Annotated in this window: 212 protein-coding genes, 2 tRNA genes and 5 pseudogenes (1 of these 219 only partly in view); 101 read left to right on the top strand and 118 right to left on the bottom strand. The window is 72.3% G+C overall.

Translation table 11 applies throughout. From position 1 onward, the window contains the following. Positions 1–90: 90 nt before the first annotated feature. The 5 genes from pyrE to ACIF6F_RS09370 form a co-directional block, all read right to left on the bottom strand. Positions 91–630 carry an orotate phosphoribosyltransferase gene (pyrE, locus tag ACIF6F_RS09350; protein ID WP_399943528.1) on the bottom strand — a complete coding sequence of 180 codons (540 nt, stop codon included), beginning with the start codon at positions 628–630 and terminating at the stop codon, positions 91–93. 63 nt (positions 631–693) lie between these two features. Continuing rightward, entirely contained in the window at positions 694–1,479 is a 786-nt protein-coding gene (locus ACIF6F_RS09355) for an aldose 1-epimerase (protein ID WP_399943530.1), read from the bottom strand. A gap of 550 nt (positions 1,480–2,029) precedes the next feature. Next, positions 2,030–2,890, bottom strand: a complete 861-nt coding sequence (locus ACIF6F_RS09360) for an SRPBCC domain-containing protein (RefSeq protein ID WP_399943533.1) — start codon at positions 2,888–2,890, stop codon at positions 2,030–2,032. A 102-nt stretch (positions 2,891–2,992) separates the two neighbouring features. Beyond that, positions 2,993–4,714: a polyamine aminopropyltransferase gene (locus ACIF6F_RS09365; RefSeq protein ID WP_399943535.1), complete on the bottom strand. Its 1,722-nt coding sequence runs from the start codon at positions 4,712–4,714 to the stop codon at positions 2,993–2,995. 476 nt (positions 4,715–5,190) lie between these two features. Beyond that, on the bottom strand, positions 5,191–5,712 hold the full coding sequence (locus ACIF6F_RS09370; protein WP_399943537.1) for a DUF2617 family protein: 522 nt from the start codon (positions 5,710–5,712) through the stop codon (positions 5,191–5,193). A 682-nt stretch (positions 5,713–6,394) separates the two neighbouring features. On the opposite strand from ACIF6F_RS09370, the gene ACIF6F_RS09375 reads away from it, so the two are divergent. Continuing rightward, entirely contained in the window at positions 6,395–7,612 is a 1,218-nt protein-coding gene (locus ACIF6F_RS09375; protein ID WP_399943539.1) for a pyridoxal phosphate-dependent aminotransferase, read from the top strand. Positions 7,613–7,758: 146 nt separating this feature from the next. On the opposite strand, the gene ACIF6F_RS09380 is transcribed toward ACIF6F_RS09375, so the two are convergent. Both ACIF6F_RS09380 and clpB read right to left on the bottom strand, forming a co-directional pair. Further along, positions 7,759–8,295 (bottom strand): YbjN domain-containing protein, encoded by a 537-nt coding sequence (locus tag ACIF6F_RS09380; RefSeq protein WP_399943541.1) that lies wholly within the window; start codon positions 8,293–8,295, stop codon positions 7,759–7,761. A 171-nt stretch (positions 8,296–8,466) separates the two neighbouring features. After that, positions 8,467–11,052 (bottom strand): ATP-dependent chaperone ClpB, encoded by a 2,586-nt coding sequence (gene clpB / locus ACIF6F_RS09385; RefSeq protein WP_399943542.1) that lies wholly within the window; start codon positions 11,050–11,052, stop codon positions 8,467–8,469. 174 nt (positions 11,053–11,226) lie between these two features. On the opposite strand from clpB, the gene ACIF6F_RS09390 reads away from it, so the two are divergent. After that, positions 11,227–11,631, top strand: a complete 405-nt coding sequence (locus ACIF6F_RS09390; RefSeq protein ID WP_399943545.1) for a pyridoxamine 5'-phosphate oxidase family protein — start codon at positions 11,227–11,229, stop codon at positions 11,629–11,631. Positions 11,632–11,892: 261 nt separating this feature from the next. Here ACIF6F_RS09390 and ACIF6F_RS09395 read toward each other — a convergent pair whose 3' ends face one another. After that, positions 11,893–12,207, bottom strand: a complete 315-nt coding sequence (locus ACIF6F_RS09395; RefSeq protein ID WP_399943548.1) for a (2Fe-2S)-binding protein — start codon at positions 12,205–12,207, stop codon at positions 11,893–11,895. 302 nt (positions 12,208–12,509) lie between these two features. Here ACIF6F_RS09395 and ACIF6F_RS09400 point away from each other — a divergent pair, with 302 nt between their 5' ends. Continuing rightward, entirely contained in the window at positions 12,510–13,523 is a 1,014-nt protein-coding gene (locus tag ACIF6F_RS09400) for a helix-turn-helix transcriptional regulator (RefSeq protein WP_399943551.1), read from the top strand. Positions 13,524–13,570: 47 nt separating this feature from the next. Here ACIF6F_RS09400 and ACIF6F_RS09405 read toward each other — a convergent pair whose 3' ends face one another. The 4 genes from ACIF6F_RS09405 to dnaK are packed head-to-tail and all read right to left on the bottom strand — an operon-like array spanning position 13,571 to position 17,712. After that, positions 13,571–14,023: a heat shock protein transcriptional repressor HspR gene (locus ACIF6F_RS09405; RefSeq protein ID WP_399943553.1), complete on the bottom strand. Its 453-nt coding sequence runs from the start codon at positions 14,021–14,023 to the stop codon at positions 13,571–13,573. 4 nt (positions 14,024–14,027) lie between these two features. After that, positions 14,028–15,203: a molecular chaperone DnaJ gene (gene dnaJ, locus ACIF6F_RS09410; protein ID WP_399943556.1), complete on the bottom strand. Its 1,176-nt coding sequence runs from the start codon at positions 15,201–15,203 to the stop codon at positions 14,028–14,030. 38 nt (positions 15,204–15,241) lie between these two features. Further along, a complete protein-coding gene (gene grpE / locus ACIF6F_RS09415) occupies positions 15,242–15,862 on the bottom strand; it encodes a nucleotide exchange factor GrpE (protein WP_399943558.1) in 621 nt (206 codons plus the stop codon). Beyond that, on the bottom strand, positions 15,862–17,712 hold the full coding sequence (gene dnaK, locus ACIF6F_RS09420; protein WP_399943560.1) for a molecular chaperone DnaK: 1,851 nt from the start codon (positions 17,710–17,712) through the stop codon (positions 15,862–15,864). Before dnaK ends, grpE begins: the two co-directional genes overlap by 1 nt. Positions 17,713–18,424: 712 nt before the next feature. On the opposite strand from dnaK, the gene ACIF6F_RS09425 reads away from it, so the two are divergent. Together ACIF6F_RS09425 and ACIF6F_RS09430 are read left to right on the top strand one after the other, a co-directional pair. Further along, on the top strand, positions 18,425–18,988 hold the full coding sequence (locus ACIF6F_RS09425) for a sugar transferase (protein WP_399943563.1): 564 nt from the start codon (positions 18,425–18,427) through the stop codon (positions 18,986–18,988). A gap of 108 nt (positions 18,989–19,096) precedes the next feature. Then, on the top strand, positions 19,097–21,364 hold the full coding sequence (locus ACIF6F_RS09430; RefSeq protein ID WP_399943565.1) for a (Fe-S)-binding protein: 2,268 nt from the start codon (positions 19,097–19,099) through the stop codon (positions 21,362–21,364). A 117-nt stretch (positions 21,365–21,481) separates the two neighbouring features. On the opposite strand, the gene ACIF6F_RS09435 is transcribed toward ACIF6F_RS09430, so the two are convergent. Next, positions 21,482–22,546: a hypothetical protein gene (locus ACIF6F_RS09435; protein WP_399943568.1), complete on the bottom strand. Its 1,065-nt coding sequence runs from the start codon at positions 22,544–22,546 to the stop codon at positions 21,482–21,484. A 302-nt stretch (positions 22,547–22,848) separates the two neighbouring features. On the opposite strand from ACIF6F_RS09435, the gene ACIF6F_RS09440 reads away from it, so the two are divergent. Continuing rightward, the gene (locus ACIF6F_RS09440) at positions 22,849–23,781 is read left to right on the top strand and encodes a Yip1 family protein (RefSeq protein ID WP_399943571.1); all 933 of its coding nucleotides are present in this window, start codon (positions 22,849–22,851) and stop codon (positions 23,779–23,781) included. A gap of 77 nt (positions 23,782–23,858) precedes the next feature. On the opposite strand, the gene ACIF6F_RS09445 is transcribed toward ACIF6F_RS09440, so the two are convergent. Together ACIF6F_RS09445 and dcd are read right to left on the bottom strand one after the other, a co-directional pair. Then, a complete protein-coding gene (locus tag ACIF6F_RS09445; RefSeq protein ID WP_399943572.1) occupies positions 23,859–24,356 on the bottom strand; it encodes a phosphoribosyltransferase in 498 nt (165 codons plus the stop codon). A gap of 8 nt (positions 24,357–24,364) precedes the next feature. Continuing rightward, positions 24,365–24,946, bottom strand: coding sequence for a dCTP deaminase (dcd, locus tag ACIF6F_RS09450; protein ID WP_399943575.1), 582 nt, complete (start codon positions 24,944–24,946; stop codon positions 24,365–24,367). A gap of 452 nt (positions 24,947–25,398) precedes the next feature. Here dcd and ACIF6F_RS09455 point away from each other — a divergent pair. After that, positions 25,399–25,472: transfer RNA gene (locus tag ACIF6F_RS09455), tRNA-Gly, on the top strand. A 234-nt stretch (positions 25,473–25,706) separates the two neighbouring features. On the opposite strand, the gene ACIF6F_RS09460 is transcribed toward ACIF6F_RS09455, so the two are convergent. The 3 genes from ACIF6F_RS09460 to ACIF6F_RS09470 all read right to left on the bottom strand — a co-directional run bounded on the left by ACIF6F_RS09460 (position 25,707) and on the right by ACIF6F_RS09470 (position 27,852). Continuing rightward, entirely contained in the window at positions 25,707–26,918 is a 1,212-nt protein-coding gene (locus tag ACIF6F_RS09460; protein WP_399943576.1) for a tyrosine-type recombinase/integrase, read from the bottom strand. Continuing rightward, positions 26,919–27,194, bottom strand: a complete 276-nt coding sequence (locus tag ACIF6F_RS09465; protein ID WP_399943578.1) for a helix-turn-helix domain-containing protein — start codon at positions 27,192–27,194, stop codon at positions 26,919–26,921. 154 nt (positions 27,195–27,348) lie between these two features. Then, positions 27,349–27,852 (bottom strand): helix-turn-helix transcriptional regulator, encoded by a 504-nt coding sequence (locus tag ACIF6F_RS09470; RefSeq protein WP_329382950.1) that lies wholly within the window; start codon positions 27,850–27,852, stop codon positions 27,349–27,351. 306 nt (positions 27,853–28,158) lie between these two features. On the opposite strand from ACIF6F_RS09470, the gene ACIF6F_RS09475 reads away from it, so the two are divergent. From ACIF6F_RS09475 to ACIF6F_RS09495, 5 genes are all read left to right on the top strand, one after another. Further along, positions 28,159–29,445, top strand: a complete 1,287-nt coding sequence (locus tag ACIF6F_RS09475; RefSeq protein WP_399943581.1) for a DUF3631 domain-containing protein — start codon at positions 28,159–28,161, stop codon at positions 29,443–29,445. 509 nt (positions 29,446–29,954) lie between these two features. Next, positions 29,955–30,923: a DUF2637 domain-containing protein gene (locus tag ACIF6F_RS09480; protein WP_399943583.1), complete on the top strand. Its 969-nt coding sequence runs from the start codon at positions 29,955–29,957 to the stop codon at positions 30,921–30,923. A gap of 118 nt (positions 30,924–31,041) precedes the next feature. Next, positions 31,042–31,671: a plasmid mobilization relaxosome protein MobC gene (locus ACIF6F_RS09485; protein WP_399943585.1), complete on the top strand. Its 630-nt coding sequence runs from the start codon at positions 31,042–31,044 to the stop codon at positions 31,669–31,671. Further along, complete coding sequence (locus ACIF6F_RS09490) at positions 31,672–33,354, top strand: relaxase/mobilization nuclease domain-containing protein (protein WP_399943588.1); 1,683 nt, start codon at positions 31,672–31,674, stop codon at positions 33,352–33,354. Between the two features lie 190 nt (positions 33,355–33,544). Then, complete coding sequence (locus ACIF6F_RS09495; RefSeq protein WP_399943589.1) at positions 33,545–34,378, top strand: ParB/RepB/Spo0J family partition protein; 834 nt, start codon at positions 33,545–33,547, stop codon at positions 34,376–34,378. Between the two features lie 92 nt (positions 34,379–34,470). Here the strand turns inward: ACIF6F_RS09495 and ACIF6F_RS09500 are convergent, their stop codons facing one another. From ACIF6F_RS09500 to ACIF6F_RS09530, 7 genes are all read right to left on the bottom strand, one after another. Then, positions 34,471–35,106 (bottom strand): GNAT family N-acetyltransferase, encoded by a 636-nt coding sequence (locus ACIF6F_RS09500; protein WP_399943592.1) that lies wholly within the window; start codon positions 35,104–35,106, stop codon positions 34,471–34,473. Between the two features lie 17 nt (positions 35,107–35,123). After that, positions 35,124–35,477, bottom strand: a complete 354-nt coding sequence (locus ACIF6F_RS09505) for a VOC family protein (protein ID WP_329382931.1) — start codon at positions 35,475–35,477, stop codon at positions 35,124–35,126. A gap of 47 nt (positions 35,478–35,524) precedes the next feature. Further along, the gene (locus ACIF6F_RS09510; protein WP_399943594.1) at positions 35,525–36,394 is read right to left on the bottom strand and encodes a hypothetical protein; all 870 of its coding nucleotides are present in this window, start codon (positions 36,392–36,394) and stop codon (positions 35,525–35,527) included. After that, positions 36,391–37,890, bottom strand: a complete 1,500-nt coding sequence (locus ACIF6F_RS09515) for an MBL fold metallo-hydrolase (protein ID WP_399943597.1) — start codon at positions 37,888–37,890, stop codon at positions 36,391–36,393. The genes ACIF6F_RS09510 and ACIF6F_RS09515 overlap by 4 nt, the downstream gene beginning before the upstream one ends. 95 nt (positions 37,891–37,985) lie before the next feature. Then, positions 37,986–38,120: a hypothetical protein gene (locus tag ACIF6F_RS09520; protein WP_399943600.1), complete on the bottom strand. Its 135-nt coding sequence runs from the start codon at positions 38,118–38,120 to the stop codon at positions 37,986–37,988. A 156-nt stretch (positions 38,121–38,276) separates the two neighbouring features. Then, the gene (locus ACIF6F_RS09525) at positions 38,277–38,642 is read right to left on the bottom strand and encodes a DUF6415 family natural product biosynthesis protein (RefSeq protein ID WP_399943602.1); all 366 of its coding nucleotides are present in this window, start codon (positions 38,640–38,642) and stop codon (positions 38,277–38,279) included. Next, on the bottom strand, positions 38,639–38,845 hold the full coding sequence (locus ACIF6F_RS09530) for a hypothetical protein (protein ID WP_399943605.1): 207 nt from the start codon (positions 38,843–38,845) through the stop codon (positions 38,639–38,641). The genes ACIF6F_RS09525 and ACIF6F_RS09530 overlap by 4 nt, the downstream gene beginning before the upstream one ends. 156 nt (positions 38,846–39,001) lie before the next feature. Here ACIF6F_RS09530 and ACIF6F_RS09535 point away from each other — a divergent pair, with 156 nt between their 5' ends. Both ACIF6F_RS09535 and ACIF6F_RS09540 read left to right on the top strand, forming a co-directional pair. Beyond that, a complete protein-coding gene (locus ACIF6F_RS09535) occupies positions 39,002–40,315 on the top strand; it encodes a multiprotein-bridging factor 1 family protein (RefSeq protein WP_399943607.1) in 1,314 nt (437 codons plus the stop codon). Continuing rightward, positions 40,312–41,121 (top strand): class I SAM-dependent methyltransferase, encoded by an 810-nt coding sequence (locus ACIF6F_RS09540; protein ID WP_399943609.1) that lies wholly within the window; start codon positions 40,312–40,314, stop codon positions 41,119–41,121. Before ACIF6F_RS09535 ends, ACIF6F_RS09540 begins: the two co-directional genes overlap by 4 nt. A gap of 496 nt (positions 41,122–41,617) precedes the next feature. Here the strand turns inward: ACIF6F_RS09540 and ACIF6F_RS09545 are convergent, their stop codons facing one another. The 11 genes and pseudogenes from ACIF6F_RS09545 to ACIF6F_RS09595 form a co-directional block, all read right to left on the bottom strand. Continuing rightward, a complete protein-coding gene (locus tag ACIF6F_RS09545) occupies positions 41,618–42,124 on the bottom strand; it encodes a DoxX family protein (RefSeq protein ID WP_399943612.1) in 507 nt (168 codons plus the stop codon). A gap of 108 nt (positions 42,125–42,232) precedes the next feature. Then, positions 42,233–43,504: pseudogene (locus tag ACIF6F_RS09550) on the bottom strand (APC family permease). Positions 43,505–43,669: 165 nt separating this feature from the next. Further along, positions 43,670–44,311, bottom strand: a complete 642-nt coding sequence (locus tag ACIF6F_RS09555; protein WP_399943614.1) for a DUF305 domain-containing protein — start codon at positions 44,309–44,311, stop codon at positions 43,670–43,672. A 90-nt stretch (positions 44,312–44,401) separates the two neighbouring features. Then, complete coding sequence (locus ACIF6F_RS09560) at positions 44,402–44,899, bottom strand: DUF6153 family protein (protein ID WP_399943617.1); 498 nt, start codon at positions 44,897–44,899, stop codon at positions 44,402–44,404. Next, complete coding sequence (locus tag ACIF6F_RS09565) at positions 44,883–47,312, bottom strand: heavy metal translocating P-type ATPase (protein WP_399943619.1); 2,430 nt, start codon at positions 47,310–47,312, stop codon at positions 44,883–44,885. Before ACIF6F_RS09565 ends, ACIF6F_RS09560 begins: the two co-directional genes overlap by 17 nt. 190 nt (positions 47,313–47,502) lie before the next feature. Next, on the bottom strand, positions 47,503–47,733 hold the full coding sequence (locus tag ACIF6F_RS09570) for a DUF2933 domain-containing protein (RefSeq protein ID WP_399943622.1): 231 nt from the start codon (positions 47,731–47,733) through the stop codon (positions 47,503–47,505). Positions 47,734–47,989: 256 nt separating this feature from the next. Next, positions 47,990–48,433 carry a hypothetical protein gene (locus tag ACIF6F_RS09575; protein WP_399943625.1) on the bottom strand — a complete coding sequence of 148 codons (444 nt, stop codon included), beginning with the start codon at positions 48,431–48,433 and terminating at the stop codon, positions 47,990–47,992. Positions 48,434–49,197: 764 nt separating this feature from the next. Next, positions 49,198–49,572, bottom strand: a complete 375-nt coding sequence (locus tag ACIF6F_RS09580) for a hypothetical protein (RefSeq protein WP_399943627.1) — start codon at positions 49,570–49,572, stop codon at positions 49,198–49,200. A gap of 125 nt (positions 49,573–49,697) precedes the next feature. Beyond that, positions 49,698–49,868, bottom strand: coding sequence for a hypothetical protein (locus ACIF6F_RS09585; RefSeq protein WP_399943630.1), 171 nt, complete (start codon positions 49,866–49,868; stop codon positions 49,698–49,700). Positions 49,869–49,895: 27 nt separating this feature from the next. Continuing rightward, entirely contained in the window at positions 49,896–50,252 is a 357-nt protein-coding gene (locus ACIF6F_RS09590; RefSeq protein ID WP_362005767.1) for a PRC-barrel domain-containing protein, read from the bottom strand. Next, positions 50,249–50,740: a DUF5994 family protein gene (locus ACIF6F_RS09595; RefSeq protein WP_399943633.1), complete on the bottom strand. Its 492-nt coding sequence runs from the start codon at positions 50,738–50,740 to the stop codon at positions 50,249–50,251. Before ACIF6F_RS09595 ends, ACIF6F_RS09590 begins: the two co-directional genes overlap by 4 nt. 308 nt (positions 50,741–51,048) lie before the next feature. Here ACIF6F_RS09595 and ACIF6F_RS09600 point away from each other — a divergent pair, with 308 nt between their 5' ends. The 11 genes and pseudogenes from ACIF6F_RS09600 to ACIF6F_RS09650 all read left to right on the top strand — a co-directional run bounded on the left by ACIF6F_RS09600 (position 51,049) and on the right by ACIF6F_RS09650 (position 56,649). After that, complete coding sequence (locus ACIF6F_RS09600) at positions 51,049–51,639, top strand: DUF5994 family protein (RefSeq protein ID WP_399943635.1); 591 nt, start codon at positions 51,049–51,051, stop codon at positions 51,637–51,639. Positions 51,640–51,643: 4 nt separating this feature from the next. Then, entirely contained in the window at positions 51,644–51,853 is a 210-nt protein-coding gene (locus ACIF6F_RS09605) for a hypothetical protein (RefSeq protein ID WP_399943637.1), read from the top strand. 111 nt (positions 51,854–51,964) lie between these two features. Next, positions 51,965–52,231: a hypothetical protein gene (locus ACIF6F_RS09610; RefSeq protein ID WP_399943640.1), complete on the top strand. Its 267-nt coding sequence runs from the start codon at positions 51,965–51,967 to the stop codon at positions 52,229–52,231. 43 nt (positions 52,232–52,274) lie between these two features. Next, a complete protein-coding gene (locus tag ACIF6F_RS09615; RefSeq protein ID WP_399943642.1) occupies positions 52,275–52,550 on the top strand; it encodes a hypothetical protein in 276 nt (91 codons plus the stop codon). A 215-nt stretch (positions 52,551–52,765) separates the two neighbouring features. Continuing rightward, positions 52,766–53,380: pseudogene (locus ACIF6F_RS09620) on the top strand (serine/threonine-protein phosphatase); the annotation flags it as partial. 751 nt (positions 53,381–54,131) lie between these two features. Further along, entirely contained in the window at positions 54,132–54,401 is a 270-nt protein-coding gene (locus ACIF6F_RS09625) for a hypothetical protein (RefSeq protein ID WP_399943645.1), read from the top strand. Next, positions 54,398–54,739, top strand: coding sequence for a hypothetical protein (locus ACIF6F_RS09630; RefSeq protein WP_037920733.1), 342 nt, complete (start codon positions 54,398–54,400; stop codon positions 54,737–54,739). Before ACIF6F_RS09625 ends, ACIF6F_RS09630 begins: the two co-directional genes overlap by 4 nt. Further along, positions 54,736–55,056 (top strand): hypothetical protein, encoded by a 321-nt coding sequence (locus ACIF6F_RS09635; RefSeq protein WP_236647607.1) that lies wholly within the window; start codon positions 54,736–54,738, stop codon positions 55,054–55,056. The genes ACIF6F_RS09630 and ACIF6F_RS09635 overlap by 4 nt, the downstream gene beginning before the upstream one ends. 490 nt (positions 55,057–55,546) lie before the next feature. Continuing rightward, positions 55,547–55,747 (top strand): hypothetical protein, encoded by a 201-nt coding sequence (locus tag ACIF6F_RS09640; RefSeq protein ID WP_399943648.1) that lies wholly within the window; start codon positions 55,547–55,549, stop codon positions 55,745–55,747. Between the two features lie 129 nt (positions 55,748–55,876). Beyond that, positions 55,877–56,371 carry an alpha/beta fold hydrolase gene (locus ACIF6F_RS09645; protein WP_399943650.1) on the top strand — a complete coding sequence of 165 codons (495 nt, stop codon included), beginning with the start codon at positions 55,877–55,879 and terminating at the stop codon, positions 56,369–56,371. Then, a complete protein-coding gene (locus ACIF6F_RS09650; protein ID WP_399943653.1) occupies positions 56,368–56,649 on the top strand; it encodes an alpha/beta fold hydrolase in 282 nt (93 codons plus the stop codon). Before ACIF6F_RS09645 ends, ACIF6F_RS09650 begins: the two co-directional genes overlap by 4 nt. A 52-nt stretch (positions 56,650–56,701) precedes the next feature. Here the strand turns inward: ACIF6F_RS09650 and ACIF6F_RS09655 are convergent, their stop codons facing one another. Together ACIF6F_RS09655 and ACIF6F_RS09660 are read right to left on the bottom strand one after the other, a co-directional pair. Further along, the gene (locus ACIF6F_RS09655; RefSeq protein WP_399943656.1) at positions 56,702–56,824 is read right to left on the bottom strand and encodes a hypothetical protein; all 123 of its coding nucleotides are present in this window, start codon (positions 56,822–56,824) and stop codon (positions 56,702–56,704) included. After that, on the bottom strand, positions 56,821–57,312 hold the full coding sequence (locus ACIF6F_RS09660; protein WP_399943659.1) for a DUF5994 family protein: 492 nt from the start codon (positions 57,310–57,312) through the stop codon (positions 56,821–56,823). Before ACIF6F_RS09660 ends, ACIF6F_RS09655 begins: the two co-directional genes overlap by 4 nt. A 306-nt stretch (positions 57,313–57,618) precedes the next feature. Here ACIF6F_RS09660 and ACIF6F_RS09665 point away from each other — a divergent pair, with 306 nt between their 5' ends. From ACIF6F_RS09665 to ACIF6F_RS09695, 7 genes are all read left to right on the top strand, one after another. After that, positions 57,619–58,236 carry a DUF5994 family protein gene (locus tag ACIF6F_RS09665; RefSeq protein ID WP_399943661.1) on the top strand — a complete coding sequence of 206 codons (618 nt, stop codon included), beginning with the start codon at positions 57,619–57,621 and terminating at the stop codon, positions 58,234–58,236. Continuing rightward, on the top strand, positions 58,224–58,433 hold the full coding sequence (locus ACIF6F_RS09670) for a hypothetical protein (protein ID WP_399943664.1): 210 nt from the start codon (positions 58,224–58,226) through the stop codon (positions 58,431–58,433). The genes ACIF6F_RS09665 and ACIF6F_RS09670 overlap by 13 nt, the downstream gene beginning before the upstream one ends. A 113-nt stretch (positions 58,434–58,546) precedes the next feature. Continuing rightward, the gene (locus ACIF6F_RS09675) at positions 58,547–58,813 is read left to right on the top strand and encodes a hypothetical protein (protein ID WP_399943666.1); all 267 of its coding nucleotides are present in this window, start codon (positions 58,547–58,549) and stop codon (positions 58,811–58,813) included. A 42-nt stretch (positions 58,814–58,855) separates the two neighbouring features. Next, positions 58,856–59,131 carry a hypothetical protein gene (locus tag ACIF6F_RS09680; RefSeq protein ID WP_399943669.1) on the top strand — a complete coding sequence of 92 codons (276 nt, stop codon included), beginning with the start codon at positions 58,856–58,858 and terminating at the stop codon, positions 59,129–59,131. 195 nt (positions 59,132–59,326) lie between these two features. Further along, positions 59,327–60,526, top strand: coding sequence for a PP2C family protein-serine/threonine phosphatase (locus tag ACIF6F_RS09685; protein WP_399943671.1), 1,200 nt, complete (start codon positions 59,327–59,329; stop codon positions 60,524–60,526). Positions 60,527–60,826: 300 nt separating this feature from the next. Further along, positions 60,827–61,855: a sigma-70 family RNA polymerase sigma factor gene (locus ACIF6F_RS09690; protein ID WP_399943674.1), complete on the top strand. Its 1,029-nt coding sequence runs from the start codon at positions 60,827–60,829 to the stop codon at positions 61,853–61,855. Further along, complete coding sequence (locus tag ACIF6F_RS09695) at positions 61,852–62,652, top strand: alpha/beta fold hydrolase (protein WP_399943676.1); 801 nt, start codon at positions 61,852–61,854, stop codon at positions 62,650–62,652. Before ACIF6F_RS09690 ends, ACIF6F_RS09695 begins: the two co-directional genes overlap by 4 nt. Before the next feature lie 36 nt (positions 62,653–62,688). Here the strand turns inward: ACIF6F_RS09695 and ACIF6F_RS09700 are convergent. Together ACIF6F_RS09700 and ACIF6F_RS09705 are read right to left on the bottom strand one after the other, a co-directional pair. Beyond that, positions 62,689–62,760: pseudogene (locus tag ACIF6F_RS09700) on the bottom strand (DUF4287 domain-containing protein); the annotation flags it as partial. 3 nt (positions 62,761–62,763) lie between these two features. Continuing rightward, complete coding sequence (locus ACIF6F_RS09705) at positions 62,764–63,432, bottom strand: DUF998 domain-containing protein (RefSeq protein WP_399943679.1); 669 nt, start codon at positions 63,430–63,432, stop codon at positions 62,764–62,766. A 709-nt stretch (positions 63,433–64,141) separates the two neighbouring features. Between ACIF6F_RS09705 and ACIF6F_RS09710 the strand changes: the two genes are divergently transcribed. From ACIF6F_RS09710 to ACIF6F_RS09725, 4 genes are all read left to right on the top strand, one after another. Then, the gene (locus tag ACIF6F_RS09710) at positions 64,142–64,345 is read left to right on the top strand and encodes a cold-shock protein (RefSeq protein ID WP_399943680.1); all 204 of its coding nucleotides are present in this window, start codon (positions 64,142–64,144) and stop codon (positions 64,343–64,345) included. A gap of 249 nt (positions 64,346–64,594) precedes the next feature. Further along, positions 64,595–66,106 (top strand): DEAD/DEAH box helicase, encoded by a 1,512-nt coding sequence (locus ACIF6F_RS09715; RefSeq protein WP_399943683.1) that lies wholly within the window; start codon positions 64,595–64,597, stop codon positions 66,104–66,106. Between the two features lie 46 nt (positions 66,107–66,152). Further along, positions 66,153–66,497, top strand: coding sequence for a CBS domain-containing protein (locus ACIF6F_RS09720; RefSeq protein WP_399943685.1), 345 nt, complete (start codon positions 66,153–66,155; stop codon positions 66,495–66,497). A gap of 6 nt (positions 66,498–66,503) precedes the next feature. Further along, positions 66,504–66,815, top strand: coding sequence for an SCO5918 family protein (locus ACIF6F_RS09725; protein ID WP_399943688.1), 312 nt, complete (start codon positions 66,504–66,506; stop codon positions 66,813–66,815). A gap of 117 nt (positions 66,816–66,932) precedes the next feature. Here the strand turns inward: ACIF6F_RS09725 and ACIF6F_RS09730 are convergent, their stop codons facing one another. After that, the gene (locus ACIF6F_RS09730; protein ID WP_399943690.1) at positions 66,933–67,292 is read right to left on the bottom strand and encodes a hypothetical protein; all 360 of its coding nucleotides are present in this window, start codon (positions 67,290–67,292) and stop codon (positions 66,933–66,935) included. A 692-nt stretch (positions 67,293–67,984) separates the two neighbouring features. On the opposite strand from ACIF6F_RS09730, the gene ACIF6F_RS09735 reads away from it, so the two are divergent. Then, the gene (locus ACIF6F_RS09735) at positions 67,985–68,338 is read left to right on the top strand and encodes a MerR family transcriptional regulator (RefSeq protein ID WP_399943693.1); all 354 of its coding nucleotides are present in this window, start codon (positions 67,985–67,987) and stop codon (positions 68,336–68,338) included. A 192-nt stretch (positions 68,339–68,530) separates the two neighbouring features. Beyond that, a pseudogene (locus ACIF6F_RS09740) lies at positions 68,531–69,731 on the top strand (PP2C family protein-serine/threonine phosphatase). A 97-nt stretch (positions 69,732–69,828) separates the two neighbouring features. Here the strand turns inward: ACIF6F_RS09740 and ACIF6F_RS09745 are convergent. Beyond that, on the bottom strand, positions 69,829–70,887 hold the full coding sequence (locus ACIF6F_RS09745; RefSeq protein WP_399943695.1) for an alpha/beta hydrolase family protein: 1,059 nt from the start codon (positions 70,885–70,887) through the stop codon (positions 69,829–69,831). 69 nt (positions 70,888–70,956) lie between these two features. On the opposite strand from ACIF6F_RS09745, the gene ACIF6F_RS09750 reads away from it, so the two are divergent. Then, a complete protein-coding gene (locus ACIF6F_RS09750; RefSeq protein WP_399943697.1) occupies positions 70,957–71,577 on the top strand; it encodes a GNAT family N-acetyltransferase in 621 nt (206 codons plus the stop codon). After that, the gene (locus ACIF6F_RS09755) at positions 71,574–72,437 is read left to right on the top strand and encodes a PaaX family transcriptional regulator C-terminal domain-containing protein (RefSeq protein ID WP_399943698.1); all 864 of its coding nucleotides are present in this window, start codon (positions 71,574–71,576) and stop codon (positions 72,435–72,437) included. Before ACIF6F_RS09750 ends, ACIF6F_RS09755 begins: the two co-directional genes overlap by 4 nt. Here the strand turns inward: ACIF6F_RS09755 and ACIF6F_RS09760 are convergent. Beyond that, positions 72,401–73,789: a multidrug effflux MFS transporter gene (locus tag ACIF6F_RS09760; RefSeq protein ID WP_399943700.1), complete on the bottom strand. Its 1,389-nt coding sequence runs from the start codon at positions 73,787–73,789 to the stop codon at positions 72,401–72,403. The genes ACIF6F_RS09755 and ACIF6F_RS09760 overlap by 37 nt on opposite strands. Positions 73,790–73,883: 94 nt before the next feature. Between ACIF6F_RS09760 and ACIF6F_RS09765 the strand changes: the two genes are divergently transcribed. Continuing rightward, a complete protein-coding gene (locus tag ACIF6F_RS09765; protein ID WP_399943702.1) occupies positions 73,884–74,357 on the top strand; it encodes a MarR family winged helix-turn-helix transcriptional regulator in 474 nt (157 codons plus the stop codon). 24 nt (positions 74,358–74,381) lie between these two features. Here the strand turns inward: ACIF6F_RS09765 and ACIF6F_RS09770 are convergent, their stop codons facing one another. Beyond that, positions 74,382–75,788 carry an FAD-dependent oxidoreductase gene (locus ACIF6F_RS09770; protein ID WP_399943704.1) on the bottom strand — a complete coding sequence of 469 codons (1,407 nt, stop codon included), beginning with the start codon at positions 75,786–75,788 and terminating at the stop codon, positions 74,382–74,384. A 141-nt stretch (positions 75,789–75,929) separates the two neighbouring features. Here ACIF6F_RS09770 and ACIF6F_RS09775 point away from each other — a divergent pair, with 141 nt between their 5' ends. Then, complete coding sequence (locus tag ACIF6F_RS09775) at positions 75,930–78,158, top strand: SpoIIE family protein phosphatase (protein ID WP_399943706.1); 2,229 nt, start codon at positions 75,930–75,932, stop codon at positions 78,156–78,158. 29 nt (positions 78,159–78,187) lie between these two features. Here the strand turns inward: ACIF6F_RS09775 and pucL are convergent, their stop codons facing one another. Both pucL and ACIF6F_RS09785 read right to left on the bottom strand, forming a co-directional pair. Continuing rightward, positions 78,188–79,132: a factor-independent urate hydroxylase gene (gene pucL, locus ACIF6F_RS09780; protein ID WP_399943708.1), complete on the bottom strand. Its 945-nt coding sequence runs from the start codon at positions 79,130–79,132 to the stop codon at positions 78,188–78,190. Between the two features lie 276 nt (positions 79,133–79,408). Continuing rightward, entirely contained in the window at positions 79,409–80,803 is a 1,395-nt protein-coding gene (locus tag ACIF6F_RS09785; RefSeq protein ID WP_399943711.1) for an aspartate aminotransferase family protein, read from the bottom strand. A 187-nt stretch (positions 80,804–80,990) separates the two neighbouring features. Between ACIF6F_RS09785 and ACIF6F_RS09790 the strand changes: the two genes are divergently transcribed. Genes ACIF6F_RS09790 through ACIF6F_RS09800 form a run of 3 tightly spaced genes read left to right on the top strand, consistent with a single transcriptional unit; the run spans position 80,991 to position 82,407 of the window. Further along, positions 80,991–81,305 carry a PRC-barrel domain containing protein gene (locus ACIF6F_RS09790; RefSeq protein WP_399943714.1) on the top strand — a complete coding sequence of 105 codons (315 nt, stop codon included), beginning with the start codon at positions 80,991–80,993 and terminating at the stop codon, positions 81,303–81,305. A gap of 42 nt (positions 81,306–81,347) precedes the next feature. Beyond that, the gene (locus ACIF6F_RS09795; protein WP_399943717.1) at positions 81,348–81,752 is read left to right on the top strand and encodes an STAS domain-containing protein; all 405 of its coding nucleotides are present in this window, start codon (positions 81,348–81,350) and stop codon (positions 81,750–81,752) included. Continuing rightward, positions 81,745–82,407 (top strand): ATP-binding protein, encoded by a 663-nt coding sequence (locus ACIF6F_RS09800; protein ID WP_399943719.1) that lies wholly within the window; start codon positions 81,745–81,747, stop codon positions 82,405–82,407. The genes ACIF6F_RS09795 and ACIF6F_RS09800 overlap by 8 nt, the downstream gene beginning before the upstream one ends. On the opposite strand, the gene ACIF6F_RS09805 is transcribed toward ACIF6F_RS09800, so the two are convergent. Further along, complete coding sequence (locus ACIF6F_RS09805) at positions 82,334–83,254, bottom strand: SigB/SigF/SigG family RNA polymerase sigma factor (protein WP_399943721.1); 921 nt, start codon at positions 83,252–83,254, stop codon at positions 82,334–82,336. The two genes, ACIF6F_RS09800 and ACIF6F_RS09805, sit on opposite strands and share 74 nt — an antisense overlap. A gap of 116 nt (positions 83,255–83,370) precedes the next feature. On the opposite strand from ACIF6F_RS09805, the gene ACIF6F_RS09810 reads away from it, so the two are divergent. Beyond that, complete coding sequence (locus tag ACIF6F_RS09810) at positions 83,371–86,271, top strand: HAMP domain-containing protein (RefSeq protein ID WP_399943724.1); 2,901 nt, start codon at positions 83,371–83,373, stop codon at positions 86,269–86,271. 35 nt (positions 86,272–86,306) lie between these two features. Here ACIF6F_RS09810 and ACIF6F_RS09815 read toward each other — a convergent pair whose 3' ends face one another. Then, positions 86,307–86,732 carry a histidine phosphatase family protein gene (locus ACIF6F_RS09815; protein WP_399943726.1) on the bottom strand — a complete coding sequence of 142 codons (426 nt, stop codon included), beginning with the start codon at positions 86,730–86,732 and terminating at the stop codon, positions 86,307–86,309. 182 nt (positions 86,733–86,914) lie between these two features. Here ACIF6F_RS09815 and ACIF6F_RS09820 point away from each other — a divergent pair, with 182 nt between their 5' ends. The 3 genes from ACIF6F_RS09820 (at position 86,915) to ACIF6F_RS09830 (ending at position 88,304) form a co-directional block, all read left to right on the top strand. Beyond that, positions 86,915–87,133: a CbtB-domain containing protein gene (locus ACIF6F_RS09820; protein WP_399943729.1), complete on the top strand. Its 219-nt coding sequence runs from the start codon at positions 86,915–86,917 to the stop codon at positions 87,131–87,133. Positions 87,134–87,154: 21 nt separating this feature from the next. Then, positions 87,155–87,940 (top strand): CbtA family protein, encoded by a 786-nt coding sequence (locus tag ACIF6F_RS09825; RefSeq protein ID WP_399943731.1) that lies wholly within the window; start codon positions 87,155–87,157, stop codon positions 87,938–87,940. A gap of 187 nt (positions 87,941–88,127) precedes the next feature. Beyond that, positions 88,128–88,304 (top strand): hypothetical protein, encoded by a 177-nt coding sequence (locus ACIF6F_RS09830; RefSeq protein WP_399943734.1) that lies wholly within the window; start codon positions 88,128–88,130, stop codon positions 88,302–88,304. Here the strand turns inward: ACIF6F_RS09830 and ACIF6F_RS09835 are convergent. Continuing rightward, on the bottom strand, positions 88,301–88,903 hold the full coding sequence (locus ACIF6F_RS09835) for a helix-turn-helix domain-containing protein (protein WP_399943737.1): 603 nt from the start codon (positions 88,901–88,903) through the stop codon (positions 88,301–88,303). The genes ACIF6F_RS09830 and ACIF6F_RS09835 overlap by 4 nt on opposite strands. Before the next feature lie 136 nt (positions 88,904–89,039). Here ACIF6F_RS09835 and ACIF6F_RS09840 point away from each other — a divergent pair, with 136 nt between their 5' ends. The 3 genes from ACIF6F_RS09840 (at position 89,040) to ACIF6F_RS09850 (ending at position 91,470) form a co-directional block, all read left to right on the top strand. Further along, positions 89,040–90,533, top strand: a complete 1,494-nt coding sequence (locus tag ACIF6F_RS09840; RefSeq protein WP_399943739.1) for an MFS transporter — start codon at positions 89,040–89,042, stop codon at positions 90,531–90,533. A 272-nt stretch (positions 90,534–90,805) separates the two neighbouring features. Then, positions 90,806–91,243, top strand: a complete 438-nt coding sequence (locus ACIF6F_RS09845) for a hypothetical protein (RefSeq protein WP_399943742.1) — start codon at positions 90,806–90,808, stop codon at positions 91,241–91,243. Positions 91,244–91,302: 59 nt separating this feature from the next. Continuing rightward, the gene (locus ACIF6F_RS09850; protein WP_399943744.1) at positions 91,303–91,470 is read left to right on the top strand and encodes a hypothetical protein; all 168 of its coding nucleotides are present in this window, start codon (positions 91,303–91,305) and stop codon (positions 91,468–91,470) included. A 179-nt stretch (positions 91,471–91,649) separates the two neighbouring features. On the opposite strand, the gene ACIF6F_RS09855 is transcribed toward ACIF6F_RS09850, so the two are convergent. Beyond that, on the bottom strand, positions 91,650–92,048 hold the full coding sequence (locus ACIF6F_RS09855) for a hypothetical protein (protein ID WP_399943746.1): 399 nt from the start codon (positions 92,046–92,048) through the stop codon (positions 91,650–91,652). Positions 92,049–92,188: 140 nt separating this feature from the next. Here ACIF6F_RS09855 and ACIF6F_RS09860 point away from each other — a divergent pair, with 140 nt between their 5' ends. From ACIF6F_RS09860 to ACIF6F_RS09875, 4 genes are all read left to right on the top strand, one after another. After that, positions 92,189–93,085: a hypothetical protein gene (locus ACIF6F_RS09860; protein WP_399943749.1), complete on the top strand. Its 897-nt coding sequence runs from the start codon at positions 92,189–92,191 to the stop codon at positions 93,083–93,085. A 53-nt stretch (positions 93,086–93,138) separates the two neighbouring features. Continuing rightward, positions 93,139–95,139, top strand: coding sequence for an FUSC family protein (locus ACIF6F_RS09865; protein ID WP_399943752.1), 2,001 nt, complete (start codon positions 93,139–93,141; stop codon positions 95,137–95,139). Positions 95,140–95,205: 66 nt separating this feature from the next. Beyond that, complete coding sequence (locus tag ACIF6F_RS09870; RefSeq protein WP_399943754.1) at positions 95,206–95,922, top strand: hypothetical protein; 717 nt, start codon at positions 95,206–95,208, stop codon at positions 95,920–95,922. A 12-nt stretch (positions 95,923–95,934) separates the two neighbouring features. After that, positions 95,935–97,176 carry a sensor histidine kinase gene (locus ACIF6F_RS09875; RefSeq protein ID WP_399943756.1) on the top strand — a complete coding sequence of 414 codons (1,242 nt, stop codon included), beginning with the start codon at positions 95,935–95,937 and terminating at the stop codon, positions 97,174–97,176. Positions 97,177–97,226: 50 nt separating this feature from the next. On the opposite strand, the gene ACIF6F_RS09880 is transcribed toward ACIF6F_RS09875, so the two are convergent. Beyond that, positions 97,227–99,329, bottom strand: a complete 2,103-nt coding sequence (locus ACIF6F_RS09880) for a PhoX family protein (RefSeq protein ID WP_399943759.1) — start codon at positions 99,327–99,329, stop codon at positions 97,227–97,229. A gap of 308 nt (positions 99,330–99,637) precedes the next feature. On the opposite strand from ACIF6F_RS09880, the gene ACIF6F_RS09885 reads away from it, so the two are divergent. After that, a complete protein-coding gene (locus ACIF6F_RS09885; protein ID WP_399943762.1) occupies positions 99,638–100,930 on the top strand; it encodes a VWA domain-containing protein in 1,293 nt (430 codons plus the stop codon). A gap of 90 nt (positions 100,931–101,020) precedes the next feature. On the opposite strand, the gene ACIF6F_RS09890 is transcribed toward ACIF6F_RS09885, so the two are convergent. The 5 genes from ACIF6F_RS09890 to ACIF6F_RS09910 all read right to left on the bottom strand — a co-directional run bounded on the left by ACIF6F_RS09890 (position 101,021) and on the right by ACIF6F_RS09910 (position 106,135). Next, positions 101,021–102,676, bottom strand: coding sequence for an endonuclease/exonuclease/phosphatase family protein (locus tag ACIF6F_RS09890; protein WP_399943764.1), 1,656 nt, complete (start codon positions 102,674–102,676; stop codon positions 101,021–101,023). Further along, a complete protein-coding gene (locus ACIF6F_RS09895) occupies positions 102,673–103,824 on the bottom strand; it encodes a transglycosylase family protein (RefSeq protein ID WP_399943766.1) in 1,152 nt (383 codons plus the stop codon). Before ACIF6F_RS09895 ends, ACIF6F_RS09890 begins: the two co-directional genes overlap by 4 nt. A 176-nt stretch (positions 103,825–104,000) precedes the next feature. Beyond that, a complete protein-coding gene (locus tag ACIF6F_RS09900) occupies positions 104,001–105,344 on the bottom strand; it encodes an FG-GAP repeat domain-containing protein (RefSeq protein WP_399943769.1) in 1,344 nt (447 codons plus the stop codon). A 303-nt stretch (positions 105,345–105,647) separates the two neighbouring features. After that, positions 105,648–105,923 (bottom strand): hypothetical protein, encoded by a 276-nt coding sequence (locus ACIF6F_RS09905; protein ID WP_399943772.1) that lies wholly within the window; start codon positions 105,921–105,923, stop codon positions 105,648–105,650. Positions 105,924–105,928: 5 nt separating this feature from the next. Beyond that, on the bottom strand, positions 105,929–106,135 hold the full coding sequence (locus ACIF6F_RS09910; protein WP_399943775.1) for a hypothetical protein: 207 nt from the start codon (positions 106,133–106,135) through the stop codon (positions 105,929–105,931). A 282-nt stretch (positions 106,136–106,417) separates the two neighbouring features. Here ACIF6F_RS09910 and ACIF6F_RS09915 point away from each other — a divergent pair, with 282 nt between their 5' ends. Together ACIF6F_RS09915 and ACIF6F_RS09920 are read left to right on the top strand one after the other, a co-directional pair. After that, positions 106,418–107,404, top strand: coding sequence for a LuxR C-terminal-related transcriptional regulator (locus ACIF6F_RS09915; protein WP_399943778.1), 987 nt, complete (start codon positions 106,418–106,420; stop codon positions 107,402–107,404). A 105-nt stretch (positions 107,405–107,509) separates the two neighbouring features. Continuing rightward, positions 107,510–110,044, top strand: coding sequence for an FG-GAP-like repeat-containing protein (locus ACIF6F_RS09920; RefSeq protein ID WP_399943780.1), 2,535 nt, complete (start codon positions 107,510–107,512; stop codon positions 110,042–110,044). Positions 110,045–110,171: 127 nt separating this feature from the next. On the opposite strand, the gene aspS is transcribed toward ACIF6F_RS09920, so the two are convergent. Then, positions 110,172–111,989 carry an aspartate--tRNA ligase gene (gene aspS, locus ACIF6F_RS09925; RefSeq protein ID WP_399943783.1) on the bottom strand — a complete coding sequence of 606 codons (1,818 nt, stop codon included), beginning with the start codon at positions 111,987–111,989 and terminating at the stop codon, positions 110,172–110,174. 193 nt (positions 111,990–112,182) lie between these two features. On the opposite strand from aspS, the gene ACIF6F_RS09930 reads away from it, so the two are divergent. Together ACIF6F_RS09930 and ACIF6F_RS09935 are read left to right on the top strand one after the other, a co-directional pair. Beyond that, positions 112,183–114,384: a SpoIIE family protein phosphatase gene (locus tag ACIF6F_RS09930; protein WP_399943786.1), complete on the top strand. Its 2,202-nt coding sequence runs from the start codon at positions 112,183–112,185 to the stop codon at positions 114,382–114,384. Positions 114,385–114,436: 52 nt separating this feature from the next. Continuing rightward, positions 114,437–115,504 (top strand): AI-2E family transporter, encoded by a 1,068-nt coding sequence (locus ACIF6F_RS09935; protein ID WP_399943788.1) that lies wholly within the window; start codon positions 114,437–114,439, stop codon positions 115,502–115,504. A 91-nt stretch (positions 115,505–115,595) separates the two neighbouring features. Here the strand turns inward: ACIF6F_RS09935 and ACIF6F_RS09940 are convergent, their stop codons facing one another. The 4 genes from ACIF6F_RS09940 to ACIF6F_RS09955 all read right to left on the bottom strand — a co-directional run bounded on the left by ACIF6F_RS09940 (position 115,596) and on the right by ACIF6F_RS09955 (position 118,799). Beyond that, complete coding sequence (locus ACIF6F_RS09940; protein WP_399943790.1) at positions 115,596–116,594, bottom strand: pirin family protein; 999 nt, start codon at positions 116,592–116,594, stop codon at positions 115,596–115,598. Positions 116,595–116,768: 174 nt separating this feature from the next. Beyond that, the gene (locus ACIF6F_RS09945) at positions 116,769–116,915 is read right to left on the bottom strand and encodes a hypothetical protein (protein WP_399943792.1); all 147 of its coding nucleotides are present in this window, start codon (positions 116,913–116,915) and stop codon (positions 116,769–116,771) included. A 265-nt stretch (positions 116,916–117,180) separates the two neighbouring features. Beyond that, positions 117,181–118,140, bottom strand: a complete 960-nt coding sequence (locus tag ACIF6F_RS09950; protein ID WP_399943795.1) for a DUF5937 family protein — start codon at positions 118,138–118,140, stop codon at positions 117,181–117,183. 167 nt (positions 118,141–118,307) lie between these two features. Then, positions 118,308–118,799 (bottom strand): SseB family protein, encoded by a 492-nt coding sequence (locus ACIF6F_RS09955; protein WP_399943798.1) that lies wholly within the window; start codon positions 118,797–118,799, stop codon positions 118,308–118,310. Between the two features lie 120 nt (positions 118,800–118,919). Between ACIF6F_RS09955 and ACIF6F_RS09960 the strand changes: the two genes are divergently transcribed. The 3 genes from ACIF6F_RS09960 (at position 118,920) to ACIF6F_RS09970 (ending at position 122,977) form a co-directional block, all read left to right on the top strand. Further along, the gene (locus ACIF6F_RS09960) at positions 118,920–120,746 is read left to right on the top strand and encodes an acyl-CoA dehydrogenase (protein WP_399944576.1); all 1,827 of its coding nucleotides are present in this window, start codon (positions 118,920–118,922) and stop codon (positions 120,744–120,746) included. Positions 120,747–120,837: 91 nt separating this feature from the next. After that, positions 120,838–121,572: a hypothetical protein gene (locus tag ACIF6F_RS09965; RefSeq protein ID WP_399943800.1), complete on the top strand. Its 735-nt coding sequence runs from the start codon at positions 120,838–120,840 to the stop codon at positions 121,570–121,572. A 112-nt stretch (positions 121,573–121,684) separates the two neighbouring features. After that, the gene (locus tag ACIF6F_RS09970; protein WP_399943803.1) at positions 121,685–122,977 is read left to right on the top strand and encodes a M18 family aminopeptidase; all 1,293 of its coding nucleotides are present in this window, start codon (positions 121,685–121,687) and stop codon (positions 122,975–122,977) included. 95 nt (positions 122,978–123,072) lie between these two features. Here the strand turns inward: ACIF6F_RS09970 and ACIF6F_RS09975 are convergent, their stop codons facing one another. After that, positions 123,073–124,920: an NHL domain-containing thioredoxin family protein gene (locus ACIF6F_RS09975; RefSeq protein ID WP_399943805.1), complete on the bottom strand. Its 1,848-nt coding sequence runs from the start codon at positions 124,918–124,920 to the stop codon at positions 123,073–123,075. A gap of 117 nt (positions 124,921–125,037) precedes the next feature. Between ACIF6F_RS09975 and ACIF6F_RS09980 the strand changes: the two genes are divergently transcribed. Continuing rightward, on the top strand, positions 125,038–125,568 hold the full coding sequence (locus tag ACIF6F_RS09980; protein WP_399943808.1) for a Uma2 family endonuclease: 531 nt from the start codon (positions 125,038–125,040) through the stop codon (positions 125,566–125,568). Here ACIF6F_RS09980 and ACIF6F_RS09985 read toward each other — a convergent pair. Next, on the bottom strand, positions 125,565–126,365 hold the full coding sequence (locus ACIF6F_RS09985; protein ID WP_399943811.1) for a hypothetical protein: 801 nt from the start codon (positions 126,363–126,365) through the stop codon (positions 125,565–125,567). The two genes, ACIF6F_RS09980 and ACIF6F_RS09985, sit on opposite strands and share 4 nt — an antisense overlap. Before the next feature lie 32 nt (positions 126,366–126,397). Here ACIF6F_RS09985 and ACIF6F_RS09990 point away from each other — a divergent pair, with 32 nt between their 5' ends. Next, positions 126,398–126,892, top strand: a complete 495-nt coding sequence (locus ACIF6F_RS09990) for an LURP-one-related/scramblase family protein (protein WP_399943814.1) — start codon at positions 126,398–126,400, stop codon at positions 126,890–126,892. Between the two features lie 10 nt (positions 126,893–126,902). On the opposite strand, the gene ACIF6F_RS09995 is transcribed toward ACIF6F_RS09990, so the two are convergent. From ACIF6F_RS09995 to ACIF6F_RS10005, 3 genes are all read right to left on the bottom strand, one after another. Continuing rightward, on the bottom strand, positions 126,903–128,276 hold the full coding sequence (locus ACIF6F_RS09995) for a cytochrome P450 (RefSeq protein WP_399943815.1): 1,374 nt from the start codon (positions 128,274–128,276) through the stop codon (positions 126,903–126,905). Between the two features lie 118 nt (positions 128,277–128,394). Beyond that, a complete protein-coding gene (locus ACIF6F_RS10000; RefSeq protein WP_399943817.1) occupies positions 128,395–129,624 on the bottom strand; it encodes a low temperature requirement protein A in 1,230 nt (409 codons plus the stop codon). A 75-nt stretch (positions 129,625–129,699) separates the two neighbouring features. After that, entirely contained in the window at positions 129,700–130,479 is a 780-nt protein-coding gene (locus ACIF6F_RS10005; protein WP_399943819.1) for a carbon-nitrogen family hydrolase, read from the bottom strand. Between the two features lie 196 nt (positions 130,480–130,675). Here ACIF6F_RS10005 and ACIF6F_RS10010 point away from each other — a divergent pair, with 196 nt between their 5' ends. Next, positions 130,676–131,509, top strand: a complete 834-nt coding sequence (locus ACIF6F_RS10010) for a maleylpyruvate isomerase family mycothiol-dependent enzyme (RefSeq protein WP_399943822.1) — start codon at positions 130,676–130,678, stop codon at positions 131,507–131,509. Here the strand turns inward: ACIF6F_RS10010 and ACIF6F_RS10015 are convergent. Then, complete coding sequence (locus ACIF6F_RS10015) at positions 131,461–132,894, bottom strand: nitrate/nitrite transporter (RefSeq protein ID WP_399943824.1); 1,434 nt, start codon at positions 132,892–132,894, stop codon at positions 131,461–131,463. The genes ACIF6F_RS10010 and ACIF6F_RS10015 overlap by 49 nt on opposite strands. After that, on the bottom strand, positions 132,891–133,592 hold the full coding sequence (locus ACIF6F_RS10020) for a GntR family transcriptional regulator (RefSeq protein WP_399943825.1): 702 nt from the start codon (positions 133,590–133,592) through the stop codon (positions 132,891–132,893). Before ACIF6F_RS10020 ends, ACIF6F_RS10015 begins: the two co-directional genes overlap by 4 nt. A gap of 158 nt (positions 133,593–133,750) precedes the next feature. Here ACIF6F_RS10020 and ACIF6F_RS10025 point away from each other — a divergent pair, with 158 nt between their 5' ends. The 4 genes from ACIF6F_RS10025 (at position 133,751) to ACIF6F_RS10040 (ending at position 137,796) form a co-directional block, all read left to right on the top strand. Then, positions 133,751–134,938: a DUF418 domain-containing protein gene (locus ACIF6F_RS10025; RefSeq protein ID WP_399943827.1), complete on the top strand. Its 1,188-nt coding sequence runs from the start codon at positions 133,751–133,753 to the stop codon at positions 134,936–134,938. 171 nt (positions 134,939–135,109) lie between these two features. Then, a complete protein-coding gene (locus tag ACIF6F_RS10030; protein ID WP_399943830.1) occupies positions 135,110–136,063 on the top strand; it encodes a D-alanyl-D-alanine carboxypeptidase family protein in 954 nt (317 codons plus the stop codon). Between the two features lie 73 nt (positions 136,064–136,136). Beyond that, positions 136,137–136,931: a hypothetical protein gene (locus tag ACIF6F_RS10035; protein WP_399943832.1), complete on the top strand. Its 795-nt coding sequence runs from the start codon at positions 136,137–136,139 to the stop codon at positions 136,929–136,931. Between the two features lie 61 nt (positions 136,932–136,992). Further along, positions 136,993–137,796 (top strand): hypothetical protein, encoded by an 804-nt coding sequence (locus ACIF6F_RS10040; protein ID WP_399943835.1) that lies wholly within the window; start codon positions 136,993–136,995, stop codon positions 137,794–137,796. Here ACIF6F_RS10040 and ACIF6F_RS10045 read toward each other — a convergent pair. Together ACIF6F_RS10045 and ACIF6F_RS10050 are read right to left on the bottom strand one after the other, a co-directional pair. Beyond that, a complete protein-coding gene (locus tag ACIF6F_RS10045; RefSeq protein WP_399943837.1) occupies positions 137,777–137,956 on the bottom strand; it encodes a DUF397 domain-containing protein in 180 nt (59 codons plus the stop codon). The genes ACIF6F_RS10040 and ACIF6F_RS10045 overlap by 20 nt on opposite strands. 2 nt (positions 137,957–137,958) lie before the next feature. Further along, positions 137,959–138,840, bottom strand: coding sequence for a helix-turn-helix domain-containing protein (locus tag ACIF6F_RS10050; RefSeq protein WP_399943839.1), 882 nt, complete (start codon positions 138,838–138,840; stop codon positions 137,959–137,961). Positions 138,841–139,063: 223 nt separating this feature from the next. Between ACIF6F_RS10050 and ACIF6F_RS10055 the strand changes: the two genes are divergently transcribed. After that, positions 139,064–139,456 carry an ATP-binding protein gene (locus ACIF6F_RS10055; RefSeq protein WP_399943841.1) on the top strand — a complete coding sequence of 131 codons (393 nt, stop codon included), beginning with the start codon at positions 139,064–139,066 and terminating at the stop codon, positions 139,454–139,456. On the opposite strand, the gene ACIF6F_RS10060 is transcribed toward ACIF6F_RS10055, so the two are convergent. After that, positions 139,443–141,560: a choice-of-anchor A family protein gene (locus ACIF6F_RS10060; protein ID WP_399943844.1), complete on the bottom strand. Its 2,118-nt coding sequence runs from the start codon at positions 141,558–141,560 to the stop codon at positions 139,443–139,445. The two genes, ACIF6F_RS10055 and ACIF6F_RS10060, sit on opposite strands and share 14 nt — an antisense overlap. A 170-nt stretch (positions 141,561–141,730) precedes the next feature. Here ACIF6F_RS10060 and ACIF6F_RS10065 point away from each other — a divergent pair, with 170 nt between their 5' ends. Beyond that, a complete protein-coding gene (locus tag ACIF6F_RS10065; RefSeq protein WP_399943846.1) occupies positions 141,731–142,957 on the top strand; it encodes a DUF1266 domain-containing protein in 1,227 nt (408 codons plus the stop codon). A 72-nt stretch (positions 142,958–143,029) separates the two neighbouring features. Here the strand turns inward: ACIF6F_RS10065 and ACIF6F_RS10070 are convergent, their stop codons facing one another. From ACIF6F_RS10070 to pdhA (ACIF6F_RS10080), 3 genes are read right to left on the bottom strand one after another with little or no spacing between them, the layout of a single operon-like run. Beyond that, a complete protein-coding gene (locus ACIF6F_RS10070; RefSeq protein ID WP_399944579.1) occupies positions 143,030–144,472 on the bottom strand; it encodes a dihydrolipoamide acetyltransferase family protein in 1,443 nt (480 codons plus the stop codon). Between the two features lie 20 nt (positions 144,473–144,492). Beyond that, entirely contained in the window at positions 144,493–145,473 is a 981-nt protein-coding gene (locus tag ACIF6F_RS10075; RefSeq protein WP_399943849.1) for an alpha-ketoacid dehydrogenase subunit beta, read from the bottom strand. A 2-nt stretch (positions 145,474–145,475) separates the two neighbouring features. After that, positions 145,476–146,642 (bottom strand): pyruvate dehydrogenase (acetyl-transferring) E1 component subunit alpha, encoded by a 1,167-nt coding sequence (gene pdhA, locus ACIF6F_RS10080; protein WP_399943852.1) that lies wholly within the window; start codon positions 146,640–146,642, stop codon positions 145,476–145,478. Positions 146,643–146,963: 321 nt separating this feature from the next. On the opposite strand from pdhA (ACIF6F_RS10080), the gene ACIF6F_RS10085 reads away from it, so the two are divergent. Together ACIF6F_RS10085 and ACIF6F_RS10090 are read left to right on the top strand one after the other, a co-directional pair. Then, positions 146,964–147,623 (top strand): response regulator, encoded by a 660-nt coding sequence (locus ACIF6F_RS10085; RefSeq protein ID WP_399943855.1) that lies wholly within the window; start codon positions 146,964–146,966, stop codon positions 147,621–147,623. Between the two features lie 166 nt (positions 147,624–147,789). Further along, complete coding sequence (locus ACIF6F_RS10090) at positions 147,790–148,206, top strand: pyridoxamine 5'-phosphate oxidase family protein (RefSeq protein WP_399943857.1); 417 nt, start codon at positions 147,790–147,792, stop codon at positions 148,204–148,206. A 106-nt stretch (positions 148,207–148,312) separates the two neighbouring features. On the opposite strand, the gene ACIF6F_RS10095 is transcribed toward ACIF6F_RS10090, so the two are convergent. Continuing rightward, entirely contained in the window at positions 148,313–149,908 is a 1,596-nt protein-coding gene (locus ACIF6F_RS10095) for a protein kinase (protein ID WP_399943860.1), read from the bottom strand. Between the two features lie 216 nt (positions 149,909–150,124). Between ACIF6F_RS10095 and ACIF6F_RS10100 the strand changes: the two genes are divergently transcribed. Next, entirely contained in the window at positions 150,125–151,819 is a 1,695-nt protein-coding gene (locus ACIF6F_RS10100) for a protein kinase (RefSeq protein WP_399943863.1), read from the top strand. 65 nt (positions 151,820–151,884) lie between these two features. Here the strand turns inward: ACIF6F_RS10100 and ACIF6F_RS10105 are convergent, their stop codons facing one another. Continuing rightward, complete coding sequence (locus tag ACIF6F_RS10105) at positions 151,885–152,304, bottom strand: hypothetical protein (protein ID WP_399943866.1); 420 nt, start codon at positions 152,302–152,304, stop codon at positions 151,885–151,887. A gap of 164 nt (positions 152,305–152,468) precedes the next feature. Here ACIF6F_RS10105 and ACIF6F_RS10110 point away from each other — a divergent pair, with 164 nt between their 5' ends. From ACIF6F_RS10110 to ACIF6F_RS10145, 8 genes are all read left to right on the top strand, one after another. Beyond that, positions 152,469–153,119, top strand: a complete 651-nt coding sequence (locus ACIF6F_RS10110; RefSeq protein WP_399943869.1) for a PadR family transcriptional regulator — start codon at positions 152,469–152,471, stop codon at positions 153,117–153,119. 25 nt (positions 153,120–153,144) lie between these two features. Next, on the top strand, positions 153,145–153,882 hold the full coding sequence (locus tag ACIF6F_RS10115; protein WP_399943870.1) for an ABC transporter ATP-binding protein: 738 nt from the start codon (positions 153,145–153,147) through the stop codon (positions 153,880–153,882). Next, positions 153,879–156,716: an FtsX-like permease family protein gene (locus tag ACIF6F_RS10120; protein ID WP_399943873.1), complete on the top strand. Its 2,838-nt coding sequence runs from the start codon at positions 153,879–153,881 to the stop codon at positions 156,714–156,716. The genes ACIF6F_RS10115 and ACIF6F_RS10120 overlap by 4 nt, the downstream gene beginning before the upstream one ends. A 163-nt stretch (positions 156,717–156,879) precedes the next feature. Next, positions 156,880–157,416 (top strand): bacterial proteasome activator family protein, encoded by a 537-nt coding sequence (locus ACIF6F_RS10125; RefSeq protein ID WP_399943876.1) that lies wholly within the window; start codon positions 156,880–156,882, stop codon positions 157,414–157,416. A 193-nt stretch (positions 157,417–157,609) separates the two neighbouring features. Beyond that, the gene (locus ACIF6F_RS10130) at positions 157,610–158,464 is read left to right on the top strand and encodes an NTP transferase domain-containing protein (RefSeq protein WP_399943878.1); all 855 of its coding nucleotides are present in this window, start codon (positions 157,610–157,612) and stop codon (positions 158,462–158,464) included. Then, positions 158,461–159,783, top strand: a complete 1,323-nt coding sequence (locus tag ACIF6F_RS10135) for a molybdopterin molybdotransferase MoeA (RefSeq protein ID WP_399943880.1) — start codon at positions 158,461–158,463, stop codon at positions 159,781–159,783. Before ACIF6F_RS10130 ends, ACIF6F_RS10135 begins: the two co-directional genes overlap by 4 nt. Further along, a complete protein-coding gene (locus ACIF6F_RS10140; RefSeq protein ID WP_399943882.1) occupies positions 159,780–160,865 on the top strand; it encodes a potassium channel family protein in 1,086 nt (361 codons plus the stop codon). Before ACIF6F_RS10135 ends, ACIF6F_RS10140 begins: the two co-directional genes overlap by 4 nt. 10 nt (positions 160,866–160,875) lie before the next feature. Next, the gene (locus ACIF6F_RS10145; RefSeq protein WP_399943884.1) at positions 160,876–161,853 is read left to right on the top strand and encodes an NAD(P)H-quinone oxidoreductase; all 978 of its coding nucleotides are present in this window, start codon (positions 160,876–160,878) and stop codon (positions 161,851–161,853) included. A gap of 98 nt (positions 161,854–161,951) precedes the next feature. On the opposite strand, the gene ACIF6F_RS10150 is transcribed toward ACIF6F_RS10145, so the two are convergent. The 3 genes from ACIF6F_RS10150 to pdhA (ACIF6F_RS10160) are packed head-to-tail and all read right to left on the bottom strand — an operon-like array spanning position 161,952 to position 165,474. After that, the gene (locus ACIF6F_RS10150) at positions 161,952–163,334 is read right to left on the bottom strand and encodes a dihydrolipoamide acetyltransferase family protein (RefSeq protein WP_399943887.1); all 1,383 of its coding nucleotides are present in this window, start codon (positions 163,332–163,334) and stop codon (positions 161,952–161,954) included. After that, positions 163,334–164,347 carry an alpha-ketoacid dehydrogenase subunit beta gene (locus tag ACIF6F_RS10155; protein WP_399943890.1) on the bottom strand — a complete coding sequence of 338 codons (1,014 nt, stop codon included), beginning with the start codon at positions 164,345–164,347 and terminating at the stop codon, positions 163,334–163,336. Before ACIF6F_RS10155 ends, ACIF6F_RS10150 begins: the two co-directional genes overlap by 1 nt. Further along, complete coding sequence (gene pdhA / locus ACIF6F_RS10160; RefSeq protein WP_399943893.1) at positions 164,347–165,474, bottom strand: pyruvate dehydrogenase (acetyl-transferring) E1 component subunit alpha; 1,128 nt, start codon at positions 165,472–165,474, stop codon at positions 164,347–164,349. Before pdhA (ACIF6F_RS10160) ends, ACIF6F_RS10155 begins: the two co-directional genes overlap by 1 nt. 204 nt (positions 165,475–165,678) lie before the next feature. On the opposite strand from pdhA (ACIF6F_RS10160), the gene ACIF6F_RS10165 reads away from it, so the two are divergent. Continuing rightward, positions 165,679–166,227, top strand: a complete 549-nt coding sequence (locus ACIF6F_RS10165) for an Lrp/AsnC family transcriptional regulator (protein ID WP_399943896.1) — start codon at positions 165,679–165,681, stop codon at positions 166,225–166,227. Between the two features lie 42 nt (positions 166,228–166,269). Here the strand turns inward: ACIF6F_RS10165 and ACIF6F_RS10170 are convergent, their stop codons facing one another. The 5 genes from ACIF6F_RS10170 to ACIF6F_RS10190 form a co-directional block, all read right to left on the bottom strand. Further along, positions 166,270–166,932, bottom strand: a complete 663-nt coding sequence (locus ACIF6F_RS10170; protein ID WP_399943898.1) for a GPP34 family phosphoprotein — start codon at positions 166,930–166,932, stop codon at positions 166,270–166,272. Between the two features lie 141 nt (positions 166,933–167,073). Next, the gene (locus ACIF6F_RS10175; protein WP_399943900.1) at positions 167,074–167,910 is read right to left on the bottom strand and encodes a LuxR C-terminal-related transcriptional regulator; all 837 of its coding nucleotides are present in this window, start codon (positions 167,908–167,910) and stop codon (positions 167,074–167,076) included. Then, the gene (locus tag ACIF6F_RS10180) at positions 167,907–169,094 is read right to left on the bottom strand and encodes an ATP-binding protein (RefSeq protein ID WP_399943902.1); all 1,188 of its coding nucleotides are present in this window, start codon (positions 169,092–169,094) and stop codon (positions 167,907–167,909) included. The genes ACIF6F_RS10175 and ACIF6F_RS10180 overlap by 4 nt, the downstream gene beginning before the upstream one ends. Before the next feature lie 239 nt (positions 169,095–169,333). Beyond that, positions 169,334–169,933, bottom strand: a complete 600-nt coding sequence (locus ACIF6F_RS10185) for a TetR/AcrR family transcriptional regulator (protein ID WP_399943905.1) — start codon at positions 169,931–169,933, stop codon at positions 169,334–169,336. Next, positions 169,930–171,510, bottom strand: a complete 1,581-nt coding sequence (locus ACIF6F_RS10190) for a 3-hydroxyacyl-CoA dehydrogenase (protein WP_399943908.1) — start codon at positions 171,508–171,510, stop codon at positions 169,930–169,932. Before ACIF6F_RS10190 ends, ACIF6F_RS10185 begins: the two co-directional genes overlap by 4 nt. A 157-nt stretch (positions 171,511–171,667) precedes the next feature. Between ACIF6F_RS10190 and paaN the strand changes: the two genes are divergently transcribed. After that, positions 171,668–173,350, top strand: a complete 1,683-nt coding sequence (gene paaN / locus ACIF6F_RS10195; RefSeq protein WP_399943911.1) for a phenylacetic acid degradation protein PaaN — start codon at positions 171,668–171,670, stop codon at positions 173,348–173,350. 14 nt (positions 173,351–173,364) lie between these two features. On the opposite strand, the gene ACIF6F_RS10200 is transcribed toward paaN, so the two are convergent. The 3 genes from ACIF6F_RS10200 to ACIF6F_RS10210 form a co-directional block, all read right to left on the bottom strand. Then, complete coding sequence (locus ACIF6F_RS10200) at positions 173,365–174,117, bottom strand: TrmH family RNA methyltransferase (RefSeq protein ID WP_399943913.1); 753 nt, start codon at positions 174,115–174,117, stop codon at positions 173,365–173,367. Positions 174,118–175,008: 891 nt separating this feature from the next. Then, positions 175,009–176,307, bottom strand: coding sequence for an HTTM domain-containing protein (locus ACIF6F_RS10205; protein WP_399943916.1), 1,299 nt, complete (start codon positions 176,305–176,307; stop codon positions 175,009–175,011). Continuing rightward, the gene (locus ACIF6F_RS10210; protein ID WP_399943919.1) at positions 176,304–177,242 is read right to left on the bottom strand and encodes a DUF5819 family protein; all 939 of its coding nucleotides are present in this window, start codon (positions 177,240–177,242) and stop codon (positions 176,304–176,306) included. Before ACIF6F_RS10210 ends, ACIF6F_RS10205 begins: the two co-directional genes overlap by 4 nt. A gap of 164 nt (positions 177,243–177,406) precedes the next feature. Here ACIF6F_RS10210 and paaA point away from each other — a divergent pair, with 164 nt between their 5' ends. The 6 genes from paaA to ACIF6F_RS10240 all read left to right on the top strand — a co-directional run bounded on the left by paaA (position 177,407) and on the right by ACIF6F_RS10240 (position 182,242). Continuing rightward, positions 177,407–178,414: a 1,2-phenylacetyl-CoA epoxidase subunit PaaA gene (gene paaA, locus ACIF6F_RS10215; RefSeq protein WP_399943922.1), complete on the top strand. Its 1,008-nt coding sequence runs from the start codon at positions 177,407–177,409 to the stop codon at positions 178,412–178,414. Then, a complete protein-coding gene (gene paaB, locus ACIF6F_RS10220) occupies positions 178,411–178,695 on the top strand; it encodes a 1,2-phenylacetyl-CoA epoxidase subunit PaaB (protein ID WP_365045891.1) in 285 nt (94 codons plus the stop codon). The genes paaA and paaB overlap by 4 nt, the downstream gene beginning before the upstream one ends. After that, complete coding sequence (gene paaC / locus ACIF6F_RS10225) at positions 178,692–179,429, top strand: 1,2-phenylacetyl-CoA epoxidase subunit PaaC (protein ID WP_399943925.1); 738 nt, start codon at positions 178,692–178,694, stop codon at positions 179,427–179,429. The genes paaB and paaC overlap by 4 nt, the downstream gene beginning before the upstream one ends. Beyond that, positions 179,426–179,920, top strand: coding sequence for a 1,2-phenylacetyl-CoA epoxidase subunit PaaD (gene paaD / locus ACIF6F_RS10230; RefSeq protein WP_399943928.1), 495 nt, complete (start codon positions 179,426–179,428; stop codon positions 179,918–179,920). Before paaC ends, paaD begins: the two co-directional genes overlap by 4 nt. Then, positions 179,921–181,006 carry a 2Fe-2S iron-sulfur cluster-binding protein gene (locus ACIF6F_RS10235; protein WP_399943931.1) on the top strand — a complete coding sequence of 362 codons (1,086 nt, stop codon included), beginning with the start codon at positions 179,921–179,923 and terminating at the stop codon, positions 181,004–181,006. Positions 181,007–181,111: 105 nt separating this feature from the next. Further along, entirely contained in the window at positions 181,112–182,242 is a 1,131-nt protein-coding gene (locus ACIF6F_RS10240; RefSeq protein WP_399943934.1) for an acyl-CoA dehydrogenase family protein, read from the top strand. Positions 182,243–182,295: 53 nt separating this feature from the next. On the opposite strand, the gene ACIF6F_RS10245 is transcribed toward ACIF6F_RS10240, so the two are convergent. The 6 genes from ACIF6F_RS10245 to ACIF6F_RS10270 all read right to left on the bottom strand — a co-directional run bounded on the left by ACIF6F_RS10245 (position 182,296) and on the right by ACIF6F_RS10270 (position 187,875). After that, a complete protein-coding gene (locus ACIF6F_RS10245; RefSeq protein WP_399943937.1) occupies positions 182,296–182,637 on the bottom strand; it encodes a rhodanese-like domain-containing protein in 342 nt (113 codons plus the stop codon). 33 nt (positions 182,638–182,670) lie between these two features. Next, positions 182,671–183,468 (bottom strand): hypothetical protein, encoded by a 798-nt coding sequence (locus ACIF6F_RS10250; protein ID WP_399943940.1) that lies wholly within the window; start codon positions 183,466–183,468, stop codon positions 182,671–182,673. Between the two features lie 132 nt (positions 183,469–183,600). Further along, positions 183,601–184,992 (bottom strand): DUF2252 domain-containing protein, encoded by a 1,392-nt coding sequence (locus ACIF6F_RS10255; protein ID WP_399943943.1) that lies wholly within the window; start codon positions 184,990–184,992, stop codon positions 183,601–183,603. A 214-nt stretch (positions 184,993–185,206) separates the two neighbouring features. Next, a complete protein-coding gene (locus ACIF6F_RS10260; protein WP_399943945.1) occupies positions 185,207–185,869 on the bottom strand; it encodes a response regulator in 663 nt (220 codons plus the stop codon). Positions 185,870–185,878: 9 nt separating this feature from the next. After that, positions 185,879–187,573, bottom strand: a complete 1,695-nt coding sequence (locus ACIF6F_RS10265; RefSeq protein ID WP_399943948.1) for a sensor histidine kinase — start codon at positions 187,571–187,573, stop codon at positions 185,879–185,881. 219 nt (positions 187,574–187,792) lie between these two features. Then, positions 187,793–187,875: transfer RNA gene (locus ACIF6F_RS10270), tRNA-Leu, on the bottom strand. Positions 187,876–188,168: 293 nt separating this feature from the next. On the opposite strand from ACIF6F_RS10270, the gene ACIF6F_RS10275 reads away from it, so the two are divergent. The 6 genes from ACIF6F_RS10275 (at position 188,169) to pknB (ending at position 196,273) form a co-directional block, all read left to right on the top strand. After that, the gene (locus ACIF6F_RS10275; RefSeq protein ID WP_399943951.1) at positions 188,169–189,002 is read left to right on the top strand and encodes an FhaA domain-containing protein; all 834 of its coding nucleotides are present in this window, start codon (positions 188,169–188,171) and stop codon (positions 189,000–189,002) included. 10 nt (positions 189,003–189,012) lie between these two features. Next, on the top strand, positions 189,013–189,513 hold the full coding sequence (locus tag ACIF6F_RS10280; protein WP_399943954.1) for an FHA domain-containing protein: 501 nt from the start codon (positions 189,013–189,015) through the stop codon (positions 189,511–189,513). 135 nt (positions 189,514–189,648) lie between these two features. Next, a complete protein-coding gene (locus tag ACIF6F_RS10285) occupies positions 189,649–191,115 on the top strand; it encodes a PP2C family protein-serine/threonine phosphatase (protein WP_399943957.1) in 1,467 nt (488 codons plus the stop codon). Positions 191,116–191,146: 31 nt separating this feature from the next. After that, on the top strand, positions 191,147–192,583 hold the full coding sequence (locus ACIF6F_RS10290) for an FtsW/RodA/SpoVE family cell cycle protein (protein WP_399943960.1): 1,437 nt from the start codon (positions 191,147–191,149) through the stop codon (positions 192,581–192,583). After that, a complete protein-coding gene (locus ACIF6F_RS10295; RefSeq protein ID WP_399943962.1) occupies positions 192,580–194,043 on the top strand; it encodes a penicillin-binding transpeptidase domain-containing protein in 1,464 nt (487 codons plus the stop codon). The genes ACIF6F_RS10290 and ACIF6F_RS10295 overlap by 4 nt, the downstream gene beginning before the upstream one ends. Before the next feature lie 208 nt (positions 194,044–194,251). Continuing rightward, positions 194,252–196,273 (top strand): Stk1 family PASTA domain-containing Ser/Thr kinase, encoded by a 2,022-nt coding sequence (gene pknB, locus ACIF6F_RS10300; RefSeq protein WP_399943965.1) that lies wholly within the window; start codon positions 194,252–194,254, stop codon positions 196,271–196,273. Between the two features lie 129 nt (positions 196,274–196,402). On the opposite strand, the gene ACIF6F_RS10305 is transcribed toward pknB, so the two are convergent. The 6 genes and pseudogenes from ACIF6F_RS10305 to ACIF6F_RS10330 form a co-directional block, all read right to left on the bottom strand. Beyond that, positions 196,403–197,092, bottom strand: a complete 690-nt coding sequence (locus ACIF6F_RS10305) for a class E sortase (RefSeq protein ID WP_399943968.1) — start codon at positions 197,090–197,092, stop codon at positions 196,403–196,405. Between the two features lie 10 nt (positions 197,093–197,102). Continuing rightward, positions 197,103–197,762: pseudogene (locus ACIF6F_RS10310) on the bottom strand (class E sortase); the annotation flags it as partial. 107 nt (positions 197,763–197,869) lie between these two features. After that, complete coding sequence (locus ACIF6F_RS10315) at positions 197,870–198,508, bottom strand: aminodeoxychorismate/anthranilate synthase component II (protein ID WP_399943970.1); 639 nt, start codon at positions 198,506–198,508, stop codon at positions 197,870–197,872. Continuing rightward, a complete protein-coding gene (locus tag ACIF6F_RS10320; protein ID WP_399943973.1) occupies positions 198,505–198,678 on the bottom strand; it encodes a hypothetical protein in 174 nt (57 codons plus the stop codon). Before ACIF6F_RS10320 ends, ACIF6F_RS10315 begins: the two co-directional genes overlap by 4 nt. Before the next feature lie 32 nt (positions 198,679–198,710). After that, positions 198,711–199,415 (bottom strand): class E sortase, encoded by a 705-nt coding sequence (locus ACIF6F_RS10325; RefSeq protein ID WP_399944581.1) that lies wholly within the window; start codon positions 199,413–199,415, stop codon positions 198,711–198,713. Then, positions 199,384–200,136 (bottom strand): DUF881 domain-containing protein, encoded by a 753-nt coding sequence (locus tag ACIF6F_RS10330; protein ID WP_399943975.1) that lies wholly within the window; start codon positions 200,134–200,136, stop codon positions 199,384–199,386. Before ACIF6F_RS10330 ends, ACIF6F_RS10325 begins: the two co-directional genes overlap by 32 nt. Before the next feature lie 90 nt (positions 200,137–200,226). On the opposite strand from ACIF6F_RS10330, the gene crgA reads away from it, so the two are divergent. After that, positions 200,227–200,481, top strand: coding sequence for a cell division protein CrgA (gene crgA, locus ACIF6F_RS10335; RefSeq protein WP_399943977.1), 255 nt, complete (start codon positions 200,227–200,229; stop codon positions 200,479–200,481). 188 nt (positions 200,482–200,669) lie between these two features. On the opposite strand, the gene ACIF6F_RS10340 is transcribed toward crgA, so the two are convergent. Then, a complete protein-coding gene (locus tag ACIF6F_RS10340) occupies positions 200,670–201,542 on the bottom strand; it encodes a rhomboid family intramembrane serine protease (protein ID WP_399943979.1) in 873 nt (290 codons plus the stop codon). Positions 201,543–201,574: 32 nt separating this feature from the next. Further along, positions 201,575–202,102, bottom strand: coding sequence for a peptidylprolyl isomerase (locus tag ACIF6F_RS10345; RefSeq protein ID WP_399943982.1), 528 nt, complete (start codon positions 202,100–202,102; stop codon positions 201,575–201,577). Positions 202,103–202,284: 182 nt separating this feature from the next. Here ACIF6F_RS10345 and ACIF6F_RS10350 point away from each other — a divergent pair, with 182 nt between their 5' ends. Then, positions 202,285–202,986: a DUF5324 family protein gene (locus ACIF6F_RS10350; protein WP_399944584.1), complete on the top strand. Its 702-nt coding sequence runs from the start codon at positions 202,285–202,287 to the stop codon at positions 202,984–202,986. A gap of 88 nt (positions 202,987–203,074) precedes the next feature. Here ACIF6F_RS10350 and ACIF6F_RS10355 read toward each other — a convergent pair whose 3' ends face one another. From ACIF6F_RS10355 to ACIF6F_RS10390, 8 genes are all read right to left on the bottom strand, one after another. After that, positions 203,075–203,602, bottom strand: a complete 528-nt coding sequence (locus tag ACIF6F_RS10355) for a LysM peptidoglycan-binding domain-containing protein (RefSeq protein ID WP_399944587.1) — start codon at positions 203,600–203,602, stop codon at positions 203,075–203,077. Between the two features lie 137 nt (positions 203,603–203,739). Beyond that, complete coding sequence (locus tag ACIF6F_RS10360; RefSeq protein ID WP_399943984.1) at positions 203,740–204,636, bottom strand: EamA family transporter; 897 nt, start codon at positions 204,634–204,636, stop codon at positions 203,740–203,742. Positions 204,637–204,843: 207 nt separating this feature from the next. Then, entirely contained in the window at positions 204,844–205,377 is a 534-nt protein-coding gene (locus ACIF6F_RS10365) for a flavin reductase family protein (protein WP_399943987.1), read from the bottom strand. Then, positions 205,374–206,855 carry a dihydroorotase family protein gene (locus ACIF6F_RS10370; RefSeq protein ID WP_399943989.1) on the bottom strand — a complete coding sequence of 494 codons (1,482 nt, stop codon included), beginning with the start codon at positions 206,853–206,855 and terminating at the stop codon, positions 205,374–205,376. The genes ACIF6F_RS10365 and ACIF6F_RS10370 overlap by 4 nt, the downstream gene beginning before the upstream one ends. Next, positions 206,843–207,994: an acyl-CoA dehydrogenase family protein gene (locus tag ACIF6F_RS10375; protein WP_399943991.1), complete on the bottom strand. Its 1,152-nt coding sequence runs from the start codon at positions 207,992–207,994 to the stop codon at positions 206,843–206,845. The genes ACIF6F_RS10370 and ACIF6F_RS10375 overlap by 13 nt, the downstream gene beginning before the upstream one ends. Continuing rightward, a complete protein-coding gene (locus tag ACIF6F_RS10380; RefSeq protein WP_399943994.1) occupies positions 207,973–209,049 on the bottom strand; it encodes a PrpF domain-containing protein in 1,077 nt (358 codons plus the stop codon). Before ACIF6F_RS10380 ends, ACIF6F_RS10375 begins: the two co-directional genes overlap by 22 nt. Next, complete coding sequence (gene asnB / locus ACIF6F_RS10385; protein WP_399943997.1) at positions 209,046–210,866, bottom strand: asparagine synthase (glutamine-hydrolyzing); 1,821 nt, start codon at positions 210,864–210,866, stop codon at positions 209,046–209,048. The genes ACIF6F_RS10380 and asnB overlap by 4 nt, the downstream gene beginning before the upstream one ends. Before the next feature lie 5 nt (positions 210,867–210,871). After that, positions 210,872–211,681, bottom strand: a complete 810-nt coding sequence (locus tag ACIF6F_RS10390) for a cupin domain-containing protein (RefSeq protein WP_399943999.1) — start codon at positions 211,679–211,681, stop codon at positions 210,872–210,874. A 160-nt stretch (positions 211,682–211,841) separates the two neighbouring features. Here ACIF6F_RS10390 and ACIF6F_RS10395 point away from each other — a divergent pair, with 160 nt between their 5' ends. After that, positions 211,842–214,925, top strand: a complete 3,084-nt coding sequence (locus tag ACIF6F_RS10395) for an AfsR/SARP family transcriptional regulator (RefSeq protein WP_399944002.1) — start codon at positions 211,842–211,844, stop codon at positions 214,923–214,925. Between the two features lie 89 nt (positions 214,926–215,014). On the opposite strand, the gene ACIF6F_RS10400 is transcribed toward ACIF6F_RS10395, so the two are convergent. The 9 genes from ACIF6F_RS10400 to ACIF6F_RS10440 all read right to left on the bottom strand — a co-directional run. Then, positions 215,015–215,176: a hypothetical protein gene (locus ACIF6F_RS10400; RefSeq protein ID WP_399944005.1), complete on the bottom strand. Its 162-nt coding sequence runs from the start codon at positions 215,174–215,176 to the stop codon at positions 215,015–215,017. A gap of 188 nt (positions 215,177–215,364) precedes the next feature. Further along, a complete protein-coding gene (locus ACIF6F_RS10405) occupies positions 215,365–216,618 on the bottom strand; it encodes a hypothetical protein (protein WP_399944007.1) in 1,254 nt (417 codons plus the stop codon). Further along, a complete protein-coding gene (locus tag ACIF6F_RS10410; RefSeq protein WP_399944010.1) occupies positions 216,615–217,913 on the bottom strand; it encodes an ATP-grasp domain-containing protein in 1,299 nt (432 codons plus the stop codon). Before ACIF6F_RS10410 ends, ACIF6F_RS10405 begins: the two co-directional genes overlap by 4 nt. Then, positions 217,913–219,148 carry an ATP-grasp domain-containing protein gene (locus tag ACIF6F_RS10415; protein WP_399944013.1) on the bottom strand — a complete coding sequence of 412 codons (1,236 nt, stop codon included), beginning with the start codon at positions 219,146–219,148 and terminating at the stop codon, positions 217,913–217,915. Before ACIF6F_RS10415 ends, ACIF6F_RS10410 begins: the two co-directional genes overlap by 1 nt. Then, positions 219,148–220,437: an MFS transporter gene (locus ACIF6F_RS10420; protein WP_399944016.1), complete on the bottom strand. Its 1,290-nt coding sequence runs from the start codon at positions 220,435–220,437 to the stop codon at positions 219,148–219,150. The genes ACIF6F_RS10415 and ACIF6F_RS10420 overlap by 1 nt, the downstream gene beginning before the upstream one ends. Further along, complete coding sequence (locus ACIF6F_RS10425; RefSeq protein WP_399944019.1) at positions 220,434–220,649, bottom strand: 4-oxalocrotonate tautomerase family protein; 216 nt, start codon at positions 220,647–220,649, stop codon at positions 220,434–220,436. The genes ACIF6F_RS10420 and ACIF6F_RS10425 overlap by 4 nt, the downstream gene beginning before the upstream one ends. Positions 220,650–220,704: 55 nt before the next feature. Beyond that, positions 220,705–221,715 (bottom strand): PLP-dependent cysteine synthase family protein, encoded by a 1,011-nt coding sequence (locus ACIF6F_RS10430; protein ID WP_399944022.1) that lies wholly within the window; start codon positions 221,713–221,715, stop codon positions 220,705–220,707. Between the two features lie 100 nt (positions 221,716–221,815). Beyond that, positions 221,816–222,427 (bottom strand): serine O-acetyltransferase EpsC, encoded by a 612-nt coding sequence (gene epsC / locus ACIF6F_RS10435; protein WP_399944024.1) that lies wholly within the window; start codon positions 222,425–222,427, stop codon positions 221,816–221,818. Beyond that, positions 222,427–222,660 carry the final stretch of an NADPH-dependent FMN reductase gene (locus tag ACIF6F_RS10440; RefSeq protein ID WP_399944027.1) on the bottom strand. The gene runs 336 nt beyond the window's last position, so 234 of the gene's 570 nt are visible here — the last part of the coding sequence; the start codon falls outside the window, past its right edge — the gene reads right to left on this strand; the stop codon is at positions 222,427–222,429. The genes epsC and ACIF6F_RS10440 overlap by 1 nt, the downstream gene beginning before the upstream one ends.

Raw genomic sequence — 222,660 nt, forward strand, 5'->3', positions numbered from 1 at the left:
ACCGGCCCCAAGCCCGTCACGTCAGGCGAACCCCAGGATCTGAAACAGAACACGACTCACGAGGCGAGCCCCGACCTCAAAACCAGGTCACTAGGCCAGGCCCAGCTCGTCGAGCTGGTACCCGGTCAGGTACGGCAGCCCGGCCTCGGCGATGGCGCCGGCCGCACCGCGGTCCACGATCGTCGCGACGGCGACGACCTCGCCGCCGGCCTCGCGGACGGCCTCGACCGCGGTCAGCGGCGAGCCGCCGGTGGTGGAGGTGTCCTCGACGACCAGGCAGCGACGGCCCTTGACGTCGGTGCCCTCGATGCGGCGCTGCATGCCGTGCGCCTTCTGGGCCTTGCGGACCACGAAGGCGTCCAGGCGCTGACCGCGGGCGGCGGAAGCGTGCAGCATCGAGGTCGCGACCGGGTCGGCGCCGAGGGTGAGCCCACCGACGCAGTCGAAGTCGAGGTCGGCGGTGAGGTCGAGCATGACCTGCCCGACCATGGGCGCCGCCTGGCCGTCGAGGGTCACCCGGCGCAGGTCGATGTACCAGTCGGCCTCGCGGCCGGAAGAGAGGATGACCTTGCCGTGCACGACGGCCTTGTCCTTGATCTGCTGGAGCAGCTCACCACGTACGTCACTCATGCCTTTGAGCTTAGGCCCTGTCTTCCCACCCCGGTCCCGTACCGATCCCGCCCGGAACCGCCGCTAGAGACGCCGCCAGGACCACACGGTCTCGATCTCCAACGGATCGACGGGCGTCACGAGCCGGGGCAGCGTGTTGAGCCCGTTCGGCGGGCCCGACTGCGGCTCCACGCACACGGCCTCGGCCTGCTCGTCGTACACGACCACCCATTCGGCCCGGCTCCGCACCGTCAGCTCCAGCTGCCCGGGCCAGGTCAGCGTGACGCGGACGCCCTCGGGCATCCCGAAGCAGTCGTCCCAGGGGCCCGGCAGCGGATCGATCCGCCGACCGGTGGGCAGGTGGTCGTCCCCGCGCTCCTCCTGCCAGGCGGCGTCGAACTCCACCCGCGCGTCCTCGCCGCCGATGTTCCGCAGGAACCAGGGGTGCCAGCCGGCCTGCGCCGGGAAGGAGTCCTGGTACGTCTCCACGCCGAGGGCGAGGGTCAGCGAGTCCTCGGCCAGCTCGACGCGCTGCGTCACCCGCCCGCTGTACGGCCAGGGGTCGGCCAGGTCGTACGTGAACGCCGCCGACGCCTTCTCCGCCGAGGCCACCCGCCAGGCGGCGTCCCGGGCGAGACCGTGGATGGCGTGCGGGGGTGCGTTCAGCGGCATCTGGTGCTCGGCGGCCCCGTCCCGGAACCGCCCGTCCCTGATCCGCCCGCACCAGGGCACCATCGGAAACGCCCCGTACCGCTCGCCCTGCCGCAGCAACTCGGTCCCGTCGACCCGCAGACTCGCGATCCGGCACCCGTTCCCCTGATTGACAACCAGATCCACGCCGCCGGCGCTCAGTTCGGTCACTTCGCTCATGCCCCGACCCTACGACCGATCCCCCGCCCCGGACCCGGCACACGGGGTTTCCGAGCACCCGGAGCCCACCCACGCGGGCCCAAAACCCAGCACTCAACCGCTCCGCACCACAGCCGCGCACATCCCACCAGCGCCGGGACACAGCCCGAACCGAGGCCCCCGACCGCGCACCCCGCAGAGGCACTGCCCCCGGGGCCCCGGGGCGCAGCCCCACGCGGGTCCGGGGCGCAGGCCCACGCAGGCCCGGGGCGCCACCCCGCGCGGGTCCGGCGCAGCCCCACGCGGGCCCGGGCCGCAGACCCACGCGGGTCCGGGCCGCAGCCCCACGCGGGTCCGGGGCGCAGCCCCGGTGAACGGGAGAAGGGCGGGACCGGGGCAAGTCTCAGCAGGCCGGCGGGACGACCCGGCGGAACGGCCCCAGGCGGCTGCCGGCGCGACCCGCACAGGGGTCGGGGACCGGGCGCAGCCCCACGCAAGCCCGGGGCGCAGCCCCGGTGAACGGAAGAAGGGCGGGACCGGGGCACAGCGGCAGCAGTCCCGGACCGGGAGGTCAGAGGCGCCGGCGCCGAAGCGACCGCGCCACCACGACCGCCCCCGCCAGCGCGAGCGCAGCGGCCGGCGCGACCCACCGCAGCGCCCCGCCCGCGCCCCCCGCCTCCGGCGCCGGAACCGGCGCGTACCGCCCGCGCGGCGGCGCATGGTCGACCTCCTCCGCGCTGCGCCCGATCATCGTGCGCCGCGCATGGGCCGCCTCGGCCGGCACCCGCGTGCCGAAGTCGTCTTCCAGGAAGGGATCCAGCGCCGGGTCGAGCGCCGACGGCGGCACCTCCGTCTCGAACACCGAGGCCGGCCCGGCAGCCCCCGCACCCGGCTCCCGCTCCCGCTCCGGCCCCGGCTCTGACGTCGCCCCGCCACCCGGCGCCACGGCCGCCTCGTCCCCGAGCGCCGAACCCACCCGGTCCAGCAGCCTGCGCACCGCCGCGTCGGCGGCCTCCGGCGCGAACTCGGCGGCCCTCCCGGCCACCTCCGCATCCCCCGCGAACTCCAGCCAGGTGCCCTCGCCCTCCGCCCGCAGCGCCACCCGCAGGGTGACGGACACCGAGCCGGAGCCGCGTACCTCCCCGCCCTCGGCCACGGCCACGAACCCGGCGTCACCGGCCTCGACCACGGAGACCACACCCCGGTACGTCACGGTGCTGTTCCCGACCCGGACCTTGAGCCGTCCGCCGAACGACCCGCCGCCGGCACCTGCACCGGCACCGCCACCTGCACCGTCCCCGGCGTCAGGGGCGGCCACCGCATCCCCCGCGTCCCGCTGGAGCCCGGGCACGCAGCCCGCCACCCGCGCGGGATCCCGCAGCACGGCTCGGAGGTCGTCCACGGCCACCGGTACGAACACCTGATGCTCCATGACAGCCGAGCCTACCCACGGGGACGCCCCGCGCACCCTCCCGCGCACGGGCGACCCACCGGTCGCGGCCCCGACCGCCCCGCACCCACCCCGGCCGAGCCGCTACGTGTACCGGGGATGCGGCAGCGTGGAAGCCGGCAGCCCCGGCATCCTGGCCCGCTCCGCGTCCCGCGAGGCCGCGTCCAGCGCGGCGTCGGAGAGCGAGCGCAGCGCACCCGCGTCCCGCCGCACCCCCAGCGCGGGCGGACGCCCGGGCCCGGCCAGTACGAAGCCCCAGTCCACCGGCGCCCCGCCGCGCCCGGTCGACCGGTCGGGTCCCGCCTCGAACCCCGACAGCCGGCCCCCGGCCGTGTACGGCCGGGTGGCGAGCCCCGCGGCCCGCAGCGTCGCCTCGACCGTCCAGTACGTGTGCGGCCGCGCCGACAGCGACCCGGCGTGCACGACCGCACGGCCCCCGGGCCTCAGCGCCCGCGCGACCAGCCCGTAGAACTCCTGCGAGTACAGCTTCGTGCTCGGCGTGATCCCGGGATCCGGCAGATCGGACACGACCACGTCGAAAGCGGCCCGGACCTTTCCGGCACCGGAACCGGCACCCGCACCCGCACCGGAACCGGCCACCGCACCCGCACCCGCACCCGCACCCCCCTGCTCCCAGGCACCCTCTCGGTCCCCCTCCTCCCCCTCCCGCAGCCACTGGAAGGCGTCCGCCGTCACCACCCGCACCCGCGGGTCGTCGAAGACGTGCCCGTTCAGCTGCGAGAGCATCGGGTCCGTCCGCGCCAGCCGCACCACCCCCGCGTCCAGCTCGACGACCGTCACGCGCCGCACGTCCGGGTACCGCAGCACCTCGCGCGCGGCCAGCCCGTCCCCGCCGCCCAGCACCAGCACCCGCTCGTGCGGTCCGTTCATCGCGGGGTGCACGAGCGCCTCGTGGTAGCGGTGCTCGTCGTACCCGCTGACCCGCAGCCGCCCGTCGAGGTACAGGTCGAGCGACCGCGGTGACCCGCGCGAGGGGCCGGTGACCACCAGTTCCTGTACGTCGGTCTGTACGGCGACCCGCACCTCGGCCCCGTACACCGCCCGCCGCGCCACCCGCTCGAAGTCGTCGGCCAGCACGGTGGCAGAGGCGAGGACGGCGAGGACGCAGAGGTTCGCCGCGAGCAACAGCCAGCGCGCCCGCCTGCTGAGGTCCCCCCGGAACAGCCACAGCACGAGCGCTCCACCGACGGCGGCGTTGACGGTCCCGGTCAGCATCGCGCCGGTGAGCTGCCCGAGCACGGGCAGCAGCAGGAAGGGGAAGGCCAGGCCGCCGACCAGGGCACCGACGTAGTCGGCGGCGAAGAGGTCGGCGACGGCACCGCCCGCGTCCTGCCGTCTGACCCGTTGGATCAGGGTCATGAGCAGCGGGATCTCCGCGCCGATGAGCACCCCGATCCCGAGGGAGAAGGCCACCAGCGCGGGCCTGGACTCGCCGAGCCAGGCGAAGCACGCGTACAGCGCTGTCGCGGACAGGCCGCCGACGAGCGCGAGCACCGCCTCCACCGCCCCGAAGCCGACGGCGGGCCGGGCCCGCAGCCGCTTCGCGAGGAGGGAGCCGACGCCCATCGCGAAGACCATCACGGACAGCACGACGGAGGCCTGGGTGACGGAGTCGCCGATGAGGTACGAGGCGAGCGCGAGCAGTTCGAGCTCGTACACAAGTCCGCAGGCCGCACAGATGAACACGGTCGCCAGCACCAGCAGCCGTCCGGTCCTGGGCCGCACGGGCAGCGCCGCCGCCGGACCGGCCTCCACCTCACCGGCCCCTTCCGGAGCTGCCTTCACCCGAACGGCCCCTTCCGGACCGATCTTCACCTCACCGGCCTCCACCTCACCGGCCCCCACCCGAGCAGCCACACCCGCCGACTCCTCCGGAACCTCAGCCCCGTCCGCGCCCACGGCCACCGGCTCAGCTCCCGCCACGGGCACGGGACCCGCCACCGGCAGCGGATCCGCCACCGGCACGGCATCCGCCGCGGGCGCCGGGAGCCCGCCGCGGGCGGCAGGAGCGCACGGGGCCTCCCCACCACAGGCAGGGGAACGGTCGATCATGAACCGAACCGTACGTCACTCCATGCCCACACCCCGTCACCCACATGGGTGCAACTGGCGCACTGTGTCAGCCAGTTGGCGGATCGTTTGTGCGGCGGCGCACCCCACCCCGCGCCGAACCCGGCCCCCCGCACCACCACCGGCACGCCGCCGCACGCCACCACCACCGGCACGACCGTCACCACGCCATCACCCACCCGCACCGCACCTCAGATCAGCGTGGCCGTCATCCGCACCCCCACGCGTGTCCGCGTGGCCACGAGCTGGCCCTCCTGCGGGTACGCGTGCCACGTGCGCCACCGCACCTGGCCCTCGTACCGCTGCGCCAGCATGGCCGTGAAGGCGTGCGGGCTGCCGGGAAAGGTGCCGGCCAGCCCGTTCGGGTGATCCGCGACCAGCGCGAGCAACTCCTGCGCGCGCCCCGCGAACGAGCCCTGCGACAGCGTCTCGACACGCGCGGCGAACTCGTACTCCCAGGCGCCGATGCGCTTGGCGACCCCGAGCGGCAGCGGCGTACTGCTGCCGGGCATGCAGGCGACCGTCTCGGAACAGACGACCTCGCCTTCTTCGAGCAGCACCTGATGAGAGGCCCCCAGCAGGCGCAACTCCACTTTGGCGCCCGCGAGTTCGAGGTTCATTACGGCGAGGGCGGGCAGTGGTTCACGGCCCAGGGCCCAGGCGAGGTCGGCGGCACGCGTGTCGGTGTACGTGGTCTTGAGGGTCGTGAGCATGAATCGGCTCCGCAAACGCGCGAGGGAGGTCGGCCGGACGCGCCCCGGCCGGCCGTGCGGCGGATGGGGGTGTCACCGGCTCGTCCACAGGAAAGCCCTGGGAGATCCGAGGAGGCCCGAGGAAGTCCGAGGACTGGTCTACTCAACCGAGGGAATCATGAAAGGCACGGCGGACACAGCGTTTTTACCCAACTTGACGTGGTTTACATCCCCTCGGGGGCTACCCAGTTCACCTGTTCAACGCGACAGAGCCCGGCGGAAGTTGCACCGCCGGGCCCCTGGACCCTGCCGGGTCGCGCGCGGCCCCTCAGGACCCGCCGCCCCCGCACCCTCCTCCCCCGCCCCCGCAGGACGAGGACGAGCCGCCACAGGAAGAGGAGGAACCGCAGGACGACCCCGTGCCGCACGACGTCCCGGCGCCGTGGGAGCCGGAGTCGGCCCACCAGCTCCCCGAACGGCGTCGGCGCGGCCGGCCCTGCGCCCCGCTGCGGGCCATCACCCAGACGAGCCCCGCCACCAGCAGTACCAACAGCACACCAAAGGCCAGGAACATGATCCTCGCCCCCTTCTGCACTCGCTCGGTCCCCCGAGTGCGGGATCCCCGCGTCCCGCGTACCCGGGGTGTCCCCCCGCGCGCCTCGGCCCAAAGCGCACTTGAGCAAGTCCAGAGGTTCCGCGCAGGATGGCGCCCATGACCGCACCTCACGGCACCCCGCCCGGGCCCGGATCCGCCGCCGGCCGCCGCCCGTTCCTCAACCGGCGCCTGGCCTCCTTCGGCACCACGATCTTCGCGGAGATGTCCGCGCTCGCCGTCAGCACCGGCTCCGTCAACCTCGGCCAGGGCTTCCCCGACACCGATGGCCCGGAGGAGATCGCCGAGGCCGCGGTGCGCGCCGTCCGCGAGGGCCGCGGCAACCAGTACCCGCCCGGCCCCGGCATCCCCGAACTCCGCCGGGCCGTCGCCGACCACCAGCGCCGCTTCTACGGGCTCGCATACGACCCGGACACGGAGGTGCTGGTCACCGCCGGCGCGACCGAGGCCATCGCAGCCTCCCTGCTGGCCCTGCTGGAGCCCGGCGACGAGGTCGTCGCGCTGGAGCCGTACTACGACTCGTACGCGGCCTGCATCGCCATGGCCGGCGCCACCCGCGTCCCGGTCACCCTCCGCCCCCACGAGGGCGCCTTCCGGCTGGACCTCGACGAGCTGCGCGCCGCCGTCACCCCGCGCACCCGCCTGCTCCTCCTCAACACCCCCCACAACCCCACGGGCACCGTCCTCACCGAGGCCGAGCTGCGCGCGGTCGCGGAGCTGGCCTTGGAGCGGGACCTGCTGGTCGTCACGGACGAGGTGTACGAGCACCTGGTCTTCGAGGGCGCGCACGTCCCGATCGCGTCGCTCCCCGGCATGCGCGACCGCACGGTCACCATCTCCTCCTCCGGCAAGACGTTCTCGTTCACCGGCTGGAAGGTCGGCTGGATCACCGCCTCCCCCGCGCTGACGGCGGCCGTCCGCACCGCGAAGCAGTTCCTGACCTTCGTCTCGTCCGGACCGTTCCAGTACGCCATCGCCGAGGCCCTGGCCCTGCCGGACGCGTACTACGAGGGCTTCCGCGCCGACATGGCCCGCAAGCGCGACATCCTGGCCGGCGGCCTGGAGGCGGCCGGCTTCGAGGTCTTCCGGCCCGCGGGCACGTACTTCATCACCACCGACATCACCCCGCTCGGCGAGCGGGACGCCCTGGCCTTCTGCCGCGAGCTGCCGGCCCGCTGCGGCGTCGTCGCCATCCCGAACTCGGTCTTCTACGACCACGAGACCGCGGGCCGCTCCCTCGTCCGCTTCGCCTTCTGCAAGAAGGACGAGGTCCTGGAAGAAGCCGCCACCCGCCTGCGCAAGCTGTAGCCCGCCCGCGCGGACCCCCGCCGGCGGAATGACGAAAGCCCGGCCGGGGGCCGCGGTCGTCGTGACCGGGGCCCTCGCCGGGCTGTCGTACGCCCACGGGACCTGCCTGGCGCTCAGCGCCGGGGTCCTGCTCCGGGCGCGGCCGCTCAGGCCTCGTCGTCGCCCTCGGGCTCGTCGCCCGCGGAGTCGATCTCCTTCTCCAGGCCGAGCTGCTCCACGAGCCACTTGTCGAACTCGATGGAGGCGCGGACCCAGCTGACGGTCGAGGAGACGAAGTGCTCCAGGCTGACGCCGGTGCCGATCAGCATCTGCGCCTCGCCGATGAGGCGGACGGAGCCGTCGTCGTGGGTGTGGGTGTAGACCTTCGGCCACAGGGTGCGGCGGTTCCAGTCGTCGATCGACTCGAGGAGCTGCGGACGCTCCTCGATCGCGTGCGGACGGTCGTAGAACGTCCGGACCGAGAACACCTGCTGCTCGTCCTCGCCGCGGAACATGAAGTACGTGCGGAACTCCTCCCACGGCGCCGCGAGGTCACCCTCGTCGTCGACGACGTACTTGAGTTCCATCTGCTCCAGCAGCTGCTTGACCAGGTCCTGGTCGGGCACGACGGGACCCGCCGGTCCAGTGGCCTGCGGGTCGGGCTGGCCCCCGAAGTTCGGAATCGAGGCCGGATCGATGCTCACCGTGATTTCCCTTCGTGCGGATACCGCCATCCTCCCCCATCACGCCCACCCCATGGCAAGCCCAGCCGCCGCGATCCGCTGCGGGCGGAACCCGTCCGCCCCCGAGAGGTGCGCGAAGGGGCGGCGGGACCCCGGAGGGTCCCGCCGCCCATGGCCGCTGAGCAGGGACGATCAGGTGGCGCGGCCCACGATCAGGCCGTCGCCCGCCACGTCCACGCGGACCGTGTCGCCGTCCTTGATCTCGCCGGCCAGGATCTCCTTGGCCAGGCGGTCGCCGACGGCCGTCTGGATGAGGCGGCGCAGGGGGCGGGCGCCGTAGGCCGGGTCGTTACCCTCGTCGGCCAGCCAGGCCAGGGCCTCCGGCGTGACGTCGAGGGTCAGGCGCCGCTCCGCCAGCCGCTTCGCGAGACGGGCGATCTGGAGCTCGGCGATGTGGGCCAGCTCGTCCTTCGAGAGGGCGGAGAAGACCACGATGTCGTCGAGCCGGTTCAGGAACTCCGGCTTGAAGGAGGACCGCACCACGTCCAGGACCTGCTGCCGCTTCACCTCGTCCGAGGTGCCGGGGTCCATCAGGTACTGGCTGCCCAGGTTGGACGTCAGGATCAGGATGGCGTTGCGGAAGTCCACCGTCCGCCCCTGCCCGTCGGTGAGCCGCCCGTCGTCCAGCACCTGGAGCAGCACGTCGAAGACCTCGGGGTGGGCCTTCTCGACCTCGTCCAGCAGGACCACGCTGTACGGGCGCCTGCGGACGGCCTCGGTGAGCTGGCCGCCCTCCTCGTAGCCGACGTAGCCGGGCGGCGCGCCGACCAGCCGGGCGACGCTGTGCTTCTCGCCGTACTCCGACATGTCGATGCGGACCATGGCCCGCTCGTCGTCGAAGAGGAAGTCGGCGAGGGCCTTGGCCAGCTCGGTCTTGCCGACGCCGGTGGGGCCGAGGAAGAGGAAGGAGCCGGTGGGCCGGTCCGGGTCGGCGATGCCGGCGCGGGTGCGGCGTACGGCGTCCGAGACGGCGCGTACGGCCTCGCCCTGGCCGATGAGCCGGCGGCCCAGCTCGTCCTCCATGCGGAGCAGCTTCTGGGTCTCGCCCTCCAGCAGCCGGCCGGCCGGGATGCCGGTCCAGGAGCCGACCACGTCCGCGATGTCGTCCGGGCCGACCTCCTCCTTGACCATCGTGTCCCTGGCGGCCTCCTGCTCGGCCTCGGTGGCCTCGGCCAGCTCCCGCTCCAGGGCGGGGATCTCGCCGTACAGCAGCTTGGAGGCGGCGTCGAAGTCGCCGTCGCGCTGGGCGCGCTCCGCCTGTCCGCGCAGGTCGTCGAGGCGCTCCTTGAGCTCGCCGACGCGGTTGAGGGACTGCTTCTCCTTCTCCCAGCGGGCGGTCAGGCCGCGCAGCTCCTCCTCCTTGTCGGCGAGGTCCTTGCGCAGCCGGTCGAGCCGCTCGCGGGAGGCGGGGTCGGACTCGTTCTTCAGCGCCAGCTCCTCCATGCGGAGGCGGTCCACGGCCCGCTGGAGCTCGTCGATCTCCAGCGGGGAGGAGTCGATCTCCATGCGGAGGCGGGACGCGGCCTCGTCGACCAGGTCGATGGCCTTGTCGGGGAGGAAGCGGGAGGTGATGTAGCGGTCGGACAGGGTGGCGGCGGCGACGAGGGCGCTGTCGTTGATGACGACCTTGTGGTGGGCCTCGTACCGGCCCTTGAGGCCGCGCAGGATGGCGATGGTGTCCTCGACGCTGGGCTCGGCGACCAGCACCTGCTGGAAGCGCCGCTCCAGGGCGGGGTCCTTCTCGATCCGCTCGCGGTACTCGTCGAGGGTGGTGGCGCCGACCATGCGGAGCTCGCCGCGGGCCAGCATGGGCTTGAGCATGTTGCCGGCGTCCATGGCGGAGTCGCCGCCCGCGCCCGCGCCGACGACGGTGTGCAGCTCGTCGATGAAGGTGATGATCTGTCCGTCGCTGTCCTTGATCTCGGCCAGGACGGTCTTCAGGCGCTCCTCGAACTCGCCGCGGTACTTGGCGCCCGCGACCATGGCGCCGAGGTCGAGGGAGACCAGGCGCTTGTTCTTCAGCGACTCGGGCACGTCGCCCTTCACGATGCGCTGGGCGAGGCCCTCGACGACGGCGGTCTTGCCGACGCCGGGCTCGCCGATGAGCACCGGGTTGTTCTTGGTGCGCCGGGACAGGACCTGCACCACGCGCCGGATCTCGTGGTCCCGGCCGATGACCGGGTCGAGCTTGCCCTCGCGGGCGGCGGCGGTGAAGTCGGTGCCGAACTTCTCCAGGGCCTTGTACTGGCCCTCGGGGTCGGGGGTGGTCACCCGACGTCCTCCTCGTACGGATTCGAAGGCCGCCAGCAGCTTCTTCGCCGTCGCGCCCTCCCGGGTGAGCACCTCGCCTGCCGCGCCGCCCTTGGCGGCCACGGCGATCAGCAGGTGCTCGGTGGACAGGTAGTCGTCGCCGAGGTCCTTGGCCTGCTTGTCGGCCTCGGCGAGTACGGCGAGCAGGTCGCGGCTGGCCTGCGGGGGCGCGACGGTGGAGCCGGTGACGCTGGGCAGGCCGGCCAGCACCTTCTCGGCGCCGGTGCGCACGGCGGCCTGGTCGGCCTCCACGGCGGCGAGCAGGTCGGTGATGTTCTCGTTGTCGGTCCCCGAGAGCAGGGCCAGGAGCAGGTGCGCGGGGGTGAGGTCGGGGTGGCCGTCCTTCACCGCCCTGCTGGTGGCGGCGTTGAGGGCTTCCCGGCTCTTGTTGGTCAGCTCGGCGTCCACGTGCGGCTTCTCCTCTCCGGGACGATCGGCAGGTACGACCCGGGGTCCCGGCCTTCCGGGGACCCGCGGATCGGTCTGACTTCATCAACGGATACAAAGTTGAGTCTGTTCCGCTCAACCAATGAAGTTGAGTCTAGCCGACTCAAGCCAGGGCTCAAGCCCTACGCTGCGGTCATGTCCCTGGATCCACTGAACCCGACGCCCGAGTACCTCGCCTTCTGGCGGGAGCGCCACATCTGCACCCTGACGACGTCGCGGCCGGACGGCACGCCGCACGTGGTCCCGGTGGGCGTGACGTACGACCCGGAGGCCGGCCTGGCGCGGGTGATCAGCAACAAGAACAGCAAGAAGGTCCGCAACGTGCTGGCGGCGCAGCCGGGCGGCGCCCGGGTCGCGGTCTGCCAGCTGGAAGGACGCCGCTGGGCGACCCTGGAGGGGCGCGCGGTGATCCGTACGGACGAGGAGGCGGTGGCGGACGCGGTGACCCGCTACGCGGAGCGGTACGGGCGCATGCCGTCGCCCAACCCGGACCGGGTGGTCATGGAGATCGCCCTGGACCGCGCGATGGGCCGGGCCTGAGGGACCGCACGACGGCCCCGTGGGGGCGTGCGACGGCCCTGAGGGGCCGCACGCCGGGCCTGGACGGCCGGCCGCCGGGCCCGCACAGCGGCCCGGCGGGTTTCGGTACCGGAAGGACCGGTACGCGCCACATGCCCCGTTCTTTGGCCGGTCCGCGGTATGGACGCGGACAGCACAACGGCGCCATCGTGTTCAGGTCCACGATGGCGCCGTTGTGTGGGGGAAGCGCCTAAAGCGATCTGCAACGACGGGGGAATCGCTTCAGGCACTGCGGGGGGTGGCGGAGGTGAAATCGGGCTCGAAGAGCTGGTGGTCACGCTGATCGAGATTGACGAAGACCATGCCGTAGCGGACTTCGCACCGCACGGGCTGGGGCGCGCCCCGCGGCCGGCGCAGGCAGCGGTACGCCCGCACGTCCTCGTCCTCCTCGCGCACCACGACGATGGGCTGGCCGAACAACGTGACCATCAGTGAGTCGCCGGCGTGGGGGATCGCCGTGACGAGATCGATGAACTGCCAGCCGGAGCGGTACGCGGAGGCCATTTCCCGGCGGAAGGAACGGTCGTCAGGAGTCATCACGCCACCGCCTCGGGGAGCGAGTTCCACCCGGTGTCCGCCTTGGTACCCGTCGGCGCGGTGGTCCAGCCGGTGTCGTCGGCAGCGCCGGCCACCACGGCACCCGTCCCCCCGGACCCGACACCGCCGCCCAGAGCCCCGTAGGCCACAACCGTGGAGAAAACAACGGCAAGCGCCGAGCGAAGCATTCTCTTATACATGGTCGGCTTCGTCCTCACTTGATGGAATCCTCTCCCCCGCGTGTCAGACGATGGCTCATTCAGGCACGTCCGTGCCACAAGGACGATGCATCATGTTCTTGCATGTTCAGGACCCTGGGGGGTGGAGATTTGCCCAGCATCACCACAAAGCCGACACATCCCCACTCGGTCACGGCCCTGTGCGACGACGGCGTGCGGTTGTACGCCACCGCGCTCAGCACCGGACGCATCGCCCGCGCAGAAGTTGAAAGCGCTCCTTGCCTGCTGGAATTCGCGCTGCTCCATCCGGATCCGGATGACGCGAACTCCCTGCGGCCGGTTCCCCCGTCCGTCGCACTCGCGCAGCGCCTCCACCCGATCGAACGCGAGATCCAGGACCGGCGTCGGCTGTCCGTAGAACTCACCGACACTTTCGAGCCGTTCCTCGCCATCAGCGCGCAGACGCCCTCCAACACCCACGCCATCACCGTCCTGGAGGGATTCGACCGCATCAACGCGGCGCTCAACATCGCCACCGCGGAGTGCCACACGGAGGTCCTGACGGTACAGCCCGGCGGCCCCCGTCCGTCGCTCGCGCTGACCCAGGCGCTGGAGCGGGACGCGCCGCTGATCAACCGCGGGGTCAGCATCCGCACGCTCTACCAGCACACCGTCCGCCACAGCCAGGGAACCCTCGCCTACGTGGACCGCATCTCCTCGGGGAAGGTGGAGATCCGCACGCTGGAGGAGCTCATCGAGCGGCTGATCATCTTCGACCGGACGGTGGCCTTCATCCCCGCGAGCGACGACCGCCGGGTCGCCCTGGAGCTGCGCCACCCGGGCCTCGTCGAGTACCTCATCAAGGTCTTCGAACAGCTGTGGCGGCGCGCCGTGCCGCTGCGCGAGGAGGTCACCTACACCCCGATGCCGGACGGCATCACGGGCGTCCAGCGCTCCATCGCCCAACTCCTCGTCGAGGGGCACGTGGACGAGGCGATCGCCCGCCGGCTGGGGATGAACGTGCGCACATGCCGGGCGCACATTGCCAAGCTGGCCAGCCATCTCGGCAGCGGGAGCCGGGCGCAACTCGGTTACCTCATCGCCCAGTCGGGCATCCTCGACGCGCCGGAGAGCTGAACGGCCCCCGCCCGCAGGGGCAGGGGCCGATCTTGGCCTGAAATCGCCTACTCGGAGGGGCGCTTGGGGCGCCAGACCACCAGCGCGCTCGTGTGCTGCACGTCCTGGTACGGGACCAGGTCGCGCCGGTACGACGCGTGCACCTGCGCCTCGCGCTGCTGCATGGCCGCGGCGGCGCCGTCCAGCGCCGAGGAGAGCTCGGCGACGCGCTGCTGGAGCGCGGCCACCTGGTTCTCCAGTTCGATGATGCGCTTGATGCCCGCGAGGTTGATGCCCTCGTCCTGCGACAGCTGCTGCACCGTGCGGAGCAGCTCGATGTCACGGGCCGAGTAGCGGCGGCCCCGGCCGGCCGTGCGGTCCGGGGAGACCAGGCCCAGGCGGTCGTACTGCCGCAGGGTCTGCGGGTGCAGGCCGGAGAGCTGGGCGGCCACCGAGATCACGTACACCGGCGATTCGTCGGTGAGTTCGTACGGGTTGCGTCGTCGGCCGTCGCCGTTCATGGCGTCACGCTCCCTTCGCGGCCTGGAACAGTTCTTCCCTGGGGTCCTCGTCCGCCGTGGCGTCGCGGTACGACTCCAGTGCCTCGCGCGCCTTGTCCGACAGCCGCGTCGGTACGGCGACCTCGACGGTGACCAGCAGGTCCCCGCGGGTGCCGTCCTTTCGGACCGCGCCCTTGCCGCGCGCCCGCATCGTACGGCCGTTCGGCGTGCCCGCCGGGAGCTTCAGCGTGACCGGCGGCCCGCCGAGGGTCGGCACCTTCACCTCGCCGCCGAGCGCGGCCTCCACGTAGGAGACCGGCACGGTGACGGTGAGGTTGTCGCCCTTGCGGCCGAAGACCGGGTGGGAGTCCACGTGGACCACCACGTACAGGTCGCCGGCGGGACCGCCGCGCTCGCCCGGCGCGCCCTTGCCGCGCAGCCGGATCCGCTGGCCGTCCAAGACGCCCGCCGGGATGCGGACCTGCATGGTGCGCGAGGAACGCGCCCGGCCGCTGCCCTTGCAGACCTCACAGGGGGTCTCGGCGATCAGGCCGCGCCCCTTGCAGTCGACGCAGGGGTCGGTGAGGGAGAAGCCGCCACCGCCGCCGCGCGAGACCTGTCCGGTGCCGACGCAGGTCGGGCACACCCGGGGCGTGCCGTTCTTGTCGCCGGTGCCGGAACAGGCCTTGCAGGGCGCCTGGGACGACATCCGGAGCGGGACGGTCGCGCCGTCCACCGCCTCCGTGAAGCTGAGGGTGACCTCGGACTCGATGTCCTGGCCGCGCCGGGGCTGCGTACGCGTGCCCGCGCCCGCACCCCGGCCGCCGAACAGGCCGCCGAAGACGTCCCCGAGTCCGCCGCCGAAACCGCCGGCCCCGCCTCCGGCCTGGGCACCCCCGAAGAGGTCGCCCAGGTCGAAGTTGAAGGAGCCGCCGGCCCCGGGACCGGGACGGAAGCCGCCGTTGCCGAAGAGCGCGCGGGCCTCGTCGTACTCCTTGCGCTTCTTGGGGTCGGCGAGGACGTCGTTCGCCTCGGAGATCTCCTTGAAGCGCTCCTCGGCCTCCGCGTTGCCCTTGTTGGCATCCGGGTGGAACTCGCGCGCGAGCTTCCGGTACGCCTTCTTGATCTCGGCCTCGGTGGCGTCCTTGGGGACGCCGAGAACCTTGTAGTAGTCCTTCTCCACGAAGTCCTTCGTGCTCATCGACGTCCCTCCTCCCGCGTGCGGGTGCTGCCTACTTCTTACTCACTGTCCTGCTCGGAGTCTTCCGACTCCTCCGCCTTGGCCTGCGCCCCGGGCTGGGGCTCGGCCACCGCGACGCGCGCGGGGCGGATCGTACGCTCGCCGATCCGGTACCCGGGCTGCAGGATCGCCACGCAGGTCGTCTCGGTGACGTCCGGCGCGTACGAGTGCATCAGGGCCTCGTGGATCGTCGGGTCGAAGGGCTCGCCCTCCTTGCCGAACTGCTGGAGGCCCATCTTGGCGACGACCGTCTCCAGGGATTCGGCCACCGACTTGAAACCGCCCACCAGTTCGCCGTGTTCCCGGGCGCGCCCGATGTCGTCGAGCGTGGGGAGGAGCTCGTTCAGGAGGCTCGCGACGGCGATCTCCTTGACCGTGATCCGGTCCCGCTCCACGCGGCGGCGGTAGTTCTGGTACTCGGCCTGGAGCCGCTGGAGGTCCGCGGTGCGCTCGCCGAGCGCCGTACGGGTCTGGTCCAGCTGGGCCACCAGGGCCACGTCCGTTGCGTCCCCGGCCGGGGCCGCCGCCTCCTTGGCGGAGTCGGCGGCCTTCGGCTCGTCGGGCGTGCCGTCGGCGGGGACTTCGGGCTTCTCATCGAAGCCCGGGGTCTCCTCCGACATCAGACCTGGCCGCCCTTCGGCTTGTCCTCGTCGATGATCTCGGCGTCGACGACGTCGTCGTCGGCGGCCTGGGCACCGGCGTCACCGGCAGCGGCACCGGCGGCACCCTGCGCGGCCTGGGCGTCGGCGTAGATCGCCTGGCCGAGCTTCTGGCTGACCGCGGCGACCTTCTCGGTCGCGGTGCGGATCTCGGCCGTGTCCTCGCCCTTGAGCTTCTCCTTCAGCTCGGCGAGGGCGCCCTCGACCTCGGTCTTGACGTCGCCCGGGACCTTGTCCTCGTTGTCCTTGAGGAACTTCTCGGTCTGGTAGACGAGCTGCTCGCCCTGGTTGCGGGTCTCGGCGGCCTCGCGGCGGCGGTGGTCCTCCTCCGCGTACTGCTCGGCCTCCTGGCGCATGCGGTCGACCTCGTCCTTGGCGAGCGAGGAGCCGCCGGTGACGGTCATCTTCTGCTCCTTGCCCGTGCCCAGGTCCTTCGCGGTCACGTGCATGATGCCGTTCGCGTCGATGTCGAAGGAGACCTCGATCTGCGGGACGCCACGGGGGGCCGGCGGCAGGCCGGTCAGCTCGAACATGCCGAGCTTCTTGTTGTACGCCGCGATCTCGCGCTCGCCCTGGTAGACCTGGATCTGCACCGACGGCTGGTTGTCCTCGGCCGTCGTGAAGATCTCGGACCGCTTGGTCGGGATCGTGGTGTTGCGCTCGATGAGCTTGGTCATGATGCCGCCCTTGGTCTCGATGCCGAGGGACAGCGGGGTCACGTCGAGGAGCAGGACGTCCTTGACCTCACCCTTGAGGACGCCGGCCTGGAGGGTGGCGCCGATGGCGACGACCTCGTCCGGGTTCACGCCCTTGTTGGCCTCCTTGCCGCCGGTCAGCTCCTTGACGAGCTCGGCGACGGCCGGCATGCGGGTGGAGCCGCCGACGAGGACGACGTGGTCGATCTCGGACAGGTTGATGCCCGCGTCCTTGATGACGTTGTGGAACGGCGTCTTGCAGCGCTCCAGGAGGTCCGCGGTCAGCTGCTGGAACTGGGCGCGGGTCAGCTTCTCGTCGAGGTGCAGGGGGCCCTCGGCGGAGGCCGTGATGTACGGCAGGTTGATGGTCGTCTCGGTGGAGGACGACAGCTCGATCTTCGCCTTCTCGGCGGCCTCGCGCAGACGCTGCAGGGCCATCTTGTCCTTGGACAGGTCCACGCCGTGGCCGTTGGCGAACTGCTTCACCAGGTAGTCGACGACGCGCTGGTCCCAGTCGTCACCACCGAGGTGGTTGTCACCGTTGGTGGCCTTCACCTCGACGACGCCGTCGCCGATCTCCAGGAGGGACACGTCGAAGGTGCCGCCACCGAGGTCGAAGACGAGAATGGTCTGGTCGTCCTTGTCGAGGCCGTACGCCAGGGCGGCCGCGGTGGGCTCGTTGACGATGCGGAGGACGTTCAGGCCCGCGATCTCGCCGGCCTCCTTGGTGGCCTGGCGCTCGGAGTCGTTGAAGTACGCCGGCACGGTGATGACCGCGTCGGTGACCTTCTCACCCAGGTAGGCCTCGGCGTCGCGCTTCAGCTTCTGCAGGATGAAGGCGCTCATCTGCTGCGGGTTGAAGTCCTTGCCGTCCAGGTTGATCTTCCAGTCGGTGCCCATGTGGCGCTTCACCGAGCGGATGGTGCGGTCCACGTTCGTGACCGCCTGGCGCTTGGCCACCTCGCCTACGAGGACCTCGCCGTTCTTGGCGAAGGCGACGACGGACGGCGTGGTCCTGGCACCCTCGGCGTTGGTGATGACGGTGGGCTCTCCGCCTTCGAGAACGCTGACGACGGAGTTAGTGGTGCCCAGGTCGATGCCGACCGCACGTGCCATTTTTGATTCCTCCATGACTTGAGTGGAACAGACTCAAGGATGCCGTACCGCTGCGCTGGCGTCAACAGACCTGAGCCCATGCGGCTCAACTCTTACGCGGCCCTTACGCTCACCCCACCGACGGGGTCCCGGGCCGAAGCCCGTGCTCCGGGGACACGGGGCACGCCCGACGAAGGCCGGCTGCGCACCCCCCGCACAGGCCGGGGGCACCCCCACGACCCGGCGCGCAACCCCCGAGCAGGCCCGCGGCAGCCCCGCGGCCTGGCCCGCAGCACCCGGGCCGGGTCCGGGGGCGGAGCCCCACGGGGGCCGGGCGGGAGGTCCCGCGGCCCGGCGCGCAGCGCCTGGGCGGGGGCCCGGGGCACAGCCCCGCGGGGGTCCGGGGCACAGCCCCGCGGGGGTCCGGGGCACAGCCCCGCGGGGGTCCGGGGCACAGCCCCGGTGAACGGGAGAAGGGTGGGGCCGGGGCATCTTTCCGCCTGCGCTCCCCGCGGCTCGCACGCGGACCCGGGATCCGGGCGGGGGCTCGGGCTCGGGCTCGGGCCGCAGCCGCGGGGACGGGTGCGGACCGGAACCGGCAGGGCAGCAGCCCGGCAGCGCAGCAGCCCGGCAGCGCAGCGGCCCGGCAGCGGGGGAGGATTCGGCGGCCGTGCGGGGGACCCCGCACGCGCGGCGCCCCGGCCCCGCGGAGCGGACGCGGCAGGGTGCCCCTATGCCCGCGCTCCCGCTGCCACCGCTCCCGGCGTCACTCCCGCGCCCCCGGCCCGGCACGGCCAAGCGCGGCACCGACCTGTTCGGCGCAGGCGTCGCGCTGGTCCTGGCGGCGCTCCCCCTGCTCGCCGTGGCCGCCGCGCTCGTCCTCACCACGCGCCGCTCCCCCCTCGTACGGGAAGAGGTCGCCGGCCGGGGCGGCACCACGTACCACCGCCACCTCTTCCGCGGGGCGCCCTGGGTCACCCGGTACGCCCTCGACGGGCTGCCCCAGCTGTTCGACGTGCTGCGCGGCGAGATGTCCCTGGTCGGTCCGCGTCCCCTGCCGCCCGGGGACGGGAACCCGCGCGAGCGGACCCTCGTACGCCCCGGCATGACCGGCCTCTGGCAGGTCAGCGCCCGCTCCGACCTCCCTTGGGAGGAGATGGGCCTGCTCGACCTGCACTACGTCGAACACCACTGGCTCGGCATGGACCTCGCGATCCTCGCGCAGACCCCCCGCGCCGCCCTCCGCGCCCGCCGCCCCGCGGCCGCCGCGCCCCGCGCCGAGGTGAGGGCGGCCTGAGCGACACAGATCACCGCCTGCACGACTACAGTGCGGCGGTGGGGGGCGGTAATCTCAGCTTGACTGAATAAGTTACCGCTTAGTAAGTGCCCGCCCGAGGAGCCCCCAATGCAACTCGCCGCGATCATCGTGTCGCTGGTCCTGACCGTGGTCGGCGTCGCGCTGCTCGCCCGAGCCGTGGCGTCCATCTACCGGTTCGTCAAGATCGGCCAGCCCGTACCGGCGGGCAGCCGCACGGACCGGCCGAAGGAACGGACGATCACCCTGGTCCGGGAGTTCCTGGGCCACACGCGCATGAACCGCTGGGGCATCGTCGGCTTCGCGCACTGGTTCGTCGCGATCGGCTTCCTGACGCTGCCGCCCACCCTGGTCCAGGCGTACGGGCAGCTCTTCCAGGCGGACTGGCTGCTGCCGATCGTCGGCGACTTCCTGCCGTTCGAGCTCTACACCGAGTTCATCGGCCTGATGACGGTCGTCGGCATCGTCGTCCTCATGGTGATCCGGCTGCTGTCGCTGCCCTCCCGGGCCGGCCGCAAGTCCCGCTTCGCGGGCTCGAAGGCCTGGCAGGCGTACTTCGTCGAGTACGTGATCCTCACCATCGGCCTCGCGATCCTCACCCTGCGCGGCCTTGAGGGCGCCATCCACGGCGTCGATCACTACGAGGCCGCGTACTTCGCCTCGTACCCGCTGGTCGAGGCCTTCAACGGGCTTGAGCTGAGCACGCTCCAGAACCTCATCTACGCCGTCGCCATGGTGAAGATCAGCGTCTCGCTGATCTGGATGATCGTGGTCTCGCTCAACACCAACATGGGTGTGGCCTGGCACCGCTTCCTGGGCTTCCCGAACATCTGGTTCAAGCGCAACGCCGACGGCGCGACCGCGCTCGGCGCGCTCCAGCCGATGACCTCGGGCGGCAAGGAGATCGACTTCGAGGACCCGGGCGAGGACGACGTCTTCGGCGTCTCCCAGGTCGAGCAGTTCTCCTGGAAGGGCATCCTCGACTTCTCCACCTGCACCGAGTGCGGCCGCTGCCAGTCGCAGTGCCCCGCGTGGAACACCGGCAAGCCGCTCTCGCCGAAGCTCCTGATCATGTCGCTGCGCGACCACGCGCACGCCAAGGCCCCGTACCTGCTGGCCGGCGGCGGCAAGACCATGGAGGGCGAGGAGAAGGCCACCGAGGAGCAGCTGAAGGACGTCCCGGCCGCCGCCCTGGCCGAGGCCGAGCGCCCGCTGATCGGCACCGCCGAGGAGAACGGCGTCATCGACCCGGACGTGCTGTGGTCCTGCACCACCTGCGGTGCGTGCGTGGAGCAGTGCCCGGTCGACATCGAGCACATCGACCACATCGTCGACATGCGCCGCTACCAGGTGATGATCGAGTCCGCCTTCCCGTCGGAGGCCGGCACGATGCTGAAGAACCTGGAGAAGAAGGGCAACCCCTGGGGTCTGGCCAAGAAGCAGCGCGTCGAGTGGACGAAGGAGGTCGACTTCGAGGTCCCGATCGTCGGCAAGGACGTCGAGGACCTGTCGGAGGTCGACTACCTCTACTGGGTCGGCTGCGCCGGCGCCCTGGAGGACCGGGCCAAGAAGACCACCAAGGCCTTCGCGGAGCTGCTGCACATCGCGGGCGTCAAGTTCGCGATCATGGGCGGCGAGGAGAAGTGCACCGGTGACTCGCCGCGCCGCCTGGGCAACGAGCCGCTGTTCCAGCAGCTGGGCCAGGAGAACGTCGCGATGCTGAACATGGCGTTCGGCGAGGACGACGAGGACGAGTCGACGAAGAAGCCGAAGTCGGCGAAGAAGATCGTCTCCACCTGCCCGCACTGCTTCAACACCATCGCGAACGAGTACCCGCAGCTCGGCGGCGACTACGAGGTCATCCACCACACGCAGCTGCTCCAGCACCTCATCGACGAGGGCAAGCTCGTCCCCGTCACGCCGGTCGACGGTCTGATCACCTACCACGACCCGTGCTACCTGGGCCGTCACAACAAGGTCTACACGCCGCCGCGCGAGATCATGTCCGCCGTCCCGGGCCTGCGCCAGCAGGAGATGCACCGCCACAAGGAGCGCGGCTTCTGCTGCGGCGCCGGTGGTGCGCGCATGTGGATGGAGGAGCGGATCGGCAAGCGCATCAACACCGAGCGCGTGGACGAGGCGCTGTCCCTCAACCCGGACATCGTCTCCACCGCCTGCCCGTTCTGCCTCGTCATGCTGACCGACTCGGTCAACGGCAAGAAGAACGACGGCCAGGCCAAGGAGTCGCTCCAGGTCGTGGACGTGGCGCAGCTGCTGCTGGACTCGGTGAAGACCCCGGTCGAGCCGGAGTCGGACGGCGAGGGCGTCTCCGAGCCGGAGCCCGAGCCCGCGAAGTAGCCGCGTAGCCGCACAGCCGCTCCATCGCACAGCCGAAGGCGAACGGCCGGTCTGCCCCCCGTGGCAGGACCGGCCGTTCGCGTGTGCGGGGGCCGGGATCAGCCCTGGTGGCGGGCGTCACAGAAGGGCGAAGCCCAGGCCCGCGGCACCCGCGGCGGCCATGCCGCCGCCGGCGGCGACCAGGACCGGGGCGTCGGAGCCCTTGGCCTCGACGCCCTGGGCACCGGCCTTCACGCCGCCCTTGGGCAGGACCTGGGGGGCCGTGGCCTCCTTGACCTGACGGGCGTCCGTGGCGCCCTTGGCGTCCGTGGCGCTCTTGGCGTCCTTGGCCGAGGTGATGACGGCGGCCTTGCGGCCGGTCCTGCGGTCGACCTTGTACTGCTCGACCAGCCTGCCGTGGAAGTCGTACACCCAGCTGTCGCCGCCGTTGCGGCCGTCGATCACCACGAACTTGGCGCGCTTGCCGTCCTTGACGATCTTGTAGGTCCAGCCGTCGTTGACGGTGCTGGGGTGCTTCGGGTCGAGGGTGCCGAGGTGATTGCCGTTCGGCATGGAGATCACGGCACGGGGGCCGTTCGCGCCCTTGATCAGCTTGGCGATGCGGCCGTCGGGCATCTTGACCACGGCGACGGAGACGGCCGGGACGGTCTTCTTCTGGTGCTTCTGGTGCTTCTGGTGCTTCTCGTGCTTCTCGTGCTTCTTGTGCTGCGGCTTCTGCTGCTTCTTGCCGCCCTCGACCCACGAGGTCACGGTGCCGTTGGACTGGAGGACCACGTGCAGACCGTTGTTCTGGCCGTAGGCCGGCCGTCCGCCCGTGGAGACGAGGGTGTCGACCGTGACGCCGTCGGCGGAGATCACGGCCTCGAAGTGGTCGGGGCCGATCTTGTGGACCTTCGCCACGGAGCCGTCGGCGAGGCGGACCGTGGTGACGAACTGACGGACGTTGTCCCTGCCCTTCTCCTTGCCGGGCAGGACCTCGGGCTTCGCCTCGTCCTGGGTCCCGTCCTTGCCCGGGAGGACCTCCGGCTGCCCGTCCGGGTTCGCGGGCTGCTCGACGCCGGGGGCCACCGGCTCGCCGGCGGCCGGCGAGGCGGCGAAGGCAGCGTGGGCCGGGAGGGCCAGGGCGACGACCGCCCCGGTGGCGACGGCAGCGGTACGGACGGTGCGACGGATGACGCGCATGACGGTTCCTCGTGACTTCGTTGGGTGCGTGACCTGCGGTTCTTCGCTTTCCAGGCCCCTTGCGGTGGCGACAGATGCGAAGTTACGCACCATTTGTCTGGACCATCCGTCGGGAACGTAACGGCCGACCGCAGACTCCCCCACGACACCGTAAATGCCTCTGATCCCCATAAAACAGACCCGAGGCGGACCCCCATGACCCTCCCAGGGTCCCCCTAGGGGATGTCACAGCTCAGCCGCAAAGGCTCCCGGTTCCGGCCGCCCGCCCACCCTCTCCGCGACGACCAGGTACTTTCGATCACGTGGCTGGATTCAGGATCGGACGCGGCCGGGACAACCGCACCCCCCAACAACCCCCGCGGCAGCAGCCGTACGGACAGCAGCATGTGCCGCCGTACGGGCAGCAGCCCTACCCCCCGCAGCAGCAGTACCCCCCTCAGGGGCCGCCGCAGCACTGGCCCCAGCAGGGCGGCGAGACCATGGGCGGCCAGGGCGAGCCGGAGTACTTCGACCCGTACCACCAGGCCCCCCAGGGCGGCGGCTACGCCCCCCAGGGCGGCCCGCAGTACGGCGCCGGGCACGGTGACCCGTACTCCGCGGACAACCCCGGTCACACCCGGGCGTTCTCGATCGGCGAGGAGCCCTACGGCGGCGGCGCGACCTACCAGGCCGGCCAGGCGGCGCCCCCCGCGGGCCCCCGGCTGCCCTGGAAGCAGCTCCTGAGCGGCATCGTCCTCCGTCCGGGGCCGACCTTCCTCCGGATGCGGGACTACCCCGTCTGGGGCCCGGCGCTGACCGTGACGTTCCTGTACGGGCTGCTCGCGGTCTTCGGGCTGGACGACACGCGCGAGGACGCGATCAACTCCACCCTCTCGAAGGCCGTCCCGATCGTGCTGTCGGCCGGCGTGGCCTTCGTGGTCTGCGGCCTCATCCTCGGCGCCGTCACCCACACGCTGGCCCGCCAGCTGGGCGGCGACGGCTCCTGGCAGCCCACCGTGGGCCTGTCGATGCTGGTCATGTCCATCACGGACGCCCCGCGGCTGGTCTTCGCGATGTTCCTGGGCGGCGAGCACGCCCTGGTGCAGGTCCTCGGCTGGGCCACCTGGGTGGCAGCCGGCGCGCTCTTCACGTCGCTGATCAGCAAGGCGCACGACCTGCCGTGGCCGAAGGCCCTCGGCGCCTCGGCGATCCAGCTGGTCGCCCTGCTGTCGATCATCAAGCTGGGCACGCTCTAGCCGCGCCCCCACGAGCCACACGAAAGGGCCCCCGCCGGATTCCGGCGGGGGCCCTTCGTGCGTCCGGGGAACGGGACTCAGGCGTCCAGCACCTGGCCCTCGCGCTTCACGACGGGCGGCTCGACGCTCCACGGGAACTCGATCCAGTCGTCCGTGCGCTTCCACACGTACTCGCACTTCACCAGCGAGTGGGACTTCTCGTAGATCACGGCGGACCGGACCTCGGCGACGTTGCCGACGCAGAAGTCGTGGACCAGCTTCAGGGTCTTGCCGGTGTCGGCCACGTCGTCCGCGATCAGCACCTTCTTGTCGGAGAAGTCGATCGCGTCGGGCACGGGCGCCAGCATGACGGGCATTTCGAGGGTCGTTCCCACGCCGGTGTAGAACTCCACGTTCACGAGGTGGATGTTCTTGCAGTCCAGGGCGTACGCCAGGCCGCCGGCCACGAAGACGCCGCCGCGGGCGATGGAGAGGATGATGTCCGGCTCGTAGCCGTCGTCGGCGATGGTCTGCGCGAGCTCGCGCACGGCGTTGCCGAAGCCCTCGTACGTCAGGGACTCTCGCACTGCGCTCATACCGGCCTTCACTTCCTGACTTCGGTGCGGTGGAAGTTCACGAAGGACCGCGAGGCCGTCGGGCCGCGCTGGCCCTGGTAACGCGACCCGTACCGCTCGCTTCCGTACGGGAACTCCGCGGGCGAGCTGAGCCGGAACATGCACAGCTGCCCGATCTTCATTCCCGGCCAGAGCTTGATCGGAAGCGTGGCCAGGTTCGACAGCTCCAGGGTCACGTGACCCGAGAAGCCCGGGTCGATGAACCCGGCCGTCGAATGCGTGACCAGCCCCAGCCTGCCCAGGCTGGACTTCCCCTCCAGTCTGGAGGCGATGTCGTCCGGCAGCGAGATGACCTCGTACGTCGAGGCGAGGACGAACTCGCCCGGGTGGAGGATGAAGGCCTCGTCGCCCTCGGGCTCGACCAGCCGGGTCAGATCGCTCTGCTCCTCGGCGGGGTCGATGTGCGGGTAACGGTGGTTCTCGAACACTCGGAAGAACCGGTCGAGACGCACGTCGATGCTGGAGGGCTGCACCATCGATTCGTCGAACGGGTCGATGCGCACCCGTCCGCTGTCGATCTCGGCCCGGATGTCCTTGTCTGAGAGAAGCACGTCCCGAGGATACGCAAGGCGCGCGGCCCCGCCCCAATCAGGACAGCCCGCGCGCCTCCCACTGTCAGCCGCTACCGCTTCACCGGCACCGCGTGCCGGAGCCGTGCGCAGCGCGGGCAGCGGATGAGCCGCCCGGGCCCGATCCGTCCGGCTCCGAGCTGCTGCATCGGGAACGAGGCGGTGCTGAATACGTGCCCTTCGGCACAACGGACGACGGTGTGCTCCATCGAGTCCCTTTCCCCAACGAGCCGACTGCGACGAATCGCCACATTAGGGGATGAACCACTGAGCGCTCCACGCGCCGCTCCGCCCGCCCACGGTACGCCTCAACTCCCGCCCCGCGCATGCCTGTCCCCCACCCCGAACAACACGAAGGCCCCGCGGCTTCTCCGCCGGGGGCCTGGCATGGGGTAGAGTATGCGACGATGCATCACACACAACCGATGCACCATGCGGATGTAGTTTAATGGTAGAACATGAGCTTCCCAAGCTTATAGCGCGGGTTCGATTCCCGTCATCCGCTCCACGACAAAGCCCCAGGTCAGCGACCTGGGGCTTGTTTGTTGTCTAGACCTCTCAGGGCCCGCGTGCCATTCGCGTGCCATAAGTGCCGTAACGGGGCGTCAGATTGGGCGCCGAATCGTCACTCGCGGCCACCGGGCGCCGAGCCGTCTCGGATTCCGAGACGCATTTCGTGTGACCTGCACCACACACGCAGGGGTGCGGCCCCGGCTGCCTGCCGGAACCGCACCCCTGTACTTCACCTCCGCCGGGCCGCTCCCGCAGGAGCCGCGAGCGGGGGAACGATCCTGCGGACAGTGGCGCTCGCGCCGGTGCCCGACCCACGACCCGCCGACGTGCGCTGGCTGCGGACGGTGGCGTCGATGTCATCGGCGAGCCTGCGCTGATGCTCCTTGGTGGAGTGCTGATAAATCAGCTGCGCCCGCTCGGACGACTGGCCAGCTCGCACCATCAGGTCCTTCAGCTTGGCCCCGGTATCGGCGGCGAGGGTGTTGCCGGTGTGGCGCAGGTCGTAGAAGCGGAAGCACTTCGGCATGCCGACCGCGTCGCGGGCCTTGCGCCACTTGCGGCCGAAGGTGGTGCCCCGCAGCGCCGCACCCCTCTCCCCCACGAAGACCAGGCCGTCGGGCCCGTCCTTGGCGAACCATTCCAGGTGCCGGCGGACATCGAGGAGCACGAAGGACGGCAGCGCGATCTCCCGTTTGCCCGCACGGGACTTGGGATCCCCGATCACCCGGCGGCCGGTATTCAGCTCCGGCGCGGCACGCCGGACCCAGACCGAGCCAGCATCGAGGTCGATGTCGGCGCGTCGCAGCTCGGCCAGCTCCTCCGGGCGCATGGAGGCGAAGGCGCCCAGCAGAACCATCAGCCGCCAGCGGATCCCGATGGCCTCGGCGAGCGCAAGGACCTGATCGACAGTGGCCACCGGCCGCTCGTCCGCGTCCTCGCGGCCCGCTCCGCGGATGGAGCAGGGGTTGCGCCGTATCAGCTCGTCCTCGACAGCCGTCTGCATGATGGCCTTCAGCAGCCGGTATGACTTGGCGGTGGTGGTGTCACCGGTCGCCTTGAGCCGCTCCGCGCGCCAGGTCCTGACCTTGGCAGGGCTGATGGTGTTGACGTGCTGCTCACCGAAGGTCGGCTCCAGGTGGAGGCGCAGCAGCCTCCGGTACAGCTCCTCGGTAGTCGGAGCGATGCCGCGCTCATCGATCCAGCGCTTGGCGTACTCGGCGAACAGCACCTCGCCGGCCATCGGGTCGATCCAGTCGCCTCTGGCCTGGTCGGCCTGGATCTGGGCGAGGAACACCTCAGCGTCGCGCTTGGTCTCGTAGGTCTGCGGGGCCGCGCGCAGGATGCCGCCTGCGCCTGGGTAGCGGGCCTGGTAGCGGCCCGAGGGCAGTTTGCGGATCGCGCCGAAGCTGCGGCGCGGTGCCCTTCTGCGGGATCGCGTCACTCAGACCACCAGCCCGAAGCGCGCCTGTCGGCCCCGCAGGGGTTCGACGGTCTGCTCCTCGATGTACGCGGTCAGGACGCTGTCGGCGATGCGGACATGCTTGCCGAACTTGGCGTAGCCGATGCGACGTTCGGAGATGAGGCGCCGGATGAAGCGCACGCCGGTGCCGAGGCGTTCGGCAGCCTGCTCCACGGTGAGGAAGGTGTCGGGGATGGTCACCTCCTTCGCGGTGCGGGGACGCTGGGCGGAGATGTGGGGTATCGCCGTGTGGCGCAAGCAGTGCTCCATATCTGGCCTCGGCTGGGTGAACTTGGGCGGGGGCGGCAACCCCCTGATAGCCGGGCCGGTGTGTCGTTCAGGGACGGGACAGGCAGTAGAGCCGCGGTCTGGGGGTTTGCGGGCCCAGGGCGGCGTCTGGAGCGGTCGGCGGCTACCGGCCGGGTGGCGGGCCGAACTGCTCCTGGTTGATCTTCATGGTGTTCTCGGCGATGGCGTTGCTGACCATCACGTCGGCCTCCTCGCGGATCTCTGGGTGCTCGGCGAGGTAGGCGGCCAGTTCATCGGTGGCGCGCCTGTAGGCGTGCTGGGCGCGCTGGGCGGTCGCGTTGGTGGCGATCACCGCGTCGATCAGCTCCAGGGCCGGGCCAGCGGCCAGCGTGGGCGGGCCGACCAGGTTGGACAGGGACAGGTCGAAGATCTCCGCGAAGCCGATGGCCTCGTCAAGGTTGATGCGGCGCTTGCGGTTCTCGATGCGCCACACGGCCGACGGGTTCATCTCGTAGCCGGCCTCGTTAAGCAGGTCGGACACCAAGGTGGTGCTCCAGCCCCTCTTGTCGCGCTCGACCTTGATCCGTGTGGCGACGTTGTCCTCGCCTCTGAGGAGCACACCCTCTGGTGCCTCCTCGTCGTGTTCTTGGTGATCGTCTTGGGCCATCACACCTCCGCGTCGGGCAGCCGTCGGTACCGAGTCGTAGCGACAGGAAAAACCATACCATGCAATCTGCGCTAGGCAGAGCTTCCTACGTGTCGCAGATTATGGTATGGTTTTGCAGTGTCACCGCATACTTATACATGACCGCTGGAGGACCGCATCGGCCGCAGACACACAAAAAGCCCCTCGGTGAACAGACACCGAGGGGCTCAAAGCGCAAACCTCACGCCGCCCATCCCTGAACGACTGGCTGCAAGACCGGGATTGCCGTCCCGTGTGGCCCACAACCTGAGGAGCTCGTCACCCAGTATGACGGAACCCACCCCGAGCACGCCATCCCACAGCATCGCTCCCACCACCTGGCCGGCGGTCGCTGTGCCCGGCCAGCCTGGCGCCCACCTGCACGACGAGCAGGACTGGCAGCCCAACGCGGCCACTCAGTCCCCCGCCGAGCCGATGCCTCCCGCCGCCCCTGTGATTCCGGCCTCGGAGGGGGCGGCGATCCTGGATGAGCTGCGGACCACGATCCGCCGCTACGTGGTCATGCCCAGCGAGGAGGCTCTGACCGCCGCCACACTGTGGGCAGCGGCCACCCACTTGCAGACGGTGTGGCAGCACGCCCCGCGCCTGGCGGTGGTCGGACCCGCGAAGCGGTGCGGGAAGTCCCGGCTGCTGGAGGTCCTGATCGAGGCGGTCCACGATCCGCTGATCACGGTCAACGCGTCAGCGGCGGCGATCTTCCGCTCGATCGGCGACGCGAATCCGCCCACGCTGCTGGTGGACGAGGTCGACACGATCTTCGGGTCGGCGAAGGTCGCGGAGAAGAACGAGGAGATGCGCGGCCTGCTCAACGCGGGCCACCAGCGCAACCGCCCCACCCTGCGCGTGTCCGGCCCGAACCACGACGTGCAGAAGTTCTCCACCTTCGCCATGGCCGCCCTGGCCGGCATCGGGGACCTGCCCGACACGATCATGGACCGGTCCGTGGTCATCCGCATGCGCCGCCGCGCCGACGCCGAGAAGGTGACCGCCTGGCGCTACGGCCGCGACGACCTGAAGGTCAGGGCACTGCGGGAGCGGCTCGCGGCCTGGCTGACCAGCGTCCGCGACGAGGCCATCGCCCTGGAGCCCAAGCTCCCAGTCGACGACCGCGCCGCCGACACCTGGGAGCCGTTGATCAGCGTCGCCGACCTCGCGGGCGGACGCTGGCCGATGATCGCCCGCACGGCATGCAAGGCCATGACGGACTACGAGTCCGGGAGGGACCAGGACGGCGGGCTGAAGATCCGCATCCTGACCGACGTCCGCAAAGCCTTCGCCAGCGTGGGCAACCCGACGGCCCTTCGGACCGCCGACCTGCTGAACTTCCTCAACGCCGACCCTGAGGCGCCATGGGCCGAGATCAGCTCCGCCGGGCTCACCCCACTGAAGCTGCGGGCCCTGCTGACCGACTACGGCATCAGCTCCGGCAACCGCCGCTTCCCCGGCGGCAACCAGGCCAAGGGCTTCACCCTCGCGCAGTTCACCGACGCCTGGACCCGGTACTGCCCGCCGGAACGCCATGCCCCCGAAGCAGCACCCGCCCCCGGCGCGTAACCCGTCGCGACTCGTCCCACCCGTCCCCGCGCAGGTCAGCGCAGGGACGGGTCAGGACCCTGCAACGGGTCAACCCGACATCACCACGCAGCTGACCTCGCCGAACACGGCAGGCGCGGCTCGCAGCCGCCCTCCGAGGACTCTCGGAGCGGCCTGCGGACCAACACCCGTACCGACCCGTCCCCACTCGTCCCACCGACCGTCCCCGAGCCGGACACTCCGGCCCTCGCAACGAGTCGGGCCGACATCAGGCGCCCACCCGTACCTGCCCTGACCAGCAACGGGACGAGTGGGACGAGTCCACGCCCTTCACGGCCACCCGCCCCCGTGCCCGCCTCCACCCTGGAGACCACCCCTTGCACTCCCCTGCCCCAAGCGCCCCGGCAGCCATGCGCAGCATCCACGCTGGCATCGCGGTACTCGCCCCGGCCGCCGAGGACGAGGCCCCCACACAAAGCCACGATCCCGGCGATGCTCGCCGAGCACCCACACCCGCTGGGAGCCGTCGAGTGACCCGCAAGGGACGCATCACCCTCGTCCTCGGCCTGGTGGCCGTCGTCCTCATGGCCTTCCGCGTCTCGTGGAACGCACTGTCCGACGTGGCCCGCGCCATCGGCGCAGACTCCACCGCCGCCCTGCTCTACCCGATCGTGGTCGACGGGCTGATGGCCCTCGCCCTGGTCGCCACGCTCGTGCTGACCGGTCCCGACCGGACGTTCGCGCTACGGGTCCTGGCGGCCTACACGATCGCCAGCCTCCTGCTGAACTACGTGCACGGCCTCGTCCCGGCCCTACACACCACCGCAGTCCAGTGGGGCCGACTGACCGACTGGGACTCCGCGAACTGGGCCCTCGTACTGCTGGCGACCTCGCTCCCGGTCGGGTCGATCTACTTCGGATCCGACCTCGTGGCGAAGGTGCTCCACCACAACCCCGAGTCGGCCGACCCCGCAGAAACCGCCCCCGACCAGTCGGTTATCCAGCAAGCCGACGAGTCGGCCGGCGAGCAGGACGCACGGTCGAGGTCTGACCAGGCCCAGTCGGCCCCCGAGCAGCCGACCGAGTCGACCTCCACGAAGGGGGCTGAGGCGCCCTCGACGGGGCCGACCGAGGCCGACAAGTCGGCTCCCGCCGCCCGACCGGCCCGGTCGGCTGCCATGGCGGAGTCGACCGGAGCCGCCCCGCGCCGGGCGACCGGCCGGGTACCCGTAGCCGCCAAGCCGACCACCGGCCGCACCCGCACAGACGCCGCAATCCTCGCCGAGGCACGCGCCCTGACCGCCGACTGGAGCGACAAAGAGCTGACCGCCGAACATCTGCGCCGCGCACTACGGATCGGCCCGACCCGCGCCCGCCCCCTGCGCGACCAGCTGCAGGCCGACCGGACCGGCCAGGCCGACCCCGTCGCGGACGACGGCTTCGAGGCCGGGCCGCTCGACGGAGTCGGCGAGGCCACCTCGCCCACCGGCGCGGTCTGACCCCCTGCAAGGCAGCGAACACCCGCCTCCTTCCGGCTCATCCCGTGGCCCCGTGCAGCCGAACACGGGGCCACGCACAACCAAGCACCCCCGCCAACACCCCACGGAGAACCGATCCATGCACAACCCGAACCACGAACTCCCCACCGTCCAGCAGCACATGACCACTGCCCCCAACGGCCCAGCAAGGTATGGCGTTGGACCGTCCAAGGGCCGGTCCAACGCAGCCTCCGCCCCGGGGGTGGCGGAGGAAGGGCTCCGGCGCGAGGGCGCACCGGAGGGGGAAACGACCGCCGCCGTGCCCATGCGAGCCGCCGACGAAGCCGCGCTCCGCCGCATCGCACGCCGTCGCGCCCGTGAAACTGAGCAGCGCAAGAAGCGTGTAGACGTCCGCTACAGCATCGACGAGCACACCGAGATCCGAGCCCTGGCCCAGAGCATGGGCCTGGCCGGCGCCCACCTCGTCGGCGCCATCGTCATGGCCTTCATCGACGGTGATCACACGCTCCCCGGCCAACGCAACGCCTTCGACGACCTGATCGACGAACTCGCCGCCCTGCGTTCCGAGATCGGCTACATCGGCCACAACCTCAACCAGATCACCAAGAAGCTGAACTCCGGCGACCGTCCACACCCTGGGGATATCGCTGTCCTCGCCGCGGTCGGGGATGTTCTCGACCGCGCTGGCGCCGCCGCCAAGGCGATCGACACCACCTCGTTCCAGACCGCCGTCGCGAAGGCGGTCTGATTGATCGCGAACATTGTCAAGCCCGGCCGCAACACCCGAGGCGTCCTGAACTACCTCTACGACACCGTCCGCTCCAAGGACCACACCGACCCCCACCAGGTCGCCTCCTGGGACGGCTTCGCCCCCGACCCCGGCCGCGACCCGAACGCCACCCTCGCCCAGCTCGCCACCGCCCTCGACCTCCGCGTCAAGCAGGCCGGCGACCGCGCACCCAAGGCCCACGTGTGGCACTGCTCGATCCGCGCCGCCCCTGAAGACCGGATCCTGTCGGACGACGACTGGGCCACCATCGCCCGCCGCGTCCTGAACGCCACAGGCATCGCCCCCGCCGGCGACCCTGACGCCTGCCGCTGGGTCGCCGTCCGCCACGCCGACGACCACATCCACATCGTCGCCACCAAAGTCCGCGGCGACCTCCGCCAACCTCGCAACTGGAACGACTACCCGCGCGCTGACAAGGAACTCGCCGCGATCGAGAAGGAGTACGGCCTGCGCCAGGTCGTACGCGGCGACCGCACCGCAGCCAAGCGGCCCACCCGCGCCGAGCAGGAGAAGGCCCGCCGCAACGGCCACGCCACCACGCCCAGAGAGAGGCTGCGCACCACCGTACGGACGGCACTGGCCGCAGCCGCCAGCACGGAGGAGTTCTTCCAGGTCCTGACCGGCGCCGGGGTGCTGGTCGATATCCAGCACTTCCCTTCGGGGGACGTGCGCGGCTACAAGGTCGCTCTTGACGGCGACACCAACAAGGAGGGGCAGCCGGTGTGGTTCTCCGGCTCCGTCCTCGCCCCCGACCTGTCCTACCCCAAGATCGCAGAGCGCTTCACCGACGCTCCGGCGCCGCCCAGCCCGCGGGCTGGCCACAGGCGTCCGGCGTGGCAGCAGGTCACCGACGCCACCGACCTCATCCCCGACCTCCTCACCCGAAGCGACGACGGTGCCGCGCAGGCACACATCGCCGTCCTCGCCGAAACCCTCGACGCCCTCCCGCTGATCGCCCCCGACGACCTACGGCCGCAGCTCCTCAAGGCTGCAGCCGCGTTCGAACGCGCCAACCGCTCCCGCATCCGCGCCCGCCACGAGCAGGCGCACGCCAACCGGCGGGCCGTCAAGGCGATCCTGCGGGAACCCGCCCCGAAGGACGCAGCCGCCCTGGCGATCATGCTCGACGTGATCTGGCTCGCGGTCATCGCGGCCCGGCACTGGCACCAGGCACGGCAGCACGACCAGCAAGCCGAAGCCGCCCGCCAGACCGCCGAGCACCTGCGCGCCGCCTACCAGCAAGCCTCAGCCCAGCCCACGGCCGTGATCGCCCAGCGGGGCCAGCTCCTGGCCGTACGGGTCCGGGAACGGCAGGTGGCCCTCCTGCGCCAGGTCCTGCCGGGACTGGCGGAACAGATCCTGGCCGAGCCCGGCTGGCCCGCCCTCGCAGCCACCCTCGCCGACACCCAGGCCGCCGGCCACAACCCAGCCGTCCTCCTGGCCGAGGCCGCCACCCGAAGGGAACTCGACACCGCCACCGCCATCAGCGACGTCCTCGTCTGGCGCCTCCGCCGCACGGCCGACCTGCCCACCACCGACAACCCCGACACACCCACCCGAGGCAACCGTCCCGCCTCGACCCCGGCTCCCGCCGCGCAGCCCGCGAACCAGGCCGCGAACCGTGCCGCTCGTAGGCGATGAGCCGGCGAAGCCGTCGGAAGGTAGCCGACGATCCCCGGTTAGCCAAACCGGGGAACCTCCAGACCATTGATGCCAGGGCCCCACGCCCAACCCCACCCACCCAGGCCGCACGGCACCTTCATGCCGTCGGCACCCCCACCCCCGCAAGGAGCACACCCTGAAGGTCCACCCCTTCGCCGATTCCCTCCCGATGCTCGACCAGGACGAGCTGCTCGACCTCGCCGAGTCCATCAAGGCCGAGGGCCTACACCATCCGATCGTCCTCGACCGCGACGGCATGCTCATCGACGGCCGCAACCGACTCGCCGCCTGCAAGATCGCCGGAGTCGAACCCCGCTTCACCACCGACGACAGCGATCCGCTCCGCTTGATCGTCTCGTACAACGTGATCCGCCGGCACGTCAGCAAAGGCCAGCAGGCCATGATCACCGCGATGGCGTGTTCCTTTTCGGGACACTCCCTGCGCACCCTGGCCAAGCACCACGGCCTCAGCCGCAGCCGCCTCTCCGCCGCCAACGTCGTCCTCCAGCACGCCCCCGACCTCGCCGAACGAGTCCGCGTCGGAACACTCGGACTCGACGCCGCCCACACAGCCGCCCTCGAACGCAAAGCCCACATCGAAGCCAGCACCGCCCAGCACGAACAGCTGCGCCGGCACGCCCCCGACCTCGCCGAGCAGGTCATCGAAGGCCGCCTCAGCCTCGACGAAGCCCGCCTCCGCCAGGTGGTGAGGGACACCGACACCATCCGCGCCGCCGACGGGGACACCGCGCCCGCCCTCACCCAGCTCGCGGATCGCGGAGAGATCACCTGGGACCAGGCGGCTCAGCGCGCCGAGCAACACCGCACGGACCGGCATGAGGCCATCCTTCGCGCACAGCAGGCCCTCCAGCTCATCGCCGAGAACTGGACCACCGTCCACGACCTCACGACCCGGCCCGGCACCCCGTACACCCAGGAGATCATCGACGGCCTCACCCCCGAAGCCCGAGCCCTCATCACACAGCTGACGACCCGATCCTGACCCCGTAAGCACCCTGGGGGCCAACGGCGAAACGCCTTGGCCCCCAGAGGCGTTGTGACGTCGACAGCCCGTATCGACACCCAGCGCGCCGATCAGCGGAAGAGCCAGATGCAGTCAGGCAGCCCGGCTATTCCCACAGGCACCACGTCGGCGTAGACCTGCCAGTCGGCCGCCTCTATGACTTCCTCGTGGGCGTCGTAGGGATGGCCGTTGACGGAGATCCGGTGGACGCCGTTCGGGCGGTAGCCGAACTTTCGGGACACCGCCCGGGAGGCAGCGTTGTCGGCGAAGGCGGTGGAGGTGACGCGTGCGGCGCCGAGGCCGTCGAAGGCGAGGGCCAGGGCGGCGGCGCGCATCTGGGTGCCGTAGCCCTGGCCTTGGAAGCGGCGGCCGAGCCAGAAGCCGGTGCGGGCCTCGCCGGTGGTGGCGAAGTCACGGGCGGAGAGGTTCTGCTGGCCGATGACCTGGCCGTCGTGGAAGACGGCCAGGAGGAGGCGCCAGCTCTCGCGGGTCCAGTCGCCTCGCGCCCACCAGTGGTTCTGTACGACGTTCCTGGCCCTCTCGGCCGGCGGGGCGGACGCCCAGGGCTGCGGGAAATACACGGCGCCGTCGGGGACGACCCCGTCGGCGGCCACCTGGGCGAGCACGTCGAGATCGTCGTCCGAAGGGAGGCGCAGGACGAGGTCTGCGGTGGTGAGCTGTAGGGCGGTGAGGGGCCAGTGGCGCATGCGTGGGCTCCGAGGGGTCAGGGCCCGTCGAGTCCGAAGACGGTGCCGAACGGGTCGATGAGCTGGCAGATGCGTCGGCCTGGCTCCACGTCGAGGGGGCCGCGGTGGTGGGTGCAGCCCGCTTCCAAGAGGCGCTTGCGTTCGGTGTCGAGGTCCTCGACGGACCAGTACGGGACGGTGCTTCTTCCGTGGGCGTTGGCTTTGGGGGATGCCTGGTGGAAGCCGAACTCGAGTCCGTCGAGGTCGAGCCAGGCGTAGACGGCGGTGCCGTTGATGTCGAGCTTGACCTCGGTTTCGAAGATGTCGCCCCACCAGCGGGCGGCGGCTTCGGGGTCGTCGACGAAGACCATGACGGTGCGGATACCGCGCACTTGGGATTCTCCTTGCGTCGGGAAGTGGCACGGTACCGCTGGGGTGGTCACTCGTGGGCGCCGTGCAGGGAACGGAGGCCGGTGGCTGCGGCGAACGCCGTCAGGGCGCGTATGAGGTCGTGATCGTTCCAGTCGGCGCCGAGTTCGCGTGCGTGGTGCAGGTAGGCGTGGCGTACCCAGCGCGGGGAGGGGTGTCCTTGCTGGGCCGCCATATGGGCGAGGGTGATCAGGTCGGGCAGTCCGGTGATGTCCGGGCGGAGGGTTTCTGCGTCGATGAGGGCGAGGTGCCCGTCGGCGCGGCGGCGGACGTGTTCCGGCTTGAGGTCGAGGTGGCCGAGCGGTACGTGACCGGGTCCGTGGACACCGGTGACGAGCTGGAGGAGCCGGCGCCAGTCGCCGGGGCGGGTGATCCAGTCCGGGGACTGGGCCTCCAGGGCGGCTGTGGTTTGCCAGAGAACCATGGTTTCGGCGACCTCGGGCTGCCAGCGGGCGGACGCGGTGTGGATGCGGGCGACCGCCCGGACCAGCTCGTCGAAGGCGTCGGTGCCCGGAAGGGTGACCTCCTCGTCGAGGTGGTCGACCAGCAGGGTGCGGGAGGTGTCGCAGGCGCGGTGGAGGTCCGGCAGGACGTTCTCGTCGGCCAGGAGTTCGTAGGCGAGGACTTCGCCGAGGTAGCCGGCCTCGTCCGCGTGGCGCTTCAGGACCCGGCGGGGAGGGGCGCCGAGGGCGAAGACGGCTGTGCGGTAGCGGGCGGTCAGGCATTGCACCGGTCCCGGCTCGCCCGCGTGGTGGCGAGCGAGGATCACGTACGCCTGGCGCTCGGCGGTGGCGGGGTCGGTGGTGAGCGGGTTGGCCAGCCACCCGTCGGGCCGCGTGCGGGCGGCGCCGTCCAGCGGCCCGGCGGGGGCAGTGGTCATGCCGCTGTCTCCTGGGAGATGCCCAGGGTGGCCAGGCTGTGGGCGTAGCAGCGGGCGGCGAGGTCGGGCCGCTGGTGCTCGCCGTAGATCGCGAAGAGGGCGTAGACCGGGGAGTCGAGGTTCTCGCCTATGTGCCAGCCCTGGTACGAGCCGCCGACGACGTCCCAGATCTGGGCACGGCCGAGGAAGACGGCGGCGAAGTCCTGGAAGTAGATCTCGACGCCGAAGGGGTGGGCGGCCATGGCCTCTTCCCGGCTGGTCGTGGCGATCTTGTCCCATGCAGGGCCGGTGATGTTCCAGGCGTACGAGTCGATCTCGCCGGGCCGGCCGGGCGGGTCGAGCAGGCGCAGGACGGCGCGGTGCGCTCCGAGAGGGCCGGCGAGGTAGTCGTGGATGCTGGTGGCCAGGGCGCCGGTACGGGTGGCGATCAGCTCCCGGGCGAGCCGGGGCAGCTCCTCGGCCACCAGGGCGTCGGCCTTCTCCCACTCCTCCTCGGCCAGGGCCGGAGTGACCGGGGTCGGCTCGACGTGCTGCGGGGAGTCGAGGAAGCCGGCGAGTGCGGCGAGCGCGGACTTCTCCGCCACGGGGTCGGGTGTGACCCAGGGGACGCGGGAGGTGGTGAGCGGGCCGTCGCCCGCCGGGACGGTGAGGCGGTCGCCGGGGCGGGGGCCGTGGACGCGGAAGAGGTGCTGGAGTTCGTTCGCGGTCGCGGCCAGGGCCTTGTGGTCGGCGTAGAGGAACGGGCCGTGGGGGCTGCGGGGCGCGGTGAAGCCGTTCCCGCACAGGGCGACGTCCCGTACGCCGTCCAGGGGCTTGAGGTAGTCGATGAGCAGGCCGTTGAGGATCTGGAGGCCGGTGGTGCGGTTTCGGGGGCCGTCCATGCCGGGCAGCAGGTTGTTGTCCGCGCCGAGGGCCCCGTACGGGACGGTCTGGGCGTTGTTGGAGACCACAGCGAGCCGGGGCGGAGTGAGGGTGCCCTGGGCCAGCTGCTCGATGTAGAGGTCGGAGACGTCGGCGTCGACGCCGATGAAGACGTCGTTGTCGGTGGTGCCGGACAGGCGGACCAGGGGCTGGGAGACACGCTTCTCCCAGAAGAGGGTGCGGGCGCCGGCGGGGTAGAGGGTGATCTCGATGTCGCCGACGTTCAGCGGCTGGGTGTGGTCCACGCGGTGCACGGTGAACCCCAGGGCTTCGATGGCGTCGGTGACGGCGGCCGGGGTGGTGGTGCCGGTGTAGACGGGCACCGTGCGGGCGAGAAGGTCGAGCGAGGGGAGGTGGAAGTGGTCCAGGTGCTCGTGGCTGAGGATCACCGCGTTGGGGGTGGGCATGCCCTCGATGTCCACGGCGCGGGGCGGCCAGATCTCGAACTCCAGGCTCCCGGCGCCGAAGGCGGGCGCGAGGATCGGGTCGAGGAGGACGGAGGAGAGGCCGTCGGTGATGTGCCAGGTCTGGTGGCCGAGGAAGGTCAGTTCCAGGCCGACGGGGGCTGCTGCCATGACGAACTCCTTTGCGCGGTCAGGAAGGGTGCGGGGGTGGTGCGGAGGGGGACAGCGGACGTCCCCCTCCGCACCTGTCTGCGGACCGGCAGGGCCTACCGGTGGTAGGTGGTCGGGGAGTTGTGGGTGGTGCCGGTGGCGGCGAACGCCGTCACGCGCTGCTGGAGCCGGCGGACCGCCTCCGCGCTCACGGGCGCACTCGGCTTCGTCTGGGGCTTGGGTCGGTTCATGACGTGCCTCCATCACTTCAGTTTCTCGACGGTGCGGATGCAGCCGCCGCGCCCCGCCGCTGCAAGCGGCGGGTGGTCAGTGTTCGGTGGCGGACAGGAGACTGCCGACGACGGCACTGCAGAGGATCACGTAGACGATCACGGCGATCCGCTGCCTCACTGCTTCACCACCAAGTCCGGGTCCTTCGGCGCCTGGTCGACGGCTGCTCTGTTGCGCCGCTGCCGCACCTGGCGCTCGATCAGCAGGACACGACAGACGCGGGCGAGGGCCCGCATGTGAATCCAGGCCCCGAGCCGCCCCTCGCCGGGCCCGTGCGACAGGAGAAGTTCGGCATCCGTACAGGCTTGGCTGCCACCGTCCCGCTCGCAGAGCAGGAGCTGGAGGTAGCCGTGCAGAAGGGCCGTGGCCTCCCGTACGTCACCGCCCTGTATGCGGTAGGTGTCGGGCGTGAGGACACGCACGCACAGGGCGCGCATGGTGTCCGCGGGTACTGACGCCTGAGTCGCAGCCCTCGTCGTCATGCCGGGTGCCCCGCAGCCGCCTCCCGCATCCCAAGCGCCCGGTCCATCTGCGCGTACAGGACCTCCAGCTGGGCGGGGGCGAGGACCAGGGTCGTGGTCTCGGTGGTGCCGTCGAGACGGTGCAGCGCGATCGGCAGCGTGGCCTGCTGCTCGACGTGGTTGTACGTGATGTCGCGCCGGACCGGAGTTGCGTGGGTGATCACGAGGGCTCTCCCGGGGCTGTCTGGGCGGGGGCTGGAGTTCAGTCAACTCCGGCGCCAGGTCACCGAACAGGGCATTCCACTAGGCACGTTGTAGGCACGAGCTAGGCAGAATCCCGCTAGGCTTCCGGGCGCCCAACTCGACCAGCGGACGGCGGGATGATGGCGAACGAGATCCTGCGCCGACTGAGGCGCGAGCAGCGATGGACGCAGGCGCAGGCGGCCCAGCGGGTATGCGCACAGGTCCAGGCGGCCACGGGCCGTGACCCAGAGCTCGATGCGAACTGGATCTCCCGGCTGGAGCGCGGAGCGATCACCTGGCCCTCAGGCGACTACCGGGCCGCGCTGTGCGCGGTGTTCCAGGTCGGCAGCGAGGCAGAGCTGGGCTTGCACCCGAAGGGAGAACCAGCTGGCACAGCTTCCGCACAGGACGCCTCATCGGCGCCCGCCGATGACGTGAGCAGCCTCTATGCCGACACAGAGCTGTCTGCCCGGCTCGCCCGACACGCTGCCGCGACAAACGTCAATGGCTTGGTACTGGAGCAGTTCGACGCCGACGTGGAACGGCTTGCCGGGAACTTCGTCAGCCAGCCACTGTCCCTACTGGTCCCGGAGATCCGCACCCTGCGCACGGACGTGTTCCGATTACTTGAAGGCCGCCAGCACCCCGCTCAGACACGGCACCTGTATGTGCTCGCAGGATGGTTGTCCGGCCTCGCGGCACACGTCTCCCTCGACCTCGGCCACCAGCCCTCCGCCTCCACCCACGCCCGAACCGTCGTGCAGTGCGCGGACATCGCGGAACATCCGAGACTGCGAGCATGGGCCCGCTCCTTCCAGTCCCTGGCTGCCTACTGGACAGGCGACTACCGGCGCGCAGCAGATCTGGCACGGGCCGGATGCGAGGACGGCCGAGGGCCTGGCTCAGGGACGCTGATGGCACGGCTGCTGAGCCTGGAGGCCCGCGCCCTCGCAGCCGGCGGAGATGGCCGCAGCGCGTTGCGGTCCCTCGCACTGGCTCATGAGGCCCGCAGCAGCGCGGAACGAGACGAACTGCCTGGCGTCTTCGCCTTCCCCGAGGCCAAGCAATGGGCCTATACAGGCACCACGCTGCTGGCCGTCGGCAGCGACGAACAGGTCCAGCGGGCGATAGCCGCGTCCAACAGAGCAGTGGAGCTGTACCAGACCGGGGCTGAAAGCGACCGGTCTCCCGGAGATCTGCACGCCGCGCATCTGGACCTGGCCACCGCATACCTGGCGAGCGGCGAGGTGGAAGGAGCCGGTACGGAACTCGCCGCCGTTCTCGGCGCGGATCAGTACACCGCGAGCATCACCATCAGGCTTCGCAAACTGGACACGCTCATCGGCAGCGGGCCGTACCGTGACTCACGGCCGGTGGTCGATCTTCGGGAGCACATCCACGAGGTGACCGCCCGACCCGCTCTCGTCAGCACACCCACGGAGCCGCGATGACCACCCAGCCAACGAACGACCCGTCCGTGACCGACCGGCGCCTACTCTCCACCCAGGCGTACGGCACCGGCCAGCACCTCGCAGCCCGCCAGTCCCTGTACCAGTGGCAGACCCCGCGGCACGACCTGCCCGGCCTCGTCGTGGCAGAGCTGGCCGGCATACGCGGTTCTGTCGTGGACGTCGGCTGCGGCAACGGCAAGTTCGTGCAGCGGATTCGCGACGAACGGCCGGACTTGACCGTCCTCCCCATGGACATCTCCCCCGGCATCCTGACCGGCATCGCCGGAGCCGTTGCTGCGGACGCCCAGCAGCTCCCCATCGCGGACGGGGTCCTGGGCGGAGTCTTGGCGATGCACATGCTGTACCACGTGGAGGACCAGGCACGCGCCGTCCGAGAACTGAGCCGAGTCCTGACCCCCGGCGGCATCGCCATCGCCTCCACCAACAGCCGCACCGACAAGCGCGAGCTCGAGGACCTCTGGCGACGAGCCGCCGGCGACGTCCTCGGCATCCCGGAGGGCCCCGCCCGCGTACAGCTCTCCGCCCGCTTCACCCTGGAGGAAGCCCCTGCCATCCTGGCCACCGCCTTCGAGGACGTACGGACGATCCCGCTTCCGGGAGTGATCGAAGTGACCGATCCCACACCCGTGGTCGCCCACCTGTCCTCGTACGAGGCGTGGGCCGACCAGATGGGCGTGCCGTTCAAGGAGACGGTCGAGCGCGCCCGAGAACGGGTGGAGGAAACCATCCAGGCAGAGGGCGCATTCGGAGTCACCTGCCTCGGCGGCATCCTCGTCTGCCGATGAGCAGCGCGGCCCTGTCGCGGTTGCCCTCCACGAGCACGGCACGTCGACCGCCACCGATGGGGGCCGTGCCATAACGTGCCAGTAGGGGCGGTAAACAGCGGACAACAAGGGCTCCTACGAGGCAGCCAGAACGGGGCCGTCGGCGGCCGTTTTCGCAGGTCAGAGCCTATGCAGGCATCCGAGTGCCGGGTGATTCCCAAGCTTATAGCGCGGGTTCGATTCCCGTCATCCGCTCCACAGCAAAGCCCCAGGTCAGCGACCTGGGGCTTGTTTGTTGTCTAGACCTCTCAGCCCTAGGCGTGCCCTCCGCGTGCCCCATCTCCCGCAAATGCCCTGCCCAGAGGGCCGATGGCGCACCATTCGCACCACCTCGGCCCCCAGGCGTCTCGCATCGCGAGACGCATTTCATATGACCTGCGCCACTCGCGTTGCCGGTGTGGGGAATTCGCCTTCCCAAAGCGACAGTTGATCGGCCAGCCCGTGGGCAGCGTCTGAATCAACGACGCGCGGGCTCTACGTCGGTCGGCGCGGTGTCGTCCGTCCGGTGGAGGTGGGCGTCCACCGAGTACACACCCGCTCCGACGACGAGCAGGAAGAGGCTGCCGCACAACTGGGCGAGATCGGTCCGGGATTCGTGGATGAAGTCCCACCAGCCCGACTTGCCGTCGAACAGCAAGGCGTCACCCCAGAGGATCGGCAGCTTGGTGATCAGCAGCGCGCCGAGCATGTTCACGATCATCGGGAGGGTCGCGAGCCGGGTGAGCAGTCCGGCCAGGATCAGGGCGCCGCAGGCGATCTCGAAGATGCCGTCCAGGGGCGCGAGGAAGCCGGGCGCCGGGATGCCCGCCTTGTCGAAGCGGCCCGTGCCCAGCTGGTCGGGGTAGAGGAACTTCTGGATGCCCTCGAAGAGGAAGACCGCGCCGACGTACAGGCGGATGAGAACCGGCGCGGCGGGCGCGTCGGTGGAGATCAGCTTCGCCTGCCAGGTGCCGAGGTGTGCCATGCGGCGATGCCCTCTCCCGACGGGGACGTACCGGGTGCCGAGATCCTCTCGCGAGACAGGAGGGCAGTCACGGCAATCCACCGGCGGGGAGAGCGCGTCGTGGTGCGGTTACGCCTTGCGGGCGGTCACCGCGCGGCGTACCCCGTAGGCGGCGGCGCCGGCGGCCAGGACCGCCGCTCCGGAGATCACTGACGAGGCGGGGAGGGCGAAGGCGAGGACGAGGCAGCCGGCCAGCCCGACGACGGGGATGATCCGTGCCGGTCGGCCCTCGTCGGGGGTGAGCGTCCAAGCGGAGGCGTTGGCGACGGCGTAGTAGGCGAGCACTCCGAAGGAGGAGAAGCCGATCGCCCCGCGCAGGTCGGCGGTCGCTGCGAGTACGGCCACGACGGCGCCGACCACGAGTTCGGCGCGGTGCGGGACCTGGAACTTCGGGTGGGCGGCGGCCAAGGCGTGCGGCAGGTGCCGGTCGCGGGCCATCGCCAGGGTCGTACGCGAGACCCCGAGGATCAGGGCGAGCAGCGAGCCGAGCGCCGCCACCGCGGCGCCCACCCGTACGACCGGCACCAGCCAGTCCGCGCCCGCGGCCCGTGCGGCATCCGACAGCGGGGCAGTGGCGTCGGCCAGCCCCTGCGGGCCGAGCACAAGCAGGACGGAGACGGCGACGGCGGCGTAGACGACGAGCGCGATGCCGAGAGCGAGCGGGATGGCCCGCGGGATGGTGCGGGCGGGGTCGCGGACCTCCTCTCCGAGGGTGGCGATGCGGGCGTAGCCGGCGAACGCGAAGAACAGCAGGCCCGCCGCTTGGAGCACCCCACTGAGGGTCGCGTCGTCACCGATGTCCAGCCGGGCAGCGTCCGCGTCGCCGGCGGTGAAGGCCGCGACCACCACGGCGGCCAGCACGGCCAGGACCACGGCGACGATGACGCGGGTGAGCCAGGCGGACTTCTGCACCCCGGCGTAGTTGACGGCGGTCAGCGCCACCACGGCCGCGACGGCGACGGCGTGAGCCTGGGCGGGCCACACATAGGAGCCGACGGTCAGCGCCATGGCTGCGCAGGAGGCGGTCTTGCCGACCAAGAATCCCCATCCGGCGAGGTAGCCTCAGAACTCGCCCAGCCGCTCACGCCCGTAGACGTAGGTACCTCCGGAGGCGGGGTAGCGGGCGGCCAGGCGTGCTGAGGACATGGCGTTGCAGTACGCCACCACCGCCGCCAGCGCCAGGCCGAGCAGCAGCCCCGACCCGGCCGCACCGGCCGCCGGAGCCAGGGCCGCGAAGATCCCCGCCCCGACCATCGACCCCAGGCCGATCACCACGGCGTCGAACACACCCAGGTGCCGCTTCGACTCGCCCGTGCCCGCAGGCCCCGACACCGCACCCATCACTCGCTCCCCAACCACACTCCGGCAGACGTACCGGCGCACCGTATAGGAACAAGGTGACGAGACGGGGACGGCCACCGGATGGGCGAGGACGGCAACGTACCGCCCTCACCCGTCGTGGATGACGCTTCGAGCGCTGCGGTGGCTCGGTCCAGGCCGTGGTTCCTACGATCGTCCGGCGTTGAGCATCTGCCGCATCTGGGCGATCTCCGCGGTCTGCGAGGTGATGATGGCGTCGGCCAGACCCTTGGCGGGGCCGTAGGCACCCTGTTGCTTCTCGGTCTTGGACATGTCGATCGCGCCTTCGTGATGCTCGATCATCATGGTCAGGAACATGGTGTCGAAGGCGTTGCCCTTGGCGTTGCCGAGCCGGTTCATGGCCTGGTCGTCCATCATCCCGGGCATGCCGGAGTCGTCATCGCCGTGGCCCATGCCGTCCATGCTGACGCCGGAGGGGACCTTCTCACCCCATGCCTTGAGCCAGCCGGACATGGTCTCGATCTCCGGGGCCTGCGCCTTCTTGATCTCTTCTGCGAGTGCCTTGACGTCGGCGGATGCGCCGTGGGAGGCGACCATGTCGGACATCAGGATGGCCTGGCGGTGGTGGGGGATCATCCCCTGCGCGAAGGTGACGTCCGCCTGGTTGTGCCGCTCGGCCTCCGACGCCGCCGGGGCGGCCGTGGTGGCAGGAGCGGTACCCGCCGTGTTCGTGGTGTCGTCGCTGCCGCACGCGGCCAGGACCAGGCCGGCGGCGACCGCCGTGGCCGCCAGGGCCGCGCGGCGTGGCAGGGATCGGTTCGTGTTCATTTCGCTGGGCTCCAGTGATCGGATACGGGAGGGAAGGGCTGGGTGGCGGTCTGTGGCCTGCGCCCTCGGCGCGTGCCACAGGAGGAGCCCCTATATCCGCAGGATCTGGAGTTCGGCGAGCAGGGGTGGCGCCCGCCCTCCGGCGGGCTCGTGGGCCAGCGCGAGCGGCAGCGCGGCCGGGGTGTCGGCGATGCCGCTCGGCAGGCCGGTGAGGGGTGCGGTGTCCGGCGCGGCGACCCCGGGGGATGCCGGCAGCGCCGCAGATGCGCACATCTGGTCCACATGGCCTCCGTGACGGGTCATACCCGGGTCATCGTCGGGGCAAAGGTACTGCGGGCCAGTCGGCGCTGCCGCCACGTGGTGGGACATGTGCTCGGTGGCGCCCGTCGACGGCAGTGCGGCGGCAGTGCCCAGAGCATGCATGCCCAGCAGCCCGAGCGTGACCCCGAGAACGAGCAGCAGCCTGAGCCTCGGCATCGGCTGGGGCTGCGGCGGAGTGCGTGGCTCGCGGACGGTCACATTTCCCACCGTAGGACGCACTCGAACCCGGCGCAGGGCGGCCTCGGCCCGGTCACCGGCCATGGTCATCGCCTCCGTCCGGCGGCTTCGCAGGAATCGGGCGGGGCAGGCGGAGGCGTTTGAGGGCGAGGGCGTTGACGGCGACGATCACGCTGGATCCGGACATGGACAGGGCGGCGATCTCGGGGCGGAGGATCAGGCCCGTGGCGGGTTCGAAGACTCCGGCGGCGATGGGCAGGGCGATGGCGTTGTAGCCGATGGCCCAGCCGAGGTTCTGGCGCATCTTGCGCAGGGTGCCCCGGCCGATGCGCAGGGCGGTGGGGACGTCGAGGGGGTCGGAGCGCATCAGGACGAGGTCGGCCGTCTCGATGGCCACGTCGGTGCCGGCGCCGATGGCGATGCCCAGGTCGGCCTGGGCGAGGGCGGGGGCGTCGTTGACGCCGTCGCCGACCATGGCGACCTTGCGGCCGCCGCGCTGGAGCTCGGCGATGGTGGCGGCCTTGTCGCCGGGAAGGACCTCCGCGATGACGGTGTCGATGCCCAGGCGCCGCGCGATCCGTTCAGCGGTGGCCTGGTTGTCGCCGGTGAGCATGACGACCTCGACGCCCAGGGCGTGCAGCTCGGTCACGGCAGCCTCGGAGGTCTCCCGCGGTGCGTCGGCGATGCCGATGAGGGCGGCGGCCACGCCGTCGACCGTGGCGATGACGACGGTGCGGCCGGTGGCTGCGAGCTCGTCCCGCCGGGCGGCCAGCGGGCCGAGCTCCACGTCTTCGCGTTCGGCCAGTCGGCGGTTGCCCACGGCGATCCGGTGGCCGTCGACCACGGCGGTCGCCCCGTGGCCGGGCACGTTCTCGAAATGCCGCGCCTGGGCCGGCCCCACGCTGCGCGACTCGGCGTGGCGTACGACCGCCTCGGCCAGCGGGTGCTCGGATTCCCGCTCGACCGCCGCGACCAGCCGGAGGATCTCGTCCTCGTCCCGTCCGGGTGCGGTGATCACCTCGGTGACCTCGGGTTCGCCCTTGGTGAGGGTGCCGGTCTTGTCCATCACCACGGTCTGGATCCCTGCGGACGTCTCCAGGGCCATCGCGTTCTTGAACAGGACTCCCCGCTTGGCCCCCAGGCCGGTGCCGACCATGATGGCGGTGGGCGTGGCCAGGCCCAGTGCGTCCGGGCAGGTGATGACGACCACCGTGATGGCGAACAGCATGGCCTCGCCGAAGGGGCGGTTGGAGGCCAGGAGCCAGACGGCGAGGGTGAGCGCGCCGCCGACGAGGGCAACGAAGACCAGCCAGAACGCGGCTCGGTCGGCGAGCCGCTGGCCCGGGGCCTTGGAGTTCTGGGCCTCCTGGACCAGCTTGACGATCTGGGCCAGTGCCGTGTCCGCGCCCACCCGGGTCGCCCGTACCCGCAGGGTGCCGTTGGCGTTGAGGGTCGCACCGACCACGGCGTCGCCCGGCGCCTTGTGCACCGGCAGGCTCTCCCCCGTCACGGTCGACTCGTCGACCTCGCTCTCGCCTTCCTCCACGACCCCGTCCGCGGCGATCTTCGTGCCGGGACGCACGAGTAGCAGGTCACCGACGGCCACCTCGGCCGTGGCGATCTCGACCGGCTCGCTGTCCCGCAGGACGACGGCCTTGGGCGGGGCGAGGTCCAGCAGGGTGCGGATGGCGTCGTTGGCGCCACCGCGGGCCCGCATCTCGAACCAGTGGCCGAGCAGGACGAAGGAGGCCAGGACGGTGGCGGCCTCGTAGAAGACCTCGCCGCCGCCGGTGAGCGTGACAATGAGGGAATAGAGCCAACCCGCGCCGACGGCGACCGCCACCAGCACCATCATGTCCAGAGTCCGGGCGTGCAGGGCCCGTACTGCGCCGACGAAGAAGATCGAGCACGAGTAGAAGATCACCGGCAGGCTCAGCAGGAGCGCCCACACGTCCTGGCGGAGCCCGAACGGCACGGGCGCGTGCCAGCCGAAGACCTCCTCGCCGATCGGGGACCAGATCACGATCGGAATGGAGAAGATCACCGCGACGAGGAAGCGGTTGCGCATGTCGGCGGCCATCGCAGCCATCGACATCCCCGCATGACCGCCATGGCCCATCGCCTCATCGGACGGTGGCACGCCCTCCGGTTCGTGCCCCGCGTGCGCGGGACGCACGACTTCGGCTGCCCTCGCGGGACCGGGCGGATCCGGCTCGTCCATCGGGTCACAGATGTGCGCCGGCACCGACTGGCCGGCGCAGTGGTAGCCGCACTCGGTCACCCACCCGCGCAGCTCGGCGAGCGAGGTCCGCCGCGGGTCGAAGACGACGTTGGCCGACTGCGCCACCGGGTTGACCTCGACGTCCAGTACACCGGGCCGACGGCCCAGCACAACGGCGACAGTGTTCTGCTGGGTGGCGCGGAGAATGCCCCGCACGTCCAGTACCGCCGTGCTGCGTTCCTTGCCCGCCTCGCTCGGCTCGGGGTCCCGCGGGTCTCGCATGCCCGTTCACCTCGGTACGTCGGTGGCCCCTACTCGGCCAGAGCGCTTCCCCTCGCCTACCAGCAGCCTGTGCCCGCTGCGGCGGCCCTGCAACGGCAGAGCGGCCGCCCGAAGAGCTCCGCGACCTCCGTAACAGTGATGTCGGTCCGGCCGTGCGCAGTCTGCCCCGGCGCGCTGCAGGGCGGGGCGGTCACTTCCGTCCGAGCCGGGTACGGCGGTCATGCGTGCGGTCCACGTCGTGCATGTCGTGACCGCCGCTGTTGTCGCGCATGCCGCGCATCATGAAGAACATCATCAGCGGGCAGGCAGCGATGATCGCGAGCCAAGCCAGGGCCGCCAGCGGGACTCCCAGTGCGACGGCTCCGACCAGGACGATCGCCGCAGCGACGGCGTAGAGGCCGTAATTGCGCTTGGTGTTCACAGCATCCCCCTTTCCTCAGAGGGAAGAGCGGGCACCTTCATGATTGCGGATCGGGCCCACCCTGGCGCAGGGCACCGAGGCGGCGACGGTAGTCGTCCTCGCCGATCTCCCCACGAGCGAGCCTGACGGCCAAGACCTGCTCGGGATTCGGCGTCGCAGGGACGTGAGTGTGCTCCTGAGGGCGGGCCGACGAGGTACCCGACTCTCCAGGACCGGCAGCCGCAGAGGTGAGGTAGGGAGGCGGAACGTGGCGGATTCAGCCGGGCAATTCTTGTGATCTGACAGGTGCCGCCAGATTCCCCGGATACCGCACCGCTCCTCCGGCGGCGGCCTTCGCCCGCCCGGTCCGACAGACGCGGGCCCATGCCCCACAGGGTGCCCGGGCCCACGAGGGCCACCTGGCGTCGCTGATCCATCGCCGCAGCGTGACGTGGGTGGAGTCGCCCAGTCGACACAGGGCCTCGGTGGCATCCACGTCACCCGGCAGGGGTGCGGTGCCGACGGTGGTGAGAGCGGCATGCAGCTCCAGACGGCGGCTCGTCGGCTCCGGCGCGGGCAGAGGGTGATCGCCGGGCTCCAGTTCACCGCAGGCCGTCGGAGTCTGGTCCGGCAGATCGTCGACGATCGCGGCAGGAAAGCGGTACGGGTCGAGATCCCACAACGCCACGGTGCCGGTGGTGAAAGCCTGAAAACCAGCCACGAATGCCTCCTCGGCCGTCGTGCCACTGTGCTGGAAGACTGCAAGCAGGGCGGAGGCAATTGCGGCGCACGACGTACTCCACTCGAATGTCCCGTACGACATCTCGCTGCAAAAGCGATAAACCAACCGGTATGCGCCGCTGCGCGACGGCAACCTCGCGGCTCGCTCGACACCGACGCCGATGCCGACGCCTCGCGAGTTTGATCCGGCCGTCCAGCCACAGCCACCCACCCCGACGGAGCAAGCCGCCCACCGCAGGTTCACAGGCACCTGGACCTGACCACCCCGAACCACTCCTCCGGCCGAAGGCCGCGGGCGGGGCACCCGACACCGGGACAAACCACCCGCCGGCCTCCCGCTCACCCCTGAAGGGACCCCACCACCAGGGAATCCGCCGATTGGAAGCCGAAGAGGAAGAACGCGGCTGAGCCGGAACGGCCCATGTCCCCCTGGCCCGCCTCGGTCGGCAGTCGTAGACTTGAGCGTGGATCGAGCACTCTCACGTGTGAGATCCGGAAGGGCGGCCTCGGCGGAGTGAATGCGCTGGGGCCGTTGTGACGACCACCGACGTGGAGCCGCTCACCTCGACAACCACGTTGACGAGCGGGCCGGCGGGACGTCCCCCGCGGGGGCGTCACCGCGCTCGTCAGCTGAAGCCTGACGCGCAACCGGAGCAGCCCTGGGACGACTCGGGGGGAGACTCGCACACGGGACTCGGCAGGCCTGGAGCAGCTCTCCTGGAAGCTCGGCCCCCGGGAAATCCGTCACAGGGCCCGTCGCGTCGACCCGTTCCCGCCGGTGATGGAGCCGCCGGCCGTGTTACCGGCACTGTTGCCCGACGTGTTACCACCAGTGGAGTTCCCGGCGGTGTTGCCCGCGGTGTTCCCGGACGTGTTGCCCGCGATGTTCCCCGAGGTGCCACCGCCCACCAGGTTGACGCTGGGCCCGCCGATGAGGGTGCCGCCGATCAGACCCAGAGTCGTACCCGTCGTCGCGCCGGTGGTCCCGCCGGTCGTCGCGCCGGTCGTCGTGCCACCGGTAGCGCACGCGCCGAGGAAGATCCTGTTGGTGTCGACCGCCTCGCCCCCGTCCAGGTTCGCGGCGGATTCGCCGAGCCGACGGAAGACCGGCTGCCGCATGCCCCTGCCCCAGGCCGTAGACCGGGGCTTCGTCGTTGTCAGCCCGTCAGTTCCGCGGCTCGGTCCGGCGCACCACCTCAGCCGGGCGTACGGACTGCCGGGGCCCGCTCCGGCCGTCCCCGAGGTCACCGGAGCGGGCGGTGACGGGCGGAGCGGCGGGTGCGCAGGGCCAGGTAGAGGAGGTCTGCCACGAGTACCGCGATACCGATGAAGAGCAGGAAGAGGAGTCCGTCGGCGACGACGCCGATGAGGCCCAGGATGATCGCGACGATGATCAGGGCGAGGAAGAGTGTCATGGGGCCGCCTCCCCGGCGGTCGGGTGCTCAGCGTCGGGCGAGTTGTCGTTCGCCGTTCGCACCGGGTTCGTAGGTGAGGCCGTAGTGGCGGAAGACGGCTTCCTCCTCCTCGACGGGCAGGACGTCGTCCGTGCCGATGGAGGGGCTCCGTTTCACCAGTTTCCTGTCGTGGGCGACCCGCACGTACCCCGGCCCCACCGTCGCCCCTTCCAGGGGGACGAACACCAGGCGGTGCCGGGTGGGTAGGCCGACGCGGACCGTGGCCATGGCGGGTTCGTCGGTGCTGGTGTCGACGTAGACGGATTCCAGTTCGCCGATCTTGTGGCCGCCGGGGTCCACCACGGCCTGGTTGCGCCACTCGCGGATGTCCGCCGTCTGGATCATGTCTCTCCTCCCTGTTCGGTCGCCGGTGGGGGAAGTGCGGCGACGAGGAGCTCGGTGGCCTGCGTGATGTTGTCGGCGTGGACGGCGCGGGCCATGGCCGTGCGGGCGGCGTCGGGCTCCGTGTCCGGCGGCACCACCATCAGCGCGAAGTGGTCCTTGTCGCCACGGGTGATCAGGACGGTGTCGTCGCCGACGGGGAAGGAGTCGAGGTGGACGACCCGGGCGTCGATGACCAGCCGGGTCGGGATCGCGTCCCACGTGGTGGCGTCCAGACCGACCCGGGTGATGGGTCCGAGGTGTTCCGTCAGGGCTGCCACCAGCGCGGGAACCTCTTGCTCCACGTCGCGAGTGCGCGGCCACCACGCTCCGTCGAGGACGCCCTGCCGGGAGTGCGTCGTCTCCAGCCGGAGCAGAGCCGTACCGGGCCGCACCGCCTGGTGGATCTCGTCCGGCAGGAGCAACGGGGACGGGATGTCGGAGTCGGTCATGGTGGATCCGCTCGTCTACGGGTGAGCTGCCGCGGCCCGCCACGGCCGCAGCCGGAAGCTACGGCAGGCCGCCGGTGGGGCGGCTGTGCCGTCATCTCACGGTAACCCCGGCCCCCGCAGGTCCGCCCGTCGCCGCACACTCTTCGGCATGAATCGGAAGTACCTCCCCGTATCAGGCCGAAAACGGGCTGATCAGACGTATCCTGGAAGTACCGGAAGTACTTCGAGCACCAGCTTCCACGCAGGTGTCATTTCCGGGGAACACGAAAAACCGGGCTGCCGACGGGCAGCCCGGGGGCAGGTCCGCCATGACCACCACCCCCGACAGGACAGCGAACCGCGCCCTCACCCCAGGACTTCCGGCCCGCTTGTCGCTCACCCCGAAGACCACCCTCGCCGGTCGGCTCGACGGCGCCTGGTGGCCCCGTTCACGCGATCTGGCAGCCGAGCTGCCGGCGCTGGCCGACGCCCTCGAAGGACGCTGGGGCCGCATCACCCGCGTCCTGGTGAACCCCGACCACTGGCCCGTCGTCCCGCACAAGGTCGCCGTCACCGGCCACGTCCTGCACGTGGGCTGGTTCACCGAGCAGGACCCGGACAAGGTCATCCTGTTGTCCTACACGACAGGCCGCTGCGACCTGCTCGTCATTCCGCCCGAGACGGAACCCGCCTCCGCGGCCCGGCTGATGACCGCCGCCGGACTCCCCGGCAGCACCCTCACCGCGGGCTCGCTGATGTCCGACGAGGCCGCGACCGGCCGTCGTATGCGGGAGGCACGGAGCAGCGAAGACGCCTGGGAGACCGACGGCGGGGCCGCCCCGACGCCCCAGCCCCACCCAGTGGCGCACCCGGTCGTCGGCGCGCGGATGATCCCGCTGCCGGGACACACCGGGAGGTGAGGACATGGAGACCGTGATCATCCTCCTGGCGGGCGCCCTCCTGATCGCGCTCGGCACACGCCTGATCCACCGGCTGAACGCCCAGCACGAGGCACGCATAGCGGCCCATCACTTCGGCGACCCCTACCCCTCCCTCAGCCGTCCCCCCGGCCATGGCAACCCCAGGCCGCCCGAGCGAATCTCCGATCGTCGGCCTACGGGCACCTGGCCCTGACCTGCCTGACCTCAGACCAGTCCTCCGGCCGAAGGCCGCGGGTGGGGCACCCGACCCCAGGGACAACCCACCCGCCGGCCTCTCGCTTTGTCCCGAACGGAGCACACCCTCTTGGACCTCACCGAGAACGAACCACTGCCGCAGGGGGGTTACGCCGAGATTCGTATCGTCTCCGACACTCCCGAGGCCGCCCGCGCGGTCGCCGAAGTGATCCGCCGGTGCTTCGCCGGGGCGGAACAGCGCAGCTACCCCGTGCCAGGTGGCGGCACACGGCTCCACCTCACCGTCGACACCGAGACCGCCGCCGGACCCGCCCACACCTGGCTCGCCACCAGCAGACCGCCCACCGGCGCCGGCCCTCACACCGAGGAACCCTGACCGGCCACGAACGACCACCACGCGACGACAGGACCACCCGGCCATGGCGACACTCCACGAGCGGCAGCGGTACCGCCGGCAGATCCTCCAGGCCCTCTACACGGCCGCCGAAGGCAACCGTCTGCTCGGCATCACCGGAGCCGCGCTCAACCACGACCTGCACATCCCGGAGCAGGACCTCGCCGCCGCCTGCTCCTACCTCGCGGGCGAGGGACTGGTCATTGTCGACTGGGAGCCGGGAAACACACCCGCGATGGTCTCGCTCACCCACCAGGGCATCCGCCTCATGGAAGCGGAGGAGGAGGAAGAGGGCGACTGAGCGGATTCGCCTCCGGACCCGGCGGGTCGGCCGGATGCGGCCGGTGCCTCCGCACGGTGGCCGGTGGCCGGGTGGCGTGGCCTGCCACCGAGAAGCATCCTGGAGGCCACGTCTCCGGCGCGGGCCGTTCCGGTACCCGGTCGCGGCGCGGTCGCGGCACCCCCCCGTACGGCAGGTCCGGGCGAGGTCATCGCCGCTGGGTTGAAGACAACGGGATGGCCCTTGGAGGGCTCGGGAAGCCCGATCGCTCGGAGAGCTTCGGGGAGGGGCTCCTGGGAACGATCCTGGACCGGGCGCACGAGCTGCCGCCCGACCGGGTCGGGCTGGTCGTCGCCGAGGCGGTGGGCCGGCTGGGCGGCAGGAATCCGCAGATCCTGCTTCAGGACTATCAGCAGCAGAGGCTTGTTCCCCTGCTCGCCGAAGGGCTGACGGGCGGCGAGCCGCTGTCCATCGACGGCTCGGATGCCGGCAGGTGTTTCCTCACGTCGCTCCCAGTCGAGCCGGCGACGGCCGACGGAGTACGCGTCCACGCACCGCTGCTCGGCGGCGGCGACCAGGCCGGGGTGCTGGCCGTCACCCTGGACACGGTCGACGACGACGTCCGCCGCATCCTTCGCCGGATCGCGGGCCTGGTCGGCGAACTCCTGCAGACCGAGAACGGCTACACCGACCTCTTCTTCCGCACCCGCCGCAGCGAGCCGATGAACGTCGCCGCGGAGATCCAGTGGTCGCTCCTGCCACCGCTGACCATGACCATGCCGCGCGTCGCCGTCGCCGGAGTCCTGGAGCCCGCCTACGACGTGGCCCCGGAAGGATCGGCGGCGGAGTACCCGACCACCCGTCGCAGGGCCGTAGTCCATCTCTCCTCTTCTCCTCGTGTCGCGGGCCCGGCAAGGGCACCGGATCGACGACCGTGACGGCTCCCGACACGGCGCGAGCGCCCGGCCGGTGCGGCAGTCGCCCGGCCTCGGGTGAGGAGGACACGCATCACCCGCCGAGGTCGACAGCGACCGTCAGGCCCGACGACGCCGGCAGGCCCGGCGTCGTCCTCCGGGAGAAGGCCGCGCTTCCTCTGAGCCCTGAACGGAGCCGTGCCATAACGTGCCAGTAGAAACGGTGAACAGCGGTCACGAGAGGCTTCGGCGAGTCGACCGCCCCCGTGGCCGCCAATGACCGTTCTCGCAGGTCAGCGGGTATACGCCTGCCCAAGTGCCGGGTGATTCCCAAGCTTATAGCGCGGGTTCGATTCCCGTCATCCGCTCTTCAACGAAGGCCCAGGTCACAGACCTGGGCCTTCGTCCTTGTCCAGATCTCTCAGGGGTCTCCGCGCCCTCCGCGTGCCCCAACTCGCAGGAATCTCCTGCCCACAGCGCCTTCGCGTGCCACCGGCCCCCCTACTCCGCGAGCCACTCAAGGTGCCGCTCGACCTCGACGGAGAGGATGGCCGGCAGGTCGCCCACTCACCCACACCCCAGCCGCTGGACTTGGTGTCGCCCTCGACGCAAGGTCTTTCCTTTCGGACGAGGCTCTTAATGACAAGTAGCTCTTGCGATTTATCGGCGTGGGGTCCACACTGCTCCTATGACCGACAAGCCCCGCGCCCGAGCTCCGCAGGCCGCCCTGACCGACGCGCAGAAGCTCGAACTGGATCGGGCGAAGAAGGCCGCCGACGATGCCGTCGCGCACTTCCGTGAGACCGCGGGGCGTATCGCCGTAGACCTCGGCCGCGGCGGAGCGCCGGCCGTCGCCCGGCACATGGAGTGGACACCCCAGTACGCGTCCACCCTCGCCGCCGCCTACAAGGCCAAGCAGGCCGCCCAGGGCAGCGAGACCGAGGATGTGGCGGCATGACGACCGCCCCCAGGCCGTCCGGCATCCCGCCCATGCCCGAGCGGAACACGAAAGCATTGCGCACCGCGATCGCCGAGCACACACCGCAGCTCCTCGCCGACTTCGACGCCCACTGGAAGTGGGCCATCGGCGACGCACACGACATCGCCCCGGTACCGGCGTTCCTCGCCCAGTGGTGGGCCGAGTTTGCCATCGCCCGCGATCCCTCACTCGACCGGCACATCCACGACCTGGAAAGCCGGGCAGCCGACGCGTCGACGAACGCCGAGGCCACGCAGTTGCTCACGCAGGCCGCGCACCTTCGGCGCGAGGCGGGGAAGGCGGAGCCCGGCCAGTGAGCGACTTCATGGGGCCGCCCTGGCAGATGGACTGGGTCGATACGGCCCGGACCGCCCGCGACTCCCTACCCAAGCCGGTACGCGACCTGATCGACGGCATCCGAGCCGAACTGGTCACCGTCGAGGACCCCTATTTCCGCGGTACCGACAACATCCCGGATCTCCCACCCGGCTGCCGTATCGCCCCGCTTCGGTCGACGGTGCCGAACGGACTGTACGTCTGCTACTTCGATCACGGCCGGGGCTGGATCCACTACACGTTCACCCGCCGCACCGCCGACCCGCAGATCATCGTCGAGGAGGTGTTCTGGCAGTGACCTGCGACAGCACCCTCACGGATCCAGCCGGCGCGGAAGCCGTGCCACAACGTGCCAGTAGGGGCGGTAAACAGCGGTCAATAAGGGTCGCGCCGAAGCAGCCATAACGGCATCGTCAGCGGTCGTATTCGCAGGTCGGAGACTGTGCACCTACCCAAGTACCGGGTGATTCCCAAGCTTATGGCGCGGGTTCGATTCCCGTCATCCGCTCTTGAAGGAAGGCCCTGGTCAGAGACCTGGGCCTTCTTCGTTGTCCAGACCGCCGACGGCCGCCGTCCGGTCAGTCGCCTTTCACGCTGAGGCCGACGGGCGGAGAGCGGATCGCGTGCTCCTCGGCGCTGGAAGGATGCCCGGCCTTCCGGCGCTGCCCATGGGGGAGGGGCGTCCTCCGTCCGCCTCGCTTCGCAGTCGACATGATGCGGGGTGTCGCTGTGCGTGTCAGCGTGATCCGAGAGGAATCCGCACCCCGTCATCAAGAGGAGTCGCCGTCATGGACGGTAGGCAGGACAAGCGTCAGGAACCGGGCAAGGGCCACGAGGCGCAAAAGCACCATCGCTCCGGAGACCCCGCGCGGCCCCGGCCGGGTAAGTCGTCCCGCGAGAAGGGACAGAAGCCCGGCCCGGAGGAGACCTCGCGCCGCCGTGAGGACGACCTGCTGCGCGAAGAGGACCTGCACGACGAGGGGCTCTGACCAGCGCACGACTCGCCCACACGCCCGGCGCCCGGCCGACGTGAACGCAAGTGACTGGGATACGCCGTTGGGGCGAAGCCTCCGGCCGGCGGGATACCGGGCCGGGCCCGACAGGGGAGACCCAACATCGTGGCAAACCGTGGAGCAGGAAACGTCATTCCGTACGAGGTACAGGGCAGCGGTCCGGAGCAGGTCATCGCACTCCACCACTGGCTCAGCGACAGGTCGAGTTTCGGTCATCTGCGGCCGCACCTGGACGGAGGCGCGTTCAGCTACGCGTTCGTGGACTGCCGTGGGTACGGCGAGGCGATGGACACCCCCGGCACATACACGATGGAGGAGGTCGCGGCGGACGTCCTCGCCGTGGCCGACGACCTCGGCTGGGACACCTTCTCGGTCATCGGTCACTCCATGGGCGGCAAGGCGGCCCAGCAGTTGTTGCTGGACGCCCCCTCACGGATCCGCTCGATCATCGGCATCTCGCCCGTGCCCGCGTCCGGGTTCCCGCTCGAAGGGGAGATGTGGGAGCTGTTCAGCGGGGCGGTGGAGGATTCCGGCAACCGCAGGGCGATCTTCGGTGCCCTCACCGGCAGTTGGCACGACGACGCGTGGACGCCAGGGTGAGCGGCTCGGAACGCTCCTCGCAGGCGGCCCTGCGCGCGTACCTCGAATCCTGGACGCGCGGCCCCGACATCCACGAGCTGGTCAAGGGAAACGCGACGCCAGTGCTCGTAGTGGCCGGTGCGAACGACCCGGCGATGGGCCCCGACACCATGCGATCCACGTGGCTGCAGTGGTATCCGAACGCCGAGCTCGAGGTCCTCGACGACGCCGGTCACTTCGCCCCCGACGAAAGTCCGCAGGCCCTGGCGACGGCGGTCGAGAGGTTCCTCGGCAGCTAGACGGCCGGCCGAGCGTACGGACCGCTGGGGCCCGCTCCGGCCGTCCCTCGGGTCATCGGAGCGGGCGGTGGCGGGCTGAGTGGCGGGTGCGCAGGGCCAGGTAGAGGAGGTCTGCCACGAGTACGTCCACCACGGCCTGGTTGCGCCACTCGCGGATGTCCGCCGTCTGGATCATGCCTTTCCTCCCTCTTCGGTCGCCGGTGGGGGAAGCGCGGCGACGAGGAGCTCGGTGGCCTGGGTGATGTTGTCGGCGTGGACCGCGCGGGCCATGGCGGTGCGGGCGGCGTCGGGCTCCGTGTCCGGCGGCACCACCATCAGCGCGAAGTGGTCCTTGTCGCCCCGGGTGATCAGGACGGTGCCGTCGCCGACGGGGAAGGAGTCGAGGTGCACGACCCGGTCGTCGATGACCAGCCGGGTCGGAATCTCGTTCCACGCGGTGGCGTCCAGGCCGACCCGGGTGATGGGTCCGAGGTGTTCGGTCAGGACGGACACCAGCGCGGGAACTTCCCGCTCCACATCGCGGGTGCGCGGCCACCATGCCCCGTCGAGGACGCCCTGCCGGGAGTGCGTCGTCTCCAGCCGGAGCAGAGCCGTACCGGGTCGTACCGCCTGGTGGATCTCGTCCGGCAGGAGCAAGGGGGGCGGGATGTCGGAGTCGGCCATGGTGGATCCGCTCGTCTGTGGATGTGGCGCCGCGGCCCGCCACGGCCGCCCCTGAGGAGCGACAGGCCGCCGGCGGGGCGACTGTGCCGTCATCTCACGGTAACGCCGGCTCCCGCAGGTCCGCCCGTCACCGCACACTCATTCGTTCGAACCGGAAGCCCCTCCCCGTATCAGGCCGGAAATGGACTGATCAGACGTACGCTGGAAGTACCGGAAGTACTTCGAGCACCAGCTTCCACGCAGGTGTCATTTCCGGGGAACACGAAAAACCGGGCTGCCGACGGGCAGCCCGGGGGCAGGTCTGCCATGACCACCATCCTCGACGGGACAGCGAACCGCGCCCTCACCCCAGGACTTCCGGCCCGCTTGTCGCTCACTCCGAAGACCACGCTCGCCGGTCGGCTCGACGGCGCCTGGTGGCCCCGTTCACGCGACCTGGCAGCCGAGCTGCCGGCGCTGGCCGACGCTCTCGAAGGACGCTGGGGCCGCATCACCCGCGTCCTGGTGAATCCCGGCCGCTGGCCCGTCGTCCCGCACAAGGTCGCCGTCACCGGCCACGTTCTGCACGTGGGCTGGTTCACCGAGCAGGACCCGGACAAGATCATCCTGCTGTCCTACACGACCGGCCGCTGCGACCTGCTCGTGATTCCGCCCGAGACCGAACCCACCTCCGCAGCCCGGCTGATGACCGCCGCCGCCCTCCCCGGAAGCATCCTCTCCGCAGGTGGGCTGATGTCTGACGAGGCCGCGACCGGCCGCCGTATGCGTGAGGCGCGCAGCAGCGAAGACGTCTGGGACACCGACGGCGGGGCCGCCCCGGCACCCCAGCCGCACCCAGCGGCGCACCCAGCGGCCCACCCCGTCGTCGGCGCGCGGATGATCCCCCTGCCGGCGTACATGCAGGTGACGACATGGAGATCATGATCACGCTCCTGGCAGGCGCACTTCTGATCGTGTTCGGCACACGCCTGATCCACCGGCTGAACGCACAGCACGACGAACGCATAGCGGCCCGCCACTTCAGCGACCCCTACCCCTCCCTCAGCCGTCCCCCCGGCCACAGCCACCCCAGGCCGCCCGAACGGATCGCCGATCGTCGGCCTATGGGCACCTGGCCCTGACCTGCCTGACCTCAGACCACTCCTCCGGCCGAAGGCCGCGGGTGGGGCACCCGACACCCGGGACAACCCACCCGCCGGCCTCTCGCTTTTTGTCACGAACGGAGCACGCCGTCTTGCACCCCACCGAGAACGAACCACTGCCGCAGGCCGCACACGCCGAGATCCGTATCGTCTCCGCCACGCCCGAGGCCGCCCGCGCGGTCGCCGAAGTGATCCGCCGGTGCTTCGCCGGCGCGGAGCAGCGCAGTTACCCCGTGCCAGGCGGCGGCACACGGCTCCACCTCACCGTCGACACCGAGACCGCCGCCGGACCCGCCCGTACCTGGCTCGCCACCAGCAGACCTCCCACCGGCACCGGCCCCCACACCGAGGAACCCTGACCGGCCACGAACAACACCAAACGACGACAGGACCACGCGGCCATGGCGACACTCCACGAGCGGCAGCGGTACCGCCGGCAAATCCTCCAAGCCCTCTACACGGCCGCCGAAGGCAACCGCCTGCTCGGCATCACCGGAGCCGCGCTCAACCACGACCTCCGCATCCCGGAGCAAGATCTCGCCGCCGCCTGCTCCTACCTCGCCGGCGAGGGACTGGTCACGGTCGACTGGGAGCCGGGAAACACACCCGCGATGGTCTCGCTCACCCACCAGGGCATCCGCCTCATGGAAGCGGAGGAGGAGGAAGAGGGCGGCTGAACCGGTCCGCCTCCGGTCACCTGCAACCCGTGTCCCCACACGGCGTCCCTGTGGCGTGACCTGCCGCCGAGGAGCATCCTGGAGGCCACATCTCTGGTGCGGGCCGCTCCGGTACCCGGTCGCCGCGCGGTCGCGGCATCCGCCCCGTACGGCAGGACCGGGCGAGGTCATCGCCGCTCGGTTGGAGGCAACGGGATGACCGTCGGACGGCTCGGGAAACCCGATCGCTCGGAGAGCTTCGGCGAGGGACTCCTGGGAACGATCCTGGACCGGGCGCACGAGCTGCCGCCTCACCAGGTCGGGCTGGTCGTCGCCGAGACGGTGGCCCGGCTCGGCGGCAGGAATCCGCAGATCCTGCTCCAGGACTACGGGCAGCAGAGCCTCGTTCCCCTGCTCGCCGAAGGGCTGACGGGCGGCGAGCCGCTGTCCATCGACGGCTCGGAGGCCGGCAGGTGTTTCCTCACGTCGCTCCCGGTCGAGCTGGCGATGGCCGACGGAGTACGCGTCCACGTACCGCTGCTCGACGGCGGCGACCAGGCCGGCGTCCTGGCCGTCACCCTGGACACGGTCGACGAGGACGACCGCCGCCTCCTGCGCAGGATCGCGGGGCTGGTCGCCGACCTGCTGCAGACGAAGAACGGCCACACCGACCTCTTCTTCCGCACCCGCCGCGACGAGCCGATGACCGTCGCCGCGGAGATCCAATGGTCGCTCCTGCCACCGCTGGCCATGTCGATGCCCCGCGTCGCCGTCGCCGGAGTCCTGGAGCCCGCCTACGACGTGGCCGGCGACAGCTTCGACTACGCCCTGAACGGCGACACCCTTCACCTCGTCATGATCGACGCCATGGGGCACGGCCTGGACGCGGCCACCATGGCGACCGTCGCCATCGGCGCGTACCGGCACGCCCGCCGCATCAGCGTCGAGCTGTCCGAGATCTACCTCTTCATGGACCGGGCCATCGCCGAGCAGTTCGCCCCCGACCACTTCGTCACCGCGCAGATGCTGCGGCTGGACACGACCACCGGCCGTCTCCAGTGGGTCAACGCGGGACACCCCGCCCCCGTCCTGATCCGCGAACACCGCGTCATGGGCCGCCTGGACAGCCCCACCACCCTCCCCGTCGGCTTCGGCGGAGCCCAGCCACGGGTCAGCAGTGTGACGCTCGAACCAAGGGACCGCGTCCTCTGCTTCACCGACGGCCTGATCGAGGAGCACGAGAGCGGGCAGGAACAGTTCGGCGAGGACCAGCTCATCGACTGGGTGAACCAGCTGGAGAAGGCGGACCGAGGAGTCCGCGCGGTGGCACGGGACCTGTCCCACACGCTCAAGCGGGCACGCGGCGAAGCCACCTCGGACGATGCCACTCTCGTCCTGGTCGAGTGGCGTGGCTGATCTGGCGTCGTGCCACAACGTGCCAGTAGGGGCGGTCAGCAGCGGACAACAAGGGAGTCGAGGAGGCAGCGAAGAAGCGGTGCCAGGCTAACGTTTCCGCAGGTCAGGGCCAATTCGAAGGCTAAGTGCCGGGTGATTCCCAAGCTTATAGCGCGGGTTCGATTCCCGTCATCCGCTCTTCCGCGAAGCCCCAGGTCAGAGACCTGGGGCTTCATTGTTGTCTAGACCTCTCGGACCGGGCGCAGGACCAGGTCACTGATCTGGACGTTCGTCGTGCGTATCTTTGCCGCAGCCTCGGCGATGGAATCTCCCACGCGAGGCCGGAAAGGGGGCGGCGTGCGGGACACCGTGGCACGAGGGGCGATGGACACGCTTGAGGAGCATCGGGGAGAAGTGACCGGGTACTGCTACCGGATGCTCGGGTCGTACGCCGAGGCCGAGGACGCCGTGCAGGAGACGATGGTCCGGGCCTGGCGGAACGTCGAGCGGTTCGAAGGACGTTCTTCGCTTCGGTCGTGGGTCTACCGCATCGCCACCAACGTGTGCCTGGACGCCCTGGCCGCAGGCAGGCGGCGGGCTCTGCCGATGGACCTCTCGGAGCCTTCACCCGGGGCCTCGGCCCCCGGCGTCCCGGAGGATGCCGCCGTGTGGATCGGGCCCTGTCCCGGCGGGGACCCTGAGTTGGCGGCGACGGCGGGTGAGTCGGTGCGGCTGGCGTTCGTCGCCGCGCTCCAACACCTGCCGCCCAAGCAGCGGGCCACGCTGCTCCTCCGGGACGTGCTGGTCTTCTCGGCCCGCGAGGTGGCCGAGCTGCACGGCTCGACCGTCGCCTCGGTCAACAGCGCCCTGCAGCGGGCCCGAGCCACACTCGCCGCACACCGTGGCCCCGTCAACGGCCCCGGCACCACGCCGACCGACGCCGTCCGCCGCATGCTGGCCGAGCGGTACGCCATGGCCTTCTCCCGCTACGACATGGAGGAGCTGGCCATGCTGCTCCACGTCGACGCCACGCTGTGCCTGCCCCCGTACGCGAAGTGGATGCGTGGGATCCCCGACATCCAGGCGTGGCTGACCGGCCCCGCCGTCGACTGCCGCGGCTCGCGCCTGATCCCGACCACGGCGAACGGCACCCCCGCCTTCGGGCAGTACCGGCCGAGCCCCGACGGAACGGGCTACGAACCCTGGGCGCTCCAGGTCATCGAGTTCTCCGGCCACCACATCACCGGCATTAACGCCTTCCGCGACGTCGAGCGCCTGTTCCCGCTCTTCGGCCTGCCGGCACGTATCGGTCCCGACTCTCCCGCTGAGCGCCTGAAGGACCCTGCATGAGTTGGTCAGAGCACACCGTCATCCGTGAGAGCGTCCGCATTTCCTGCCGCGACTGGGGCGGATCGGGGGCACCGGTCGTCCTGCTGCACGGGCTGGCCGGCCACGCGGGCGAATGGGACGCCATCGCCCGCGACCTGAGCCCCCGATACAGGGTTGTCGCCGTCGACCAGCGCGGCCACGGTGCCAGCGAGCGCCGTCCGCAGGACGTGTCCCGGGCCGCGTACGTCGCGGATGTCGTCGCCGTACTCGAACAACTCGGCCTCCAGCAACCCGTCCTGGTGGGCCAGTCGCTGGGCGGCCACACGGCCATGCTCGCCGCCGCCGCACACCCCGAGCTCTTCCGTGCGCTCGTCCTGGTGGAGGCCGGGCCGGGCGGGCCGAACCGTGAGGTGCAGGCGGAGATCGGCGGTTGGCTCGATTCCTGGCCCCGGCCGTTCTCGTCGCGGGAGGCCGCCGTCGCATTCCTCGGCGGCGGTCCGGTCGGCGAGGGCTGGGCGGCCGGCCTGGTGGAACGCGACGGCGGCTGGTGGCCGCGCTTCGACTGCGACGTGATGGTCGGGTCGCTGGCGGAGATCGCCCAGCGGTCCTTCTGGGACGAGTGGTCGAACGTGACCTGCCCGACCCTGGCCGTCCTCGGCCAGTCCGGCATCATCTCGCCCGCGGAGATCGACGAGATGCTCCGGCGACGGCCAAGGACCGTGGCCTTGAGTGTCCCCGGGACGGGACACGACGTTCATCTGGAACGGCCGGACGTCCTGCGGCGCGTACTCCATGGGTTCCTTGGGGACGTCACGTGATCTTCCGCCAGCCGGACGGCGGGAGCACGATCCCGTTCACTGACCGCTGTTCTCGGCGAGTGTGTGTGCGACGAGGGCGTTGGCGTGGCCGTGGCCCAGGCCGTGCTCCCGCTAGCGGTTCGCCGGAGCGCCGGCCAGCCGGGCCGTCACCGCGGTCAGCCACAGCAGGCCGAGCCCCGCGCCGACGGTGAAGGCCAGGACGGAGGCGGCCGAGGCCATGAAGCCCGCGAGGACGACCACCGGTACGAGGCGGGTGGCGACGGCCCAGCCCTGCATGCCCCCGGCGGCGAGCGGACGGGCCAGGACGACGAGCGCCGCGCACAGGGCGAGGTAGCCGACCATCCCGCCGAACATGTGGACGGCGCCGTGCCCACTCATCACGGTCGCCTCGGGGGCACCGACGGGAAAGCCCGCCCCTGCGTCGGCCGGGAAGGCCGCAGCGACCCAGAAGGAGACTGCGAACACGCCGACCAGGACCGGGCCCCAGGTCCCGCCCGGCGTACCGCACAGCACCCGCCGCAGTCCCGCCGCCCCAGCGAGCAGCAGCGCGCCGGCGAGCACGAAGTTCACCGTCTGGATCCATCCCGCCTCACCGAGGGCGAGCTGGCTGATCGCGTTCCGCGTGAAGTCGAAGCCGTCCCGCACCACGCCTTGGGCGAGTCCGGCCGCCAGGAACAGCGGGCCCGCCACCATGCCGCCGCTCGCAGTCCACCGCGCCGCCGGGCGCGGTGCGGGCGCGCTGGAGACGATGTCGTGCGGGGCGGTCAGCGTGTGGGTCATGGCGGGCCTTCCTTCCGTCGGCGGTTTCGCTTGTATGACCGACGGCAAGAGGCGAAGTCATCGCTTCTGGCGATGTGCGCTGGATCACATGCACCTCTGGACCGCTTCCCCCACGCTCGCGTCACCGAGAAGGGCGTGCCACAACGTGCCGGTAGAGGCGGTAAACAGCGGACAACAAGGGGTTCGAGGGAACGACGAGATGGCGACCGTGAACCAGCGTTCTCGCAGGTCAGGCACCCTTTACCCGTCCAAGTGCCGGGTGATTCCCAAGTTAGGGCGCGGGTTCGATTCCCGTCATCCGCTCCATAGCAAAGCCCCAGGTCAGCGACCTGGGGCTTGTTTGTTGTCCAGGCCTCTCCGGGTCCGCGTTCCTGTTCGAGAACAAGGGTGCCCGGTTCTACGCCCACCGCACCCGACTCGCATTGCGGATTTGTTGATATCTGCGTTCGCGGACGGAGATTTTAGCCAGCCCCCCGGGGAGGGTTTTTGTCGGCGACACACGGGAGTGAAAAAGCGAACCCGCACCGGCTGCACCGGCGTGCTACTGTCGAATCAGTTGCAGTTTTGGTACCCGAATTTTCAGGCGCCCCGTCGGCCCTCATGCCATACGGATGCGTTTTGCATTCCGGTCATATCCGGAGGGAATCATCGCGGCGACACGGCGTCCGCAAGGTGCGGATGCCGCTGCACTGCCCCAAGGAGATATGACATGGCCGTTGGCACCGTGAAGTGGTTCAACTCGGAAAAGGGTTTCGGCTTCATCGAGCAGGAGAGCGGCGGCCCTGACGTGTTCGCCCACTACTCGAACATCGCCTCCCAGGGCTTCCGCGAGCTCCAGGAGGGGCAGAAGGTCTCCTTCGACATCGCACAGGGCCAGAAGGGCCCGACGGCCGAGAACATCGTTCCCGCCTGACTCTGACGCGTCATACGTAGCTGGGGCCCGCATCCTTCGGGGTGCGGGCCCCAGCTGCATTCATTTTCCGGGACTTCCGCGCACACTCGAACAGCCGAAGCCCGCTTTCAGCGCTCCCCCCTTAAATTCTGCCCCCCCCCGGCCGAACCGCCCGGCTCTCGCATTCCATTCAGCCGGTTCTCGCAATTCCGGCACCTCTCAGCCACTGTCGGAGTTTCCCGGTACGTGCCACATCACGAAAGGTTCTGAGTGAGCCCCACACGCACGAACGGCCGCCCCTCCCGCACGCGCCGCAAAGGCGGCCACGCATACGACTCCCCCGCCGGAACCGGCCGGGGCGGTCGTTCCGGTTCGTTCGGTGCGAGCCGCACGGGAGGCACGAGCCGGTCGGGCGGAAGCGGCGGCCACCGGGCCCCGGTACGGGGGGAGTTCGCCCTGCCCGAGACGATCACCCCGGCGCTGCCTCCGGTCGAGAGCTTCGCCGACCTCCCCCTGGACAAGCGCCTCCTGGCCGCCCTCGGCACGCAGGGCGTGTCCGTCCCGTTCCCCATCCAGGGAGCGACGCTGCCGAACTCCCTGGCGGGCCGCGACGTGCTGGGCCGGGGCAGGACGGGTTCCGGCAAGACGCTCGCCTTCGGCCTGGCCCTGCTCGCCCGTACGGCCGGGCAGCGCGCCGAACCCCGTCGACCGCTGGCCCTGGTCCTCGTCCCGACCCGGGAGCTCGCCCAGCAGGTCACGGACGCCCTGACCCCGTACGCGCGGGCCGTGAAGCTGCGCCTGACCACCGTCGTCGGCGGAATGCCGATCGGCCGGCAGACGAACGCACTGCGAAGCGGCGTCGAAGTCGTCGTGGCCACCCCCGGGCGTCTCAGGGACCTCATCGACCGCGGCCACTGCCGGCTGGACGAGGTTGCGGTCACCGTTCTGGACGAGGCCGACCAGATGGCCGACATGGGCTTCATGCCCCAGGTGATCGCGCTGCTGAACCAGGTCCGGCCCGAAGGCCAGCGGATGCTGTTCTCCGCGACCCTGGACCGCAACGTCGACCTTCTCGTGCGCCGCTACCTCACCGACCCCGTCGTCCACTCCGTCGACCCCTCCCAGGGCGCGGTCACGACGATGAAGCACCACGTCCTGCACGTGCAGGGCGCCGACAAGCAGCGGCTGATCACCGAGATCGCAGCGCGTGACGGCCGGGTGATCATGTTCTTGGACACCAAGCAGGCGGTGGACCGCCTCACCGAGGACCTCCTCGGCCACGGCGTGCGGGCAGCGGCGCTGCACGGCGGCAAGTCACAGCCGCAGCGCGCCCGTACCCTGGCCTGGTTCAAGAACGGGCACGTCTCCGTTCTGGTCGCCACGAACGTCGCGGCCCGCGGAATCCACGTCGACCAGCTCGACCTCGTCGTCAACGTGGACCCGCCCACCGACCACAAGGACTACCTCCACCGCGGCGGCCGTACCGCCCGGGCCGGCGCGTCAGGCAGCGTCGTCACCCTGGTCACCGCCGGCCAGCGCCGCGCCATGACACGGCTCATGACGGCCGCCGGGATCGTGCCCGACACCACTCAGGTCCGCTCCGGCGAGGGCGCGCTCGCCCGGATCACGGGCGCGCGCACGCCCTCCGGCGTTCCTGTGAAGATCACCCCGCCGCCCGGCGAGCAGCGCGAGCGCGGCACTGCTTCACGCAGCCGGCGCAGTCCCGTCCCGGCGTCCCGGCGCGCCCCCGCACGGCGGCGTTCCGCCGGCGCGGCCGCCTGAGCCTCGTACGACAGGGAAGCCGACCCGTCCCCCCAGGAGGCATGGCGTGACCCCAGTCCAGATGAAGTCCCGTCCGACACACTCGGCCCAGACGCACCCGTCGGTGGCCGATGCCATCGACCCGGCCGCACCGCAGGTCTGCGACGACATGACCGTGGAGGTGGCCTTGGCCGTCATGGCCGGGGCCCGAACCGGCCACCTGCGCGTCTGCGACAACGACGATCAGTGCACCGGCCTGGTGACCGGGGCCCAGCTCGCCACCATCCGTGACAGCACCGCCTACACGGACCGGCTCCGGCTGCGCGACCTCTCCGGCCGCGGACCGTCGGACCACTACTCCACGGCTCCCGGAACCAGATCCGGCCCTGCCCCTTCCCCTCTCCCCTTGTGAGGCATCGTGCGCTGTGTCATCGCCCGTTTCCCCTTCAACCTCACCACGAGCGGCGTCCTGGAGTCCATGAAGGGCATCAGACCCGAGGCGATCACCGGCGAGTCCGTGATCATCGGTCGCCGCGCCTACCCCGTCAAGCAGGTCGGCCAGGTCATCACAGGCCAGGACCGCCGCGACTTCACCGCCCGTGAAGTCGTCCGCGCCATGACCGGACTCGGCTTCACGTGTCACACCCTCCCGCAGAGCGGCGCGCCCGCCCCCCACGGCCTCGACCCCGTCCAGCGCGCCTCTGCGGCGCTCGGCGCTCCGAGTGCCTGACCGTAAACCGCGGGCGGGCTTGAGGTGACGCCCGTCGATGTACGAAAGGACCCCACCGACATACGTGTCGGTGGGGTCCTTTCGTACATCGACGGGGTGACTTCTGCGGAGGCGGGGTCAGTGATCGGAGTAGCTGACGTCGCCCATCGTCCAGGCGCTGATGTCCGCGATCGAGACGCGGTACATCCCGCCCGTCTCCGGGATCCCCACCGTGCCCTGGAGGATCCGCGCCAGGTGGAAGTGCAGGTGCGTGGGCGGCCCGTCCTTCGCCGCCGCGGCGGCGAAGACGGCGGAGAACTCGGCCAGCCGGTCGGAGTCCGCCAAGACCTCCGAGACCCGCTGCCGCCACACCGCTTCGGGTGCCAGCCGACCTGTGATGACAGCGCCCCCCGTCACGACGGTCAGGGACATCTGGTTGCTCTGCCCGGACTCCACCAGCCTGGCGACGTCAACGAGCAGCTCGTCAATCTTCGACATGGAACCCGATCCTACGGGGCGCCCCACCCCCGCCACAGGTCGTCCTCCCGGGTGGGAAGGCCAACCGGGGGAGCGCACAGGTGCAGGGGCCGCCGCGCCTTCGCGACGACGTCGCAGTCCCCACCGGGAACCTTGCCTGTGTGACCGGGACAAGAAAATCTATCTTCGCCGCAGTAGACATCGGATCCTTACCGGGCTATGTTTTCCTTCGTAGCCAGAAGAGACAAGCAAGGCCTGGCAGAGACGAACTGCCGGCAAGCAGCACATGTAGTCGCAGTGAGCAGGACGGTGCGGCGGTGGAGTTTCGAAGCCAGGGCTTTCGCAGGACGGTGACGAAACTGACGGCCGGACCGGGCGGCCCGCAGTGATCAGGGGCCTCCGAGAGCGGTACCCAGCAGTACGCAGTACCCGCAGGAAGAAGTCGATCAGCAGGGAACGAACGGAGGAACACGGCGCCATCAGGATCGCCCGGGCCGGAAGTGTCGAGTCCGGGTACCGCAGGACATCGTTAGCGAGGTGGTCTTCGGTCAAGCAGCTGCGATCCCCGCACCGACGGCAGTCACCAGGCCGGGTGTGCGGACACAGAAGGCCGGCGCTTCATCAGGGCCGGCAGGTGGTGTAGAAGTTCCTTCAGGGCCCTGGTGCCAGTACTGGCACCAGGGCCCCTCTATGCGTTTCACGGAGAGGTGCAAATGACAGCAGGCGACTCGTACGACCGTCTCGACGACGACGACTACCCCGCCTACACCATGGGCCGGGCCGCCGAGATGATCGGCACCACCCAGGGCTTCCTCCGCGCCATCGGCGAGGCCCGCCTGATCACTCCGCTGCGTTCCGAGGGCGGCCACCGCCGCTACTCCCGCTACCAGCTCCGCATCGCCGCCCGCGCCCGCGAACTCGTCGACCAGGGAACCCCGATCGACGCCGCCTGCCGGATCATCATCCTCGAAGACCAGCTCGAAGAGGCCCAGCGCATCAACGCCGAGTACCGCCGCGCGGCGGCCGAGGGACAGGCGGGCCGGGGACGGCTTCCCGCCGACGGCTGAGCAGGGACCCCGCCCCGCGTCCCAGTGGAGCGGGCGGCGGGCGGACCGGCGCATGCGACCGGCGGCCCTTGGCCGCCCCCGCCGTCGCCGGGTGGCAGCGGTGTGGCGTGACCTGCCGTCGCGGAGCATCCTGGAGGTCGCACAGCTGGCCGGACAGGGCCGGTCACCGACGCCCGATCGGGAGGCAACGGGATGACCGCCGGACGGCTCGGGGAGCCAGCCCGCTCGGAGAGCTTCGGTGAGGCCCTGCTGGGCGGACTCCTCGACCGTGCGCGCACGCTGCCGCCCCACCTGGTCGGAACGGTCGTCGCCGAGGCGCTCGGCCTCCTGGGGGGCCGGAATCCGCAGATCCTGCTCCAGGACTACGGGCAGCAGAAGCTGGTCCCCCTGGCCGTCGAAGGACTGACCGGCGGCGAAGCCCAGCCCATCGACGGCTCGGCGGCGGGACGCTGCTTCCTCACCTCACGCCCGGTCGACCTCGTGCAGGCCGACGGCGTGCGGGTCCACGTGCCGTTGCCGGCCGGCGGCGAACCAGGCCGGCGTCCTGGCCGTCACCGTGGACGCGTTCGACGACGACGACCGCCGCCTCCTCCGCAGGGTCGCGGGCCTGGTCGCCGACCTGCTGCAGACGAAGCACCACCAGACCGACCTCTTCTTCCGCGCCCGCCGCGCCGAACCGATGAGCGTCTCCGCGGAGATCCAATGGTCCCTGCTGCCCCCGCTGTCGATGGTGATGCCGCGCGTCGCCGTCGCCGGAGTCCTGGAACCCGCCTACGACGTGGCGGGAGACAGCTTCGACTACGCCCTCAACGGAGACACCCTCCACCTCGCCGTCATCGACGCGATGGGCCACGGCCTGAACGCGGCCACCATGGCCACCGTTGCCATCGGTGCGTACCGGCACGCCCGCCGGATCAGCGTCGAGCTGTCCGAGATCTACCTCTTCATGGACCGGGCGGTGGCCGGGCAGTTCGCCCCCGACCACTTCGTCACGGCGCAGATGCTCCGGCTGGAGACGGACAACGGCCGCCTCCAGTGGGTGAACGCCGGCCATCCCGCTCCCATGCTGATCCGCGGGCACCGCGTCGTACGCCGCCTCGACAGCCCCACCACCCTCCCGGTCGGCTTCGGAGGAGCGCAGCCGCAGATCAGTGAAGTGACCCTCGCGCCCGGAGACCGCATCCTCTGCTTCACCGACGGCCTGATCGAGGAACACAAGAGCGGGCAGGCGCAGTTCGGCGAGGACCAGCTGATCGACTGGGTCCATCGGCTGGACCGGGCGGACCGGGGCGTTCGGGCCATGGCACGCGACCTGTCCCACACGCTCAAGCGGGCCCGCGGCGAAACGACCACCGACGACGCCACGCTCGTCCTCATCGAGTGGCGCGGCTGACGGCGGACGTCGCCGGGCATGTGGAGGCGGCGACGGTCACGCGGCGGCCCCCGGCCGTTGCGGACCACGAGCCCGCCGGAGGCCGCCGCCGCCCCGGTCAGGTGCGCCGGGAGGCGAACTCGGCGACGTACGTGCGCTGGTCGGGCAGGAAGCCGGGCGCGAAGAGGGAGCGGGGGGCGAGGAGGGCCGTCGCGAGGGTGCGGAGTTCGTCGCGGTCCACCCAGGGGTGGGTCAGGCCGTGGGCGGCCTCGGGGTAGTGGGCCACGCGCAGGGTGGCGGGCGGGAGTTCGCGGCGGTAGACCGCTTCCGTCTCCCGTACGTCGACGTTCAGGTCGTGGCCCGCCAGGACCAGGAGGACCGGGACGCGGCGGGCGGCCAGGGCGCGGAGGTCCCCGGTGGCGTCCGAGGTCCAGTTGCGGGAGACGAAGCGCCAGCGGGCCGCGGTCATGGCCCCGTCGTCGGGCACGGCCGCCCGGTACTGCGCGTAGGTGCCCCGCGCGCGGAGCACGCGCAGCCCCGCCTCGCGCCGGGCCAGCGCCGCCGCGGCCTCCTCGGGCGGGGCGCCCCGGTCGCGCAGCTCGGCCAGAGTGTTCCAGCGGCCCTGGCGCAGCCAGTTGACGGCCGGCGAGACCGCGATGACGAAGCGGACGCCGGGCGTGCGGGCGGCCGCCTTCGGCAGCACCCAGCCCGCCTGGCTCGCGCCCCACAGCCCGATGCGGCCGGCGTCGATGCCGGGCCGGGTGCGGGCCCACGCGACCGCGTCGGCGGTCTCGGCGGCCCGGTCGTCCATGCTCTGGTCCAGCCAGTCGCCGGCCGAGCCGCCGACGCCCGGCTTGCTCCAGGACAGCGAGGCGTACCCGGCGCGCGCGAAGGTCTCCCACAGCGGCCGGTAGAAGCCGTCGTGCGTGGCGTCGACCGGGCCGTCGCCGTGGACGAACACCACCAGCCCGAAGGGGCCCTCCCCGTGCTCCGGGGTGGCCAGCACCGCGTCCAGGTCCCGGCCGCCGGCCCGGAGGGTGATCCGCTCCTCGCGCAGGTCGTAGCTGTTCCCCAGGACCACGGCCCCCGCCAGGCCCACCGCCGTCAGCAACACGGCCACCACCGTCCAGAGCGTCCACCTCCGGACCCGCGCACCCAGGTTCCTCCGTCGGGTCATCGACCCCGCCCCCATTCCTATCCGCTCAAAAACTATCGTTCTCAGATCGGTCGTATTAAGATTGATAGCATGACGGAGTCCGGTGGGCGAGAGCGAGTGGAGATCCGGCGCGGCTTCCCGGAGGGGGCCGAGGACCGGATCGCCGAGCTGTACTGGGAGGCCTTCGGGCGCAAGCTGGGGGCCGCGCTCGGGCCCGAGGAGCAGGGGCGGGCGTTCCTCGCCGCACACCTGGTCCCCGACCGCACCCTGGTCGCCCTCTCCGCCGGCCGCGTCGTCGGCGTCGCCGGGCTCAGGACCGGCACCCGGGGCATGAGCAGCGCCGGAGCGGGCGACGTGCTGAAGGCGTACGGGTGGCTCGGCGGCCTCCCCCGGCTGGCCGCGCTCGCCCTGCTGGAGCACGCGGCGGCACCCGGCGAACTCGTGCTGGAATGCCTGGCCGTCGACGCCCGGCGCCGCGGCCTCGGCACCGGGGGCGCCCTGCTGCGCGCCTGCTACGCGTACGCCGCCGAGGCGGGCTGCAGCCGCGTCGGCCTCCAGGTCGTGGACGGCAACCCGCGCGCCCGGGCCCTCTACGAACGCGAGGGGTTCCGCGCCGTCGGCACCCAGCGCACGCCGTTCCTGCGCGAGCTGATGGGATTCTCGGCCGTGACCACCATGCACCGCCCGATCACCCCCGGAGCCGCCCCGTGACCCCCGACGTGCCCCGCCCCGAGATCCCGACCCGGCTGCTCGTCCACGCGCTGGTGCGCGCCGACGGCAGCGTCGACGCCGGGGAACTGTACGAGGTGGCGGGCGCGCTCGGGATGACCGACCAGCAGGTCAGGCTGTGCGTCAAACGGCTGGTGGCGGAGGGCGCGTTCACCCACGAGGGCCGGGGCCGCAAGGCGGTGCTGCGGGCGGTCGCCGACCCGGGGACGGGGGCGCTCGCACCGGACGCGGAGTTCGTCGCGTACGCCTACCGCCAGGACCGGGGCCTCGAACCCTGGGACGGCCGCTGGCACCTGACCGCCTTCGCCGTGCCCGAGGCCCGGCGGGCGGCGCGCGACGCGCTGCGCGACACCCTGCTGCACCTGGGAGCGGCGCCGCTGCAGGGCGGGCTGTACGTCGCCGCCAACGCCATCGAGGAGTACGTCGCCCCCGCGGCCGAGCGCCTCGGCATCCGGTCCTCCGTCACCCTGCTGACCAGCACCGATCTCCGGGTCGGCGAGCTGGAGGACCCGGTGGCGGTCGCCGCGGCGCTCTGGCCGCTGGACGGGATCGCCGAGCGGTACGCGTCCCTGGCGGCGCTCGCCGGGCACTGGCTGTCCCGCATCGGGGCGCTCGGCCCCGTCGAGCGGCTGACCGCGGCCGTGGAACTGGCGGCGGAGTTCACCCGCGCCATGGAACCCGACCCGCTGCTGCCGCCGGAGCTGCTGCCCTCGCCCTGGCCCGGGTCCCGGGCCCGCGCGCTCACCGCCCGCGCCTGGCAGCTGCTGGAGGACGGCACCGGTGAGGAGCCGCGCCTCTTCGGCCTCTACGCGGACGCGCTGCGCGGCGCCACCACGGCGTAGGTCAGCACGGCCAGGGCCGCGAAGGCGCCGATCACCAGCGCCATCGGCAGCGCGGAGGCAGCCCCGCCCAGCCCCACCAGCGGGGCGGCCACCCCGCCGAGGGCGTACTGGCACAGGCCCAGCAGCGCCGAGGCGGTGCCGGCACTGCGCGGCCGCCCGTCCAGGGCCAGGGCGGCGGTGTTGGGGCCCAGCAGCCCGATGCTGGAGACCACCAGCAGCAGGGCGGGCAGCACGGCGGCCGGCCCGAGCCCGGCGAGCGCGGCGGCCAGCAGCAGCGCGGCCCCCGTGGCGCACATCGCGACCCCGTACCCGACCAGCCTGCGGACCGGAGTGCGGCGCAGCAGGCGGGCGTTGAGCCGGCCCATCGCCACGATGCCGAGCGCGTTGGCGCCGAAGACCAGGCTGAACTGCTGCGCACTGAGCCCGTAGACCTGCTGGAGCACGAAGGGCGAGCCGGCGATGTACGCCATCAGGGCGCCGAAGCCGAAGGCTCCGGTGAACGTCTCGCCGAGGAACCGGCGTTCGCGCAGGAGCGCCCCGAACCCGCGCACGGTGCGGCCCAGTCCGCCGACGGCCCGCGCGCCGGGGGGCAGGGTCTCGCCGAGCACGAGCGCCGCACCGGCGAGGATGCCCGTCCCGATCAGGGAGAGGGCGACGAACACCCCGCGCCAGTCGGTGAGCCGCAGGATCTGGCCGCCGACCAGCGGGGCGAGGATCGGCGCCGCGCCGTTCACCACCATGAGCAGGGAGAAGACCCGGGCGGCGGCGGTACCGGAGTAGAGGTCGGAGACCACAGCCCGGGAGATCACGATGCCGAAGCCGCCCGCGAGGCCCTGCACGAACCGGAGGCCGGTGAGGGCCCCGACGGAGGGGGCGAACGCGCACAGGAGCGAGGCGAGGGCGTAGCCGGCCAGCCCCCACAGGAGCGGGCGGCGGCGGCCGAACGCGTCCGCGAGCGGGCCGCCGGCGAGCTGGCCCAGGGCCAGGCCCAGCAGGCAGGCGGTCAGGGTGAGCTGGGCGTCGGAGGCGGCGGCGCCGAGCTCCTCGGCGAGCTGGGGCAGGCCGGGGAGGTACATGTCCAGGCTGAGCGGCCCGAAGGCGGACAGCGCCCCGAGCACGAGCACCATGCGTACGCCCGGCCGCGCGGCCGCCGGCCGGTCGGCGGCGGCTTCGGCCCGGGAGCCGTAACCAGCACCGTAACCAGCACCGGAGCCGTAACCGGACCCGGGACCGGTCCCGGAGCTGGTCCCGGTGCCGGGCTCGGAGCCCGGTTCGGCGCCCGGTTCGGCGCCCGGTTCGGAGCTGGTTCCGGCACCCTGGAGACCGGCCGGGCGGGGGCGTATGACACTCATGCCCGTAAATATACCTGCGTAAGCAGGTAGTTTTTCAAGGGTGCCCGCGGAGCCGGTCTCCGGGCGGGGGGTCCGGATGGCGGAGGATGGGCGCATGGGAGAGACCACCGCCCCCGGCGCGGAGATCGACCGGCTCGCCGAGACCGACGGCGTGCGCCTGCTGGGCCACCTGAGCCGCGTCGTCCACCTGCTGCACAACCGCACCCGGCCCGTCATGGCCGCCGCGTCCGGTCTTGAGGGGCCGGAGTTCGAGCTGCTGCTGCGGCTGTGGCAGCAGCCGGGTCACACCGCCCAGGCGGCGCCGCTGGGCGAGGCGATCGGACTCACCTCCAGCGGTACGACCCGCCTGGTGGCCCGCGCCCTGGCCAAGGGCCTGGTCAGCCGCGAACCCGACCCCTGCGACGGCCGGGCCTTCCTCCTCCGGCACACGCCACTCGGCCGGGAGAAGCTGCACGCCGCGCTGGACGCGCACGCGGCCCAGCTGCGGGAACTCCTCGGCCGCCGGCTCCCGCCGGAGCTGACCGCCCGGCTCATCGAGGACCTGGCCGCCTTCGACGCGGCGCTCTGACGGCCCGACCCGGCCTCCGCACGATCACTCCGGCGGCTCCGGCGCCTCCTCCAGCCCCCGCGTCGCCGGCCCCTGCAGCAGCGTGCCGTCGGCCGCGAATCGGGAGCCGTGGCACGGGCACTCCCAGGTCCGCTCGGCGGTGTTGAAGCCCAGCTCACAGCCCATGTGCGGGCACCGTACGTGCGACCGCCCGGCCACGTAGTGCCGGGCCACCGAAGCCTGGGAGCGCAGCACCGACGGCACGTCCCGGAAGGGCAGCCGCCGCCGCGGGTCCAGCAGCTCCGTCCACGCCGGCCGCGGCGCCCCGGTGACGTGCGCGGCCAGCAGCGGCCCCGCCGCCACCCCGTTGGTCAGCCCCCAGCCCCCGAAGCCGGTGGCCACGAACACGTGCTGGGTGTCGGGGTGCTCGTGGCCCACGAGCGGCAGCCCGTCCACCGAGTGCACGTCCTGCGCCGCCCAGCGGTACCAGGGTTCGGCGATCCCGAAGCGGGCCGCCCACTCCCCCAGCCGGGCCAGCCGCGCGTCCGTGTCCGGCGCGCCGGGCTCGAAGGCCTCGCCCGTGACCACCAGCAGCCTGCGCCCCCCTTCGTACGGGGCGGTCCGCACCGAGCGGACGCCGTCCTCGGGCGTGAGGTACATGCCCCGCGGCGCACTCTCCGCGTCCACCGGGGCGGCCAGCACCAGTTCCCGCCGCACGCTCAGCCGGGCCAGCAGGGCCGTGTGCGCGGTGACCGGGAATCCGGTGGCGACCACCACGTCCCCGGCCGACACGGTGCTCCCGTTCTCCAGCCTCAGCAGGCAGTGGGCCCGCTCGTGCACCTCCGCCACCCTGCTGTGCTCGTAGATCCGCGTGCCCCGCGTGCTGAGCGCGGCGGCCAGACCGAGCAGGAAGCGCCGCGGGTGGAACTGGTACTGGTCCGGCACCCGTACCGCCCCCGCCACCTCGAAGGGCAGCTCGGTCTCCGTCACGAACGCGGCGTCGAGGCCGGCCTCGCGGGCCGCCTCCGCCTCCGCACGCAGCTCGCCGACGCCGCCGGGGTCCGTGGCGTACGTGAAGGCCGGGGCGCGCTCCAGTTCGGCGTCGATCTCCAGCTCGGCGCACAGGGCGGCGACCCGCTCCATGGCGTCCTGCTGGGCCGCCGCGTACAGCCCGGCGGCCTCCGCCCCGTGCTCCTTGCGCACCCGGTCGTACGTCAGGCCGTGCAGCGCGGTCAGCTTCCCCGTGGTGTGGCCGGAGACGCCGCGCACGATGCGGTCCCCCTCCAGTACGACGACCTCGGCCCCCGCCGCGGCCAGCTCCCAGGCGGTGCAGAGGCCCGCGATGCCCCCGCCGATGACGGCGACGTCCGCGGTGCGGTCGTGGTCCAGGGCGGGATGGCCGGTGCGCGGGGTGCTGGACACCCAGTACGACGGCCCCATGTCGCTGCTCATGAGCAGCACGTACCCGTACCCCCGCCGTAGAATCCGAAATGCACCTGTAGTGGGTGGATTGACACGGAAAAGCACCGAGACGGGGCACCCGAGGACCGGGCAACACGGGGACGCGGGTCCGAGACCAGCCGGGGAGCCGGGATGTCGGTCCCAGAGAGCGGGCTGGCGGCCGCGGTCGCCGAGCTGACGGCGGAGATCGCCGCCATGCGCTCCGAGCGCGCCCGGCGCAGGCTCGTCGACCTCGCGACCGGGGTGCTGGTCAGCCAGCTGCGCATCGCCCCGGCGGAGGCCGGGGACCACCTGACGCGCCTGGCGGCGTCCACCGGCCTGGGCCTGGACGACATGGCCGCCGACATCGTCAACGGCGCGGCCGGGTCCCCTGCGGCCGCCCCCGGGGTGCCGGCCGCGTCCACCGAGCCGCCGCCCGCGGAGGCCCGCCGGATGCGCCGCGGTGTCGCGGCGGTCCTCTCCAACGACACGGCCGCCGACGCGGCGACCGCACTGCTGGAGAACAGTCTGAGCGTCCTGGGCGTCCGGGCGGTGTTCCTGTGGCGCCGCACCGGGACCGACTGCCTGGAACTGGCCGGCCAGGCCGGGGCGGGCCCGCAGGAGGCGCAGCACTGGCACTGGGTCCCGCCGGAGGGCGAGGGCCCGCTACACCGCGCACTGCGGTCGGTCGCCCCCGTCTGGCTGCCGGGCGGCACTCCGGCGGACCGGGCCGAGCGCCTCCCCGGCCCCTCCCGGGAGGCCGCCCGGGCCCTGGTGCCCCTGGCGCGCGAGGGGCAGGTGACCGGGCTCGCGCTGGCCGTCTGGCCCGGGCCGGCGGAGCTGTCCGAGGAGGTACGGCGCACCGTGGCCGCCCTGTGCGCGCCGGCGGCGTACGTCCTGGACGCGACGGCGCCGCGGACGGCCGCGCCGCCCGTGGTCACCGCCCTGCTGGACGTGCTGGAGCGGCCGGGGGCGGTACTGGGGCCGGAGGGCGTCGTCGAGCACCTCAACCCCGCCGCCCTCAAGTCCCTCGGCGGGAACAGCCACCTCGGGCGCCCGGTCGCCCAGGTCTTCCCGCACACCCACGCCGGCCTGCTGGCCCTCGCGGAACGCGCCGCCGCCACCACCGCCCCCCAGGCGGCCCCCCGGCTCCCGGCGGACGGCGCCGAGGCCGTCATGGGCTCCGTACGGGTGGTGCCGATGGGCGAGGGACGCTCCGTGGTGCTGTGGCGGACGACGGAGGACCGGGGACCGTCGCTGGCGCGGGCCCTCGGGCGCCTGGAGCGGCTGGCCTCCTTCGAGGACGACCTCGTCGGCGGCGGCTCCCGGTGGAGCGAGCAGGCGTACGCGGTGTTCGGCCTGCGGCCCGGCGACGACCCGCCTGTTCCGCTGCGGGCCCTGACGCCGCTGCTTCACCCGGAGGACGTGCCGGAGCTGGAGGAGCTGCTGGCCACCCTGACGAAACGCCACGAGGGCGGGCACGCACTGGTCCGGGTGGTGCGCGGTGACGGCGGTGTGCGCCACGTACGCATCGCGGCGGAGCCGGTGCTCGGCGGCGGGGTGCCGATCGGCGTGGTGGGCGTCTTCCAGGACGTGTCCGCCCAGCACCACACCGAGGTCGCGCTCAGCGCCACGTTCGACCAGCTGAACGTGGTCCAGGCGGACGCCGTGCTGCGCAACCGGCTGGTGCTCCGGCTCCAGCACGCGATCGTCCCCGAGGCGCCCACCCTGGAGACGGTGCCCGGGCTCCAGGTGGCCGCCCGGTACCGGCCGGCCGCGGAGGAGTACCGGGTGGGCGGGGACTGGTACGACGTCCAGACGCTGCCGGGCGGGAAGGTCCTGGTCACGGTCGGGGACATCGCCGGGCACGGCATCGCGTCCGCCACCTCGATGATCGCCCTGCGGGGCGCGTTGCGCGGGCTGGCCTTCGCCGAGCGCGCGCCGGGGCGGCTGATGGCCTGGCTCAACGAGGTCACCCTCCACACCTCCAGTCAGCCCACGGCCACCGCGCTGGCCGCCCTCTTCGACCCGGCGGACCACTCGCTGTGCTGGACGAGCGCGGGGCACCCGCCGCCGTTGCTGCTGCGCAACGGCCGGGCGCGCTTCCTCGCCGGGCCGCACAACGTGCTGCTGGGCGCCCTGCCGGGGGCGGAGTACGAGGACGCGAAGGCCCAGTTGCGGCCGGGCGACACCCTGCTGCTCTACACGGACGGCTTCGTCGAGCGCCGGCACACGAGCCTCGACGACAGCCTGGAGGCCTTCCGGCGCACGGCGGAGCGGCTGGGCCCGGGACCGCCGGACGAGCAGGCCGATCACCTGATGACGGGGGTCATCGGCGACACGGACGACGACACCAGCCTGGTCGTGGTCCGGGTCGCGTGACCGGCCGGCCCGGGGCGGGACGGGGTGCGTCAGGCGGTGATCCAGTCGCTGGTCGCGATGACCGGGGTGACGCCGTCGCGGTGGATGGTGCCCTCGATCAGGCCGTACATCCGGTCGGCGGCGTAGTAGACCTCGTTGTCGTTCTTGAGGCCGAAGGGCTCCAGGTCCACCAGGAAGTGGTGCTTGTTGGGCAGGTTGAGGCGGACCTCGTTGACCCGCGGGCAGTGGTCGAGCACGCGCTCGGCCATCTGGTTCAGGGTCTGCTGGAGCGAGTACGAGTAGGTCTCCGCGAAGGCCTCCAGCAGGTGCCTGCGGACCTTCTTGTACGACCGGTCCCAGTCGTGGCCGGCGTCGTCGGCGGCCAGGTGGGAGTGCGCCCAGCGGGCGGTGACCTTGGTGGCCAGGATGCGGTCGTACGCCTCCTGGAGGGTCGTGTACCTGTCCTTGATGTAGCCGTGGAACTCGGAGTCGGTCGAGTTCATCACGGTCAGGTCCTTGAGGCCGGAGACGACCTGGAGGCCCGTGGTCTCGCTGTAGGTGATCTGCGCGGTGCGCACCTCCTGGCCCTTGCGGACGAAGGAGTGCTGCTCCTTGCGGGTCGGCACGGGGATCCGGTCCCAGGCGAACTCCTCGATCCGGATCTGCGCCTCGCGGATCGGGGACTGGGAGGAGACGAAGTGCTTGGCGAGCAGGATGCCGAAGGCCTCGGGCGACTCGACGCCGTGCTCCTTGGCGAAGGCGTAGACCGTGTTCTTGGTCGTGTCCGTCGGCAGGCAGTTGGCGTTGTCGCCGGTCAGGTGCACGTCGCGGAACTCGCCGCGCAGGGCGACCGACACGTTCAGGTCGCGGATCTCGTGCCAGGACCCTCCCCCAGACTCCGTCTGGGAGGTGCCCCCATTGCCCTTGCGGGTGACCTTGACGATCCGGTTCTCGGCCTTGCCGTACTGGTTCTGGGACAGGACGTGCTTGCTCATGCTCGGGTGTCCTTCGGGTACGCGGAGTCCATGGGATCCCGTACGCCCGGCGTCCGGCGTCCGTCCCGGAGCCCTTTTCCGCGGACGGCCGCCCCCCGCCGTTCGGTCCCGGGGGACCGCCCCGGGACTGACGTGCATCCCGGTCCGTAGGTGGTTCACCGGATTGCAACACGCGTGCCGCGGGTTCGTCCCCGCGCGGATCGTCCGAGAGCGGGGGCGGTTCTTCGGCGGAACCGCCGACACCTCCGCACGCTCCGCGCGGGGCGGGCCCGCCGCTCAGTCCACGTGCGCGTCCGTGACGGCCAGGGCCTCGTCGAGGATCTCCAGGCCGGTCCGCGCCTCCGCCTCGGAAATGGTGCAGGGCGGGGCGATGTGGGTGCGGTTCATCGTGGTCAGCGGCCAGAGGCCGCGCTTGCGGCAGGCCGCGGCGAAGGCGTTCACCGGGGCGTTGGCCTCGCCCGTGGCCGCGTACGGCACGAGCGGCTCCCGCGTCTCGGGGTTCCGTACGAACTCCAGCGCCCAGAACGCGCCCGTGCCCCGCACCTCGCCGACCGACGGGTGGCGGGCGGCCAGCTCCCGCAGGCCCGGGCCCAGCACCTCGGCGCCGATGCGGGCGGCGTGCTCCACGATCCCCTCCTCGGCCATGGTGCTGATGGTGGCCACGGCGGCGGCGCAGGCCAGCGGGTGGCCGGAGTAGGTGAGGCCGCCGGGGTACGGGCGGGTCGCGAAGGTCTCCGCGATCCCGGCGGAGATCGCGACGCCGCCGAGCGGGACGTAGCCGGAGTTGACGCCCTTGGCGAAGGTCAGCAGGTCGGGGATGACCTCCCAGTGGTCGGCGGCGAACCACGTGCCGGTGCGGCCGAAGCCGGCCATGACCTCGTCGAGGACGAAGACGATCCCGTACCGGTCGCACAGCCGCCGTACCCCGGCCAGGTAGCCGGGCGGCGGCACGAGGACGCCGGAGGAGCCGGGGACGGTCTCCAGCACGACGGCGGCGATGGTGGCCGGTCCCTCGAAGACGATGGTGTCCTCCAGGTGCGCGAGGGCCCGCTCGCACTCCTGCTGCTCGGTCTCGGCGTGGAAGGGCGAGCGGTAGAGGAACGGCCCCCAGAAGTGGACCGTGCCGGCCGTGCCGGTGTCGGAGCCCCAGCGCCGCGGGTCGCCGGTCACGTTGATCGCTCCGGCGGTCGCGCCGTGGTACGAGCGGTACGCGCTCAGGATCTTGGGGCGGCCGGTGTGCAGCCGGGCCATCCGGATCGCGTTCTCGACCGCCTCGGCGCCGCCGTTGGTGAAGAAGATCTTGTCCAGGTCGCCGGGGGTCCGCTCGGCGATCAGCCGGGCGGCCTCCGAGCGCGGCGCCACGGCGAGGCCGGGGGCCAGCGTGCAGAGCCGGCCGGCCTGCTCCTGGATCGCGGCGACGACCTTCGGGTGCTGGTAGCCGATGTTGGTGTAGACGAGGGCGCTGGTGAAGTCGAGGTAGCGGTTGCCCTCGTAGTCCCAGAGGTGGCTGCCCTCGGCCCCGGCGATGGGCAGCGGGTCGATGAGGGCCTGGGCGGACCAGGAGTGGAAGACGTGGGCCCGGTCGGCGGCGCGGACCCGGTCGCGCTCCGCGCGCAGCCGCTCGGCCCGTGCCGCGGACGTGGGCCCGGACGCGGCGCGGCTCTCGGTCATGCAGTGCTCCCGTGGTCGTGCCGGATGGAGCGGGAAAGCATAGTTCATCTACCGGCAGGCGGAAGTTTCATTCCGTGGAATGGAAACACGGAAGCAAGTGTTCCGCGCCCGGCAGCCCGAATGAGACCCGGGGCCCGGGGGTAGCGGCGCTGTGTATCGGGTTGCATACCGGGGCAAGGAGGACGCCATGGCCACCGATATGGCCCAGCTCATCGGGTACCGGGTCGAAGCATCCGACGGACACATCGGGAAGATCGACAGGCACTCCGAGTACGTCGGCCGGCAGTTCGTCGTGATCGACACCGGACCCTGGATCTTCGGCAGGAGCGTGGTCGTCCCCGCCACCCTGGTGGCCCGGGTGGACGACGAGGCGCAGACGGTCCACCTGGCGGCGACCAAGGACGAGATCAAGGACTCGCCCGACTTCGAGAGCGGGCAGCACGACGACGACGTGGCCTTCATCCGTCTCGTCGAGCAGTACTACGCGAACCGCCACATGTGACCCTGGACCCGGTACCTGGACGACGGAGCGGGAGGGCTTGCCATGGTGTCGGCAGCGGCCGGAGGGCCGGAACCGGAGAGGCGGAGCGGCGGACGCTTCGCCGTGGAATCGCGCCCCGTGGACGGGGCCGTGGTGCTCTCCCTGGCGGGGGAGCTCGACCACGACACGGCGGAACCCCTGCGCGAGGCCCTGACCGCCGCCCTGCGGACCGGGGCGCCGCGCCTGCTGGTGGACTGCGCGGAGCTGAGCTTCTGCGATTCCACGGGCCTGAACGTGCTGCTGCGCGGCAGACTGGAGGCCGAGGAGGCCGGAGCCCGGCTGGAGCTGGCCGGACTGCCGCGGCCGGTGGCCCGGATGTTCCGCATCACCGGCGCGGAGCAGGTCTTCCCGGTGCACGCCGACCTGGCGACGGCACTGGCGGACGGACGGGGAGGCAGCGATGAGTGACGTGGACCCGTACCCGGGCCCACCCGCGGCGGCCCGCCCCGGCGAGCAGACCCGCCGGCTGGTGCTCCGCGGCACGCGGGGCGTGGTCACCCGCTGCCGCGACTTCACCCGCGAGGCGCTCGCCGACTGGCACTGGATCCCGTCCGTCGACGGGCCGGCGTACGCCGACCTGCCCCCGGAGCAGGAGGAGCGCTGGGCCGTCGTCGAGGACGTGCTGCTGCTGGTCTCCGAGGTGGTCACCAACGCCTGCATGCATGCGGGCGGCCCCAGCGAGCTGGTCCTGCACCACACCCCCGAGCGGCTGCGCGTCGAGGTCACGGACGGAAGCCCCGAAGTGCCGCGGCTCCGCCCGGCCGGCGACCCGGCCCAGCCGGGCGGGCACGGGCTGGTCGTGCTCCAGCGGCTCGCCCGCGAGTGGGGCTGGCGCCCCGTCGGCAGCGGCAAGACCGTGTGGCTGGAGGTGCCGTCACCGCTGCGGTACGGGGAAGACGGCCACCGGTCGCCCGGGGACCACGGGCAGGACCTGCGCGGGCCGGGACCTCACCCGGACGGCGACGGCCGCGGAGGCGGTGCGCCCGGCCTCACGGGGCGTCGTCCCGGGGCGGCGGGTCATCCGTCAGCAGACCGGAACGCAGCGCGCCCAGCGTCCGGCTGAGCAGCCGAGAGACGTGCATCTGGGAGATGCCCAGCCGGGCCCCGATCTCGGCCTGGGTCAGCTCCTCGCCGAAGCGCAGGGAGAGGATCTGCCGGTCACGCTCCGGAAGCTCGGCGAGCATCGGCTTCAGCGCCTCCAGGCACTCGATCCGCTCGTACGCCGCCTCTTCCTCGCCCAGTGACCGCTGGACCGTGCCCGGGTCGGCGTCCTCCTGCACCGGCGCGTCCAGCGAGCGGGTGGAGTACGCCTGGGCCGCCCGCCGGCCCTCCGTGAGCTCGTCCTCGCTCACTCCGAGGCGTGCGGCCAGCTCCGCGTCGGTGGGGCCCCGGCCCAGGTCCTGCTCCAGCTGGTCGGAGGCCTTGGCCAGGTCCAGGCGCAGCTCCTGGAGGCGCCGCGGGACCCGTACGGCCCAGCTGGTGTCCCGGAAGAAGCGCTTGATCTCGCCGGTGATGGTCGGCAGGGCGAAGGAGGTGAACTCGGCCCCGCGGTCCACGTCGTAGCGGTTGATCGCCTTGATCAGTCCGACGGTGCCGACCTGGATGATGTCCTCCAGCGGTTCGCTGCGGCCGCGGAATCGGCGGGCGGCGTACTTCACCAGGCTGAGGTTGAGCTCGACCAGGGTGTTGCGGACGTACGAGTACTCCGGCGTGCCCTCCATGAGCGTCGCCAGACGGCGGAACAGCACCACCGACAGGGTCCGTGCGTCAGCGGTGCTGACCTTCAGCGGATCCTCCGGGATCTCCGCGGACAGTCCGGCGAGGGCTTCCCGCGGGACGTCCTCCCCGGCTGCGGGGCCGAGGTGGGCAGGGAGCGGCTCCTTGACGGAGCGCGGTGCGGCGCGGTCCATGGCGTTCCTCCGACGGGGTCGGCGGTCGGCAGTTCCGACCGGTTTATACCCGGCGTACGGGCCACCGACCCCTTCTCGTGACAAAGTGGAACAGTCGATGGCATACGAGGTCATTCATGGCTGAATCGGATAAGGCGCTGGAAGAGCTGCTGGCCGGGCTGACCGCCGTCCGGGACGGCGACTTCTCCGTCCGGCTCGCCGAGGACGTGCCGGGTCTGCCCGGCGAGATCGCCGCCGTCTACAACGGCATGGTCGGCCAGCTCTCCCTCGTCACCAGCGAGGTCACCCGCGTGGCGCAGGAGGTCGGCGGCCAGGGCCTGCTCGGCGGGCACGCCCACGTACCGCGGGCCGGCGGCGTCTGGAGCGAGCTGACCACCGGCTTCAACAGCATGGCCGACAACCTGACCTCCCAGGTCCGCAACATCTCGCAGATCGCCCAGGCCGTGGCCCGCGGCGACCTCACCCAGAAGATCCGCGTGCAGGCCAGCGGCGAGATCCTGGAGCTGAAGGAGACCATCAACACGATGGTCGAGCGTCTGTCGGCGTTCGCCGAGGAGGTCACCCGCGTCGCCCGCGAGGTCGGCACGGAGGGCAACCTCGGCGGCCAGGCCACCGTCCACGGCGTCTCGGGGACCTGGAAGGACCTCACCGACAACGTGAACTCGATGGCGACGAACCTGACCAACCAGGTGCGCAACATCGCGCAGGTCACCACCGCCGTCGCCCAGGGCGACCTCACGAAGAAGATCGACGTCGACGCCCGCGGCGAGATCCTGGAGCTCAAGACCACCATCAACACCATGGTCGACCAGCTGTCGGCGTTCGCCGCCGAGGTCACCCGCGTCGCCCGCGAGGTCGGCAGCGAGGGCCGGCTGGGCGGCCAGGCCGAGGTCGCGGACGTCTCCGGCACCTGGCGGCGGCTGACCGAGAACGTGAACGAACTGGCCGGCAACCTCACCCGCCAGGTCCGCGCCATCGCCGAGGTCACCAGCGCCGTCGCCGAGGGCGACCTGACCCGGTCCATCGCCGTCGAGGCCCCCGGCGAGGTCGGCGAGCTGAAGGACAACATCAACGCCATGGTCGAATCGCTCCGCGCGACCACCCGCGCCAACGAGGAGCAGGACTGGCTCAAGACCAGCCTCGCCCGGGTGTCCGGCCAGATCCAGGGCCTGCGGGACCTCCCCGCCGTCGCCGAGCTGATCATGCGGGAGGTGCCGCCGCTCGTCTCCGCCCAGTACGGCAGCTTCTTCCTCGCCCAGCCGGGCTCCGCGGGCACCGAACTGGTCGCCATCGCCTCGTACGGCCTGCCCGACGACCCCGCCGACGGCCCCCGGCGCTTCCTGCCGGGCCAGTCGCTGGTCGGACAGGCCGCGCTCGACCGCAGACCGCTCGTCGTGGAGGACGTACCGCCCGGCTACGCCACGGTCGCCTCCGGCACCGGCGCCATCGACCCGACCACCCTCATCGTGCTGCCCATCGTGGGCGAGGACCAGGTGCTGGGCGCGCTGGAACTGGCCGCGCTGCGGCCCTGGAGCCCGGCGCACCGGGACTTCCTGGAGCAGTTCGCCGAGCTGGCCGCGGTCAACGTCGGCTCCCTGATCGCCAACGCCCGCACCGACGAGCTGCTCGACCGCTCCCAGCGCCTCACCGTCGAACTGCGCGCCCGCTCCCAGGAGCTCCAGGTCCGGCAGGCCGAACTCCAGCGCAGCAACGCCGAACTGAAGGAGAAGGCGGCCCTGCTGGCCGACCGCAACCGCGACATCGAGCGCAAGAACCTGGAGATCGAGCAGGCCCGCCAGGAGCTGGAGGAGCGCGCCCAGCAGCTCTCCCGCACCTCGATGTACAAGTCGGAGTTCCTGGCCAACATGAGCCACGAGCTGCGCACCCCGCTCAACAGCCTGCTCATCCTGGCCCAGTTGCTCGCCCAGAACCCCGACGGCAACCTCACGGAGAAGCAGGTCGACTACGCCACCGTGATCCACTCCGCCGGTTCCGACCTGCTCCAGCTGATCAACGACATCCTGGACCTGTCCAAGGTCGAGGCCGGCAAGATGGACGTGCACCCCGAGCCGGTCTCGCTGAGCCGCCTGCTCGACTACGTGGACGCCACCTTCCGCCCGGTGGCCGACGAACGCGGCCTCGACTTCCGGGTCTCGGCCGCGACCGACGTCCCCGACGAACTGGTCACCGACGAGTCCCGGGTCCGCCAGGTGCTGCGCAACCTGGTGTCCAACGCCCTCAAGTTCACCGAGACCGGTCGCGTCGAACTCGGCGTCGAGGTCCCGGACGCCGACCAGGTCCCCACGGAGCTGCGCGGCGCGGGCCGCCTGCTCGCGTTCACGGTCACCGACACCGGCATCGGCATCCCCCAGGACCGGCTCGACTCCGTCTTCGGCGCCTTCCAGCAGGGCGACGGCACCATCGCCCGCCACTACGGCGGCACCGGGCTGGGCCTCACCATCAGCCGCGAGGTGACGCTGCTGCTCGGCGGCGTGATCACCGTGCGCAGCACCGAGGGCGAGGGCAGCAGGTTCACCCTGTACCTGCCGATGCGCACCGGCCGGGACGCCGCGGCCCGGGCGCCCGAGGAGTCCGGGACGGCGGCCGAGGACGCGGGCCCCGAGACGGGTACGACGACCCTGGCCGGGCGCACCGTCCTGGTCATCGACGACGACCCGCGCAACGTCTTCGCGCTCACCGAGATCCTGCGCGGTGCCGGGATGGAGGTCCTCAGCTCCGGCAACGGCGAGGCGGGCATCGAGCTGCTGACCGCCCACCGGGAGGTGGAACTCGTGGTGATGGACCTGATGATGGCCGGGCTCGACGGGTACGCCGCCACCCGCGCCATCCGCGCGATGCCCGAGTTCGCCACGGTGCCGGTCGTGGTCGTGACGGCCAAGGCCATGCCGGACGACCGGGCCGAGGCCCTGGCCGCCGGGGCCACCGACTACGTCACCAAGCCGGTCGACCCGGAGCGGCTGCTGGCCGCCGTGCGGACCTGGCTGGCGGCGGACTGAGGGCCGTCGAGCGGCGCGGCGGCCGAGCGTGGTTCCTATCCGGCCGAGCCGAGCCTGAGGTTCCACCGGCCCGCGCGGCCGCTGAGTTCCGTGGTCGTGCCGGGGCGCGCGTCCAGCCGCCAGAAGACCGCCGGCGGCAGGCCGAGGGCGTGCACGACGGCCGCGCGCACGAAGGCCTGCTCGGCCTCCACGCGGTGCGCACCCGGGACCAGTCCGGCCAGCCAGTCCCCGGCACGGGCGACCAGCTCCTCCACCGATTCGCCGCCGGGGGGCGCGTACGCCGGGTCGGTGAGCCAGCGGTGCACGGCGGCCGGGTCCTCGGCGGCCACCTCGTCCAGCGTGCGCCCGGCCCAGACGCCCGTACGGAGCCCGAACGCGCCTCCGGCGCCGAACCGCCCCTGCCGCGCTTCCCCGTCCAGGGGCGGGGTGACCAGCCGAACTCGTACCGATGGGGGGTTCATAAGCGGAGCATAAACGCGGTACGGTCTCGGACGACATGACGACGGTATGACGGAAGCACCGGTGAGAATCCGGCACGGTCGCGCCACTGTGAATCCCCTCCCCCGGGCGGGGTAAGTCAGACCCGTAGCCGTCGTTGAGTGCACCACTGACCGGGACGCGTGTTCCCTCTGGAGGTACTGCCATGGCTCAGACCGCCGTGCCCGCGACGACCGAAGTCGCCCCCATCGCCCCCATCTCCCTGAAGACGCTGGCTCCTTGGGCCGTCTTCTTCGGCGTCGTGATGCTGGTCCTGCTCTACTTCGTCGGTGCCGAGCAGGGCGCCACGTCGGTCATGCAGGGCGAGACCATCCACGAGTGGCTGCACGACGGCCGCCACCTGCTCGGCTTCCCCTGCCACTGATCCACGGCAAGGAATCCGATCGTGAACTCTGTCTCCGTACGGGCCCTGCTGGTCCGCGGAATGCTGGCGGGACTCGTCGCGGGCGCGCTCGCGATGCTGGTCTCGTACTTCCTCGGTGAGTCGAAGGTCGACGCGGCCATCGCCATCGAGGAGGCCGGCGCCCACGCGGCGGCGGCCGGCCACGCCCACGAGCACGCCGAGGAGGTCGTCAGCCGCGCCCTGCAGTCCACGGCCGGCCTGGCCACCGGCGTCGTGCTCTACGGCGTCGCGCTGGGCGGCATCGCGGCGCTGGTCTTCTGCTTCGTCCTGGGCCGCATCGGGCGCTTCGGGGCGCGGGCGACGGCCGCGCTGGTGACGGGCGGGGCCTTCGTGGCCGTGACGCTCGTGCCGTTCTTCAAGTACCCCGCCAACCCCCCGGCCGTCGGCGACCCCGACACCGCCGGGAAGCGCACCGTGCTCTACCTGCTGATGATCGCGCTGAGCGTGCTGCTGTCGGCGGGTGCGGTGATCCTGGGGCGCCGGCTGGCGCCCAGGCTCGGCAACTGGAACGCCTCCGTCGCCGCGGGCGTGTTCTTCGTCGCCGTGATCACCCTGGCGTACGCGTTCCTGCCCGCCGTCAACGAGGTGCCCGCGGACTTCCCGGCCACCCTGATCTGGCAGTTCAGGCTCGCCTCCCTGGCGATCCAGGCCACGCTGTGGGCCGCCTTCGGCGTGGCCTTCGGCATCCTCGCGGAGCGTGTGCTGGAGCCCGCGCCGGCCGCGCCGGCCGGCAACCCCGCCGGGAATTCCGCCACAACTGCCGCCTGAGGAGCTGTTTCTGCCTTCTCAGGACTACTTCACACGCTGCCCCTTCGGGTACAACGGCCCTGTCACAAGGGCGAGTTATCCGGGGGGCGGCGCCGTGAACGAACCTGTCACGCGACAGCGGGTCTGGTACTGGTACGGCTGGACGGGCTCCGCGCCGTTCTGGCTCAACGCGTTATTGCTGGGGCTCGTGCCCTTCCTGCACGTGCTGCTGGTCCCGCAGATAGCGATCATCACCACCCTGGCCGCGCTGGGCGGACTCGTACGCCAGCTGGTCTTCCACGACTACGGCCACGCCGGGCTGCACCTCGCCGCGCTGGTCCTGGGCGCGCACGCGGTGGTCCTGGGGTTCATGGTCAGCACCTAGGCAGTGGCTGCCGGGCCGGGTCGGCCCGCCGCGTCCGGTGCGGTGCGTACGACGACCTGGTCGCCCCGCGGCCCGAACAGGTGCAGGATCTCCACCGCCTCCCGGCCCGCCGGGCCGAACCAGTGCGGCTCCCCCGTGTCGAACTCCGCCACCTCGCCGGGCCGCAGCGTGAACTCGGCGCCGCCCAGGATCAGCCGCAGCTCCCCGGCCAGGACGTACAGCCACTCGTAGCCGTCGTGCGTCACCGGCTTCGGCTCACGGGGTGCCAGCACCTGCTTGAACACCTGCACCCGGCCCGGGTACTGCGTGAGCGGCACCAGGACGCTGCCCGCGCTGCGGTGCAGCGGCCGCAGGTGCACCCGGGGGTCGCCGCTGGCCGGCGCGGCCACCAGCTGGTCCAGGGCCACCCGGTGGGCCCGGGCGAGCGGGATCAGCAGGTCGAGGGTCGGGCGCCGCTTGCCGGACTCCAGCCGTGAGAGCGTGCTCACCGAGAGGCCGGTCGTCGCGGCGAGCGCCTCCAGCGTGAGCCCGCGGTGTCGGCGCAGGGTGCGCAGCCGGGGGCCGATGCCGTCGAGTACCCGCTCAAGCTCCTCGTCCACGGCCCCATTGTGGAGGCCCGTCGGGCCGCCGGCCGTGCCGGTTTTGCGGTTTCCGCAAAGATGCTCGGCCGGTGCGGCGGGGCGGGCGGAGCCTGGCCGGGCAGACGAACCCGGAGCCGAGAGGCGGAGCGCAGCCATGACGACCCATTCCCCCGGGCCCCTGAACGGTCCGCCGCCGAGGGCCGTGACCGCGGCGGCCGCGGCCCCGGCCGCCGGTCCGGCGCTGAGCAGGCGGGGCCGGCGGACCGTGCTGGCGGTCTGCTGCCTGAGCATGTTCCTGGTGGGCCTGGACACCACCATCGTCAACGTGGGCCTGCCCGCGATCGGGGCGGGCCTGGGGATGGACACCCGGGGCCTCGAATGGACCGTGGACGCCTACACGCTCGTGCTGGCGAGCCTGCTGATCTCCGCCGGCGCGCTGGCGGACCGGTTCGGCCGCCGCCGGGTGTTCCGGCTCGGGCTCACCCTCTTCGGCACCGCCTCGCTGCTGTGCGCCGCGGCCCCCTCCGCAGGACTGCTGGTCGCGGGCCGCGCGGTGCAGGGCGTCGGCGCCTCGATGCTCAGTCCGGTGGCGCTCGCGATCGTGGTGAACGCGATGCCCGACCCGAGGGAGCGGGCGCAGGCCATCGGCGTGTGGGCCTCGGTGTTCGGGCTCAGCATGGCCGCGGGTCCCGTGACGGGCGGCGCGCTCGTCGAAGCGCTCGGCTGGCGGTCGGTGTTCTGGGTGAACGCCCCGGTCGTCGCGGTGGCGCTGCTGCTGAGCGTGTTCTTCGTACCGGAGTCGCGGGCACCGCGGGCCCGGCGGCCCGACCTCCCGGGTCAGGTGCTGCTGGCCCTGCTGGTCGGGGCGGTGGTCGGCGCCCTGATCGAGGGGCCGCACCTCGGCTGGGCCTCGCCCGTGGTGCTGGGCCTGTACGGGCTGGCCGCCGTGTCGGGGGCCGCGTTCGTCCGGGTGGCGTCCCGGCGGCCGGAGCCGCTGGTGGACCTGGCGCTCTTCCGGCGGCCGGCGTTCGCGGGCGCGGTGGTGGGGGCGGTGGCCGTGTTCACCGCCCTGAGCGTGGCTCTGCTGCTGACCACCCTGTACCTCCAGGAGGCGCGGGGGTGGACCCCGACGGCCGCGGGGGCGGCGACCCTGCCGATGGCCCTGGGGGCGACCGTGTGCGCGCCCCTGTCGGGCCGGCTGACCGGGCGCCGCGGGCCCCGCCTGCCGCTCGCGCTGGCCGGCGCGTTCATCGCGGCCGGCGGGCTGGTCCTGCTGGTGCTCCCGGCGGACACCGGGGTGCCGGCGCTGCTGGTGGCGTACGGGCTGATCGGCACCGGCTTCGGCTTCGCCAACGCCCCGATCACGAACACCGCGGTCAGCGGTCTGCCGCCGGACCGGGCCGGGGTGGCCGGCGCGATCACCTCCACCGCGCGCCAGCTGGGCTCCGCGGTCGGCATCGCCGTGGCGGGCGGCCTGGTGGCGTCCGCCGCCCCGGCCGGACTGGCCTCGGCCTCCCGCCCCGGCTGGGCCCTCGTCAGCGCCTGCGGGGCCCTGCTGTCTGCTCTGGCGCACACGACGGCCCGCCGGGCGCGCGCGACACGCCCGGCTGCGGTCACGGGGGGCGATCACCCGAACGGCCGCGCGTGACGGTCCCGTCACCCGGACGACCGCACATGGCGTCAACTGCGGTGACGTACAGGGGCCTTGCCGACACGCCGGGTCGGATACCGCCAACGGCCGCTGTTCCGGCGGGTGGTGACGGGCGGGCGGGGTCTTCCCCGCGCCGGGCCGCAGCGGCCGGCGGCCGCGCCCACGGGCCGCCGCCGGCCGCTGCCCGACCGGACGCGTGCCGTCCTCCCATCGGGGGGTTCTGCGCCACGTCGGGCACGGGAGCCGGGCGGCGCGGGAAGCTCCTGTGCATGAGCGGGACGCGGTACGTGCTGACGAAGGCCCTGGTGGCGGTCTGCCTCGTGCTGCTCACGCTGTCGGGCGGCGGCACCCCCGCCACGGCCGCCCCGGCCGCCCCGGCCGGCGCGTGCCCCCCGGCCCCCGCGGCTCCGGCCGCCCCCGCACCCGCCGCACCGGCACTCCCCCTCGCCCCGGCACCGGCCGAGGCCCCCGGTACACCCGGCGGGCCCGGCGAGGGTTCCGGCGAGCCGGTGCCCGGGGACACGGAACTCCGCTTCGCGGTACGCCATTCCCCGCGCGGTACGGAGCCGAGGGCACCCGGGGGCCGGCCGCCGGGCGGCATCCCCGCCCCGGAGCCGCCGGCCGGCGGCGCGCTGCGCGAGCGGACCGTCGTACCCGGGCCCGGCGCATCCCTGCTCACGGTGAGGTGTGTGGTCCTGCGCTGCTGACGGCACCGGCGTCAGACGCGAGCACCCCCGTCACCCCCCACACCGTGAGGACGTCCGTCATGCCCTTCGACCCCTTCGCGGCGCTCCACGCCATGCTGCGCGCGGAAGCCGCCCGATCCACCCCCCGGCCGCAGAAGCCCGCCGGGACCGGTTCCGAGCCCGAGCCGCGCCCCGCGGCCGGGACCCGGCGGGACTCCGTGCAGCGCGGGACCGCGCCGCAGGACTGACCCGTAGGCCGGACCTGCACGGCAGAGCGCCGGTTCCCGCGCCCTCGGCAACGGAGAGTGGTCATGTGTGAGGTTCGACCACGGGGCGCGGGAACCGGCGCCTGCACACCATGGTGCGCCGGGCGGACCGGCCGGGGCATCGGGCTTTCGTCCCGACCCGGGCGGCCGAAAGTACGGGCCTACGGTTCGTGCTGGTAGAACCAGTAGAAGGCGGCGACGCCGACGCCGAGGGCCACCGACAGCGCGACCACGACCGTGCGCCAGATGCTGTCGCCGGTGAGGCTGTAGAGGTAGCCGATCGAGATGCCCGCGAAGGCGAACCACAGGGCGGCCCGGATCTCCCTCATCACGTTCCTGCCGTACCTGAGCAGCAGGAACATCAGCCCTGCGAACAGGACCCCGCACAGGATCCCGTAGAAGACGTTGGCCGCGTCCACGGGACCGGTGTCGCGCTGCATGAACGCTGCGTAGATCCCGTACACGAGACCGCACAGCAGCGGGCCCAGCCAGGTCCCGGTGTGGATCTCACTCATCGTGCCCATGTGCCGTCTGGCGGCGCTGGGTGCGGCATGTGCCATCGCGGGCTCCTTTCGCAGGCCGCTGGCCTCCCCCACCCTCAAGGGCACACCCGCGCCCGGGGACCGGCAAGTGGATCTCCGTCACCCGTGCGCAGCAGCTCCGGTCGCGCCACGCCCGGGGGGCCGCGTTCCCTGGTGCCGTGCGGACTCGGGCGACGGTGGTGCGGGCGGTGTGGAGCGCGGTGGTGATCGCGCTGCTCGCCGTGCTCGTGCCGCTGGGCGCCGTGGCGGTCTGGGCGGACCGGGTGCTCGGCGACGAGGAGGAGTACGTCGTCGTCATGGCCCCGCTCGCGGAGGACGGCGCGGTACGCGGCGCCGTGGCCCGGGGGGCCGCTTCGGCGCTGGCCCGGCAGATCGAGGCGGGACCGGTCGAAGCCGGCGCGGAGCGGCTGCTGGGCGAGGCGACCTCCTCCTTCGTCGGCACCGAGGCGTTCCGTACGGCGTGGAACGCGGCGAACCGGGCCGCGCACACCGCGTTCACGGACGCCCTCGACGGGGGCTCGGGCGACACCGTCACCGTCGACCTCGCGCCGGTCGTCGCGGAGGTGAAGGCGGACCTGACGGCCGACGGCGTGCCGTTCGTCGACCGCATCCCGGTCGCCCGCACCGCGATCACGGTCATGGAGTACGAGAACCTCGGCACGCTCAGGAGGGGCTTCCACGTGCTGCAGAACGCCGGAGTCCGGCTGCCCGCCGTCACCCTGCTGCTGCTCGGCGCCTCGGTCGTGTTCACCCGGCGGCGCCGGGCCCTGCTCGTGGCCGCCGGGACCGGTTTCGCGGCCGGCGGGCTGCTGCTGGCGGGGGCCGTGTCCGTGTGCCGCCGGCTGACCCTCGACGACCTGCCGGCGGACGTCGACCGGGCGGCCGCGGGGGTGGTGTACGACGCGCTGACGGCCTTTCTGCGGACCGGTGCCTGGGCGGTGCTGGGGGCCGGGCTGGTCCTCGCGCTCGGTGCCTGGCTGTCGGGTCGGCTGCCCTCCCGCGAGCGGGGACGGATTTCCCCAAGGGTGTCCGGAAGGGTCCCGCATACCCCATAAGCTCGGTTGTGTTGAGAGAAGGAACGATTCGCGAGCTGCGCTACGGAAGCGGAATGAGCACGGAACAGGCACGGCCCGAACGCTCCACACCCCACGCCCTGGCCCCGCCCTCCTGGCTGCTGGAGGGGCTGCGGCCCAGTTCCGCCCCCATCCCCTGGGCGGCCGTCGTCCGCGCGGGCATCGCCCTGGCCGCCCCGCTGGCCGTCGGTTTCGCGCTGGACGAGCCCGAGTACGGCGCGCTGGTCTCGATGGGCGCGCTGTCCGGGGTGATGGCCGACACCGCGGACGCCTACCGGATGCGGGTCTACAACATCGCCGTCCCACAGCTGTTCGGCGCGGTGGGCGTCGCGCTCGGCACCCTGGTCTACGGGCACGGCTGGCTGGCGGTGGCCGTCCTGACGCTGGTCGCGCTGGTCTCCGGGATGATCTCGTCGATCGGCACGGTGGCCTCCGTGTCCGGTCTGCTGCTCCTGCTCAACGCCGTGGTGGGGGCCGGCCTGGCGCTGCCCCGGCCCTGGTGGATCGCGCCGTTGCTGCTCTCCGCAGGCGGCCTGTTCGTGCTGCTGCTGTCCCTGCTGGGGTGGCCGGTGCGGGGCCGGGCGCCGGAGCGGGCGGCGGTGGCGGCGACGTACCGGGCGCTGGCGGACGCGCTGGAGGCCGCGGGGACGCCCGGGCCCGCGTACGAGGAACGCCGCCAGGCCGTCACCCAGGCCCTGAACCACGCCTACGACCTGGTGCTGGCCCGGCGGGCCCGGGTGCCCGGGCGCAGTCCCTCGCTGGTGCGGATGCTGGCCCAGCTCAACGTGGTCATCCCGATGGTCGAGGCCGCCCCGGTCGCGCACCAGCGCGGCAGGCCGCTGCCCCCCGAGATCCCGGCCGCGGTGCGCGAACTGGCCGACGCAGTCGAGGAGGAACTCACCGGCACCGGAGAACTCGACCTGGGGCTGCCCGCCCCCTCGGGACCCTCCGAGCGGGCCATCGAGTCGGCCCTGCACCACGCGGCGGCCATCGTGCACACCCCCGACCCCGACCTGTACAACGTCGACGACCGGCTCGGCCGCCCCGCCGCCCTGCGCATCAGGGCGCGGCACGCCGTGCGGGACGTGATGCTGTCCGGCGACTCCTGGCGCTACGGGCTGCGCCTGGCCCTGTGCATCGGACTGGCCCAGTCGCTGGTCTCCCTGGTCGAGGTCGAGCGCTCGTACTGGGTGGCGCTCACCGTCACCTTCGTCCTCAAGCCGGACTTCGGCTCCGTCTTCTCCCGGGCCGTGCTGCGCGCGGTGGGCACGGCGGTGGGCCTGGTCCTGGCGGCCGGAGTGCTCGGCGAGGTGCCGCGCGGCTGGTGGGACGTGCCCGTGATGCTGGTGCTCGGCGCGCTGATCCCGGCCTTCTCGGCCAAGGGGTACGCCTTCCAGACCGCCGCCATCACACCGGTGATCCTGCTGCTCTCGGACCTGCTCAACCACCAGGGATTCGACCTGATCAGGCCCCGGCTGATGGACAGCCTGATCGGCTGCGCGATCGCCCTGGTCGCGGGCTACCTGCTGTGGCCGGAGAGCTGGCGGACCCGGATCGGCGACCGGCTGGCCGACACGGTCGACGACGCGGCCCGGTACGTCGAGCGGTCCTTCCGCAGGGACCTCGGCGACGATCCGGACGCGCTGCGGGCCGCCCGGGTGTCCCGGATCCAGGCCCGCCGTCGGATCTACCGCGACCTGTCGTCCGTAAGGTCGGAGTTCCAGCGGGCCCTGACCGAGCCGCCGCCCGCCGGGACGCGGGCCGCCGCCTGGTGGCCGCTGGTGGTGGCCGTCGAGCGGATCGTGGACGCCACCACGGCCGCCCGGGTGCGGGTCAACCACGGGGCGGAGCCACCCCGGCCGGAGGAGGTGGAGCGGATCGCCGCGCACCTGCGGGAGCTGGCCTCGGAGGTACGGGACGACCTGGCGGCGCTCCCGGTCCGGCCGCGCCCGGAGGACACCGACGAGGAGGGCGTGCTGGGACCGCTCCGCCAGGAGGTCGCGGCCGCCCGGGCGATCGCCTCGGACCAGGTCTGAGCGCCGTGTCCCCCGAACGGGCCCGTCGCCCACGCCCGGCCCGCCCGGCCGGGGGACCATCGGAACATGTGGCACCCCAGTGAGCGCGTCCTCGGTCCGGTGCTGCTGGCCGTGCCGCTGTGCCTGGCCCTGGCGGGATGTGCCGACGAGTCCGGGCTGCGCAGCCGGGGCAACCTCGGGGAGGTGCACGCTCCGGAGAGCCTGTGGACCGAGATCCGCCCCTCGCCCCCGGGGCCGGGTGAGCGCCCCGGACAGCCGGCCGTCGTGCCCGGCCTGCCCCGGGTGCCGGGCGGTGACATGCGCGGGACCGACATGCTGAAGGTGGTGCGGGCGGACATCGGCTCGGCCGTCCGGGAGGACGGGGGCACCGGGCGGCTGGTGGACGCCCGGGCGGTGCAGCGGCTGGCGCTCTGCCCCGGGAGCGGGGACCCGGACGCCGGGTGCCCGGTGCGCCGGGCGGTCTTCCACGACCTCACCGGCGACGGCAAGGACGAGCTGATCACGGCCGTGGACGTGGACGGGCGGCTGAGCGAGCTGCGCGTCTACACGGTCCGGGACGGCCGGGTGACGCGCGTGCTGTCCCGGCGCGCGGTCCTGGAGGGCGTCGAGGTCGCCGCCGAGCACCTGGCCGTACGGGAGCCGACCTCCAACCCGAAGCTCGTCGCCGTCTCCGACTACGTCTGGGAGCCCGAGAGCGGCAGCATGGCCCTGTCCCAGCTGAGCCTCGACGAGTGCCGCCTGCTCAAGGAGGCGTCCACGCCCTGCCCGCCGAGCGAGATCTGAGCGGGGCGGCCCATGTGGACCAGCCTGCGCTGGAAGATCGCCGCGACGACCACGGCGGTGTGCTGCGCCGTCGCGGCCGTCCTCGGGATCCTCGTGCACAACGTCGTCGCCCGGCAGATCTCCGGGGAGGTGCGCAAGGAGGTGGACGAGAAGCTGGAGCACGCCATGGGCCACTACCAGTACGGCACCACCCACGGCGACGTGAACAGCTCGCTCGACCCGCCCGGGCTGCCCCGCGACCTCGCCGAGCTGGTCGCGCGCGGGGAGACCGGCAGCATGGTCGGCACGGCCGGCGGCAAGCCCGTGATGTGGGCCGCGACCCCCGCCGACGGCAGGCCGCTGGCCGTCTGGGTGCCGTACGGGGAGACCCGGGACCGGCTGAACTCCGTCGACGCCGCCATCCTCGCCTCGGCCGCGCTCGCCGCCGGGCTGGTGGCGCTGGCGGGCCTCTTCCTCGCCGACCGGATCAGCCGCCGGCTGGCGCTCACGGCGGCGGTGGCCCGCCGGATCACCGAGGGCGACCTGGACGCGCGGGCCGGCTTCCCGACGGAGGGCGCCCGGCGTCACCGGGACGAGGTGCGGGACGTGGCGGTCGCCCTGGACTCGATGGCCGAGGCGCTGAAGGACCGGCTGGAGGCGGAGAAGAGGTTCACCGCCGACGTGGCGCACGAGCTGCGCACCCCGCTGACCGGTTCGATCGCGGCGGCGGGACTGCTGCCCGAGGGCCGCCCGAAGGAGATGATCGACGACCGGCTGCGGGCCCTGCACCGGCTCACCGAGGACCTCCTGGAGATCTCCCGGCTGGACGCGGGCGTCGAGCAGGCGGACCTGGCGCGGATCCAGCTCGGGGCCACCGTCACCCGGATCGTGGCGGCCTCCCGGCTCGAAGCCGAGGTCAGGGTGGTGCGCGAGGCCGTGGTGCTCACCGACCGGCGACGGCTCGACCGGATCCTGGTCAACCTGATCGCCAACGCCCACAAGCACGGGGCACCGCCGGTGGTCGTGACCGTGACGGGCCCGGTGGTCGAGGTGCGCGACCACGGTCCGGGCTATCCGCGCGAACTCGTGGACCGGGGGCCGCAGCGCTTCCGCACCGGGGACCCGGGGCGCGGGAAGGGGCACGGGCTGGGCCTGACGATCGTGGCGGGCCAGGCGGCCGTCCTGGAGATCGGGCTCGACTTCTCCAACGCGCCGGACGGCGGCGCGGTGACCACCCTGCGGCTGCCGGTCCGCGTGCCGCCCGAAGGGAGCTGAGCCGGGGTGTGTTTCACGTGAAACACACCCCGGCTCACTCAACTACCGGATCAGACGCCGATGTTCTTGCCGTCCTTGCGCCAGACCGCGACGACCGCGGGGCGGACGATCTTGCCGGGTCCGTCGGGCCAGACCGACATCGGGTTCTCGACGGAGGCGCCGTCGAGCTCGCCCGGGTGCTGCACGGCGACCAGGACGCGGCGGTCCTGGACCAGCGGGCCGCAGGTCTCGGCACCGCGCGGCACGGTGAGGAACTGCTTCAGCTCACCGCGGCGCTCGCCACGGGTGGCCACGCCGAACAGGCCGTCGTGGGTGCCGAGCTGGTTGCCGTCCGTGGAGATCCACAGGTTGCCGTGCGAGTCGAACGCCACGTTGTCCGGGCAGGAGATCGGGCTGACCTTCTCCTTCGGGAAGCCCGCGAAGTAGGTGGCCGGGTCGTTCGGGTCGCCGGCGACCAGGAACAGGCGCCAGGCGAAGCCGTCCGAGGCCGGGTCGTTCCAGTTCTCGGCGAGCTCCAGGATCTGGCCGTGCTTGTTGGCGTTGCGCGGGTTGGCCTCGTCCGCCGGGGCCTTGCCCGCGGCACCGCGGTCCTTGTTGTTGGTCAGCGCGACGTAGACGCGACCGGTGCGCGGCGACGGCTCGATGTCCTCGGGGCGGTCCATCTTCGTGGCGCCCACCTTGTCGCCGGCCTGGCGCGTGAAGACGAAGACCTCTTCGGCGGTCATGCCGTCGACGTGCGAGACGGCACCGTCGGCGGTGGCGGTGGCCAGCGGGATCCACACGCCGGTGCCGTCGAACTCGCCGTCGTTCGGAAGCTTTCCCGTGCCGTCGATCTGGGCGGCCGGAGAGTCGCCGGTGAGCTTGGCGACGTACAGCGTGCCCTCGTCGAGGAGGGTCAGGTTGTGCTCGCGGGCGGCGCGGGACTTGCCCTTCTTCATCCGCTTGCTGGAGACGAACTTGTAGAAGTAGTCGAAGCGCTCGTCGTCGCCGGAGTAGACGACCGGGCGGCCGTCCTCGGTCAGGCGCGGCTGGGCACCCTCGTGCTTGAAGCGGCCGAGCGCGGTGTGCTTGCGCGGGGTCGACGTCGGGTCGTACGGGTCGAGCTCGACGACGTAGCCGAAGCGGTTGACCTCGTTGGGCTCCTGGAGCACGTCGAAGCGCTTGTCGAAGCGCTCCCACTTGCGCTCGGAGGCGGCGCCGCCGACGCCGTAGCGCTTCAGGCGGGCGGCCTGGACCGGCTCGGTCACGGCGCCGCCGTTGGCGAAGTACTGGTTGAAGTTCTCCTCGCCGTGGAGGGTGGTGCCCCACGGGGTGGTGCCGCCGGAGCAGTTGTTCAGCGTGCCGAGCACCTTGGTGCCGGTCGGGTCGGCGGAGGTCTTCACCAGGTCGCTGCCGGCCACCGGGCCGGTCAGGCGGAACTCGCTGGTGGCGGTGAGGCGGCGGTTCAGCTCGTGGCGGCGGACCGGGGTGAGCTTGCCGCTGCGGTGGTCCTCCTGGACCACGACGACGCCGAGGCCGTGCGCGGCCCAGGCGATCTCGACCTGCTCGCGGGTCGGGTTGTTCGCGTCGTAGTTCGCGAACATCAGGACCTCGTCGGTGTACTCGTGGTTCGCGACGAGGACCTGGCGGCGCGCGTAGGCGTCGTCCAGCGGGAGCAGGGCGAGGAAGTCGTTGTTGTAGCCGAACTGGCCGGCCTGGGCGGCTGCGGTCTGGTTCTTCTCGTCGAAGGCCGGGGCCCCGCGCAGGATCGGGTCGCCCCAGCGGATCACGACGCCCTGCTCGTAGCCGGCGGGGATGGTGACCTGGTCGTCCGTGTTGGGCGCGACGGGGGCGAAGCGCAGGCCCCGGGCGGCACCGGCGTCAACGGCGGTGGCGGCCCCGGTACCGGTAGCGGCGCCCTCGGCGGCCACGGCCGGGGTGGCACCCTGGCCGACGACGGCGGTGGTGCCGGCGGCGGTGGCGACCGTCACGACGGCGGCGGCGCGGAGCATCGAGCGGCGCGAGAGCGCACCGGCTATGACGTCGCCGACGTACTCGTTGTCGCTGGTGTTCGGCACCTCGTGGAAGCAGGCGTCACCACAGCGGAAGCGGCAGGTGAGCGCCGAGCGGCCACCCGCGTGCGGGGTGCTGATGAGCGGCAGGAGCTTGCGCACGTATGTCCTCCGGTGAATACACGGCGACGCTCACTGCGCCGACATCGTGTCGGAACGAATCCAGCCGCGACGGTAGGACGCAGTTGCGCCACGGCGGCGGCGGGCGGATGAACGGTGGGTGAATCCGGCACGAAGGGGCGGAAGTTCACTCCGGCGGACCTTGGAACGGGCGCGTGGGGCCTCCCCTCCCTTGTTACGGGGAGCGGTCCCGATAACCTTACGTGTCCACTCTGGTCAGGGATCTTTCGCCAATTCCCCCGCAGTACGGACAAACATCGCACCCCCAGCTCATGCGAAAGGCCTCGCTCATGGGTATTCGGAGTTTGTTGCGCAAGGTGTTCGGCCGCGAGCGTGCGGAGTCCGTCACCGCCACGGGTACCGATCAGCCGGAGCGAGCCGAACCGATGGTCCCGGCCCAGTCCCCGGCCTCGGACAAGGCCCCCCTGGACGCGGCCGCGGAACTCGTCGCGGCGTCCTTCGACAACCCCACCGTCCCCTCCCAGTCCGCACCGCGCGACTCCGACCCGGTGCCGGTGGGCGCCCCGGAGCAGCGCGCCTCGCTCGGCGTCGCGCCCCCGGCGGACGCCACCGTCCCGGAGGCCCGGCGCGAGTCGCCGGCCCCGGCCGCTGCCGCTGCCGATGCCGATGCCGCTGAGGTTGCGGAGCCGGAGCCCGCTGTCGCCGAGCCCGCGCCCGAGGCGGAGGCCTCCGTCGCGGAGGCCGAGCCCGAGCCGGTCACCGAAGAAGAGCCCGTCACCGCCGAGGCCGAGCCGGTCGTGGAGGCGGAGGCCCCGGTGGCCGAGGCCGAGCCGGCCGCTGCCGAGCCCGAGCCGGTCGTGGAGACCGAGCCCGTCGCTGCCGAGGCCGAGCCCGAGCCCGTCGTGGAAGCCGAGCCCGTGGCCGAGGTCGAGGCCGAGCCGGTGGCCGCCGAGGTCGTCGAGGGACCCGCGCGGACCCTCGCGCAGGTGCGCGCCGCGTCCAAGGAGCTCGCCGACCCCTACAAGGCCGCCGGCAGCGTGCTGCGCGGCCGTGGCGCCGCGGGCGCCCGCGCCAAGGTGTACCTGGTGCTGGACCGCTCCGGGTCGATGCGCCCGTTCTACAAGGACGGCAGCGCCCAGTACCTCGCCGACCACGCCGTCGCCCTCGCCGCGCACCTGGACGAGGACGCCACCGTGCACACCGTGTTCTTCTCCACGGACATCGACGGCACCCACGACCTCACCCCCGCCAACCACGCGAGCGTGGACGAGACCCACGCGGGCCTCGGCCGCATGGGCCGCACCAGCTACCACCGGGCCGTCGAGCAGGTCCTGGAGCACGTCGGCGACTCCGACGTGCCCACCCTGGTCGTCTTCCAGACCGACGGCGCCCCGGACGCCAGGCAGCCCGCCCGGCAGGCCGTGGCCGACGCGGCGAGCTCCGCGAAGAACGTCCACTGGCAGTTCGTGGCCTTCGGCGACCACGACAACAAGGCCTTCGACTTCCTGCGCAAGCTCGACGCGGACGCGGACAACGCGGGCTTCTTCCACGCGGGCCCCGAGCCCCGGGAGCTGACCTCCGCCGCGCTGGTCAAGGGCATCCTGGGCGACTTCCTGCGCTGATCCGGCAGGAGGCGTCACGGCACGGCACAGGGCCCGGAACCGACCTCGACGGTTCCGGGCCCTGCGCGTTTCCCACCTCACCAAGTGGTCCTAGAAGAGCAGCTCCCCGGCCGGGTAGCCGCTGCCGGTCCGGACGCGGGGCGCGTAGCCGCCCGCCCCGTCGCCCCTGTAGAAGTACAGGTCGCCGGCCGCGTCGCGGCCGAGCAGGTCGGCCCTGCCGTCGCCGTTCACGTCGCCGGGCGAGGTGAGGGCGGTGTAGACGTCCCAGTTGGTGCCGATCCTGACCCGGGTCTCGTACCCGCCCTGCCCGTTGCCCCGGAACAGCCACAGGTCGCCCGCGGCGTCGCGGGCCAGCAGGTCCGCCCGCCCGTCGCCGGAGAAGTCCCCGGGGCTCAGCAGGGCCTCGTACCCGGCCCAGCCGGCGCCGATCCGGACGGGCGCGGCGTAGGAGTGCGCACCGGTGCCGGCGTGGAGCCACAGGTCGCCCGCCGTGTCACGGGTGATCAGGTCGGCGCGGCCGTCACCGTTGGAGTCGCCGGGCGCGAGGATCCGGTCGTACGCGCCCCAGCCGGTGGCCGCCTGGACCCGGGTGGAGCCCGAGTACGTGCCGGCCGCGTCCGCCGGGTAGTGCCACAGGACGCCGCCCGCGTCCAGGGCGGCCAGGGTGGTGCCGCCCGTGGGACGGACCACCTGGCGCATCCCGGTCCAGCCGGTGCCGGTCTTGCAGGCGCCGGAGAGGGTGCCGTCGCCCTTGCCCGTGTACCGGAAGAGGGCGCCCGAGGCGTCGCGGCGGAAGAGCGCCCCGCCGGCGGGGGCGAAGGCGCCGCAGTCGGCCCAGGCGGCCGCGCCGCGCACCATCCGGTGGTCGGAGACCGCGGGATCGAGCGGCAGGGCGTCGCCCTTGGGGGTCTTGAAGTGGGCCCGGCTGAAGAACACGTAGTCGAGCTTCTTGTCCAGGCGGGTGGCCTCGCCCGACCGGCAGCGGGTCTGCGTCCCCGGCGTGCAGGCCGCCGGGTCGAAGAACTCCGTGTCGGTCTCGTCGGCCTCCACGAAGGTGCCCTCGGCGGCGTCGCCGATGGTCTTGTCGTAGAAGGGCCGCAGGGAGGTCGTGCGGGGCGTGTGGTTGAAGTCGCCGCCCAGCACCACGGGGGTGCCCTGGGCCTGCCACGCCTCGGCCTGGGCCGCGAGCTTCTCTGCCTCCGGGGCGGCGAGCGTGCCGTCGTCCCAGTAGAGGTGGACGGAGCAGGCCCAGTTGGCCCGGCTCTGTATGTAGTTCCGGACGCAGGGGATCCTGATGGGCTCCGCCTCGCCGCCGACCGTCAGGTCGAGGTCGGCGGTGGCGGTGACCGGGCCCTTCACGAGGACGGCGTTGCCGTAGTCGGCACCGCCGCAGACGGTCGCCTTCCCGGAGATCGTCGGCGTGTAGTGGCCCTTGAAGCCGAGCGGCGCCAGGCGGGAGAGGATCTCGTCGTACTGCGGCCGGCAGACCTCCTGGAGGAAGATCTGGTCGGCGTTCCAGGTGCCGACGGCGGCCTGGGACACGACGCTGTCGATCCGCTTGGCGTTGTCGTGGTCCGCGCCGACGCACATGTTGCCGCAGATGTTGTAGCTGACGAAGCGCAGGGGCGGGGCGGTGGCCGCGCCGACCGTGTCCGCCTGGGCGGGGGCGGCGAGGCCGACGGCCGCGGTGAGGGCGAGTACGGCCGAACCGAGGGCTGTCCAGGCGGACGCGGTACGGCGGCTCACCAGTTCGTACCGATCTGGACCGCGCTGCCGCCGGTGAACGACGGGCCGGAGTAGCGGTACAGGTTGCCGGTGGAGGCGTTGACGGCGACCAGGTCGCCCTTGCCGTCGCCGGTCACGTCGCCCACGCCGGCGAGGCCGCGCATGGAGTCCCAGTTGGTGCCGACCTTGACGCGGGCGGCGCCGCCGACGAAGTTCGGGCCCGAGTAGCGGTAGAGGTCGCCGGTGGCCTTCTCGACGGCGACGAGGTCGGCCGTACCGTCCCCGGTCACGTCGTCGACGCCGACGACGGTGGAGTAGATGTTCCAGCCGGTGCCGATCTGGACGCGGGTGCCGCCGCCGAAGGAGGGGCCGGCGTAGCGGTACAGGTTCCCGGTGGCCTTCTCGACGGCCACGAGGTCGCCCTTGCCGTCGCCGGTGACGTCGCCGACGGCGGCGATGTTCGTCATCGAGTCCCAGTTGCTGCCGATCTTGACCTTGGTGCCGCCGTTGTAGTTGGGGCCCGAGTAGCGGTAGAGGTCGCCGTTGTTCTTGTCGACGGCGACCAGGTCGCCCTTGCCGTCGCCCGTGACGTCCCCGACGCCGACGATGTCCGAGTACGCGTTCCAGCCGAAGCCGATCTTCACGCGGCTGCCGCCTCCGTAGCTCGGGCCGTAGTAGCGGTACAGGTCGCCGGTGGCGGCGTCGACGGCCACCAGCTCTCCCTTGCCGTCGCCGTTCAGGTCGCCGACGCCCGTGAGGTTGTTCATCCTGGCCTGGGGCAGCTCGGGTTCGGACGGGTACGGGTCCGCGTGGTCGGAGCCGAGGCCCGCGGCCGGTCCGCAGTGCGGCCAGGCGCCCTCGCCCTGCTCGGCGAGGACCTTCTCGCCGATGCGTATCTGCTGCTCCTTGGTGGCCTGGTGGGCGTACGAGGCGTACGCCGTGCCGCCGAAGGCGTCCCAGGTGGACTTCGAGAACTGCAGGCCGCCGTAGTAGCCGTTGCCGGTGTTGATGGACCAGTTCCCGCTGCTCTCGCACTGGGCGACCTTGTCCCAGGTGGCCACGGAGGCGGCCGAGGCGGGGGCCGCCGTGAGCAGGGGGAGGGTGAGCGCGGCGACCGGGGCGGCCACCAGGGCGAGCAGGGCGGACTTGTTGCGGGTGAAGACGGACATCTCGGGGGCACCTCTGGTGTCGTGGCGTCGGGGCGACGGGGCGTCAGGGCCTGCGGGCGGCTGTGCGCCGGGGTCGGCGGGGACCCGGGAGGGCACGGCGGGGCCGGGGGGCCGGCCCCGCCGTGCGGGAAGGCGGTGCCTTCCGGGGTGCCGCCTGTCGGATCAGGCGGTGCGGGCTACCACTTGACGCCGATCTGGACCGCGCTGGAGCCGGTGAAGCCGGGGCCGGAGTAGCGGTACAGGTTGCCGGTGGAGGCGTTGACCGCGAGGAGGTCCGGGACGCCGTCCTTGTCGAGGTCGCCGGGGCCCGTGAGGTTGATCATCGAGTCCCAGTTGGTGCCGATCTGGACGCGGGTGCCGCCGTTGAAGTTCGGGCCCGAGTAGCGGTACAGGTTGCCCGTCGAGGTCTCGACCGCGACGATGTCGGCCTTGCCGTCGCCCGTGATGTTCCCGACGCCGACGATGGTGGAGTAGATGTTCCAGCCGGTGCCGATCTGGACGCGGGTGCTGCCGCCGTACGACGGGCCGGAGTAGCGGTACAGGTTTCCGGTGGCGGTCTCGACGGCGATGATGTCGCCCTTGCCGTCGCCGGTGATGTCGCCGACCGACGCGATGCCGTGCATCGAGTCCCAGTTGGTGCCGACCTTCACGCGGTTCGAGCCGCTGTAGGACGGGCCGTAGTAGCGGTACAGGTCGCCGGTGGAGTTCTCGACGGCGATGATGTCGCCCTTGCCGTCGCCGTTCTGGTCGCCGACGCCGACGATCGTGCCCATGGTGTCCCAGTTGGTGCCGATCTTGACGCGGGCGGTGCCGCCGGTGAAGTTCGGGCCGGAGTAGCGGTACAGGTCACCGGTGGCGGAGTCGACGGCTATCACGTCGCCGACGCCGTCGCCCGTGATGTCGCCGACCGCGGTCACGTCGGTCATGCCGGTGTCCTTCACCGTGGCCGGGGACTCCGCGACCTTGTTGTAGCGGTACGCGGACATGCCCTCGCCCTGCATGTAGCTGCGGGTGACCTTGATGTGGCGGGCGTTGGTGCCCGGGCGGGCGTGCTCGTAGATCCACATCTCGGTGTGGGAGGAGTCGACCCACTTGTCGAAGAGGACGACGTGGGCGTTGACGTTGTTCAGCGCGTCGCCGGGCAGCAGCTGGTCGTAGCCGGAGAGCTTGGTGGAGTAGTCGGGCAGCGTCCAGGTGACCGCGCTGGTGTTGAGGTGCCAGGCCATCGAGACCAGGCCGGAGCAGTCGGTCCGGTAGTAGCGGCCCTGCGGGTCCCTGGCCGTGGCCCCCTGGTTGTACGGGACGGCGTTGTCCACCCAGAACTGGGCCCGCTCCAGGATCTCCTGACGGGTGATCTGCCCGCCGACGGTCGAGGTCGCGGTCTCCGCGGTCACGGCGGCCGGGGCAACCGCGGGGCTCGCGGCCTGGGCCGGGGACAGGCCGCCGAGGGCCAGGGCGCCGAGCGAGGCGGCGACGGCGGCGGCGGAGGCGATGCGACGGGTCGAAAGAGTCATGGACATGACAGAGGTCTCCTGGTGAGGAATTCGAGGTGAGGTGAGGTGTGAGGTGAGGTGGAGCAAGTCGAGGTGGCGGGGTCGACCGGTGCCGGAGCCGGCCGGCTCGGGCGCCTCCGGGCAGCGCGCACCGCGGCGCCGGCCGGCACGCGGTCAGGCGTGCGGAAGGGACCGGGCGGCGCCGGGAGGGCCGTGACCCGCGTTCGGGGAGAGGGGGAGAACCGCACCGGGACGGAGCCGGTGCACCGAGGGGACCGGGGCGTCAGCGCGCCGGTCGGCGGCCTGCGGCCGCGGAGAGGTGGATGCCCGTCACTCCGCCGGTTGCAGGGGGGTGTAGCCCTGCGCGGCGAGCGGGGCGGAGGCACGGCCGAGGAGCGCGAGCGCTCCGCACGGGACGCCGGTGCCGTACGCACTGCTCAGCAGGAACACCGCCTCCAGACCGACCCAGTGGGGCCGTACCCGGATGTGTTCGAGCCGGTCGGCGGGGTCCGTGTGGGCCCAGAGCAGGTCCTGGACGAGGTCGGCGCGCTTCCGGCTGCCGTCCACGTCCGCCGCACCGAGCAGCAGCGCCGTGACCATGTGCATGAGGATCAGTCCCAGCCGATCACACCCGCGCCACCGCCGGCGACCGCCGTCGAACCGGCCGGGGCCGAGTCCCAGCCGATGACCGGCTTGCCGGCCGCGACAGCGCCGGGCTTGGCGGAGTCCCACCCGATGACCCCCTGGGCCGCGCCGGTGCCGGCGGCGGCGAGGAGAACGGTGAGAGCGGCGGTGGCGAGGTGCTTGGACATGGACATCGGATCCCCCTGAGGTGCAGACATTACCGTCAACTTGGCTTCTTCTCCCGAGGCGTTGGGCTGTTTCCGGTGTCCCGCCGCCCTCTCGGTGATCACCATCCTGCAGGGGTCGGGAACCCTCCGGAAGGCTTTCCGGGTGGCACCAAGAGGGCTGGCACGGAGGTGCCACCTCGCCCGAACCTCCTTGCGGATCGGTGGCCGTATGCCGACGATGGGCCGGGGGACGATCAAGATCACGGCGGGCTTCCGGATGCGCGCCGAGGACCCGGGGGTGGGGAGAACATGCTGGAAGTGCTGGGTCTGGGGGCCTCGGCGGAGTCCGTGTACCGAGGGCTGCTGGAGCACCCGGGTGCCGGCGTCGCCGAGCTGTGCGAGCTGCTGGGGATGCCCGAGACCGAGGTACGGGACGGTCTGGACCGGCTCATCGACCTGGAGCTGCTGCAGCCGTCGCGCGACGTGCCCGGCCTCCTCCGGGCCCTCACCCCGGACGTCGGCCTCGAACTGATCCTGCGCCGGCAGGAGGCCGAACTGGTGCGCCGCCAGCAGGAGCTGGCGGCCGGCAAGGAGGCGATGGCCCGGGCCGTCGCCAGCTTCTCCGGACTGCGCGCCGGCACCGAGGTGGACGGCGCCGAACGGCTCATGGGCCTGGACGCGATCCAGCGGAGGCTGGAGACGCTCGCCCGGGACCTGCGCCACGAGTGCCTGGCCATCCAGCCCGGCGCCCAGTCGCAGGCCAGCCTCGACGCCTCGCGCCCCCTGGACCAGGACGCGCTGGCCCGCGGCATCAGCCTGCGGGTCATCCACCAGGACTCCGCCCGCAACGACCCCCCCACCCGGGCCTACGCGCGCTGGATCACCGAACTGGGCGGCGAGATCCGCACCAGCCCGGTCGTCCCGCCCCGGATGCTGATCTTCGACCGGACGACCGCGCTGGTCCCGATCGACCCCGCCAACAGCAGGCTCGGCGCCCTGTGCACCAGCACGCCGGGCATCGTCAGCTCCCTGATCGCCCTCTTCGAGCAGACCTGGGAAGCGGCCGTCCCGCTGGGCGCCGACACCCGCGCCCGCGGCGACGAGGACGGCCCGTCCCCGGCCGAGCTGGAACTGCTGAAGCTGCTCGCCTCCGGCCTGACCGACGAGGCCGCCGGCAAGCGCCTCGGCGTCTCGCTGCGCACCGTCCGCCGCCAGATGTCCGCCCTCATGGAACGGCTGGACGCGGGCAGCCGCTTCGAAGCGGGCCTGAAGGCGGCCCAACGCGGCTGGCTCTGATCACCGGACGGTAACACTTGGAAGCCGGGCCCCGCGGCGTACAACCCTGCGGGGCCCTGGCGGGTCTCCTGTGCGAAACCAATCGACTTCGTTCACGGGGAACACATGCGTCGCTCCTTTTCCGTCCGCTCCCGGCGCTCTCTGGCCACGTTCGTAGCGCTGGCCGCCGTTGCCGGTGCCGCACCGGTCCTCGCGTCCGGCACCGCCGTCGCCGCCGACCTGGGCCCGTGGTCGCAGGCGTGGAAGGTCAACGGCACCAACGCCCCCACCCACCCGATGGACCTCGTCAGCGCCCCGGACGGCTCCGCCGTCGCCCTGTGGCGCTGGAAGGACACCGAGACCTCGCACTGGAAGCTCTACGCGGCCCGCCGCCCGGCCGGTGCGAACTGGACGGGCCCCCGGCTGCTGGCCACCACGCCCACCGAGCTCGGTGCCTGGGACGCGCACCTCACGGTCGCCGGCGGCCGGGCCGTCGCGATCTGGACCGAGTTCCCCGACGACCTCGGCCCGGGCAGCGAGACCCGCACCGCCGGCCGGGTCGTGACCGCCACGCAGAACGCCGACGGCGACACCTGGTCGACGCCGCAGCCGCTCGTGGACAAGGACGCGAACGTCGAGCCGGGCGACACGAGCCTGGCGGCCGGACCCGACGGCAGCGTGACCGCGGCGTGGAACGCGCACCCGCTGGGCAGCGGCAAGCCGGAGGTCTGGACGGCCACCCGCACACCCGCCGGCGTCTGGTCCGCTCCGGTCCAGGTCAGCACCGCCGCCGCGGACGGCCAGGGCGGTACCGCCGCCCCGCGCGTGACCGTGGACGCGGACGGCACCGCCGTCGTCGCCTACCGCCAGGAGGACGGCGAGGGCAGCAGCATCCGTACGACGAGCCGCGCGGCCGGCGCCGCGTCCTGGACCACCCCCGCCCCGGTCGCCACCTCGGCCGGTTCCCTCGGCTTCCCGCGCCTGGCCACCGCCGCCGGCAAGGTGGCGCTGACCTGGAGCGAGTCCGACCCCGAGTCGGGCAACGCGACCTTCCACTCGGCCGTCGCGGCCGACCCGGCCACCGGCTGGACCGAGACGAAGCCGTTCACCGCCGGCGGGAGCACCGGCACCCCCGAGACCGTCCTGGAGCCCGACGGCGACCTGACCGCGGTCTGGGTCGACTACCGGGATGCGGACTCCTTCGGCACCCGCACCACCACCCTGGACCACGCCACCGGCACCTGGTCCGCGGTGCAGACGCTCTCCACCCGCTACGTCCCCGAGCAGTTCGACGTGGCCATGGGCACCGACGGGACCGTGCGCGTCCTGTGGACACAGGAACAGGCCGACGGCACCGGCCGCGAGCTGTTCCAGGCCGCCCGGACCGGCGACAAGTGGTCCACGGCGAGTGCGATCAAGGGCTCGCAGGGCGACACCGCGTACGGCCAGATCACCGCGGACGGCAAGGCCAACTCCGTCGCCGTCTGGTCCGGCGACAGCGGAACCGCCGAGTACCTCTGGTACGCGTACACCACCGAGTACGTCCCGCCGCTGGCCGTGGTCTCCTCGACCGTCCCCGCGACGATCCCGCTCGCCGGCACCAACACCAGCAGCAAGCCCTGGGCCGCGGTCTGGACCGTCAACCACTCCTTCAGCAACTACACGTTGACGGTCACCGACCTGCGCGGCAACGTGCTGAAGGCGCTGAAGGGCGTCACCAGCACCAACAAGATCGAGCCCGGCTGGAACGGCCGCACCACCTCCGGCGCGGTCACCCCCAACGGCCCGGTCAAGTGGACCCTCAAGGGCACCGCCGCGGGCGGGACCACCGAGGTCGCCCTCGCCTCCGGCAACGCCACCGTCACCGGCGGCGGCGCGGTCTACCGCGACTTCGGCAGCGCCTCGGGCACCCCGGACGGCTTCGGCGACGCGGTCGTGACGACCACCAACGGCGGCATCCGGTCCATCTTCGGCGACCGCGCCACCGGCGCGTTCAAGGGCTCGGCCACCGGCTACGGCTGGCCCGCCGGCATCCGCGTGGTGCCGGTCAAGGACATGAGCGGCGACCGCTGCAACGACTTCCTCGTCCGCAACTCCAAGGGCGAGCTGCGCCGTTACACCCCGGCCTGCGGCAAGCTGCCCACGCCGGCCACCACCAGCCGCCTGATCGGCGGCGGCTGGAACCAGTACGACGTCCTGACGTCCACCACCGACGTCACCGGCGACGGCCGACCGGACCTGGTCGCCCGGAACGCCTCCACCGGTTACCTGTACCTGTACGCCCGCACCAGCGACGGCGTCTTCGCCCCGCGGGTCCAGCTGTCCGGCGGGTACAAGCAGTACAAGAAGGTCGTCGGCGCCGGCGACCTGAACGGCGACGGCAAGGGCGACCTGCTGCTGCAGGACTCCTACAACAACGCCTACCGGATGTACGGCCAGGGCAACGGCACCTTCTCGAACCCGGACTACATCGGCGCCAAGTGGGGCGTCTCGTACAACTCCGTGGTCTCGGCCGGCGACTTCAACGGCGACGGCAAGGACGACCTGCTCGCCCGCGACACCTCCGGCAACATCTGGCGCCACTACGGCACCGCCAACGGCGCCCTCGGCGCCGGCGTGAAGATCGCCACCGGCTGGCAGGTCTACGGCGGCCTGGTCTAGCAGGACGCGCCGGGGGCCGTACGTCCGTACGGCCCCCGGGCAAGCCGAAGGGGCCCGGGATCCTGAGCGGATCCCGGGCCCCTTCGTACGACCGGTGTGGCCGGCGTGACCGGTACGACCGGTACGACTACCGCGCGGCGTCCGGGTGGACGGCCTCGGAGACCGGGCGGTCGCCGGTGGCCTTCTTCTCGACCGGCTTGCGCAGGGCGATGTTCAGCTCGCGCAGGCGGGCCTCCTCCAGCTCCGTCGGCGCGCCCATCATCAGGTCCTGGGCGTTGCCGTTGAGCGGGAAGGCGATGGTCTCGCGGATGTTCGGCTCGTCGGCCAGCAGCATCACGATGCGGTCCACGCCCGGGGCGATGCCGCCGTGCGGCGGGGCGCCGTACTGGAAGGCGCGCAGCATGCCCGCGAACTCGGTCTCGACGGTCTCCTTGGAGTAGCCGGCGATCTCGAAGGCCTTGAACATGATCTCGGGCTCGTGGTTCCGGATGGCACCGGAGGAGAGCTCGATGCCGTTGCAGACGATGTCGTACTGCCAGCCGAGGACGTCCAGCGGGTCCTGGGTCTCCAGGGCCTCCAGCCCGCCCTGCGGCATCGAGAAGGGGTTGTGCGAGAAGTCGATCTTGCCGGTCTCCTCGTCCTTCTCGTACATCGGGAAGTCGACGATCCACGCGAAGCGGAACACGCCCTCCTCGAACTGGCCCGCGCGCTTGGCCGCCTCGACACGGACCGGGCCCATGATCTTGGAGACCTCGTCGAACTCGCCGGCGCCGAAGAACACGGCGTGGCCGGGGGCCAGGCCCAGGCGCTCGGTGAGGACCTTGACGTTCTCCTCGGTGAGGAACTTGGCGATCGGGCCGGTGAGGGCGTTCTCCTCGCCCACGCGGACCCAGGCCAGGCCCTTGGCGCCCAGGGAGACGGCGAAGTCGCCCAGGCCGTCGAAGAACTTGCGCGGCTGGTCGCCCGTGTCCGGCACGGCCAGGGCACGGACGTGCTTGCCGGCGAAGGCCTTGAACTCGGAGTTCTCGAAGACGTCGGTGATGTCGACGAGCTCCAGCGAGGTGCGCAGGTCCGGCTTGTCGTTGCCGTACTTCAGCATCGACTCGCGGAACGGGATGCGCGGGAACGGGGAGCTGACGTGGCGGCCGCCGCCGAACTCCTCGAAGAGCTCGGTCATCAGCTTCTCGACGGGCTGGAAGACGTCCTCCTGCTCGACGAAGGACATCTCGATGTCGAGCTGGTAGAACTCGCCCGGCGAACGGTCGGCGCGGGCGTCCTCGTCGCGGAAGCAGGGCGCGATCTGGAAGTAGCGGTCGAAGCCCGAGATCATCAGCAGCTGCTTGAACTGCTGCGGGGCCTGCGGCAGGGCGTAGAACTTGCCCGGGTTCAGGCGGGACGGGACCACGAAGTCGCGCGCGCCCTCGGGGGAGGTCGCGGTCAGGATCGGGGTCGCCATCTCGTTGAAGCCGAGGGACACCATCTTGTGGCGGATCGCGCCGATGACGGCGGAGCGCAGCATGATGTTGCGGTGCATGCGCTCGCGGCGCAGGTCGAGGAAGCGGTACTCCAGGCGGCGCTCCTCGTTCACACCGTCGTCGGTGTTGATCGTGAAGGGCAGCGGGGCGGCGGCGCCGAGCACCTCGACCGCGGCGGCCTCGATCTCGATCTCGCCGGTCGGCAGCTCGGGGTTGATGTTCTCCGCGCCACGGGAGACGACCTTGCCGTCGACCCGGACCACGGTCTCCTTGGAGAGCTTGTCCAGGACCTCGGCGGCCGCGGTGCCGGGACGGGCGACGAGCTGCGTGATGCCGTAGTGGTCGCGCAGATCGATGAAGAGGATGCCGCCCAGGTCTCGACGATTGTGCAGCCAGCCGCTCAGCCGGACGTCGGTGCCGACGTCAGAGGCGCGGAGCTCGCCGCAGGTGTGGGACCTGTACCGATGCATCGTTCATCCAGTTCTTCGCGACAGCGCGTCTTTCGCGACGCGATAGCAGGGTGTGAGTCAACCCTCCCAAGGTTACCGCCCGGGCGCGACCGGCACGGCGGGCCGCCGCGGACGCCCCCCGTCCGGTACGGCCCCGCCCCCGCCGGGGTGCCGCGACAGGCCGTGCGCGCCGATGACCTGTAAAGATGAATCAATGCGCACCGAGGACGTCCTGGCCGCGATCGCGACCGGCCTGTGGCGGTGGGACAACGCCTCCGGGACGGTCACCCTCGACGGCGAGGCCGCCCGGCTGCTCGGGCTGCCCGCGGAGCCCGTGGAGCTCCCCGAGGTCGCCGTCCGCTCCCGCTTCCACCCGGTGGACTGGAACGAGATCAACGGCATCGTGAACCTGGCCGTCGCCGAGGGCACCCTCGCCGAGGCCCGGCTGCGCATCATGGACGAGGACGGCCGGGTGCTGCGCACCGTCCGCAGCCGCTCGAAGCCGCTGGCGAACGTCACGCCCGAGGGGCGCCAGGACTACCAGCTGATCGGCACGATCCAGGAGATCGCCGAGCCGCAACCGGGCACCACCGCCGCCCACACCCCCATCACCGGCGACTGGCGCCGCTCCCGCGAGGCCTTCCTGCTGGACGCCGGCCGGGCGCTGGCCGAGGCCAGGTCCACGGCCGAGGTGCTGCGGGTGGCCGCCTCCCTCTCTATGCCGGGCTTCAACCCGGACGGGCTGGCCGTCTTCGGGGTGGCCGGGGAGCGGCTGTCGATCATCGGGCACCACGGGCACCTGCCGGGGGACGAGATCCCCTTCAGCGACATGCGGCTGGACACGGACTACCCGGCGGCCGAGGTCGTGCGCACCGGGCGGGCGATCTACCTGCCCACGCCGGAGGAGTACCGGCGGCGCTTCCCCGCGACCTGGCCGCTGGCCCAGCGCTTCGGGCGGATCTCCTGGGCCTACCTGCCGCTGATCGTCGCCGGCCGGACCATGGGCGCCTGGATGGCCGCGTTCAAGCACCCGGTCTCCTTCTCCCCCGACGAGCGCTCGGTGCTCACCACCGTGGCCCGGATGCTGGCCCAGGCCCTCCAGCGGGCCGGCGTCGCGGAGTCCGAGAAGGAGCTGGCCACCGGCCTGCAGCGGTCGATGATGCCCACCCTCGGCCCCTCGATCCCGGGCATGCAGGTCGCGGCGCGGTACGTGCCCACCGGCGGCGGCCTCCAGGTGGGCGGCGACTGGTACGACATGATCCCGCTGCCCTCGGGCCGCTTCGCCCTGGTCATCGGGGACGTCCAGGGGCACGACGTACGCGCGGCCGGGCTGATGGGCCAGCTGCGGATCGCCGTGCGCGCCTATGCCTCCGAGGGGCACCGCCCCGACGCGGTGCTCTCCCGCGCCTCGCGCTTCCTGGCCGGACTGCACGCCTCCTCCGAGGAGGAGGCGGAGCCGTACGACGACGCCGACTTCCGCAGCCCGCGCTTCGCCACCTGCCTGTACGCCGAGTGCGACCCGGAGACGGGGGTGCTGGAGGTCGCCCGGGCCGGCCATCCCGAGCCGGCGATCCGGATGACGGACGGCACCGTGCTGATGCGGCCCACGGCCGGCGGCCTGCCGCTGGGGATCATCCCGGACACGGACTACCCGACCACCCGGTTCACGCTGGAGCCGGGCGAGACGATGATGCTCTGCACCGACGGCCTGATCGAGACCGGCGGACACGACCTCGACACCGGCTGGGCCCGGCTGCGCGAGGTCCTGGAGGGCGAGACGCACCGGGCGGAGAGCCTCGACAAGCTCGCGGACGCGCTGGTCTCCGCCGTGCACGGCCCGTCCTCGCACCACACCACCGGACCGCTGGCCGACCGCCGCGAGGACGACATCGCGGTGGTCCTGCTGTGCCGCGAGGGCCCCGGCTGCGGCTGCGGCGAGTCCGTCTCGCACCCGTCCCGGCCGGCCCGCCGCACCATGCTGACCGTGGCGCAGGCCGAGCCCGAGCGCATCGCCGGAGCGCGCCGGCAGATCCGGGAGCTGCTGCACGACTGGGCGGACGCGGATCAGGTGGACTCGGCGGTGCTGATGGTCTCCGAGATGCTCACCAACGTGCTGATGCACACCGACGGCGACGCGATGCTGCTGGCCGAGGCCAGCGGCGAACTCGGTGCGCGGCGGCTGCGCGTGGAGGTCGCCGACGGCAGCGACGAACTCCCCCACAAGCGCCAGCCTGGCGAGATGGCGAGCAGCGGCCGGGGCGTGCTGCTGACGGAGATGCTGGCCGACACCTGGGGCGTGGACCCGCGCGGCGAGGGCAAGTCGATCTGGTTCGAGCTGTACGAGCGCTCGAAGCCGGCCGAGGACGCGGCACCGGACGCGACGACGGGCGAGAAGCCGGACGCGAAGGCGGTGTGACGGCGGACGCAGGCCCCGACCGGCCCTGAGCGCACCGTGGTTGGATGACGGGATGCCGAACAGTCCCCTGCTCCCCGACCCCGTGCGCCGCGTCGCCGCCTGGTGCGCCGTCTTCCTCCTCGTCACCGGCGTGGCCGCGGTCCTGGTCTGGCTGTGCATCACCTTCAAGGCGGCCGTCACGCCCGTGCTGCTCGCCGTGCTCGGCGCGGCCCTGCTCAGGCCGATGCACAGGCGGCTGATCCGGATGCGGGTGAACCGTTCCCTCGCCGCCGCGCTGACCTGCCTCGCTGTGGTCGCGGTGGTCGGCGGGGCGACGTACGTGGTCGTGCTGGCGCTGATCGAGACCGGCGACCAGATCGTCCTGTCCCTGCGCAAGGCCGGCGAGGACCTCCGCGAGCACTTCGGGGCGGCCGGCACCTCGCTGTCCGACCTGGCCAAGAACTCTCGGGAGCTGCTCTCGAAGTTCGGCGGCACCGCCGCCTCCGGCGTGATCACGGGGCTCAGCGTGGTGGGGCAGGGGTTCGCGACCGCCCTGCTCGCGATGCTCCTGATCTTCTTCTTCCTGCGCGACTCCCACCGGGCGGCGACCGGCCTGCGCTCCCTCGTGCCGAGCCGCTCGGGCGACCTGATCGAGGCGATGGGCCGGCGCGCCTTCGAGGCCGTCGAGGGCTTCATGCGCGGCACCACCTTCATCGCCGCGATCGACGGCGTGCTGATCACCATCGGTCTGCTGATCCTCAAGGTGCCGGGGGCGGTGGGCCTGGGTGCGCTGGTCTTCGTGACGGCCTACATCCCCTACCTCGGCGCGTTCCTCTCGGGCGCGATCGCGGTGCTCGTGGCCTTCGCCGACCGGGGCTGGGTGGTCGCGCTGTGGACCCTGGGCGTGGTGCTGGCGGTCCAGGTCATCGAGGGCAACGTGCTGCAGCCGGTGGTGCAGAGCCGTACGGTCCAGATGCACCCGGCGGTGGTCATGCTGGCCATCACCGCGGGGGCGAGCGTCGCGGGCATCCTCGGCATGCTGCTGGCCGTCCCGCTGACCGCCGCGGCCTTCGGCGTCGTCTCGGAGCTGCGGGCGCGGTACACGAACACGCCCGGGCCGGTGCCGGACGAAGTCGGGTAGCCCGGGCGACAGGAGCCGGCCGCACGCTTGCGCGTGCGGCCGGCTCCGTTGCATTCCGTTGCGTTCCGTCCTGCTCCGTTCCCGCGGGACGTCAGTCCTCGTCGGCCTCACCCGTGCCGCGGTGGCCGAGGCCGGTGCGGGCGGTCGTGGGGATGACGCCCAGGCGGCCGGCCTGGAAGTCGTCGAAGGCCTGCTGGAGTTCGGCGCGGCTGTTCATCACGAACGGGCCGTAGTGCGCCATCGGCTCGCGGATCGGGCGGCCGCCGAGCAGGACGACCTCCAGGTCCGGGGCGTTGGAGTCCTGACTCTCGTCGGCCCGCAGCGTGATCGAGCCGCCCTCGCCGAACACGGCCGTCTGGCCGGTGTGGACCGGGCGCCGGTCCGTGCCGACGCTGCCGCGGCCGGCCAGCACGTACGCGAGGGCGTTGAAGTCCTCGCGCCAGGGCAGCGTGAGCTGCGCGCCGGGGGTGACGGTGGCGTGGATCATCGTGATGGGGGTGTGGGTGATGCCCGGGCCCTGGTGGCCGTCGAGCTCGCCCGCGATCACGCGGAGCAGCGCGCCGCCGTCGGGGGTGCTGAGCAGCTTGACCCTGCCGCCGCCGATGTCCTGGTAGCGCGGGGGCATCATCTTGTCCGAGGCCGGGAGGTTCACCCACAGCTGGAGGCCGTGGAAGAGCCCGCCGCTGACGACGAGGGACTCCGGCGGGGCCTCGATGTGGAGCAGTCCGGCCCCGGCGGTCATCCACTGGGTGTCGCCGCCGTTGATGACCCCGCCGCCGCCGTTGCTGTCCTGGTGCACGAACGTGCCGTCGATCAGGTATGTGACGGTCTCGAAGCCGCGGTGAGGGTGCCAGGGCGTGCCCTTGGGCTCGCCGGGCGCGTACTCCACCTCCCCCATCTGGTCCATCATGATGAACGGGTCGAGGTGGCGGTAGTTGATCCCGGCGAAGGCACGGCGCACCGGGAAGCCCTCGCCCTCGAATCCACCGGGCGCGGTGGTCACGGCCAGCACGCGCCGCGCCTCCGTCCCCTGTCCGGGCTCGGCGACCCGGGGAAGCGTCAACGGGTTCTCAACAGTCACTGCAGGCATGGTCCGGCCTCCTTCTGCCTCGAGTTTAGTTGAAACTCGAACTTTCTGCCATCCCTGCAACCCGAATGGCCCCGGAGGAATTTCCTCCGGGGCCATTCTGGGCGCTGACCTGGGCCTCTTACGGCAGGCAGTGGGGTGCCTGGACTCGGCCGGCCGGGTCAGCAGGCCTGCCGGTCAGGTGTTGCAGGCCGGGTTGGTGTCGCGGCACAGGTGGGCCGGCGCGGCGGCCGCCTCGCCCGCCGCGACCACTCCGGCGCCCAGGGCCAGCGCCACCGCGGCCATCAGTGCGGCCGCCTTCGCGCGGATCGACGTACGCGTCATCTCTGCCTCCTCCGGTCGACGGGCGGGGGCTCCCCCGTTGGCTCCCCCGTGCCCTTTCACCCGCCCGGGCCCCCGTGCGTCGGAGGGGCCAGGGCGGGCGGGCCGGGGGTTCCCCCGAACTCCCCCGGCACACCGATCTTCCGGCCGTCGGCGGTGGGGCCGCGATGGTTTCGGTTCTGACCGAAACATGGCGAAGAGTGGCGGGGAGGGCCCCAGCGTGGCGGGGATGGGGGCGGCGGGGATGGGGGCGAGGCGGCCGGCCGGGTCAGGCGCCGCTGTGCAGGAGGTCCACGCCCAGGCCGGTGACCGAGTGCAGGACCGCCTTGCCGTCGCGCTCGGTGGTGATCAGGCCGGCCGCCCGCAGCGTGCGGGTGTGCTCCGAGACCGAGGGCAGGCTGATGTCCAGGTCACGGGCGAGTTCGCTGGTGGTGCGCTGCTGGACCAGGGACTGCAGCACGGCGGCCCGGGTACGGCCGAGCAGCGCGTCCAGCGCCCCCTGCGCGGGTTCCGCCGCGGCCAGCGGGAGCGGGGTCATGGCCGGGTACAGCAGCAGCGGCGGGCCGTCGCCCTCCGCCGCAAGCAGCGGGCGCCCGGTCCAGAAGGCGGAGGGCATCAGCGTCAGGCCGCGCCCGTCCAGCCGTACCTCGTAGTCCGGGGGCAGGCCGACCTCGAAGGCGGTGCCGTGCCAGCGGGCGGCGGGGTGGGTGCTGGCGAGCGCGGCCCGGATGCCGTGGGTGGCCATCAGCCGGGTGCGCCAGGCCACGTCCGCCCGGAAGGACTGCCGGACGCGGGCCCAGTGCGGGACGAGCACGGCGTCGTGCGCGGCCCGCAGCGCCCGCTCCAGGTCGTCCCAGGCATCCGCGTCGCGGCCCCACAGGGCGCGCAGCCAGGAGGACGTGCCGGGCGCGCGGGCGGCCGTACGCCGCAGGGACTCGGGCGTGAGCGTCCCGGCGGCCCCGCGGACCCGCTCCAGGCCCTCCTCGAAGCCGTGGGTGAGCGGCTCGACGAAGGAGGGGTTGTCACCGTCGGGCCCGAGCAGGTCGAAGAGCGGGCGGACCCGGGCCGGCAGCTCGCGGCCCAGCCGGCCGCGCCAGCGGCCGAAGACGGCCTGCTGGTCGGTGCGCTGCCAGGCGACCAGCGCCAGGGCCAGCTCGACCAGGGGGTACGGCTCGGGCGCGAACGTGACGCCGAGCAGGTCCTCGGCAGTGAAGTGCACCCGCAGCATGAGCCCCCCTCGGTCCCCGCCGCGCGCCCCCCGCGGCCAGGCGGCCTGCCGGACCCGCCGCCGTCCTGGCGGACATGATGGAACCCTTCGACGTCCAGGACAACAGCGACCCGTCGGACATCGGCCATCTGCCGCCGGGCGGCTGCGCCGGCCGCGCCGGGAGCCGTCTAGCCGTACATGCGGCGCATCGCGTAGTCGACCATCTGCTCCACGGCCTTCGCGTCGAAGACCATCCGGTGGTCTCCCTCCATGTCGAGGACGAAGCCGTATCCGGTGGGCAGCAGGTCGATCACCTCGGCGCCGGTGATGACGAAGTACTTGGACTCCTTGCCGGCGTACCGGCGGAGCTCCTTGAGCGTGGTGAACATGGGGATCACCGGCTGCTGGGTGTTGTGCAGCGCGAGGAAGCCCGGGTTGTCACCGCGGGGGCAGTAGACCTTGGAGGTCGCGAAGATCTGCTGGAAGTCCTCGGCCGCGAGCTGGCCCGTGGTGAAGGCGCGTACGGCGTCGGCGAGCGACGGCGGCGAGGGCTCGGGGTACAGCGGCTGCTCGGCGTACCCGCCGGCCATCTGCCCCGGCATCTGCTGGGCCATCTGGGGCGGGGGCTGAGGGGCCGCGTACTGCTGCTGGCCCGGCACGTTCTGGTCGTAGCCGTACATGGCCCAAAGAGTAACGAGTCACAGATGGCCCGATAGGGGTTGCTTCTTATTACCGGTGGGTAGCATCATCGTAGCTACTTGCTGGTAGATGTAACCGACCCTGCTTACGGAGCCGTCGCCATGGGGCACTACAAGTCGAATCTCCGCGACATCGAGTTCAACCTCTTCGAGGTCCTCGGCCGCGACAAGCTGTACGGCACCGGCCCGTTCGCGGAGATGGACACCGAGACCGCCAAGGACATCCTGTCCGAGATCGCGCGCCTCGCGGAGAACGAGCTCGCGGAGTCCTTCGAGGACGCCGACCGCAACCCGCCCGTCTTCGACCCCGAGACCAACACCGCCCCGGTCCCGGCCTCCTTCAAGAAGTCGTACAACGCCTTCATGGAGTCCGAGTACTGGCGCCTCGGCCTCCCCGAGGAGATCGGCGGCACCACCTCCCCGCGCTCCCTGATCTGGGCCTACGCGGAGCTGCTGCTCGGCTCGAACCCGGCCATCTGGATGTACTCCTCCGGCCCGGCGTTCGCCGGCATCCTCCACGAGGAGGGCAACGAGGCGCAGAAGAAGATCGCGCAGATCGCGGTCGAGAAGCGCTGGGGCTCCACCATGGTCCTGACCGAGCCCGACGCGGGCTCCGACGTCGGCGCCGGCCGCACCAAGGCCATCCAGCAGGAAGACGGCTCCTGGCACATCGAGGGCGTGAAGCGCTTCATCACGTCCGGCGAGCACGACATGGAGGAGAACATCCTCCACTACGTCCTCGCGCGCCCCGAGGGCCACGGCCCGGGCACCAAGGGCCTGTCCCTCTTCCTGGTCCCGAAGTTCCACTTCGACTGGGAGACCGGCGAGCTGGGCGAGCGCAACGGCGTGTACGCCACGAACGTCGAGCACAAGATGGGCCTCAAGGCCTCCAACACGTGCGAGATGACCTTCGGCGACCAGCACCCCGCCAAGGGCTGGCTGATCGGCGACAAGCACGACGGCATCCGCCAGATGTTCATGATCATCGAGTTCGCCCGCATGATGGTCGGCACGAAGGCCATCGCGACGCTCTCGACCGGCTACCTCAACGCGCTGGAGTACGCCAAGGAGCGCGTCCAGGGTCCCGACCTGGCCAACTTCATGGACAAGACCGCGCCCAAGGTCACCATCACGCACCACCCGGACGTCCGCCGTTCGCTGATGACGCAGAAGGCGTACGCCGAGGGCATGCGCGCCCTGGTGCTCTACACCGCCTCCGTCCAGGACGAGATCGCCGTGAAGCAGGCGGCCGGCGAGGACGCGTCCGCGGCCATCGGCCTGAACGACCTGCTCCTGCCGATCGTCAAGGGCTACGGCTCGGAGCGCTCGTACGCGCTGCTCGCCGAGTCCCTCCAGATCTTCGGCGGCTCCGGCTACCTGCAGGAGTACCCGATCGAGCAGTACATCCGGGACTCCAAGATCGACACCCTCTACGAGGGCACCACGGCCATCCAGGGCCAGGACTTCTTCTTCCGCAAGATCGTCCGCGACCAGGGCGCGTCCCTGAATGTCCTGTCGGAGACGATCAAGAAGTTCCTCGCCGAGGGCGCCGGCGGCGAGGACCTGGCCCCGGCCCGCGACGCGCTGGCCAAGGCCGCCGTGGACCTGGAGGGCATCGTCGGCAAGATGATCACCGACCTCACCGCCACCGGCGAGGACGTCAAGAACATCTACAAGGTCGGCCAGAACACCACCCGCCTGCTGATGGCCTCCGGCGACGTCGTCATCGGCTACCTGCTCCTCAAGGGCGCCGCCGTGGCCGCCGAGAAGCTGGCGACCGCCTCCGCCAAGGACGTGGCGTTCTACCAGGGCAAGATCGCGGCCGCGAAGTTCTTCGCCGGCCAGGTCCTGCCGGGCCTCGCCGTCCAGCGCCAGCTGGCCGAGGCCGTCGACAACACGCTGATGGAGCTGGACGAGGCCGTCTTCTAGGCCTCCCCTCCTCAAGAGGACGGGGTGCGGGGTGCCGTGTGCGAGCGGCACCCCGCACCCTTTGTCGGCGGTCCGTGGCACGCTCGTACCCATGAGTCCACACGAGCAGCACGGCGCCAGGGGGTACTCCGTCCCGACCGGACGGCCGTACGCCCTCAAGGAACTGCAGGCGCAGCTGGGCACCCTCGGCGACCGCGTCCAGGAGCTCTACGAGGGGGCGCACCCCACCGAGTACGACCCCGTCGCCGACGCACTCCACGCGGCCTTCCAGCAGGCCGCCGGACTCGCACCCGCCCGCACCTACACCGGCTGCCCCGACCACCCCAACGGCGCGCTGGACCCCGAGGCGCCCGAGGGCTGGGGCCGCTGCCTCCTCTGCAACGACCGCAGGAGGATGGCCGCCCGGCGCCAGGGCACCCGCACCCCCGCCCCCGTACCGGGCGGCGAGCACCCGCGGCTCGGCTACCCCGTGCCCGACGGCCCGTACACCCTCCAGCTGCTGCGCGCATACCTGCGCAGGGTCGAGGAACAGCGCTTCCACCTGACGCCCTCCTCGCCCGACGAGGACTTCGTCCGGCTCGCCGACGACCTGCACCGCTCCTTCATCGTCGCCCGCGAACTCTCCCGTCCCCGCAACGCCTCGGGGTGCTCCGAGCACCCCGGAGCGCCCATCGACCCCGACGCCCCTCCGGGGGAGGCCTGTATCTTCTGCGCCGGACGCAAAAGGCGCGCCCAGCGGTCACCGCAGACCCCCGAGATGCTGCCGCGCATCCGCCGGGGCGAGCGGCGGCAGCTGCACCGGCGCTTCGACCGTCCGACGGGCTGAGACCGGGCCGTGGGCGCCTCGCACCTGAAGGCACCCCGCGACACATCCCACCTCTTCGGCTACCCGCCGCAGTCCGGACATGGCGAACACGACCGTCGTTAAGGTGAACCACATGAGCTCTCCCGCCCGCTTCGACCGCGGCCACACCGACGACCTGATGACCTTCCTGGCGGCGAGCCCCTCGCCGTACCACGCTGTGGCCAACGCGGCCGAGCGGCTGGAGAAGGCCGGATTCAGGCAGCTGTCGGAGACGGACGCCTGGGACTCGGGCGCGGGGGGCAAGTTCGTGCTCCGCGGCGGGGCGGTCATCGCGTGGTACGTGCCCGAAGGCGCCTCCGCGCACACGCCGTTCCGCATCGTCGGCGCACACACGGACTCCCCCAACCTGCGCGTGAAGCCGCTGCCGGACACCGGCGCGCAGGGCTGGCGGCAGATCGCCGTCGAGATCTACGGCGGGACGCTCCTCAACACCTGGCTCGACCGCGACCTCGGCCTGGCCGGCCGGCTGACCCTGCGCGACGGCAGCCACCGCCTGGTGAACGTCGACCGCGCGCTGCTGCGCGTGCCGCAGCTGGCCGTCCACCTGGACCGCTCGGTCAACAGCGACGGCCTCAAGCTCGACAAGCAGCGCCACATGCAGCCCATCTGGGGCCTGGGCGACGTCCAGGAGGGCGACCTGATCGCGTTCCTGGAGGAGGAAGAGGGCCTGGCGCGGGGCGAGGTGGCGGGCTGGGACCTGATGGTCCATTCGATCGAGCCCCCGTCGTACCTCGGCCGCGACCGCGAGCTGGTCGCCGGCCCGCGGATGGACAACCTGATCTCCGTGCACGCCGGTACGGCCGCGCTGGCGGCGGTCTCCACCCGCGAGAAGCTCGACCACATCCCGGTACTGGCCGCGTTCGACCACGAGGAGAACGGCTCGCAGTCCGACACGGGCGCGGACGGACCGCTCCTGGGGAACGTGCTGGAACGTTCAGTCTTCGCCCGCGGCGGTACGTACGAGGACCGTGCCCGCGCCTTCGCCGGCACCGTCTGCCTGTCCTCGGACACCGGCCACGCGGTGCACCCCAACTACAGCGAGCGGCACGACCCTTCGCACCACCCGCGCGCCAACGGCGGCCCGATCCTCAAGGTCAACGTCAACCAGCGGTACGCGACGGACGGCAGCGGGCGCGCGGTGTTCGCCGCCGCCTGCGAGCGGGCCGGCGTGCCGTGGCAGACCTTCGTCTCCAACAACTCGATGCCCTGCGGGACGACGATCGGCCCGATCACCGCCGCCCGCCACGGCATCCACACCGTCGACATCGGCGTGGCCATCCTCTCGATGCACAGCGCGCGTGAACTGTGCGGCGCGGACGACCCGTTCCTGCTGGCGAACGCGCTGGTGGCGTTCCTGGAGGGCTGAGGCCCGGCGAGCCGGAGGGCCCGCGCGGAGCCTGGGGAGGGACCGCGGAGTGCCCGAGGAGGGGTCGCCCTGAAGGGCGGCCCCTCCACGCCTTCCTAGGCCTGCTCCTCGTCCATCCCGGCGAGGACCAGCGGCAGCCGGACGACGCCGCCCGGCACCACCCGGACCGGAACTCCCCAGTCCTGCTGGTGCACATGGCAGGCCGGGTACTCGTTGTCCGGGTCGTCGTCGCAAGAGGCGGCCATCGCGGAGACGTGCAGCACGCCCTCGGTGACGCCCTCGGCCAGGGTGAGTTCGCGGCACAGGTCCGTCCCCTTGCCCTCGCCGGCCGCCAGCAGCTCCGGCGGGGTCGAACTGACCAGCAGGCGGGTGGACGGCCCGTACCGGGTGTCGAGCTTCTGGCCGGCCGGCGCCTGGAACACCACGTCCAGCCGGAGCGTGCCGGGGGCCACCTCGGTGGCGGCCCGCTGCGTGCGGTGCGCGACCGCGTCCACCCGTACCGCCTCCTCGGGCAGCCGGAGGCGGGTCAGCCGGTGCCGGGCCGACTCGACGACCACGATGTCGTCACCCACGAGGACCGCATCGCTGGGCTCGCGCAGGTCCGTGGCGAGCGTGGTGACCTGGCCGGTGGCCGGGTCGTAGCGGCGCAGGGCGTGGTTGTACGTGTCGCAGACCGCGACGGAGCCGTCGGGCAGCGCCGTGACGCCGAGGGGGTGCTGGAGCAGCGCCTGGGCGGCGTCGCCGTCGCGGTGGCCGAAGTCGAAGAGGCCGGTGCCGACGGCGGAGACGATGACGAAGCCTTCGTCCGTCCTCTCCACGTACCGCAGGGCGCTGGTCTCGGAGTCGGCGATCCACAGCCGGTCGCCGGCCGCCGTGAGCCCGGAGGGCTGCGCGAACCAGGCCTCGGCGGCGGGCCCGTCGACCAGGCCCTCGTTGGTCGTGCCGGCCTCGACCCGCACCGTGCCGGTGGCGGGGTCGTACGACCACAGCTGGTGCACGCCGGCCATGGCGATCCACACCCGGTCCGCCCACCAGGCCACGTCCCACGGCGAGGACAGGTCCACCTCCAGGGCGGGCCCCGAGGTCGGGGACCCCTGCCACCACTGCCGGCCGGTGCCGGCGACGGTGGTGACCTCGCCGGTCGCGAGGTCGAGCCGGCGCAGCGCGTGGTTGACGGTGTCGGCGACGATCACGCTGCCGTCGGGCAGCAGGCACAGCCCCTGGGGCTCGCTGAAGGAGTCGCTCCCGAACCCGCGTTCCCCGGACCCGATCCGCCGCACGACGGTCTCGCCGTCCGGCTCGACCTCGACGAGCTGGTGCCGGGTGGAGTCGGACACCAGGAGGTTCCCGGACGGCAGCACCAGGGCCTTCCCGGGGAACCGCAGGTGCGTCGCCACGGGCTCGGGAGGCACGTACGGGCCGTCCCCGCGCCGCAGCGTCCCCTTGGCCTCGTGCTCGGCCTCCAGCTCCTCCACGAGCCGCGCGATGGCGTGCGCGTGCCCCTCGCCGGCGTGCTGGGCGACGACGTACCCCTCGGGGTCGATCACGACGAGGGTGGGCCAGGCGCGGACGGCGTACTGCTTCCAGGTCACCAGCTCGGGGTCGTCGAGCACCGGGTGCTCGACCCCGTACCGCTCCACGGCGTCCACGACGGCCGCGTGCTCCGCCTCGTGCACGAACTTCGGCGAGTGCACGCCGATGATCACGACGGTGTCCCGGTGCTTCTCCTCCAGCTCGCGCAGCTCGTCGAGGACGTGCAGGCAGTTGATGCAGCAAAACGTCCAAAAATCGACGACAACGCACTTACCTCGCAGGTCCGCGAGGGTGAGTTCCTTCCCACCGGTGTTCAGCCATCCACCCTTGCCGATCAGCTCGGGGGCACGAACACGGGCACGCTTGCGGGGTGCGGGCGCAGGGGTGGGCGCCGAGGCAGCATCGTTCATCCTTCAAGCTTGCCATCCCGGTGCCGGTCGCTCCCAGGGGTGACGGACACGTGACATGCGGCCGTCACAGCCGGCCCCGTGGGACAGTGGGCCGACGTCCGCGGAAGGAGCGGCCGCGTGTCCAGCACGCCGGACTACAACACCGGGATCGACCCCGAGAGCGCGCTGAAGTACGCCCTGCAGCATGTTCGGTGGGACCACGCCCAGCTCGTCGACGGCGTGATCGAGCCCGTGTCCCGCCCGTGGGGCGCGGTCCATGCCCTGGCCGGTCTCCACGACCAGCCGGCGGTACGGGTGGCCGAGCTTGCCTGCCTGGCCGGTGCAGGAGACCTCGACCTACCGGGATCCCTCGACTGGTACGTACCCGATCTCGCGGTGGTTCCAGGCTCCCTGGCCCACGAGGCTGCCTTGCAGCCGAGGCAGACGCTCCTCGTGGTGGAGACCGCGGACTGCCCCGTGAAGCAGCGGCGGTACGCCGAGTACGGTGCGCCGCTCTACCTGCTGCTCGACCGGCAGGAGGAGACCGTCACCCTGTTCTCCGGGCCCGGGCACCTGGGCTACACGGCGGCCGACGGGCCGCATCCCTTCGGGACGCCGGTCCGCCTGCCCGCGCCGTTCGACCTGACCCTCGACACCACCTGGCTCTAGGCCAGGAACGACCGCAGGGACCGCGTGAAGGCCGTGACGAAGGCGTCGCGGACCGGTTCCGGGAGGAGGTCCAGGGAGAGGTACGGGTTGAGGTCCTCCAGTTCGACCAGGAGGAGGTCGCCCGAGGGGGCGCGGCAGGCGTCGACGCGCTGGATGCCGTGGTCGAGGGTGTTCCACGTGACGAAGGCGCGGGCGAAGGCCAGGTCCGCCGGGGTGGGGTCGTACGGCTCCAGGACCCAGCGGCGGGCCGGGTCGGGGGCGTACAGGGCGTACTGGAAGGCGTCGTCCACGAAGTAGAAGGACACCTCGTACGCGAAGTCGATGCGCGGCTGGATCAGGATCTCGCCGGGGGTGCCCGCGGGGGCGGCCGTGAAGTGCAGGCCTATGGAGTCGGCGCCCTGCTTCGGTTTGACCGCGTACTCCGGGACGGAGGGCAGTGCGGCCAGGTCCGCCGGGTCGTCCACGGTGGGGATCACCGGGTATCCGGCGCGGGTGAGGTCCAGCAGGTAGTCCTTGCCGGCCATGTCGCCGCGGCCGGTGAGCGGGTTGTAGACCCGGGTGCCGGCGGCCAGGGCGCGGGCGCGGAAGTCGGCGTACGCCTCCTGGTGGCCCAGGACCGGGCCGCTGTTGCGCACCACCACCGCGTCGAAGCCGTCCATCAGACGGGCCGCGTCGAGCGGGTGGCAGAGCGCGAGGGGGAACTCCTCCCGCAGCCGGGAGGTGAGGAAGACGTCCTCGTCGCCGTAGCGGCGGCCGCGCGCCGGATAGGCCAGGTCGGTCACGTAGAGAAGCTGCATGGGGTCAACGTAACCCGGGCAACGATCACGGCATGAAATACCTCGTACGGGACAAAATCTTCGCGGTCGGCGACGACTACTGGATCGATGACGAGTTCGGCCGCCACGCCTTCCTGGTGGACGGCAAGGCCCTCCGGCTCCGCGACACCCTGGAGCTGAAGGACCCCGACGGCCGCATCCTGATCACCATCCGGCAGAAGCTGCTCAGTCTGCGGGACACCATGACCCTGGAGCGGGACCTGGCCCCGCTGGCCACGATCAAGAAGAAGCGGATGTCACTGGTCCGCAACCACTACCGGGTGACCCTCGTGGAGGGGACGGAGCTGGACGTGCACGGGCGCGTCCTGGACCGCGAGTTCCGCATCGACTACGACGGCGAGCTGCTGGCGCTGGTCTCGAAGCAGTGGTTCACGGTGCGCGACACGTACGCCGTCGAGGTCGTGCGGGAGGACGCCGACCCCGCGCTCCTGGTGGCCGTGGCGGTGTGCGTGATCCGGATGGCCGAGCGGGAGCGCGAGGGCGACTGACCCGGCGGGCTCAGGCGAGCTTCCGCAGGCGGCAGCGGGCCGGGCCCTCCGGGCGGAGGGTGATCTCGGCGTTCACCGGTACCTCGGTGTCCACCGCGGTCAGCTCGTACCCGTCCAGCACCATCGCCAGCGTCAGCACCGACTCCAGCATCGAGAAGTGCTGCCCGATGCAGGCGCGCGGGCCGCCGCCGAAGGGGAACCAGGCGTAGCGCGGGCGGCCCTTCTCCTCCTCCGGCGTGAAGCGGGAGGGGTCGAAGCGCTCGGGGTCCGGCCAGTAGAGCGGGTTCCGGTGGGTGACCCAGGGGGCCACCAGCACGTCCGCGCCGGCCGGGATGACGTACCCGTCGATCTCCGTGTCGGCGACGGCCCGGCGGCCGATGACCGGTGCCGCCGGGTAGAGCCGCATGGCCTCCTTGAGCACCTGGGTGAGGTAGGGCAGCGCGTCGAGGTCGGCGGCCGTGGGCGTACGCCCGCCCAGCACCCGGCGCACCTCCTCGCGGGCCCGGTCCTGCTCCTCGGGGTGGCGGGCCAGCAGGTGCAGCGCGAAGGCCAGGGAGGTGGCCGTGGTCTCGTGGCCGGCCAGCAGGAAGATCAGCACCTGGTCGCGGAGCTCGGAGGCGTCAAAGGTGCCGTCCTCCGCGCTCTCCGCCTCCGCGAGGAGGGTCAGCAGGTCCTGGCCGGGGTCCCCGTCGACGCCGGCGCCGGCCGCGCGCCGCTCGGCGATGATCCGGTCGCAGACGGCGTACAGCTCGGCGGTGGCGGCCGCGGCCCGCCGGTTGTCGGGGGTGGGCCAGTGGCGCGGGAGGTTCACCGGCGCGTACCCGCGGCGCAGCACGTAGTCGCCGATCACGGGGAAGGACCGCTCGACCACCGCGACGGCGGCCTCCACGTCCGCGCCGAAGAGGATCCGGGCCACCGCGCGCAGGGTGAAGCGGGTCATCTCGCCGATGAGCTCGACGTCCTCGCCCCAGGCGTCCGTCATGCGGGCGGTCTCCTGGGTGACGGCCTCCGCGTAGCCGTCGACCCGGCGGCGGGTGAACAGCGGCTGGACCAGGCGGCGCTGGCGCAGGTAGTCCTCGTCCTGGGCGGTCAGCAGGCCGTTGCCGAAGGAGTCGCGGAGCTCCTGGTAGAAGCGGTTGTCCTTGCGGAAGTTGGCGGACTCGGTGGCGAGCACCCGCTGGGCGCCCTCCGCCGAGAACACGGCGTGCACCTCGGCGCGCAGCCCGGGCGGGCCGCCCCAGATGCGGACCACGTCGCCGTGTTCGCGCTGGGCGCGCAGCAGGGTGTCGATGGTGCTCTTCTTGAGGTCGAACAGGGAGCCCAGCAGCGGCACTCCGGCCGGTCCCGGTATCTCCCGCTTGCCCGTCACGGTGTGCGTCGTCATGCCAAGGCCCCCTGTGTCGTCGTCCCGGCAGAGATTGTTTCGCAGTGGGACGCCGGCACGGGGGGCCTTTTCGGCCAATGCGGCTGCGGTTTGGGGCAGTTGGGCGACAGTTGGGAGGCTATGCACCCTCGGCTGCGACGGTCTTCCCACCGGCCGCACCGGTCGTCTCCACAGCCGCCTCCACAGCCGTCGCCCGCCGCACCCCGCGCGACTCCGCCACCAGCGCCGCCACGAGCACCAGCAGCAGCGCCCCCAGCTGGACCGCGCCGTTGAACCGGTGTCCGGCCGCGGCCGTGGCCAGGGCGCCCGCCAGGGCCGCCGCCCGGTAGCGCAGCACGCCGATCCTGAGCACCGTACGGAAGGCCAGGTCCCCGGCGAGGTAGAGCGCGACGCCGCCCGCGAGGGCCAGGGCCGGTCCGGCGGGCAGTGGGTCGCCGAGGTGTCCGATGGTCTTCTTGACCCCGGCGGCGAAGGTCGCGACGCCGATCAGCACCGGCAGGAAGAAGTAGTAGTACGCGAGCATCGACAGCTTGAAGCGGCGGGGGCCGTCCGCCGCCGCGAGGTACTCCTCGGCCCGCCCCTCGTCCCGCACGAAGTACAGCCACCACAGCGCGGACGCGATCCCCAGGGCCAGGAACGCGCCGCCGAACAGCCCCACCGTCAGCGGCAGTCCCTCGACGCCGATGCCGATCGCGATGACCGACTCGCCGAACACGATGAGCAGCAGCAGCCCGTGCCGCTCGACCAGGTGCGCCGCGCTCATCCCGCCCAGCTGGCCGCTGACGGTCTCCTCCTCGGCCTCGGACGGCGTGCCGGCGAACCTGACGACGAGCTGCGTGCCGAACTGGAAGACCAGCGCCAGCACCCACAGCGCCCAGGCCGGTCCGCCGTCGAAGAAGCCGGCGGCCAGGACGGACAGCGCGCACAGCACGTTCGGCGCGGCGAACCAGATCACGCTGCGCCCGTGCGCCTCGGTGTACATCAGCCCGTGCACGACCGTCACCAGCAGGTAGCCGATCCCGAAGGGGACCCCGCCGGCGCCGAACGCGGTGGGCACGGACAGCGCGCACATCAGGAAGCCGCACATCGCGAGCATCAGCAGCAGGCGCCGGCGCGGGCTGTCCGGCGGGACCTGGTTGGTGAGGTGCGCGTAGCCGCCGTACATCCAGAACAGCACGGTGAAGACCAGCACCACCCGCAGGAAGCCGGTGACGTGGAAGCCGTGCGAGAGCAGCACGGTCAGCTGGGTGACCGTGAAGACGAAGACGAGGTCGAAGAAGAGCTCCAGGGTGGTGACCCGGCGCTCCTCCTCGCTGGACAGCTGTGCTTCGGTGCTTCCGGTACTCACGTGCTCTCCCCCTGAGCGGTGGCGGAACCCTTCGAGCGACGCCGCCAGGGAACCACACCACCGCCCCGGGAGGCCCTACCGTCCCAGTACCCGGTCCTTCAGCGCCGGGAACTGCTCGCGCGTGGCGGCGACCTTCTCCGGGTCCAGCTCCACGACGAGCACCTCCTCGCCCGCCCCGGCCTCCGCCAGCACCTCGCCCCACGGGTCCACGACCAGGCTGTGCCCGGACATCTCGACCCCGGCGTGCGTACCGGCCTCCGCGAGCGCCAGGACGTAGGCCTGGTTCTCGATGGCCCGGGCGCGGGCGAGGACCGTCCAGTGCTCCCGGCGGCGCTCCGGCCAGCCGGCCGAGACGACGAGGGCCGTGGCGCCGGCGTCGACCAGCCCGCGGTACAGCTCCGGGAAGCGGAGGTCGTAGCAGGTGGACAGGCCCAGGGTCAGCCCGCCGGCGGGGAGCGTGACCAGGTCGGTGCCGGCGCCCATCATGACGGCCTCGCCCTTGTCGAAGCCGAAGCGGTGGATCTTGCGGTAGGTGGCGGCCAGTTCGCCGTCCGGCGCGTAGACCAGCGAGGTGTTGTACATCCGGCCGTCCGCGGCCCGCTCGACCACCGAGCCCGCGTGCAGCCACACCCCCGCGTCCCGGGCGGCCGCGGCCATCACCGCGTGCGTGGGACCGTCCAGCGGCTCGGCCTCCGCTGCGAACAGCTCGTACGCGAACGCGCCCGTCGGCCACAGCTCCGGCAGCACGACGAGGTCCGAACCTGCCTGGCCGCGCACCAGGTCAGCGGCCCGCAGCCGCCGGTCGGCGACCGACTCGCCCCCGTCGATGGCGATTTGGATCAGAGACGCGCGCACACTGCCACCGTTCCGCCGGGCCTCCGCCGGGGGCCGGGCTCATGACTCGTCAATTCGGGCCTACGATCGTCACACGAAAGCACTGCCGGGGCGCTGCCCAGCAGCGTAACTTTGGCAGAAAGACTCCACAGCCGGCCCCAGCCAGCACCCAGTCACCCGTCACCACCTGTCCGCACTGAACAGCACGAGGGGTCCCGTGACCGTCGAGACCGTCCATCCCAGCCTTCAGCCCTATGCCGACGCGTGGACCCACTCCATCGAGGCGATATCCGAACTCGTCCAGCCGCTGGCGGAGGGCGAGTGGAACCGGGCGACCCCCTGCCCGGGCTGGTCGGTCCGGGACGTGGTCTCGCACGTCATCGGCGTGGAGACCGAGATGCTGGGCGACCCGCGGCCCATCCACAGCCTCCCGCGCGATCTGCGGCACGTGGTCGACGAGTTCACGCGCTACATGGAGGTGCAGGTCGACGTACGGCGCCACCACACCGCGCCCGAGATGACCTCGGAGCTGGAGTACACCGTCATCCGCCGGTGCCGGCAGCTGCGGACCGACAAGCGGGATCCGGCCACGCTGGTGCGCGGCCCGCTCGGTGACCAGGTCAGCCTGGAGCTCGCGCTCCGGCTGCGCGCCTTCGACGTGTGGATCCACGAGCAGGACCTGCGCACCGCGCTCGGCGTGCCGGGCAACCTCGACTCGCCCGGCGCCCACATCGCCCGCGACATCCTGCTCCAGGGCCTGCCGAAGGCCGTCGCCAAGCGGGCGGGCGCGCCCGCGAACTCGGCGGTCGTCCTCGACGTGCACGGCCCGCTGGAGTTCATGCGGACCGTCCGCGTGGACGCCGAGGGGCGCGGCTCGATGGACGCCTCGGTCTCGCTCGGCCCGGCGGTCACGCTGGGCATGGACTGGGAGACGTACGTGCGCCTCGCGGCCGGCCGGGTCAGGCCGCACGCCGTCGCCGACCGGGTCAAGGTGGAGGGCGATCAGGACCTGGCGGACGCGATCCTGCGGGAGTTCGCCGTCACGCCCTGAGCGGGTGGCAGCGCGGCAGCGCGCTCGCGCTCGCGGTGCAGGGCCCGGGTGCGCAGCCGCAGGATCTGTACGACGCCCAGCGCCTCCAGCACGAACACGGACGAGAACGCGATCCGGTAGTCGTCCCCGGTCGCGTCCAGCAGCACGCCCACGGTCAGCAGGGTGGTCATCGAGGCGATGAAACCGCCCATGTTGGTGATGCCCGAGGCGGTGCCCTGACGGGCGGCCGGGTTCGCGGGCCGCGCGAAGTCGAAGCCGATCATCGAGGCCGGCCCGCACGCGCCCAGCACCGTGCACAGGGTCACCAGCAGCCACATCGGCGCGCGGTCCCCGGGGTACGCGAGGGTGGCGGCCCAGAGCAGGGCGGTGACCGCCACCGTGCCCAGGGCCAGCGGGATCCGGGTCGACTGGCGCCGGGCGATGACCTGCCCGTACACCAGGCCCAGCGCCATGTTGGAGGCGACGACCAGGGTCAGCAGGGCGCCGGCCGTGCCGCGGTCCAGGCCCTGCGCCTCGACGAGGAAGGGCATCCCCCACAGGAGCAGGAAGACCATCGCGGGGAACTGGGTGGTGAAGTGCACCCAGAGGCCCAGCCGGGTGCCGGGCTCCCGCCAGGACTCGGCGATCTGGGAGCGTACGAAGCCCAGGCCGGCGCGCTGTACCGGCTCGGGCCCGTGGCCCTCGGGGTGGTCGCGCAGGAACAGCAGCAGGGGCACCAGCACGACCAGCCCGGCCGCCGAGCTGCCGGCGAAGGCGGCGGTCCAGCCGACCCCGTGCAGGACGGGGGCGAGGACGAGGGTGGAGACCAGGTTGCCGGCCATGCCGACGAGCCCGGCCAGCTGCGCCATCAGCGGTCCGCGGTGCGCGGGGAACCAGCGGGTGCCCAGGCGCAGCACGCTGATGAAGGTCATGGCGTCGCCGCAGCCGAGCAGGGCGCGGGCGGCGAGGGCCATCCCGTAGGACGGGGAGAGCGCGAAGCCGAGCTGGCCGAGGGTGAAGAGGGTGACGCCGAGGGTCAGCACGCGCTTGGTGCCGAGGCGGTCCACCATCAGGCCGACGGGTATCTGCATGCCCGCGTAGACCAGCAGCTGGAGCAGCGAGAAGGTCGACAGGGCCGAGGCGTTGACGTGGAAGCGGTCGGCCGCGTCGAGTCCGGCGACGCCCAGGCTGGTGCGGAAGATGACGGCGACGAAGTAGACGGCGACGCCGATGGACCACACGGCGACGGCCCGCCGCCCGCCGGGCGGCTCGCGGTGGGCGGGGTGCGCGGGGGCGGGGGTCTCCGGGGAGTCCGGGGCGGCGGCCCCGGCGGGGTTCGTTCCCTCCCCGGGATTCGTTCCCTCCCCGGGATTCGTTCCGTCCTCGGCGTTCGTCCCGGCGCTCATCGGACCTCGCCGCCCCGGACCAGCACCTCGACGCGGCTCAGGTGGGCGCGTACGGCCGCCGCGGCGGCGTCCGCGTCCCCGGCCCGGAGGGCCTCCAGGATCTCGGTGTGCTCGGTGACGTTCTGCGCGACCCGGTCGGGGTGGGCGTGCATGAGGGCGACGCCCATCCGCAGCTGGCGGTCGCGCAGCTGGTCGTAGAGGCGGGACAGGATCTGGTTGCCGGCGTGCCGGACGATCTCGGCGTGGAAGCACCGGTCCTCGACGGCGAACGCGGCCAGGTCACCGCTCTCGACATGCCGCCGCTGGGCTTCGAGGAGCTCCTCCAGCCGGGCCAGCAGCGCGGGCGGGGCCGGCACAGCCCTCCGCACGGTGAACTCCTCGACCAGCACCCGGGTCTCCACCACGTCCGCGATCTCCTGGGCCGAGACGGGCAGCACCAGGGCGCCCTTCTTGGGGTAGAGCCGCAGCAGCCCCTCGGTCTCCAGCCGCAGCAGCGCCTCGCGCACCGGCGTCCGCGACACCCCGACGGCCTCGGCCAGCTCGCCCTCGGTGAGCAGCGTGCCGCCCTCGTAGCGGCGGTCGAGTACGCCCTGCTTCACGTGCTGGTAGACACGGTCGGCGGCGGGCGGCTGCTTGGCGGGGGCGGCGCCGGGGGCACTGGCGGCGGTGGTGGGCGCGGAGGCCGGGACGGATGGCATGGGCACAGCATAGATACAACAGAGGTGCAACCGGAGAGCCGTTCCACGATCCGGACGCCAGGCGGAGCCGGTACTGCACCGAAGGATGTACCGCCACCCGGCCGGCTTTCCTCCGGCCGCACGACGAAGGGGCGTTGGCGCGACGGGACGCTGTGAGCATGTCCCAGACAGCCTCGCCGTCCGTCGCCGCGCCGGCCCCCGCCGGCACGCGCAACCCGCTGCTCGACGTCCTGCGCGGTGCCGCCATCCTCGGCACCCTGATGACCAACGTCTGGATCTTCTCGACCCCCGGCTCCGAGTGGTCCGTGCTCCAGGGCGTACGCCTGCCCGACCCGGTCGCCGACCCCTCGGCGGCCGTCCTCTCCGAGACCGTCTTCCGCTTCCTCGCGGACGGCAAGTTCCTCGCCCTGCTCACCGTCCTCTTCGGCGCCGGCCTGGCCGTCCAGCACGACTCCGCCGTGCGGCGGGGCCGCCCCTGGCCTTCCGGCTACCGGCCGCGGGCGTGGTTCCTGCTGGCCGAGGGCACGCTCCACTTCGTCCTCGTCTTCGCCTGGGACGTGCTGATGGGCTACGCCGTGACGGCCCTGCTCACGGCCTGGCTGCTGGCCCGCTCCGAGCGGGTCCGGGGCCGCGTGATGTGGACGGCCGCGGGCCTGCACCTCGCGTTCATGGCCGTCCTCACGGCGGGCCTCGCCGCCACGGGGCCGGGCGGTGCGCCCCCGGGGAGCGACCGGGCCGTGGACCTCTACGCCCACGGCGGCTACCTCGCCCAGGTCTCCTTCCGCCTCCAGAACGCCCTCGCGCTGCGCATCGAGCCGGTGATCTCCTTCGGCCTGCTGCTCTTCCTCTTCCTGCTCGGGGTGCGCCTGTACCGGGCCGGGGCCTTCGGCGCCGACGCGCGCGGCCGCCGGCTGCGCGCCCGGCTGCTGGCGTGGGGCCTGGGCCTCGGCCTCCCGCTGAACGCGGCGTGCGCCCTCGGCGGGGACGACTGGTACCTGCTGGGCCGGTACGCGGCCGCGCCGCTGGTCGCCCTCGGCTACCTCGGCCTGACCGGCCTGGCGCTCGACCGCGCCTGGCTGCCGCGCCGCCTGGTCGCGGGCCTCACGTCGGTGGGCCGCACCGCCCTGTCGGCGTACGTCCTCCAGAACCTGCTCTGCATGCTGGCCTGCTACGGCATCGGCCTGGGCCTGGCCGAGCGCTTCGCGGACGACGGCCCGTGGTGGGTGTTCGGCCTGTGGGCGGCGGTCTGCGCGGTGCTCGTCACGGGCTCGACGCTGTGGCTCCGGCGGTTCGCGTACGGCCCGCTGGAATCACTCCAGAAGCGACTAATCCATGTGAAATCCTGACGAACTCAACTCTGAGCATCTCAAGTTGGTCAAGAAATGGGTTCTTCGTGCAGCCATATGATCCCCTTGCACGTCTTGGCCGAGTAGGCCCGCACCGCAGGCGGTCCTGAAAAGCCAAGAAATGCGAACGAATCACACACACCTGAACATTCGCGAACTCGGGGACAACACTTGATATTCAGCCTCACCCGCGTGCGCCGCGCGCTCGCCGTTTCGGCGGTCACCGGTGCCCTCCTCGCGGCGCCCATCGCCACGTCGTCCCAGGCTGCATCTGCGCCGGCGACGTACGCCAAGGGTGCGTTCCTGATGGACAGCACGACGGGCTCCACGCTGTACAGCAAGTACGCCGACACGAAGCGGCCGCTGGCCAGCACCGCGAAGATCATGACGGCCCGCGTCGTCCTGACCACTCCGGGCCTCGACCTGGACAAGCGCATCACGATGAAGCAGGCGTACAACGACTACGCCGACAGCGTCGGCGGCTCCAAGGCGTGGATCTACAACGGTGACCGCCTGACCGTCCGCGGCTGGCTGAACGCCCTGCTGACGCCGTCCGGCTGCGAGGCCGCCGCCGCGCTCGCCGACACCTTCGGCAAGGGCACCACGCAGTCCGCACGCTTCGCCGACTTCATCAAGCAGATGAACGCCAAGGCCGCCTCCTACGGCCTGACCAACACCCGCTTCGACTCGTTCGACGGCAACTCGCCTACCAAGACGGGCACCTACTCCACGCCCCGCGAGATGGCGAAGCTCGCCCGCACCGCGATGAAGAGCGCGACCTTCCGCGGCATCGTCGACGGCTACGGCAAGGCCACTGCCATCGCGTCGAACGGCAACTACCGCTACTACACCTGGAAGAACTCCAACCTCCTGGTGCGTCCGACGAACGACGGCGGCTACGGCTACACGGGCGCCCTCGGCATCAAGACGGGCACCAACACGCCCGCCGGCAAGTGCCTGGTCTTCACCGCCACCCGCAACGGCAAGACCGTCATCGGCGTGCTGCTGAACGACGAGGAGCGGTACGCCGACTCCATGAACCTCATGAACTGGACATTCGGCGCGGCCGCGACGTCGTCCACGATGCGCGCGAACACGAACCCGATCCCGGACGTGCTCGACTAACGGCACCGGCATGACCGAGGGTGCCGGGTCCCCGCAGGGGGCCCGGCACCTGCGTTTCGAGGGGGACCCCGCCATGGGGAAGGGAAAGTGGAGCCGGTCGATCCTGGCCGGCCTGGTGGTACTCGCACTGGCCGTGGGCGGAGTGCTGTACCTGGTGACGCGGTACGCATCGGGACCACAGGGCATTGAGCGGGCACTGGCCGCCGACCCCGGCCCGTACCCGGCCTCGCTGCGCGTCACCGTAAGGGACTTCGACGGCGAGGCCCGGATCACGCGTGCCCCCGAGGGGTGCGAGATCTCGTCGGAGCGGATGCTCGCGCTCTGCAACGTGGACCGGGGCCGGGAGGCAGAGACCGTCGCGGGCTTCGGTGCCAGGGGCACCATCCGCAACCACCACAAGTCCTGCTGCTGGGATCAGGGGGACCTCAGCTTCAGCTGGGCCGCCGGCCGCGGCGGGGTGTCTCCCTCGGGACGCATCATGAGCGGTGACGGACGCCCGCACAGCACCGACTGGTACGTCCGGCCGATCAAGCTGGGCGGGAGTGTGGGCGACAAGACCATGGTCGAACTCCCTCAGGAGTACCGAGGCGGCCAGGCGCCGGAGGAGATCTGGATCCAGCTCCCCCAGGGCGTGTCACTCGTCGACGTGGCCGACAACCACGTCTCTGAGTACAACTGGTGCTATGAGATGCGGGAGAAGCCCGGCTGGCTGAGCTGCGGTGTCCACGAGTCCGTGTACCCCCTCTACCTGAGCGTCCGCCTGGACCGGAAGGTCGAGGGCGCCAAGGGCCGTGTCATGGTCGGCCACCATCCCGGCGACCCGGACCCGTCCAACGACCGCGCCGAGGTCAAGGTGGACATCCGATGAGGCGTGGAGCGTGGAAGGCACCGGCCGGCCTTCTGGCCGCGGCAATCACGGTGGAGTACCGGTGAGGGGCGGGGCGGGCCTCGTGCTGGCGAGGGTCGTGGCGCTGTTGCTCGTGGGGACGGCGGCCGTGGTGATCTGGTCGAACCAGCGCGGCGAAACGTCCGAGGCCGGCATCGCGCGGGCCCTGGCCGACCTGCCCAACGGGTCCAGCATGACGCTGCGCGTCGTGGTGCAGGGCATCGGTCCGGGGCCCGGGATCACCCACGCGCCGGAGGGCTGCGAGACCTCGCCGGACCGCACGCACGCGGTCTGCCGGGATCTGGGGCGCGCGCAGGCCACGAAGACGGTGGCCGGGTTCGGAGCCGGCGGACCGGTGCGGAACCAGAAGGACCCGTGCTGCTGGGACCAGGGCGCCTACGCGTTCTGGTCCGACACGGGCGACCCCGGGCCCCTGCAGGACCCCGGCGGGTCCCCGTTTCCGCCCTTGCACGACCTCGGGGCCACCCGGGGCGGTGACTGGTCCGTCCAGCCGGTCACGCTGCGCGGCGAGGTGGGGCGGGAGGCCTTCGCAGACATCCTCGTGAACCGCGGCGAACCGGCTACCGGGCAGGTGTGGGTCGAACTGCCCGAGGGGGTTTCCCTCATCGACCCCAGTGACCGCTACCCGTCCGAGCACCGGTGGTGCCTGGAGTCGCGCGTCAAGCCCGGCTGGCTGTCCTGCCAGGTGGACTCGTACCCCCTCGCGCTGAGCGTGCGCGTGGACCGCCGGGTGCCGGGCGCCAAGGGCCGCCTGCTGGTCGGCTGGCCCGCCGACGACCCGGACCCGTCGAACAACATGGCGGAGATCACCACCGACTTCCGCTGACGAACGCCGCCCATGCCTCCGGCGATACGCGGATCACCTCGCGGTGCGGGTCCTTGCTGTCCCGCACCGCGACGATGCCGGGCACGTTCCGGGCGACCTCGACGCATTCGTTCATGTCACCCCCGCTGTAGCTCGACTTCACGAACTCGAACTCCGCCATCACTACATCCCCTTGCCGATGTCATGGATCAACTCCACAGAATCACGGGGAGCGAGGCTCATGCGAGCGATGCGGTCGAACGAACGGTCGTAGATGGCGTTGCCGTTGGCGCTCTCCACCCACACCGCTGAAGCGATGCTCTCGGTGTAGGCCACGTCGACCGCCCCGGGCTCGGCGAACGACAGGATGCTGAATGCTCCGGACATACACGGGTGCGCTCCCGCCCGGTAGGGCAGGACCTGCACGTGGACGTTGGGCATTTCCGCCATGTTCACGAGGTGGGCAAGCTGCGCACGCATCACGTCCGGTCCTCCCACCTGCTGCCGCAGCGCACCTTCCGAAATGACGGCGTGAAACCGCAGCGGCCGCTCACCGGACAGCCTGGCCTGGCGCTTCATCCGCACGGAGACGACCGGCTCGATCTCGTCCGGGTCCTTCCACGTCTCCGAGACGACGCACATCGCGCGGACGTAGTCGGCCGTCTGCAGCAGCCCCGGCACCAGCGCTGTCTGCCAGGTGCGGATCTGCGTGGCGGCGTCCTCCATCGCGATGTACTCGCCCAGTCCGCCCACGTCCAGGCCCTGACGCCACCAGCCGCGGGCCCGCCGCCGCTCGCGGTCGAGCCGGGCGAGTCCGAGCAACCGCTCCACGACCTCCGGGTCCGACTCCCCGTACAGGTGGCACAGTGCCCGGACATCCGGGTCCCGCATGGGCACCTGCCCGCGTTCCATCTTCGCCACCTTGGCGACCGACGCGGTCAGCGCCTCGGCGGCGTGCACCTGGCGCAGGCCCAAGGCCTCACGCATGCCGAGCAGTTCGCTGCCCAGTCGTCGGCCGAGGACCGTTGAGACCGACACTCCCCGATCCGGATTCCTGCTGGGCATGGCGCGCTCCCTCCCTAGGCGTCAGGCAAGTCTCCTCCTCCTCCGCGAAAGCCCACAACTTAACTCGGTAGAAATTTCTGGCCCGTTCGATTGCTGGCCGCACGATTCTCTCGCTACGGTCGGTACGTAACCGCTCACGCAGCGCGTGGATCGCGGAAGTGCACCGTGCCCACCCGCGCGGCAGGCCACCACACACGCGCATACCGACGAGGAGGTCGGCCCCATGGACCGGTACGACGTGCGGAACTACCCACCCCGGCAGGACTCCGTGACCGCGGCGCGGCGGCGGGCCGCGTGGCTGGCCTGTGCCTGGGGGTACCCGGCACTCGCCGCCGACGCGGCCCTCGTCACCAGTGAGCTGGCCACCAACGCCGTACTGCACGGCAGCCTGAGCGACCGGCTCGTACGGGTCGAGCTCACCCTGGACGACACCGCGCTCCGCATCGCCGTCACCGACCCGCGGGGCGAACGGCACCCCAAAGCGCGGAGCCCCCGTCCGGACGAGCAGTTCGGACGCGGGCTCCGCGTGGTGGAGGCACTCACCTCCGGCTGGACGGTCAGCCCCCTGGTGGTCGGCAAGACCACCTGGGCCGACCTCCCCCTCAGGCGGCCTTAGGGCCCTTGCCGCCCTTGTCCGGCTCGCCGCGCTTGTTGGTCACGTGGACCGTCACCTCGGCCGAGCCGTTCGACTCCGTGACCCGCACCGGGCCCGTCACCGGGCTCCCCGGCATGGCGTAGCCCTCCGGCACGTCGATCTCGTTCAGGTGGTACTCACCCGGCGCCAGGTCCTCGAAGCGGCACTCACCCCGGTCGTCCGTCGCGCAGCCCGCGTCCACCAGCTCGTCCGCGTTGATGCCGATGGTCTGGAGGCCGGCCGTGGCGTTGGTCTCGCGCCACAGTTCGAAGACCGCTCCCTCCAGCGGGTGGCCCTTCTTGGAGTCCGTCTTCAGCACCACGATCCGGCCCCGTACCGGCGGCTTGGGCTTGCCGGTGTTGGGGGCGACGATCTCCACGCCCGCCGACGCGGTCTCCGGAGCCAGGTCCAGCGGACCGAAGACCCCCGGAGAGGCCGGGTCGTATCCCGGAGGCGCGGCCGTCTCCTGCCAGTAGTACGAGCCCACCGGCGCCGTCGCGACACAGCGGCCGCTCGACGCGGTCGTGCACCTGGTGACCGCGGTGTCGGGGTTCGCGCCGTCCGTCTGGAGACCCGTCGTCCCGTTCGTCTCCCGCCACAGCCGGAACTCCGCCCCCGGCAGCGCCGCGCCCGTCGCCGCGTCCACCTTCTTCACCCGCACCTCGCCCCGCGCGGGCGGTTCGGGCTTGCGGGTGTTGCGGGCGGTGATCTCCACGCCCGCCGACGCGGTCTCCGCCGTCAGCTCCAGCGGGCCGAAGACCGCCGGCGAGGGGAGTTCGTACCCCGGCGGCGCGGCCGTCTCCTGCCAGTAGTGCGTGCCCACCGGGACCGTGGCGGCGCAGCCGCCGCTCGGCGCGGTCGTGCACGTGGTGACCGCGGTGTCCGGGGTCGTGCCGCCGGTCTGGAGGCCGGCCGTCCCGTTGGTCTCGCGCCACAGCCGGAACTCCGCCCCCGACAGCGCCGTGCCCGTGACCGAGTCCACCTTCCGCAGCCGCACCTCGCCCCGCGGCGGCGGCACCGGGCCGTCACCGCAGGACGGCAGGTCGCCGTTGAAGGGGTACGCGTGGAACTCCGCCCCTGCGGTGTCCGAGGTGTGGGTCAGCGAACCCGCCGTGAAGAAGCGGCCGTTCATGCCCGGCAGCGAGACCGTGGTCGCCGAGGCGTCCTGGCCCACCAGGACGCTGCCCTGGAACTGGCCCGAGCCCGTCAGGTCCACCCGCGTCGCGTCCGGGAAGTTCCACAGCAGCCGGTCGCGGTGCGGGCTGTCGCCGGAGTACGTGCTGATGGTGCGGGCCGTGCCGAGCAGGTTGACCAGGATCGTCGCGCCCCGCGGGATGTCCGCGAACTCCAGCCCCTGCGCCGCGCCGTTCCTGCCGACCAGGTCGAAGTCCACGTTGAAGACCTGGAGGGCGGACGTCCCGTCGCCCCTGAAGAGGGTCGAGTAGCCGTTGTTCACCGCCCGGCCCGTCGGCGTGCGCGGGTTCCCGTCCACCCGCGCGTAGCACTCGCTCGCGGCCGTGAGGCGCGTGCGCAGGCCGCGGTGGGGAGCGGCCGCGGTCACGTCCTTGGTCTTCGTGCCGTCGACCGTGCCGGTCAGCTCGCCCGCGTGCCGGACCACTCCGCCGTCCGCGATCAGCCGCTCGCCGGCCGCCACTCTGACGTCCCCGCCCGTCGTGAGGAAGTCGGAGCGGAGCGGCGGCCGCACCTGCGAGCCCGCGCCGACGATGCCGATGTTGTACACCGCGCTGCCGGCCGGGTCCTTGTCCTGGTCGAAGCCGCCCAGTACGACGACCTTGCCCTCGGCCTCCGCGGCCCGGCCGCGGACCCGGAAGTCCCCGCCGACGAAGATGCTGATGCCGCGGTCCTCGCCCGTGGGGTCGCCGGTGTGCACGGGCGGGTACGGGTCGGGGCACCGGCCGGGAAGGCAGGGGCCGAGGCCGTCCGGCAGCGGGGCGGCGGCCGCCGCCCGCGGTGCGCTCGTACGCGCGGCACGTCCGTCCGGTCCCGCCCCCGCGGCCAGGGCGGGAACGCTCCCGGCGAACACCGCCCCCACGGCGAGCACAACGGCCCACTTCCTCACAGGCATGCCACTTCCGTCCCTCGTATCCGACTTGGCGTCAGACAGCCTGTGTGGCCCCGCCGCGGCCCCGGGCCGACGACACTCCCCTACGACCGTACGGTCGTCGGACAATCACCCGACCGGACGGCCCGGGCCCTGCGCCGGGCGGCTCCTGACGGTCTGTTTAGGGTGATCGCATGGCGGAAACGGCATGGCAGGCACCCAGCCTCACGGAGCGCAGGCTGTACGAGGCGAAGACCCGGAACGACTGGGCGGCGTACCTCGCCGTGCTCGCGGAGTCGCACCTCTTCATGGCCCAGTCCCGGGCCGCCGTGGACGCGCGCCCCGACGAGACCTTCTTCCACCCGTACACCGACCCGCGCTCCGGCGCCCGCTGCATCGCCGTCCGGACGGTCGGCCTGCTCCCGGCCCCCGCGCCCGACCCCGTCTTCGAGCGCGTCTCCCTGTACGGCCTGGCCAACACCTGGCGGGCCGACGACCCGCCGTACCTGGCCGTGAACCCGGGCACCCCCTGCGAGGCCTACCTGCCGACCACCCCCGAGGACCGCGCCGGCTGGCTGCGGCACTCGGCCGCCACCGAGGTGTACGGGCTCCCGGACGGGGCGGTGCACGCGCTGCACCTGGGCGGGCCGCTGCACGGACCGGTGGCCCGCGGGCTGGCCGTCGGCGCCCATCTGGCGGTGCACAACCGGCAGTTCTGGAACGCCATGGCCTTCCACGGCGAGGGCTACCGCAAGGAGCGGGAGAAACTGGAGGAGTGGTGGGGGATCACCACCCCCGCCGAGTGGGCCGAGACCCAGGCCGACCTGCTGGCCACCGAGTTCGGCGCCGGTGGCACCTGGGAGTCCGTCCTCGGCATCCGGCACGCCCTCTCGCGCACCTACGGCGGGCTCGTCGGCACCGACCACTGGCGGCAGGCCGCCGAGCAGGTGCTGCGCAGGAACGCCGAGGAGCGGGCCCGGCCCCGGCTGACCCCGGACGGCGTGACGGCACCGACGCCCGGCCGGCTCGACTCGCTGGAGGCGGAGGTGGCGGGCGTCCGGCGGCTGATCGGGCGCATCGCCCGCTACGAGGCGCGGTTCCGCGCCGACGGGCTGCTCGGCGAGGGCCGGTACGTCCGCTCGGTCGAGGCCTGGGACCTCGGCCGCGCCTCCCAAATGGCCCGCTGGGGGCTCGCCTCGCGCTTCTGCACGCTGGAGGAGGCCGAGCAGGCCGTCGTCCGCGCGGGGAAGGCCGCCCGGCTGACGTACCGCTCGTGGGAGGACTTCTCCGCCGGCTACGTCCTCGGGCGCTGCCTGCACTTCGACGAGGAGGAGTTCGGCCGCTGGTACGAGGACATGCTCGACGTCCACCGCCTCCTCACCACCGACCCGGGCAGCCCCTGGCGCAACATCCCCTGGTAACGCACGGGAAGAGCCCCCGCCTGACCGGCGGGGGCCCTTCCTGTGCTGCGACGCGTGCGGCCGCGGCGGCCGCTACGACCAGGTCATCAGGCGCTTCGGGTGCTCCAGGACCGCCGCCACGTCGGCGAGGAACCTGGAGCCCAGCTCGCCGTCGATGAGCCGGTGGTCGAAGGAGAGCGCGAGGGTGGTGACCTGCCGCGGCTTCACCTTGCCCTTGTGGACCCAGGGCTGGAGCTTGATCGCGCCGACCGCGAGGATCGCGGACTCGCCCGGGTTCAGGATCGGCGTGCCGGTGTCGACGCCGAAGACGCCGACGTTGGTGATGGTGATCGTGCCGCCCTGCATGTCCGACGGGGAGGTCTTGCCCTCGCGGGCGGTGGCGACCAGGTCGGAGAGAGAGTGCGACAGCTCCGCGAGGGTCTTGGCGTGCGCGTCCTTGATGTTCGGCACGATCAGACCGCGCGGGGTGGCCGCGGCGATGCCCAGGTTCACGTAGTGCTTGAGCACGATCTCCTGGGCGGCCTCGTCCCAGGCGGCGTTGACGTCCGGGTTGCGCTTGAGGGCGACCAGGACGGCCTTGGCGATGATCAGCAGCGGGTTGATCCGCAGGCCGGCCATGTCCGGGTCGGCCTTGAGGTCCGCGACCAGCTTCATCGTGCGCGTCACGTCGAAGGTGACGAACTCGGTGACGTGCGGCGCGGTGAACGCCGAGCTGACCATGGCCTGTGCGGTGACCTTGCGGACGCCCTTGACCGGGATACGGGTCTCCCGGGCCGCGTCGGAGGACACCGGCGCCGGAGCGGCCACCGGAGCCGCCGCCGGGGCGGGGGCCGCCACGGGCGCCGCGGCCGCGGCGACGGGCTGCTGGGCGGCCTGGGCCGCCGCGTGCACGTCCTCGCGGGTCACGATGCCGTCCGGGCCGGTCGGGGTGACCGTGGCCAGGTCGATTCCCAGGTCCTTCGCCAGCTTCCGCACCGGCGGCTTGGCCAGCGGGCGGTCGCCGTGCGTGCCGTGCCCGTTCAGCGCCGGGGCGGCGGCCGGTACGGGCGCCGGAGCGGCCGGGGCCGCGGGGACCGCCGGGGCAGCGGCGGCCGGCACCGCGCCGGCCTTGCGCGGGCGGCGCTTGGTCGAGGACTGCGCCACGCCGTAGCCGACCAGCACGGGCTGGCGGCCCTCGGGCGCGGCCTCCTCGGCGGCCGCAGCCGCGGCCGGAGCGGCGGCGGGCGCGGCCGCGGGGGCCTCGGCGGCGGCCGGAACCGCACCGCCGTCACCCGTCTCGACCGCGATGATCACCTGGCCGACGTCGACCGTGGTGCCCTCGGGGAAGCGCAGCTCGGCGACCACCCCGTCGAACGGGATCGGCAGCTCGACGGCCGCCTTCGCCGTCTCGACCTCGCACACGACCTGGCCGTCGGTGACGGTGTCACCCGGCTGGACGTACCACTTCAGGATCTCGGCCTCGGTGAGTCCCTCGCCCACGTCGGGCATCTTGAACTCGCGCAGTGTCGTCGTCATCGTCGTCACGACCCTCTCCCTCAGTACGCCAGCGAGCGGTCGACGGCGTCGAGCACGCGGTCCAGGCCGGGGAGGTACTCCTCCTCGACGCGGGCGGGCGGGTAGGGGGCGTGGAAGCCGCCGACGCGGAGCACCGGGGCCTCCAGGTGGTAGAAGCAGCGCTCCGTGATGCGGGCGGCGATCTCCGAGCCCACGCCCAGGAACACCGGCGCCTCGTGCACCAGCACCAGGCGGCGGGTCTTCTCGACCGAGGTCTGGATGGTGTCGAAGTCGATCGGGGACATCGAGCGCAGGTCCACGACCTCGATCGACTTGCCCTCCTCGGCGGCGGCCGCGGCGGCCTCCATGCAGACCTTCACCATCGGGCCGTAGGCCGCGAGCGTGAGGTCGGTGCCGGCCTGGGCCACGCGCGCCCGGTGCAGCTCGCCCGGGATGGCCTCGGTGTCGACCTCGCCCTTGTCCCAGTAGCGGCGCTTGGGCTCGAAGAAGATCACCGGGTCGTCGCTCTGGATGGCCTGCTGGAGCATCCAGTACGCGTCGGAGGCGTTGGACGGCGAGACCACCTTGAGGCCCGCCACGTGGGCGAACAGCGCCTCGGGGGACTCGCTGTGGTGCTCGACGGCACCGATGGCGCCGCCGTAGGGGATCCGGACGACGACCGGCATCTTGACCTTGCCGAGCGCGCGGGCGTGCATCTTCGCGAGCTGCGTGACGATCTGGTCGTACGCGGGGAAGACGAAGCCGTCGAACTGGATCTCCACCACCGGGCGGTAGCCGCGCAGGGCCAGGCCGATGGCGGTGCCGACGATGCCGGACTCGGCGAGCGGGGTGTCGATGACCCGCTCCTCGCCGAAGTCCTTCTGGAGACCGTCGGTGATGCGGAAGACACCGCCCAGCTTGCCGACGTCCTCGCCCATGATCAGGACCTTGGGGTCCGTGTCGAGGGCCTTGCGCAGCGACTCGTTGAGCGCCTTCGCGATCGACATCTTCTCGATTGCCATGATCAGTGACCCTCCTCGAAAGACGCGAGGTAGGCCGCGAACTGCGCGCGCTCCTCGTCCACCAGCGCGTGGCCGTCCGCGTAGACGTTCTCGAAGATCGACATGGTGTCCGGGTCCGGCATGGCGCGCACGACCTCGCGGACGCGCTTGCCCATGGTCTCGCTCTCGGTCTCCAGCTCGGCGAAGAACGCCTCGTCGGCGCCGCCGGAGGCCTCCAGGTAGGTCTTCAGGCGCAGGATCGGGTCCTTGTGCTCCCAGGCCTCGCGCTCCTCGTCCCGGCGGTACTTCGTCGGGTCGTCGGAGGTGGTGTGGGCGCCCATGCGGTACGTGAAGGCCTCGACCAGGGTCGGGCCCTCGCCGCGGCGGGCGCGCTCCAGCGCCCAGCGGGTGACCGCGAGGCAGGCCAGGACGTCGTTGCCGTCGACGCGGATGCCCGGGAAGCCGAAGCCGGAGGCGCGCTGGTAGAGCGGCACGCGGGTCTGGCGCTCGGTGGGCTCGGAGATGGCCCACTGGTTGTTCTGGCAGAAGAACACCACGGGGGCGTTGTAGACCGCCGAGAAGGTGAAGGCCTCGTTGACGTCGCCCTGGCTGGAGGCGCCGTCGCCGAAGTACGCGATCACGGCCGAGTCCGCGCCGTCCTTGGTCACGCCCATGGCGTAGCCGGTGGCGTGCAGCGTCTGCGAGCCGATGACGATCGTGTACAGGTGGAAGTTGTTGCTGTTCGGGTCCCAACCGCCGTGGTTCACACCCCGGAACATGCCCAGCAGGTTGGTGGGGTCGACCCCGCGGCACCAGGCGACGCCGTGCTCGCGGTAGGTCGGGAAGACGTAGTCGTCGTCGCGCAGCGCCCGGCCGGAGCCGATCTGCGCGGCCTCCTGGCCCAGCAGCGAGGCCCACAGGCCCAGCTCGCCCTGGCGCTGCAGGGCAGTCGCCTCGGCGTCGAAACGGCGGGTCAGGACCATGTCGCGGTACAGCCCGCGCAGGTCGTCGGCGGTGATGTCGGCGACGTAGGGGGCGAACTCCGGGTCGTCGACCCGGTCCCCTTCAGGCGTCAGCAGCTGTACGAGCTGGGGCTCGGCACTCTGCGCGGCGGCGGCGGTCTTGCCGGCCGTCCGCTTGGTGCCGCTGCTGCGTCGCGGCTTGCGCGCGGCAGTGCTCTCCACGGTCACGTGTGCTCCTCCGTCGGTCCGGCGCCCGGGGTCGTCCGGGGACCAGTGCGGCTCGCCCGCTCCGTACCGCGCACGGGGTGGGTGCGACTCGACGGGAAACAGGCGTGACAGGTGCCCCGGCTAGTGCCCTGCGCAAAGCACGTTACCCAGGTTGCCGCATAACTGCGAAACCCCGCTTGACCTGGGATTTTGCTTGGAAATCCAAGTAAATCCGGGGAATCGGGAACAACTACTGGTCACAGCCTTGCAGGGGGCCGGAACAACGGCACGTTATCCCGGGTAACTGCGGCAGGGAAGGGGTGAGTGTGTGAAACTGACTCTGTGCGCGAAGATGGAAAAATCACGGTATTCCTCCTTGACGACCACGAAGTGGTGCGTAGAGGCGTCTACGAGCTCCTCTCCAGCGAATCGGACATCGAGGTGGTCGGCGAAGCGGGCACCGCGGCCGACGCGCTGGTCCGCATTCCGGCCACCCGTCCGGACGTCGCCGTCCTCGACGTGAGGCTGCCGGACGGCAGCGGCGTGGAGGTCTGCCGGGAGGTCCGGTCGCTGGACGAGGACATCAAGTGCCTGATGCTGACCTCGTTCGCCGACGACGAGGCGCTGTTCGACGCGATCATGGCCGGTGCCTCCGGTTACGTGCTGAAGGCCATCCGCGGCAACGAGCTGCTGAACGCCGTGCGCGACGTGGCGGCGGGCAAGTCCCTGCTGGACCCGGTGGCCACCGCCCGGGTGCTGGAGCGCCTCCGCGACGGCAAGAACGGCAAGGGCGACGACCGCCTGGCCAACCTGACCGAGCAGGAGCGCAAGATCCTCGACCTGATCGGGGAGGGCCTGACCAACCGGGCCATCGGCGAGCGCCTGCACCTCGCCGAGAAGACGATCAAGAACTACGTCTCCAGCCTGCTGTCCAAGCTGGGCATGGAGCGCCGCTCGCAGGCCGCCGCGTACGTGGCGCGGCTCCAGGCCGAGAAGCGCTGAAGCCGGGTCCGGCGGACCGCGGAACACACCGGCGCGGGCCCTTTCCGGGGCTCCGCGCCGATTCCGCTTTTCCACCGGACACGATCTTCGTATCGGGACCTACGTCCTGGATCATGAGGGCCGCGGCCTCTTTTCCGGCGCCGTGTCGGTATCGCAGGGTGGGGGCATGTCGCCCGAGGAACTCCACGCCATCGAACTGCTGCGCCGCGTCCCGTACGGCCGCGTGGCCACCAGCATGCGCGCGCTGCCCTTCCTCGCAGCCGCCCGCCACATCGTGGTGGGCGGCCAGGTCGTGCTGAGGATGCACGCCGGGTTCGGCTACCACCAGGCCTGCAACGGCAGCGTGGTGGCCTACGGCGCCGACAACTTCGGCACCGGGGACGACCGGTTGTGGACGGTGCAGTTCACCGGCACGGCCCGCACCGTCGAACCCACGACGGCGGAACTCGAACTCTTCGGCCCGGGCCCGCACTACGTCGACGGCGAGCTCTTCGAGCCCGTCTACATGCGCATCGAACCCCACTTCGTCACCGTGCACTCCATGGCCGCCGACGTCGGCCGGCAGTACCAGCACGCGCTCTGACCGTCCCCGAACGCACGGAGGGAGCGGCCCCGTTGGGGACCGCTCCCTCCGTCGGTCGTGCGTCGGCCGCGCGTCGGCCGGCGCGTCGGCCGTCCGCGGGCGTCCGTCAGGTGCCGGACTGGCCGTCCGTGGTGCCCGCGTCGGTGCCGGGCGACTCGTTGTTGCCGTCCGTCGGGTCCGTCGTCGGCTCGGTGGTGTCCGTCGGGTCGGTCGTCGGGGCCGTGCTCTCCGTCGGGTCGGTCGTCGGCGGCGTCCACGAGGGCGTCGGCGACGGCCGGTGCGTCGGCGGGTTCCAGGACGGCTTCCGGCTGGGCGTCCAGGTCTCCTCGCCGCCCGAGGACGAGCCGTCCTCGATCTCGCCGCCCTTGGAGGACTGCTCGGGCTTCGGGACCTCCGCGGTCTCCTGCTTGGGGCTCTCGATGCCCGGGTTGTTCGGCTTCTCGGTGGTGCCGCCGCCGGACTTCGCCTTGTCGAGGGCGTACGTGATGCCGCCCGCGACGGCCACCACGGCCAGCAGGGCGACCAGCCACATCTTCCAGCGCCCGCTGCCGCCCTGCGCCGTGCGGTCGTCGCGGTAGCCGCCACCGCCGCCGGAGTAGGCCGAGCCGTCGTCCGGGTTCAGCGGGGGCACCATCGGGCCGCCCATCGCCGAGGTGGTGGCGTGGGACGGGTACGGCTGCACGCCCGGGCCGCCGGCCGCGGGGTTCACGGCCGTCGCGCCGGGGGCGCCGTGCGGCAGCGCCATGGTGACCGGCCCGGTGTTCCACGTACCCGTGCCCGGGCCCTGCTCCTGGAGCATCTGGAGCGCGTACTGGACCAGCCCGCGCATCTCCTCGGCGCTCTGGAAGCGGTCGTCCGGGTCCTTGGCGAGCGCGCGCATGGCCAGGCCGTCCAGCTCCGGCGGCACGCCGGGGTGCTGCTGGGAGGGCGGCACCGGGGCGTCCTGCACGTGCTGGTAGACCACGGAGAGCGGCGTCTCGCCGGTGAACGGGGGCCGCAGGGCCAGCAGTTCGTAGAGCAGGCAGCCGGTGGCGTACAGGTCGCTGCGGTGGTCCACCGCCTTGCCGAGGGCCTGCTCGGGCGAGAGGTACTGCGGGGTGCCCATGACCATGCCGGTCTGGGTCATCGTCGTCGAGGCGCCGTGCAGGGCGCGGGCGATGCCGAAGTCCATCACCTTCACCGCGCCGGTGCTGGTGATGATGACGTTCGCCGGCTTGATGTCGCGGTGCACGATGCCGTGCTGGTGCGAGTAGGCCAGGGCCTCCAGCACGCCGGAGACGATGATCAGGGCCTGGTCGGGGCCCGGCGCCTCGGCGCTGATGAGGAGGTCCCGGATCGTCCGGCCCTCCACCAGCTCCATCACGATGTAGGGGACGACGTTCCCGTTGACCCGGTCCTCGCCCGAGTCGTACACGGCCACCACGGCATGGTGGTTGAGGCCGGCGACCGACTGGGCCTCGCGCGTGAAGCGGGCCTTGGAGACCGGGTCCTCGGCGAGGTCCGCGCGCAGCAGCTTCACGGCGACCGTGCGGCCCAGCCGTACGTCCTCGGCGGCGAAGACCTCCGCCATGCCGCCGCGGCCCAGACGGTGGGTCAGCCGGTACCGGCCGTCGCCGACCATGGCTCCCGACCCGATCTGGTCGCCGAACTGGTCGGGAACATCAGCCATCCCGGCGCCGTTGCCCTCGGGTTCGGGTGCCATCAGTCCTCGCCGTCATGATCCGGCCGCGTGTCAGCGGTGCGTCTTTTCCAGGGTGCTCCGATGAACGCTACAGCCTCCCCGCCCCTGAGCCGTCCGGGATTGCACCCCGTCCGCGTGTGGTCACGGAACGGGCACCCGGCTTGACTGGTCACCGCCCTCCGGCAGACTGTGGCCCGTCATACGGATCGCCAGGGACCGCCGAGGGGAAGCACAGTCATGAGCCAGGACGGCACACAGGGGCGTTACGCAGGCGGCTCCCTGGCCCGCGGCCGTTACCAGCTAAGGGACTTGCTCGGTGAGGGCGGCATGGCGTCCGTCTACCTCGCCTACGACGCCGCGCTCGACCGCCAGGTCGCGATCAAGACCATGCACACCGAGCTCGGTCGCGAGCAGTCCTTCCGCGAGCGCTTCCGCCGCGAGGCCCAGGCTGTAGCCAAACTGTCGCACACCAACATCGTCTCGGTATTCGATACGGGCGAGGACTCCGTCTCCATCGGCGGCGAGGACGGCGCGCTGATGCCGTACATCGTCATGGAGTACGTGGAGGGCAAGCCGCTCGGCTCGGTGCTCCAGGCCGACGTCGCCCAGTACGGCGCGATGCCCGCGGACAAGGCGCTGAAGGTCACCGGCGACGTGCTGGCCGCCCTGGAGGCCAGCCACGAGCTGGGCCTGGTGCACCGCGACATCAAGCCCGGCAACGTGATGATCACCAAGCGCGGCGTGGTCAAGGTGATGGACTTCGGCATCGCCCGCGCGATGCAGTCCGGGGTCACCTCCATGACCCAGACCGGCATGGTCGTCGGCACCCCGCAGTACCTCTCGCCCGAGCAGGCGCTGGGGCGCGGCGTCGACGCCCGCTCCGACCTGTACTCGGTCGGCATCATGCTGTTCCAGCTGCTGACCGGCCGGCTGCCGTTCGACGCGGACTCGCCGCTGGCGATCGCGTACGCCCACGTGCAGGAGGAGCCGGTCGCGCCGTCCTCGGTGAACCGCTCGGTGACGCCGGCGATGGACGCGCTGGTGGCGCGGGCCCTGAAGAAGAACCCGAACGAGCGCTTCCCCACGGCCGCGGCCATGCGGGACGAGTGCCTGCGGGTGCTGTCGGCCGGCCAGACCGGCGCCCCGGTCATCGTCCAGGGCGGCCCGGTGAACAGCGGGGCCGGCGTCGGCTCGGCCGTCTTCCCGCCGGTGGACTCCGGCCTCCAGGCCCCGCCTCCGCAGTCGGTGCAGCAGCCGTACCAGCCGGGTCCGTACGCGCAGCCGGCGCCGCACGCCCACACGCCGCCGCCGCACGTCCAGACGCCCCCGCCGCACGTCGCGCAGCAGGGCGGCTACGCGTACCCGCCGCAGCAGCAGATGCACCAGCAGCCCGTACACCACACGCCGGTGCCGCAGCCGCAGGCCGCCACCCCGCCGCCGTACACGATCTCCCCGGCCGCCGCACCCGCCCGCCAGGGCGGCGGCAAGAAGGGCTCCCCGGTGGCCATCGGCGCCGCCGTGGTGGCGCTGCTGGCGGTCGGCGGCCTGGTCACGGCCCTGATCGTGAACGGCGACGACGACGGCGGTGAGGGCGGGACGCCCGGCAAGAACGGCACCTCGGCGAGCGCCCCCGCGGTGGCCGGCCACAAGGGCCCGGACCGCACGCGCACCATCGAGGAGACGGAGTGCTCGGAGGCGGACGAGGCGTACAACGACCCGTCGAAGGTCCGCGCCCCCGACTTCCGCTACAAGGACATCCTGTCGGTGAAGAAGTGCCTCCAGGCCGCCGGCTGGAACCTGGACGAAAAGGCCAAGGACGAGAACGTCTACGGCGAGGGCTCGGTCGTGGACCAGTTCCCCTCCCCCGGCGACGACATCGACCCGAAGGACGCCACCTTCAGCCTCCGCGTCTCCACCGGCAACCCCGAGTAGCCCGTCCCGGGAGTCCCCTCCGGGGACCGCTCCCACCTGCGTGAACGCCTGCGGCGCGGCTGGTTTCAGTCGCGCCGCAGGCGCATGCCCATGAAGCCCAGGCCCAGGCCCATCAGGGTCAGGCCGGCGCCCAGCGGAAGGATGTGTTCGGCGAGGTCGGCGGCGCGGTCGTTGCCGTCGGCGCCGAGGGCGGACACCATCCCGGCCTCGCTCGGCTCGGGGCGCGGCGGCTGCGGCTTCGGCGCCTCCGCCTCCGGGACCGGGCGCGCGGCCGGCAGCAGGACCTCCGGGAGCGGCTCCTCCATCACCCGGCCCGGGCGGGCTCTGCCGGCGCCGGCGGCACTGCCCGCCAGCTCCCCGTCGGCGGGGGCGGCCACGGCCGAGGGGGAGGCGGTGGCGGCGTACGCCTGGGGCTGGGGCGTCAGGGCGCCGAGGGCCAGCGCGGCGCCGGCCGTCCACCTGAGCGCGCGACGGTGCTGAGTCACGGCGAGCCCCTCACGTCCCGAGCGACCGACTGTCCGCTCAGGGTCACATGGCCCGACACAACCGGCATCTCGGACACGGCACCCGCCGGAATCCGAGGATCCCCCCTGAGATGTACATCTCAGGTCGGTTGTGGGGGCCTGCATACTCGGTATACATACTGAGTATGTCGATTCGCCACGGCCTCCTCGCCCTGCTGGAGCAGGGTCCCCGGTACGGCTCCCAGCTGCGCACCGAGTTCGAGTCCCGCACCGGCTCCACCTGGCCGCTGAACGTCGGGCAGGTCTACACGACCCTCGCCCGCCTGGAGCGCGACGGGCTCGTCGCCCCCGGCGGCGAGGACGAGGCCGGGCACACCCTCTACGCCATCACCGACGCCGGACGCACCGAACTCCACGAGTGGTACGAGCGCCCCGTCGACCGCACCAGCCCGCCCCGCGACGAGCTGTCCATCAAGCTCGCCATGGCCGTCGGCACCCCGGGCGTGGACATCCGCGCCGTCATCCAGGCCCAGCGCAGCGCCACGATCAAGGCGATGCAGGACTACACCCGCCTCAAGGCGCAGGCCCTGGCCGCGATCGAATCGGGGCGTTCCCAGGAGCGCGACGACGTGGCCTGGCTGCTGGTGCTGGAACAGCTGATCTTCCAGACCGAGGCCGAGGCCCGGTGGCTGGACCACTCCGAGTCCCGGCTCGTACGGCTCTCCATGACGGCCGACCGGAGAGCCACCGCCGCACCGGCCGCCCACGAGAACCAGACCGCGGCTCCGGCCGACACCCAGGCCGCGCCCACCACCGCACCGCGCCGCAGGCTCTGAACCGTCCCAGGGGGGAACCCTCTTCATGCCCGACCACAACCAGCCCGTGCTGCGCCTGATGCAGCTCACCCGCGTCCACGGCAGCGGCGCCACCGAGGTGCACGCCCTGCGCGGGATCGACCTGGCCGTGTACCCCGGCGAACTCGTCGCCGTCATGGGTCCGTCCGGGTCCGGCAAGTCCACGCTGCTCACCCTCGCGGGCGGCCTCGACACCCCGTCCGGCGGCCGGGTGCTCGTCGAGGGCACCGACATCACCACCGCCGGCCGCAAGGAACTCGCGGCCCTGCGCCGCCGCAGCATCGGCTACGTCTTCCAGGACTACAACCTCATCCCCGCCCTCACCGCGGCCGAGAACGTCGCCCTCCCCCTGGAGCTCGACGGCACTTCCGCCCGCAAGGCCAGGGCCGCCGCCCTGGCGGCCCTGGAGGAGATGAACCTCGCCCAGGTGGCCGACCGCTTCCCCGACGAGATGTCCGGCGGCCAGCAGCAGCGCGTGGCCATCGCCCGCGCCCTGGTCGGCGACCGCCGCCTCGTGCTGGCCGACGAGCCCACCGGCGCCCTCGACTCCGAGACCGGCGAGTCCGTGCTCGCCCTGCTGCGCTCGCGCTGCGACGCGGGCGCCGCCGGCATCCTCGTCACCCACGAACCCCGCTTCGCGGCCTGGGCGGACCGGGTGGTCTTCCTGCGCGACGGCTCCGTCGTGGACGAGACCCTGCGCTCCCAGCCTGACTCGCTGTTCACGGGGCAGGCGGGCGCCCTGTGAGGACCTGGTACCACTCCTGGGTCGCGGCGATACGGATCGCCCGCCGCGACGCCTGGCGCTCCAAGGGCCGCAGCTTCCTGGTCCTCGCGATGATCGCCCTGCCCATCCTGGGCGTCAGCGCCGCCGACATCACCCTGCGCAGCTCCGACGTCTCCCCGGAGCAGCGGCTGGACCGCTCCCTCGGCCGCGCCGACGCCGTGCTGAGCGGCACCGGCATGGGCAACACGCCCATCCACCAGAAGCCCGACGGCAACGGTCTCGCCCCGGCCGACGGCGACGAGGACAAGGCCGTCCCGAACAGCCCCACCGACATCCGGGCGGCCGTCCCGCGGGGCGCCGAGGTGCTCAGGGACTCCTCCGGCACCGGCAGGTTCCGCACCCGGCACGGCATCCTGAACGCCACCGTCCACGAGTTGGACGCCCTGCACCCGATGGCCGCGGGCCGGCAGACCGTCGTCCGGGGCCGCTTCCCCGCCAAGGCCGGCGAGGTCGCCGCCACCACGCGGTTCCTGGAGGACTCCGGGCTGTACGTGGGCTCCCGCCTCGTCCCACGCGGCATGGAGGGGACCGAGTACCGCATCGTCGGCGCCTACGAACTCCCCTCGGAACTCAAGACGTACGAGGTGCTCGCCCCGCCCGGCACCCTGCTTCCCCCGCTCGAAAGGGCCCTGAAGGCCAACGGCATGCCCGGCGCCGACGTCACCAACGAGTACTACGTACGCGTCGGCGGCGAAGGTTTCACGTGGAACATGGTCAAGGCGGCCAACGCCAAGGGCGTGGTCGTCGTGTCCCGGGCCGTCGTCCTCGACCCGCCCGCCGACTCCGACGTCCCCCTGTACCAGCACGAGAACTCCGACGCGTACACCTCCGGCGGCGGCGGGGTGGACAAGGCCGCACTGGCCGCCGGCGCCACCGTCGTCGTCCTGGCCATGCTGGAGATCTGCCTGCTGGCCGGCCCCGCCTTCGCGGTGGGCGCCCGCCGCTCCCGCCGCCAGCTCGGCCTGGTCGGCGCCAACGGCGGCGACCGGCGGCACATCCGCGCCATCGTCCTCTCCGGCGGCCTGGTCATCGGCTTCGCCGCCGCCGTCACCGGCATCGTGCTCAGCGTCGCGCTGACCCTCGCCCTCCGCCCGGTGCTGGAGAGTGCCCTGGGCGAGCGCTGGGGCGGCTTCCGGCTCCTCCCGCACGAACTCCTCGGCATCGCGCTGCTGGCCGTCGTGACCGGCCTGCTGGCCGCCGTGGTCCCGGCGGTCACCGCCTCCCGGCAAACCGTGCTGGCCTCCCTCACCGGACGCCGCGGGGTGCGCCGCGCCAGCCGGGTGCTCCCGGTGGTCGGCCTGGTGGCCATCGGCATCGGCGCCCCCATCGCCCTGTTCGGCTCCGTCCAGGACAACAACGGCTACCTCTACGTGGCCGGCGGCAGCGCCCTCGCCGAGCTGGGCGTGGTCGCCCTCACCCCCGTGCTGGTCGGCCTGTTCGGCCGCGCCGGGCGCTGGCTGCCGCTCTCGCCGCGGCTCGCGCTGCGCGACGCGGTGCGCAACCGGGGCCGTACGGCGCCCGCGGTGGCCGCGGTGCTGGCCGCGGTCGCCGGTACCGTCGCGGTGGCCACGTACGCCCAGAGCAACGACGCGCAGGCCCGGCAGCAGTACGTCGCCCAGATGCCCGACCGCTCCGGCACGGTGACCATCAGCGAGGCGGGCGGCCACCGGCAGGTGCCCGCCGTGCGCGCGGCCCTGGAGAAGGAACTGCCGGTGGCGGTACGGGCGGACCTCGACCGGATCGTGGTCGGCCGGAAGGACTGCGAGCTGTGGTCCGACGCCCCGGGGTGCGGCCAGGTGGAGCTGACCACGCCCAAGGAGAACGAGTGCCCGCTGCACGCGGTCCCCGACCCCACCACCTCCTTCTCGAAGGCCGAACGCCGCCGCCTCGCCAAGGACTGGCGCTGCCTCTCGTCGGAGTCCTACGCCCCCCAGGAGTTCGTGGTCGCCGACGAGAAGCTGCTGACCACCCTCGCCGTCCGGGACCCGGCCGCCGCCAGGGCCCTCCAGGAGGGCCGCTCGGTCGCGTTCGACCGGCGGCACGTCAAGGACGGCCGGATCACCCTGAAGCTGATCACCGACCCGGCCAAGGCCAGGGAGACCCCGGAGGGCCAGGAGGTCCCGGGCATCCGCAAGTCCTTCGCCGTCCACCTGTCGACCGCGAACGCCTACGGCCTGCGCGTGGTCATCCCGCCGGCGGCCGCGAAGGCCGCGGGTCTCCAGACCGCCGCGTACGGCTCGTACTTCACGCTGGACCGGCTGCCGACGAGTGAGGAGCGCCAGCGCTACGACGCCGCCGTCGACCGGATCGGCGCCTCGCCCGAGTTCCGCATCGAGAACGGCTACCAGGGCGAGAACGACATCGAGCTGCTCGCGCTGGCCGTCTTCGCCGGACTCGTCACCATCGGCGCGGCGGGCATCGCCACGGGCCTCGCCCAGGCCGACGCCGAGGCCGACCTGAAGACGCTCGCCGCGGTCGGCGCGGCCCCGCGGATCCGCCGGTCCCTGAGCGGCTTCCAGTGCGGCCTGGTCGCGCTCATGGGCGTGGGCCTCGGGTCGGCGGCCGGTGTGCTGCCGGGCGTCGGACTGCGGCTGGCCGAACGGCGCGAGTACCTGTCGCGGTACGAGCAGTCCCTGTCGGACGGCTGGAGCGACCCCGGGGGCGTGCCGCACGTGCCCGTCGTCATCCCGTGGGAGACCCTGGGCGCCCTCGTGGTGCTGATCCCGCTGGGCGCGGCGCTGCTCGCCGCGCTGGTCACGCGCTCGTCCGGGGCGCTGGCCCGCCGCGCGGCCTGACAGGCCGCCGGACGTCCGGCGGTACGGCCGGCCACGGGGGCCGGCCGTACCGGCGCGTAGGGCTCCGGCGGCCGCCCGCGGATCTCGTGCCCCCGCACAGGGTGGATCACTCCTGTGCGGGGGCACACCGTGTGGAGACGAACGTGTGCGAGAGAATGGCGGCATGGAGATGCCGAGGAGCGAACGGTCGCAGGACAGCCCCCCGCAGGTTCTGATCGTGGGCCAGGACGGGATGGCGGTCGGCGGCGCCGATGACGAGTCGCGCGAGGTGCCGGTGACGGAAATGGTCGAACAGCCCGCCAAGGTCATGCGCATCGGCAGCATGATCAAGCAGCTTCTGGAAGAAGTCCGCGCTGCTCCTCTCGACGAGGCCAGCCGGGTCCGGCTCAAGGACATCCACGCCAGCTCGGTGAAGGAGCTGGAGGACGGGCTCGCCCCCGAGCTCGTCGAGGAACTGGAGCGGCTCTCCCTGCCCTTCACCGACGAGGCCATCCCCTCCGAGGCGGAACTCCGCATCGCGCAGGCCCAGTTGGTCGGCTGGCTGGAAGGCCTCTTCCACGGCATCCAGACCGCCCTCTTCGCCCAGCAGATGGCGGCGCGCGCCCAGCTGGAGCAGATGCGCCGCGCCCTCCCGCCGGGCGCCTCGCACGACGACGAGGACGGCCAGCACGGCCCGGTCCGCTCGGGCCCGTACCTGTAGGACCGCAGGGGTCCGCACGCTGCGGACCCGGCCGGCCCCTCGGCGCCTTCCGTTCGGCCCCGTCCGCCACCGCCCCCCCCCCCCCCCCCCCCCCCCCCCCCCCCCCACGGGCGGTGGCGGACGGGGCCGTGGCACATAAGCACCGGGTAAGTGCGAGACGCCGTACCGGACATGGGCCGCGCATACTCGGGTCATGACCTACGACGCGATCGTGTTGGCAGGCGGCGCGGCACGGCGGCTCGGCGGGGCCGACAAGCCGGGGCTGAGCGTGGGCGGCCGCCCGCTGCTCGACCGGGTGCTGGACGCCTGCGCCGGTGCCGGGACGACCGTGGTCGTCGGCGGCCGCCGGGCCACCGCCCGGCCCGTCACCTGGGCCCTGGAGGAGCCGCCCGGGGCGGGACCGCTGGCCGCCCTGCACGCCGGGCTCCGGCACACCGGCGCCGACACGGTCCTCGTGCTCTCCGCCGACCTGCCCTTCCTGGACGCGGCGACCGTACGCGCCCTGCTCGCCGGCCCCGGCGCCGAGGGCACCCTGCTGCGCGACCCCGACGGCCGCGACCAGCCGCTGGTGGCCGCCTACCGGGCGGAACCGCTGCGCCGCGAGCTGGCCCTGCTGGCCACCGAGCACGGCAGCCTCACCGGCCTCCCGCTGCGGGCGCTCACCGCGGAACTCGACCTGGCGCGCGTCGAGGGCAGCGGCGCCGCCTCCTTCGACTGCGACACCTGGGGGGACCTGGCGGCCGCCCGTGCCCGCATCAGGGAGCATGGGACCGTGCTGGACGAATGGATCACCGCAGTCAAGAACGAGCTGGCCCTCGACGTCCCGGTGGACGTCACCGAGCTGCTCGACCTCGCCCGTGACGCCGCGCACGGCGTGGCCCGGCCCGCCGCACCGCTGACCACCTTCCTGGTCGGGTACGCGGCCGCGCTGGCCGCCGCCGACGGCGCCGACCCGAAGGCCGCGCTGTCGGAGGCCTGCCGCAAGGCCACCGCGCTCGCCGTCCGCTGGGAGGCCGAGACGGGGCCGGCCGGGCAGGGCAGCGGATGACGGCCGCCCCCGTGACACCGGAGGAGCGGGCCGTCGAGGAGGCGCTGGCGCTGGTGAACGACCGCCGCACGGAGCCCGCCGGGGCGGCCCCCGGACACCGCGGCACCGACTGGGCGCGGGCCCGCGCCACCGCCGCCGCCGCGGGCCGGACCGGGCACTCCCGCACGCGTGCGGTGCCGCTGTCCGACGCCCTCGGCGAGGTGCTGGGCGGCCCCCTGGAGGCGCTGACCGACCTGCCCTCCTTCGACACCTCGGCGATGGACGGCTGGGCGGTCGCCGGACCGGGCCCCTGGCGGATCCGGGAGGGCGGCGGGGTGCTGGCGGGCGCGGCCCGGCCGGAGCCGCTGGCCGACGGCGAGGCGGTACGGATCGCCACGGGTGCCCGGATCCCCGGCGACACCACCGCGGTGATCCGCAGCGAGCACGCCCGGCACGACGCCGCCAAGGGGCAGCTGCACGCCGAGCGCGAGGTGGTGCCGGGCCAGGACATCCGGCCGCGGGGCCAGGAGTGCCGCTCGGGCGACCGGCTGCTGGCCGCCGGGACGCCCGTGACGCCCGCCGTGCTGGGGCTGGCCGCCGCCGCCGGGTACGACGAGCTGGTCACGGTGGCGCGGCCGCGCGTCGAGGTGCTGGTGCTCGGGGACGAGCTGCTGGCCGAGGGGCGGCCGCGGGACGGGCTGATCCGGGACGCGCTGGGGCCGATGCTGGGGCCGTGGCTGCGGGCCCTCGGCGCCGAGGTGACCGGGACGCGGCGGCTCGGCGACGATGCGGGGGCGCTGTACCGGGCGGTGACGGAATCCGCGGCGGACCTGGTGGTCACCACCGGCGGCACGGCCTCGGGGCCGGTGGACCACGTGCACCCGGTGCTGCGGCGGGCCGGGGCGGAGCTGCTGGTCGACGGGGTCTCCGTACGGCCCGGGCATCCGATGCTGCTGGCCCGGCTGGGGCCCGGGAAGCACCTGGTGGGGCTGCCCGGCAATCCGCTGGCCGCCGTGTCGGGGCTGCTGACGCTGGCCGAGCCGCTGCTGCGGGCCCTGGCGGGGCACGGGGCGCGGGAGGCGTACGCGGTGCCGGTGCGCGACGCGGTACCGGGCCACCCGCACGACACCCGGCTGGTGCCGGTGGTGCTGGACGAGGAGCACGCCGTACCGCTGCGGTTCCACGGGCCCGCGATGCTGCGCGGCATCGCTGCGGCGGACGCGCTGGCCGTCGTACCCCCGCACGGGGCGCAGGCGGGGCAGGAGCTGGAGGTCCTGGACCTGCCGTGGGCGGGCGGGGGCGGCGGCGCCGGCTCCTCCGGCCCCGGGTGGTCGCGGTGAAGCTGCCCGGACAGGACGCGATGGCCCGGCAGGCCGACGAGCGGCTGCTCGACCACCGCGTGAAGATGCCCAAGCGGATCATCGAGAAACCGCTGCGGCAGGTGGGCAAGCGGCTGCTGATGGCGTTCGGCGTGCTGGCCCTGACGGTCTTCATCGTCTGGATCGACCGCGCCGGGTACCACGACAACTCCGACGAGACCGTCGACCTGCTCGACTGCATGTACTACGCGACGGTCACCCTCTCCACCACCGGGTACGGCGACATCGTCCCGTACAGCGACTCGGCGCGGCTGGCCAACATCCTGCTGATCACGCCGCTTCGCGTGCTGTTCCTGATCATCCTGGTCGGCACCACCCTGGAGGTCCTCACCGAGCGGACCCGGGAGGAGTGGCGGCTGAACCGCTGGAGGGCCCAGTTGCGTGAGCACACCGTCGTCGTCGGCTTCGGCACCAAGGGACGGTCGGCGCTCCAGACGCTGCTGGCCACCGGCCTGCGGAAGGAGCGGGTGGTCATCGTCGACCCCAGCTCCAAGGTGATCGACATCGCCAACGCGGAGGGCTTCGCGGGGATCGTCGGCGACGCCACGCGCAGCGACGTGCTGCTCAGCGCCGAGGTCCAGAAGGCCCGTCAGATCGTGGTGGCCACCCAGCGGGACGACACCGCCGTGCTGGTGACCCTGACGGCCCGGCAGCTGAACCGCGGCGCGAAGATCGTGGCCGCGGTGCGCGAGGAGGAGAACGCCCCGCTGCTGAAGCAGTCGGGCGCGGACGCGGTCATCACCAGCGCGAGCGCGGCGGGCCGGCTGCTGGGGCTGTCGGTGCTCAGCCCGAGCGCGGGCGCGGTGATGGAGGACCTGATCCAGCAGGGCAGCGGCCTGGACCTGCTCGAACGCCCGGTGACCAGGTCCGAGGCGGGCAGGAACGTCCGGGAGACCGACGACCTCGTGGTGAGCGTGCTGCGGGGCCACCGGCTGCTGCCGTACGACGACCCGCACGCGAGCCCGCTCCAGTTGACCGACCGGCTGATCGTCATCGTGCGCGCGGCCCCGCCGGCCGAAGTCCTGGGCCCTCGGGGCGAGTAGCCTCGCGGTCATGCATGCGATCACGATCCCCCAGCCCGGCGGCCCCGAGGCCCTGGTGTGGGCCGACGTACCCGATCCGGTGCCCGGCGAGGGCGAGGTCCTCGTGGAGGTCGCGGCCAGTGCCGTGAACCGGGCCGATCTGCTCCAGCGGCAGGGTTTCTACAACCCGCCGCCCGGAGCGTCCCCCTACCCCGGCCTCGAATGCGCGGGCCGGATCACGGCGTTGGGGCCCGGGGTGACCGGGTGGGCCGTGGGCGACGAGGTGTGCGCGCTGCTCAGCGGTGGCGGGTACGCGGAGCGGGTGGCGGTGCCGGCCGGGCAGCTGCTGCCGGTGCCGGAGGGCGTGGACCCGGTGACGGCCGCCGCGCTGCCGGAGGTGGCCTGCACGGTGTGGTCGAACCTGTTCATGGTGGCCCATGTGCGGCCGGGCGAGACGGTGCTGGTGCACGGCGGCGCGAGCGGGATCGGCACGATGGCGATCCAGCTCGCGAAGGCCGTGGGGGCCCGGGTGGCCGTGACGGCGGGCGGCAAGGAGAAGCTGGCCCGCTGCGCGGAGCTGGGTGCGGACATCCTGATCGACTACCGCGAGCAGGACTTCGTCGAGGAGCTGAAGGCCGCCACGGGTGGTGCCGGGGCGGACGTGATCCTGGACATCATCGGGGCGAAGTACCTGGCGCGGAACGTGGACGCGCTCGCCGTGAACGGCCGGCTGGTGATCATCGGCCTGCAGGGCGGCGTGAAGGCGGAGCTCAACCTGGGGGCGCTGCTGGCGAAGCGGGCCGCGGTCGCCGGTACGACGCTGCGGGCCCGCCCGCTGGAGGAGAAGGCGGCGATCGTCGCCGCCGTCCGCGAACACGTGTGGCCCCTGGTGGAGGCCGGCCGCGTCCGCCCGGTGGTCCACGAAACCTTCCCCCTCCGGGAGGCGTCCGCCGCCCACGCGGCCCTGGAGTCGGGCACGCCGGTGGGCAAACTCCTGCTGACCCGCTGACGGTCCCGTGCCGCGTGCGGCGTCCGTGCCGGTTCCTGCGGGGCTGGTCCCGCACACGCCGGCGAGGCTCTACTCGGCCTCGCCGGCGCAGCCGTGGCCTACAGAGAGCGCAGCAGGACCGTCGGGGACTCCACGCAGTCCGCGACGTACCTCAGGAAGCCGCCCGCGGTGCCGCCGTCGCAGACCCGGTGGTCGAACGTCAGCGACAGCTGGACGACCTGACGGACGGCCAGCTCTCCGCCGTGCACCCACGGCTTCGGGACGATCCGTCCCACGCCCAGCATCGCGGCCTCCGGGTGGTTGATGATCGGCGTGGAGCCGTCCACCCCGAAGACCCCGTAGTTGTTCAGCGTGAACGTGCCGCCCGTCAGGTCCGCCGGCGCCAGCTTCCCGCCGCGCGCCAGCTCCGTCAGGCGGGCGAACTCCGCCGACAGGCCCTCGGCGGTCATCCGGTCGGCACCCTTGACCACCGGCACGACCAGGCCCCGCTCGGTCTGGGCGGCGAAGCCCAGGTGGACCGAGGGCAGCCGGACGATCTCGTTCGACGCCAGGTCGACCGTGGAGTTCAGCTCCGGGAAGCGGGCGAGCGCGGCCGTGCAGATCCGGGCCAGCAGGGCCAGTACGGAGATCTTCGGGCCGCCGGCGGCGTTCATCGCGGCCCGTGCGGCCATCAGCTCCGTGGCGTCCGCGTCCACCCAGCAGGTGGCGTCCGGGATCTCCCGGCGGCTGCGGGACAGCTTGTCGGCGACCGCGCCGCGCAGCCCCTTGAGCGGGATCCGCTCCCCGGCCGCCGTCACCGGAGCCGGAGCGGTGGCAGCAGCAGCGGCAGGAGCAGCCGGAGCCGCGGCCGCGCGCAGCGCCGCCTCCACGTCGGACCGCAGGATCAGGCCCTCGGGCCCGCTGCCGGCGAGCCCGCGCAGGTCGATGCCGTTGTCCCTGGCCAGCTTGCGGACCAGCGGGGAGATCACCGGAACGGGACCGGCTGCGACCGCCACGGCGACCGGAGCCGGAGCCGCGGCCACCGGGGCCGGGGCCGGGGCCACCGGGGCCGGGGCCGGGGCAGCCGGAGCCGGGGCAGCCGGAGCCGCAGCCGGCACGGGCGTCGCGGGCGACCCCGCCGGCCGCACCCGGCGACGCCGCGCCGGCCGGGAGTGGTCCGTGCCGTAGCCGACCAGCACGTTCCCCGAACCCGAGGCCGCCTCCGGCTCCGCGCCGCCGCCCTCCGGCAGCGTGGCGGTGCCCACGGCGACCGTCAGCAGCGGTGCCCCGACGGGCAGTTCGGTGCCCTCCTCGCCGAAGCGGGCGGTCACCACGCCCCCGTAGGGGCACGGCACCTCGACCATCGCCTTGGCCGTCTCGACCTCGACCACCGGCTGGTCGATGGCGACGACGTCGCCCACCTGCACCAGCCAGCGCACGATCTCGGCCTCGGTGAGCCCCTCACCGAGGTCCGGCAGCTTGAACTCCAGTACCTGAGGCATCAGTTCTCCCACTGGAGACGGGCCACGGCGTCCAGGATCCGGTCGACGCCCGGCAGGTGGTGCTTCTCCAGCATCGGCGGCGGGTACGGGATGTCGAAGCCCGCAACGCGCAGCACCGGGGCCTCCAGGTGGTGGAAGCACCGCTCCGTGACGCGGGCGGCGATCTCGCCGCCGGGACCGCCGAAGCCGGTGGACTCGTGGACCACGACCGCGCGGCCGGTGCGGCGCACCGACGCGACCACCGTCTCCTCGTCGAAGGGGACCAGCGAGCGCAGGTCGACGACCTCCAGGTCCCAGCCCTCCTCCTTGGCGGCCTCGGCCGCCTCCAGGCAGGCCGGCAGGGAGGGCCCGTACGTGATCAGCGTGGCGCTCGTGCCGCGGCGGCGGACCACCGCGCGCCCGATCGGCTCGACCGCGGCCGGGGCCTCCGGCGACCAGTCGGACTTGGACCAGTAGAGCCGCTTCGGCTCCAGGAAGATCACCGGGTCGTCGCTGGCGATCGACGCGCGCAGCAGGCCGTACGCGTCCTCGACGGTCGCCGGGGTCACCACGTGCAGGCCGGGCGTGGCCATGTAGTACGCCTCGGAGGAGTCGCAGTGGTGCTCCACGCCGCCGATGCCGCCGCCGTAGGGCACGCGGATCGTGATCGGCAGCGGCATCGCGCCGCGCGTGCGGTTCCGCATCTTCGCGACGTGGCTGAAGAGCTGCTCGAAGGCGGGGTACGCGAAGGCGTCGAACTGCATCTCGACCACCGGCCGCAGCCCGTACATCGCCATGCCGACGGCCGTGCCGAGGATGCCCGCCTCGGCGAGCGGGGTGTCCGTGACCCGGTCCTCGCCGAACTCCTTGGCCAGCCCGTCGGTGATCCGGAAGACGCCGCCGAGCGTGCCGACGTCCTCGCCCATGACGTGGACGGTCGGGTCGTCGGCCAGCGAGTCGCGCAGCGCGCGGGTGAGGGCCTGCGCCATCGTGGCGGGCTTGCGCCCGGTGGCGGGCTGGGTGGCGGTGGTCATCACTCGCCCTCCGCTTCCAGTTCGGCACGGAGCATGGCCGCCTGCTCGCGCAGCTGGCTCGTCTGCTCCGCGTAGACGTGCGTGAAGAGGTCCATCGGGTCCAGCACCGGGTCGGCGTTCATCCGCTCGCGCAGGGCGGCGGCCATCGTCTCGGCCTCGTCCTTCGCCGCGCGCCTGAGGTCCTCGTCGAGGATGCCCCGCGCGGTCAGCTCGCGCTCCAGCAGCAGGATCGGGTCGTGTCCGCGCCAGGCCTCGACCTCGGCGTCACCGCGGTAGCGGGTGGCGTCGTCGGCGTTGGTGTGCGCCTCCATCCGGTACGTGACCGCCTCGATCAGGGTCGGGCCGCCGCCGGCCCGGGCCTTGCGCACCGCCTCGGCCAGCACCTCGTGGACGGCGGCCACGTCGTTCCCGTCGACCAGCCGGCCCGGCATCCCGTACCCGACGGCCTTGTGGGCCAGGGAGGGGGCGGCCGTCTGCTTGGCGAGCGGGACGGAGATGGCGAAACCGTTGTTCTGGACCAGGAAGACCACCGGCGCCTGCCAGACGGCGGCGAAGTTCAGGGCCTCGTGGAAGTCGCCCTCGCTGGTGCCGCCGTCGCCGACCATCGCCAGCGCCACCACGTCGTCGCCCTTGAGGCGGGCGGCGTGGGCCAGGCCCACGGCGTGCGGCAGCTGGGTGGCGAGCGGGGTGCTCAGGGGGGCGATCCGGTGCTCGTGGGGGTCGTAACCCGTGTGCCAGTCGCCGCGCAGCAGCGTCAGCGCCTGGACGGGGTCGAGACCGCGCGCCACGGCCGCCAGGGTGTCCCGGTAGCTGGGGAACAGCCAGTCGCGCTCTTCCAGCACCATCGCCGCGGCGATCTCGCACGCCTCCTGGCCGACGGTGGAGGGGTACACGGCGAGCCGGCCCTGCTTGGTGAGGGCGGTGGCCTGGGCGTTGTAGCGCCGGCCGCGCACCAGCTCGGCGTAGGCCCGGCGCATCAGCTCCGGGTCGAGACGGTCCGCCGCCGGGGTGCCGAGCACGCGGTACGGCTCGGCGTCCGGCAGCAGCGGCGCCGCGTCGGTACGGGGCCGCCAGGCGGGCGGCGGGGTGGGGCGGTAGTCCGCACCGGGCAGCTCTTGCACCGTCATGGCGCGAGCACCTCCTCGTGGGAAGCGGGCTGGGTCCTTCCCGGCGGTGGCCGGGACGCGGGCAGCCCCGGGTGTGAGGTGCCTCACCTACCGATTGTTCGGTCGTGGGCGCATTTTGGCTACAGGCCGCATGAGGCTGTGGACAAAAGGACATCCAGACCCTGGGATGTATGCAGGACGTCCAGGACAGGGAGGCCGAAGGCGATGGCGGATGAACAAATGGCCGAGGCGGCGACGGAGGCACCCGACGCCCCCCTCGCCGTGCCGGGCCCCGCGGCCCCGGCTCCCGCGGCGCCGCCCCGCCCGCTGGACGCGATCGACCGTGCGATCCTCCAGATCCTCAAGACCGACGGCCGGGCCTCGATACGCTCCGTCGCCGAGCGGGTCCACGTCTCGCGCGCCAACGCCTACGCCCGGATCAACCGCCTGATCGACGACGGCGTGATCCGCGGGTTCTCGGCCAGGATCAACCACGAGCGGGCGGGCCACGGCGCCTCCGCCTACATCACCCTGCGGATCGTGCAGAACTCCTGGCGGACCGTGCGGGAGCAGCTGGAGGCACTGCCGGGCGCCGCCCACATCGCCCTGGTCAGCGGGGACTTCGACGTCCTGCTGCTGGTGCACACGCCGGACAACCGGACGCTGCGGGAGCTGGTGCTGACCCGGCTGCAGGCCATCCCGGAGGTGCTGTCGACGCGGACGCTGCTGGTCTTCGAGGAGACCGACCTCGACGCGTCGACGGAGGCGCCCTGAGCCGTTCCCCCTCCGGGGCGCCTGGACCCCGTGGGAAACGGCCTAGCCGGCGGCCGTGACGACCGTGATCAGGGTGACCGCGGCCATCGCGGCCTGCATGTCACGGAGGGCGGAGCGGACGCTCTCGGCCGCCCATTGCCCCGTGGCGACCTCCTCCATCCGCGACGCGATCTGCCGGGCGGGGCCCTCGGGGAAGGCCAGACGGTGCAGCTTGGTCGCATGGATCAGGCCGATGAGGCCGGCGGTCCGGGTGTCCGGCTCGGCGCCGGCCAGCACCACGCCCCGCAGCCGGTCCCGCAGTTCCCGTTCCACCACGCCGACCGCCTCGGGGTAGCGACGGATCGGGAACATTCCGAGCGCCATGCGCCTCTCCTCCACCACCACGCCGCGCGCACACAGGCGTTCAAGGGTGGCGGACACGGCCTTGGCCTGGTCCTTCGTCAGCCAGTCCGTCACCCGGCGCCTGCCCCGGGCCCCCAGCCAGCGCGCGATCAGCGCCGTCCTGCCGTCGAGCAGCGGGTCTCCGGTCGGGGTCGCATCCACCAGTTCCAGGTGCTTGCCCCGGACCGCGACCCTGCCGGCCAGCACCAGTTCGAGCAGGATCCCACCCGCCACCGCCCAGCCGGCGGCCTGCCGCTGCTTCGCCGATCCGGACTCGTCGTCCAGGGAGAGCAGCATGATCTCCTCGGCCAGTGTGACCGCCATGGTCAGTACCCCCGTGCATCCAAATGATCACTGTCTTGCCTGGTCGGACGCCACGCGTCCCGAGGAGGTTCCTGCGCGGCCCCCGCAGCCGGATGCCCGTCTCGAAACACTCGGCCGCCCGGCCGGTCCGCGGGGCACGGCTCAGGCCGTGGTCGGGGGCCCCTGGGCCGTGGGCGAGGGCCCCTGGGCCGTGGGCGGGGTTCCCCAGCCGTCCTCGCGCACCCGCGCCGCGAGGTCGATCTTGGTGTAGGCGGGGCGCCCTGCCCGCTGGTACTTCTCCTTCACCTGGTCCAGGTAGTACTTCGCCGTGTTCGGGCTGATCCGGGCCCGGCGTGCGGTGGCCTTGAGGGTCAGCCCCGAGGCGTAGTCGAGCAGCACCTGGAGCTCGCGCGGGGCCAGCCGGGGCCGGTCGGGGGTGCTGTCGTGGGCCCAGGCGAAGGCCAGCTCCGGGGAGTGCGCCGTGCCGCCGGCCGCGACCGCCCCGACCGCCTCCGCCAGCACCTCCAGGGAGTGGTCCTTGGTGAGGTAGCCGTCGGCACCGGCGGCCACCGTCGCGACGATCCGCTCCCGGTCGGCCACCGTGCTGATCACCAGCACCCGGCAGCCCGCCGCGCGCAGCCGCCGGACGTTGTCCTCCGGCGCCGAACCGTCCCGCAGCACCAGGTCCAGCAGGACCACCTCGGCCGCGGCCCCGCCGGCCGCCAGCAGGGCGTCCACGGTGGCCTCGGCGGCCAGCAGCCGCAGCAGCGGGGCGGCGGGGCCCGTACCCGGCCCGGCGGCGGCCGTACGCGCCGCCCCGGCGCCCGCACCGGCGCCGTCGGCCCCTGACTCCGCGTCCCCGGCCCCCGGCTCCGCGTCCGCGGCCCGTACGTCCGCCCGCCCCAGCCACGAGGCCAGCCCGTCCCGCAGCATCCGGTCGTCGTCCACGACCGCGACCCGGACGACCCGCCGCCCGCCCCCGGGGGCGCCGCCGGTCATGCCGGCCACCGGAGCTCGACCCGGGTGCCCTCGTCCGGGGCGCTGTCCACCTCGGCCCGGCCCCCGATGCCGGCCAGCCGCTGGTGGACGGACCGGCGCAGCCCGGTACCGCCGCCCGGCGGCCGCCCTGGGTCGAAGCCGGCCCCCCGGTCCACCACCGTGACCACCGCGCCCCGGCCGGTCCCCGCGGCGGTCAGCCAGGCGCGCCCGGTGCCGGCGTGGCACAGGACGTTGTTCAGGGCCTCGGACACCGCCGCGGCCAGCGCCACCGCCACCGGCCGGGGCACGCCGGGGAGCGCCGCGTACTGGGCCGTGATCCGCAGCCCCAGGCACTCGGCGCCCCGTACCGCCTCCTCCAGCGCCGCACCCAGCGGCACCTCCGCGAACGGCTCCGCCCGGCCGTGCTCCCGGCAGCCGCCGCCCTCCGTACAGCCGTCCTCCGTGTGGCCCGGCTCGTCCTCGCGCTGGATCAGCCGCCGCAGGTACGCCGCCTCACGGCCGCACCGCTCGCGGACCTCCGGCGCGTTCGCGTCCACCCGGCCCGCGGCGATCGCGGTCAGGGTGGCCAGCACCGTGTCGTGCAGGGCGCGGTGGTGGGCCATCCGCTCCGCCTGCCGGGCGCGCCGGGCCTCGGCCCGTACCGCCTGCTCGGTGGCCCGGTCCAGCAGGGTGCCCTGCCGCGTCAGGTACCACCAGAAGACCCGCGCCATCACGGCCGAGGAGACCACGGAGCTGAGGTGGCCGAAGAGCGCGCCGGTGGCCTGCCCCTGGGCCGCCACGAGCGGCGCGGCCAGCAGCACCGCCACCGCGCCGACCACCGACCGCAGCCCCAGCCCGGCCCCCGCGGCAGCAGCGGCGGACCCGCCGAGCAGCACCAGCCAGGGGTTGGCCAGCACCGTCCCGAGCCCGAGCGCGTACGAGGCCCCCACGGGCAGCGCGAAGCCGGTGACCAGCACGTCCGCCCAGACCCAGCCCGGCGCGAACCAGCCGCGGCGGTACGCCGTCCCGAACAGCAGGGCACTGGCGGCGAGGGCGGTGCCGAGCAGGACCCGGCAGGCCGCACCCTCCACGGTGCCCCGCACCACGGCTCCCAGCGCGACGACGAGGTGGCTGAGCCGGTAGAGACCGGTCGCCAGCAGGACGAACCGCTGCGCGCGCTGGAGCCCCGAGCCGCCGACCCTCACCACAGCCTCCGCCGCGAACACACCCCCCAGAAAGGGCGGGTACCCGTGGGCCAGTGGATCTCGCTAGGTTCACAACCGTCAAGAACGTCCCCAGACAGACCTTTTCAGTCGTTTCCAGTCACCGGGGGACGTCGAGCCACCCGCAGTTCCAGGGGGTTCTGTGGGGTCACCGGCCGAAGGGTCTCGGGGGAGCCCCGTGTCCTCCCCTCCGGATCTCCCCCGATTCCGGAGGGAAGGGCCTAGCCGGTGGTGCGGAGGCCGTCGAAGGCGAGTCCTGCGACGGCCTCCGCGACGCGTTCCGCCTCCACGCCCGCGCTGGTCTCCGGGTGCGGGCGGTACCACTCGACCAGCGAGTTGACCATGCCGAAGAGCAGCCGGGTCGCGAGCCTGATGTCCACGTCGGCCCGCAGGTCGCCCTCGGCCTGGGCGGCCTTGAGCAGGTCGGCGACCTGGTGGTCGAACTCGCGGCGCCGCTCCAGGGCCCACCGCTCCGTCCGCGTGTTGCCCCGGACGCGCAGCAGCAGGGTCACGTACGGGAGCTCCGCGACCAGCACCTCGACGGTGCGGCGCGTGACGTACTCGACCCGCTCGATGGCCCGCCCGCGGGTGGCGCCGGGCTCTTCGAGGATGCCGAAGAGCCCGTCGAGCGCCCGGCTGACGGCCCGGCGCAGCAGCTCCTCCTTGCCCGCGACGTGGTGGTAGATCGAGGACTTGGAGATGCCGGCCGCCTTGGAGAGGTGCTCCATGGAAGTGCCGTCGTAGCCGCGCTCGTTGAAGACCCGCACCGCGACCGAGAGCAGCGTCTCGGGGGTGTACGTGTCCCTCCTGGCGGTGGTCACGGGGCGCTCACCCCGTCCGCGTCGTCGGGGGCGTCCTCGTCCGCGGACCCGGCGGCGTCCGCGGGCCCGGCCTCGTCCCCGGGCCCCGCCGCGTACGACTTGCGGAAGAGGGCGAGCGAGGGCGCGTACCGGCCGCCCGGGCAGCGTCCGTCGAGGTTCTCCAGCAGCTCGTACGCCCAGTCCTGGCCCACCCGCTCGTGCCACTGCCCGGGGCCCAGCGGGTAGTTCACGCCGAGCCGCATCGCGGTGTCGATGTCCTCCTCGCTCGCCGCGCCCTTGGCCACGGCGTCGGCGGCCAGGTCGATCAGCATCGCGACGGTGCGGGCCACGATCATGCCCGGGACGTCGCCGATCACGCTGACCTGCTTGCCGAGCCGCTGGAAGAGGCCGACCGCCTCGGCCAGGGTCTGCGGGGAGGTGTCCTCGGAGGCCGCGAGGGCGATCCGGGTCGCGCCGCGGTAGTCGAGGGCCAGGTCGAAGTAGACGACGTCGGCGAACTCGACCGAGGTCTTGCCGTCGGTCAGGACCAGCTGGCCCTCGCCGGGCAGCTGGATGTACGGCCCGCCGGCCTCGACGGCCTCGACGGTGATCCCGGCCTCCTCGATGAGGTCGACCAGCCCGGCGGCCGGACCGAGGTCGCCCACGACGGTGACGTACTCCGGGGCCTCCTCGGGACCCGCGGTGTGCGGGGCGGGGACGGCGTCGTCGCCGCCCTCGTACGCGAACCAGCCCTGCCCGGACTTGCGGCCGAGCCGGCCCGACTGGACCAGGCGGCGCTGCGCGAGGGAGGGCAGGAACTTGGGGCTGCGGAAGAACGACTCCCAGACGGAGCGGGTGACCGCCTCGTTCACGTCCTGGCCGATCAGGTCGGTCAGCTCGAACGGGCCCATCCTGAAGCCGCCGCTCTCGCGGAGCACGGCGTCGATGGTGGCCGGGTCGGCGCCCTGCTCCTCGTACACCGCGAAGGCCTCGGCGTAGAAGGGGCGGGCGATCCGGTTGACGATGAAGCCGGGGGTGTCGGCGCAGCGGACCGGGGTCTTCCCCCAGGCCAGGGCGGTACCGAAGGCGCGCTCGGCGGCCTCGGGGTCGGTCGCGTACCCGCTGACCACCTCCACGAGCGGGAGGAGGGGTGCCGGGTTGAAGAAGTGGAGTCCGACCAGGCGGCCCGCGTGCTTGAGGGGGGCCGCGAGTTCGGTGACGGAGAGGGAGGAGGTGTTGGTGGCGAGCAGGCAGTCGGGCGCGACCACCGCCTCCAGGGCGGTGAAGAGCCGCTGCTTGGCCGCCACGTCCTCCAGGATCGCCTCGACGACCAGGGCGCAGTCGGCCAGCTCGGACAGCTCGCGCGCGGCACCGATCCGGCCGATCGCCGCGTCGGCGGCGGCCCGGTCCAGGCGGCCCTTGGCGACCAGCCGCTCGACCCGGCCGGTGACGGCCGTGACGGCCGCGTCGGCGCGCTCGGGCACGGCGTCGTGGAGCAGCACGGGGTGACCCGCGAGGAGGGCGACCTGGGCGATGCCCTGGCCCATCGTGCCGGTGCCGACGACCGCCACCGTGCGGGACCGCTCGATTCCTGTCATGACCCCGATCCTCCCGCATGCGTTGTCCACAACCCGACCCCGGGCCCTCTTGTCCCGACCGATCGTTCGGTTACTCTACTTCCAGTCTGCTCTTCTCCACCCGCCTCTGCGCGATCTCCACCCGATCCAGCCCGGCTCAACGAGGAGTTGGTCCCTGATGTCCGCCGCGCTCTCCGTCTCCACGCTCTCCGAGAAGCACCGGCCCACCCTCGACCAGGCGCTGGAGGCCATCCGCAGCCGCGCGTACTGGTCCCCGCACCCCGAGCACCCCAAGGCGTACGGCGAGACCGCGCCGGCCGACGGCCAGGCCGCCTTCGAGGCCCTCCGCGGCACCCGCTTCGACCTGGGCCAGCCCGGCACCGACGACTGGACGGGCAGCGAGGTCTCCCCGTACGGCATCGAGCTGGGCGTCGAGTACCCGCACGTCGACGCGGACGTGCTGCTGCCCGCCATGAAGGCGGGGATGGCCGCCTGGCGCGACGCCGGCCCCGAGGCCCGTGCGCTGGTCTGCATCGAGATCCTGTCGCGCATCGGCGCCCGCACCCACGAGTTCGCGCACGCGGTGATGCACACCAGCGGGCAGGCGTTCATGATGGCGTTCCAGGCGGGCGGCCCGCACGCGCAGGACCGCGGCCTGGAGGCCGTGGCGTACGCGTACGCGGAGCAGGTCCGGGTGCCCGGCCAGGCCGACTGGTCCAAGCCCCAGGGCAAGCGCGACCCCCTGAAGCTGGACAAGCGCTTCGTCGCCGCCCCGCGCGGCATCGCGCTGATGATCGGCTGCAACACCTTCCCGACGTGGAACGGCTACCCCGGCCTGTTCGCCTCCCTCGCCACCGGCAACCCGGTGCTGGTCAAGCCGCACCCGCGCGCCGTACTGCCGCTGGCGCTGACGGTGCAGGTCGCCCGCAAGGTGCTGGCCGAGGCCGGCTTCGACCCGAACCTGGTCGCCCTGGCCGTCGAGCGTCCGGGCGAGGGCATCGCCAAGGACCTGGCCACCCGCCCCGAGGTCAAGATCATCGACTACACGGGCTCGACCTCCTTCGGCGACTGGCTGGAGGCCAACGCGCGACAGGCCCAGGTCTACACGGAGAAGGCCGGCGTCAACACGGTCGTCATCGACTCGACCGACGACTACAAGGGCATGCTGTCCAACCTGGCCTTCTCGCTGTCCCTGTACAGCGGCCAGATGTGCACCACCCCGCAGAACCTGCTGATCCCCCGCGACGGCATCGCCACCGACGCCGGCCACAAGTCGTACGACGAGGTCGTCACCGACCTCGCCGGCGCGGTGAACGGCCTGCTGGGCGACGACGCCCGGGCCAACGCCCTGCTGGGCGCCCTGGTCAACCCGGACGTCAAGGCCCGCCTGGAGGCGGCGGCCGGACTCGGCGAGGTCGCGCTGGCCTCCCGCGAGGTGGCCAACCCCGAGTTCCCGGACGCGGTGGTCCGTACGCCGGTCATGGTCAAGCTCGACGCCGCCAAGCCGGACGACTCCGCCGCATACATGTCCGAGTGCTTCGGCCCCGTCTCCTTCGCGGTGGCGGTCGACTCCACGGCGGACGCGCTGGAGCTGCTGCGCCGCACGGTCCGCGAGCAGGGCGCGATGACGGTCGGCGCGTACACCACCGACGACGCCACCGAGCGCGCCCTCGAAGAGGTCTGTCTGGACGAGTCCGCGCAGCTCTCGCTGAACCTCACCGGCGGGGTGTACGTCAACCAGACGGCCGCCTTCTCCGACTTCCACGGCTCGGGCGGCAACCCGGCGGCCAACGCCGCGCTGTGCGACGGCGCCTTCGTCGCCAACCGCTTCCGCATGGTGGAGGTCCGCCGCCAGGCCTAGCCAGGCCTGGGCCGTCAGTGCTGTTCCACCGGGGCGGGCCCGCCCCAGTGAAACAGCGCCATGGCCACGCTGGTGGCCAGGTTGTAGCTGGAGACCTGCGGGCGCATCGGCAGCGACACCAGGTGGTCGGCACGCTCGCGCAGCTCGGGCGAGATGCCGTGCCGCTCGGAGCCGAAGGCCAGCAGGGCGTTGTCCGGGAGGGTGAGGGCGCGGATGTCCTCGCCCTCCGGGTCCAGCGCGTAGAGGGGGCCGGGCGGCAGCGTGCCGACCGTCAGCCGCTCCACGGCGGTGGCGTAGTGCAGGCCGGCCCCGGCCCGTACGACGTTCGGGTGCCACGGGTCCAGGTCCCCGGTGGTCACCACCCCGGTGGCCCCGAAGCCGGCGGCCAGGCGCACCACGGCACCGACGTTGCCGAGGTTGCGCGGGTTGTCGAGCACGACGACAGGCGCGGGGCGCGCGGGGTCGGCGAGGGCGGCCATGTGGGCCTCCCGGGCGGGACGTACGGCGAGGGCGGCCACGCCCGTGGGGTGCACCCGCAGCAGCAGCTCGTGCAGCACCTGGGTGGGCAGCTCGCGCAGCAGCCCGTCGAGGGCGGTCACGACGTCGGGCGCCAGCGCGTCCGCCAGCCGCAGCACGGCGGCCTTGTCGTCGCTGAGCGCGATCCGCACGTCGGCCCCGAACCGCAGCGCGTGCTTGATCGCATGGAACCCGTCGAGCAGCACCCCGCCGTCCCCGGCCCCCCGCCACTCGACCACGGCCTCGGCCACCCCGGCCCCATCCCCCGCGGCACGCGCCCCCGCCGGTCCCCCCTCGCCATCGCCCGCGCCCGGCCCCGCCGGCGCCCGCTCACTCCCACGCGCGCCCGCGCCCCGAGCCACCTGGGCCCTGTCGCCCCCACGCGTGCCCGCGCCCTGCCCAGCCGGAGCACCGTCGCGCGCCTTCTGGGCGGGCCCGGTCGCGTCCCGGCCGCCCGCGTCGCCACTCGGCGCGGTCTGCCCTCCGGGGCCCGGTGCCCCACTCTCGTCCGGCCGTACCGCCCCGCTGCGCTCGCTCATGCTCCCAGCCTATGCAGCCGCCAGCCCCTGTCCCACGCCGCGCGACCCGGCTCCCGGCACCGTGCCCGAACGCAGTACCGCCGCCACCGTCCGGCCCACGTCCGGCGCCGGCGCATGCCGCCCAAACCGGGATAACGGCGCCGGTGCCACCGCTGCGCGGAGCCTGCCCCTCCCCGCCCTTCTCCCGTTCACCGGGACCAGCCCCGGCCCCCGCGCCTCAAACGCCGGCGAGGCTGGATTTCGCTGCCCGAACCGCAGCCCCCGCCGGCACACCCCGCACCACAGACACACCCACCGCCACCGGCACTTCCCAGCCCCTCCGGCGTTTGAGGAGCTGGGGGCACCCCCAGCGGTAGCTGGGGGAGGAACGGAGGAAGGGCGGGTAGAGGACAGCCCCGCAGGGCAACGACCCGCACCCGGCACGGGACCGGCCCCGGCACCGCCACCGCACCCCGCCGACGCGAACCAGCACGGGCACAGGCACGGGCACAGTCGCAGACCGGCTCAGGCACCGGCCCACACCCGCACAGGGCAGTACCGCCACGGATCGGCGCCCGGACGGCACAGGACCGGCACCGGCACGGCACCGGCACGGGGCCGGAGTCAGCGCAGCGTGTCCGGCGCAGCCACCGGCACCGCCGCAGGCGCCCCGGCATCCCCCCCGGCCCCCGGCAACGGACCCGCCCCCGGAGAAGCCCCGGCAGGGCGCGGCCCCGGCACGACCCCATCCCCCGGCACCGCCGAAGCCCGGCGCAACCGGAGCCGGCCGCCGAGGCCACCCACCCACACCAGAAAGGCCGTCGGCAGGAACACCGCGTCGGCGGCGATCATCGCCAGCGAGAAGAACGGCAGCCCCAGCACCACCGCGATCCCCGCGTGCTCCAGCATCATCACGGCCAGCAGCACGTTCTTCACCCGCCGGTTGAACAGCGTGAACGGGAACGCGACCTGCACCGCCACCGTCCCGTAGGACAGCAGCAGCACGATCACCCCGCTCGCCCCGAGCAGCTCCGACAGCGCGGGCCACGGCGAGAAGTAGTCCAGGTTCAGCGGGTAGTAGAGGGCGGTGCCGTCCTGCCACCGCGAGCCCTGGATCTTGTACCAGCCGGCGGTCGCGTAGATCAGGCACACCTCGGCCATGATCACCAGCATCCCCGCGTTGTGGATGACGTTCGCCACCACGTCCAGCAGCGCCCGCCCCTCCCCCCGCGGGTCGTACCGCTCGGCGAGCCACCACACGCCCTGGGCCGTCCACAGCACGGCGAACACGCCGAGCCAGCCGACACCCAGCCTCCCGGTCCCGCCGGCGGCCATCAGCACGGCCCCCAGCAGCACCCACAGCACCGGCCCCGCACCAGCACCCGCAGCACCAGCACCAGCACCAGCACCAGCACCAGCAGAGCCCGCACCACCCGCACGCCCCCGCCGCGCGTCCAGCGACCACACCTGCGCGCACCGCGTCAGCACGAGGTACATCGCCATCAGGTGGATGACGTTGTCACCGCCGTCGCCCATGAACACGCTGCGGTTCTGCAGGGACAGCACCCCGACCAGGAACAGCGCCGACGCCGCCCTCGTGTGCCACCCCAGCAGCAGCATCACGGAGGCGGCCACGGCGAGCGCGTACACGGCCTCGAACCACACCACGCCGTCCGACCACAGCAGCACGGTGAAGGCGTCGTTGCCCGCCACCAGCCGCTCCGCGAGGTCGAAGCTCCAGGGCCCCCCGGGGCCGTACAGCTCGCGCCGGTTCGGGAACTCCCGCAGCAGGAAGAGCAGCCAGGTCGCGGAGAAGCCGATCCGGATGACCGCGCTCTGGTACGGACCCAGGGCGCGCCCGGTGGCCTTTCCCAGGGCCCGGGCGGCGGCAGCGGTCAGGCGGTCGGCGGCAGGGGCGCTCACGGTGCGGTCTCCTCGCGCTGGGCTCCGGCCGCGGTGGCGGGGAGGTCGGCCGCGGTCACGTTCCACCAGGGCAGTTCCCGGTAGTAGACCTGGGTGTCGGTCTTCTCGTCGCTGTACGGGGGCGCGGCGACCGCCCGCGTCGCGGAGCGCAGCTGCACCCGCTCGACGACCCCGGCGGGCCGGCGCTCGTGCAGCCGCTGCATCGCGATCCGGCGCAGGTAGGCCTCGGAGAGGCGGCCGCGCTCGCCGTTGGCGCGGTTCTGGTCGTCGTGCGAGCCGGTGAAGAAGTCCCAGGCGCGTCGCAGTTCGTTCTGGTGGACGTGGCTGGGCAGCGGGTTGTGGCGTATCTCCGCGCCGTCCTCGGCGGACAGGTCGCGCCAGCCGGTGGTGACCCGCTCGCCGCTCGGGGTGCGCAGTTCGGCGCGGACCTGGACGGCGATGTTCTGCTGGAGGGGGTTGGGGGCGAACAGCTTCCAGTTCTGCTCGAACTCGGGGTAGATCCACTCGTCGACGGCCTCGGCGTGCTTCCTGCTGACCGTGTTGGCCGGTGCGACGTGCAGGAAGACCATCGCCAGGTGCCAGCAGGCGGTCACCACGACCGCGCCCAGGGCCAGCGCGGCCAGCGACCGGTACGGCAGGGACAGCCCGGCGATCCCGGGCGCGCGCACGGCCTCGGGCCCCGCTACGCCGCGGAGCCCGCCCGGCACCTCACCACGAGCCCCACCGGACTCACCCACCACCTCGCCAGCAGCCCGTTCGGCCTCATCCGGCACCTCGCCAGCAGCCCCGTCGGCCTCACCGGTCTCAGAAACCTCGGCCGGCACCTCCGCCCCCGGCACCTCCGCCCCCAGCGCCTCCGCCGCCCCGGCGGCCGTCACGACGGGCCCGGACTGCCCCGCCGGGGCACCGCGGCCCCCGCCCTCGTTCGCATCCATCCCGCCCCGCTCCTCGGCCGTCCACAGGGGTCAGCGACACCGGTGCGCGGCAGTCCGCGGCAGCGACGTCGTCCACAGAGGTTGACACCCTACGGGCCGCCGTCTCACCATTGAAGAGGATGAACCGAACGATCGGTCGGTCGGGACCCGGACAGGGGGCCAGCATGGTGGCAGTGACGCAGGACGCGGCGGCGGGACAGGTGCCCGACCCGGCGCTGGTCGCCGCGTTCGAGGCGGCCGTGGCGGCCGACGAGCGCGTCGAGCCCCGCGACTGGATGCCGGACGAGTACCGCGCCTCGCTGGTCCGCCAGATGGCACAGCACGCGCACTCGGAGATCATCGGCATGCAGCCGGAGGCGAACTGGATCACCCGCGCGCCCTCGCTGCGCCGCAAGGCGATCCTGATGGCCAAGGTGCAGGACGAGGCGGGCCACGGGCTGTACCTCTACAGCGCGGCGGAGACCCTCGGCACCAGCCGCGACGAGCTGCTCGACAAGCTCCACGCCGGCAGGCAGAAGTACTCCTCGATCTTCAACTACCCCACCCTCACCTGGGCCGACGTCGGCGCGATCGGCTGGCTGGTGGACGGGGCCGCGATCACGAACCAGGTCCCGATCTGCCGCTGCTCGTACGGCCCGTACGCCCGCGCGATGGTCCGGATCTGCAAGGAGGAGTCCTTCCACCAGCGGCAGGGCTTCGAGCTGCTGCTCGCGCTGTCGAAGGGCACCCCGGAACAGCACGCGATGGCCCAGGACGCGGTGGACCGCTGGTGGTGGCCCTCGCTGATGATGTTCGGCCCCCCGGACGACGAGTCGGTGCACAGCGCGCAGGCGATGGCCTGGAAGATCAAGCGCCACTCGAACGACGAGCTGCGCCAGCGCTTCGTCGACATCGCCGTCCCGCAGGCCGAGGCGCTGGGGCTGACGCTCCCGGACCCGGACCTGAAGTGGAACGAGGAGCGCGGGCACCACGACTTCGGCGCCATCGACTGGTCCGAGTTCTGGAACGTCCTCAAGGGCAACGGCCCGTGCAACGAACAGCGCATCACCCAGCGCCGCACGGCGCACGAGGAAGGCGCCTGGGTGCGCGAGGCCGCCGCGGCCTACGCCGCCAAGCACACGCACGACACCGGCACGTACACGCACGACCAGCAGCAGGAGGCACGGGCATGACGCAGAACTGGCCGCTGTGGGAGGTGTTCGTGCGCTCGCGCCGCGGGCTCTCGCACACCCACGCCGGGAGCCTGCACGCCCCGGACGCCGAGATGGCGCTGCGGAACGCCCGCGACCTGTACACGCGGCGGAACGAGGGCGTCTCCATCTGGGTGGTGCCGTCCGCGGCCGTCACCGCGTCCTCGCCGGACGAGCGGGACCCGTTCTTCGCGCCGTCCGCCGACAAGCCGTACCGCCACCCGACGTTCTACGAGGTCCCGGACGGGGTGAAGAACCTGTGACCGGCACGCCCGGGACCGGCACCGCCGTCCCCACGACCGCCGCCCTCGCCCTCGGCGACGACGCCCTCGTCCTGGCCCAGCGGCTGGGCGAGTGGGCCGGCCACGCCCCGGTCCTGGAGGAGGAGGTGGCGCTGGCGAACATCGCGCTCGACCTGCTCGGCCAGGCCCGCGTGCTGCTCTCCATGGCCGGTGACGAGGACGAGCTGGCGTACCTGCGCGAGGAGCGGGAGTTCACCAACCTCCAGCTCGTCGAGCAGCCCAACGGCGACTTCGCCCACACCATCGCCCGCCAGCTGTACTTCTCCACGTACCAGCACCTGCTGTACGCGGCGCTGGCGGCCGGGGACGGCGGGTTCGCCCCGCTCGCGGCCAAGGCCGTGAAGGAGACCGAGTACCACCGCGACCACGCCACGCAGTGGACGCTGCGGCTGGGCGACGGCACCGACGAGAGCCGCGCCCGGATCCGGCGGGCCCTGGACGCCCTGTGGCGGTTCACGGGCGAGATGTTCCAGCCGGTCGAGGGCCTCGACGTGGACTGGGCGGCCCTGGAGGCCGCCTGGCTCGCCGCGGTCGGCGCGGTGCTGGAGCGGGCCACGCTCACGCTGCCCGAGGGGCCGCGCACGGGCGCGTGGACGGCCGGCGCGGGCCGCCAGGGCCTGCACACCGAGTCGTTCGGCCGGATGCTCGCCGAGATGCAGCACCTGCACCGCAGCCACCCGGGGGCGACGTGGTGACCACGCCCACCCGCCTGGAGGAGGAGCTGGCCGCGCTGGCCGGCTCCGTCCCCGACCCCGAGCTGCCCGTCCTCACGCTCGCCGAGCTGGGCGTGCTGCGCGGCGTGCGGGTGCTGGAGAGCGGCGCGGCGGAGGTCGACCTGACCCCCACGTACACCGGCTGCCCGGCCGTCGAGGCCATGTCGGCCGACATCGAGCGGGTGCTGCGGGACCACGGCATCCCCGAGGTCTCGGTGCGCACGGTGCTGGCACCGGCCTGGTCCACGGACGACATCAGCGCCGAAGGGCGCCGCAAGCTCGCCGAGTTCGGCATCGCCCCGCCGCGGCCGCACGCGGCCGAGGGGCCGGTCCCGCTGACCCTGTCGGTGCGCTGTCCGCACTGCGGGTCCACGGACACCGAGCTGCTGAGCCGCTTCTCGTCCACCGCGTGCAAGGCACTGCGGCGCTGCGTCTCGTGCCGCGAACCGTTCGACCACTTCAAGGAGCTGTAGATGGCCGCATCCCGCCACGGCGCGTTCCACCCGCTGAAGGTGGCGGCGGTCGAGCGGCTCACCGACGACTCGGTGGCGCTGACCCTGGAGGTGCCGGAGGAGCTGCGCGAGCAGTACCGGCACGCGCCCGGCCAGCACCTGACGATGCGCCGGACCGCGCAGGACGGCACCGAGGTGCGCAGGACGTACTCGATCTGCTCGCCCGCGCCCCGGGGCGAGGGCCCGGCGCGGCTGACGGTCGGCGTGCGCCTGGTGGAGGGCGGCGAGTTCTCCACGTACGCGCACAAGGAGATCGCCGCGGGCGACGTGCTGGACGTGATGACCCCGGCCGGCCGCTTCGTCCTGGAGCCGGCCGCCGGGCACTACGCCGCGGTGGTCGGCGGCAGCGGGATCACCCCGGTGCTGTCGATCGCGGCCACGCTCCTGGCGGAGCGGGCGGACGCCCGGTTCTGCCTGGTGCGCAGCGACCGCACGGCGGCGTCGACGATGTTCCTGGACGAGGTGGCGGACCTCAAGGACCGCTACCCCGACCGCTTCCAGCTGGTGACGGTCCTCTCGCGCGAGGAGCACGAGGCGGGCCTGGCCTCCGGGCGCCTCGACCAGGAGCGGCTGACCGGGCTGCTGCCCGCGCTGCTGCCGGTGGACGAGGTGGCGGGCTGGTTCCTGTGCGGACCGTTCGGGCTGGTGCAGGGCGCCGAGCAGGCGCTCCGCGCCCTCGGGGTGGACCGGTCCCGGATCCACGAGGAGATCTTCCACGTCGCGGACGCGGAGGGCCCGAAGCCGCCGGTGGTCCGGACGGGCGCGCCGTCGCACAGCCGGGTGACGGCGAAGCTGGACGGCCGGTCGGGCACCTGGCCGGTCCAGGAGGGCGAGACGCTGCTGGACGCGGTGCTGCGCAACCGCGCGGACGCGCCGTACGCCTGCAAGGGCGGCGTGTGCGGCACCTGCCGGGCCTTCGTGGTCAAGGGCGAGGTGCGGATGGACCGCAACTTCGCGCTTGAGGAGGAGGAGACGGAGGCGGGCTTCGTCCTGGCCTGCCAGTCCCATCCGGCCACCGACGAGGTGGAGCTCGACTTCGACCGCTGACGCGGCCCCTCCGGGCAGTTGCCGGTCTGTGCTTTTCCAGGAACGTGTTCTATCTTGACGCACCGTCAGATAGAGCACGTTCCGGTGTGCGCGGGAGGACTGGCAGTGGACTTCACCTTCACCGAGGAGCAGCAGGCCGCCGTCGAGGCGGCCCGGGCCGTCTTCGCCGACGTCGCGCCCGACAGTGTGCCCAGCCCCGCGCTCTCGCCGGGCGCGGTGGCCGACGACTTCGACCGCGTGCTGTGGGCCAGGCTGGCGCAGTCGGACCTGCTCGGCCTGGTGCTGGCACCCGAACACGGCGGGGCCGGCCTCGACGCCATCGCGCTCTGCCTGGTGCTGCGCGAGTCCGCGAAGGTGCTCGCGCGGGTGCCGCTGCTGGAGCACTGCGCGACCGCCATGGTGCTCGGGGAGCACGGCGGTCCCGAGCTGACCGGACTGCTGCCCCGGGCGGGCAGCGGGGAGCTGGTGCTCACCGCGGCCGCCAACGGCCGTACCGGCCACGACCCCGCCGAACTCGCCGTCACCGCCCGCCGCGACGGCACCGACTGGCTGCTGGACGGCACGCAGACCGCGGTGCCCTGGGCGCACGGCGCCGACCTGATCGCCGTCCCCGCGCACTCCGGTGAGGGAGACCCCCTGATCGCGCTGGTCCCCCGGGCCACCGAGGGCCTGTCCCTGGCCGACCAGTTCTCCACCAGCGGCGAGCGCATGGCCGAACTGACCCTGGACGGCGTACGGGTCCCCGCCACCCACCTCATCGAGGCACCCGGCGCCTGGGACCGGCTGCGCCACCTGCTGGCCACCGGCACCTGCGCCCTCGCGCTGGGCCTCGGCGAGGGCGTGCTGGGCATGACCAGCGCCTACACCGGCAAGCGGGAGCAGTTCGGGCACCCCGTGGCGACGTTCCAGGCCGTCGCCGTCCAGACCGCCGACCGCTACATCGACCTGCGCGCCATGGAGGTCACCCTCTGGCAGGCCGCCTGGCGGCTGGACAGCGGCTCGGGTGGCCCGCTGCCCACGGCCGGGGACGTCGCGGTGGCCAAGATCTGGGCCTCGGAGGGCGTACGCCGCGTCGTCCAGACCGCGCAGCACCTGCACGGCGGCTTCGGCGCGGACACCGACTACCCGCTCCACCGCTACCACGCCTGGGCCAAGCAGCTGGAACTCTCTCTGGGCCCGGCGGCGGCCCACGAGGAGGCCCTGGGCGACCTGCTGGCCGCCCACCCCCTCGGCTGAGCCGCCGGGGCCCTCAAGGCATCCGGACGTCAGGCCCCAAGGACGTCAGGACGTCAGAGGACGAACGCGGCGGTGCCGGTGTCCGTGGTCATGGGACGGCCGGCGCCGTCCCAGGCGAGCATGCCGCCGTCCACGTTCACCGCGTCGATCTCGTGCTGGAGCAGGTACTGGGTGACCTGCGCCGAGCGGCCGCCGACACGGCACACCACGTGGACCCGGCGGCCGTCCGCGACGGCCTCGGTCAGCTCGCCGAAGCGCGCGACGAAGCCGCTCATCGGAATGTGCAGCGCGCCCTCCACGTGGCCGGCCGCCCACTCGTCGTCCTCACGGACGTCCAGGACGAAACCGTCGGCGGGCACCTCGGCGGCAGCCACCGAGGGGAGACCGAAATTCATAGCGCCTTCTCTCGTTGCGGGTCTTCCCCGAACCTAACCGACGAGCCCGGCCAGCTCGGACTCGCGCTCCGCGACCTGGGCCAGCAGCTGCTCGGCGATCTCGTCCAGCAGCCGGTCCGGGTCGTCCGGGGCCATCCGCAGCATCGCTCCGATGGCGCTCTCCTCCAGCTCGGCGGCCACGGTCGTGAGCAGCTCCTTGCGCTGCGCCAGCCACTCCAGCCGCGCGTACAGCTCCTCGGTCTCGGTCGGCCGGATGCCCTCGGGCTCCGGGCCGGCCGCCCACTCCTCGGCGAGCTCCCGCAGCAGCGCCGCGTCCCCGCGCCCGTAGGCCGCGTTGACCCGGGCGATGAACGCGTCCCGGCGCGCCCGCTCCGACTCGTCCTGCGCCAGGTCGGGGTGGGCCTGCCTGACCAGCTCGCGGTAGAGCTTGCGGACCTCCTCGGTGGGCCGCACCCGCTCCGGCGGCCGCACCGGCCGCTCCGTGAGCATGGCACCGGCGTCGTCGTCGATCCCGTCCGAGCCCAGCCAGTCGTGGAACAGCTCCTCCACGCCGGGCATCGGCATCACCAGGGCCCGCGCCTCCTGCGCCCGGCGCAGGTCCTCGGGGTCCCCGGTGCGCGCCGCCCGCGCCTCCGCGATCAGCGCGTCGAGCTCGTCGAGCCGCGTGTACATCGGGCCGAGCTTCTGGTGGTGCAGCCGGGAGAAGTTCTCGACCTCCACCCGGAACGTCTCCACCGCGATCTCGAACTCGATCAGCGCCTGCTCGGCGGCGCGCACGGCCCGCTCCAGCCGCGCCTCGGGCCGCTCGTCTTCCGGAATCTCCTGGCTCACCCGCTCAGCCTATGCCCCGCCGGACGCGGCAGGGGCGGCGAGGATCACACCGTCCCGATCCGGAGGCCCTGGTCGCGCGCCCCGGCAACCCACACCCCGGCCCCGGGAACCCGCACCCCCGCTCCGGCCGCCTCACACCCCCTCCTCGGCCGCGATCCGGCCCGACCGCACCGCGGCGACCAGATCGGCGTGGTCCGCCTCGGTCCGGTCGGCGTAGGCCACCGAGAAGGCTCCGATCGCCTCGTCCAGCTCCTCGTTCTTCCCGCAGTACCCGGCGATCACCCGCGGGTCCGCGCTGTGCGCGTGCGCCCGCGCCAGCAGTGCCCCGGTCATCCGCCCGTAGTCGTCGAGCTGCTCGGGCGAGAGCGCGGCCGGGTCGACGCTGCCCTTGCGGTTGCGGAACTGGCGGACCTGGAACGGCCGGCCCTCGACCGTGGTCCAGCCGAGCAGGATGTCGCTCACCACCTGCATCCGCTTCTGCCCGGCCACCACCCGGCGCCCCTCGTGCTCCTCCTGCGGCACCGGGAAGCCGACGGCCCGCAGGTGCGGTATCAGCACCGAGGGCCTGGCCTCCTTGACCTGGAGCACCAGCGGCTCGCCGCGGTGGTCCAGCAGCAGCACCACGTACGACCGCGTGCCCACGCTGCCGGTGCCCACCACCCGGAAGGCCACGTCGTGGATGGCGTACCGGGCCAGGAGCGGCAGGCGGTCCTCCTGGAGCGTGGCCAGGTACTCGCCCAGCGCCGCGGCCACCGCGGCCGCCTCCCCGTCCCCCACCCGCCGCAGCACGGGCAGCGCGTCCACGAACCGGCGCCCGCCGTCGGGCGTCGCCTCGGTGGCCTTCGCCGCGAACCGGGCACTGGTGTTGTTCCTGGCCTTCTCCGAGACCCGCTCCAGCGTGCCCAGCAGGTCCCGGGCGTCGGTGTGCGAGACCAGCTCCTCGTCGGCGATCGCGTTCCACGCGTCCAGCGCCGGGAGCTTCGCCAGCAGCCGCATCGTGCGGCGGTACGCGCCCACCGCGTCCCGCGCCGCCGCCAGGCACACGTCCTCCCCGGCACCCGACACCCGCCCGGCCAGCACCAGGGAGGTGGCGAGCCGCTTCAGGTCCCACTCCCAGGGCCCGAACACTGTCTCGTCGAAGTCGTTGAGGTCGATCACCAGCCGCCCGCGGGCGTCCCCGTACAGGCCGAAGTTGGCCGCGTGCGCGTCGCCGCAGATCTGCGTCCCGATCCCGGTGACCGGCGAGCCCTCCAGGTCGTGGGCCATCAGCCCGGCGGCGCCCCGCAGGAAGGCGAAGGGAGAGGCCGCCATCCGCCCGACCCGTATCGGCGTCAGCTCCGGCACCCGGCCCTGGTTGGACTCCTCCACGGCCCGCACCGCGTCCGGCCGGCCCTCGACCGGCACCCGCCGGGCGTGCGCCGACCGCGGCACCCGCGCCCGCAGCGCCCTCCCCTCGTCCCGAGGAGACCCGTGCGCCTCCCGCGGACCGAACCCGGCCACCACCGGAATCCGCTGCTCCGTCATCGCTGCCCCCCGCTCACACGCCGCGCCCCGCGCCGGCACCAACATCAATAGCGACAGACCGTACAGCCGCCCGAGAACACCCGTCTCCCCCTGTGGACGGCCCGGCCCATGGGGAGAACCCCGTCACCCACAAGAGCACCCCGGAGCACCCCCGCGCGCCCACGAGCGCCTTGGAACACCCCGAGCACCCCGGCCCGACCGGCCCCTCCGCCCCCTAAAGCCCCGCGTCCCGGGCCAGCAGCGCCGCCTGCACCCGGTTCTCGCACTCCAGCTTCGCCAGGATCCGGCTCACGTACGTCTTCACGGTCGCCTCGCTCATGTGCAACCGCCGCCCCGCCTCCGCGTTCGACAGCCCCTCGCCCAGCAGCGCCAGCACCCCGCGCTCCCGCTCGCTCAGCTCCGCGACCCGCCGCCGCGCCTCCCCGACCCGCGCCGCGGCCCGTCCGGACGCCTGACCGGCCGCCAGCTGGTCCACCACGTGCCGGGTGGCACCGGGCGAGAGGTACGCGTCCCCCGCGGCGGCCGCCCGTACCGCGCCGATCAGCTCCGCCGGAGCCGAGTCTTTGAGCAGGAACCCCGCCCCGCCCTCGCCCAGCGCCCGCAGCACGTTGTCCTTCTCCCCGAAGGTCGTGAGGATCAGCGAGCGCGCCGACGGCACCGCCCGCCGCAGCTCGCCCAGCGCCGTCAGCCCGTCCATCACCGGCATCTGGATGTCGAGCAGCACCACGTCCGGCTGGTGGGAGCGCGCCAGCTCCACCGCCTCGCGCCCGTTCGCCGCCTCGGCGACCACCTCGATGGCCGGGTCCGAGGTGAGGATCATCCTGATCCCGGCCCGGATCAGCGGCTCGTCATCGGCGATCACGATCCGGATGGTCACTCCTGACTCCTACCGCTTGGCGTTGTACGACGTCTTCTCGACGAGCCTGCCGTCCCTGAAGCAGAACCGGAACACCGGTTCCTCGGCCAGGCCCCCGGACTCCTCGGAGGACAGCAGGACCAGGCACTCGGTTCCCGCGGGCCGGGGCGGCCCCGAGGACTCCAGGCCGCTGGTCAGCATGCTGTCACCGGAGGGCAGCGCGGACCGCACCTCCCGCTCGGACTGGCCGACCCGCACGGACTCGTACTGGGCACGGTCGATCATGGCCTCGTTCACCGAGCCGATCATCACGAAGGCCAGCCCGCCCAGCGCGAGCAGCAGCAGCACGAGCGCCCCGACCGCGATCCCGCAGCCCAGCACGAACCCGCCCCGGCCGGTCGACCGGCTCATCAGCTCGCGGTCCACCGCACTCCAGTCCACCGGCACCCCGTCGGCCCGGAAGGGGGCCGGCCGTGCCTGCTGCCCGAAGTCGTCGGCCGCGTCCAGCGCCGGGAGCGTCGCGGTACCCGCCTGCTCGGGCCCGTAGGGCAGCACCCCGGCGACCCGGAAGCCGCCGTCCGCCGCGGCCCCCGCGTGCACCATCCCGCCGACCAGCCGGGCCCGCTCGCGCAGCCCGGTCAGCCCCTGCCCGCCGCTGACCACCTCGCCGGCCCCGGGCCCGGGCGCCGGCCCGTTGGCGACCTCGACGACCAGGGAGTCGTCCTCGTACCGCAGCTCGACGGTGATCGGCGCCCCCGGCGCGTGCTTGTACGCGTTGGTCAGCGCCTCCTGCACGATCCGGTACGCCGCGTGGTCGCTGGCCGCGGCCAGCGGCCGGGCCGTACCGGCCGTGCGCAGCCGTACGTCCGTCCCGGCGGCCCGTGCGGCCTCCACCACGCCCGCGATCCCGGCCACCCCGCGCCCGGGCTGGGCCTCGTCGGGACCCGCCGGCGCCTCGACGCCGTCCCGCAGGATCCCGACCACCGACCGGAGTTCGTGCATCGCGGTCACCGAGGCCTGCCGCAGCACCCCCACCGCCTCGCGCTGCCGGTCCGTCAGGGCCGGGTCCACCTCCAGCGCACCGGTGTGCACGGAGATCAGTGCCAGCTGGTGCCCGAGACTGTCGTGCATGTCCTGGGCGATCCGCTGCCGCTCCCGCAGCCGCGCCTGCCCGGCCACCATCTCCCGCTCGCGCAGCAGCTGGGCGTTCCGCTCCTGCATCGCGTGCAGCAGGGTCCGGCGCTGGTTCCAGTACCGGCTCGCGAGACCGGGTACGACGGTCGTCGCCACGTACATCAGCGTGGAGAAGAAGATGAGCGGCAGGGGCCGCAGCTGCGGGCCCTCGGCGGCCAGGCCCACCGCGAGGCTCAGCACGAAGGCGAGGGTGAACGCGCCCAGCGCCCGCCCGACCCCGACGATCCGACGGCCCGCGGTCCAGCCCGCGAGGATCGTGAGCGGGGCCATCCCCACCGCCCAGCCGGCCAGTGCCGACGAGACGACCAGCACACCCGCGGGCAGCCTGCGCCGCAGCAACGAGAGCAACGCCACACCGACGCCCACGGCCGCCGCCTGGGCGTTGGAGCCCTCGACGATGTCCTGGACGCCGGCCGCCATCAGCCCGAACACCCCGGCGAGCACGCACTCGCCGGCGATCCGGCGCCGCGGCCACGGGTCCGGCCCCTTCAGCCAGGTCCAGCCGTCCCTCAGCAGCGAAGTCACATCCACGCTCCGACCCTAGGCACCGGCCGGCACCGGCCGCCGCTCTCTTTCGTCGTTCGCGCCGCCCGACGAAAGTCGTCCGACGCGAAAGCCGTCCGACGCGAAAGCCCTGCCGGCACGGAGCCGCCCCCCTGCGCGGACCCCCGGGACGGAGGCCGTCCCAACACCGCGCCGCGGACACGAAGAAGCCCCCCGGACCGTGAGGTCCGAGGGGCTTCCACTCGGTGGGCGAGGGGGGATTTGAACCCCCACGTCCCGAAGGACACTGGCACCTGAAGCCAGCGCGTCTGCCGTTCCGCCACTCGCCCGAGTAGCTACCTTGGGGCCTTCCCTTTCGGGCCGTTCCCTTGGCGACACCGGAACATTAGCACGTCGGAGGGGGTGGATTCACATCGCTTTCCCCGGACCCCCGATCCGGCCCCCGGGGTCCTCCCCGCCGCAGTCCTCCCCGGGTACGGGACACTGTCCCCGGGGCGCCTCTACGATCCCTTGTGAGTACCAACACTCGCCGGTGGAGCGGAGAAGGGGAACCAGCCGATTTCCCTACGCGTGGATACGATCAGTAAGCAGTACAGGGCGACAACGACGGAGGAGGTGCCCCATGGGAGTCCTGAAGCGGTTTGAGCAGCGGCTCGAAGGTCTGGTGAACGGCACCTTCGCCAAGGTCTTCAAGTCGGAGGTCCAGCCGGTCGAGATCGCGGGCGCGCTGCAGCGCGAGTGCGACAACAACGCGACCATCTGGAACCGCGAGCGGACCGTCGTCCCCAACGACTTCATCGTGGAGCTGAGCGCCGGCGACTACGAGCGCCTGAGCCCGTACTCCGGACAGCTCGGCGACGAGCTCGCGGGCCTGGTCCGCGACTACGCCAAGCAGCAGCGCTACAGCTTCATGGGCCCGATCAAGGTGCACCTGGAGAAGGCCGACGACCTGGACACCGGCCTGTACCGGGTCCGCAGCCGCACGCTCGCCTCCAGCACCTCGCAGGCCCAGCCGGACCGCGGCCAGGCCGGCCCGCCCCAGGGCGGGTACGGCTACCCGCCCGCCGGCGGCGCCCCCGCGGGCCCCCCGCCCATGCCCAGCTCGCCGCCTCCCGGCGCGACGCCGCGGCGCCCGGGACCGCCCGCCGGTCCCGCGCCCGTGACCGGCGGCGGCCAGACCCGCCGCTGGATCGAGATCAACGGCACCCGCCATCAGATCTCCCGCCCGACGCTGGTGCTGGGCCGCAGCACCGAAGCCGACGTGCGGATCGACGACCCCGGCGTATCCCGCCGGCACTGTGAGATCCGGACCGGAACGCCCTCGACGATCCAGGATCTCGGGTCCACCAACGGCATCGTGGTGGACGGGCAGCACACCACCCGCGCTACGCTCCGCGACGGCTCGCGGATCGTCGTGGGCAGCACCACCATCATTTACCGGCAAGCCGAAGGGTGAAGCGGGGGCAATGTCAGAGCTGACCCTGACGGTCATGCGGTTGGGTTTCCTGGCCGTTCTGTGGCTGTTCGTCATCGTGGCCGTCCAGGTCATCCGCAGCGACCTGTTCGGTACGCGGGTCACCCAGCGCGGCTCCCGCCGCGGCGCGGACACGAGGCCGCCGCAGCAGCAGGGCGGCCGCCAGGCGCAGCCCCCGCAGCAGCGCCAGCGCCGTAACGCCCCCACCAAGCTGGTGGTCTCCGAGGGCACCCTGACCGGCACCACGGTCGCGCTCCAGGGACAGACGATCACGCTGGGCCGCGCCCACGACTCGACGATCGTGCTGGACGACGACTACGCGTCGAGCCGGCATGCCAGGATCTACCCCGACCGCGACGGCAACTGGATCGTCGAGGACCTCGGGTCCACCAACGGCACGTATCTCGACCGGGCCCGGCTCACCGTCGCGACACCCATTCCGCTGGGCGCCCCGATCCGCATCGGCAAGACCGTCATCGAGCTGCGGAAGTAGTACGAGAATGAGCGAGCGGAGCGAGCGAGCCGCGGCGGTCCCGACAGCGGACCCGAGCGCGCTCCCGACCGGAGGGTGGGCAGTGTGGCTCGAGACCGGTTGTACCCGGAAGGCTTGTCGACAGGGCAGGTGCGCATGAGTCTGTCCCTGCGGTTCGCCGCCGGATCGCACAAGGGCATGATCCGGGAAGGCAACGAGGACTCCGGTTACGCCGGCCCGCGCCTGCTCGCGGTCGCCGACGGCATGGGCGGCCAGGCCGCCGGCGAGGTCGCCAGCTCCGAGGTGATCTCCTCGCTCGTGCAGCTCGACGACGACGTGCCCGGCTCCGACATCCTCACCGCGCTCGGCACCGCCGTGCAGCGCGCCAACGACCAGCTCCGCGTGATGGTCGAGGAGGACCCGCAGCTGGAGGGCATGGGCACCACGCTCACCGCCCTGCTGTGGACCGGCCAGCGGCTCGGACTCGTGCACGTCGGCGACAGCCGCGCGTACCTGCTGCGCGACGGCGTCCTGACCCAGATCACCCAGGACCACACCTGGGTACAGCGGCTGGTCGACGAGGGCCGGATCACCGAGGAAGAGGCCACCACCCACCCGCAGCGCTCCCTGCTGATGCGCGCGCTGGGCAGTGGCGAGCACGTCGAGCCCGACCTCTCGATCCGCGAGGTCCGCGTCGGCGACCGCTACCTCATCTGCTCCGACGGCCTGTCCGGCGTCGTCTCCCACCAGACGCTGGAGGAGACCCTCGCCGGCTACCACGGCCCCCAGGAGACCGTGCACGAGCTGATCCAGCTCGCGCTGCGCGGCGGCGGCCCCGACAACATCACCTGCATCGTCGCGGACGTCCTGGACAACGACAACGGCGACACCCTGGCCGGCCAGCTCAACGAGAACCCGGTCGTCGTCGGCGCGGTCGCCGAGACGCAGCACCAGCTCTTCGACGGCGGCGCGATGCAGACGCCGGCCGGCCGTGCCGCGGGGCTCGGCCGCCAGGCTCCCCCGCCGCCGGGCAGCTTCGGCCCGCCCGGGTCGGGCCCGGCGCCGTCCTACGGGGCGGCTCCGGAGGCGTACGGCTCGTACGGCGAGTTCGGCGACCCCGACGACTACGTGGACGAGTTCAAGCCCCGCACCGGGCGGAAGTGGCTCAAGAGGTCCTTCTTCCTGCTGCTCGCGCTGGGCGTGATCGGCGGCGGCCTCTACGGCGGCTGGCGCTGGACGCAGACCCAGTACTACGTGGGGGTCAAGGACGACCACGTGGCGCTGTACCGCGGGATCAGCCAGGACCTGGCCTGGATCAAGCTCTCGAAGGTCGACAAGGACCACCCCGAGATCGAACTCAAGTACCTGCCCGAGTTCCAGCGCAAGCAGGTCCAGGCCACGATCAGCGAGGGCGGCCGCGACAGCGCCGCCGAGAAGATCGAGAAGCTGGCCGTCCAGGCCTCCGCGTGCAAGAAGGCGGAGGAGCGGGCCAAGGCCGAGGCCTCCGCCAAGCCGAAGACCGGCGACACCGGCACGCAGGCCCAGAAGCAGCCGACGCCGTCACCGGGTCCCAGCCTCAGCGAGGAAGAGCAGAAGCTGGTCGGCCAGTGCGGCAAGCAGTAGCAGCAAGCGGGCGCAGGGGGCCTGCCACACCATGAGCGTTGTCACCAACACGACCACCATCGGGGCCATCGAGCTGCCGAGCCGGCGCAACACCGAGCTCGTGCTGCTCGGCTTCGCCGTGGTCATCCCGATCTTCGCCTACGCCAACGTGGGCCTGGCCATCGACGGCAAGCTGCCCCCGGGCATGTTCGTCTACGGGCTGGCCCTCGCGGTCGTCGCGGGGATCGCGCACCTCGTCGTACGGCGCTTCGCCAAGTACGCCGACCCGCTGCTGCTGCCCCTGGGCATCCTGCTCAACGGTCTCGGCCTGGTCCTGATCTGGCGTCTGGACCAGTCGGAGCGCCTGCAGAACCGCGCCAAGGCGCTGTACGGCGTGTTCACGCCGTCCTCGCCGAACCAGATGATCTACACCGCCATGGGCATCGCCCTGTTCGCGGCCGTGCTGCTGGTCCTGAAGGACCACCGCACGCTGCAGCGGTACACGTACATCTCCATGGCCGCGGCGCTGGTGCTGCTCATCCTGCCGATCATCCCGGGCCTCGGCGCGGACGTGTTCGGCGCCAAGATCTGGATCCGGGTCGGCGGGTTCTCCATCCAGCCCGGTGAGTTCGCGAAGATCGTCCTGGCGGTCTTCTTCGCCGGCTACCTGATGGTCAAGCGGGACGCGCTGGCACTCGCCTCGCGCCGCTTCATGGGCCTCTACCTGCCGCGCGGCCGCGACCTCGGACCGATCCTGATGATCTGGGCGATGAGCCTGCTCATCCTGATCTTCGAGAACGACCTCGGCACCTCGCTGCTGTTCTTCGGCATGTTCGTGATCATGCTGTACGTGGCCACCGAGCGAACCAGCTGGATCGTCATCGGCCTGCTGATGTCCGTCGGCGGTGCCGTGGTGGTCGCCGGATTCTCCAGCCACGTCGGGGCCCGCGTCGCGGCCTGGACGGACCCCTTCGGCTGCTGGGAGCGCAACGGCGCCGACGCGGGCGCCTGTGAGCAGATCGCCCAGTCGATCATGAGCTACGGCTCGGGCGGGGTCCTCGGCGCCGGCTGGGGCCAGGGCAACTCCGACCTCATCGGCTTCGCCGCCAACTCCGACTTCATCTTCTCCACCGTCGGCGAGGAGCTCGGCCTCTCCGGGGTCATGGCCATCCTGCTGCTCTACGGCCTGGTCATCGAGCGCGGTGCGCGCACCGCCCTGGCGGCCCGCGACCCCTTCGGCAAGCTGTTCGCGATCGGCCTCTCCGGCGCCTTCGCCCTCCAGGTGTTCGTCGTCGCCGGCGGTGTGATGGGGCTGATCCCCCTCACCGGCATGACGATGCCCTTCCTCGCGTCCGGCGGTTCCTCCGTCCTCGCGAACTGGGCCCTCATCGGCATCCTGATCCGGATCAGCGACACCGCGCGCCGTCCGGCCCCGGCTCCGGCCGCCTCCCCCGACTCCGAGCTGACCCAGGTGGTGCGGCCCTCGTGAACAAGCCCCTGCGCCGCATCGCGATCTTCTGCGGTCTGCTGGTCCTCGCCCTGCTGCTGCGCGCCAACTGGCTGCAGTACGTCAAGGCCGAGGAACTGGCGACCCGCAAGGAGAACCGCCGGGTCCAGATCGCCCAGTACGCCTCGGAGCGCGGCAACATCATCGTCGGCGACAAGGCGATCACCGGCTCCGCGGTCACCGACGGCAGCGACTACAAGTACAAGCGCACCTACATCGACGGGCCCATGTGGGCGCCCGTCACCGGCTTCGCCTCCCAGGCCTTCGGCTCGACGCAGCTGGAGGCCCTGGAGGACGGCATCCTCACGGGCAACGACGACCGGCTCTTCTTCGACCGTACGATCGGCATGTTCACCGGGGAGAAGAAGCAGGGCGGCAACGTCGTCACCACCCTCAACCGCGCCGCCCAGGTGGCCGCGTACAAGGGCCTGGGCGACAACAAGGGCGCGGTCGCGGCCATCGACCCGCGGACCGGCGCGATCCTGGCGCTGGTCAGCACCCCCTCGTACGACCCCTCCAGCTTCGCGGGCAACTCGAAGAAGGACGAGAAGGCCTGGGTCGCGCTGAAGGACAGCCCGGACAAGGCGCTGGTCAACCGCGCGCTGCGGGAGACCTACCCGCCCGGCTCGACCTTCAAGGTGGTGACCGCCGCGGCGGCCCTGGAGCACGGTGTCGTCTCCGACATCAACGCCCCGACGGACACCCCCGAGCCGTACATCCTCCCCGGCACCCGCACGCCGATGGTCAACCACGCCTCCGGCTGCGAGAAGGCCAGCCTGAACGACGCGCTGAAGGTCTCCTGCAACTCCGTCTTCGCGAACATGGGCGACAAGGTCACCCGCGACAAGATGGTGGAGACGGCGGAGAAGTTCGGCTTCAACAACGGCAAGATCGACACCCCGGTCCGCGCCTACGCGAGCGTCTACGACAAGACGATGAGCCGCGACGGCAACGCGCAGTCCTCGATCGGCCAGTTCAACACCGCCGCGACCCCGCTGCAGATGGCGATGGTGGCCGCCGCCGTGGCCAACGACGGCAAGCTGATGAAGCCGTACATGGTCGACCAGCTGACCGCCCCGGGCCTGGACGTGCTGGAGCAGACCGAGCCGGAGGAGATGAGCCGTCCCCTCTCGGCCGAGAACGCCCAGAAGGTCCAGGAGATGATGGTCAACGTCGTCGAGAACGGCACCGGCCGCAACGCGGCGATCGACGGCGTGACGGTCGGCGGCAAGACGGGTACCGCGCAGCACGGCGAGAAGAACAAGAAGCGCCCCTACGCCTGGTTCATCTCGTACGCCAAGACCGACAAGGGCTCTCCGGTCGCGGTGGCCGTCGTGGTCGAGGACGCCGGTGCCGTCTCCCGCGAGGACATTTCAGGCGGCGGTCTGGCGGCGCCGATCGCCAAGGCGGTCATGCAGGCGGTGCTGAAGAGCCAGGGCTGAGCCCGGCGGGGGCCCCGGATCGGGGCCCCCGGGGCTGAAGTGACGTAAATCACCCACCGGTGCGGCCCGGTGGGTCGGTACCGGTCCTGTATCAGCCTGCGGTCACGGACCTCGGACTCAGCCGCGCCCGGTAGCCTTTGCGCGAACAGCACACCGCCGGACCACACACGGGTGCGGTCGGGACTGACGGAGAGGGCTGGTAGTAGCTATGGAAGAGCCGCGTCGCCTCGGCGGCCGGTACGAGCTGGGCTCGGTGCTCGGCCGTGGTGGCATGGCCGAGGTGTATCTCGCGCATGACACCCGGCTCGGCCGCACCGTGGCCGTGAAGACGCTGCGGGCCGACCTCGCCCGCGACCCGTCCTTCCAGGCCCGGTTCCGCCGGGAGGCCCAGTCCGCCGCCTCGCTCAACCACCCGGCGATCGTCGCGGTCTACGACACCGGCGAGGACTACGTCGACAACATCTCCATCCCGTACATCGTGATGGAGTACGTCGACGGGTCCACGCTGCGTGAGCTGCTGCACTCCGGCCGCAAGCTGCTGCCCGAGCGCACCCTGGAGATGACCGTCGGCATCCTCCAGGCCCTGGAGTACAGCCACCGCGCCGGCATCGTCCACCGCGACATCAAGCCCGCGAACGTCATGCTGACGCGCACGGGCCAGGTCAAGGTCATGGACTTCGGCATCGCCCGCGCCATGGGCGACTCCGGCATGACCATGACGCAGACGGCCGCCGTCATCGGCACCGCCCAGTACCTCTCCCCGGAGCAGGCCAAGGGCGAGCAGGTCGATGCGCGGTCCGACCTCTACTCCACCGGCTGCCTGCTGTACGAGCTGCTGACGGTGCGGCCCCCGTTCGTCGGCGACTCCCCCGTGGCCGTCGCGTACCAGCACGTGCGGGAAGAGCCCCAGCCACCGAGCAACTTCGACCCCGAGATCACGCCCGAGATGGACGCCATCGTCCTGCGGGCCCTGGTCAAGGACCCCGACTACCGCTACCAGTCCGCGGACGAGATGCGGGCCGACATCGAGGCCTGCCTCGACGGCCAGCCGGTCGCGGCGACCGCCGCCCTGGGCGCAGTCGGGTACGGCGGGTACGAGAACAACGGCTACGGCTACCCCGACCAGCCCACCACGGCGCTGCGCGCGACCGACGCGGGCCAGACGTCGATGATGCCGCCCATGCCGCCCGGCGACGGGGGCTACGACCCGCACGGGTACGACGACCGCGGTCCGGCCCGGCGCCGCCAGAAGAAGAGCAACGCATCCACGATCCTGCTGGTAGTGGCCGCGATCCTGGTGCTGGTCGGCGCGATCCTGATCGGCCGCTCGCTGTTCAGCAAGACCGGCGGCGACGGCGTCAGCGCCCCGCAGCTGGTCGGCCTGAACCTGACCGACGCCCAGAACAGGGCGGACAACGCCGGTCTGAAGGTGGTCAAGGACAAGGAAGAGCCCTGCAAGGACCAGGCCAAGGGCCTCGTCTGCAGCCAGGACCCGGTCAAGGGCACCAGTGTGGAGAAGGGCTCCACCATCCACGTGGTGATCTCCACCGGCGCTCCGAAGGTGCTGGTCCCGGACGTGACCGGCATCTCGTTCAACGAGGCCGAGAAGCAGCTGGTCGACAAGGGCTTCACGGTCGACCGGAAGAACGAGGAGTCGGACCGCAAGCCCGGCACCGTGATCAGCCAGGACCCCAAGGGCGACTCCTCGGTCGAGACCGGCACCAAGGTCACCCTGACGGTGGCCAAGGAGGCCGAGAAGTCGATCGTCCCGGACCTGCTGGGCAAGACCCCCTCCGAGGCCCGCAAGGCCCTGGAGGAGGCCGACCTCAAGCTCGGTACGAAGGAAGAGGTCGACTCGACCGCGACGCCGAACACGATCGTCCAGCAGAGCCTGGAGGCCGGCTCGGAGGTCCAGCCCGGTTCGACGGTGAACGTCCAGGTCGCCAAGGCCGCGGCGAAGACGGCGGTGCCGCAGCTGTTCGGCAAGACCGTCGCCGAGGCCCGGGTGATCCTCCAGCAGAACAACCTGACCTTCGGCACCGTCCTGTCCGGTCCCTCGGACGAGAACGCGCGCATCCTGACGACGGAGCCGGGCGCCGGCCAGCCGGTCGACGGCGGCACCGCGATCAACGTCACCACGATGGGCGGGGACGGCCAGCAGCAGGGCGGGAACAACAACGGCGGGAACAACGGCGGAGGCCTCTTCGGCGGGCTCTCCAGCGGCCGCTGAGGCCCCTCCGCGGTACTCCTGGGACTCCCCGTCGGCCCGGCCGGCGGGGAGTTCCACTTTCCTGCGGGGACCACCGGTCCCGGAGGGGCTCCTTCCGGGACCACGGGTCTCGCAAGGGCTCCGCAGGACTCAGCGGAGTTCCGCGGGCGGGGTGCGGTCCGCGTCCACCTTCTGCGTCCGCTGGAGCTCGCCCCAGACGATGTAGCGGTACTTGGAGGTGTAGACCGGCGTGCAGGTCGTCAGCGTGATGTACCGGCCGGGGACGACCTTGCCGGACTGGCGGGGCACGGGCGCCAGCACCTCGGTGTTGTACTTCGAGGTCTGCTGCAGCGCCGCGTAGACGCGGTAGACGTACCAGGTGTCCCGGGTCTCGAAGACGACCGCGTCGCCCGTGCGCAGCTTGTGGATGTTGTGGAACTTGGCGCCGTGGCCGTCCCGGTGGGCGGCGAGCGTGAAGTTGCCCTGCTTGTCCCACGGGAGCGCCGACTTCACCGGCTCCGTGTAGTAGCCGGCGACGCCGTCGTTGAGCACCTCGGGCGAGGTGCCGCGCTTGACCAGCACCTCGCCGTCGCCCATGGCCGGTACGTGGAGGAAGCCGATGCCGTCGCGGGTGTCGAGGGCGCCGGGGCCGGCCGCGCGGGGCGCCGACCGCCACACCTCGCGGATCTGGTCGCCGCGCTCGGCGGCCGAGCGGTCGGCCAGCACGTTGGTCCACCACAGCGAGTACGCGACGAAGAGCCCGAGGACCAGTCCGGCGGTGATCAACAGCTCGCCGAGCAGGCTCAGGGCGCCGGCGATGCGGCTGCGGCCTCGTGACAACGTCTTTCCCCTACGCGAGTGCGGGCGGCGCGCCCTGGCTGCGGGGCCGCTCGTCGACCATCCTGCCCCAGACGATCATGCGGTAGGTGCTGGTGAACTCGGGGGTGCAGGTCGTCAGCGTGATGTAGCGGCCGGGTGCGGTGAACCCGGAGCCCGTCGGGACCGGCGCGATCACGGACACGTTGGTCGGCGGGGTCTGCGGGAGGATGCTGGTCATCTCGTACGTGAAGTACGCGTCCCGGGTCTCGACCACGATCGGGTCGCCGGGGGTGAGCCGGTTGATGTACCGGAACGGCTCGCCGTGGGTGTTGCGGTGGCCGGCGACCGCGAAGTTGCCCCGCTTGTCTCCGGGCATCGCGGTCTTCAGCTGACCCTCCGCGTAGTGGCCGACCATGCCGCGGTCGAGGACCCGCTGCTTGCTGATGCCCTCGGCGATGGGGACCTTCACGTCCAGCTTCGGGATGTACATGATCGCGAAGCCCTCGCCGGGCTCGAAGGCGGTGGGACCGGGCGCCGGCGGCGCCGCCGCCCAGTTCCGCTCCAGGTGCCGGGTGGCTCCGTCGGTCTCCCGGCCGGCCAGCACGTTCGTGTACCAGAGCTGGTAGGTGACGAAGAGCAGCATGAGGACGCCGAGGGTGATGAAGAGCTCCCCGGCCACGCGGCTCGCGATCACCAGGGGGCCGCCGCGGCGCCTGCGGCGCTCGCGCTTGGCGGCCTCCTGTGCTGCCCTGCGCCGCGCGGCCCGGCCCCCGGTGGGCGCGGGCGGCGCGACGGCGGTCACGCGAGTGCCTTGCCCACCACCGGGGCGAGCCCGGCGGACCGCTCGACGGCGCCCTTGTCGCCGCAGTCGGTGAGCCAGTTGGCGAGCATCCGGTGGCCGTACTCGGTGAGCACGGACTCGGGGTGGAACTGCACGCCCTCGACCAGGTGCTCGCGGTGCCGCAGGCCCATGATGATCCCGTCCTCGGTCCGGGCGGTGACCTCCAGGACGTCGGGGAGGGTCATCGGCTCGGCCGCGAGCGAGTGGTAGCGGGTGGCCGTGAAGGGCGAGGGGAGGCCCCGGAAGACGCCCTTGCCCTCGTGGGTGACCGGGGAGGTCTTGCCGTGCAGCAGCTCGGGCGCCCGGCCGACCACACCGCCGTACGCGACGGCCATGGACTGCATGCCGAGGCAGACGCCGAAGACCGGGACGCCCGTGCCGGCGCAGTGGCGGACCATGTCGACGCAGACGCCGGCCTCCTCGGGGGTGCCGGGGCCCGGGGAGAGGAGGACGCCGTCGAAGCCGTCCTGCGCGTGGGCCAGCTCGACCTCGTCGTTGCGCAGCACCTCGCACTCGGCGCCCAGCTGGTACAGGTACTGGACCAGGTTGAAAACAAAGCTGTCGTAGTTGTCCACGACCAGAATGCGCGCGCTCACCGGGTCCCCGATCCCTCGTCGACGGTCACATCGTTGAACGGAAGGAGGGGCTCGGCCCAGGGGAAGACGTACTGGAAAAGCACGAAGACCACCGCGAGGACCAGGACCAGGGAAATCAGCGCGCGAACCCACGCGTTTCCCGGCAGATGGCGCCAGATCCAGCCGTACATGCCGTCCCTTCCGTTCCGTGTACCGCACCAGATTACGGGCTGAGGTGTCCCGTGGAACGGGTCTCGGTCAGTTCGGCCCAGACGACGAGACGGTGGCTGTGGCCCCACTCCGGCTCGCAGGTCGTGAGGGTGAGGTAGCGGCCGGGGGCGGTGAAGCCCGACTTCGCGGGGACGGCGTCGAGGACCGCGACGTCGGTGGGCAGGGTCCGCAGGGGCCGGTTCGTGATCCGGTACGTGTACCAGGTGCGGGCGTCCTTGATCAGCACCCGGTCGCCGGGGCGCAGCAGCGGGAAGTCCTTGAAGGGGTCCCCGTACGTGCGCCGGTGGCCGGCGACGGCGAAGTTGCCGGTGCCGCCGAGGGGGGCGCTGGACGCGTAGTGGCCGAGGCCCCGCTTGAGGACGCCGGGGGCGGTGCCCTCCAGGAGGGGCTTGCGCCAGCCGGCGCCGAGGCGGGGGATGTACATCTCGGCGAAGGCGGTGCCCTCGGCGTACCGCTCCTCGGCCGGCGTCCCGGCGGTGCCGGCGGGGGCAGCCGACTGCCAGCGGGCGCGCAGCCGCTCCATCTCGCCGTCCATGGCGCGGTCGGCCTTGACCCCGGTCCAGAAGAGCACGTACGCGACGAAGAGGACGATCAGCGTGCCGGTGGTCAGACAGAGTTCGCTGAGCGTCCGGACGGTCAGCCGGAGCACGGCCCGGCCGTCCCACCTACTGCTGCGGTTGCTCCACGGGCTTCGCATAGTGGAGGTCAACTGTGCCCGAATAGCCGGGCAGAGTCAGCGCCTTGTGGTCCTCCACTTTCCATCCCAGGCCGTAGGCGTTGACGTAGAGCTGGTAGTTCTGGATGGCCGGTGAGGCGGTGAGGGCCCGGCGCAGCTGCGCGGGGTCGCCGACGGCGGTGACCTTGTAGGGGGGCGAGTAGACGCGGCCCTGGAGGATCAGGGTGTTGCCCACGCAGCGCACGGCGCTGGTGGAGATCAGGCGCTGGTCCATGACCCGGATGCCGCGGGCGCCGCCCTGCCAGAGGGCGTTCACCACGGCCTGGAGGTCCTGCTGGTGGATCACCAGGTCGTTGGGCTGGGGCTCGGGGACGTTGGGGATGCGGGCGGTGGCGCCGGGCGGGGCGTCGTTGAGGGTGACGGTGACGGCCCGGCCGGTGATGGGGTCGGTGCCGGCCGCCTTCTCCAGCGCGTTCAGCTTGGCGTCCTCGGCGCGGGTGCTGCCGTCGTCGCGTTCGGCGAGGGCGTCCACCTCCTTGCGGATGACGCCGGTGCGGTCCTCCAGGTCCGCGTTGTCCTGGCTGCGGTCGTGGATCAGATCGGAGAGTTTCAACAGCGAGGTGTCGGTGCGGATGTCCGTACCCTTGGACGTGTTGAAGCTGGTCACGAAGATGAGACCGGCGAGCGCGAACACGCCGGCCGTGAGCAGCCGGACCGGCCTGCGGTCGTCGGAATTGCTCAACGTACCCTTCTCCTTCAGCGCCCCTGACCCACTACGCTAACGGACGCCCGGGGGAGGCTCGTCCCCAGCGCATCGACAGGAGAGACCCTCGTGCCGAAGTCACGTATCCGCAAGAAGGCCGACTACACGCCGCCGCCGGCGAAGCAGGCACAGACCATCAAGCTGGGCAACCGCAGCTGGGTGGCTCCGGTAATGCTGGCCATGTTCCTGATCGGCCTGGCCTGGATCGTCGTCTTCTACGTGACCGATACCCGGCTGCCCGTCGAGGCGCTGGGCAATTGGAACATCGTGGTCGGTTTCGGCTTCATCGCCGCGGGTTTCGGCGTATCCACCCAGTGGAAGTAAGTCAAGCTCTCCGCAGAGTTATCCACAGCGCTATCCACACCTGAGGAAAAGGCAGAAGATCTGTGGATAACCTGGACCCAGGTTGACGCCGGTGTGATTGATCCGGCCGCCGACCTGGGTCTTCTCGGTTCCACGGGCACTTTCCACACCGTGCACAAGATCCGCCACGGACTGTGGACAACTTGCGCTCAGGTGAGCGCGGCGGTCCTCAGGAGCACGGCCGCGAGCACACCCGCGAGGACCAGCCCACAGGTCCCCCACTGGACGAGCGCACGGTGCTCGCGGGGTGCGTAGACCATGCCCGCGCCCATTACGGCGCCGGCGACGAGGCCGCCGATGTGGGCCTGCCAGGAGATCCCGCCCCAGCCGAAGGTCATGATCAGGTTGATCGCCAGCAGCGCGATCACCGGCCGCATGTCGTAGCGCAGCCGCCGCATCAGCACGGCCGTCGCGCCGAACAGGCCGAAGATGGCGCCCGAGGCGCCGATGGTCAGGGAGAACGGCGGCTCCAGCAGGTAGACCAGCGCGCTGCCGGCCAGCCCCGAGAGCACGTACAGGGTCAGGTACCTGGCCCGGCCCAGCGCCTGCTCCAGAGGCCCGCCCAGCCACCAGAGGCTGAGCATGTTGAAGCCGATGTGCCAGATCTCCTCGTGCAGGAACATCGAGGTGAGCAGGCGGTACCACTGACCGTCCACGACGCCCTGGAGATCGGTGTTCGAGTAGTAGCCGCCGATCAGCCCCAGCTCACGGAGCACCGGGTTTCCGAAGCCCTCGCCGCCCACCGCGTGCACGGCGACGAAGAAGGCGACGTTGATGCCGACGAGCACCTTCGTGACCAGGTGCGGGTCGCCGGCGACGGTCCCGCCGACCACCGTGCGCGGCTGGTTCGCGGCCGGGCCGTGGCCCGTACCGGAGCCGGTGCGCACGCACTCGGGGCACTGGAAGCCCACCGAGGCGTCGACCATGCAGTCCGGGCAGATCGGGCGCTCGCAGCGGGTGCAGCGGACGCCGGTCTCGCGGTCCGGGTGGCGGTAGCAGCCCGGCAGGTGCTCGGTTTCCATCGGTCCCCCTCCTGGTCGGCTCGGCCCGTGCGTCAGCGCTTCTCGACGACGACCGACTGGATCACGACGTCCTCCAGCGGGCGCTCGGTGCGCGGGTTGGTCGGCGTACCCGCGATGGCGTCGACCACCTTGCGGCTGGCGTCGTCGACGACCTCGCCGAAGATGCTGTGCTTGCGGGTCAGCCAGGCGGTCGGGGCGACCGTGATGAAGAACTGGGAGCCGTTGGTGCCCGGGCCCGCGTTCGCCATGGCGAGCAGGTAGGGCTTGGTGAAGTTCAGGTCGGGGTGGAACTCGTCCGCGAAGGTGTAGCCGGGGCCGCCGGTGCCGTTGCCCAGGGGGTCGCCGCCCTGGATCATGAAGCCGCTGATCACCCGGTGGAAGACCGTGCCGTCGTAGAGGGGGTCGGTGGTCTTCGCCCCGGTTTCCGGGTTGACCCACTCGCGCTCGCCCTTGGCGAGTTCGACGAAGTTGCGGACCGTCTTCGGCGCGAAATCCGGAAGAAGGAGGATTTCGATGTCTCCGTGACTGGTCTTCAGGGTGGCGTACAGCTTCTCGGCCACGAATCTGCCTTCCATAGTCCTCACTGACGTCCTCCGATCCTCGCACGGCCGGGGTGAGAGGGGACAAACCGTCGGCGGGACACCCGGATGCCTTTGCGCGCGTGCCGTCAAGCGTTATGACAGGCATGATCCGACAAAGGGTGGAAAGGTGAGCTGTGTCCGCCACCGAGGAGGAGGAACACGTGACCCGCATGGACAGCGTGCGCGCCGCCGGGACTTCGGCGAAGGAAAGCGTGCGGCACGCCGCGGAAGTGGTGGCGCCGTACGCCGAGACCGCCAGGGACGCGGCGACGCAGTACGCGCACGAGGCGCGCGTACGCGTGGCGCCGAAGGTCGCGAGCGCCGCACACCAGGCGCGCGCCCAGTACGACGTACATCTCGCACCGCGTATGCACCAGGCCCGGGAGGCGCTTCCTCCCCAGGTCGACCAGGCAGCCACGAAGGCGGTGATGAACACCCGCAGGGCGGCCCGCCAGGCCGTCGACTACACGGCTCCGCGCATCGAGAGCGCGGTCGAGGCGACCAGGCCGGTGGCCGTCGAGGCGGCGGCCCGCTCCACCGCGGCGCTGTACGCCCTGAAGGGGCAGGTGACGCCGGACGAGATCCGGAGGATGGTGCGCCGGCACGAGCGGCGCCACAAGACCGCACGGATCCTCAAGGGCGTCGCGGTCGTCGGCGTGGTGGCCGGCGTCGCGTTCGCGGTCTGGAGGTGGTGGGACCAGCAGTCGAACCCGGACTGGCTGGTCGAGCCGCCGGCCGCGACCGAGGTCCCGGACCGCGGCGGGCTGGGATCGCTGGACGGCAGCACGTCGTCCAACGGCGCCTACGACCCCGAGGTCGAGGCCAAGCAGGCCGAGGCCGACCGGGAGCGCGGGGACCTCTGAGCCCCGGCCCGACCCCACAGCAGCCGGGGCCCGGATCCGATGGAGGATCCGGGCCCCGGCTCCGTGCGGCCGTCGGGCGCGCCTGCTGTCAACCGGGCAGGGTGAGGACCATACCGGGGTGGATCATGTCGGGGCTGTTGCCGATGACGCCCCGGTTCATGGCGTAGAGCTCCCGCCACCGCGCCTCGTTGCCGAGCTGGGTGCGGGCGATCGCGGCGAGAGAGTCGCCGGGCTTCACGGTGTACGTGCGCTTCACGGCGGCCGGGGGCGGCTGGGCGGCGGGAGTGGTGGTCATGGCGGTGTCGGCCGCCGGGGTCATCGCGGTGTCGGCCGCCGGGCTCATCGCGGTCGGGCTCATCGCGGTGTCCGGTGCCGCGGTCCCGGGCATCGGGGCCATGGGCTTCGGGCCGGTGGCGATGTCGGGCGTCGGGGCGACCGTGGGCGAGGAGGCGGCCTGCTTGGCTGTCCCCGCCTCCGCGTACCTGGTCGTGGTGCCGGCCGGTCCCGCGGTGGGCCCGTCGGCGGCCGCCCGCTGCTCCTGGACCTGCTCCTTCACCGTGTCGGCCGGGTGGTGCGCCCGTTTCCTGTCTGATTTGAGGAAGTCGAAGATTCCCATGTCGGTCACGCCTCCGGGCGACGGGTCTTCCCCCACCTCCAAGGATCCCACCGCACGGGCCGGGCCACCCGGTACCGGAGCCTTCCGAGCGAACGGTTCCGGTCCGGTCGGTCAGGTCGGTCAGGTCGGTCAGGTCCTCAGCCGGAGGTCCGCTCGGGAGCGGGTACGGCCGGCGGTACGGCCTCCGCCCCGTCCCCGGCGGGCGGCTGGACGCCCTCCTCCAGGGAGACCGCCACACCGGCGGCCAGCACCAGGGCCATGCCGGCCAGCTGCCAGATCCCGAGGGCCTGGGCCAGTACCGCGAACCCGATCAGGGCGGCCACGGCGGGCTCCAGGCTGAAGAGGATGCCGAAGGTCCGCGAGCTCAGGCGGCGCAGCGCCGCCATCTCCAGCAGGTACGGGACGATCGGGAACAGCACCGCGACGCCCGCCACCGCAAGCAGCACCAGCCACCGGTCGCCGCCCGCGTCGGCCAGCCCGCGCACGGCCTCCGAGAGCCCGAAGGGCGCCACCACCAGGGCGCCGACGGTGATCGAGGCGGCCAGGCCCTGGAAGCCCTCGAAGGTGCTGCCCACCGCCTTGGTCAGCACGATGTACAGGGCCCAGCAGACCGCCGCACCCGCCGCGAAGGCCAGGCCCAGCGGGTCCAGTCCGGCCGCGCCGTCCAGCGCGTGGTCCTCGGTCAGGGTGATCAGCGCGACTCCCCCGCCGGCGGCCAGCGCCCACAGCACGTCCCGGACGCGGCGCGAGCCGATCAGCGCCACCGTGAGGGGCCCGAGGTAGTCGATGGTGGCGGCGATGCCGAGCGGGATCCGGTCGATGGCGGCGGCGAAGAAGAGCGTCATCCCGCCGGACACGGCACCCAGCACCAGGACGGAGCCGAGCTGCCGCGGGGTCTTGCCGCGCAGCACCGGCCGGGCGAGGGCGAGCAGCAGCAGGGCGGCGAAGAGCAGCCGCAGCGCGGTCGTCCCGCGCACCCCCACGTGGTCGAACAGCGGCTTGGAGGCGGCCAGGCCCAGCTGGAGCACCGTCATCGAAGCCACCGCATAACCGGTCACCGGTATGCGCGGCCCGCGTCCCGCCCCCATGGCGCCCCTCCCCCGTCGACAGTCCCAGCCTCACCCAGGAGCACCGGCCGTGTCCCGCGCATTCCCGGTGGGGGCCGAGAGCCTCCGCCTTTTGGCCGGGACCGGGCGGGGAGCCGAGTCCCCTGCCCCCGGTACGGCGTCCCAGCCCACGGCTCAGGCTCCCGGACGGGGAACGGGGCGGGCGTACGCGAAGCCGCGCTGGTGCCACAGCAGCCCCCCGGCCGGGGTCAGGCCGAGCCCGTCCCCGTCGACCGAGACCACACGGCCGACGAGGATCGTGTGGTCACCGCCGTCCAGGGTTTCGTGGCGCTCGCACATCAGGCGCAGCGCGGAGTCGGACAGGCCGGGGGCAGCGTCCTCGCCCGCGGCCAGCCGGACGCCGTCGAAACGGCGGTCCGGGCGGCCGGCGAACTTCAGGGCCAGCTCTTCGTCCCCCGGGGCCAGCAGGTTCACGCAGAAGGATGAGGCCCCGACCAGCGCGTCGTGGCTGGAGGACTTCCGGTCCAGGCACACCAGGAACAGCGGCGGGTCCAGGGAGAGCGACGAGACGGCGCTGGCCGTCAGGCCGCGCGGGGTGCCGTACTCGTCGTAGCAGGTCACGACCGTGACGGGGGCGGCCAGCGCGGCCATCGCGGCGCGGAACTCCTCCGCGGTGACCCCGGTCCGCGCCAGCAGTGCGGCGCTCATCGGGTCCCCTCCGCCTCGGCACCGGCAACCGTCTGTGTTTCACGTGAAACATCGGCGGTGTCCGCAACGAGCTGTCCCAGGACTGCCGGGGCGGGTGCGAGCCAGCGGCCGGCCGGGGTGCCGGTGAAGCCGGAGCGGACGTCCCAGACCTGCTCGCCGCCCTTGATCACGGTGGTGAAGCGGCCGCGGAAGAGCCAGCCCTCGTAGGCGGACCAGCCGCACTTGGCCTGGATGTCGTCCCGGGTCGGCTGCCAGCGCTCCGCCGGGTCGAGGATCGCGAGGTCGGCGTCGGCCCCGGGGACCAGCCTGCCCTTGCCGGGGAGCCGGAAGAGGTCGGCGGGGCCCGAGCCCATCAGCCGTGCCAGGTGCGTGGCCGCCTCGTCCGGGTCGACCCGCTTGGTCATCATGCCGGTCCAGGCCGCGATGGCGAGCTCCTGGACGCCGGGCAGGCCGGGCGGGGCGTCGGCCGGAACCTTGCTCTTCTCCTCGATGGTGTGCGGAGCGTGGTCGCTGCCGAGGCTCGCGGCCTCGCCGGTCAGCGCCGCGTGCCACAGGCGGTCCTGGTCGCCCAGGCCCCGGATGGCGGGCGAGAGCCGGGTGCGCGGACCGCGCCGACAGGTGTCGGCATCGGTGAAGGAGAGGTGGTGGCCGGTGACCTCGAAGGTCAGCGGCAGGCCCTCCTGGGCGGCGGCCACGAGCATGTCCGCCTCCTCCGCCGTGGAGGCGTGCAGGATGTGGGCGCGGGTGCCGTACGTGCGGACCAGCTGGATCACCTTGGCGCAGGCCACGATCGCGCCGGAGCGGGGGCGGTGGGGCTCGTACTCGTCGTAGGAGCCGGGCTCGCCGCGCCAGGTGTCGAGCAGGTCGAAGATGTGCTGGTCCTCGGCGTGCAGCACGAGCTGGACGTTGCCGCGCGCGGCGGCGGCGAAGGCGTCCTCCAGGGCCCGCCAGTCGCGGAAGACCACGGGGGCGGTGTGGTGACCGGCCATGAACACCTTGGCGGAGGTGGCGACTTCCGGGTCGAGGGTGGCCAGCACCTCGGGGTGCTCGGGGTCCGCCCCGATGTGGAAGCGGTAGTCCACCCAGGAACGGCCCTCGATGATCGCGGCCTTGGCGCGGACGTCGTCCTCGTTCAGCGACGGCGGGCGGGTGTTGGGCATGTCCAGCACGGTGGTCACGCCGCCCGCGATCGCCGCCCGGCTCCCGTGCTCCCAGTCCTCCTTGTACTCCAGGCCGGGGGTGCGGAAGTGCACGTGCGAGTCGATGAGTCCGGGCAGGACGTACCGGCCGGCCGCATCGACGCGGGGGCCTTCGGGGACCTGCTCGCCCGGCTCCAGGACGGCGTCGATCCGGCCGTTGCGGATGACGACGGCGCCTTCCTTGACGCCTTCCGGGGTGACCAGGCGGCCGCCCACGACGACGAGGTCGGCGGTGGCCGTGCGGCCGGTCAGCTGGTCGGCGGAGTTCAGCGGTTCCATGAGAGGCTCACCAGTTCCCTGCAGAGGTCGTTCGTGGGGCCCATGAGGGCGACGGCGCGGGCGTCCCGGCCGTACCGGTTGACGGGGTGGCTCTCGACGTATCCGGCCGAGCTGAGGATCTGCTCGACCTCGGAGATGACCCGTTCGGCGGCGGCGGAGGCGAAGAGCTTGGAGTGGAGGGTGGTCAGGCCCGGGTCGGCGGACTCGCGACGGCCGGCCCGCTCGACCACCGCGCGGGCGGCCTCGACCTGCGTGGTCAGGTCGACCAGCCGGTAGCGCAGGGACTGGTGGCCGTACAGTGCGCGCTTGGCGGCGTGTGCGTGGGCGGCGTCCAGGGCCGCCTGGGCCAGTCCGACGGCGACCGCGCCGAGCGTCGCGCCGCTCTCCCGCACCCTGGCGATGACGGAGGCCGCCACGCCTTCGGCGCCGAGCCGGTCCCCGTCGGTGACGTGGCAGTCGCGCAGGTCGACGAAGCCGGTGGCGGAGCCGCGCATGCCGGCCAGCCGCATCGAGGTGTCCGGGACGAGGCCGGGGTTGTCGCCGCGGATGAGGAAGAAGGTCTGCCCGGCGGCGCCGTAGCCGGTGTCGCCCCCGGCCGCGGTGTCGTCGCCGGTCTGGGCCAGCACGAGGTAGACGTCGGCCACCCCGGCGCTGGTGGTGAAGGCCTTGGCCCCGTCGAGGCACCAGCCGGTGTCGGTCCGGACGCCCTTGGTGGCCAGGTTCTTCTTGTTGGCGCCGGCGCCGGTCTCGCTCCAGGCGGAGGCGGCCAGCCACTCGCCCGAGGCGAGCCTGGGGAGCAGCTCGCGGTGCTGGGCGGGGGTGCCCTGCTCCACGATGCGGCTGCTGACCGCGAAATGCTGGAAGAGCATGATCGAGGCGGATGCGTTGACCGCGGCCACCTGCTCGACGCAGCGGTTGAGGTCGACCGGGCCGGCTCCCGCGCCGCCGAACTCGCGCGGCACGGCCAGGCCGAGCAGGCGGCTCTCGCGGAGTACGGCGACGGCGTCGAGGTCGGGCTCGCCGGTCCGGTCCGCGGCCACGGCGCAGGCGGCCAGCGCGTCGCGCACCTCGGGGTCGAGCGCCGACAGCGAGAGCCGCAGCCCGGCGTCGGGGGTGGTCAGACTGGCAGTGGCAGACATGCGCGCTCCTGGGACGAGGACAGGGAAGTGGAGAGGGAGGGGGCGGCGTACGGGAAGCGGGCGGCGGGCAGTCCGGCCCAGCCCTGGTAGTCGACGCGCTTCCCGGCGACCGAGACCCAGGCCAGCCGCGGCCCGGTCTCCGTCCGCACGGACGACGCGGAGACCTGGAGCTCGCCGCCCGGCGTGACGAGCGTGACGAGGCCCTCGCGGTAGCCGCTGTTCCAGGCGAGCGACCACGGGATGGTGCCCTCGATGCCGACCGCCGTCCCCAGGCAGATGGCGCCGGTCAGGGCCAGCGTCGGGTGCCAGGAGGGCACCGAGACCGCCCGGACGGCCAGGGCGCCGCCCTCCTGCGGCAGCACGGCCGCGATCTTGGGGAACGCCCCGGACGGGTCCCAGCCCTGCTGCTCGCACACCGCGAGCCGGATCCGGGCGAACTGGTCGAAGAGCTTCCCGTCGGCGGCGAAGAGCTGTTCCTTCGTCTCCACACCGAGGTGGCGGGCGGGTACGAACACGTACGGGTTGCCCATCGAGACCAGCGAGACCGGGACGGCCATCCGGTCCACGTGGACCTCGGTGACCGGCTCCCCCGTCATCAGCAGCTCGGTGTACGGCTTGGTCGGCGTGCACAGGAAGTGCGCCGTGAAGCTCGTGCCGCCGTCGGAGGTCTCCTCGACCTCGCAGACCACGTTGTCGCCGTTGTTCAGCACGTTCACCCGTACCCGGGCGCCGGGGACGAGCGGCGGGATCATCCCGGCCCTGGCGGCCGCCTCGACGGCCGCCAGGATGGAGTGCCCGCAGGAGCCGCGCAGGTCGAACGAGGCGTGCGACTGGGGCAGCGACTGCACGAACCGGTAGTCCAGGTCGAACAGCGGGTGCGCGGAGGGCCGCACGATCGCGTTCTTCAGTACGTCGCCGGCGCCGTCGGCGCTGAGGTCCGCCCGGATGGCCGTCAGGCTCTCCAGCAGCTCGTCGGTCTCCTCGGGCAGGCCCTGCCCGTCGAGGACCAGCGTGGGGCAGGGCGCTCCGTGGGCGTTGGCGAAGTAGCCGCTCACCGCGCCCCCTGGAGGAAGCCCGCCCGGGAGGCGGCCGCGCCGAAGAACTGCGTGCGCCACATCTGGTGGGACATCAGCGCCCAGATCGCCAGGGACGCGCCGTCGGACGGACGCGTCGCCTGCTCGTCGAAGAGGCCGGTGACCACCTCGGGGCGGATGCGGCCGTCGGCGCGCAGCGCGCTCTCCGACAGGGCGTCACGGGCGACGTCCCACAGGGCCTGGCCCGGCGTGAGCATCGCGGTGATGGGCAGGGTGAAGGGCTGCTTGGGGCGGTTGAGGACGCTGTCCGGGACCAGGCCCCCGGCCGCCGCGTACAGCGCCCGCTTGACCCCGGTGGAGTTGATCTTCTGCTCGTCGGTGAGGGTGGTGGCGAACCGGACCACCTTGGGCTGGCAGAACGGCAGCCGCGCCTCGACGGAGCTGGCCATGGACAGGTGGTCCACGCGCCGCAGGTGGTACGAGGGCAGCCGGTACTGCTGCTCGATGGCGCAGATGCGCCGCATGCGCGAACCCCGGCCGCCTTCCAGCGTCTCGGTGAGCCCGGCCGGGAGGGCGGGGCCGTGGGCCCGTACCGCTCCGGCGTACTCGTCCGTGTAGAGCCGCTCGCGCAGGGCGCGGGGCACCGCCGAGAGGTGGTCGAGGTACTCCTGGACCCAGCCCAGGCCGCCGGGTGCCGCCATGGCGTGCGTCATCCGCGCATAGCCGCCGAACAGCTCGTCCGCCGCGTCTCCGGTGAGGGCGACCTTGAACCCCGCGTCGCGGACCGCGCGGAACAGGGAGAACGTCGACAGGGTGATGGGGTCGGCATTGGGCTGCCCCAGGTGCCAGACCACGTCCGCCAGCAGGTCGGGGAAGGTGGCCGGGTCGACCTCGACCTGGTGGTGGACCGTGCCGGCGCGACCGGCCACCTCGGCGGCGAAGGCGCGCTCGTCCGAGGGCCAGTTGCCGGTGTAGGCGATGTTGAAGGTGTGCAGCCGGTCGGTGGCCCGCGCCGCGAGGGCGGTGACCAGGCTGGAGTCCAGACCGCCGGAGGTGATCGCGGCGACGGGCGCGTCGGCGATCAGCAGCCGGGAGACCTCCTTGGCCAGCAGCTCGCGCAGTTCCTCGCCGGCCTGGGCCAGGCTCCGCGCGGTGTCGGGGCCGGCGGTCGTGTGGCCGAGCGGACGGGTGGTGATGCTCAGTCCGCCGCGGCGGCCGACCACGGCCGTGGCGGCCGGGGGCAGCACCTGGATGCCGCGGAACATGGTGCGGTCGCCGAAGGGGGTCTTCGAGACCAGGTAGGCGTCGAGACCGTACTCGTCCTCCTCGGCCGTGACGTCGGCGAAGCCGAGCAGCGCGGGGATCTCGGAGGCGAAGCGGAACCGGCCGTCGGCCTCGTCCCACGCGTAGTAGAGCGGCTTCATGCCCGACTCGTCGGTGGCGATGACGAGCTTGGGCTCTTCGCGCAGGTCCATGACCGCGACGGAGTACATGCCGTCGAGCTGCTCGGCGAAGCGCTCGCCGTACTCCACGTAGAGGGCGGGCAGCACGGAGCCGTCGCAGTTGTCCGGGATGCGGTGGCCGCGCGCCTCCAGGCGGGCCGCCAGCTCGCGGTGGTTGTACAGCTCGCCGTTGAAGACGACCGTGACGGCGCCGAGGCGGTACGGCTGCTCGCCGCCCTCGGGGTCCATGATCGAGAGCCGGTTGTTGCCGAGGGCCCAGTCGTCCTTCCCGGTGAAGGTCTGGGCGTCGGGCCCGCCGTGGCGCAGCAGAGCGGCGACGGTGCGCAGCTCCTGGTCGCTCGTGCCGGCATTGAAGGATCCGTAGATACGGCACATGTCGGTCAGACCACCTGTGAGGAGACGCCGGCGGCGTCGTAGAGGGCAGGGTCGAAGGGGGTCGGGCCGCCGCAGGTCACGAAGCGGCGGGCGTCCGGGCCCGTGTGGGGGTTCCGTGCTCCGTGCAGCACGCCCGGGGCGGCGAAGAGCACGTCACCGGCCGCGACGTCGATCCAGCGGTCCACGAGGTACATCTGGCCCACGCCCTCGAAGGCGATGAACGCCTCGTCGCTGTGCGTGTGGAGGTGGACGTTGAACGTCTCGCCGGGCTGCTGGATGCCGCAGTGCAGACAGAGCTGGCAGCTGCCGGCTCCGGGCCAGAAGATGAAGTTCATGGTGGCGCGGGGGGCCTCTTCGGGGGCCACCTGGCCGGTGCCCGCAAAGCCGCGCAGCTGGGTCTCGTCGTCCCAGAGCGTGGAGAAGACCTTCGGGTCGGTGCCGAGGGTCCGGCCCTCGGCCAGCGGGGTGCGCCATACGTAGGCCGTCATGCCCTCTGGGCCCGCGAACAGCGTGAGGGCACGTCCGGTGGGTGCGTACGCGGCGGACGCGCGCCCGGCGTCCCGGGTCTCGTCGCCGACCCGCAGGCGGCCCGATCCCTCGTGGACGACCACGGTGTTCTCTTCGAGCGTGGTGTCGTCGGGGCTCCAGGCCTCCCCCGCCGCGACGCGCACGATGTGCAGCGTCACCCAGGTCGCTCCGAGCGCCGGGCTCACCGGGGTGGCGACCTCGGTACCGCCGGAGCCCGGCACGGGCTCGAAAACGAACTCCTCCGAGTGGATGATCCGTGCCTCGCCCAAGTGGCTTGAAGTCTTCATGGGTGCTCCGTCTGTGCTCTCTCCTGCTGGCCCGTGAAGCTTCGGTTTCGGAGTTCCCGATCACCTCCCGGAGCAGTACCGCCCGATCCGGGAACCCTTTACGCTCTTTTCCGGAGCAGGCCCCTCACCTGGGGTTTTGCGAGCACGTCGGGTGGGGGCCATGAGCGAGCGGGAAGAGGTCAAGGTACGGTTCAACGTCCTTGGCTCACTGGAGGGTTGGGCGGGCGGGAACCGGCTCAGACTGGGCGGTCCGATCCAGGAGCGGGTCCTGGTGACCTTGCTGCTGGAACCGGGCCGAGTGGTTCCGGTGGCCCGCCTCGTGGAGGCCGCATGGGAGGACGAACCCCCCGCAACCGCCTCACACCAGATCCGCAAGGCCGTGGCCGATCTGCGCCAGCGCATTCCGGGCGGAAGTGGCTTGATCGTGACGGACGGCCCGGGCTACCGCGCCCTGGTCGAGGACGACCAGCTGGACCTCACCCTCTTCACCCGCCACACCCGGCGGGCCCGCGAGGCACTGGCGGCCGGACGGCCCGCCGGGGCCGAGGAGGAGCTGCGGTCCGCCCTGTCCCTGTGGCGCGGCCCCGTACTGTCGGGCACCGGCGGACCCGTGATCGACGCGGCGTCCACCGCCCTGGACGAGCGCCGGCTGGCCGCGGCCGAGACCCTCTTCCAGCTCCGGCTGGAGCGCGGCGAGACCGCCGAGCTCGTCGGGGACCTGCGCGAACTCGTCGCCGCCCATCCGTTGCGGGAGACGCTGCGCGGCCATCTGATGCTGGCCCTGTACCGCTCGGGCCGCCAGGCCGAGGCCCTGGAGGAATTCGGGCGGGTACGCGAGCTGCTGGTCGGGGAGCTGGGCGTGGATCCCGGCCCGAAGCTCACCCAGTTGTACGAGGGCATCCTGCGCGACAGCCCGGAACTGGCCGCCCCCGAGCCGCCCGCCCCGGCCCCCGCCGAGGAGCCTGCTCCGGCCCCGGCCGAGGCGTCGACTCCGGGCGATGTTTCACGTGAAACATCGCCCGGACCGAGGGACGCCCAGCCCGCCGCGCCCTGCACCCTGCCGTACGACCTCACCGACTTCACCGGCCGGGAGCGGGAACTGGCCGCCCTGCTGAAGGCAGCCGGGGAGACCACCGAGGCGGGCACCCGGATCCTCGCCATCGACGGCATGGGCGGTACGGGCAAGACCTCGCTGGCGGTCCGCGCGGCGCACCTGCTGGCCGACCAGTACCCGGACGGCCAGCTCCACATCGACCTGCGTGGCTACACCCCGGGCGAGCAGCCGCTCCAGCCGGGAGCCGTGATCGCCAGCCTGCTGCGCACCCTCGGCGTCCCGGGCGACGAACTGCCCGACGACGCTTCGGGCCGGGCCGCCCTGTGGCGGACCACCCTGATGGGGCGCCGGCTGCTGCTCCTGTTCGACAACGCCTCGGACGCCGCCCAGGTCCGGCCGCTGCTGCCCGCCTCGCCCGGCTGCCTGGTCCTGATCACCAGCCGGGCCCGTCTGGTCGAGCTGGACGGCGCCGAGTGGATCTCGATCGGGGTGATGTCCCCGGAGGACAGCCTCGCGCTGATCACCGAGACCCTGGGCCAGGAGCGCACCGACCGCGAACCGCGGGCCGTGAGCGACCTGGCCTCCCTCTGCGGGCACCTGCCGCTCGCCCTGCGCATCGCGACCGCCCGGCTCCGCAACCGCTCCCGGTGGACCGTCGAGCACCTGGTGGGGCGGCTCTGCGACGAGACCCGGCTGCTGGACGAGCTGAGCTCGGGCGAACGCAGCGTGGCGGCGACGCTCAGGCTCTCGTACCAGGCGATGGACGAGGAACACCGGACGGCCTTCCGGCTGCTCAGCCTGCACCCGGGCGCGGAGATCGACGTCCACTCGGCGGGGGCCCTGCTGGACACCGACCCGCGCGACGCGGAGGACCTCATGGAGGACCTCCTGGACATGCACCTGGTCCAGCAGCACGAGTTGGGCTACTACGCCTTCCACGACCTGGTCCGCAGCTTCGCCCAAAGCCTGCGCAACCCGGACACGGCCGAGGACGACGCCGCCGCGCTGGAACGGCTGCTGGACTACTTCTACGCGGCGACCGACGCGGCCTGCGCCGTGCTGTTCCCGGGACGTACCCATTACGCCACCGGTCTGGACGGCTCCGGCGCCGTGCTGCCACCGCTGGGCGACACCGAGCGAGCGACCGCCTGGTTCGACCGTGAGGGCGACGCGGTACTGGCGGCGGTGTCCGTCGCCGAGGCCCGCGGGTTCCTCCGCCATGCGGTCTGGCTCGCCCGCAACGTGATGTTCCACCTCAACATGCGGTCCTACACGGACCGGTACCTCCAGGCCGGCCAGGTCGCAGCCGCCGCGGCCCGCCGCCTCCGGGACGCCCAGGCCCTCCGGCTGAGCCTCAACAACCAGGTGACCTCCCTGTGGAAGCTCGGCCGCTTCCGCGAGGGCATCGCCGTCTCGGAAGAGGCGCTGAAGCTGGCCCGGGAACAGGGCGAGCGCCTCGGCGAGGGCTCCAGTCACGAAGCGCTCGGGCTGCTGCTCAGCTGCCTGGGCGAGTTCGCCGCGGCGGTGCGCCACCAGGAGCAGGCCGTGGAGGTGTTCCGGGAGACAGGGGCCGTCCAGTTCGAGATCCATGTGCTGTGCTCGCTCAGCACCACCTACGCCTGCTTGGGGCGCCAGGAGGACGCGGTCGTCGCGGCCGCGCAGGCCGTACAGCTCTCCCGCGGACTGGGCAACACCGACAGCCTGATCGTGGCATTGAACGATCTGGCGAGTGCCCGTCTCGATCTGGGCCAGATCGAGGAGGCCGACCTATGCGTGCAGGAGGCGCTGGCACCTTTCGACGAGTCGCGCCAGCCGGACAACTTCGCCATGACCCTGGCTCTCATGGCCGTCATCCGGGAACGCCGCGGACAGAGGGAGGAGTCGAAGCGGTACGAGGAACAAGCGCTGGACCTGCTCCAGCGTCGGACCTCGTTGACTCGGCAGACGGTCATCGAGCGGCTGATCGGCAACCTGCGGCTGGAGCGCGGCGATCACGCTGCGGCCATGGAGGCCTACCGCAGTGCGGTGGAACGCGCTGCGGAGGTCGGGTACCGCATGGAGGAGGCCCGGGCGCTGGCCGGCATCGCGCGAACCACGGCCGACCCGGCGGAGGCGGACGAGAGCCGGGCGCGTGCCGTCGCGCTGTTCGACGCGATGGGTGTGCCCGACGCGGCCCGGCGGCCGTTGTGACCCCGCGCGAGGGTCACGCGTGACATGACGAAAGGCGGCCCGCCCCTGTCGGGGGCGGGCCGCCTTTCGTCTGTCGGGTCCGTTCGGCGTCAGGCGCCGGGGGCGACCGGGGCGGGGCTGCCGGGGCCGTGAGTGTCGGCCTGGACCGTCCGGTCGTTCACGGAGTCCGGACCGAGGTCCGCCGTGGCCCCCAGCACGACCGCGAGACCCAGCGCGACGATTCCGACGATTCCGGCAAGCTTGCTGCGCATTTCTGTATCCCCGCCCCTTGGTTTCCGTATGTCGTGCGTGGCGCTTTCGACATGACAGACATTCGCGGGTGCCGTTCCCCAACGGTTCCCGCCGTGGTACCGGGGTCGGACAGTACAGCGGGAACCGGCCAGGAACCAGGCCCTGTCCGGACGTTGGGCCGCCGACTTCGCCCAGAGTTCACATCGCGTCAATCAATCACGATCTCTGTCTCGAAACGCGCGCCGAGCGTCCTCAGCCGAATCTCGCATTCCGCCCTGGTGGAGGCGGAAAGCACCGCCGCTGCCAGGAAGTCCGAGGAAATCGCGGCCGGTCCGATCTCCTCGCCCGGCTCCGCGAACACCCCGTAGAACTCCACCCACGGATCCTCCGGGGTGACCGGAATGCTGCGCACGGTTCCGGGGCGCTTCATCATCAGCACCTGGCCCGCCATACGGACCGGTTCCAGCCGCTCGCCCTCGCCCAGGCACTCCAGCGCCGTCAGCCGCAGTCCGGTCGCGGCCCGGGAGGCCAGCTCGACCGGGTGGACGCCGAACACCGCGTTCAGCACGTCCCTGATCCGGGCGCCCGCCGGCCGGGCCGCCACCTCGCAGACCACCAGCCGGTCGTCCGGGGTGTGGAAGACCTCGGCGTGGAAGGCGTAGTCGGCCGGCCCGCCCAGAGCGGTCAACGCGCCCTCCGCCAAGGCCAGCAGACGGGGGGTCAGCGGGTCGTCAGGAGCCAGCGTCAGGTCGATCCGGGCGCCCCCGTCGGCCTGGAAGGACGACAGGTCGTACTGGTACTGCGAGGGCCAGGCCATGACGGTCCGGCCACCGGCCACGACCCCGTCCACATGGCACATCCGGCCGGGTACGTACGCCTCCAGCAGCAGGTCCTCACGCGGGCCGGAGCCGGGCGCGAAGTCCTCGGCCAGCCGCAGCTCCAGCTCCTCCTCGCTCCGCACGATCCGCAGCCCGATGGAGCCGAACCCGTCCCGTGCCTTGAACACGAGCGGCAGCCCGTGCACGGCCGCGAAGGCCCGCACCTCGGCGGCCGTGCCCGGCACGGTGTGCGGGGCGACCTCGATGCCGGCCTCCGCGAGGCGCCGCTTCATCAGCACCTTGTCGCGGAAGGGCAGCACCTCGGCGGGCAGCTGGCCCGGCAGGCCGAACTTCTCCCGCAGCCCGGCCGCCCGGATCAGGTCGGCCTCGTGGTGGGCGATCACGTGCGTGACGCCGTACTCGTGGGCCAGGTCGAGCGCCAGCCGGTCGACCAGCTCCTCGTCGTCGAACGTGTCGACGATCTCCAGGCGGCGGTAGCCGCCCGGGCCGTCCGGCACCCGCTCCCCGCCGCCCTCGATCTTGTCGCGGGCGGCGATCATCACGACGCCGCCGTCGAGTCCGTCGAGCCACCGGTCGTAAGGGAACGGGCCGAGCGGAAAACGGTGCAGTACGAGCGCGGTCATACCGCCGCCTCCAGACGTTCCTGGGCCACCGCCGCCGGGGCCACCTCGATGTCGATCTCTTCGGTCAGCCGCTCGCACAGGGCCACGGCCGTGTCGGTGTCGGCCGCCGTCACGGCGACCAGCCCGAGCCGGTCCCAGTTGTCCCGCAGCGGACGGACCGTGTCGCCGGGACGTACGGAGAGCTCCGCCACCAGCACGTCCGGCCGCGCGGCGATCTCCTCGGCCCCCGAGACGGCCGTGACCGTGCCGGGGTCCCGGAGCACGTAGCGCGTACAGGCGGCACCACGGGCCGCGGGGGCCTCCGGCAGCGCCTCGACCAGGCCCATCGGCCAGGCCACCCCGTACCCGAGGAGGTCGATCCCGTACGCGGCCTCGACCAGCTCGTTGATCCGGCCGCCGCCGACGCGGTTGTGGGACTCGATGACGACCGGGCCCCGCGAGGTGAGCCGCAGCTCGGTGTGGGTCGGGCCGTCGGTGACGCCCATCGTGTCGAGGAAGTCGGTGACCGCCGTCCTGATCCGGTCGTGGTCCTCGGGCGAGAGCCGGGCCGGCAGCGCGTGTCCCAGCTCCGCGAAGTGGGCGTCGCTGACGAGCTTCTCGGTCACGGCGACCACCACGTGGCGGCCGCCGAAGCTGAAGCCCTCCACGCTGAACTCGGGTCCGTCCAGGTAGGACTCCATCAGCAGCTCGTCGACCGTGAAGAGGGTGGAGCCCCGGTCGGTGCGCCGTCCCCGCAGCTCCTCGATGCGCTGCCAGACCATGTCCAGGTCGGCGGCACCGCGCACCCTGATCAGGCCGAAGCTCGCGGTGGCCGCGGTCGGCTTGACGATGAAGGGGAAGCCGGCCAGCTCGGCGAAGGCGTCCAGGGACGCCCGGTCGGTGACCCGCTCCACGTGCATGTCCAGCCGGCCGTGCGCCGCCAGGTGGCTGCGCATCAGGTACTTGTCCCGCATCCGCCGGCTGACCTCCGGGCGGGTGCCGGGGAAGCCGAAGTGCTCGTTCAGCCGCGCGGCCGTGTCGAGCCCGCCCTCGGTGAGCGAGACGACCGCGTCGAAGCCCCAGACCGCACGGGCGGTCTCGGCGACCGGGACGACGGCCTCCCAGTCGGTGTAGTCGACCACCGTCAGTTCGTCGGCCAGGCCGGTCTGGAAGGGGTTGACCTTGTCCGGGTGCTGGAGCATGACGACCCGTACGCCCAGGGCCTTGGCGAGCTCCAGGTGCTGGTCCGTGCCGCCGACCAGCAGCATGGTCCGGTCCGGGCGGCCCGCGGCGGTCGCCGCGTTCTGCGTGGTCATCAGAGGGTGTCCTTGGGTGTGGCGGTGATCGTGGCGCGGAGCCCGGCCTGCACGGAGGCGATCCGCTCCGCGGCCCCGGCGGGGCTCGCGGCGTCGACGACGGCGTAGCCGTGCCGGCTGCCGGAGTCGGTGGTGTGCGGCAGCACGTCGCCGGGGGCGAACGGGAAGACCACGGCGTGCACGTACGGCAGCTCGGCCAGCTCGGCCAGGCCGTCGACGGACTCCAGCCGGCCCGCGGGCAGCCGGAAGAAGCCGATCGCGGCGTACCGCTCCGGAGCGGGCGTCGTGACCGGCTCGCCGGCCAGGGCGCGGAAGATCCCGGCCTCCAGGTCGAAGCCGCCGGCGACCTCCACGAGGAGGGGGATCCGGTCGCCGCCGAGGCGGGCCTGGGACTCGACGATCCGCGGCCCGGACGGGGTGAGGATCACCTCGGTGTGCGCCGGGCCGAACCGGTAGCCGGCGAGGTCGAGCAGAGCAGTGGTGGTGGCCCGGATCGCCGCCGCGTCGGCGGGGTCCAGCGGGGCGGGGTGGATGTGCCCGGTCTCGACGAACCCGGGTGCGCCGCTGGTCTGCTTCGCGGTGATCCCGACGACCTGGTGCATGCCGTCGACGGTCAGCGTCTCCACGCTGAACTCGGGGCCCTCCAGGTAGTCCTCGACGATGAAGGGGCCCTCGATGCCCGCGGCCTTGATCCGCGCCGTCCACTCCGCCAGGTCGGCGGGCTCGCGCACCAGGGCGATGCCCCTGCTGCCGGCCGAGTTGCCGGGCTTGACGACCGCCGGCAGCCCGAACTCCGCGAGCAGCGGCTCCACATCGGCGAGCGTCGCCGCCTCCCGGGCCCGGACCACGGAGACGCCGTTGCGGTTCAGCAGGCGGCGCATCGCGTTCTTGTCGTTGAGCAGCCGGACGGCCTCGGCGGTGTTCGGCGACAGCCCCAGGGCCTCGGCCTCGGCCAGCACCGGTGCCATGCTGGCCTCGGAGCCGAGGTGGAGTACGTGGTCCACCCGGTGCTCGGTGGCCATGCGGGCCACCAGGGCGCGCAGGGCGGCCTCGTCGTCGAAGTCGACCAGGGCAAGGCCCTCGGAATGGGCCGCGACCTTGGCCAGGTAGTCGGGGGCCCGCAGCTTGGGGTCCCAGACCGACCAGACCCGGAACCCGGCCTCCACGGCCTTGCGGACGAGCTGCTCGTACGGCATGACCATCAGGAGCCGTCCGGCACCGCTGGGAAGGGTCATCAGGAGGCTCCATTCTGGGCCGGCACGGCAGCCGGAACGTTCTGCTCCACGGCGTCCTCGCGGGGTGCGCGCGGCTTCAGCAGGGAGCGGTAGCAGAGCATCGCGCCGAGGCCGAAGACGGCGAACAGCACGCTCATGCCGACCGGGGAGAGGAAGGCGCCGAGGGTCACGCAGAGCGAGCCGATGATCAGCCCGATCCGGTTGTTCAGCCCGTAGGCGGCCATGTACTTGGTGCGCGCGGCGGGATCGACGAGGTCGGCCAGCAGGGCCTGCTTGACCGGCACGTGCACGATCTCGCCCACGGTCATCGCCACGGCGGCGGCGATCAGGATCCAGCCGTCGTTGCTGACGGCGAGGACCATGTACCCGGCGGTGAAGACACCGAGGCCCGCGATCAGCCGGACGCCGTCCGGCAGCCGGCGGAACAGGCTGCCCGCGAAGAGCGCGAACCCGACGACCAGGGCGCTGTTGACGGCCCGCACGATGCCCAGCATCGCGACGCCGTCCACCGAGGGGAACCAGCGCTCCAGGCCGGCCAGCGCCTGCTCGGGGAACTCGTCCGCGAGGCGTACGGCGATGTAGTAGCCGATCTGCACCTCGATGGCCCGGGCCAGGGTGGCCGCGCCCAGCAGCCGGAGGAACGTCCGGTCCCGGGAGACGGCGAGGTAGCCGCGGAGCATGGCCGGGATGCCGACCGCCTGCTCCCTGGAGTTCTCGGGGGCGCTTTCGGCGATCCACCACCAGGTGGCCGCGGCGGTGGCCGCGGAGAGCACGGCGGCGGCGGTCAGCAGCAGGGTGAAGTGCTCGCCGTAGAAGAAGCCGCCGACCAGGGCGCCGGTGGTGAAGGCCAGGTTGATCGACCAGTAGTTGATCGTGTAGACGAGCTGCCGGTTCTCCGGGCTGGAGACGTCGATCATCATCGCGTCGGCGGCGGGGGTGGCCGCGTTGGACAGGCAGGTGTTCAGCAGGAAGAGGACGAAGGTCGCCGCTCCCGACTGCCACCAGGGCGAGTTGGCCAGGGCCAGCAGCCCGAACGTGAGGGCCGCCCCCACCTCGCCCCACACCATCAACGGCTTGCGGCCGTGGACGTCCGCGAGGTGGCCGCCGAGGAAGTTGCTGGCGATGCCCGCCGCCGCGACGACCAGGGTGAGGACACCGGCGGTGGCCGGGCCGTACACCTTGGAGAGGTGGATGACCATCAGCGGCATCAGCATGATGCCGAGGAACCGCTGGACGAACCCGATGCCGAGGCGCAGCCTGATGTTCGGGTGCAGCGCGCCGAAGGTCATTCCGCACCCCCGTCGCTGCCCGGTCCGACAAGGGTGTCGGCCAGGGCACCGCCCTTGCCCCAGTGGCTGGGCTCCACGTCGCGGACGATCACGGTCACGGCGTCGTGGGGGCAGTTGGCCACCTTGGCGACGGTCTCGGTCAGTTCGGCGACGAGCTCGGCACGCTGGGCGCGGTCGTTGCCCTTCCACCAGTCGACGGTGATCACCGGCATGTCGGGGTTCCTTTGCAGAAGAGGGGGGCTGGGGGTGGTGGACCGCCGGGGCGGGTCAGGAGCGGGTGGCGAGGGGGGAGGGCTGCTGCGCGGCAGCCGGCTCGGCCCGGCCGGTCTCGGACTCGTTCCAGAGGCTGAGGTAGCGCTCGCCCGTGTCCGGCAGCACGGCCACGATCGAGGCGCCGATGTAGTCGGGGTGCGCGGCCAGCTGGGCGCAGGCGTGGGCCACGGCGCCGGAGGAGACCCCGGCGAAGATGCCCTGGCGGCGGGCGAGGGTCCGGGCCGCGGTCATCGCGTCCTCGTCGGCCACGGTGACGACGTGGTCGATCAGGGAGACGTCCGTGGTGGGGGCCACGAAGCCGCCGTTGAGACCGGGGATCCGGTGCAGGCCGCCGACGCCCTGGGAGAGGACCGGGGAGTTCTCCGGCTCGACCGCGACCACGCGGATCGTCGGGTCCTGCTCCTTGAGGTACTTCGCGGCGCCGCTGAGCGTGCCGCCGGTGCCCACGCCGCAGACCAGGACGTCGATCCGGCCGGCGGTGTCCGTCCAGATCTCCGGGCCGGTGGTCTCGTAGTGCGCCTGCACGTTGTCGGGGTTCTCGTGCTGGCAGGGGAACCACGAGCCGGGGGTGGCCGCGTGCAGCTCCTCGGCCTTGGCGATGGCGCCCGGGTAGCCCTGCTCGCGCGGGGTCTGCACGATCTCGGCGCCCAGGGCCTTCAGCAGGGCCACCCGTTCGGCCGTGGCGCTGTCGGGCAGCACGATCACGCACCGGTAGCCGCGGGCGGCGGAGAAGGCCGCCAGCGAGATTCCGGTGTTGCCGGAGGTGGCCTCGATCACCGTGCCGCTGCCGGGGGTGAGTTCACCGCGCAGCTCCGCGGCCCGCAGCATGTACAGCGCGGCCCGGTCCTTGCTGCTGGACATCGGGTTGGCCGACTCCAGCTTGGCCAGCACCTCGGTGCCGGGCGCGGTGTCCTCGAAGCGCAGGCGGATCAGCGGGGTCGAGCCGACCAGGTCCTCGATGCTGTCGGCGATGCGGCGGTTGTCGGAGCTTGCGGAGCTGTTCACGTCTCGTTCCTCACCAAGTCGGGTCGTACGGCTGTGTGTGGGGTGGTCGTACGGTCAGCCGTACGCCGGTGGGGTCTTCGGGGGTGCGGGGGCGCCGGAACTACCAGGAGCCGGCCGAGGCGGTCACCGCGTACAGGTCCTCCATGGGCTGCGGCTCCTCGCCGACCGCCTTGATCACGGCGGTCGCGGCCAGCACCCTGGCGCCCGGGGGCACGTCCTTGTTCACCAGTGCCTGCGCCCCGATAACGGCGTGCTCGCCGATGGTGACCGGGCCCAGTACGGTCGCGTTGGTGCCGAGCACCACGTCGTGGCCCACCACGGGGTGCCGGCGGGCACCCTCGGGGCGCTTGTTGTCGCTCCACCAGCCCACCGCGCCGAGCGTCACCTGGTGGTAGATGGTCACGTCGTCGCCGACCACCGCGGTCTCGCCGATCACCACGGCCGCGCCGTGGTCGATGAGCACCCGGCGGCCGATCTCGGCGCCGGGGTGGATCTCCACGGCGGTACGGCGGCGGGCGGACCAGGCGATGGCACGGGCCGTCAGCCGGAGCCCCCGGCGGTGCAGCCGGTGGGCGACCCGGTGGGCCCAGAGCGCGGGCAGGGCCGCGTGCAGCAGGGCCTCCCTGCGGTTGCGCATCGAGGGATCGCGGGCGACGACCACGTCGAGGTCCTCCTTCATCAGGCGCAGCAGCCCGATCTCCCCGGAGGCCATCAGACGAGCACTTCCGCGCGGCCGGCCACTGCGGCCAGCACCGCGCCCGTCAGGCTCTCCAGCGCGGCGACGGTCTCGGGGTCCTCGTACCGGCCCTCGGCGTTCCGCAGGTTCGCGGCACCGCCGACGGCGACCGGCTCGTGGGCGACGACCTGCGCGCCGACCCGGGTGAGTACGCCGACCAGGCCGGGCTGGGCGTCGAGGCCACCGCGAGCGCCGGGCGAGGCACTGGT

Source organism: Streptomyces sp. NPDC086023, from assembly GCF_044540325.1.
In the GTDB taxonomy this organism is placed as follows: domain Bacteria; phylum Actinomycetota; class Actinomycetes; order Streptomycetales; family Streptomycetaceae; genus Streptomyces.

What these genes read in the sequence shown, in the direction of transcription:
- pyrE (WP_399943528.1), bottom strand. Translation starts at nt 630, where the DNA reads ATGAGTGACGTACGTGGTGAGCTGCTCCAGCAGATCAAGGACAAGGCC.
- ACIF6F_RS09355 (WP_399943530.1), bottom strand. Translation starts at nt 1,479, where the DNA reads ATGAGCGAAGTGACCGAACTGAGCGCCGGCGGCGTGGATCTGGTTGTC.
- ACIF6F_RS09360 (WP_399943533.1), bottom strand. Translation starts at nt 2,890, where the DNA reads ATGGAGCATCAGGTGTTCGTACCGGTGGCCGTGGACGACCTCCGAGCC.
- ACIF6F_RS09370 (WP_399943537.1), bottom strand. Translation starts at nt 5,712, where the DNA reads ATGCTCACGACCCTCAAGACCACGTACACCGACACGCGTGCCGCCGAC.
- ACIF6F_RS09375 (WP_399943539.1), top strand. Translation starts at nt 6,395, where the DNA reads ATGGCGCCCATGACCGCACCTCACGGCACCCCGCCCGGGCCCGGATCC.
- ACIF6F_RS09390 (WP_399943545.1), top strand. Translation starts at nt 11,227, where the DNA reads ATGTCCCTGGATCCACTGAACCCGACGCCCGAGTACCTCGCCTTCTGG.
- ACIF6F_RS09395 (WP_399943548.1), bottom strand. Translation starts at nt 12,207, where the DNA reads ATGACTCCTGACGACCGTTCCTTCCGCCGGGAAATGGCCTCCGCGTAC.
- ACIF6F_RS09400 (WP_399943551.1), top strand. Translation starts at nt 12,510, where the DNA reads ATGTTCAGGACCCTGGGGGGTGGAGATTTGCCCAGCATCACCACAAAG.
- ACIF6F_RS09405 (WP_399943553.1), bottom strand. Translation starts at nt 14,023, where the DNA reads ATGAACGGCGACGGCCGACGACGCAACCCGTACGAACTCACCGACGAA.
- dnaJ (WP_399943556.1), bottom strand. Translation starts at nt 15,203, where the DNA reads ATGAGCACGAAGGACTTCGTGGAGAAGGACTACTACAAGGTTCTCGGC.
- grpE (WP_399943558.1), bottom strand. Translation starts at nt 15,862, where the DNA reads ATGTCGGAGGAGACCCCGGGCTTCGATGAGAAGCCCGAAGTCCCCGCC.
- dnaK (WP_399943560.1), bottom strand. Translation starts at nt 17,712, where the DNA reads ATGGCACGTGCGGTCGGCATCGACCTGGGCACCACTAACTCCGTCGTC.
- ACIF6F_RS09425 (WP_399943563.1), top strand. Translation starts at nt 18,425, where the DNA reads ATGCCCGCGCTCCCGCTGCCACCGCTCCCGGCGTCACTCCCGCGCCCC.
- ACIF6F_RS09430 (WP_399943565.1), top strand. Translation starts at nt 19,097, where the DNA reads ATGCAACTCGCCGCGATCATCGTGTCGCTGGTCCTGACCGTGGTCGGC.
- ACIF6F_RS09435 (WP_399943568.1), bottom strand. Translation starts at nt 22,546, where the DNA reads ATGCGCGTCATCCGTCGCACCGTCCGTACCGCTGCCGTCGCCACCGGG.
- ACIF6F_RS09445 (WP_399943572.1), bottom strand. Translation starts at nt 24,356, where the DNA reads ATGAGCGCAGTGCGAGAGTCCCTGACGTACGAGGGCTTCGGCAACGCC.
- ACIF6F_RS09470 (WP_329382950.1), bottom strand. Translation starts at nt 27,852, where the DNA reads ATGGCCCAAGACGATCACCAAGAACACGACGAGGAGGCACCAGAGGGT.
- ACIF6F_RS09475 (WP_399943581.1), top strand. Translation starts at nt 28,159, where the DNA reads ATGACGGAACCCACCCCGAGCACGCCATCCCACAGCATCGCTCCCACC.
- ACIF6F_RS09485 (WP_399943585.1), top strand. Translation starts at nt 31,042, where the DNA reads ATGCACAACCCGAACCACGAACTCCCCACCGTCCAGCAGCACATGACC.
- ACIF6F_RS09495 (WP_399943589.1), top strand. Translation starts at nt 33,545, where the DNA reads ATGCTCGACCAGGACGAGCTGCTCGACCTCGCCGAGTCCATCAAGGCC.
- ACIF6F_RS09500 (WP_399943592.1), bottom strand. Translation starts at nt 35,106, where the DNA reads ATGCGCCACTGGCCCCTCACCGCCCTACAGCTCACCACCGCAGACCTC.
- ACIF6F_RS09510 (WP_399943594.1), bottom strand. Translation starts at nt 36,394, where the DNA reads ATGACCACTGCCCCCGCCGGGCCGCTGGACGGCGCCGCCCGCACGCGG.
- ACIF6F_RS09515 (WP_399943597.1), bottom strand. Translation starts at nt 37,890, where the DNA reads ATGGCAGCAGCCCCCGTCGGCCTGGAACTGACCTTCCTCGGCCACCAG.
- ACIF6F_RS09520 (WP_399943600.1), bottom strand. Translation starts at nt 38,120, where the DNA reads ATGAACCGACCCAAGCCCCAGACGAAGCCGAGTGCGCCCGTGAGCGCG.
- ACIF6F_RS09525 (WP_399943602.1), bottom strand. Translation starts at nt 38,642, where the DNA reads ATGACGACGAGGGCTGCGACTCAGGCGTCAGTACCCGCGGACACCATG.
- ACIF6F_RS09535 (WP_399943607.1), top strand. Translation starts at nt 39,002, where the DNA reads ATGATGGCGAACGAGATCCTGCGCCGACTGAGGCGCGAGCAGCGATGG.
- ACIF6F_RS09540 (WP_399943609.1), top strand. Translation starts at nt 40,312, where the DNA reads ATGACCACCCAGCCAACGAACGACCCGTCCGTGACCGACCGGCGCCTA.
- ACIF6F_RS09545 (WP_399943612.1), bottom strand. Translation starts at nt 42,124, where the DNA reads ATGGCACACCTCGGCACCTGGCAGGCGAAGCTGATCTCCACCGACGCG.
- ACIF6F_RS09555 (WP_399943614.1), bottom strand. Translation starts at nt 44,311, where the DNA reads ATGAACACGAACCGATCCCTGCCACGCCGCGCGGCCCTGGCGGCCACG.
- ACIF6F_RS09560 (WP_399943617.1), bottom strand. Translation starts at nt 44,899, where the DNA reads ATGACCATGGCCGGTGACCGGGCCGAGGCCGCCCTGCGCCGGGTTCGA.
- ACIF6F_RS09565 (WP_399943619.1), bottom strand. Translation starts at nt 47,312, where the DNA reads ATGCGAGACCCGCGGGACCCCGAGCCGAGCGAGGCGGGCAAGGAACGC.
- ACIF6F_RS09580 (WP_399943627.1), bottom strand. Translation starts at nt 49,572, where the DNA reads ATGCGGCAGCCGGTCTTCCGTCGGCTCGGCGAATCCGCCGCGAACCTG.
- ACIF6F_RS09585 (WP_399943630.1), bottom strand. Translation starts at nt 49,868, where the DNA reads ATGACACTCTTCCTCGCCCTGATCATCGTCGCGATCATCCTGGGCCTC.
- ACIF6F_RS09590 (WP_362005767.1), bottom strand. Translation starts at nt 50,252, where the DNA reads ATGATCCAGACGGCGGACATCCGCGAGTGGCGCAACCAGGCCGTGGTG.
- ACIF6F_RS09595 (WP_399943633.1), bottom strand. Translation starts at nt 50,740, where the DNA reads ATGACCGACTCCGACATCCCGTCCCCGTTGCTCCTGCCGGACGAGATC.
- ACIF6F_RS09600 (WP_399943635.1), top strand. Translation starts at nt 51,049, where the DNA reads ATGACCACCACCCCCGACAGGACAGCGAACCGCGCCCTCACCCCAGGA.
- ACIF6F_RS09605 (WP_399943637.1), top strand. Translation starts at nt 51,644, where the DNA reads ATGGAGACCGTGATCATCCTCCTGGCGGGCGCCCTCCTGATCGCGCTC.
- ACIF6F_RS09615 (WP_399943642.1), top strand. Translation starts at nt 52,275, where the DNA reads ATGGCGACACTCCACGAGCGGCAGCGGTACCGCCGGCAGATCCTCCAG.
- ACIF6F_RS09625 (WP_399943645.1), top strand. Translation starts at nt 54,132, where the DNA reads ATGACCGACAAGCCCCGCGCCCGAGCTCCGCAGGCCGCCCTGACCGAC.
- ACIF6F_RS09630 (WP_037920733.1), top strand. Translation starts at nt 54,398, where the DNA reads ATGACGACCGCCCCCAGGCCGTCCGGCATCCCGCCCATGCCCGAGCGG.
- ACIF6F_RS09640 (WP_399943648.1), top strand. Translation starts at nt 55,547, where the DNA reads ATGGACGGTAGGCAGGACAAGCGTCAGGAACCGGGCAAGGGCCACGAG.
- ACIF6F_RS09655 (WP_399943656.1), bottom strand. Translation starts at nt 56,824, where the DNA reads ATGATCCAGACGGCGGACATCCGCGAGTGGCGCAACCAGGCCGTGGTG.
- ACIF6F_RS09660 (WP_399943659.1), bottom strand. Translation starts at nt 57,312, where the DNA reads ATGGCCGACTCCGACATCCCGCCCCCCTTGCTCCTGCCGGACGAGATC.
- ACIF6F_RS09665 (WP_399943661.1), top strand. Translation starts at nt 57,619, where the DNA reads ATGACCACCATCCTCGACGGGACAGCGAACCGCGCCCTCACCCCAGGA.
- ACIF6F_RS09670 (WP_399943664.1), top strand. Translation starts at nt 58,224, where the DNA reads ATGGAGATCATGATCACGCTCCTGGCAGGCGCACTTCTGATCGTGTTC.
- ACIF6F_RS09680 (WP_399943669.1), top strand. Translation starts at nt 58,856, where the DNA reads ATGGCGACACTCCACGAGCGGCAGCGGTACCGCCGGCAAATCCTCCAA.
- ACIF6F_RS09685 (WP_399943671.1), top strand. Translation starts at nt 59,327, where the DNA reads ATGACCGTCGGACGGCTCGGGAAACCCGATCGCTCGGAGAGCTTCGGC.
- ACIF6F_RS09690 (WP_399943674.1), top strand. Translation starts at nt 60,827, where the DNA reads ATGGAATCTCCCACGCGAGGCCGGAAAGGGGGCGGCGTGCGGGACACC.
- ACIF6F_RS09695 (WP_399943676.1), top strand. Translation starts at nt 61,852, where the DNA reads ATGAGTTGGTCAGAGCACACCGTCATCCGTGAGAGCGTCCGCATTTCC.
- ACIF6F_RS09705 (WP_399943679.1), bottom strand. Translation starts at nt 63,432, where the DNA reads ATGACCCACACGCTGACCGCCCCGCACGACATCGTCTCCAGCGCGCCC.
- ACIF6F_RS09710 (WP_399943680.1), top strand. Translation starts at nt 64,142, where the DNA reads ATGGCCGTTGGCACCGTGAAGTGGTTCAACTCGGAAAAGGGTTTCGGC.
- ACIF6F_RS09730 (WP_399943690.1), bottom strand. Translation starts at nt 67,292, where the DNA reads ATGTCGAAGATTGACGAGCTGCTCGTTGACGTCGCCAGGCTGGTGGAG.
- ACIF6F_RS09735 (WP_399943693.1), top strand. Translation starts at nt 67,985, where the DNA reads ATGACAGCAGGCGACTCGTACGACCGTCTCGACGACGACGACTACCCC.
- ACIF6F_RS09745 (WP_399943695.1), bottom strand. Translation starts at nt 70,887, where the DNA reads ATGACCCGACGGAGGAACCTGGGTGCGCGGGTCCGGAGGTGGACGCTC.
- ACIF6F_RS09750 (WP_399943697.1), top strand. Translation starts at nt 70,957, where the DNA reads ATGACGGAGTCCGGTGGGCGAGAGCGAGTGGAGATCCGGCGCGGCTTC.
- ACIF6F_RS09760 (WP_399943700.1), bottom strand. Translation starts at nt 73,789, where the DNA reads ATGAGTGTCATACGCCCCCGCCCGGCCGGTCTCCAGGGTGCCGGAACC.
- ACIF6F_RS09765 (WP_399943702.1), top strand. Translation starts at nt 73,884, where the DNA reads ATGGGAGAGACCACCGCCCCCGGCGCGGAGATCGACCGGCTCGCCGAG.
- ACIF6F_RS09770 (WP_399943704.1), bottom strand. Translation starts at nt 75,788, where the DNA reads ATGAGCAGCGACATGGGGCCGTCGTACTGGGTGTCCAGCACCCCGCGC.
- ACIF6F_RS09775 (WP_399943706.1), top strand. Translation starts at nt 75,930, where the DNA reads ATGTCGGTCCCAGAGAGCGGGCTGGCGGCCGCGGTCGCCGAGCTGACG.
- pucL (WP_399943708.1), bottom strand. Translation starts at nt 79,132, where the DNA reads ATGAGCAAGCACGTCCTGTCCCAGAACCAGTACGGCAAGGCCGAGAAC.
- ACIF6F_RS09785 (WP_399943711.1), bottom strand. Translation starts at nt 80,803, where the DNA reads ATGACCGAGAGCCGCGCCGCGTCCGGGCCCACGTCCGCGGCACGGGCC.
- ACIF6F_RS09790 (WP_399943714.1), top strand. Translation starts at nt 80,991, where the DNA reads ATGGCCACCGATATGGCCCAGCTCATCGGGTACCGGGTCGAAGCATCC.
- ACIF6F_RS09795 (WP_399943717.1), top strand. Translation starts at nt 81,348, where the DNA reads ATGGTGTCGGCAGCGGCCGGAGGGCCGGAACCGGAGAGGCGGAGCGGC.
- ACIF6F_RS09800 (WP_399943719.1), top strand. Translation starts at nt 81,745, where the DNA reads ATGAGTGACGTGGACCCGTACCCGGGCCCACCCGCGGCGGCCCGCCCC.
- ACIF6F_RS09805 (WP_399943721.1), bottom strand. Translation starts at nt 83,254, where the DNA reads ATGGACCGCGCCGCACCGCGCTCCGTCAAGGAGCCGCTCCCTGCCCAC.
- ACIF6F_RS09810 (WP_399943724.1), top strand. Translation starts at nt 83,371, where the DNA reads ATGGCTGAATCGGATAAGGCGCTGGAAGAGCTGCTGGCCGGGCTGACC.
- ACIF6F_RS09815 (WP_399943726.1), bottom strand. Translation starts at nt 86,732, where the DNA reads ATGAACCCCCCATCGGTACGAGTTCGGCTGGTCACCCCGCCCCTGGAC.
- ACIF6F_RS09820 (WP_399943729.1), top strand. Translation starts at nt 86,915, where the DNA reads ATGGCTCAGACCGCCGTGCCCGCGACGACCGAAGTCGCCCCCATCGCC.
- ACIF6F_RS09840 (WP_399943739.1), top strand. Translation starts at nt 89,040, where the DNA reads ATGACGACCCATTCCCCCGGGCCCCTGAACGGTCCGCCGCCGAGGGCC.
- ACIF6F_RS09845 (WP_399943742.1), top strand. Translation starts at nt 90,806, where the DNA reads ATGAGCGGGACGCGGTACGTGCTGACGAAGGCCCTGGTGGCGGTCTGC.
- ACIF6F_RS09850 (WP_399943744.1), top strand. Translation starts at nt 91,303, where the DNA reads ATGCCCTTCGACCCCTTCGCGGCGCTCCACGCCATGCTGCGCGCGGAA.
- ACIF6F_RS09855 (WP_399943746.1), bottom strand. Translation starts at nt 92,048, where the DNA reads ATGGCACATGCCGCACCCAGCGCCGCCAGACGGCACATGGGCACGATG.
- ACIF6F_RS09865 (WP_399943752.1), top strand. Translation starts at nt 93,139, where the DNA reads ATGAGCACGGAACAGGCACGGCCCGAACGCTCCACACCCCACGCCCTG.
- ACIF6F_RS09870 (WP_399943754.1), top strand. Translation starts at nt 95,206, where the DNA reads ATGTGGCACCCCAGTGAGCGCGTCCTCGGTCCGGTGCTGCTGGCCGTG.
- ACIF6F_RS09875 (WP_399943756.1), top strand. Translation starts at nt 95,935, where the DNA reads ATGTGGACCAGCCTGCGCTGGAAGATCGCCGCGACGACCACGGCGGTG.
- ACIF6F_RS09885 (WP_399943762.1), top strand. Translation starts at nt 99,638, where the DNA reads ATGGGTATTCGGAGTTTGTTGCGCAAGGTGTTCGGCCGCGAGCGTGCG.
- ACIF6F_RS09895 (WP_399943766.1), bottom strand. Translation starts at nt 103,824, where the DNA reads ATGTCCGTCTTCACCCGCAACAAGTCCGCCCTGCTCGCCCTGGTGGCC.
- ACIF6F_RS09900 (WP_399943769.1), bottom strand. Translation starts at nt 105,344, where the DNA reads ATGTCCATGACTCTTTCGACCCGTCGCATCGCCTCCGCCGCCGCCGTC.
- ACIF6F_RS09905 (WP_399943772.1), bottom strand. Translation starts at nt 105,923, where the DNA reads ATGCACATGGTCACGGCGCTGCTGCTCGGTGCGGCGGACGTGGACGGC.
- ACIF6F_RS09910 (WP_399943775.1), bottom strand. Translation starts at nt 106,135, where the DNA reads ATGTCCATGTCCAAGCACCTCGCCACCGCCGCTCTCACCGTTCTCCTC.
- ACIF6F_RS09915 (WP_399943778.1), top strand. Translation starts at nt 106,418, where the DNA reads ATGCTGGAAGTGCTGGGTCTGGGGGCCTCGGCGGAGTCCGTGTACCGA.
- ACIF6F_RS09920 (WP_399943780.1), top strand. Translation starts at nt 107,510, where the DNA reads ATGCGTCGCTCCTTTTCCGTCCGCTCCCGGCGCTCTCTGGCCACGTTC.
- aspS (WP_399943783.1), bottom strand. Translation starts at nt 111,989, where the DNA reads ATGCATCGGTACAGGTCCCACACCTGCGGCGAGCTCCGCGCCTCTGAC.
- ACIF6F_RS09930 (WP_399943786.1), top strand. Translation starts at nt 112,183, where the DNA reads ATGCGCACCGAGGACGTCCTGGCCGCGATCGCGACCGGCCTGTGGCGG.
- ACIF6F_RS09935 (WP_399943788.1), top strand. Translation starts at nt 114,437, where the DNA reads ATGCCGAACAGTCCCCTGCTCCCCGACCCCGTGCGCCGCGTCGCCGCC.
- ACIF6F_RS09940 (WP_399943790.1), bottom strand. Translation starts at nt 116,594, where the DNA reads ATGCCTGCAGTGACTGTTGAGAACCCGTTGACGCTTCCCCGGGTCGCC.
- ACIF6F_RS09945 (WP_399943792.1), bottom strand. Translation starts at nt 116,915, where the DNA reads ATGACGCGTACGTCGATCCGCGCGAAGGCGGCCGCACTGATGGCCGCG.
- ACIF6F_RS09950 (WP_399943795.1), bottom strand. Translation starts at nt 118,140, where the DNA reads ATGCTGCGGGTGCACTTCACTGCCGAGGACCTGCTCGGCGTCACGTTC.
- ACIF6F_RS09955 (WP_399943798.1), bottom strand. Translation starts at nt 118,799, where the DNA reads ATGTACGGCTACGACCAGAACGTGCCGGGCCAGCAGCAGTACGCGGCC.
- ACIF6F_RS09960 (WP_399944576.1), top strand. Translation starts at nt 118,920, where the DNA reads ATGGGGCACTACAAGTCGAATCTCCGCGACATCGAGTTCAACCTCTTC.
- ACIF6F_RS09965 (WP_399943800.1), top strand. Translation starts at nt 120,838, where the DNA reads ATGAGTCCACACGAGCAGCACGGCGCCAGGGGGTACTCCGTCCCGACC.
- ACIF6F_RS09970 (WP_399943803.1), top strand. Translation starts at nt 121,685, where the DNA reads ATGAGCTCTCCCGCCCGCTTCGACCGCGGCCACACCGACGACCTGATG.
- ACIF6F_RS09975 (WP_399943805.1), bottom strand. Translation starts at nt 124,920, where the DNA reads ATGAACGATGCTGCCTCGGCGCCCACCCCTGCGCCCGCACCCCGCAAG.
- ACIF6F_RS09985 (WP_399943811.1), bottom strand. Translation starts at nt 126,365, where the DNA reads ATGCAGCTTCTCTACGTGACCGACCTGGCCTATCCGGCGCGCGGCCGC.
- ACIF6F_RS09990 (WP_399943814.1), top strand. Translation starts at nt 126,398, where the DNA reads ATGAAATACCTCGTACGGGACAAAATCTTCGCGGTCGGCGACGACTAC.
- ACIF6F_RS09995 (WP_399943815.1), bottom strand. Translation starts at nt 128,276, where the DNA reads ATGACGACGCACACCGTGACGGGCAAGCGGGAGATACCGGGACCGGCC.
- ACIF6F_RS10015 (WP_399943824.1), bottom strand. Translation starts at nt 132,894, where the DNA reads ATGAGCGCCGGGACGAACGCCGAGGACGGAACGAATCCCGGGGAGGGA.
- ACIF6F_RS10020 (WP_399943825.1), bottom strand. Translation starts at nt 133,592, where the DNA reads ATGCCATCCGTCCCGGCCTCCGCGCCCACCACCGCCGCCAGTGCCCCC.
- ACIF6F_RS10025 (WP_399943827.1), top strand. Translation starts at nt 133,751, where the DNA reads ATGTCCCAGACAGCCTCGCCGTCCGTCGCCGCGCCGGCCCCCGCCGGC.
- ACIF6F_RS10035 (WP_399943832.1), top strand. Translation starts at nt 136,137, where the DNA reads ATGGGGAAGGGAAAGTGGAGCCGGTCGATCCTGGCCGGCCTGGTGGTA.
- ACIF6F_RS10045 (WP_399943837.1), bottom strand. Translation starts at nt 137,956, where the DNA reads ATGGCGGAGTTCGAGTTCGTGAAGTCGAGCTACAGCGGGGGTGACATG.
- ACIF6F_RS10050 (WP_399943839.1), bottom strand. Translation starts at nt 138,840, where the DNA reads ATGCCCAGCAGGAATCCGGATCGGGGAGTGTCGGTCTCAACGGTCCTC.
- ACIF6F_RS10055 (WP_399943841.1), top strand. Translation starts at nt 139,064, where the DNA reads ATGGACCGGTACGACGTGCGGAACTACCCACCCCGGCAGGACTCCGTG.
- ACIF6F_RS10060 (WP_399943844.1), bottom strand. Translation starts at nt 141,560, where the DNA reads ATGCCTGTGAGGAAGTGGGCCGTTGTGCTCGCCGTGGGGGCGGTGTTC.
- ACIF6F_RS10065 (WP_399943846.1), top strand. Translation starts at nt 141,731, where the DNA reads ATGGCGGAAACGGCATGGCAGGCACCCAGCCTCACGGAGCGCAGGCTG.
- ACIF6F_RS10070 (WP_399944579.1), bottom strand. Translation starts at nt 144,472, where the DNA reads ATGACGACGACACTGCGCGAGTTCAAGATGCCCGACGTGGGCGAGGGA.
- ACIF6F_RS10075 (WP_399943849.1), bottom strand. Translation starts at nt 145,473, where the DNA reads ATGGCAATCGAGAAGATGTCGATCGCGAAGGCGCTCAACGAGTCGCTG.
- ACIF6F_RS10090 (WP_399943857.1), top strand. Translation starts at nt 147,790, where the DNA reads ATGTCGCCCGAGGAACTCCACGCCATCGAACTGCTGCGCCGCGTCCCG.
- ACIF6F_RS10095 (WP_399943860.1), bottom strand. Translation starts at nt 149,908, where the DNA reads ATGGCACCCGAACCCGAGGGCAACGGCGCCGGGATGGCTGATGTTCCC.
- ACIF6F_RS10100 (WP_399943863.1), top strand. Translation starts at nt 150,125, where the DNA reads ATGAGCCAGGACGGCACACAGGGGCGTTACGCAGGCGGCTCCCTGGCC.
- ACIF6F_RS10110 (WP_399943869.1), top strand. Translation starts at nt 152,469, where the DNA reads ATGTCGATTCGCCACGGCCTCCTCGCCCTGCTGGAGCAGGGTCCCCGG.
- ACIF6F_RS10115 (WP_399943870.1), top strand. Translation starts at nt 153,145, where the DNA reads ATGCCCGACCACAACCAGCCCGTGCTGCGCCTGATGCAGCTCACCCGC.
- ACIF6F_RS10125 (WP_399943876.1), top strand. Translation starts at nt 156,880, where the DNA reads ATGGAGATGCCGAGGAGCGAACGGTCGCAGGACAGCCCCCCGCAGGTT.
- ACIF6F_RS10130 (WP_399943878.1), top strand. Translation starts at nt 157,610, where the DNA reads ATGACCTACGACGCGATCGTGTTGGCAGGCGGCGCGGCACGGCGGCTC.
- ACIF6F_RS10135 (WP_399943880.1), top strand. Translation starts at nt 158,461, where the DNA reads ATGACGGCCGCCCCCGTGACACCGGAGGAGCGGGCCGTCGAGGAGGCG.
- ACIF6F_RS10145 (WP_399943884.1), top strand. Translation starts at nt 160,876, where the DNA reads ATGCATGCGATCACGATCCCCCAGCCCGGCGGCCCCGAGGCCCTGGTG.
- ACIF6F_RS10150 (WP_399943887.1), bottom strand. Translation starts at nt 163,334, where the DNA reads ATGCCTCAGGTACTGGAGTTCAAGCTGCCGGACCTCGGTGAGGGGCTC.
- ACIF6F_RS10155 (WP_399943890.1), bottom strand. Translation starts at nt 164,347, where the DNA reads ATGACCACCGCCACCCAGCCCGCCACCGGGCGCAAGCCCGCCACGATG.
- pdhA (WP_399943893.1), bottom strand. Translation starts at nt 165,474, where the DNA reads ATGACGGTGCAAGAGCTGCCCGGTGCGGACTACCGCCCCACCCCGCCG.
- ACIF6F_RS10165 (WP_399943896.1), top strand. Translation starts at nt 165,679, where the DNA reads ATGGCGGATGAACAAATGGCCGAGGCGGCGACGGAGGCACCCGACGCC.
- ACIF6F_RS10170 (WP_399943898.1), bottom strand. Translation starts at nt 166,932, where the DNA reads ATGGCGGTCACACTGGCCGAGGAGATCATGCTGCTCTCCCTGGACGAC.
- ACIF6F_RS10175 (WP_399943900.1), bottom strand. Translation starts at nt 167,910, where the DNA reads ATGACCGGCGGCGCCCCCGGGGGCGGGCGGCGGGTCGTCCGGGTCGCG.
- ACIF6F_RS10190 (WP_399943908.1), bottom strand. Translation starts at nt 171,510, where the DNA reads ATGACAGGAATCGAGCGGTCCCGCACGGTGGCGGTCGTCGGCACCGGC.
- paaN (WP_399943911.1), top strand. Translation starts at nt 171,668, where the DNA reads ATGTCCGCCGCGCTCTCCGTCTCCACGCTCTCCGAGAAGCACCGGCCC.
- ACIF6F_RS10210 (WP_399943919.1), bottom strand. Translation starts at nt 177,242, where the DNA reads ATGGATGCGAACGAGGGCGGGGGCCGCGGTGCCCCGGCGGGGCAGTCC.
- paaA (WP_399943922.1), top strand. Translation starts at nt 177,407, where the DNA reads ATGGTGGCAGTGACGCAGGACGCGGCGGCGGGACAGGTGCCCGACCCG.
- paaB (WP_365045891.1), top strand. Translation starts at nt 178,411, where the DNA reads ATGACGCAGAACTGGCCGCTGTGGGAGGTGTTCGTGCGCTCGCGCCGC.
- ACIF6F_RS10235 (WP_399943931.1), top strand. Translation starts at nt 179,921, where the DNA reads ATGGCCGCATCCCGCCACGGCGCGTTCCACCCGCTGAAGGTGGCGGCG.
- ACIF6F_RS10245 (WP_399943937.1), bottom strand. Translation starts at nt 182,637, where the DNA reads ATGAATTTCGGTCTCCCCTCGGTGGCTGCCGCCGAGGTGCCCGCCGAC.
- ACIF6F_RS10255 (WP_399943943.1), bottom strand. Translation starts at nt 184,992, where the DNA reads ATGACGGAGCAGCGGATTCCGGTGGTGGCCGGGTTCGGTCCGCGGGAG.
- ACIF6F_RS10275 (WP_399943951.1), top strand. Translation starts at nt 188,169, where the DNA reads ATGGGAGTCCTGAAGCGGTTTGAGCAGCGGCTCGAAGGTCTGGTGAAC.
- ACIF6F_RS10280 (WP_399943954.1), top strand. Translation starts at nt 189,013, where the DNA reads ATGTCAGAGCTGACCCTGACGGTCATGCGGTTGGGTTTCCTGGCCGTT.
- ACIF6F_RS10285 (WP_399943957.1), top strand. Translation starts at nt 189,649, where the DNA reads ATGAGTCTGTCCCTGCGGTTCGCCGCCGGATCGCACAAGGGCATGATC.
- ACIF6F_RS10290 (WP_399943960.1), top strand. Translation starts at nt 191,147, where the DNA reads ATGAGCGTTGTCACCAACACGACCACCATCGGGGCCATCGAGCTGCCG.
- pknB (WP_399943965.1), top strand. Translation starts at nt 194,252, where the DNA reads ATGGAAGAGCCGCGTCGCCTCGGCGGCCGGTACGAGCTGGGCTCGGTG.
- ACIF6F_RS10320 (WP_399943973.1), bottom strand. Translation starts at nt 198,678, where the DNA reads ATGTACGGCTGGATCTGGCGCCATCTGCCGGGAAACGCGTGGGTTCGC.
- ACIF6F_RS10325 (WP_399944581.1), bottom strand. Translation starts at nt 199,415, where the DNA reads ATGCGAAGCCCGTGGAGCAACCGCAGCAGTAGGTGGGACGGCCGGGCC.
- ACIF6F_RS10340 (WP_399943979.1), bottom strand. Translation starts at nt 201,542, where the DNA reads ATGGAAACCGAGCACCTGCCGGGCTGCTACCGCCACCCGGACCGCGAG.
- ACIF6F_RS10355 (WP_399944587.1), bottom strand. Translation starts at nt 203,602, where the DNA reads ATGGGAATCTTCGACTTCCTCAAATCAGACAGGAAACGGGCGCACCAC.
- ACIF6F_RS10360 (WP_399943984.1), bottom strand. Translation starts at nt 204,636, where the DNA reads ATGACGGTGCTCCAGCTGGGCCTGGCCGCCTCCAAGCCGCTGTTCGAC.
- ACIF6F_RS10365 (WP_399943987.1), bottom strand. Translation starts at nt 205,377, where the DNA reads ATGAGCGCCGCACTGCTGGCGCGGACCGGGGTCACCGCGGAGGAGTTC.
- ACIF6F_RS10370 (WP_399943989.1), bottom strand. Translation starts at nt 206,855, where the DNA reads ATGGAACCGCTGAACTCCGCCGACCAGCTGACCGGCCGCACGGCCACC.
- ACIF6F_RS10375 (WP_399943991.1), bottom strand. Translation starts at nt 207,994, where the DNA reads ATGTCTGCCACTGCCAGTCTGACCACCCCCGACGCCGGGCTGCGGCTC.
- asnB (WP_399943997.1), bottom strand. Translation starts at nt 210,866, where the DNA reads ATGTGCCGTATCTACGGATCCTTCAATGCCGGCACGAGCGACCAGGAG.
- ACIF6F_RS10390 (WP_399943999.1), bottom strand. Translation starts at nt 211,681, where the DNA reads ATGAAGACTTCAAGCCACTTGGGCGAGGCACGGATCATCCACTCGGAG.
- ACIF6F_RS10395 (WP_399944002.1), top strand. Translation starts at nt 211,842, where the DNA reads ATGAGCGAGCGGGAAGAGGTCAAGGTACGGTTCAACGTCCTTGGCTCA.
- ACIF6F_RS10400 (WP_399944005.1), bottom strand. Translation starts at nt 215,176, where the DNA reads ATGCGCAGCAAGCTTGCCGGAATCGTCGGAATCGTCGCGCTGGGTCTC.
- ACIF6F_RS10405 (WP_399944007.1), bottom strand. Translation starts at nt 216,618, where the DNA reads ATGACCGCGCTCGTACTGCACCGTTTTCCGCTCGGCCCGTTCCCTTAC.
- ACIF6F_RS10410 (WP_399944010.1), bottom strand. Translation starts at nt 217,913, where the DNA reads ATGACCACGCAGAACGCGGCGACCGCCGCGGGCCGCCCGGACCGGACC.
- ACIF6F_RS10415 (WP_399944013.1), bottom strand. Translation starts at nt 219,148, where the DNA reads ATGACCCTTCCCAGCGGTGCCGGACGGCTCCTGATGGTCATGCCGTAC.
- ACIF6F_RS10420 (WP_399944016.1), bottom strand. Translation starts at nt 220,437, where the DNA reads ATGACCTTCGGCGCGCTGCACCCGAACATCAGGCTGCGCCTCGGCATC.
- ACIF6F_RS10425 (WP_399944019.1), bottom strand. Translation starts at nt 220,649, where the DNA reads ATGCCGGTGATCACCGTCGACTGGTGGAAGGGCAACGACCGCGCCCAG.
- epsC (WP_399944024.1), bottom strand. Translation starts at nt 222,427, where the DNA reads ATGGCCTCCGGGGAGATCGGGCTGCTGCGCCTGATGAAGGAGGACCTC.